Origin of the sequence: Escherichia sp. 93.1518, from assembly GCF_013368915.2 — a bacterium.
GTDB classification, from domain to species: Bacteria; Pseudomonadota; Gammaproteobacteria; order Enterobacterales; family Enterobacteriaceae; genus Escherichia; species Escherichia ruysiae.
Genome location: NZ_JABWMT020000003.1, coordinates 57,672 through 244,817, shown reverse-complemented (window position 1 = coordinate 244,817; position 187,146 = coordinate 57,672). Strand labels below are relative to the sequence as shown.

Genomic DNA, 187,146 nt, shown 5'->3' with positions numbered 1-187,146 from the left:
TGGCCACATAGCTGCCAATCTCCGGGCGATACTGATGCTTTCTTTCCGGCTGCGGAACAGATGGCGTAACAGGCGGCTCCGGTGTCACTGGCGGTTCTGGTGTTACAGGGGGTTCTGGTGTTACAGGAGGCTCAGGATCTGGTTCCGGGACTACAGGCAGTTCCGGTGGGGTATACGGTCCTGCGGGAATTTCACTGGTTAAAAACCAGTTCTGGTTGTCGCTTTTGGTCACGTTGTAATCATAGGGACCGGCAACAATACGCCCCTCTTTACTGAAAACGCCCTCTGACAGGCCGTCAACCTCTACAATTTTTATCCCTTCCAGGGTATCCGCGCCCAGGCCGCCCGCATTGTTGACCATGATGCGGGTGCTACCGGAAGTATCACCTTTTACGACGAGTTTATCCGTTGCGGAATTATCATCGCCTAATACAGTATGCATGACTAACAAACCATCACTGGCAGTATAGTTGCCGTTAATGGTCAGTGTGGTCGGCGTGAACTCGTGGCCTTGTTCATACGAAGACAGCGTTGCTGTTCCAGCCAGCGCCAGCGTTTTTAACGCTTGCGAATAACCGTTTAAATCGAGGTGTCCACCACCGTCGACAATAAAATCGGAGTTGGGGCTGAAGGTATTCTCTTTACCCGCACGTAGGCTGCCTTTGGTTATATAGGTATTACCGGCATAGTTATTCATACCGGATAATGTTGTCGTCCCGGAGCCGACCTGGTTAACCTGGCCGTTTCCCTGTATAGGTGAGGCCAGGAGAAAATCGGTACTGGAGTGATTAAAGTTTACTACCGATGTGGAGGAAGCATCTGCGGCTCCCAAATGAATAAATGGCGTATTAATCGAACCTGCAGGCTGTTCAGCCTCACCTTGCGCACCACCAATATTTAAAACGCCTGTGGCGCCAGGTGCGACAGTAACCCAGATAAACGAATTGGCATTGATTGTTGCACCGTTATTAACGGTAAGGATACCGGTAGTATTAAAAGCAACATCTGGGCTGAATCCACCAAGATAAACATATTCAGCATTCAATGTTGAATTTTTACCGTCAACCAGAACCTCGCCATAACTATTACGATTTTTTGATGTACCATTGCCTGGATAAGCATATCCAATAGCTACCTGAGCTGAGGTAGTGAGTGTGCCGCCATTAGTAATACGTAAATTGCCGGTTCCCTGATCGCCAACAAGAGCAATGTTAGAGGAAACTGATGAGTTTTCCCCATCAATAACCATCAACCCTTTGGCATCACCATAATACTCACCAATCCTGAGTTCCTGCAGGCCACTTATCTTACTGCCTTCTAACACGTATACGGTGCCGGAACCTTCATTTGTACCCAAATACATTTTGGAGGTAGGGGTATCAAACTGCCAGTTGGTATGGTCGGATAAAGTGAGGGAACCTTCAGAGTTATTGCCTACGGTAGCATTAGCAGTAATAAGTGAAATATTTTCAATGAGTAATGAGCCGTTAGAGTTTTGGCCTACATTCAAAGAAGTAAAATGATTCCATCCGGGAGCATAACCCTCAGAGGCAATAACTTTTGCTTCTTCGCCATTATTAATGACAACAGTGCTATTTTCATCTGTGGGTGGGGTTACGGCCAGAGATACGGGTGTGGATAATATTGTTGAAATGGCTATAGCCAGGGTTGATAAAGCATGTTTTGCTAGTTTCATATCACTCACTTTCATCCTTAAATTTAAATGGCGAGATGTTTTTATTGCACTGTTTTTCTTCCCGAAGCCTTGTAAGGCGTAAATATACAAGTTGCTAAATGAGAATATCTGTAATATTAGATGCCATAAATTTATTAAAGTGTTAGTTGTTTATTGCATTGATAGGTTTTAGTGGTTTGTAAGTGGTGTGAATGAATTTTTCAATGTTATTATTAAAAAATAATAGCAAATCGTCTTAAGGTTAATAATGGATAAAGCAAATAATGCTTATAAAAATCAACTCAATAGATTGTTTTGTTTTTTTTATTCAGAAAAATAATGTGGGTGGTGTAAGTTTTATATTGAATATCTGGCAGAGTGAAAATTTGAGATTTTTATAAAAAATAATTCAAATAACACCAGCGATAATTGCAGTGAAAGTTATTAACCAGTCGGACAAGAGTGGTTCGCATTAAGAACAATACAAATATATTCTCTTTTCCTGTGGATTTTTCCTAACCACTGAACTACTTATTAATCAACCCTGATGATGACTGTTAGCTTCAGGGCATTAGCCAATCACACATTATGGAGTTCACCTATGAAAACTGGAACTAAGCTCTTAGTTGGTGCGTTAGCTTTTGTTGTCACAAACGTCTATGCCGCTGAATTGATGACTAAAGCGGAATTTGAAAAGGTTGAATCGCAATATGAAAAAATAGGTGATATTTCAACAAGTAATGAAATGTCGACTGCAGATGCAAAAGAAGATTTAATCAAAAAAGCGGATGAAAAAGGTGCTGATGTGTTGGTACTGACCTCCGGTCAGACTGACAATAAGATCCACGGCACGGCAAATATTTATAAGAAGAAGTAATTCTGAAGCCATGTAAATATGCCCGATGTGCACGTCTATCGGTGAATGCAATATATTGAAATTTATGATTTTGTAGGCCGGATAGGGGGTCACACCGCATCCGGCAATTTAATTTTTCAGCCGCCGCCAGAACGTCGTTCGGCTGACGCCTAAATAATTCGCCGCTGCTGTTTTATCACCATTAAATTTCTCCAGTGCCTGTTGGGGTGTCAGCAAGGGGGAGGCGGTAATTTTCGCCGACGCGTGGGCTAATTCCGGCAGTAGCCGTTGCAAAAACTGCGGCGTTAAATCCGGCGTCGGTTCCACACTTAAAAATAGCGCCAGTCGCTCCATCATATTGCGGAGTTCACGAATATTTCCCGGCCACTCATAGTGCAATAAAACCACCTGGCAGGTATTTAACCCCTCGCGTAACGCAGCAGAAAACGGGGCGGAGAGCGCCGCCAGAGACACTTTTAAAAAGCTTTCTGCCAACGGCAGAATATCCGCACCCCGCTCGCGCAGTGGCGGCAATTGCAGACGTAAAATACTCAGTCGATAAAACAGATCACGGCGAAAACGTCCTTGCTGCATATCCTCTTCCAGATTGCAGTGGGTGGCGCTGATGACCCGCACATTTACCGGAATCGGTTGATGTCCGCCGACGCGAGTGACCTCTTTTTCTTCCAGCACCCGCAGCAGGCGAGTCTGCAAAGGCAGCGGCATTTCGCCAATTTCATCAAGAAACAGCGTGCCGCCGTGGGCAATTTCGAACAGCCCGGCGCGGCCTCCGCGTCGCGAGCCGGTAAACGCACCTTCCTCATAGCCAAACAGCTCCGCTTCCAGCAATGATTCGGCAATCGCTCCGCAGTTAACGGCAACAAACGGATGTGATTTTTTACCGTGGCGAGCGTCATGACAGGCAAAGTATTCCCGATGTATCGCCTGAGCCGCCAGCTCTTTACCGGTTCCCGTTTCTCCCTGAATCAGCACCGCCGCACTGGATCGGGCATAGAGCAAAATGGTTTGCCGCACTTGTTCCATCTGTGGCGATTGACCAAGCATATCGCTCAGAACGTAACGAGTACGCAGGGCGTTGCGGGTAGTGTCCTGGGCGTTATGCCTTAGAGACATGCGCGTCATATCCAGCGCATCGCTGAACGCCTGGCGCACGGTGGCAGCGGAATAGATAAAAATTCCGGTCATTCCGGCTTCTTCTGCCAGATCTGTAATCAGCCCGGCACCGACCACGGCTTCGGTGCCGCTAGCTTTTAGCTCGTTAATCTGCCCGCGTGCGTCTTCTTCGGTGATATAGCTACGTTGGTCGAGGCGCAGATTAAAGGTCTTCTGAAACGCGACCAGCGCCGGAATGGTTTCCTGATAAGTAACGACGCCAATCGATGAGGTGAGTTTTCCGGCTTTTGCCAGTGCCTGTAACACATCAAAGCCGCTCGGTTTAATCAAAATAACGGGCACTGACAGGCGGCTTTTCAGGTACGCGCCGTTAGAGCCAGCGGCGATGATGGCGTCGCAGCGTTCACTTGCCAGTTTCTTGCGGATGTAGGCCACCGCTTTTTCAAAGCCAAGCTGGATAGGCGTTATGTTCGCCAGGTGATCAAACTCAAGGCTGATATCGCGAAACAGTTCGAACAGACGCGTCACTGATACCGTCCAAAAAACGGGTTTATCGTCGTTCAGCCGTGGTGGATGTGCCATAGCACCCCAAAGAATTAAGAAACCGAATATTGGGTTTAGTCTTGTTTCATAATTGTTGCAATGAAACGCGGTGAAACATTGCCTGAAACGTTAACTGAAACGCATATTTGCGGATTAAGTAAGAGTGTTTTTGTTAACAAATTGAAATGTATTGATTATTTTGAGTTTATCAATTGTGGCATAGCCCTTGCTTTGTGTTTATCAACGAAAATAACAAGTTGATAACAAAGGATGGGCTATGTCTCTACACTCTCCAGGTAAAGCGTTTCGCGCCGCACTCTCCAAAGAAACTCCGTTGCAAATTGTTGGCACCATTAACGCCAACCATGCGTTGTTGGCGCAGCGTGCCGGATATCAGGCGATTTATCTCTCCGGTGGTGGCGTGGCGGCAGGTTCGCTGGGGCTACCCGATCTCGGTATTTCTACCCTTGATGATGTGCTGACCGATATTCGGCGTATCACCGACGTTTGCTCGCTGCCGCTGCTGGTTGATGCCGATATCGGCTTTGGCTCTTCGGCCTTTAACGTGGCGCGTACTGTGAAATCGATGATTAAAGCCGGTGCGGCAGGATTGCATATTGAAGATCAGATCGGCGCGAAACGCTGCGGTCATCGTCCGAACAAAGCGATCGTCTCGAAAGAGGAGATGGTTGATCGGATCCGCGCGGCGGTGGATGCGAAAACCGATCCTGATTTTGTGATCATGGCGCGCACCGATGCGCTGGCAGTGGAAGGTCTGGACGGCGCGATCGAACGCGCGCGAGCCTATGTTGAAGCCGGTGCCGAGATGCTGTTCCCGGAGGCGATTACTGAACTCGCCATGTACCGCCAGTTTGCCGATGCGGTGCAGGTGCCAATCCTCGCCAACATTACCGAATTTGGCGCCACTCCACTGTTCACCACCGATGAATTACGCAGCGCCCATGTCGCAATGGCGCTGTACCCGCTTTCAGCATTCCGCGCCATGAACCGCGCCGCCGAACATGTCTACAACGTCCTGCGTCAGGAAGGCACGCAGAAAAGCGTGATCGACACCATGCAGACCCGCAACGAGTTGTACGAAAGCATCAACTACTACCAGTACGAAGAGAAGCTCGACGACCTGTTTGCCCGTAGCCAGGCGAAATAAACAAACGCCCGTTGGTTGTATTCGACAACCGATGCCTGATGCGCCGCTGACGCGACTTATCAGGCCTACGGGGTGAACTGTAGGTCGGATAAGACGCATGGCGTCGCATCCGACAACAATCTCGACCCTACAAATGATAACAATGACGAGGACAACATGAGCGACACAACGATCCTGCAAAACAGTACCCATGTCATTAAACCAAAAAAATCTGTGGCACTTTCTGGCGTTCCGGCGGGTAACACCGCGCTTTGTACCGTAGGCAAAAGCGGCAACGACCTGCACTATCGCGGCTACGATATTCTCGATCTCGCAGAACATTGCGAATTTGAAGAAGTGGCGCATCTGCTGATCCACGGCAAACTGCCGACCCGTGACGAACTCGCCGCTTACAAAACGAAACTGAAAGCCCTGCGCGGTTTACCGGCTAACGTGCGTACCGTGCTGGAAGCCTTACCGGCGGCATCACACCCGATGGATGTTATGCGCACCGGCGTTTCCGCGCTCGGCTGCACGCTGCCGGAAAAAGAGGGGCACACCGTCTCCGGCGCGCGGGATATTGCCGACAAACTGTTGGCGTCGCTGAGTTCGATTCTTCTCTACTGGTATCACTACAGCCACAACGGCGAACGCATCCAGCCGGAAACCGATGACGACTCTATCGGCGGTCACTTCCTGCATCTGCTGCATGGCGAAAAGCCATCGCAAAGTTGGGAAAAGGCGATGCAAATTTCGCTGGTGCTGTATGCCGAGCACGAGTTTAACGCCTCCACCTTTACCAGCCGGGTGATTGCAGGCACCGGCTCTGATATGTATTCCGCGATTATTGGCGCGATTGGCGCACTGCGCGGGTCGAAACACGGCGGGGCGAATGAAGTGTCACTGGAGATCCAGCAACGCTACGAAACGCCGGACGAAGCCGAAGCGGATATCCGCAAGCGCGTGGAAAACAAAGAGGTGGTGATTGGTTTCGGGCATCCGGTTTATACCATTGCCGACCCGCGCCATCAGGTGATCAAGCGTGTGGCGAAGCAGCTCTCGCAGGAAGGCGGCTCGCTGAAGATGTACAACATTGCCGATCGCCTGGAAACGGTGATGTGGGAGAGCAAAAAAATGTTCCCCAATCTCGACTGGTTCTCCGCTGTTTCCTACAACATGATGGGCGTTCCCACCGAGATGTTCACTCCACTGTTTGTTATCGCCCGCGTCACCGGCTGGGCGGCGCACATTATCGAACAACGTCAGGACAACAAAATTATCCGTCCTTCCGCCAATTATGTTGGGCCGGAAGACCGCCCGTTTGTCGCGCTGGATAAGCGTCAGTAAGAAGAACGGCGCAGGAGGTAACAGCGTGCACAATTTGCCCGTTAGGGTGAGGGGGAAGGCCAGCTCAGGTGCGGACATATACCCTCACCCCGGCCCTCTCCCTGGAAGGGAGAGGGGGAAAAACGCGCTCCATTTTGACCAAGTGCACGAACAGTTCCCTCGCCCCTTTGGGGAGAGGGTTAGGGTGAGGGGAAAGGCCTGCTCAGAAGCAAACACTCACCCTCGATAACAGAGTAAAAAAATAACCACTTTAACTTTATAAAAAATCCGAAGGAAACGTACCCAATGTCAGCTCAAATCAACAACATCCGCCCGGAATTCGATCGTGAAATCGTTGATATCGTCGATTACGTGATGAACTACGAAATCAGCTCCAAAGTAGCCTACGACACCGCACATTACTGCCTGCTCGACACTCTCGGCTGCGGTCTTGAAGCCCTTGAATACCCGGCCTGTAAAAAACTGCTGGGGCCAATTGTCCCCGGCACCGTCGTACCCAACGGTGTGCGCGTCCCCGGAACTCAGTTTCAGCTCGACCCCGTCCAGGCGGCATTTAACATCGGCGCAATGATCCGTTGGCTCGATTTCAACGATACCTGGCTGGCGGCGGAGTGGGGGCATCCTTCCGACAACCTCGGCGGCATTCTGGCAACGGCGGACTGGCTTTCGCGCAACGCGGTCGCCAGCGGCAAAGCGCCGTTGACCATGAAACAGGTGCTGACCGGAATGATCAAAGCCCATGAAATTCAGGGCTGCATCGCGCTGGAAAACTCCTTTAACCGCGTCGGCCTCGACCACGTTCTGTTAGTGAAAGTCGCTTCCACCGCCGTGGTCGCAGAAATGCTCGGCCTGACCCGCGAGGAAATCCTCAACGCCGTTTCGCTGGCGTGGGTGGACGGTCAGTCGCTGCGCACTTACCGCCATGCACCGAACACCGGCACGCGTAAATCCTGGGCAGCGGGCGATGCCACTTCCCGCGCGGTACGGCTGGCACTGATGGCGAAAACCGGCGAAATGGGTTACCCATCAGCCCTGACCGCGCCGGTGTGGGGCTTCTACGACGTCTCCTTTAAAGGCGAGTCGTTCCGCTTCCAGCGCCCGTACGGTTCCTACGTTATGGAAAATGTGCTGTTCAAAATCTCCTTCCCGGCGGAGTTCCACTCCCAGACGGCAGTTGAAGCGGCGATGACGCTCTATGAGCAGATGCAGGCAGCAGGCAAAACGGCGGCAGATATCGAAAAAGTGACCATTCGCACCCACGAAGCCTGTATTCGCATCATCGACAAAAAAGGCCCCCTCAATAACCCGGCTGACCGCGACCACTGCATTCAGTACATGGTGGCGATCCCGCTGCTGTTCGGGCGCTTAACGGCGGCAGATTACGAAGACAAGGTTGCGCAAGATAAACGTATCGATGCCCTGCGCGAGAAGATCAATTGCTTTGAAGATCCGGCGTTTACCGCTGACTACCACGACCCGGAAAAACGCGCTATCGCCAATGCCATTACCCTTGAGTTCACCGACGGCACGCGCTTTGAAGAAGTGGTGGTGGAGTACCCGATTGGTCATGCTCGCCGCCGTCAGGATGGCATTCCGAAACTGGTCGATAAATTCAAAATCAACCTCGCGCGCCAGTTCCCGACTCGCCAGCAGCAGCGCATTCTGGACGTTTCTCTCGACAGAACTCGCCTCGAACAGATGCCGGTCAATGAGTATCTCGACCTGTACGTCATTTAAGCAAACAGCGGTAAGGCGTAAGTTCAACAGGAGAGCATTATGTCTTTTAGCGAATTTTATCAGCGTTCGATTAACGAACCGGAGCAGTTCTGGGCTGAGCAGGCTCAGCGTATTGACTGGCAGACGCCCTTTACGCAAACGCTCGATCACAGCAATCCGCCGTTTGCCCGTTGGTTTTGTGAAGGCCGAACCAACTTGTGTCACAACGCCATCGACCGCTGGCTGGAGAAACAGCCAGAGGCGCTGGCATTGATTGCCGTCTCTTCGGAGACAGAAGAAGAGCGCACCTTTACCTTTCGCCAGTTATATGACGAAGTGAACGCGGTGGCGTCAATGCTGCGCTCACTGGGCGTGCAGCGTGGCGATCGGGTATTGGTGTATATGCCGATGATTGCCGAAGCGCATATTACGTTGCTGGCCTGTGCGCGCATTGGCGCTATTCACTCGGTGGTATTTGGTGGATTTGCCTCGCACAGCGTGGCGGCGCGGATTGATGACGCTAAACCGGTGCTGATTGTCTCGGCAGATGCCGGGGCGCGCGGTGGCAAAATCATTCCCTATAAAAAATTGCTCGACGATGCGATAAGCCAGGCGCAACACCCGCCGCGCCACGTATTGCTGGTGGATCGCGGGCTGGCAAAAATGGCGCGTGTCAGCGGGCGGGATGTCGATTTTGCGTCGTTGCGCCATCAGCACATCGGCGCGCGGGTGCCGGTGGCGTGGCTGGAATCCAACGAAACCTCCTGCATTCTCTACACATCCGGCACTACCGGCAAACCTAAAGGCGTGCAGCGTGATGTCGGCGGATATGCGGTGGCGCTGGCGACCTCGATGGACACTATTTTTGGCGGCAAAGCGGGCGGCGTGTTCTTTTGCGCGTCGGATATCGGCTGGGTGGTGGGGCATTCGTATATCGTCTACGCGCCGCTGCTGGCGGGGATGGCGACAATTGTTTACGAAGGATTGCCGACCTGGCCGGACTGCGGCGTGTGGTGGAAAATCGTCGAGAAATATCAGGTTAGCCGTATGTTCTCGGCGCCGACCGCCATTCGCGTGCTGAAAAAATTCCCTACCGCTGAAATTCGCAAACACGATCTCTCGTCGCTGGAAGTGCTCTATCTGGCAGGAGAACCGCTGGACGAGCCGACCGCCAGTTGGGTGAGCAATACGCTGGATGTGCCGGTCATCGACAACTACTGGCAGACTGAATCCGGCTGGCCGATTATGGCGATTGCTCGCGGTCTGGATGACAGACCGACGCGGCTGGGAAGCCCAGGCGTGCCGATGTATGGCTACAACGTGCAGTTGCTCAATGAAGTCACCGGCGAACCGTGCGGCGTCAATGAGAAAGGGATGCTGGTGGTGGAAGGGCCATTGCCGCCGGGCTGTATTCAGACCATCTGGGGCGATGATGACCGCTTTGTGAAGACGTACTGGTCGTTGTTTTCCCGTCCGGTGTACGCCACCTTTGACTGGGGCATCCGCGACGGTGACGGTTATCACTTTATTCTCGGGCGTACCGATGATGTGATTAATGTTGCCGGGCATCGGCTGGGGACGCGCGAGATTGAAGAGAGTATCTCTAGTCATCCGGGCGTTGCCGAAGTAGCAGTGGTTGGGGTGAAAGATGCGCTGAAAGGGCAGGTGGCGGTGGCGTTTGTCATTCCCAAAGAGAGCGACAGTCTGGAAGACCGCGACGTGGCGCACTCGCAAGAGAAGGCGATTATGGCGCTGGTGGACAGTCAGATTGGTAACTTTGGCCGCCCGGCGCATGTCTGGTTTGTCTCGCAATTACCGAAAACGCGATCCGGAAAAATGCTGCGCCGCACGATCCAGGCGATTTGCGAAGGACGCGATCCGGGGGATCTGACGACCATTGATGATCCTGCGTCGTTGGATCAGATCCGCCAGGCGATGGAAGAGTAAGGTATTGTTGGATGCGTCGCGTGGTGCATCCAACAGTTGTGCGCCGATGCCTGATGCGACGCTGGCGCGTCTTATCATGCCTACCCACTGTTTTTACACAGATAATTTTTTCCCCATCTTTTTTTATTCATTCATATAAAAAATATATTCCACCACGGAAACGATTGCTTTTTATTTTCAGATGAATAGAATGCGGCGGATTTTTTGGGTTTCAAACAGCAAACGGAGGAATTTCGTGTCGCAAGATAACAACTTTAGCCAGGGGCCAGTCCCGCAGTCGGCGCGCAAAGGGGTATTGGCATTGACGTTCGTCATGCTGGGATTAACCTTCTTTTCCGCCAGTATGTGGACCGGCGGCACTCTCGGAACCGGTCTTAGCTATCATGATTTCTTCCTCGCAGTCCTCATCGGTAATCTTCTCCTCGGTATTTACACTTCATTTCTTGGTTACATTGGCGCAAAAACCGGCCTGACCACCCATCTTCTTGCTCGCTTCTCTTTTGGTGTTAAAGGCTCATGGCTGCCTTCACTGCTGCTGGGCGGCACCCAGGTCGGCTGGTTTGGCGTTGGCGTAGCGATGTTTGCTATTCCGGTGGGCAAGGCGACCGGGCTGGATATTAATTTGCTGATTGCCGTATCCGGTCTACTGATGACCGTAACCGTGTTCTTTGGCATTTCGGCGCTGACGGTTCTGTCTGTAATTGCGGTTCCGGCGATTGCCTGCCTTGGCGGTTATTCCGTGTGGCTGGCCGTTAACGGTATGGGCGGTCTGGAGGCATTGAAAGCAGTCGTTCCCGCACAACCGTTAGATTTCAATGTCGCGCTGGCGCTGGTTGTCGGTTCATTTATCAGTGCGGGCACGCTCACCGCTGACTTTGTCCGGTTTGGTCGCAATGCCAAACTGGCGGTGCTGGTGGCGATGGTGGCCTTTTTCCTCGGCAACTCGTTGATGTTTATTTTCGGTGCGGCGGGCGCTGCGGCGCTGGGGATGGCGGATATCTCTGATGTGATGATTGCTCAGGGTCTGCTGCTGCCTGCGATTGTGGTGCTGGGGCTGAATATCTGGACCACCAACGATAACGCACTCTATGCGTCGGGTTTAGGTTTCGCCAACATTACCGGTATGTCGAGCAAAACCCTTTCGGTGATTAACGGTATTATCGGTACGGTCTGCGCATTATGGCTGTATAACAATTTTGTCGGCTGGTTGACCTTCCTTTCGGCAGCTATTCCTCCGGTGGGGGGCGTGATCATCGCCGACTATCTGATGAACCGTCGCTGCTATGAGCACTTTGCGACCACGCGTATGATGAGTGTCAATTGGGTGGCGATTCTGGCTGTCGCGCTGGGGATTGCCGCAGGCCACTGGTTACCGGGAATTGTTCCGGTCAACGCGGTATTAGGTGGCGCGCTGAGCTATCTGATCCTTAACCCGATTTTGAATCGTAAAACGACAGCAGCAATGACGCATGTGGAGGCTAACAGTGTCGAATAACGCTTTACAGACCATTATTAACGCCCGGTTACCCGGCAAAGAGGGGCTGTGGCAGATTCATCTGCAGGACGGAAAAATCAGCGCCATTGATGCGCAATCCGGCGTGATGCCCATAACTGAAAACAGCCTGGATGCCGAACAAGGTTTAGTTATACCGCCGTTTGTGGAGCCGCATATTCACCTGGACACCACGCAAACCGCCGGACAACCGAACTGGAATCAGTCCGGCACGCTGTTTGAAGGCATTGAACGCTGGGCCGAGCGCAAAGCGTTATTAACCCATGACGATGTGAAACAACGCGCCTGGCAAACGCTGAAATGGCAGATTGCCAACGGCATTCAGCATGTGCGTACCCATGTCGATGTTTCGGACGCAACGCTGACCGCGCTGAAAGCAATGCTGGAAGTGAAGCAGGAAGTCGCGCCGTGGATTGATTTGCAAATCGTCGCCTTCCCGCAGGAAGGGATTTTGTCGTATCCCAACGGTGAAGCGTTGCTGGAAGAGGCGCTACGCTTAGGGGCAGACGTCGTTGGGGCGATTCCGCATTTTGAATTTACCCGTGAATACGGCGTGGAGTCGCTGCATAAAACCTTCGCTCTGGCGCAAAAATACGACCGTCTGATCGACGTTCACTGTGATGAGATCGACGATGAGCAGTCGCGCTTTGTCGAAACCGTTGCCGCCCTGGCGCACCGCGAAGGCATGGGCGCGCGCGTCACCGCCAGCCATACCACGGCAATGCACTCCTATAACGGGGCGTATACCTCACGCCTGTTCCGCTTGCTGAAAATGTCCGGTATTAACTTTGTCGCCAACCCGCTGGTCAATATCCATCTGCAAGGACGTTTCGATACTTATCCAAAACGTCGCGGCATTACGCGCGTTAAAGAGATGCTGGAGTCCGGCATTAACGTCTGCTTTGGTCACGATGATGTCTTCGATCCGTGGTATCCGCTGGGGACGGCGAATATGCTGCAAGTGCTGCATATGGGACTGCATGTTTGCCAGTTGATGGGCTACGGGCAGATTAACGATGGCCTGAATTTAATCACCCACCACAGCGCCAGAACGTTGAATTTGCAGGATTACGGCATTGCCGCCGGAAACAGCGCCAACCTGATCATCCTGCCGGCAGAAAACGGATTTGATGCGCTGCGCCGTCAGGTTCCGGTACGTTATTCGGTACGTGGCGGCAAGGTGATTGCCAGCACACAACCGGCACAAACCACCGTATATCTGGAGCAGCCAGAAGCCATCGATTACAAACGGTAATTTCCTCTGTGTTGAAGAGCCACTGACCTGTGTCAGTGGCTACCGTGATTCATTCCCGCCAACAACCGCGCATTCCTCCAACGCCATGTGCAAAAATGCCTTCGCAGCGGCTGTCTGCCAGCTATTTTTCCGCCGCAACAAAACCGCCGTTCTCTCCAGTAGTGGCGGGGCAAGAGAAATAGCTTTAAGCCCATCATGTTGTGTGGCAATCGCTGCTGGTAACAATGTGGAAAGGGAAGTGCGGCGAATCAGCTCCAGAACCGCGCTAATTGAGTTTGCCTCAATGACCACCTGTGGATGTAACCCCGCTTTCTCGCAGTAGTGGTCAATTTGCTCTCTGGTGGCAAATTCCGCGCTGAGCAGAACCAGTTTTTCATCATGCAAGCGACTCAACGCCACCTGTTCACAGGCAGCCAGCGGATGATGTTGCGCCACGACTAACGCTAAACTTTCTGTCAGTAAAGGAATTGCCTCCAGCTCCGGCGAATGCACAGGCGCGAAAGCAATCCCAACGTCCAGCTCGTCGCGGCAAAGCAGATCTTCGATTTTCTCCTGCGACATTTCCTGTAGCCGGAGCGTGATGCCGGGGTAACGCACATAGAAATCCGCCATTAAGGGGCCGATAAAGTAGCTCGTAAAGGTGGGGGTGACGGCGATACGCAGCGATCCTCGCGTCAGATCGGCAACATCATGAATCGCCCGTTTACCCGCTCCCAGTTCCTGTAATGCCCGGCTGGCGTACTGTCGCCAGACTTCCCCTGCATCAGTGAGACGAATCGTTCTCCCGCTACGGTCAAACAGCGGCACGCCTAAACTCTCCTCTAACTGGCGAATCTGCTGGGAAAGCGCAGGCTGGGAGACGTGCAACGCACTGGCGGCACGGGTGAAGCTGCCATGTTCAGCCACGGCAAGAAAATAATTGATATGTCGAGAGAGCATTTGCCAACCTATAAGTAAATCCAATAGAACTCATCATAAATGAGACTTTTACCTTATGACAATCGGCGAGTAGTCTGCCTCTCATTCCAGAGACAGACAGAGGTTAACGGTGAAAGAGATTATTGATGGATTCCTTAAATTCCAGCGCGAGGCATTTCCGAAGCGGGAAGCCTTGTTTAAACAGCTGGCGACACAGCAAAGCCCGCGCACCCTTTTTATTTCCTGCTCCGATAGCCGTCTGGTTCCTGAGCTGGTGACGCAACGTGAACCCGGCGATCTGTTTGTTATTCGCAACGCGGGCAATATCGTCCCTTCTTACGGGCCAGAACCCGGTGGTGTTTCGGCTTCGGTGGAGTATGCCGTTGCTGCGCTTCGGGTATCCGACATTGTGATTTGTGGTCATTCAAACTGTGGCGCGATGACCGCCATTGCCAGCTGTCAGTGCATGAACCATATGCCTGCCGTCTCCCACTGGCTGCGTTATGCCGATTCTGCCCGCGTCGTTAATGAGGCGCGCCCGCATCCCGATTTACCGTCCAAAGCTGCGGCGATGGTGCGTGAAAACGTGATTGCTCAGTTGGCTAATTTGCAAACTCATCCATCGGTGCGCCTGGCGCTCGAAGAGGGGCGGATCGCCCTGCACGGTTGGGTCTACGACATTGAAAGCGGCAGCATCGCAGCCTTTGACGGCGCAACCCGCCAGTTCGTGCCACTGGCAACCAATCCCGGCGTTTGTGCCATACCGCTACGCCAGCAAGCTGCAGCGTAACCATACTTTTAATCCATCAGGAGATTTACCATGATTCAGTCGCAAATTAACCGCAATATTCGTCTTGATCTTGCCGATGCTATTTTGCTCAGCAAAGCTAAAAAAGATCTCTCATTTGCCGAGCTTGCCGACGGCACCGGTCTGGCAGAAGCCTTCGTGACCGCTGCTTTGCTGGGGCAGCAGGCGCTTCCTGCCGACGCTGCCCGTCTGGTTGGGGCGAAACTGGATCTCGACGAAGACGCCATTCTACTGTTGCAGATGATTCCGCTGCGTGGCTGCATTGATGACCGTGTTCCAACCGACCCAACGATGTACCGTTTCTATGAAATGTTGCAGGTGTACGGCACCACTCTGAAAGCGTTGGTTCATGAGAAGTTCGGCGATGGCATCATCAGTGCGATTAACTTCAAACTCGACGTCAAGAAGGTGGCGGACCCGGAAGGTGGCGAACGCGCGGTCATCACCTTAGATGGCAAATATCTGCCAACCAAACCGTTCTGACAGCCATGCGCGACCATCAAAAGACGTTCACGATGCTGCTGGTTCTGGTGCTGATTGGTCTTAATATGCGACCACTGCTCACCTCCGTCGGACCACTGCTACCGCAATTGCGTCAGGCGAGTGGAATGAGCTTTAGCGTGGCAGCCCTGTTGACGGCTCTGCCGGTGGTCACCATGGGCGGGCTGGCGCTGGCCGGAAGCTGGCTTCATCAGCATGTCAGCGAACGTCGCAGCGTCGCCATCAGCCTGGTGCTGATTGCCGTCGGTGCATTGATGCGTGAGCTTTACCCTAAAAGTGCGCTGCTGCTCAGCAGCGCACTGCTCGGTGGGGTGGGAATCGGCATCATTCAGGCGGTGATGCCTTCGGTGATTAAACGGCAGTATCAGCAGCGCACGCCACTGGTGATGGGGCTGTGGTCTGCGGCATTAATGGGCGGTGGTGGACTTGGTGCTGCCCTGACGCCCTGGTTAGTTCAACACAGCGAAAACTGGTATCAAACACTCGCCTGGTGGGCGCTACCTGCCATTATTGCGCTCTTTGCCTGGTGGTGGCAGAGCAATCTCCAGGCCTCTTCATCTCACAACACGACAATCACTCCGGTTCGTGTGGTATTCACTCCTCGCGCCTGGACGCTGGGGCTTTACTTCGGTCTGATTAACGGCGGTTACGCCAGCCTGATTGCCTGGTTACCCGCCTTCTATATTGAGATTGGCGCCAGCGCGCAGTACAGCGGCTCCTTGCTGGCGTTGATGACGCTAGGGCAAGCTGCGGGGGCGTTACTGATGCCTGCCATGGCTCGCCATCAGGATCGGCGCAAACTTTTGATGCTGGCACTGGCGTTACAACTGGTTGGTTTCTGTGGCTTTATCTGGCTGCCACTGCAATTGCCGGTATTGTGGGTGATGGTGTGTGGTTTAGGTCTGGGCGGCGCGTTTCCGCTCTGTTTGCTGCTGGCTCTCGACCACTCTGCGCAACCGGCTATTGCTGGCAAGCTGGTGGCGTTTATGCAGGGGATCGGCTTTATCATCGCCGGGCTTTCCCCCTGGTTTTCTGGCGTGTTGCGTAGTATCAGCGGCAATTACCTGATGGACTGGGTGTTTCATGCGCTGTGCGTTGTTGGGCTGATGATCATAACCCTGCGATTTGCACCGGCACGTTTTCCGCAGCTGTGGATCAAAGAGGCATGAGGCGACGCTTGTTTCGCCAGATGATGGGAAAATAAATTATTGTCAGATGCGCTTTGTTCACGCCGGATGCGGCGTGAACGCCTTATCAGGCCTACGTAGAGCACTGAACTTGCAGGCCTGATAAGCGTAGCGCATCAGGCAATTTTGCTTTTGCCATCAGTCTCATAATCTTTGAAATAATATTGCTTATCCCGGTCGTTTATTTCGCGAATAACCCGACAAGGAACGCCCGCAGCCACGACGTTTGGCGGAATGTTTTTTGTTACGACACTACCCGCGCCAATAACCGAATTTTCCCCGATGGTGACGCCTGGATTAATGACTACATGACTGCCAATCCAGACATTATTACCAATCGTTATCGGAAAAGAGTACATCTCTCCGTTTTTTCTTAATTCATGGTGTACAGGGTGCCCGGTAACGGAAATAGTAACGTTGGGTGCAATCAGTACGTTATCACCGATCGTTACCGTGTAATCATCGACGATGGTTAAATTGAAATTTGCATAAAAATTGCGGCCTATATGGATGTTGGAACCGTAAGAGAAATAGACAGGCGGTTCTATCCAGGCATTTTCCCCTACCGTGGCAAACATTTCTTTAATCAGGCTTTCCCTTTTTTCAACTTCCGCTGGATGCGAGTGATTAAACTCATACATTAACGTTTTCCCACGAAGTCTTTTTTCAGGTAAGCCTTCGCACATATCGGTAAATAACTTTCCTGCTTTTATTCTTTCTGTCATCGACATGTTCATTACGATTATTCCGTTCCGACATTGATTGCTTAAGCGACTTCATTCACCTGGCGACGCAGCAGAGAAAGCGGGCCGGGGCCGCTAAGCGTGAACACGGAAATTAAGGTGAAGCCCAGCGCCACCAGACCCAGCACCAGATACGCGCCCTGGAAACCGATACTTTCATACATATTGCCTGCCAGAACAGACATAAAAATCATCGCCAGTTGCTTAAAGAAGCAGAAACAGACCAGATAAATTGTCGCTGAAAAACGCACTTCAAACTGGCTGGTAATATATTTAAAGCAGCCCACCAGCAGGAACGGTACTTCAAACATATGCAGCGTTTTTAGAATAACCACTTCCAGTGCCGAGGTGGCGAACGATGAGCCAATAATACGTACTGACATAATGGTGCCAGCCAGCAGCAGGGCGTTTTTCCCGCCGATGCGATTAATGATCAGTGGCGCAAAGAACATAATCGAAGCGTTAAGTAATTCGCCCATTGTTGTGACATAGCCAAATACCCGCGTACCCTGCTCACCGGTGGCAAAGAACGAAGTAAAGAAATTAGCAAACTGTTGGTCAAAAACATCGTAGGTGCAGGAAACGCCAATAACATACAGCGACAAAAACCACAGTTTGGGTTGTCTGAACAGTTCCAGCGCCAGCTTAAGGCTAAATGCCGAATGGTTGGCACCTACGGCATTGGCAACCGTGGCGGAAGAAGGTGCATCCGTTTTGGCGAAAAAGAGCAAAATGGCGAGAATGAGTGCACAGCCAGAACCCAGCCAGAAAACAAACTGGTTGTTGATGGTGAACATAATGCCGACAATCGAGGCACACAGCGCCCAGCCAACGCAGCCAAACATCCGAGCGCGACCAAATTCGAAATTACTGCGACGGCTGACCTTCTCGATAAATGCTTCTACTGCTGGCGCACCGGCGTTAAAACAAAAGCCAAGATAAATACCACCAACAACCGAACCTACTAAAATATTGTATTGTAACAGCGGGCCAAAGATAAAAATAAAGAATGGCGCAAACATCACTAACATGCCGGTAATAATCCACAGCAGGTATTTGCGCAGTCCAAGTTTGTCAGAAAGCAAGCCAAACAGCGGTTGAAATAACAGAGAGAACAGGGAAATCGCAGCGAAAATAATGCCCGTATCACTTTTGCTGATATGGTTGATGTCATGTAGCCAAATCGGGAAAAACGGGAAGTAGGCTCCCATGATAAAAAAGTAAAAGAAAAAGAATAAGCCGAACATCCAAAAGTTTGTGTTTTTTAGATAGAACATAATGGATTTCCTTACGCGAAATACGGGCAGACATGGCCTGCCCGGTTATTATTATTTTTGACGCCAGACTAACTGGTAATGGTAGCGACCGGCGCTCAGTTGGTATTCTGCCGAAACGGACGGGCTCCAGGAGTCGTCGCCACCAATCCCCATATGGAAACCGTCGATATTCAGCCAGCTGCCTTCTTCCGCGTGCAGCAGATGGCGATGACTGGTTTCCATCAGTTGTTGTTGGCTGTAGCGGCTGATATTGAACTGGAAGTTGCCGCGCCACTGGTGTGAGCCATAATTCAATTCGCGCGTCCCGCAGCGCAGACCGTTCTCGCTCGGGAAGACGTACGGCGTATACATGTCAGACAACGGCAGATCCCAGCGGTCAAAACAGGCCGCAGTAAGGCGGTCGGGATAGTTTTCTTGCGGCCCCAGCCCCAGCCAGTTAACCCGTTCTGCGACCTGTGCCAGTTGGCAGGTCAGGCCAATCCGCGCCGGATGCGGCGTATCGCTTGCCACTTCAACATCCACACTGATGGCCATTTCACCGAGTCCATCAATCCGGTAGGCTTTCCGGCTGATAAATAAAGTTTTCCCCTGATGCTGCCAGGCGTGGACAGTCGTAATCAGCACCGCGTCGGCAAGCAGATCTGCCGTGCACTGCAACAACATCGCTTCTGCCTGGTAATGTCCCGCTGCCTTCCAGCGTTCTACCCAGGCGTTCGGGTCAATACGCGTTGCTTCACTCACGCCAATGTCGTTATCCAGCGGCGCACGGGTGAACTGGTCGCGCAGCGGCGTCAGAAGTTGTTTTTCATCGCCAATCCACATCTGAGAAAGAAGGCCTGACTGGCGGTTAAATTGCCAACGCTTGTTATCCAGCACGATACAAAAATCCGTTTCGCTGGTGGTCAGTTGCGGGGCGGAGTGGGGCGCAGAGGGAAGCGTCACACTGAGGTTTTCCGCCAGTCGCCACTGTTGCCAGGCGCTGATGTGTCCGGCTTCTGACCATGCGGTCGCGTTCGGTTGCACTACGCGTACCGTGAGCCAGAGTTGTCCGGCGCTCTCCGGCTGTGGCAGTTCAGGCAATTCAATCAACTGTTTACCTTGCGGGACGACATTCAGAGGCACTTCGCCACTTGCCAGCGGCTTGCCATCCAGCGCCACCGACCAGTGCAGGGTTTCGTTATCGCTATGACGGAACAGGTATTCGCTGTTCACTTCGATGATTCGCTCGGATAAACGGAACTGGAAAAACTGCTGCTGGTGTTTTGCTTCCGTCAGCGCCGGATGCGGCGTGCGATCGGCAAAGACCAGACCGTTCATGCAGAACTGGCGATCGTTTGGCGTATCGCCAAAATCACCGCCGTAGGCCGACCACGGGTTGCCGTTTTCATCATATTTAATCAGTGACTGATCCACCCAGTCCCAGACGAAGCCACCCTGTAAACGAGGGTACTGACGAAACGCCTGCCAGTATTTGGCAAAGCCGCCGAGGCTGTTACCCATCGCGTGGGCGTATTCACAGAGGATCAGCGGGCGCAACTCACCTGGCAGCGAAAGCCATTTTTTGATTGACCATTTCGGTACTGCCGGGAAGGGTTGATCTTCATCCACGCGCGCGTACATCGGGCAAATAATATCGGTTGCAGAGGTGTCGGCTCCGCCGCCTTCATACTGCACCGGACGTGATGGATCGACAGATTTAATCCAGCGATACAGCGCGTCGTGATTAGCGCCGTGGCCTGATTCATTCCCCAGCGACCAGATAATTACGCTCGGGTGATTACGATCGCGCTGCACCATACGCGTTACGCGTTCGCTCATTGCTGGCAGCCACTGCGGATCATCTGTCAGGCGGTTCATTGGCACCATGCCGTGGGTTTCAATATTAGCTTCATCCACCACATACAGGCCGTAGCGGTCGCACAGCGTGTACCACAGCGGATGGTTCGGATAATGCGAACAGCGCACGGCGTTAAAGTTGTTTTGCTTCATCAGCAGGATATCCTGCACCATCGTCTGCTCATCCATGACCTGACCGTGCAGGGGATGATGCTCGTGACGGTTAACGCCGCGAATCAGCAACGGCTTACCGTTCAGCAGCAGCAGACCATTTTCAATCCGCACCTGGCGGAAGCCGACATCACAGGCTTCCGCTTCAATCAGCTCGCCGTCAGTGGTGTGCAGTTCAACTACCGCACGGTAAAGATTCGGTGTTTCTGCGCTCCACAACGCCGGGTTTTCGACGTTCAGACGTAGCGTGACGCGATCGGCATAACCGCCGCGCTCATCGATAATTTCGCCGCCGAAAGGCGCGGTGCCGCTGGCGACCTGCGTTTCCCCCTGCCACAAAGAAACCGTTATCCGCAGATCGTCGCATAGTTCGCCACACATGTGGACTTCAGCGTCGAGAACAGCGCGGCTGAAATCGTCATTAAAGTGAGTAGCAACATGGAAATCGCTGATTTGTGTGGTTGGTTTGTGCAGCAACGAGACGTCGCGGAAAATGCCACTCATCCGCCACATATCCTGATCTTCCAGATAACTGCCGTCACTCCAGCGCAACACCATCACCGCGAGGCGGTTTTCTCCGGCGCGTAAAAAGTCACTCAGATCAAATTCAGACGGCAAACGGCTGTCCTGCCCGTAACCGACCCAGCGTCCGTTGCACCACAAATGAAACGCTGAGTTAACCCCATCAAAAATAATCCGCGTCTGACCTTCCTGTAGCCAGCTTTCATCGACATTAAATGTGAGCGAGTAACATCCAGTCGGATTCTCTGCGGGAACACACGGCGGATTGACCGCAATGGGATAGGTCACGTTGGTGTAGATGGGGGCATCGTAACCGTGCATCTGCCAGTTTGAGGGGACGGGGACTGTATCGGCGTCAGGAAGATCGCACTCCAGCCAGCTTTCCGGCACAGCTTCGGGGGCGGGGAACCAGGCAAATTGCCATTTGCCATTCAGACTGTGCAACTGGCGGGAAGGGCGATTCTCGCGGGCTTCTTCACTATTTCGCCAGCTGGCAAAAGGAGGATGCGCCGCAAGGCGGTTGAGTTGGGTAACGCCAGGGTTTTCCCAGTCACGACGTTGTAATACGACGGACAGTGAATCCGTAATCATGGTCATTGCTGTATCCTGTGTGAAATTGTTATCCGCTCACAATTTCACACAACATACGAGCCGGAAGCATAGAGTGTAAAGCCTGGGGTGCTTAATGAGTGAGCTGACTCACATTAATTGTGTTGCGCTCACTGCCCGGTTTCCAGCCGGGAAATTTGCCGTGCCAGTTGCATTAATGAATCCGCCAACGCGCGGGGAGAGGCAGTTTGCGTATTGGGTGGCAGGGTGGTTTTACGTGTCACCAGTGATACGGGCAATAGCTGATTTCCCTTCACCGCCTGGCCCTGAGAGAGTTGCAGCAAGCGGTCCACGCTGGTTTGCCCCAGCAGGCGAAAATCCTGTTTAATGGTGGTTAACGGTGGGATATAACACGAGCTGTCTTCGGTATCGTCGTATCCCACTACCGAGATATCCGCGCCGACGCGTAGCCCGGACTCGGTAATGGCGCGCATTGCACCCAGCGCCATCTGATCGTTAGCAACCAGCATTGCGGTGGGAGTAATGCCCTCATTCAGCATCTGCATGGTTTGTTGAAAACCGGACATGGCGCTCCAGTCGCCCTCAAGCTCCGCTATTGGCTGTAGTTGATTGCAATCGAGATATTTGTGCCAGCCCGCCAGACGCAGACGCGCCGAGACAGAACTTAATGGACCCGCTAACAGCGCAATTTGCAGGTGACCCAACGCGACCAGATGCTCCACGCCGAGCCGTGCGCCGTCATCATGGGAAAAAATAATGCTGTTAATGGGGGATTTGTCGGAGACATCAAGAAACAAAACTGGCACGTGACCGCAGGCTGCCTCTACGGCGATGGCATCTTGTTCATCCAGGGGATAGTTGATGATCAGGCCGCTGACGCGTTGTGCGAGAAGATTATGAACCGCCGCTTTACAGGCTTCGACGCCACTGCGTTCCACCATTGATACCACTACGCTGGCACCGAGTTGATCGGCGCGGGATTTAATTGCCGCAACGATTTGTGAAGGCGCATGAAGCGCCAGGTTGGAAGTGGCAACGCCAATCAGCAGCGACTGTTTGCCCGCCAGTTGCTGTGCCACGCGGTTGGGAATGTAATTCAGCTCCGCCATTGCCGCTTCCACTTTTTCCCGCGTTTTCGCCGAAACGTGGCTGGCCTGATTTACCACGCGGGAAACGGTCTGATAAGAGACTCCGGCATACTCGGCGACATCGTATAGTGTTACTGGTTTCACATTCACAACCCTGAATTGACTCTCTTCCGGGCGCTATCATGCCATACCACGGAAGGTTTTGCGCCACCCTGCAGGGCTGACACCAAAGTGAAATTTAAAATGCTGACGCCAGGTCACATGAGAGAGAAAGCCCACTTCGATACACTCACTGTATTTACAGGTATACTCGCAAAAATTATTCAGCGGGTTTGGAAATAAAGATGGCAAAACTTACCTTACAAGAGCAGTTGCTCAAAGCAGGATTAGTCACCAGCAAAAAAGCGGCGAAGGTCGAGAGAACGGCGAAAAAATCGCGCGTTCAGGCGCGTGAAGCTCGGGCGGCGGTAGAGGAAAATAAAAAGGCACAGCTTGAGCGTGATAAACAGCTTAGTGAGCAACAAAAACAAGCTGCATTAGCGAAAGAATATAAAGCTCAGGTGAAGCAGCTTATCGAAATGAACCGTATCACCATTACCAATGGCGATATCGGTTTTAACTTCACCGACGGCAATCTGATTAAGAAAATTTTTGTCGATAAGCTCACGCAAACGCAGTTGATTAATGGCCGTCTGGCGATTGCCCGTTTGGTTACTGACGGCAATAGTGAAGGTGAATACGCCATTATTCCGGCAAGCGTTGCCGACAAAATCGCCCAGCGTGATGCCAGCAGTATTGTGTTGCACAGTGCACTCAGCGCCGAAGAGCAGGATGAAGACGATCCGTATGCCGACTTTAAGGTGCCTGATGATTTGATGTGGTAATTATATGTCCGTCACCATCCGCGAACAGGATGGCGACGGCTTGTTACGTGCGGGATATTAATAACGAATGACGGTGCGAATGGATTTGCCTTCATGCATTAATTCAAAGGCGTCATTAATTTCATCCAGACTCATGGTATGCGTTACAAACGGCTCCAGGTCGATATTACCTTTCATCGCATCTTCAACCATACCCGGCAACTGGGAACGACCTTTCACGCCGCCAAATGCGGAACCTTTCCATACGCGACCGGTGACCAACTGGAATGGACGGGTTGAGATTTCCTGACCAGCGCCAGCCACACCAATGATTATCGACTGACCCCAGCCACGGTGAGCACTTTCCAGCGCCGCGCGCATCACATTGACGTTGCCGATGCACTCAAAGGTATGGTCGATCCCCCATTTGTTGATATCCAGCAGGACATCTTTAATCGGTTTGTCGTAGTCATTCGGATTAATGCAGTCGGTGGCACCGAAACGACGCGCCAGATCGAATTTCTTCGGGTTGGTATCGATAGCGATAATCCGTCCCGCTTTCGCCTGACGTGCGCCCTGAACCACTGCCAGACCAATAGCGCCAAGACCAAACACGGCAACAGAATCACCAGGCTGGACTTTAGCGGTGTTGTGCACTGCGCCAATACCGGTGGTAACGCCACAGCCCAGCAGGCAGACGTGTTCATGGTTTGCTTCTGGGTTAATTTTGGCCAGTGAAACTTCCGCGACCACGGTATATTCACTGAAGGTGGAACAGCCCATGTAGTGATACAGCGGTTGCCCATTGTAAGAAAAACGTGTGGTGCCGTCTGGCATCAGGCCTTTGCCCTGGGTTTCGCGAACCGCGACGCAGAGGTTGGTTTTGCCAGAACGACAGAACTCACACTCGCCGCACTCTGCGGTGTAAAGCGGGATCACATGGTCGCCAGGTTTAACGCTGGTCACGCCTTCACCGACTTCAACCACAACGCCAGCCCCTTCGTGACCGAGAACGACCGGGAATACACCTTCCGGGTCATCGCCGGAAAGGGTAAATGCGTCGGTATGGCAGACGCCGGTATGAGTGACTTTTATCAGCACTTCACCTTTTTTCGGTGGTGCAACGTCAATTTCAACGATTTCCAGTGGTTTACCGGGTGCAAATGCAACGGCAGCACGTGATTTCATATTTCGCTTTTCCTCAATAGGGTAGTGGTTTCAGCTACTTAAGATAGGCTCGAACCAGTTCAATCGTGTCATCAACGGATTGGCTGACTTCGCGGCTGTAGCAGTCATTTCGGTCAAACGTTTCCCGGATATGGCTTTCAAGCACTTCTGCCATCAGCCCGTTAGCCGCGCCCCGAACGGCAGCGATCTGCTGGAGTATGGCACGGCATTCGGCATCACCCTCCAGTGACCGTTCCAGAGCATCAATCTGCCCCCGAATGCGACGAACTCGAGTAAGCACCTTTTTCTTCTCTTCCGGAGTACTGGGCATTTCGCACCTCATCTCATCTGCACGCAACATACTATAGGGGGGTATGCTATGTGTCAATGCATACCCCCCTATAGTATATAACACCGGAGAATAAAATTTATCCGATGAATGTGGGTGATGTCTGGAGGAAACGAAGAGGGAAGGAGAGTGTTTGGGCGCTAATCACGTGGGATTGCCGCCCGGATAGCAGGCGGCGGAAGGAATCAGAATTTCCAGGTCAGATTGGCAGCGAATTGCAGGCCGTTATAATCATCGGTTGGCGTGTCATACCATACTTTACCCGCCGTCAGCCCCAGATTAAGTTGCTCAGTCAACGGTTGAATACGTTGTAAACTGGCGCTCTTCATGCTGCCATGACGCGTCTCTGGCGACCAGTCGTAGGTGTAAGCTCCCGTCCCACGACTAAGCCAAAGTTGAGTATAACCGCCGCCGCGAGGGTCATTCAGACGCATGGAAATCATATTGCTGTAACTGCCGCCCGCATCGCTGGAGTCATAATGGGTATAGCGATAGCTGGTGATCACCGGGCCAGTGTAGAGCGATACGCCGCCTTGCCAGGCATCGACTTCAACATCATCGTAATATTTAGTGTAGCGATAACCGGTCGTGAACAGCGTTTTTGGCAGCAGGGCCAGGTTAATATCCTGACGAAAATCCTGGCGAGCAAAGACCGGCGTATTATCCGCAAAGGCAATCCCCGTGCGGGTTGTCAGCCAGTTATTCCATTTGTACCAGACAGCACCCTGACCGCGTGTAGCATTGAAACGTTCAGTCTCATAATCACGACGCCCCTGGGAAAGATTAAAAAGCAGCGTTGCGTTTTCAACTTTCGCCACCAGTTCAGCATACGCTAAATTACGGTTGCCATGATCGCCAGAATAATCGGTAAAATCGTAGCCTGCGGTAATGGAAGTTAACCCGGCATAAGCGGGCAATGTGCTAAAGATTGCCGCTGCTAATAACGTCCGTTTTATCATTTTAATCTCCTGTACGGATAAGCTCTTGCCGGAGTGAATAATTTCCGGTAGGTAAATTGCGTTCTACAATAACGCGCGGGCCAAGTTGCGTGTTTGGCGAAATAATTCGTCCAGGTAAAATAATTACCTGCACACCAAGACGTGAACGCTGACCAATATAACAACCTAATTTATCGCAGCCGGTAGCGATAATACCCTCTGGGGTGCGAACCGATACTGGCTGTTCATCCAGTCGATGATTACTGGTACGCACCTGTGCGCCCAAATATGCCTGGCTTGCAACAACAGAATCGGCAATAAAACATTGCGGTCCAATCATCGCTTCCGCTTCAATAACTGCATTTTTGATTTCAGTGGCAAAACCAATTTTTACGTCATTGTTGATTACCGTACCGGGGCGAATAAACGCATAATTACCTATCAGGCAGTTTGCACCAATCACTACCGGCCCTTGAATAACCACACCGTGGCAAATACGGGTATTGGCACCGATAACAACTTCACCGGCACTTTCATCAATAATCACCTGGTCAGCAATCTGAATATTTTTCTCTTTAACATTAAGCTTCAGATAGCTTTTCAGTTCCTGCGACAGAAGGTTGGGAATAAGCGGTTGGCGCTTCCACCAGTGCGGAATAACGGGTGGGTTTGTCGCGCTGAGGTTCGCGTCCAGTAAAAAAGGCAATAAGTCCATAAATAATCCAGATGGCATAAGCTAATAATACATACACAACGGAAAGTGGCGCTAAAGGCACCAACAACCAGCAACGATGAAACCAGGCGCTAAAAGCACCAATAACACAAACTACGCCGACCCAGATAAGCGGAAACATAGCCACTATTACGCCATGTGGCCCGGTGGTAATTAATTCATTAAACCAGGTGGTGAGATAAATCCCAACGCCATAGAGCACGACCAACAGCATAGGGAAAATACTGAAGATGCCGAAACGGCTAAATAAAAGCCTTTTATGCAGACGCATACATACCGCATAGCCCACAATCCAACGTCGCCAGCGACGCCACTCCTCGCGCGGGTTGTTGCATTCCTGAGGGTATACGATGCAGCGATTTGCCTGACGAATTCGGTAACCATTGGCGACCAACGTCCAGGTGAGGTCGAGATCTTCAACTTTGGTACGATCCGAGAAACCGAATTTACGCAATACATCGGTACGGAACATCCCGCAGGCACCGCTGATAATAAACGGGGCGCCGCCCAAAAGCTGTTGTAGCGTGCGCTTCATAACGATCATCGGCAGTTTCACAGTAGCGCGAATATGTGGCAGCAAACCTGCGCCTTTTAATGCTGTGGAGGGAATGCCGCCTACGGCATCAGCACCACGCTCAATTTCCGCCAACATATAACCCATGCCGTTTTTATCTGGAGGGACGTAAGTATCGGCATCGCTTAAAAAAACCTGGTCACATGTGGCGTAGTTGAGGCCGTTCATTAGAGCGCCGCCTTTGCCGGTATTTTTTTGCGTAACAGCAACAAACCGATCGCCCCATTTGCGTTTCACTTCCGCCATTACCGCTTCGGTATTATCTGTGGAACCGTCGTTAACGCAAATTACCCGACAAAAATAAGGGTTGCGCAGCAGATTTTCCAGCGACTGTGCCAGACAAGGGCCTTCGTTATAGGCAGGAATAATTGCGTCAATACAGCCTTTCTTTTGGCTGGGCTTACGCCTTAACGTACTCAAAAACCATAGCAATATTGCTACGGCCATAAATATAAAGATCCAGGTTTTCATTTAATCTACTCAAAGAATCATTTTATGAATAACAAAGCCTTCACCCAGATCGCTATTGACCTGTTGTCCGCGAAATTGTGCAACAGCACGTAAACGTTCATGACGCATATAATCACGTCGCTCCTGGCTTTTATGTTTTTTTAACGCTGCAAGTTTTACAGTAAAATATTCTTCTTTTACGGATTCAAAAACCTGGGGCATAAATGAAAGCCAGGTGCTTGGAGTTTCATAGCCGAGAATCTGTGGAATAGTACGGCAGGCAACCATTGATGCCTGATAAACTGCCAGATGATCCTGATGGCGGTCAGCATCATGCATGGTATATACCCGTATGATTTCTACATCAGCGGGAATTTGATTTTTAATAATATCTTCCAGGGAGGAAATCATATCATTGAGTTGCAGATGTGTACGGGTGTCTGAAAAATTAAGATGAATAGTTTGCTGACACCCCAACATCTTTAATGCTTCGCGAGATTCTTCATGACGATCGATGATTTCGCTTACACCCGAATCGCCAGCAGTCATGACAACGGCGGTGATATAAAATCCTTTCTGCGCAAGACGAGCAAGCGATGCGCCACAACCTAATTCAATATCGTCAGGATGTGCGCCAATCGCAAGGATACCTTTCCTCTTTTCTGCTGAAGAATGCAACGCAGAATTTAAAACCTTATCCAATTCATGACACTCCATTGTAATTATTATGCTGAAAGCGCGACGAATGCAGAGCGGCAACCCTCTGCAACATACTCAGATGTTAAAAATGACACGCGGTAAAAAAGAATAATCCTGAGAACAGGTCAATTAATGCCCGGAGGGCCGTAAGCGGTATAAGTTTGATTTGTGTGTATCATATGTTAAGTATTTGTGTGTTTTGTGAGTGTGATTATATTTTTTATATATTGTATTTAGATGTGATTTAGTTTGTCAATTAATTGCATTTAAAAAATATCTTTTATCAACCATTACTTTTTATATTCGTTTTATGAATGGATTGGTATGACGAAGAGGTTTTAAAGGTTGCATCATATGAAATCAGAATAATATATCTATTTATTATTGGTTGCCTGGTTGGTGGAGTGGTGAAATAAATTTTTATCGTTTGAATTTTTATTCGTATATAAAAGGAAATGTGGCATTCCTTTGTGGGGAAACGGTTGGTAAATGCATAACTCATCTATCTTTTGCCGTTTTTTTGCTAAGAATAAAAACATATTGTCCATAATGATTAATTCTTTTATCAAATTATTTTCTCCGCGAATACTGCTCCCATAACAAGACAGGGGAGCAGACAATCATGGCAATTTCATCGCGTAATACACTTCTTGCCGCACTGGCATTCATCGCTTTTCAGGCGCAGGCGGTGAACGTCACCGTTGCGTATCAAACCTCCGCCGAACCGGCGAAAGTGGCTCAGGCCGATAACACCTTCGCCAAAGAGAGCGGAGCGACCGTGGACTGGCGTAAGTTTGACAGCGGGGCCAGTATCGTGCGGGCGCTGGCTTCTGGCGACGTGCAAATCGGTAATCTTGGCTCCAGCCCGTTAGCGGTCGCTGCCAGTCAGCAGGTGCCGATTGAAGTCTTCTTGCTGGCGTCAAAACTGGGTAACTCCGAAGCACTGGTGGTAAAGAAAACTATCAGCAAACCGGAAGATCTGATTGGCAAACGCATCGCCGTGCCGTTTATCTCCACCACTCACTACAGCCTGCTGGCGGCGCTGAAACACTGGGGCATAAAACCCGGACAAGTGGAGATTGTGAACCTGCAACCGCCAGCAATTATCGCCGCCTGGCAACGGGGAGATATTGATGGTGCTTATGTGTGGGCGCCGGCGGTAAATGCGCTGGAAAAAGACGGCAAGGTGCTGACAGACTCTGAACAGGTCGGGCAGTGGGGCGCACCGACGCTGGATGTTTGGGTAGTGCGGAAAGATTTTGCTGAGAAACATCCTGAGGTGGTGAAAGCGTTCGCTAAAAGCGCCATCGATGCCCAGCAACCGTACATTGCGAATCCGGACGCGTGGCTGAAACAGCCGGAAAACATTAGCAAACTGGCGCGCTTGAGCGGCGTACCGGAAGGTGACGTACCGGGGCTGGTCAAGGGAAATACCTATCTGACGCCGCAGCAGCAAACGGCAGAACTGACCGGAGCGGTGAACAAAGCGATCATCGATACCGCGCAGTTTTTGAAAGAGCAGGGCAAAGTCCCCGCCGTGGCGAATGATTACAGCCAGTACGTTACCTCGCGCTTCGTGCAATAAAAGGAGGCGCAGATGCTGCAAATTTCTCATCTCTATGCCGATTATGGCGGTAAACCGGCGCTGGAAGATATCAACCTGACGCTGGAAAGTGGCGAACTGTTGGTGGTGCTGGGACCGTCTGGCTGCGGCAAAACCACCTTGCTGAATCTGATTGCTGGTTTTGTGCCTTACCAGTACGGCAGCATTCAACTGGCGGGCAAGCGCATTGAGGGGCCGGGTGCAGAGCGCGGGGTGGTTTTTCAGAATGAAGGGCTGCTGCCGTGGCGTAATGTGCAGGATAACGTGGCGTTCGGCCTGCAACTGGCGGGGATGGAGAAAACGCAACGTCTGGAAATCGCTCACCAGATGCTGAAAAAAGTCGGTCTGGAAGGGGCAGAAAAACGCTACATCTGGCAGCTTTCTGGCGGTCAGCGTCAGCGGGTAGGGATTGCCCGTGCGCTGGCGGCTAATCCCCGGATGTTATTACTCGACGAACCGTTTGGCGCGCTGGACGCCTTCACCCGGGACCAGATGCAAATACTGCTGCTGAAACTCTGGCAGGAGACAGGCAAGCAGGTGTTGTTGATTACCCATGATATAGAAGAAGCGGTGTTTATGGCGACCGAACTGGTTCTGCTTTCACCGGGGCCGGGTCGTGTGCTGGAACGTCTGCCGCTCAACTATGCCCGCCGCTTTGTTGCGGGTGAGTCGAGCCGCAGCATCAAGTCCGATCCACAATTCATCGCCATGCGCGAATATGTTTTAAGCCGCGTATTTGAGCAACGAGAGGCGTTCTCATGAGTGTGCTTCTTAACGAAAAACTGCATTCGCATCGGCTGAAATGGCGCTGGCCGCTCTCGCGTCAGGTGACTTTAAGCATTGGCACGTTAGCGGTTTTACTGACTGTATGGTGGGCAGTAGCTGCGCTGCAACTGATTAGCCCGCTGTTTTTGCCGCCGCCGCAACAGGTACTGGCAAAACTGCTCACCATTGCCGGAACGCAAGGATTTATGGACGCCACGCTGTGGCAGCATCTGGCAGCCAGCCTGACGCGCATTTTGCTGGCGCTACTCGCGGCGGTGTTGATCGGTATTCCGGTTGGGATCGCCATGGGGCTAAGCCCGACAGTGCGCGGCATTCTGGATCCGGTAATTGAACTGTATCGCCCGGTGCCGCCGCTGGCCTATTTGCCGCTGATGGTGATCTGGTTTGGTATTGGTGAAACTTCGAAGATCTTACTGATCTATTTAGCGATTTTTGCACCGGTGGCGATGTCGGCGCTGGCGGGGGTGAAAAGCGCGCAGCAGGTTCGCATTCGTGCCGCCCAGTCGCTGGGTGCCAGCCGTGTGCAGGTGCTGTGGTTTGTTATTTTGCCCGGCGCACTGCCGGAAATCCTCACCGGATTACGCATTGGTCTGGGTGTGGGCTGGTCTACGCTGGTGGCGGCGGAGCTGATTGCCGCGACGCGAGGCTTAGGTTTTATGGTTCAGTCAGCGGGTGAGTTTCTCGCAACTGACGTGGTGCTGGCGGGGATCGCGGTGATTGCGATTATCGCCTTTCTTTTAGAACTGGGTCTGCGTGCGTTACAGCGCCGCCTGACGCCCTGGCATGGAGAAGTACAATGAGTGAACGTCTGAGCATTACCCCGCTGGGGCCGTATATCGGCGCACAAATTTCGGGTGCCGACCTGACGCGTCCGTTAAGTGATAATCAGTTTGAACAGCTTTACCATGCGGTGTTGCGCCATCAGGTGGTGTTTCTGCGTGAACAAGCCATTTCGCCACAGCAGCAACGCGCGCTGGCCCAGCGTTTTGGCGCGCTGCATATTCATCCTGTTTACCCTCATGCCGAAGGCGTTGATGAGATTATCGTACTTGATACCCATAACGATAATCCGCCGGATAACGACAACTGGCACACCGATGTGACATTTATTGAGACGCCGCCAGCGGGAGCGATTCTGGCAGCGAAAGAGTTGCCATCAACCGGGGGCGATACGCTATGGACCAGTGGTATTGCGGCGTATGAGGCGCTCTCTGTTCCCTTCCGTCAGCTGTTGAGCGGGCTGCGCGCGGAGCATGATTTCCGTAAATCGTTCCCGGAATACAAATACCGCAAAACAGAGGAGGAACATCAACGCTGGCGCGAGGCGGCAGCGAAAAATCCTCCTTTACTACATCCGGTGGTGCGAACGCATCCGGTGAGCGGTAAACAGGCGCTGTTTGTTAATGAAGGATTTACCACGCGAATTGTCGATGTCAGTGAGAAAGAGAGCGAAGCCTTGCTAGGCTTTTTATTTACTCATATCACCAAACCGGAGTTTCAGGTGCGCTGGCGCTGGCAACCGAATGATGTGGCAATTTGGGATAACCGCGTAACCCAGCACTATGCCAATGCCGATTACCTGCCACAGCGACGGATTATGCATCGGGCAACGATCCTTGGGGATAAACCGTTTTATCGGGCGGGGTGATGGGAAAATGCCGGGTAGGGATAACCCGGCATAATGATCATTAACGCAGAATTTTCTTCTCAGCCAGATCCAGCGCAAAGTAGCTGAAAATCAGATCCGCCCCCGCGCGCTTAATCGAACCTAAGCTTTCGAGCACCACTTTCTCTTCATCTATAGCACCCGCCAGCGCGGCGAACTTAATCATCGCGTACTCACCACTCACCTGATACGCACCAATCGGCAATTCAGTACGTTCACGCAGCTCACGCACGATGTCGAGGTACGCTCCGGCAGGTTTAACCATCAGGCAATCTGCGCCCTGAGTTTCATCCAGCAGCGATTCACGAATCGCCTCACGACGGTTCATTGGGTTCATCTGATAACTTTTGCGGTCACCTTTTAATGCGCTTCCCGCAGCTTCACGAAACGGACCATAAAAGGAGGAAGCGAACTTGGTCGAATACGACATGATCGCCGTATCTTTAAAGCCCGCAGCGTCCAGCGCCTGGCGAATCGCCTGCACCTGACCATCCATTGCGGCGGAAGGTGCGATGAAGTCTGCGCCCGCAGCAGCAGCAACCACCGCTTGTTTGCCTAAATTTTCGAGGGTCGCGTCGTTATCGACGCCGTGCTCGCACAGCACGCCGCAGTGACCGTGAGAAGTGTATTCACAGAAACAGGTGTCTGACATAACGATCATTTCAGGCACGGTCTGCTTGCAAATGCGTGACATACGCGCCACCAGACCATCTTCCCGCCAGGCATCGCTGCCCGTTTCATCGGTATGGTGAGAGATGCCGAAAGTCATTACTGACCGAATACCGGCGTTGGCGATACGTTCGATTTCGCGCGCCAGATGTTTCTCTGGAATACGCATTACGCCCGGCATAGCTTCAACGGCTTTGTAGTCGTCGATTTCTTCTTCAACAAAGATCGGCAACACCAGGTCGTTAAGGCTAAGTGTTGTCTCTTCAAACATAGCGCGCAGCGCAGGAGATTTGCGCAGGCGACGAGGGCGTTGGATTAAGTCTGTCATGGTCTGCCTGATGTTTGTGGAATCGAGGGACATAGTATACCTGAAGCAGAGTGTGGGTGTTTTACGAAAGTTGTCGCGATGTTGACAAGAAGAGAATGAAAGACCGGCCTGGACATCTTTTTAATAGAAATAGCAATATTTTTATATTCACTGAAAATATTTTTAATTTTTATTAATTCTCCCTGATTATTGTTTTTAGTCGTTTGGCTATGCTGTCAAAAATAGGATGGTTAAAAGTTCATTGTTTATAAATACATTATTTGTCTAATTTGCTGGTGTAATATTTGTAGAGTATATGATTTTGAAATTAATGCGGTAATTAACAGATTGAAATGACAGGTTTTTATCTATTTTTGTGATCTGTGCTTACACGTGATTTATATATGTCCGCATTCGGACTTAGGGGAAAGAATAATTGAACCATTCATCTGTAACGCCGCATAATCGTAAACGCGAAACATAATATGTTTTCTATGCATTGATAATTGATGGATCAACTTATTACGTCCCTGAGGAGGGATGACAAATGCACTCCTGGAAAAAGAAACTTGTAGTATCACAATTAGCATTGGCTTGCACTCTGGCTATCACCTCTCAGGCTAATGCAGCGACCAACGATATTTCTGGTCAAACTTACAATACTTTCCATCACTACAACGACGCCACCTATGCTGATGACGTTTACTATGATGGTTATGTAGGCTGGAACAACTATGCCGCTGATAGCTATTACAACGGCGATATCTACCCGGTCATTAATAACGCTACCGTTAATGGCGTGATTTCTACCTACTATCTGGACGATGGTATTTCTACCAATACCAACGCTAATAGTCTGACAATCAAAAACAGCACTATTCACGGTATGATTTATTCCGAGTGCATGACAACTGATTGTGCTGATCGTGCGAATGACTACTACCATGATCGTCTGGCGCTGACTGTTGATAATTCAACGATCGACGACAACTACGAACATTATACTTACAATGGCACCTACAATAATGCCGCTGATACTCATGTTGTAAACGTATATAACATTGGTACAGCTATCACTCTGGATCAGGAAGTTGATCTGTCCATTTCTAATAACTCTCACGTAGCAGGTATTACGCTGACTCAGGGTTATGAGTGGGAAGATATCGACGACAACACTGTCAGCACCGGTGTAAACAGCAGCGAAGTGTTTAATAACACCATCACTGTTAAAGATTCTACCGTGACCTCTGGTTCATGGACTGATGAAGGTACTACTGGCTGGTTTGGTAATACTGGTAATGCAAGTGATTACAATGGTAATGGCTGGATCGCTGACGATATCGCATTAGCAGTTATTGCACATCCTGCTGCTGATAATGCCATGCAGACTACTGCAACATTCGATAATTCCACACTGATGGGCGATGTACTCTTCTCAAGCAACTTTGATGAGAACTTCTTCCCACATGGCCGTGATAGCTATCGTGATGCTGATGGTGACGTAGATACTAACGGTTGGGATGGTACTGATCGTTTGGATCTGACCCTGAACAATGGCAGCAAGTGGGTTGGTGCGGCAATGTCTGCGCACTTAACTGTAGATATCGATGATGATGGTGTGCCAGATACTTACGGTCCTGTTTACAATGAGAACGGGGTTGTTGTTGATACCAGCACAGGCACCGAAGCAACTGCAACTCTGATTGATATTGCTGCAAATAGCCTGTGGCCTTCTTCAACGGTTGGTGTTGATAATACCAATACCCAATATGACGAAAATGGTCATATTGTAGGAAATGAAGTTTATCAGAGCGGTCTGTTCAATGTGACCCTGAACACCGGTTCACAGTGGGATACCACCAAAACTTCTCTGATTGACACCCTGAGCATCAACAGTGGTTCAACTGTTAATGTTGCTGATTCAACGCTGATTTCTGATTCTATCTCTCTGACAGGTCTTTCTGCGCTGAACATCAACGAAGATGGTCATGTTGCAACTGATTCACTGACTGTCGACAACAGTACCGTAACCATTTCTGACGAAGTTTCTGCTGGTTGGGCTGTAGGTGATGCAGCTCTGTATGCGAACACCATCAACGTTACTAACGACGGTATTCTGGATGTCGGTAACACTGCGGCGAATGCTCTTCAGGTTGATACTCTGAACCTGACCAGCACCACTGATACCAGTGGTAACATTCATGCAGGTGTGTTCAACATCGAAAGCAACCGCTTCGTACTTGATGCCGACCTGACCAACGACCGTACCAACGACACTACCAAGTCAAACTACGGTTATGGCTTAATCGCAATGAACTCTGATGGTCACCTGACCATTAACGGTAACGGCGATAACGATAACACTGCTTCTATCGAAGCTGGTCAGAACGAAGTTGATAACAACGGTGACCATGTTGCAGCTGCAACCGGTAACTACAAAGTTCGTATCGACAACGCTACTGGTGCTGGTTCTATCGCTGACTACAACGGCAACGAGCTGATTTACGTTAACGACAAAAATAGCAACGCTACCTTCTCTGCTGCTAACAAAGCTGACCTGGGTGCATACACCTATCAGGCTGAACAGCGCGGTAACACCGTTGTTCTGCAACAGATGGAGCTGACTGACTACGCTAACATGGCGCTGAGCATCCCGTCTGCGAACACCAATATCTGGAACCTGGAACAAGACACCGTTGGTACTCGTTTGACCAACTCTCGTCATGGCCTGGCTGATAACGGCGGCGCATGGGTAAGCTACTTCGGTGGTAACTTCAACGGCGACAACGGCACCATCAACTATGATCAGGATGTTAACGGCATCATGGTCGGTGTTGATACCAAAATTGACGGTAACAACGCTAAGTGGATCGTCGGTGCGGCTGCAGGCTTCGCTAAAGGTGACATGAATGACCGTTCTGGTCAGGTAGATCAAGACAGCCAGACTGCCTACATCTACTCTTCTGCTCACTTCGCGAACAACGTCTTTGTTGATGGTAGCTTGAGCTACTCTCACTTCAACAACGACCTGTCTGCAACCATGAGCAACGGTACTTACGTTGATGGTAGCACCAACTCCGACGCTTGGGGCTTCGGTTTGAAAGCCGGTTACGACTTCAAACTGGGTGATGCTGGTTACGTGACTCCTTACGGCAGCGTTTCTGGTCTGTTCCAGTCTGGTGATGACTACCAGCTGAGCAACGACATGAAAGTTGACGGTCAGTCTTACGACAGCATGCGTTATGAACTGGGTGTAGATGCAGGTTATACCTTCACCTACAGCGAAGATCAGGCTCTGACTCCGTACTTCAAACTGGCTTACGTCTACGACGACTCTAACAACGATAACGATGTGAACGGTGATTCCATCGATAACGGTACTGAAGGGTCTGCGGTACGTGTTGGTCTGGGTACTCAGTTCAGCTTCACCAAGAACTTCAGCGCCTATACCGATGCTAACTACCTCGGTGGTGGTGACGTAGATCAAGACTGGTCCGCGAACGTGGGTGTTAAATATACCTGGTAATATTCTTCACTGCGAAGAAATAGGTAATTTAATCTAAATAATGCCCGTCAAGGATTTGACGGGCATTACTGCAAAGGACGCGCAAATGTTATCTGTAGTTAAACCTCTTCAGGAATTTGGTAAGCTCGATAAATGTTTGTCCAGATACGGCACGCGCTTCGAGTTTAATAATGAAAAGCAAGTTATATTTTCAAGTGACGTTAATAGCGAAGATACATTCGTTATTTTAGAAGGTGTTATCTCTCTGCGTAGAGAAGAAAATGTGCTTATCGATATTACCCAGGCTCCTTTTATTATGGGACTGGCTGATGGTTTAATGAAAAACGATATACCATACAAATTAATATCAGAAGGAAACTGTACGGGATATCATCTGCCTGCCAAACAAACCATTTCTCTTATTGAACAACATCAACTCTGGCGTGACGCTTTTTACTGGTTAGCCTGGCAAAATCGAATTCTGGAATTACGCGATGTTCAGCTCATTGGACATAATTCTTACGAACAAATTCGCGCCACTTTATTATCAATGATTGACTGGAATGACGAATTACGCGCACGTATTGGTGTGATGAATTATATCCATCAACGTACACGCATATCACGTTCCGTCGTCGCAGAAGTTCTCGCGGCTTTGCGCAAAGGCGGTTATATCGAAATGAATAAAGGCAAACTGGTCGCTATCAACCGTTTGCCTTCAGAGTATTAATCAGGACGCGGGGATGACCAGCGGTTTATTCCCGCTCAGTTCGGTTACCAGATCATTGATACCATCGCTCATGTTTTTAAAGCGAGTCAACGGCGAGCGAGTGACGACCACAAAAGCACCAATATTTTTTTGCGGGATCATCGCCATATAGGTAATGAATCCGCCGCCGCCGCCAGTTTTCTGAATAATTCCCGGACGCCCATCTTTCGGCGCCATATATACCCAACCTAAACCGAGCGCATCCGCTCTGCCAGGTACATCCATGCCGATCACTTTCGTAAACTGCGCGCGTTGATAAATCAGCGTCTGCATACGATCCGCCTGGTTGCTGCGCTGATAAAAATCAGACGACAAATACTGCTGCATCCAGCGCATCATATCGCCAGGTGTGGAATAGACACCGCCACTACCAATTGCCGCCAGCGTGTTATTACACGGGCTGGCACCGCGCTCGGCAACCATTAAACGTCGGCACTGATCCGGCGATGGCGTGTAGGTGGTGTCTTTCATCCCCAACGGACGAGTGATTTGCTCTTCAAACAACTGCGTATAAGGCTTGCCAGACGCATTCGCCAGCGCATCCGCCAGCAGATCGAACGCAAGGTTAGAGTATGCAGCCTGGCTGCCGGGTGCGGCTTTTAGCTTCGCCGTAGAAAGGTATTTCCAGCGTTGTTCGCGCGTTGGCCAGACAAACACCGGACGATTTGCTGCTCCGCCAGGCTGTTCACGCGGCAGGGCGCTGGTATGGGTTGCCAGATTCACTAGCGTAATGGGTTTTCCATTGTAGGTCGGTACTCGTGTGCCTGGTGGAGCATATTTACTTAACGGATCGTTTAACTTCACCGTGCCTTGATCGAGCAGCTTAACCAGCATTTCACTGGTCATCAGTTTAGTGAGGGACGCAATTCGCACCACAGAGTCTAATTGTGGGCGAACGTTATTACCGGGACGCGTTTCCCCATAACTGCGAAAGACGCGCTGATTACCGTCAATAACGACCAGTGCCATCCCCGTGGCACCGCTGCCGTAAAAAATATGATCGGCATAGCGATCGACAATATCAGAGGCGAACTCCGGTTCGGTGATCGGCTGCGCCGCATGGACGGAGGTCAATGACGCCGCACACAGCACGGCAGAAAAAAGCAGACTACGTTTCAACGGTGGTGTCCATAAATTAAATGAAGGTAACTGAGCGTATTTATACTACTCATAGATGGATTGCAAAGGGCGAATTAGTGCAATAATAGTGCTAAAAACATAACGGCGCGTAAACACGATCTTTTTCCTGAGCACCAATGCCTGCATTTGTGATCCTGCGCGTGTGAATCTGCTAATGTAAACAATCCTTTGTTTGTGAAATCCGTCGAAACAATTCTTACGGTCAGCATGACGAACTAAGTACCTTGCCATTGGTCACAATGGGCGGTTTCATTTAGCTGGCTCCTTGGAGCAATCATGCGGTTAATGCACAGCAGTTGTTAAAACGATAAGAAGTTAGCAGGAGAGCATATGTTTAAGTCTTTTTTCCCAAAGCCGGGAGCCTTTTTTCTCTCGGCCTTTATTTGGGCACTGATTGCCGTGATCTTCTGGCAAGCCGGTGGTGGTGATTGGGTGGCACGTATTGCCGGAGCTTCTGGGCAGATCCCGATTAGCGCCGCACGTTTCTGGTCGTTAGACTTCCTGGTTTTTTACGCTTACTACATTGTTTGTGTAGGACTTTTTGCGCTGTTCTGGTTTATCTACAGTCCGCATCGTTGGCAATACTGGTCAATACTCGGCACTGCGCTGATTATCTTCGTTACCTGGTTTTTGGTGGAAGTTGGGGTTGCCGTCAACGCCTGGTATGCGCCGTTCTATGACCTGATTCAAACTGCGCTAAGTTCACCGCATAAAGTCACCATCGAACAATTTTATCGCGAAGTGGGCGTCTTTCTGGGAATCGCGCTGATTGCTGTGGTGATCAGTGTGCTGAACAACTTCTTTGTCAGCCATTACGTGTTTCGCTGGCGTACGGCGATGAACGAATACTACATGGCGAACTGGCAACAACTGCGTCATATCGAAGGTGCCGCCCAGCGTGTGCAGGAAGACACTATGCGTTTTGCCTCAACGCTGGAGAATATGGGTGTCAGTTTTATTAACGCTATCATGACGTTAATCGCTTTCTTACCGGTACTGGTGACGCTCTCCGCACATGTACCGGAATTGCCGATTATCGGGCATATTCCATATGGTCTGGTGATTGCTGCCATCGTCTGGTCGTTGATGGGAACCGGATTGCTGGCGGTTGTGGGTATCAAACTGCCGGGGCTGGAGTTTAAAAACCAGCGTGTAGAAGCGGCTTATCGTAAAGAGTTGGTCTACGGTGAAGATGATGCATCGCGCGCGACGCCGCCAACGGTACGTGAGTTGTTCAGCGCCGTGCGGAAAAACTATTTCCGCCTCTATTTTCACTATATGTATTTCAACATCGCCCGCATCCTCTATTTGCAGGTCGATAACGTTTTCGGTTTGTTCCTGCTGTTTCCGTCGATTGTTGCCGGTACGATTACGCTCGGACTGATGACGCAAATTACCAACGTTTTCGGTCAGGTTCGTGGTGCTTTCCAGTATCTGATTAACTCGTGGACTACGCTGGTTGAGCTGATGTCTATCTACAAACGTCTGCGTAGCTTTGAACATGAGCTGGATAGTGACAAAATTCAGGAAGTAACCCATACGTTGAGTTAAAAAGGAGAGGTAATGTCGCAGGTCACTCGTCTTTCTTCGCTTTCATTATTGGTAGTTCTGGTTTTAGCGGGGTGTAGTAGTCAGGCTCCGCAACCGTTGAAAAAGGGCGAAAAAGCGATAGATGTGGCGAGTGTGGTGCGGCAGAAGTTACCCGCCAGCGTGAAAGACCGCGATGCCTGGGCGAAAGATCTTGCCACTACTTTTGAAAGTCAGGGACTGGCACCGACGCTGGAAAACGTCTGCTCGGTGCTGGCAGTGGCGCAGCAGGAGTCAAATTATCAGGCAGATCCGGCTGTTCCGGGCTTAAGCAAAATCGCCTGGCAAGAGATTGACCGTCGCGCCGAACGGATGCACATCCCCGCGTTTTTGGTTCATACCGCGCTAAAAATTAAATCGCCAAACGGCAAAAGTTACAGCGAACGGTTAGATTCCGTGCGTACAGAAAAGCAGTTAAGCGCGATTTTTGATGATCTGATCAGCATGGTGCCGATGGGGCAGACGCTGTTTGGTTCGCTCAACCCGGTGCGCACCGGTGGGCCGATGCAGGTCAGCATTGCTTTTGCCGAACAGCATACCAAAGGTTATCCGTGGAAAATGGACGGAACGGTACGTCAGGAAGTCTTCAGTCGTCGCGGCGGATTGTGGTTCGGTACTTACCATTTACTGAATTATCCAGCCAGTTACAGCGCGCCAATCTTCCGTTTTGCCGATTTTAACGCTGGCTGGTATGCCAGCCGTAACGCCGCATTTCAGAACGCGGTCAGTAAAGCCAGCGGCGTGAAGCTGGCGCTGGATGGTGATTTAATTCGCTATGACAGCAAAGAGCCTGGGAAAACAGAACTGGCAACGCGCAAACTGGCGGGCAAACTGGGAATGAGCGACAGTGAAATCCGCCGACAGTTAGAGAAAGGGGATAGCTTCTCTTTTGAAGAGACGGCGCTGTACAAGAAAGTTTATCAGCTTGCAGAAGCGAAAACGGGAAAATCTCTGCCACGAGAGATGTTGCCTGGCATTCAGCTGGAAAGCCCGAAAATCACCCGTAACCTTACCACCGCATGGTTTGCGAAGCGCGTTGATGAACGACGCGCGCGTTGTATGAAACAGTGACCAATAGAGAACACCAGCCAGATAAAGCGTTTTAGGCCGCATCTGGCAAAGTAAATCTTACTGGCGGCGATGTCGCCAGTGCAGCCATAGCGCCACCACTGCAAAAATGAAGCAGCCAACTAAAAACGGGATCAGCCCGAAAATAGTGCCGACTCCCAGACCAATTTCCACCCGTGGACGGCCTGTCTCTTGCACCTGCATCAAACGCTCGTAAACACCGGGCGCATGTACCAGGAGATTAAGCAATTGCGCCCCAGCCCAAAAGCAAAACAGTACAAACAGCGCATAGGCAATGTTGCCAGGCGTTGAAGAGGCGTTGCGATATTTTCCGCTAAACAGCGATTTTGACAGGGTGAAATCAGCCATAAAAACCTCCGGAAGTCATCTGCTTCTCTTCTGGTGTGATACCAGCGGCTTATGGCAAGTCTGACAGGTCATTTAGATTGTCAATATCAGAATCATGGTAAATTGATGGTGGGAATATTCCCGAAGCGTGAATATTCGCCATGAGTCACAAAACAATAACTTTAAGTTAAATTTTTTAACGATACGGGAAATGCTGTCTACACCACAGACGTATGTTATCGATTATGCGAGGATGTTATTTTTCGTTAACGGAGCCGCCATGAATCTGCCTGTAAAAATCCGCCGTGACTGGCACTATTATGCGTTCGCTATTGGCCTGATTTTCATTCTTAACGGTGTGGTGGGGTTGCTGGGATTTGAAGCAAAAGGCTGGCAAACCTATGCAGTCGGTCTGCTGACGTGGGTGATTAGTTTCTGGCTGGCGGGGATGATTATTCGTCGTCGCGAAGAGGATACTGAAAACGCCCAATAACAGAGGATTGGGCGTTCTGGAGTGCTGACAAAGTGTTCGTTGTTTATGCCGGATGCGCGCGAACGCCTTATCCTGCCTACAAAATGATGCAAAATCAATACATTGCAATTATCTGGTAGGCCTGATAAGCGGAGCGTATCAGGCAATTTTACGTTTGCCATCAGTCTTAAACGCCCAATAAAAATATTACCGGGCGATTGAAAATTACATAGTGGTTTTCAGTGCGTTATCCGCAGCGTGACGTTCCAGTGCCAGCTCAATCAAACGCGTGATCAGGTCGGTGTAACTCAGGCCGCTGGCTTGCCACAACTTCGGATACATGCTGATGTTAGTGAAGCCCGGCAGCGTGTTGATCTCGTTGATCACCACCTCGTTTTCCGGCGTTAAAAAGACGTCTACACGCGCCATGCCAGCACATCCCAACGTCTGGTAAGCCTGAACCGCAATCGCCCGGATCTTATCGTTGATTTCTGGCGCAATGGCAGCCGGAACCACCACTTTTGCACCATCTTCATCAATGTATTTGGTGTCGTAGGCGTAGAAATCACTGGTCAGTACGATCTCGCCACAGGTGCTGGCCTGCGGATTGTCATTGCCCAGAACCGCGCATTCGATCTCACGCCCTTTGATCCCTTGCTCCACGATCACTTTATGATCGAACTCGAACGCCAGATCGACGGCCATCGTATATTGTTCTTCGCTGGTTACTTTGCTGACGCCTACGGAGGAACCCTGGTTAGCCGGTTTTACAAACAGCGGTAAACCCAGTTTAGACTTCACTTCGGCAAAACTGATGTTGTGGCGATTGGCGCGCGTCAGGGTAATAAATGGCGCGATGTTCAACCCGGCATCACGCAGTAGACGTTTGGTGACGTCTTTGTCCATACATGCAGCGGAAGCCAGAACATCGGAACCGACAAATGGTAAATTGGCGACACGCAACATCCCCTGCAGGGAGCCATCTTCACCCAGCGTACCGTGGACAATCGGGAAAATGACATCCACCGTTGGTAATGGTTGACCATTCTGTGCATCAATAAGTTGGTGTTCATGTTTACCCGGCACCTGCGCAAGGCTGGTCGCCGAAGGACGCAACGCAATATGGGCAGGATCGTCTGCGTTTAGCAGATAATTGCTGGCATCGCTGACGTGCCATTGCCCTTGTTTATCAATGCCCAGCAGCACAACATCGAAGCGACTTTTATCAATGGCATCGACAATATTTTTTGCCGATTGCAGAGACACTTCATGTTCCGCTGATTTTCCACCAAAAACGATACCTACCCGCAGTTTTTCCATCTTAAAAACCTATCCCGTCGAACATAAAGCACATACATTACCACGACAAAACGGTTGATTCGCGGCCTTCTGACAGAATGTTGCAATCTTCTGGTCACAAAGCGCCCAGCGTACTGACGGAGAAATATCAATGGCTAAATTATGTGCGTTAGATCACAAAAATGATGAACGGGAAGCGAATTTATCTCTGGTATTAACCATGGTTCAATCAGTGAATAGCTTAATAATAAGTTAACGAAGTAAATATATTCCATAACTTTTTATTATATTAAGGCTTTATAATTGAATAGCTGTTTTATTTATAAGGGAATTATTTAAATAAGAGAAACGTTTCGCTGATAAATATGTGAAAATATTTGTGCAAAGTATTTCCTTCGTCATAAAAATACTACTTACAACCCCTATGCAGTTATGAAGCATAATGTTAACTTCTCCATACTTTGGATAAGGAAATACAGACATGAAAAATCTCATTGCTGAGTTGTTATTTAAGCTTGCACAAAAAGAAGAAGAGTCGAAAGAACTGTGCGCGCAGGTTGAGGCACTGGAGATTATAGTCACCGCGATGCTTCGCAATATGGCGCAAAAAGACCAACAGCAGTTGATTGATCAGGTTGAGGGAGCACTGTACGCGGTAAAGCCCGATGCCAGCATTCCTGACGACGATACGGAGCTGCTGCGCGATTACGTAAAAAAGTTATTGAGGCATCCTCGTCAGTAAAACGTTAAACCTTTTCAACCGTTGTCATAAAGCTGTCACGGCAGAGACTTATAGTCGCTTTGTTTTTATTTTTTACTGTATTTGTACATGGAGAAAATAAAGTGAAACAAAGCACTATTGCACTGGCTCTCTTACCGTTACTGTTTACCCCTGTGACAAAAGCCCGGACACCTGATGTACCCATTCTGGAAAAACGAGCTGCACAGGGAGATATTACTACGCCGGGCGGCGCTCGCCGTTTAACTGGCGATCAGACTGCTGCCTTGCGTGATTCTCTTAGCGATAAACCGGCGAAAAATATTATTTTACTTATTGGCGATGGGATGGGGGATTCGGAAATAACTGCCGCACGAAATTATGCCGAAGGTGCGGGCGGTTTTTTTAAAGGAATCGATGCCTTACCGCTTACCGGACAATACACCCACTACTCGCTGGATAAAAAAACCGGTAAACCGGACTATGTCACCGACTCCGCTGCATCCGCAACCGCCTGGTCAACTGGCGTCAAAACTTATAACGGCGCGCTGGGCGTCGATATTCATGAAAAAGATCATCCAACGATTCTGGAGATGGCAAAAGCCGCAGGACTGGCGACCGGCAACGTTTCAACGGCAGAATTGCAGGATGCCACACCCGCCGCGCTGGTGGCGCATGTGACATCGCGCAAATGCTACGGACCGAGCGTGACCAGTGAAAAATGCCCAAGTAATGCGCTGGAAAAAGGCGGTAAAGGTTCCATTACCGAACAACTTCTTAACGCCCGTGCCGATGTTACGCTTGGCGGCGGTGCAAAAACGTTTGCAGAAACCGCAACCGCCGGTGAGTGGCAGGGAAAAACGCTGCGTGAGCAGGCGCAGGCTCGCGGCTATCAGTTAGTGAGTGACGCAGCATCGCTGGAGGCAGTAACGGAGGCAAATCAGGATAAACCGCTACTTGGGCTGTTTTCTGACGGCAATATGCCAGTTCGTTGGGAAGGGCCGAAGGCGTCTTATCACGGTAATATCGATAAACCCGCAGTAACCTGTACCCCGAATCCGCAACGAAATGACAGTGTGCCGACGTTAGCGCAGATGACCGATAAAGCCATTGAGTTATTGAGCAAAAACGAGAAAGGATTCTTCCTGCAAGTCGAAGGTGCATCTATCGATAAACAGGATCATGCCGCTAATCCTTGTGGACAAATTGGTGAGACGGTTGACCTCGATGAAGCGGTACAACGGGCGCTTGAGTTTGCCAAAAAAGATGGCAATACATTAGTGATAGTCACCGCTGACCACGCTCACGCCAGCCAGATTGTCGCGCCGGATACCAAAGCACCGGGTCTGACTCAGGCATTAATGACCAAAGATGGCGCGGTAATGGTAATGAGCTACGGTAACTCGGAAGAAGATTCACAAGAACATACCGGCAGCCAGTTGCGTATTGCCGCTTATGGTCCGCACGCTGCCAACGTGGTTGGTCTGACCGATCAGACCGATCTCTTCTACACCATGAAAGCCGCGCTGGGTCTGTAGTCAAAACGCATCCGGCGGTGAATTTTTGCCGCCGGTTGGTATTTTTTCTGTTAGCAACCAGACTTAAAGGCAGATCACGGGCGCAAACGCTCCTGGTTAAAATGTGAAGAGGGATGGTGCTATGAAAATAACATTACTGGTTACCCTGTTATTCGGTTTAGTTTTTTTAACCACTGTCGGCGCTGCCGAGAAGACGTTAACCCCGCAACAACAACGAATGACTTCCTGTAATCAACAGGCGACGGCGAAGGCGTTGAAGGGGGATGCCCGCAAGACGTATATGAGTGATTGTCTGAAGAACAGCAAATCTGCGCCCGGCGAGAAGAGTTTGACGCCGCAGCAGCAGAAGATGCGTGAATGCAATGGCCAGGCGACGCAGCAATCTCTGAAAGGCGATGATCGCAATAAGTTTATGAGTACCTGTCTTAAGAACGCCGCCTGATCCCTGATAGTGCTAACGGGTGAGCTAAGAAAATGGCTCACCCGAAATATCATACTTCCGCTTTTCGCCCCGTCTCTATAATTTGGGAAAATTGTTTCTGAATGTTCCCAAAAATAATGAATGATGAAAATTTTTTCAAAAAAGCGGCGGCGCACGGGGAGGAACCACCATTAACTCCTCAAAACGAACATCAGCGTTCCGGGCTGCGCTTCGCCCGGCGCGTCAGGTTACCCCGTATGGTAGGACTGGCGGGGATGTTCTTACCGATTGCTTCAACGCTGGTTTCGCATCCGCCGTCGGGCTGGTGGTGGCTGGTGTTAGTCGGCTGGGCTTTTGTCTGGCCACATTTAGCCTGGCAGTTAGCGAGCAGAGCCATTGATCCGCTTGGTCGGGAAATTTACAACTTAAAAACCGATGCGGTGTTAGCGGGAATGTGGGTCGGCGTGATGGGCGTAAACGTGCTGCCTTCGATCGCAATGTTGATGATTATGTGTCTGAATTTGATGGGAGCCGGCGGCCCTCGTCTGTTTGTCGCTGGTCTGGTGCTGATGGTCGTTTCCTGCCTTGTCACCCTCGAACTGACGGGTATCACGGTGTCACTAAATAGTGCGCCGCTGGAATGGTGGCTCTCACTGCCCATTATCGTCATTTATCCTCTGCTGTTTGGCTGGGTCAGCTACCAGACGGCAACAAAACTTGCAGAACATAAACGCAGATTGCAGGTCATGAGTACCCGCGACGGCATGACGGGTGTTTACAACAGGCGTCACTGGGAAATAATGTTGCGCAATGAGTTTGATAACTGTCGGCGACATAACCGCGATGCGACGTTGTTAATCATCGATATCGACCATTTCAAAAGCATCAACGACACCTGGGGCCATGATGTGGGCGATGAGGCAATAGTTGCTCTCACCCGTCAGTTACAAATTACTCTGCGCGGTAGTGATGTGATTGGTCGTTTTGGTGGGGATGAATTTGCGGTGATTATGTCTGGTACGCCAGCAGAAAATGCCATTACCGCCATGTTACGGGTACATGAAGGGTTAAATACATTACGTTTACCAAATACGCCGCAGGTAATGTTGCGGATAAGTGTCGGTGTTGCGCCGCTGAGTCCGCAAATGAGTCACTATCGTGAGTGGCTGAAATCGGCAGATATGGCACTTTATAAAGCAAAGAAAGCCGGACGTAACCGCACCGAAGTGGCGGCCTGACGTCCGGGGAGAGTTCATCAGGACTTGCTAAGTTTTTCTGATTTTTCCATACACTTCGTCATTGCTTCGATCACTGCGGCACGGAAGCCTTTCTCTTCCAGCACGCGCACTGCTTCAATGGTAGTGCCTCCCGGTGAGCAAACCATATCTTTCAACGCGCCCGGATGTTCTCCGGTTTCCAGCACCATTTTTGCAGAACCCATTACCGCCTGAGCGGCAAATTTATACGCCTGCGCGCGTGGCATACCTCCCAGCACGGCAGCGTCGGCCATTGCTTCGATAAACATAAAGACATAGGCAGGAGAAGAGCCGCTCACGCCGACCACCGGATGGATCATCGGTTCGGCAATGACTTCCGCCTCGCCAAAGCAGCGGAAAATGTTCAGCACATCGGCAGTATCTTCAGGCGTAACCAGCGCGTTTGGCGTTACGGAAGTCATCCCTGCATTGACCAGCGCGGGGGTATTTGGCATAGCGCGGATAATTTTCCTGTCATGACCCAGCGCCCGGGCAAGTTGGTCGAGCGTGACGCCCGCTGCAATAGAGACAACCAGCGAGTCTTTATTCAGGCTGGACGTGATTTCACTAAGCACTTTGATCATGATGCCCGGTTTAACGGCGGCAAAAACGATGTCGGTGATTTGTGCCACTTCCTGCGCCGATTCTGCGGCGTTGATGCCGAACTGATCGTGTAAAGCAGCGACTTTATCCGGGGAGGGGGTATACACCCAGATTTGCCCTGGAAGCACCTGACCACTGGCAATCAGACCGCCGAGAATGGCTTTTCCCATATTACCGCAGCCAATAAAACCGATTTTCTTTTCCATTGCCTCACTCCTGCCGTGAAATTCATTGTTTTGATAATCGCTGGCAGAAGCATAAACAGAACTATGCCGGAAGGCAAAAGCGCGACACAATAGAGGATTACCCAACAAAGGATGAGTTTATGACAATTTGGGTGGACGCCGATGCGTGTCCCAATGTAATTAAAGAGATTTTGTATCGCGCGGCTGAACGTATGCAAATGCCGCTGGTACTGGTGGCTAACCAGAGTTTACGTGTACCGCCATCGCCGTTTATTCGCACGCTGCGCGTCGCGGCAGGTTTTGACGTTGCCGATAATGAAATTGTACGCCAGTGTGAAGCGGGCGATTTGGTGATCACCGCAGACATTCCTCTGGCTTCTGAAGCCATTGAGAAGGGAGCTGCGGCACTTAATCCACGTGGCGAACGTTACACGCCAGCGACCATTCGTGAACGTCTGATGATGCGCGATTTTATGGATACCTTACGCGCCAGTGGTATCCAGACCGGAGGGCCAGATAGCCTTTCGCAGCGTGACCGCCAGGCATTCGCCGCCGAACTGGAAAAGTGGTGGCTGGAAGTGCAACGTAGTCGCTCGTGAATGTAATTTATTAGTTACAGTTCTTTCTTGAGTATTTCTTGGTATAGTAAGGGTGTATTGAAATTCTCACCTTAAGTGGAATTATTTCTTTACAGTCGAAATTGTACTAGCTTGATGGTATGATCGCTATTCTTACGAACCCGGCTTTCGCCGCATTGCGACCTTTTGGGGAAAACCCACGATGACACAACCTCTTTTTCTGATCGGGCCTCGGGGCTGTGGTAAAACAACGGTCGGAATGGCCCTTGCCGATTCGCTCAACTGTCGGTTTGTCGATACCGACCAGTGGTTGCAATCACAACTCAATATGACGGTCGCGGAGATCGTCGAAAGGGAAGAGTGGGCCGGATTTCGCGCCAGAGAAACCGCAGCACTGGAAGCGGTGACAGCACCATCGACCGTTATCGCCACGGGGGGCGGCATTATTCTGACGGAATTTAATCGTCACTACATGCGTAATAACGGGATTGTGGTTTATCTGTGTGCGCCAGTAGCGGTACTGGTTAATCGTCTGCAAGCGGCACCCGAAGAGGATTTGCGACCAACCTTAACCGGAAAGCCGCTAAGTGAAGAAGTTCAGGAAGTGCTGGAAGAACGCGATGCGTTATATCGCGAAGTCGCGCATATTATCATTAACGCTAACAATGAACCCAGCCAGGTGATTTCTGAAATTCGTAGTGCCCTGGCACAGACGATCAATTGTTGATTCCCGAGCGCCTATACTTAACGTTCATCCCGTGAAATAAGGAAGAACGATGCCAACGAAACCGCCTTATCCTCGTGAAGCATATATTGTAACGATTGAAAAAGGAAAACCAGGGCAGACCGTAACCTGGTATCAGCTCAGAGCCGATCATCCCAAACCTGACTCTTTAATCAGCGAACATCCGACCGCTCAGGAAGCGATGGATGCCAAAAAACGCTATGAGGATCCTGACAAAGAGTGACCGTATCAGACTGCTCGGAAGGGACTCTGAGTGCTACTACAAAGGATCTGCGTCACATTTTTCACAATTCATGTTTTTCAAATAATTAGAATATTAAACAATAACAATCTATTACTGGAATCATTTGGAATCTTTACATTGTGCCGGGCGCGTCTACTGCTACGCTTTTTGTCATTTGTAGCACAGGTAAGTGCCAGCAGTGGTGCTTAACATTTGCCCGGTAATTAACGACGAAGTAAAAGTAAGGTGGAATAACAATGAGTGCGTCGTTGGCGATCCTGACCATCGGCATTGTACCTATGCAGGAAGTTTTACCGCTCCTGACTGAGTACATTGACGAAAATAACATTTCCCATCATAGCCTGCTGGGGAAGTTAAGCCGCGAAGAAGTGATGGCGGAGTATGCGCCAGAAGCAGGCGAAGAAACGATTCTTACATTATTAAATGACAATCAACTGGCTCACGTTTCGCGTCGTAAAGTAGAACGCGATCTGCAAAGCGTGGTTGAAGTGCTTGATAACCAGGGGTACGACGTCATTTTGTTGATGAGTACGGCAAACATTAGCAGTATGACGGCACGTAATACAATCTTTCTGGAACCGTTGCGTATATTGCCACCGCTGGTTTCTACCATTGTCGAAGGTCATCAGGTCGGTGTAATCGTACCGGTTGAAGAACTGTTGCACGTTCAGGCGCAAAAATGGCAAATCCTGCAGAAACCGCCTTTGTTTTCTCTGGGGAACCCCATTCATGATTCTGAACAGAAAATCATCGATGCCGGGAAAGAACTACTGGAAAACGGTGCGGATGTCATCATGCTGGATTGTTTGGGATTTAACCAGCGCCATCGTGATTTACTGCAAAAACAGCTCGATGTTCCTGTTTTGCTCTCTAACGTATTGATTACAAGGCTGGCTGCAGAATTACTGGTGTAATTTTGCGTGACAGCCAGCGCCTCTGGCCCCTATAGTGAAGTAGACGTTCAACTACCAGACAGGGCCAGTTTATGCTTCAAAGTAACGAGTACTTTTCCGGCAAAGTGAAATCGATCGGCTTTTCCAGCAGCAGCACTGGTCGCGCCAGCGTTGGTGTCATGGTTGAAGGCGAATACACCTTCAGCACCGCCGAGCCGGAAGAGATGACGGTAATCAGCGGGGCGCTGAATGTGTTACTGCCTGACGCGACCGACTGGCAAGTGTATGAAGCCGGCTCCGTATTTAATGTTCCCGGCCACAGCGAGTTCCATCTGCAAGTTGCTGAACCGACCTCTTATTTGTGCCGCTATCTGTAATATCTCGCCTTCCCATTTAATGGGAGGGCATTTTTCTGAAATATTCTTTATTTTGGTAATAATAAACGCCAATGGCTGCTGGTTTTTATATTGTCGATATATAAATAAAATATAAAATTGATATAAGTCTTAGCGAAGATTGTTAATAAAATTAATGCGTTGATAACTTGTATTACTGACTTTGACGAACCGTCTATAAATTCATTGCATCAGTTATCCGTGCGTAATTCAAAATAGTGGAAACACCGGTTGTCGCCTTAAAAATCGCGAATGATTATATCAATGTCAGGTGTGACTTTGTACGCCGGATAAGACGCGCCAGGCGTCGCATCCGGCATTAAAGGTAAATCAGCAATTAACGCTGTGCTTCGCCACCCAATCCTTCGATCAGGTTTTGAATTAACGCTGCCAGTTCACCGGTCATCAGGATGAAATCGGCATCAAAACGCTGGGCGAAATCTTCGCGGTCGATATCTTCGTTTTGATCGCGCAGTTCATCGCAGAATTTCAGACGCTTGAGCGAACCATCGTCGCACATCACAAACTGAATGCGCTGCTGCCAGTCGAGCGCCAGTTTAGTCACCACTTTTCCAGCTTCAATGTGATTGGTGATCTCTTCGCTGGTCAGATCTTGTTTCTTCGCGCGGATCACGCCGCCATCTTCCAGCAGCGATTTCAGCTCGGCTTCATCAAGCAACTGGAAGCCCTGCGCTGCGCTACCGGAGCGTACCCATTCGGTCAGCGTCAGTTCAATCGGGTTTTCCATGGTCAATGGCACAACCGGTAACGACCCCAGGCTTTTACGCAGCAGTGCCAGCGTATCTTCCGCTTTTTTGGCGCTGGCGCAGTCCACCATAATCAGCCCGTTAACCGTGTCGATCCACATCATGGTCTGGCTGAAGCGGCTGAATGCGCGCGGCAACAGAGAGTGCAGCACTTCATCTTTCAGCGAATCTTTTTCGGTTTTCTTCAGCTTACGCGCCTGTTCCGCTTCCAGTTTGGCGATTTTCGCTTCCAGCGCCTGTTTAATCACCGGAGACGGGAGGATTTTTTCTTCTTTGCGCGCGCAGATAACAATTTGACCATTGGCAACGTGCGTTAATGCATCGCTGTGCGATCCCATCGGAGGAACCCAGCCCATCTTCGCCATGTCCTGGCTTCCGCATGGGGTAAATGCCATCGAGGCTAGCTGTTTTTCCATCTCTTCTGCACGCAGCGAAATTTCGCGGCTAAGACGGTAAACCATTAAATTTTTGAACCACAGCATGATAATTTCCACGGCCTTGTCGTTAAATTTAGCGGGCATGATAACGAATTGTCGGCGGCCTTGCATTGCCAATCCGGTTGTCCGTCTCTACGCTATTGATATTGAAAAAAATAAGGAGAGTACCGTGCGTATAGGTATCGATTTAGGCGGCACCAAAACTGAAGTGATTGTACTGGGCGATGCAGGGGAGCAGTTGTACCGCTATCGTCTGCCCACGCCGCGTGATGATTACCAGCAGACTATTGAAACGATCGCCACGTTGGTTGATATGGCGGAGCAGGCGACAGGGCAGCGCGGAACGGTAGGTATGGGCATTCCAGGTTCGATTTCGCCCTACACCGGTGTGGTGAAGAATGCCAATTCAACCTGGCTCAACGGTCAGCCATTCGATAAAGACTTAAGCGCGAGGTTGCAGCGGGAAGTGCGGCTGGCAAATGACGCCAACTGTCTGGCGGTTTCGGAAGCGGTAGATGGAGCGGCTGCGGGAGCGCAGACGGTATTTGCCGTGATTATCGGTACGGGATGCGGCGCGGGCGTGGCGTTCAATGGGCGGGCGCATATCGGCGGTAACGGCACGGCAGGCGAGTGGGGACACAACCCGCTACCGTGGATGGACGAAGATGAACTGCGTTATCGCGAAGAAGTCCCTTGTTATTGCGGTAAACAAGGCTGTATTGAAACCTTTATTTCGGGCACGGGATTCGCGACGGATTATCATCGGTTGAGCGGACATGCGCTGAAAGGTAGTGAAATTATCCGCCTGGTTGAAGAAAGCGATCCGGTTGCAGAGCTGGCATTGCGTCGCTATGAGCTGCGGCTGGCAAAGTCGCTGGCACACGTGGTGAATATTCTCGATCCGGATGTGATTGTGCTGGGGGGCGGGATGAGCAATGTTGACCGTTTATATCAAACAGTTCCGCAGTTGATTAAACAATTTGTCTTCGGCGGTGAATGTGAAACGCCGGTGCGCAAGGCGAAGCACGGTGATTCCAGCGGCGTACGCGGCGCCGCGTGGTTATGGCCGCAAGAGTAAAAAAACCAGGCAATTGGCGCATCATGCCTGATGCGACGCTTGCCGCGTCTTATCAGGCCTACAAATGGCCGGATAAGGCGCTCGCGCCGCATCCGGCAATAAGTAATTAGCACCGAGACTATAACCTACCCCAGTGGTTTCGCCAGCACCGGATTGTCCGCCACTTGCTGGCGCTTATAGCGACCATACAGCAGCAACGACGACATTGCAGCAAACGAGAGCACGGCGGCTGGCAGAGCGACGTAATTATACGCCAGCCCCAGCGTCAGCATCATACCACCGCAATATGCGCCGACGGCGCTACCGAGGTTAAACGCTATTTGCCCGCCTGCGGCACCTAATAACTCTCCGCCTTTGGCATTTTGCAGTAACAATATTTGCAGCGGCGCCGAAAGGGCAAATAACCCTGCGCAACAAATAAAAGCAAAAATAAGCGACGTTGTTTTCATTCCGCCGAAGAAAAAAAGCATCAGCAACGCCAGCACAATAATGAAGTCGGTTACTGCTGCAATACGCAAAGGCGAGTAACGTCCTGAAATACGTCCACTTAGAATATTTCCCAGAACCATCCCCAGCCCAACTAACATCATAATAAACGTCATCGCCGTTTCCGAAAAACCGGAGATAAACATCATGTAAGGTTTTACGTAGCTGAACCAGGCAAATACACCTGCATTGCCAAACATCGTAGCGGCAAAAATTAACCACGGGGCGGGGCTACGCAAAAAGTGAAATTGTTCGCGCAGCTTTCCTTTCGCCTCGTCGCGAATATCTGGCACCCAAAAATAAACTGATGCCATCACCGCAATATTAAAAACAGCGATCAATAAAAAAGTGTAGCGCCAGCTAAATTCCTGACTTAAATAGGTTCCCAGCGGAATGCCCAGCAGATTGGCGACCGTCATCCCTGAAACCATACCCGCCACGGCAGCGGTGACTTTGCCGGGCTTGATAATTTTCGATAACACAATCGCTCCGACGCCAAAAAACGCGCCATGCGGAAAGCCGGAAACCAGGCGACCAATGGCGAGCATCAGGTAAGACGAAGAGAGCGTGAACATGGCGTTACCGATGACGCACAAGGTCACCAGAAACAACAAGATATGTTTAAGCGAGTAGCGGCTGGAAAAGAGCGCGATGATCGGCGCGCCGACCACCACACCCAGCGCATAATACGAGATCATATGCCCGGCGGCAGGAATCGAAATTCCTACATTATGTGCCAGCTCTGTGAGCACGCCCATAATGCCAAATTCGGCCATCCCCAGGCCAAACGTGCCCAGAGCCAAAGATAAAATGACTTTTTTCATACCACCATCACAACCACCAGGACGGCTACGAATCACCGTAGCCAATAAAGTGATAGCTTGCAGGATAACGCCCAGCGAGGCCAAGAGATAATTCGCCCCTCTGTATTCATTATCCTGCTGAATAGTTATTTCACCGCGAACGTGCTGTCCAGTTTGCTGTAGCCCAGTCCGTTGATCTTCTTCACTTTGATCTGCACAGGAATACGCTCTTTCATCGCTTCAACGTGGCTAATCACGCCGATAGTTTTACCACTGGCGTTCAGGGCATCCAGCGCATCAAGGGCGGTATCCAGCGTCTCGCTATCCAGCGTGCCGAAACCTTCATCGAGGAATAACGAGTCAATGCGCGTTTTATGGCTGACCAGATCCGAAAGCGCCAGCGCCAGTGCCAGACTGACGAGAAAACTCTCGCCGCCGGAAAGCGTTCGGGTATCGCGTACCGCATCTGCCTGCCAGGTATCGACAACCTCGACTTCCAGCGCCTCGCTGGCTTTGCGCTGTAACAGATAGCGCCCATGCAGGCGAGTAAGTTGCTGGTTAGCGAGATGAACTAAATTATCCAGCGTCAGCCCCTGGGCAAACTTACGGAATTTATCGCCCTCTTTGGAGCCAATCAGCGAATTGAGATAACCCCAGTCTTCAACCTGCTGTGTTGTCTGGGCAATTTGCTGCATTAAGGTTTGTTGTTGCTGACGGTTGTCTGCATCCTGTTTCAACTGCTGGCGAATTTCGCCCTGACTCGTGGTGTTTTCACGCAACTTTTGGTTAGTTTGCGCTAACTCTTGTTGAATCTGTTCCGCCGTCACAGTGAGATCCAACCCATCGGGCCGGTGTTGCTGATGCTGTGCCAGCGTTTCTGTTGTCTGAGTTGCCAGCGTTTGCGCCTGACGACGCTGGTTTTCCAGATTCTGCTTGAGCTGTTCCAGTTGCGTTAGAGTCTGTTCATCCATTAGCGCCGCAAGGAACGCCCGCTGATCGTCAAAGACGCTGGCCTGTAGCGCGGTGTCAAACTGCGCCTGGGCTTTTTGCAGACTTTGCGCCGCCAGAACTTCTTGTTGCTGCAAGGTTTGCCGCTGGCTTTGCAACGCGAGACATTGCTCATGAACTTGCCGCCAGTTTTCCAGCGTCACAGTAGCTTCGCTGTGTGGCAGTTCATCATTTTGCGGCAATGTGTCCAGAATCGGCGTCAGCTGCTGAATACGGTTTTGCAGCTCGGTTAATTCGTTCTGGCGCTGCTGCCAGCTCTGCGCTTCTTGCTGACGTGTTGCCAACCAGCTCTCTTCTTCATCTTCTTGTGGCAGTACCAGCGCGTAACCCGTTAACGCCGCAGAGAGTTGCTGATGGCGTTGTTCAATCTGTTGTTGATACTGGATAATTTGCTGATTGTGCGCGGCAATTTGCTCCTGCAATTCATGACGCTGATTGAGTAATTGCAGTTGCTTTTCATGCTCTTCCTGGGCGGCAAGCCATGGTTGAATATCGTCCTGCGGCTGCAAAGTGATACTGAGGCTGGCAGTTAGTGTATGCCATTCCTGAGTAAGTGCTTGCTCATCTTGTCGGAGGCTTTGTGCTTCGTTCTCATCCCGCTGAAGCTGCTTCGTTAAGGCGTCCAGTTGCCCACGTAGCGCCGCGCCTTCTTCACCGAGCTTTTTAACTTCATTTTCCAGCGCCAGTAATCGAGACTGATTAACGCCTGGTTCCAGCGCCCGATACGCCTCGACCGCCGGGTGGCTGGTGGAACCACAAAGCGGACAAGGCTGACCTGCCTGTAATTGCGCTCGCTGGGCTTCCAGCGTTTTAATGTGTGCTTCCTGTTCGCAAATGGTTTTGACATCGGCAAGCTGTTGCGTCTTCTCTTTATAACGTTGGCGCATTTCAGTGAGCGCGGCGTTACGTTGTGTCTGTTCCTGCGTAACGCTCTGAATAGCGGCCTGTAGCTGCGCCAGGCGTTTTTGCTGGGGAACAATTTGCCCATGTAGCGCGATCAGGCGCTGACGCAGCGGACGTTGTTCGGCATGTTGTGCCTGCGCAGCGGCAACTTCGGCGGCGGTTAAAGTTAAAGAGATCGCCGGAAGGGCATTAAGTTTTTGCTCTGCATGGGTTAATTGCTGTTGCCATTGCCGCAGATGCTTGCGATCGCTGGCCTGTTGGGCGAACTGCGCCCGCCAACCCGCCAGTTCGTTGTTCCACTGCCGGAAGCGGTCGTGTTCCTGTAACCACACATTCAGATTTTGTTGATGCTGTTGTAATTCAGCCGACTGCTTCGCCGCGTGGTGACGAATGCTTGCGCGAAGCGCCATTGTGCGATGTAAGCGAGTGTTTACTTCTTCAATCTGCTGGCGAGTATGCGCCAGCGCCGCGCTGTGTTCTGCGATGCGTTCCCAGTGCGGACGAAGATTTCGTGCCGGTTGTGCCAGACTGAGCGCCGCCAGTTGAGGTTGCGCTTTTTCTTCCTCGACTAACGCCCGTTGCAGTGCCTGCTGACGACGGCTAGCGTCTTTTTGCAATTCATCCAGACGCGTTAACCAGTTAAGCGATTGTTGTTCTTGCTGCTGTGTGACGAGTAACTGTTTTTCTTCGTCAGTGAGTACCTGCAAACTTTCTGTCAGCGATTGCACCTGTTCTGGCGCTAATAATGCGACGCCGCTGGCCTGCGCTTGCAGCTTCTCCAGTTCAGTGCGAGCCGATTTATGCTGTTCAAAAACCATCGCGGAGATTTGCCCGTAAATTTCGGTGCCGGTTAACTCCTCCAGCAATTCCGCGCGCTCTTTCGGTTTGGCATTCAGGAAGGCAGCAAATTGCCCCTGCGAAAGCAGCATCGAACGGGTGAAACGCCCGTAATCCAGTCCGGTTAACGTCGCCGTTAATTCCAGCTTATCTTTCACTTTATCGGCGAGGATTTTGCCGTCTGCACAACGCGCCAGCTCTACGCGCGGCACCTGCAAATTACCGTCCGGCTGGTTACGTGCCCGATTCTGGCTCCAGAATGCGCGGTACGCTTCACCTTTGACTTCAAACTCCACTTCCGCCAGACATTCGGCGGTATCGCGGGTCATCAGATCATTTTGCGATTGCGAAACGTTGGAGAGGCGCGGAGTTTCGTGATACAGCGCCAGGCAGATGGCATCGAGCAGCGTGGTTTTCCCCGCGCCGGTTGGGCCGGTAATCGCAAACAGACCGTTGCTGGCGAACGGCTCGCGGGTGAAATCAATCTTCCATTCGCCTTTTAATGAATTCAGGTTTTTCAGGCGCAGGCTGAGAATTTTCATGCTTCGTGTTCTCCGGCGAGGCTATGCAACGTCGTGGCGAAAAGATGCTGCAGACGTTGCTGCTGCGATTCATCAAGTTCTTCCAGTGCCAGACGGCGATTGAACACCTCTTCGACGCTGAGTTCGCTGAGGGTTTCACGCTGTTGGCTGGCTAACACACGCTCGCGCTGTTCACGACTCCGGCGTACCAGCAATACTTCGACAGGTAATGATTCGGTTAATGCCTGGATTTTGCGCTGAATATCATGCAGATACTCATCGGTAGTGATTTCAATATCCAGCCAGACAGGTGGCTCCTGTGGCACATCGCGCCATTGTTCAAGCTGTTCGGTAATCGACGCCAAATCGCCTTTCAGCACCGCCATCGGTTGCGTTACCGGTACGTTCAGGTTTTCCACGCTCTCTAATTTGCCGTTTGAAAAAGTCACCAGATGGACATATTTACTCTTACCGCATTCATCAAAACTCAGTGGAATGGGGGAACCGCAATAGCGAACATGTTCCATGCCGCCAATAATCTGCGCGCGGTGAATATGCCCGAGTGCGATGTAGTCGGCTGGCGGAAAGTTTTGTGCCGGAAACGCGTCCAGCGTGCCAATATAGATGTCACGCACGGCGTCACTTTTACTGGCACCCACGGTCGTTAAATGCCCCGTGGCGATGATGGGCAGAGGTTGATCGCTGCGCAGCTTGCAGGCATCTGCATAGTGTTGTTGATAATAATCGGTGATTGCTGCCAGCAAATGCTGCTGTTTTTCAATGCCGTTAAGCCCCGCCTGGCTGGTAATAATGTCACGCGGGCGTAAAAAAGGAATGGGGCACAGCACTGCGCCCGGTGTCCCGTCGCGACGAGGCAAGATTTGCGGCGCATGTCCGGCACTGGCGACGACGGTGGTATTGAGGAACGCCATGATATCGCGCGATTCATTCAGCGTGGCGACCGAGTCATGGTTTCCCGCCAGTACCACCAGATGACAGCCAGTTTGCTGTAAATTGACAACAAAACGGTTGTATAACGTGCGGGCGTAACTGGGCGGCGAGCCGGTATCGAAAACATCCCCGGCAACAATAATCGCATCCACCTGACGGGTTTGTGCTGTCTCCAGCAACCAGTCAAGAAAAGCCTGATGTTCAGCTTCGCGGCTTTTACTGTAGAAATTCTGGCCGAGATGCCAGTCTGAGGTGTGAAGGATGCGCATAACGATTCCCTGGCGAAAAAGCATGGGCGCGATTATACCCAAACAGATGTGTCATTTGCTTTTTTCTGCGCCACGGAAATCAATAACCTGAAGATATGTGCGACGCGCTTTTCATAAATCTGTCATAAATCTGACGCATAATGGCGTCGCATTAATGATCGCAACCTATTTATTACAACAGGGCAAATCATGGCGAGACGTATTCTGGTCGTAGAAGATGAAGCTCCAATTCGCGAAATGGTCTGCTTCGTGCTCGAGCAAAATGGCTTTCAACCGGTCGAAGCGGAAGATTATGACAGTGCTGTGAATCAACTGAATGAACCCTGGCCGGATTTGATTCTCCTCGACTGGATGTTACCCGGCGGCTCCGGTATCCAGTTCATCAAACATCTCAAGCGCGAGTCGATGACCCGTGATATTCCGGTGGTGATGCTGACCGCCAGAGGGGAAGAAGAAGATCGCGTGCGCGGCCTTGAAACCGGTGCGGATGACTATATCACCAAGCCGTTTTCGCCGAAGGAGCTGGTGGCGCGAATCAAAGCGGTAATGCGCCGTATTTCGCCAATGGCGGTGGAAGAGGTGATCGAGATGCAGGGGCTAAGTCTCGATCCAACTTCTCACCGGGTGATGGCGGGCGAAGAGCCGCTGGAGATGGGGCCGACCGAATTTAAACTGCTGCACTTTTTTATGACGCATCCCGAGCGCGTGTACAGCCGCGAGCAGTTGTTAAACCACGTCTGGGGAACCAACGTGTATGTGGAGGATCGCACGGTCGATGTCCACATTCGTCGCCTGCGTAAAGCACTGGAACCCGGCGGGCATGACCGCATGGTGCAGACCGTGCGCGGTACAGGATATCGTTTTTCAACCCGCTTTTAACGCCTTGCTCATCGGACGCAGAGCAGGGCTTATGATTTCATAACTGGAGTATCTTACGTGCTGGAACGGCTGTCGTGGAAAAGGCTGGTGCTGGAGCTGCTACTTTGCTGCCTCCCGGCTTTCATCCTGGGTGCATTTTTTGGTTACCTGCCCTGGTTTTTGCTGGCATCGGTAACAGGACTGCTTATCTGGCATTTCTGGAATTTACTGCGCCTTTCATGGTGGCTGTGGGTAGATCGCAGTATGACGCCGCCACCGGGGCGTGGTAGCTGGGAACCGCTGCTATATGGCTTACACCAGATGCAGTTGCGAAATAAAAAACGCCGCCGCGAACTGGGCAATCTGATTAAACGTTTTCGTAGCGGTGCGGAGTCGCTGCCCGATGCGGTGGTTCTGACCACGGAAGAGGGCGGTATTTTCTGGTGTAACGGACTGGCGCAACAGATTCTAGGCCTGCGCTGGCCGGAAGATAACGGGCAGAATATCCTTAACCTGCTGCGTTACCCGGAGTTTACGCAATATCTGAAAACGCGTGATTTTTCTCGCCCGCTCAATCTGGTGCTCAACACTGGGCGGCATCTGGAAATTCGCGTCATGCCTTATACCCATAAACAGTTGCTGATGGTGGCGCGTGATGTCACGCAAATGCATCAACTGGAAGGTGCGCGGCGTAACTTTTTTGCCAACGTGAGCCATGAGTTACGTACGCCATTGACGGTGTTACAGGGTTACCTGGAGATGATGGATGAGCAACCGCTGGAAGGCGCGGTACGCGAAAAAGCGTTGCACACCATGCGCGAGCAGACTCAGCGGATGGAAGGGCTGGTGAAGCAGTTGCTGACGCTGTCGAAAATTGAAGCTGCACCGACGCAGTTGCTCAATGAAAAGGTGGATGTGCCGATGATGCTGCGCGTTGTTGAGCGCGAGGCTCAGACTCTGAGCCAGAAAAAACAGACATTTACCTTTGAAATCGATAACGACCTCAAAGTGTCTGGCAATGAAGATCAGCTTCGCAGCGCGATTTCGAACCTGGTCTATAACGCCGTGAATCATACGCCGGAAGGTACGCATATCACTGTACGCTGGCAGCGAGTGCCGCACGGTGCTGAATTTAGCGTTGAAGATAACGGACCGGGTATCGCACCGGAGCATATACCGCGCCTGACCGAGCGTTTTTATCGTGTAGACAAAGCGCGTTCCCGACAAACAGGCGGTAGTGGGCTGGGGTTAGCAATTGTTAAACATGCGGTGAATCATCACGAAAGCCGCCTGCATATTGAGAGTACGGTAGGTAAAGGTACGCGTTTCAGTTTTGTTCTGCCGGAACGTTTAATTGCTAAAAACAGCAATTAATCTGCCTTTGTCATTTTTTGTTGCCATAAGCCAGCCGATGCTGGCTTTTTTTCTTTGCAGTCAAAAGATGGACGCTAAATTTTTACAACGGCTGGTGATTTTTTGTTCGCATGATAAGCCATATCTTTTTCACGGAAATAGTGTTTTATACTGGTTGGTGATTTCTTATCGTTATATCCCTCTGGTTTTTAGATCCCTTCTTGCTTTAAAACGTTATAAGCGTTTAAATTGCGCTTCAGGTGCTGTCATACTGACTGCATTCACGCGGTAAATCGAAAAACTATTCTTCGCCGCGCCTGGTTGGGAGTATTTCCCGCTAAAATTGTTTAAATATACCGCTGTATCATCCCCAGGGATTGGCACAAAAATTTAACGTTACAACACCACATCCACAGGCAGTATGATTTATGACCCATCAATTAAGATCGCGCGATATCATCGCTCTGGGCTTTATGACATTTGCGTTGTTCGTCGGCGCAGGTAACATTATTTTCCCTCCTATGGTCGGCTTACAGGCAGGCGAACACGTCTGGACTGCGGCATTCGGCTTCCTTATTACTGCCGTTGGTCTGCCGGTATTAACGGTAGTGGCGCTGGCGAAAGTTGGCGGCGGTGTTGACAGTCTCAGCACGCCAATCGGTAAAGTCGCAGGCGTACTGCTGGCAACGGTTTGCTACCTGGCTGTGGGGCCGCTGTTCGCCACGCCGCGTACAGCCACCGTCTCCTTTGAAGTGGGGATTGCGCCGCTGACGGGTGACTCCGCGCTGCCGCTGTTTATCTACAGTCTGGTCTATTTCGCTATCGTTATTCTGGTTTCGCTCTATCCGGGCAAGCTGCTGGATACCGTGGGCAACTTCCTTGCGCCGCTGAAAATTATCGCGCTGGTCATCCTGTCTGTTGCCGCAATTATCTGGCCGGCGGGTTCTATCAGCACGGCGACTGAGGCTTATCAAAACGCTGCGTTTTCTAACGGCTTCGTCAACGGCTATCTGACCATGGATACGCTGGGCGCAATGGTGTTTGGTATCGTTATTGTTAACGCGGCGCGTTCTCGTGGCGTTACCGAAGCGCGTCTGCTGACCCGTTATACCGTCTGGGCTGGCCTGATGGCGGGTGTTGGTCTGACTCTGCTGTACCTGGCGCTGTTCCGTCTGGGTTCAGATAGTGCGTCTCTGGTTGATCAGTCAGCAAACGGTGCGGCTATTCTGCACGCTTATGTTCAACACACCTTTGGCGGCGGCGGTAGCTTCCTGCTGGCGGCGTTAATCTTCATCGCTTGCCTGGTAACGGCGGTTGGCCTGACCTGCGCCTGCGCAGAGTTCTTTGCCCAGTACGTACCACTCTCTTACCGTACGCTGGTGTTTATCCTCGGCGGCTTCTCGATGGTGGTGTCTAACCTCGGTTTGAGCCAGTTGATTCAGATCTCTGTACCGGTGCTGACTGCCATTTATCCGCCGTGTATCGCACTGGTTGTATTAAGTTTTACACGCTCATGGTGGCATAATTCGTCCCGCGTGATTGCTCCGCCGATGTTTATCAGCCTGCTTTTTGGTATTCTCGACGGGATCAAAGCATCTGCATTCAGCGATATCTTACCGTCCTGGGCGCAGCGTTTACCGCTGGCCGAACAAGGTCTGGCGTGGTTAATGCCAACAGTGGTGATGGTGGTTCTGGCCATTATCTGGGATCGCGCGGCAGGTCGTCAGGTGACCTCCAGCGCCCACTAAATCACTGAAAATTTGTTTTAACCACGGGGCTGCGATGCCCCGTGGTTTTTTTATTGTGTTGATGGGTTAGGAATTGATGGAAAGTAAGAACAAGCTAAAGCGTGGGCTAAGTACCCGACACATACGCTTTATGGCACTGGGGTCAGCAATCGGCACCGGGCTGTTTTACGGTTCGGCAGACGCCATCAAAATGGCCGGTCCGAGCGTGTTGTTGGCCTATATTATTGGCGGGGTCGCGGCATATATCATTATGCGTGCGCTGGGGGAAATGTCGGTACATAACCCGGCTGCCAGCTCTTTCTCGCGTTATGCGCAGGAAAACCTCGGTCCGCTGGCAGGTTATATCACCGGCTGGACCTACTGCTTTGAAATCCTTATTGTCGCCATTGCCGATGTGACCGCTTTCGGTATCTATATGGGCGTCTGGTTCCCGACGGTGCCGCACTGGATTTGGGTGTTGAGCGTGGTGCTGATTATTTGCGCCATCAACCTGATGAGCGTGAAAGTGTTCGGCGAGCTGGAGTTCTGGTTCTCGTTCTTTAAAGTTGCCACCATTATCATCATGATTGTCGCCGGTTTCGGCATCATCATCTGGGGGATTGGCAACGGCGGGCAACCGACAGGTATCCATAACCTGTGGAGCAATGGCGGCTTCTTCAGTAACGGCTGGCTTGGCATGGTAATGTCGTTGCAAATGGTGATGTTTGCCTATGGCGGGATCGAAATTATCGGGATTACCGCCGGTGAAGCGAAAGAGCCAGAGAAATCCATTCCGCGCGCGATTAACTCAGTACCGATGCGTATTCTGGTGTTCTATGTCGGTACGCTGTTCGTCATTATGTCTATCTACCCGTGGAATCAGGTCGGTACTGCCGGTAGCCCGTTTGTGCTGACATTCCAGCATATGGGGATTACCTTTGCCGCCAGTATTCTTAACTTCGTTGTGTTGACTGCCTCACTGTCGGCAATCAATAGTGACGTATTTGGCGTAGGTCGTATGTTGCACGGCATGGCAGAGCAGGGCAGCGCACCGAAAATCTTCAGCAAAACCTCGCGTCGCGGTATTCCGTGGGTAACTGTGCTGGTGATGACCACTGCGCTACTGTTCGCGGTGTATCTGAACTACATCATGCCGGAAAACGTCTTCCTGGTGATCGCCTCGCTGGCAACCTTTGCTACGGTGTGGGTGTGGATTATGATTTTGCTGTCGCAGATTGCCTTCCGTCGCCGTCTACCGCCGGAAGAAGTTAAGGCGCTGAAATTCAAAGTACCTGGCGGGGTGGCAACGACTATCACGGGGCTGATTTTCCTGGTCTTTATCATCGGGCTGATCGGTTATCACCCTGAAACACGAATCTCTCTGTACGTTGGTTTCGCGTGGATTGTTCTGCTGTTGATTGGCTGGATGTTTAAACGCCGCCATGACCGCCAGTTGGCTGAAAACCACTAATTCCCTCGTTTGTAAGCCGGTTCAGGGTACATCCTGAACCGGTTATTCCGAAAGTTATCCGCCCCCGACCTCCTCCCCCAAATATCCTTCAGACGATGAGTGATCCTGCTGTAGGCTATGGCAATGTGATCAGATTTTCATCACAGGGGAATTATGATGTTGAATGCATGGCACCTGCCGGTGCCCCCATTTGTTAAGCAAAGCAAAGATCAACTGCTTATTACACTGTGGTTGACGGGTGAAGAACCGCCGCAGCGCATTATGCTGCGCACGGAAAACGATAACGAAGAAACGTCAGTACCGATGCACAAACTGCGCAGTCAGCCACAGCCTGGCGTAACGGCATGGCGGGCGGCTGTCGATCTCTCCACCGGACAACCTCGGCGGCGATATAGTTTCAAATTGCTGTGGCACGATCGCCAGCGATGGTTTTCGCCGCAAGGTTTTAGCCAAATACCGCCGGCGCGGCTGGAACAGTTTGCTGTTGATGTGCCAGATATTGGACCACAATGGGTCGCAGACCAGATTTTTTATCAGATCTTCCCGGATCGTTTTGCCCGTAGTTTGCCACGCGAAGCCGGGCAGGATCATGTCTATTACCATCATGCTGCCGGGCGAGAGATTATCCTGCGCGACTGGGATGAACCGGTCACAGCACAGGCTGGGGGCTCAACGTTTTATGGCGGAGATCTGGACGGTATCAGCGAAAAACTGCCGTATCTGAAAAAACTCGGCGTGACGGCGCTGTATCTCAATCCGGTGTTCAAAGCTCCCAGCGTGCATAAATACGATACCGAAGATTATCGCCACGTTGACCCGCAGTTTGGCGGCGACGGAGCATTGCTGCGCTTACGCCACAATACACAGCAACAGGGAATGCGGCTGGTACTGGACGGCGTGTTTAACCACAGTGGCGATTCCCATGCCTGGTTTGACAGGCATAATCGAGGGGCGGGGGGCGCTTGTCACAACCCCGAATCGCCCTGGCGTGACTGGTACTCGTTTAGTGATGATGGCACGGCGCTCGACTGGCTGGGCTATGCCAGCCTGCCAAAGCTGGATTATCAGTCGGAAAGTCTGGTTAATGAAATTTATCGCGGCGAAGACAGCATTGTCCGCCACTGGCTGAAAGCACCGTGGAATATGGACGGTTGGCGGCTGGATGTGGTGCATATGCTGGGGGAAGCGGGTGGGGCGCGCAATAATTTGCAGCATGTCGCCGGGATCACCGAAGCGGCGAAAGAAACCCTGCCGGAAGCCTATATTGTTGGCGAGCATTTTGGCGATGCGCGGCAATGGTTGCAGGCTGATGTGGAAGATGCGGCCATGAACTATCGCGGCTTTACTTTCCCGTTGTGGGGATTTCTCGCCAATACCGATATCTCTTACGATCCTCAGCAAATTGACGCCCAAACCTGTATGGCCTGGATGGATAATTACCGCGCCGGTCTTTCTCATCAACAACAATTGCGTATGTTTAATCAGCTCGATAGCCACGATACTGCGCGATTTAAAACCTTGCTCGGTCGGGATGTTGCGCGCCTGCCGCTGGCGGTGGTCTGGCTGCTCACCTGGCCTGGCGTGCCCTGTATTTATTACGGTGATGAAGTGGGGCTGGATGGCAATAACGATCCATTTTGCCGCAAGCCATTCCCGTGGCAGCCGGAAAAACAAGATGCGGAGCTATTTTCGCTGTATCAGCGAATGATTGCGCTGCGTAAGAAGAGCCAGGCACTGCGTCGCGGTGGCTGTCAGGTGCTGTACGCGGAAGATAACGTGGTGGTGTTTGTGCGCGTGCTAAATCAGCAGCGTGTGCTGGTGGCGATCAACCGTGGCGACGCCTGTGAAGTAGTGCTGCCCGCATCGCCGTTGCTTAATGTCGCGCAATGGCAACGTAAAGAAGGTCACGGGCAACTGGCGGATGGCATTTTGACATTGCCTGCGATATCGGCGACGGTGTGGATGAATTAACGTCTTATAACGCCTTGCGCGACGCCTGCGCCATCATCCGGGGATAAAACTGCCAGAAGCGGGTTTCAAGGGCATCGTAATGGGCGTCTAAATCGTACCAGGAGTCACGCAGGGCATCCAGGCGTGGGCGACGGCTAGCCATACCGTTTAACACGCTCTGGATGAAATCCATATCGCGATAACGCACCAGCCACTGCTCTGACCATAAGTAGTTGTTCAGATTGATAAAGCGTGGTGGGGAGTCCGGTAAAATCGTCATCACTTGTTCGCGGGCATAACAGACAAATTCCTCTAGCGGAAAATTGGGTGACAGCTGCGACCAGTGGCGGGAAAGAAAATGATCCCACATGACATCCAGCGTGATAGGCGCAACCCGGCGGGTTTCACTACGAAACCACTCCCGCGCTTCGCGGACTTCCGGCAGATTGTCGGTTAATACGTCGATTCGCCGATGCATATGAATACCAGCCACGACGTCGGGTGGATAAATTTCATCGGGGTTTCCGCGAACGAAATCTGCCAGTAAGTTGCCAGAAAGCGAGCTTTCAGCGAGATGGGCTAAATGCAGGTGAGCTAAAAAATTCATCGATTATATTCTATCCAAATGGGGGTAAAGGTTGCAGGGAGAGCGCCCCGGCACTAGACTACCCGCCTCTTATTTTAGTCTGAGTCAGTGTCATGCGCGTTACCGATTTCTCCTTTGAATTGCCCGAATCCCTGATTGCCCACTATCCCATGCCTGAACGCAGTAGCTGTCGTTTACTGTCGCTGGACGGGCCAACGGGCGCGCTGACGCACGGTACTTTCACCGATTTACTCGATAAGCTCAACCCCGGCGATCTTCTGGTTTTTAACAATACCCGCGTGATCCCGGCACGCCTGTTTGGGCGTAAAGCCAGCGGCGGCAAGATTGAAGTACTGGTTGAGCGGATGCTCGACGACAAACGCATTCTTGCGCATATTCGCGCCTCGAAAGCACCAAAACCAGGCACTGAACTGCTGCTGGGCGATGACGAAAGCATTAAAGCAACAATGACAGCCCGCCACGGCGCATTGTTTGAAGTCGAATTTAATGATGACCGCTCGGTACTGGATATTCTCAACAGCATCGGTCATATGCCGTTGCCTCCGTACATCGACCGTCCAGACGAAGATGCCGACCGCGAACTTTATCAAACGGTTTATAGCGAAAAACCTGGCGCGGTAGCAGCGCCGACCGCTGGACTGCATTTTGACGAACCGTTGCTTGAAAAATTGCGCGCCAAAGGCGTGGAGATGGCATTTGTGACCTTGCACGTTGGTGCGGGCACCTTCCAACCGGTGCGCGTCGACACCATTGAAGATCACATCATGCACTCGGAATACGCTGAAGTGCCGCAGGAGGTGGTTGATGCGGTACTAGCGGCGAAAGCGCGCGGTAACCGGGTGATTGCGGTTGGCACCACCTCAGTACGTTCGCTGGAAAGCGCGGCTCAGGCGGCGAAAAACGATCTCATCGAACCGTTCTTCGACGATACTCAAATTTTTATCTATCCGGGTTTCCAGTACAAAGTGGTCGATGCACTGGTGACGAACTTTCACTTGCCAGAGTCGACGCTGATTATGCTGGTTTCGGCATTTGCCGGTTATCAACACACGATGAACGCCTATAAAGCGGCGGTAGAAGAGAAATATCGCTTTTTTAGTTACGGTGATGCGATGTTTATCACGTACAATCCGCAGGCAATTAATGAGCGCGTCGGGGAGTAATTCTGCGGCGCTGGTTTAAACGTTGGACTGTTTTTCTGACGTAGTGGAGAAAAAATGAAATTTGAACTGGATACCACCGACGGTCGCGCACGCCGTGGTCGCCTGGTCTTCGATCGTGGCGTAGTGGAAACGCCTTGTTTTATGCCTGTTGGCACCTACGGCACCGTAAAAGGGATGACGCCGGAAGAAGTTGAAGCGACCGGCGCACAGATTATCCTTGGTAACACTTTCCACCTGTGGTTACGCCCAGGTCAGGAAATCATGAAACTGCATGGCGATCTGCACGATTTCATGCAATGGAAAGGCCCAATCCTCACCGATTCCGGTGGTTTCCAGGTCTTCAGCCTTGGCGATATCCGTAAAATCACCGAACAGGGCGTACACTTCCGTAACCCGATCAACGGCGATCCGATTTTCCTCGATCCCGAAAAATCGATGGAGATTCAGTACGATCTTGGTTCAGATATCGTCATGATTTTTGACGAGTGTACGCCGTATCCTGCTGACTGGGATTACGCTAAACGTTCGATGGAGATGTCTCTGCGTTGGGCGAAGCGTAGCCGTGAGCGTTTTGATAGCCTCGGTAACAAAAATGCGCTGTTTGGTATCATTCAGGGTAGCGTTTACGAAGATTTACGTGATATCTCTGTTAAAGGTCTGGTAGATATCGGTTTTGATGGCTACGCTGTCGGCGGTCTGGCTGTGGGTGAGCCGAAAGCAGATATGCACCGCATTCTGGAGCATGTGTGCCCGCAAATACCGGCAGACAAACCGCGTTACCTGATGGGCGTGGGTAAACCGGAAGATCTGGTTGAAGGCGTGCGTCGCGGTATCGATATGTTTGACTGCGTAATGCCAACACGTAATGCGCGTAACGGTCATCTGTTCGTGACCGATGGCGTGGTGAAAATCCGCAATGCGAAGTATAAGAGCGACACAGGGCCGCTCGATCCTGAGTGTGATTGCTACACCTGTCGCAATTATTCACGTGCCTACTTGCATCATCTCGACCGTTGCAACGAAATATTAGGTGCGCGACTCAACACCATTCATAACCTTCGTTACTACCAGCGTTTGATGGCGGGTTTACGCAAGGCTATTGAAGAGGGTAAATTAGAGAGCTTCGTAGCTGATTTTTACCAGCGTCAGGGGCGAGAAGTACCACCTTTGAACGTTGATTAATATTAATAATGAGGGAAATTTAATGAGCTTTTTTATTTCTGATGCGGTAGCGGCAACGGGTGCTCCGGCACAAGGTAGCCCGATGTCTTTGATTTTGATGCTGGTGGTATTCGGTCTGATTTTCTATTTCATGATCCTGCGCCCACAGCAGAAGCGCACCAAAGAACACAAAAAGCTGATGGACTCCATTGCTAAAGGTGATGAAGTGCTGACGAACGGTGGCCTGGTTGGTCGCGTAACCAAAGTAGCGGAAAACGGCTACATTGCTATCGCGCTGAATGACACCACTGAAGTAGTTATTAAACGTGACTTCGTAGCTGCCGTTCTGCCGAAAGGCACCATGAAGGCGCTGTAATTAAAATTTTTCCCTAAGGGAATTGCCGTGTTAAACCGTTATCCTTTGTGGAAGTACGTCATGCTGATCGTGGTGATTGTCATCGGTCTGCTGTATGCGCTTCCCAACCTGTTTGGTGAGGATCCGGCTGTTCAGATCACTGGTGCGCGCGGAGTCGCCGCCAGTGAGCAAACGCTGATCCAGGTCCAGAAAACGTTACAAGAAGAAAAAATAACTGCTAAGTCTGTGGCACTGGAAGAGGGCGCTATTCTTGCGCGCTTCGACTCCACTGACACCCAACTGCGCGCTCGTGAAGCATTAATGGGCGTTATGGGTGACAAATACGTCGTGGCGCTTAACCTTGCCCCGGCAACGCCGCGCTGGCTGGCAGCTATTCACGCTGAGCCGATGAAGCTCGGTCTTGACCTGCGTGGCGGCGTTCACTTCCTGATGGAAGTGGATATGGACACCGCGCTTGGCAAGCTCCAGGAACAAAATATCGATAGCCTGCGCAGCGACCTGCGCGAAAAAGGCATCCCGTATACCACCGTTCGTAAAGAAAACAACTACGGCCTGAGCATCACCTTCCGTGACTCTAATGCGCGTGATGAAGCCATTGCGTATCTGAGCAAGCGTCATCCTGATCTGGTGATTAGCAGTCAGGGCAGCAACCAGCTGCGTGCGGTAATGAGCGATGCACGTCTGAGCGAAGCGCGTGAATATGCGGTGCAGCAGAACATCAACATTCTGCGTAACCGTGTAAACCAGCTTGGTGTTGCTGAGCCTGTGGTACAGCGCCAGGGCGCTGACCGTATCGTTGTTGAACTGCCGGGTATCCAGGATACCGCTCGCGCGAAAGAGATTCTGGGCGCGACGGCAACGCTGGAATTCCGTCTGGTAAACACCAACGTTGACCAGGCCGCTGCCGCGTCTGGCCGCGTACCGGGTGACTCTGAAGTGAAACAGACCCGCGAAGGTCAGCCGGTTGTGCTGTACAAACGCGTGATCCTGACCGGTGACCATATCACCGACTCCACTTCCAGCCAGGACGAATACAACCAACCGCAGGTTAACATCTCGCTCGACAGCGCAGGTGGCAACATCATGTCTAACTTCACTAAGGACAACATCGGTAAACCGATGGCGACCTTGTTTGTGGAGTACAAAGACAGCGGTAAGAAAGACGCAAACGGTCGTGCTGTACTGGTTAAGCAGGAAGAGGTGATTAACATCGCTAATATCCAGTCTCGTCTGGGTAACAGCTTCCGTATCACTGGCATCAACAACCCGAACGAAGCCCGTCAGCTGTCACTGCTGCTGCGTGCTGGTGCACTGATCGCGCCAATTCAGATTGTTGAAGAACGTACCATTGGCCCGACTCTGGGTATGCAGAACATTGAACAGGGGCTGGAGGCGTGTCTCGCCGGTCTGCTGGTTTCTATTCTGTTCATGATCCTCTTCTATAAGAAGTTTGGTCTGATTGCGACCAGTGCTCTGGTTGCCAACCTGATCTTGATCGTCGGTATTATGTCACTGTTGCCAGGTGCAACGCTGAGTATGCCAGGTATCGCGGGTATCGTCTTAACCCTTGCGGTGGCGGTCGATGCGAACGTACTGATCAACGAACGTATTAAAGAAGAGTTGAGCAACGGGCGTACTGTTCAGCAGGCAATTGATGAAGGTTATCGCGGTGCATTCAGTTCCATCTTCGATGCGAACATCACCACTTTGATCAAAGTCATCATCCTGTACGCAGTGGGAACCGGGGCAATTAAAGGGTTCGCGATTACTACCGGTATCGGTGTGGCAACGTCGATGTTTACCGCGATTGTTGGTACGCGTGCCATCGTAAACCTGCTATATGGCGGCAAGCGCGTCAAGAAGCTGTCAATCTGAGGAGTGCGATGTGGCACAGGAATATACTGTTGAACAACTAAACCACGGCCGTAAAGTCTATGACTTTATGCGCTGGGACTACTGGGCTTTTGGCATCTCTGGTCTGCTGTTAATCGCCGCTATCGTCATTATGGGCGTGCGAGGCTTTAACTGGGGGCTGGATTTCACCGGTGGTACGGTTATTGAAATTACGCTCGAAAAGCCGGCTGAAATCGACGTAATGCGTGATGCATTGCAAAAAGCCGGTTTTGAAGAGCCGATGCTGCAAAACTTCGGTAGCAGCCATGACATCATGGTTCGTATGCCGCCTGCTGAAGGCGAAACGGGCGGTCAGGTGCTGGGCAGCCAGGTTCTGAAGGTGATTAACGAATCCACCAATCAGAACGCGGCGGTGAAGCGTATTGAGTTTGTCGGTCCGAGCGTGGGTGCAGACCTTGCGCAAACCGGTGCAATGGCGTTGATGGCGGCGCTGCTGTCTATCCTTGTGTACGTAGGTTTCCGCTTTGAGTGGCGACTGGCGGCAGGGGTCGTTATCGCGCTGGCGCACGACGTTATCATTACGCTGGGTATTTTGTCGTTATTCCATATCGAGATTGACCTGACCATTGTGGCATCGCTGATGTCGGTTATCGGTTACTCGCTTAACGACAGTATCGTGGTATCGGACCGTATTCGTGAAAACTTCCGCAAGATCCGTCGCGGTACACCTTACGAAATCTTTAACGTGTCCTTGACTCAGACGCTGCACCGTACCTTGATCACATCCGGTACTACCTTGATGGTTATCCTGATGCTGTATCTCTTTGGTGGCCCGGTGCTGGAAGGCTTCTCGCTGACTATGCTTATCGGTGTTTCCATCGGTACGGCATCTTCCATCTATGTTGCATCGGCGCTGGCTCTGAAACTGGGTATGAAGCGTGAGCACATGCTGCAGCAGAAAGTGGAAAAAGAAGGGGCGGATCAACCGTCAATTCTGCCGTAAGTGTGTTTTAAAGTAGTTCAGTTAAAAACCGTGGCGTTTTTGCGCTGCGGTTTTTTTTCGGTTATTGCATATTGAACTGAATACAGCTTTGGTTGTAGAAATAGTTCTGACATATACTTTGTATTAATAGTTAATACATGGAGATCGCTTATGCGCAAAATTACCTCAGTAAGCGTTGGCGAACAACTGGATAGTTTCATCACCCGGATGGTCCAGTCTGGTCGTTATGGTTCGGCCAGTGAAGTGATGCGTTCGGCGCTTCGTCTATTGGAACAACAAGAATCCAGGGATGAGGCTGTCAGAAATGCTGTTATTGAAGGTCTTGAGAGCGGTGAAAGTTCGATGACGCTTCGTGATATCGCAGCAGAAAGGAAGCAAAAACATCGTGTATAAGCTTAGCGGAAAAGCTGTTGAAGATTTCAGAGGGATCTATGACTACACGCTGGGAAAGTTTGGTGAGGAGCAGGCGGATCGCTATACCGACTCTCTTGGCATTTTTCTGGATACACTCTCTCAAATGCCTGAGATAGGGCAAGACTATGATGCGGTTACCAGAGGTAAAGAAGATCGCATTTAGGTTTCACACTGTTTATTACGTTATAAGAGTAGATGACATTCTCATTGCGCGTATTCTTCATCAGCAGATGGAACCTCGCCGTCACTGGTAATGTTAGAATTTCTTTACTCAGGATTGCGAAAATCTCCCCATCTTGGGAAACTGCGCGTAACCCTACATTTTATCCAGGTAACTTTTCATGGCTATCATCCCAAAAAACTATGCGCGGTTAGAAAGCGGTTATCGCGAAAAAGCATTAAAACTCTATCCGTGGGTGTGCGGTCGTTGTTCCCGCGAATTTGTCTATTCCAACCTGCGTGAACTTACCGTTCACCACATTGATCACGACCATACCAATAACCCGGAAGATGGTAGTAACTGGGAATTGTTGTGTCTGTATTGCCACGATCATGAGCATTCGAAATATACCGAAGCGGATCAGTATGGTACGACGGTTATCGCAGGTGAAGATGCGCAGAAAGATGTTGGTGAAGCGAAATATAATCCGTTCGCTGATTTAAAAGCGATGATGAATAAGAAAAAGTGATAAAAAATGCCGGATGTTGCATCCGGCATTTCAACTATTAGAAGTTGTAACCTACCACCAGGTAACCACCCCAACCGGTAGAGCGAACGTTGAAGTTGCCGTTACCAAAGTTCAGCTCTGCATCGTCGTTCCACTGACCACCGTCGTGCCAGTAACGAGCAACGACAGAGTAGTGCCAGTGATCGTAGTTCAGAGCCAGAATATGGCTGGAAGCGATAGAGTTATTGGTACGCGTCTTAATACCGTTGATTGCGTTACCGCTGTCATCACCCAGATCGGAACCCCAGTCGAAGTTGGTGAAGCCGATGTAGCTCAGCTGACCGCCCCACAGATCGGTAATCGGCACAAAGTATTTAATTTTGAAACGGTAACCATCCCACTCGTTTTCGTTCGCTGCGCCGTAGTTCTGCCACTGGTATTTCGCATACACGTTCATGGACAGGCTCATCGGCAGGCCAGTGTCGATGTCCGTACCCAGACCCATGTACCAGGTGCTCTGGCGACCATCTTTATTACGACCCATGTCGTAAATGTAGTTGTTCGCGAAGTACCACTCTTTGAACGGACCGAAGCTAAGGTCAGTATTGGTCAGCTTGTCGATGGAGAAACGCGGTTCGATTTCCATAAACAGCGGAGAACCGTGGTTCCAGATACCTTTTGCATCGGAGTTACCGCCGAAGAATACCGGCGCATCCGCATAACCATAGAAGTCGAACCAGTCTTTTTTAGCGAATGCTTCGTACTCGAGGTAGGTATCGTTGCGGATCTGCGGTCCGAAACGGGTGTGATAACTTCCGACAACGTTAACGCTCTGGTGCCACCAGTCGGAGAGATACTGCGGTTTGTCGTTTTCAGCTGCGTTGACAGTAAAAGACGAAGAGAGCGCCAGTACCGCACCGGCTGCCAGTAATGTTTTTTTCATATGTATGCCACTGTTTAAAAATCCCTTGCGGGAGTGAAAAAGGCGCAAATTGCGTTTCTAAATATTACGTATACAGAGGAGCCTATTATAAAAATCATTGCTCACAAAAATATGTTGCGTTTCACAGTTCTATCATTTACGTAATCGATTGCGTTCACGTTTACACATATTCGGGCGGGGATTGTACTGACTTTCACCCTTGTTGCAAACTTTTACTATCAATCCGGGTGATGTAAGTGGAGTAACAAAATAATGGGGGAAGATGTTGCGAGACGCACAAAACGCCCCGCCAAACGTTTATTGCATAACAGGCTGAATGTCGTGAATGCGTACAAAGCCTAATTGTTCAGGTGTGATGCCATTTAACTGTAGCGGGATGTCAACATCGCTGGGGGTGAGGAGACTTGCCGGTGCGTTAATCAATTGATTCTGCACATTGATTTCCTGAAAGTTATCTATTGTTCCCTGAATTTGCCCATATTCAACGGTTCCGCTGAATGCGGGTAAAGGGTCATTGGATTCGCCCTGAATCCGTAAGGTCAGCGTAGTGCCATCTGCATTTGGCACAATATTCATAAGCGACATTCGTAAGGTGCCGATCTGACTTTCCAGACGTGCGGCTGTTTTCGAGCCCGGCAGAAGGTAAACCCCACTGCTGGATTTTTCATTCAGCCTGTTTTGCTGAGTGATTTTGACGGTTTCTTTATTGAGCTGCGTCATCTCTTTATTCAGCGTGCTGACGCTGTGTTTCATCTGGCGCACTTCACTTTGCTGTACACAGGCACTTAAGCTGAACAGGCTTCCCAGCAGGAGTAGTCGAATCACTTTAGTGTTCATAGGTCGTCCCTTTCTTGTCGCAATTAGCTTAATAGTAGAGCGTAAAAACAGCGAAAACATCGATCCTTTGTCTCAAAAGCGTTGCGCCTTTGTTGTATCGTCAGTTCAGGGTAAAATAGGTTTCTGTTAACCACCTGGTCAGGACGCCGTATGCATTGCCCATTCTGTTTCGCCGTGGACACTAAAGTTATTGACTCTCGTCTCGTGGGCGAGGGTTCATCCGTACGCCGCCGTCGGCAGTGTCTGGTGTGTAATGAACGTTTCACCACCTTTGAGGTGGCGGAACTGGTTATGCCGCGCGTTGTAAAAAGCAACGACGTGCGCGAGCCGTTTAATGAAGAGAAATTGCGCAGCGGAATGCTGCGGGCGCTGGAAAAACGTCCGGTGAGTTCCGATGACGTCGAAATGGCAATCAATCATATTAAATCGCAGCTGCGCGCCACCGGTGAGCGCGAAGTGCCGAGCAAGATGATTGGCAATCTGGTGATGGAGCAATTGAAAAAGCTCGATAAAGTCGCCTATATCCGTTTTGCCTCTGTCTATCGCAGTTTCGAAGATATCAAAGAATTTGGCGAAGAGATCGCGCGCCTGGAGGATTAAACCGTGCAGGACGAGTATTACATGGCGCGGGCGCTAAAGCTGGCGCAACGAGGACGTTTCACTACTCACCCAAACCCAAATGTTGGGTGTGTCATTGTGAAAGATGGCGAAATTGTCGGAGAAGGTTACCATCACCGTGCGGGTGAACCACATGCCGAAGTACACGCGTTGCGTATGGCGGGTGAAAAAGCCAAAGGTGCGACCGCCTATGTCACACTCGAACCTTGCAGTCATCATGGTCGAACGCCGCCGTGCTGTGACGCACTCATCGCCGCTGGCGTAGCGCGCGTGGTCGCTGCGATGCAGGATCCGAACCCGCAGGTCGCCGGGCGTGGGCTTTACCGCCTGCAACAGGCTGGCATTGACGTCAGCCACGGGCTGATGATGAGTGAAGCCGAGCAATTGAATAAAGGCTTTCTCAAGCGGATGCGCACCGGCTTTCCTTATATTCAGTTAAAACTTGGCGCATCGCTTGATGGTCGCACGGCGATGGCGAGCGGCGAAAGCCAGTGGATCACTTCGCCCCAGGCGCGGCGTGATGTACAACGACTGCGCGCGCAAAGTCATGCCATTTTAACCAGCAGCGCCACGGTGCTGGCGGATGATCCAGCCTTAACGGTACGTTGGTCTGAACTGGATGAACAAACTCAGGCGCTCTATTCGCAAGAAAATCTGCGCCAGCCGGTGCGCGTCGTCATTGACAGTCAGAATCGCGTGACGCCAGAACACCGCATTGTGCAACAGCCGGGCGAGACCTGGTTTGCCCGAACGCAGGATGACGTCCGCGAGTGGCCGGAAACAGTGCGCACCTTGCTGATCCCGGAACATAACGGGCATCTGGATTTGGTTGTGCTGATGATGCAACTGGGCAAGCAACAAATTAATAGTGTGTGGGTAGAGGCGGGATCAACGCTCGCTGGCGCACTGCTACAGGCCGGTTTAGTCGATGAGCTGATTGTCTATATCGCACCTAAACTTTTAGGTAGCGACGCCCGTGGATTATGTACGCTGCCGGGGCTTGAGAAGTTAGCCGACGTCCCCCAATTTAAATTCAAAGAGATACGTCATGTAGGCCCGGATGTTTGCCTGCATTTAGTGGGTGCATGATCTCCCGGCTCGAAAGGGAAGCAGCGCACGAAATATTATGCTAAAATCCGCCCCCCTGCGGGGCCATAACTCGAACCCGAAGGAAAAAAATGAACATTATTGAAGCTAACGTTGCTACCCCGGACGCTCGCGTCGCCATCACCATTGCGCGTTTCAACAACTTTATCAATGACAGCCTGCTGGAAGGTGCGATTGACGCACTGAAACGTATTGGTCAGGTAAAAGATGAAAATATTACCGTTGTTTGGGTGCCAGGTGCTTATGAGCTGCCGCTGGCGGCAGGCGCACTGGCTAAAACCGGTAAATACGACGCGGTGATCGCGCTGGGTACGGTTATTCGTGGTGGCACTGCCCACTTTGAATACGTCGCTGGTGGTGCAAGCAACGGCCTGGCACATGTTGCCCAGGACAGCGAAATTCCGGTTGCTTTTGGTGTGCTGACCACCGAAAGCATTGAACAAGCGATCGAACGTGCTGGCACCAAAGCTGGTAACAAAGGTGCAGAAGCTGCACTGACCGCGCTTGAAATGATTAATGTATTGAAAGCCATCAAGGCCTGAAATTAGTAAGGGGAAATCCGTGAAACCTGCTGCTCGTCGCCGCGCTCGTGAGTGTGCCGTCCAGGCGCTCTACTCCTGGCAGTTGTCCCAGAACGACATCGCTGATGTTGAATACCAGTTCCTGGCTGAACAGGATGTAAAAGACGTTGACCTCCTGTACTTCCGTGAGCTGCTGGCCGGGGTGGCGACTAACACCGCATACCTCGACGGACTGATGAAGCCATATCTGTCCCGCCTGCTGGAAGAACTGGGCCAGGTAGAAAAAGCAGTACTGCGCATTGCGCTGTACGAGCTGTCTAAACGTAGCGATGTGCCGTATAAAGTGGCCATTAACGAAGCGATCGAACTGGCAAAATCGTTCGGCGCAGAAGACAGCCATAAGTTCGTCAACGGCGTACTCGATAAAGCAGCACCTGTGATTCGCCCTAACAAAAAGTGATATCCAGGCCGGCAGAGTAACGGAAAGCATTTCCGCACTCTCCGGCCTTTTCTTTTTTACCTGCTGAGGCATAACGTATGGCATGTGGCGAGTTCTCCCTGATTGCCCGTTATTTTGACCGTGTAAGAAGCTCTCGTCTTGATGTCGAACTTGGCATCGGTGACGATTGTGCACTTCTCAATATCCCCGAGAAACAGACCCTGGCGATCAGCACCGATACGCTGGTGGCGGGCAATCACTTCCTCCCTGATATCGATCCTGCGGATCTGGCATATAAAGCACTGGCGGTAAACTTAAGCGATCTGGCGGCGATGGGTGCCGATCCGGCCTGGCTGACGCTGGCATTGACTTTACCGAACGTAGACGAAGCGTGGCTTGAATCTTTCAGCGACAGTCTTTTCGAGCTGCTTAATTATTACGATATGCAACTCATTGGCGGCGATACCACGCGTGGACCGCTATCAATGACGTTGGGTATCCACGGCTTTGTCCCGATGGGACGAGCCTTAACGCGCTCTGGTGCGAAACCGGGTGACTGGATTTATGTGACTGGTACGCCGGGTGATAGCGCCGCCGGACTGGCGATTTTGCAAAACCGTTTGCAGGTTGCCGATGCTAAAGATGCGGAGTATTTAATCAAACGTCATCTCCGCCCATCGCCGCGAATTTTACAGGGGCAGGCACTGCGCGATCTGGCGAGTTCAGCCATCGATCTCTCTGACGGTCTGATCTCCGACCTCGGGCATATCGTGAAAGCCAGCGACTGCGGCGCACGCATTGACCTGACATTGTTGCCATTCTCTGACGCACTTTCACGTCACGTCGAACCGGAACAGGCGCTGCGTTGGGCGCTGTCTGGCGGTGAAGATTACGAGTTGTGTTTCACTGTACCGGAACTTAACCGAGGCGCGCTGGATGTGGCTTTGGGACATCTTGGCGTACCGTTTACCTGTATCGGGCAAATGACCGCCGATATCGAAGGGCTTTGTTTTGTTCGTGACGGCGAACCTGTCACGTTAGACTGGAAAGGATATGACCATTTTGCCACGCCATAAAGATGTCGCGAAAAGTCGCCTGAAAATGAGTAACCCATGGCACTTATTGGCTACGGGGTTCGGGAGTGGGTTAAGTCCGATTGTCCCTGGTACGATGGGCTCGCTGGCGGCGATTCCATTCTGGTATCTGATGACCTTTTTGCCCTGGCAGCTTTATTCGCTGGTGGTGATGCTGGGGATCTGTATCGGCGTCTATCTTTGCCATCAGACGGCGAAAGATATGGGCGTGCACGATCACGGCAGCATTGTCTGGGACGAATTTATCGGCATGTGGATCACCCTGATGGCGCTGCCGACCAATGACTGGCAGTGGGTTGCCGCCGGGTTTGTGATTTTCCGTATTCTGGATATGTGGAAACCGTGGCCGATCCGCTGGTTTGATCGCAATGTGCATGGCGGCATGGGGATCATGATCGATGATATCGTCGCCGGGGTTATTTCCGCTGGAATACTCTATTTTATCGGCCATCACTGGCCGCTGGGTATTCTGTCGTAGGCCGAATAAGGCGTTCACGCCGCATCCGGCGGTTGCGCACTGATGCCTGATACGACGCTTGTTGCGTCTTATCAGGCCTGGATTTCTATTTAAATCCCACCACCGGATGCGGTTTATACGGTGTTTCCAGTTCGGCAATTTGTTCCGGCTTCAGGGTGATATCCACCGCATTCAGTAACTCATCTAGCTGTTCTTCCCGCGACGTTCCGATAATCGGTGCGGCAATGCCCGGTTTGCTCAATAACCACGCCAGAGCCACTTGTGCCCGCGTAGCACCCAATTCTTCACTCACGCCCGTTAATCGTTCTGCAATCCGCGCGTCATTTTCGTCGCTTTCGTTGTAGAGATTTTTTCCTACTTCATCGGAAACCAGTCGTGCAGTGGTCTCTCCCCACGGACGAGTCAGACGTCCCCGCGCCAGCGGACTCCACGGGATCACCGCGATGCCCTCCTGATAACATAGCGGCAGCATCTCGCGCTCTTCTTCACGATAAATCAGATTGTAGTGATCCTGCATACTGACAAACTGCGCCCAGCCATGCTGTTTTTGTAGTTCCAGCGCCTGAGCAAACTGCGAAGCGTGCATGGATGACGCGCCGATATAACGCGCTTTCCCGGCTTTTACCACGTCGTTCAGGGCTTCCAGCGTCTCTTCGATCGGCGTGTTGTAATCCCAGCGATGAATTTGCAGGATATCGACATAATCCATACCGAGACGACGCAGGCTGTCGTCAATAGAGCGCAAAATTTGTGCGCGGGATAATCCTTCTGGTAAATCACCAACGCGATGGAATACTTTGGTGGCAACGACCACATCTTCACGGCGGGCGAAGTCCCGCAATGCGCGACCGACGATCTCTTCGCTGCTGCCGTCAGAATAACTGTTGGCGGTATCAAAGAAATTTATACCGCCTTCCAGCGCCCGTTTGATGATTGGATGGCTGCTCTCTTCCGGCAGAGTCCATGCGTGATTACCGCGATCTGGCTCGCCAAAGGTCATACAGCCGAGGCAAAGTCGGGAAACGCGAAGGTCGGTTTTTCCTAAGGGGTTGTATTGCATGCTGCCACTCCTGCCATGAATAATTTCTTAAGCATAGCAGGAGTGGAGTAGGGATTATGCCAGCCAGGCCTTGATTTTGGCTTCCATACCAGCGGCATCGAGGCCGAGTTCGGTGCGCATTTCTTCCTGAGTTCCTTGCGGAATAAAGAAGTCCGGCAGACCAATGTTCAGCACGGGTACTGGTTTACGATGGGCCATCAGCACTTCGTTCACGCCACTGCCCGCGCCGCCCATAATGGCGTTTTCTTCAACGGTGACCAGCGCCTCATGGCTGGCGGCCATTTCCAGAATTAACGCTTCATCAAGCGGCTTCACAAAACGCATATCGACCAGCGTAGCGTTCAGCGATTCGGCGACTTTCGCCGCTTCTGGCATTAGCGTACCAAAGTTGAGGATCGCTAGCTTTTCACCACGACGCTTCACGATGCCTTTGCCAATCGGCAGTTTTTCCAGCGGCGTCAGTTCCACGCCGACGGCATTGCCGCGCGGGTAGCGCACCGCTGACGGCCCCTCGTTATAGTGATAGCCGGTATGGAGCATTTGGCGACATTCGTTTTCATCGCTCGGGGTCATAATGACCATTTCCGGTATGCAGCGCAGGTAAGAGAGATCAAAAGCGCCCTGATGGGTTTGACCGTCAGCACCAACAATGCCCGCGCGGTCGATGGCGAACAGAACCGGTAGCTTTTGAATCGCCACGTCATGCAGTACCTGATCATAGGCGCGTTGCAGGAAGGTGGAGTAGATCGCCACGATTGGTTTGTACCCCCCAATCGCCAGACCCGCAGCAAAGGTCACTGCGTGTTGCTCAGCGATTGCCACATCAAAATAGCGATCCGGGAATTTACGTGAGAATTCGACCATGCCAGAACCTTCACGCATCGCCGGAGTAATCGCCATCAGCTTGTTGTCTTTCGCTGCGGTTTCGCACAACCAGTCGCCAAAGATTTTTGAATAGCTCGGCAAACCGCCACTGCTTTTGGGCAGGCAACCGCTGGAGGGATCAAATTTAGGTACGGCGTGGAAGGTGATTGGGTCTTTTTCTGCCGGTTCATAACCACGACCTTTTTTGGTCATGATATGCAGGAACTGCGGGCCTTTCAGGTCGCGCATGTTCTTTAGCGTAGTGATAAGCCCCAGCACATCGTGACCGTCAATCGGGCCGATGTAGTTAAAGCCCAGCTCTTCAAACAACGTGCCAGGCACCACCATGCCTTTAATATGTTCTTCGGTACGTTTGAGCAGCTCTTTAATTGGCGGCACGCCAGAGAAAACTTTTTTCCCGCCTTCGCGCAGAGAAGAGTAAAGCTTACCGGAAAGCAGCTGCGCCAGATGGTTGTTGAGCGCGCCGACATTTTCGGAAATCGACATTTCATTGTCGTTGAGGACTACCAGCATATCAGGACGGATATCGCCCGCATGGTTCATCGCTTCAAACGCCATGCCAGCGGTAATCGCGCCGTCGCCAATTACACAGACGGTGCGGCGATTTTTGCCTTCTTTCTCGGCAGCAACCGCAATACCAATTCCGGCACTGATGGAGGTTGATGAATGCCCGACGCTTAATACGTCATATTCGCTTTCACCGCGCCACGGGAACGGGTGCAGACCACCTTTCTGACGGATGGTGCCGATTTTGTCGCGGCGTCCGGTCAAAATTTTATGCGGATAAGCCTGATGTCCCACATCCCAAATCAATTGGTCAAACGGGGTGTTATAGACGTAGTGCAGCGCCACGGTCAGTTCGACCGTGCCCAGCCCGGAGGCGAAGTGCCCGCTGGAACGGCTCACGCTGTCGAGTAAATAGCGGCGCAGTTCGTCGCAGAGTTTCGGTAAACTCTCTTTTGGCAACAGTCGTAACTCCTGGGTGGAGTCGACCAGTGCCAGGGTCGGGTATTTGGCAATATCAAAACTCATCAGGGGCCTATTAATACTTATTGTTTATTTATTACGCTGGATGATGTAGTCCGCTAGCGCTTCCAGTGCCGAGGTATCGAGTGACTGTTCAGCCAGTTGTTTCAGCGACTGGCGGGCATCGTCGATCAGATCCCGGGCTTTCTTCCGGGCTTGCTCAAGACCCAGAAGTGCAGGGTAGGTGCTTTTACCAAGTTGCTGGTCGGCACCCTGGCGTTTTCCCAACGTTGCAGTATCTCCCACCACATCCAGGATGTCATCCTGAACCTGGAAGGCAAGGCCGATGCTTTCTGCATACTTGTCGAGTACTGGCAGTGCATTTCGTCCTTTATCTCCGGCGCTTAATGCACCAAGGCGAACGGCGGCGCGAATCAATGCGCCGGTTTTATGGCGATGAATACGCTCGAGTGCGTCCAGAGGTACGTGTTTGCCCTCCGCGTCTAAATCTAATGCCTGACCGCCGCACATACCGGCAATACCGCTAGCGTTCGCCAGTTCAGAAATCATCGCAATTCTGTCGCGATCTGACACTTCCGGCATATCGGCATCGCTTAAAATCGAGAACGCCAGCGTTTGTAAAGCATCGCCAGCGAGAATCGCGTTCGCTTCACCAAATTTCACATGGCAGGTCGGCAACCCACGACGCAGATCGTCATCATCCATTGCCGGTAAATCATCATGAATTAATGAGTAAGCGTGGATACACTCTACGGCGGCAGCGGGTGCGTCTAACGTGCTCATGCTAACGCCGAGCATTTGACCAGTAGCATAAACCAGGAAAGGTCGCAGGCGCTTACCACCTAATAATGCGCCATACTGCATGGTTTCTACCACGGGAGTGTTCTGAAAGGGCAGTGGGGCGATAAAACGGCTCAGCGCCTGGTTGGCCTGCTTAACACAGGCTTCGAGTTGCTGCGGAAAGTCCATTACTCATTGTCCGGTGTAAAAGGTGTAAGAGAGGCGTCTTCGTTGTCAGACAGCAGGATTTGTACGCGCTGTTCGGCTTGTTGTAATTTGGCCTGCCCTTGACGTGCCAGCTGCACGCCACGTTCGAACTCGTTCAGTGCCTCTTCCAGCGGCAGGTCGCCACTTTCCAGACGGGTCACAATCTGTTCCAGCTCGCTTAGCGCCTTTTCAAAGCTGGCGGGCGCCTCATTTTTCTTCGGCATAATGAATGTCTGACTCTCAATATTTTACGCCCCGCCATGGTAACGGACTCAGGGCAAATAGCAAATAACGCGCAATGGTAAGGTGATGTGCGCAGCAAAGCGATGTTAGTGGTATACTTCCGCGCCTGGATGCAGCCGCAGGTGTGGGCTGCTGTATTTTTCCCTATACAAGTCGCTTAAGACTTGCCAACGAACCATTGCCGCCATGAAGTTTATCATTAAATTGTTCCCGGAAATCACCATCAAGAGCCAATCTGTGCGCTTGCGCTTTATAAAAATCCTTACCGGGAATATTCGTAACGTTTTAAAGCACTATGATGAGACGCTCGCTGTCGTCCGTCACTGGGATAACATCGAAGTTCGCGCAAAAGATGAAAACCAGCGTCTGGCCATTCGCGACGCCCTGACCCGTATTCCGGGTATCCACCATATTCTCGAAGTCGAAGACGTGCCGTTTACTGACATGCACGATATTTTTGAGAAAGCGTTGGTTCAGTATCGCGATCAGCTGGAAGGAAAAACCTTCTGCGTACGCGTGAAGCGCCGTGGCAAACATGATTTTAGCTCGATTGATGTGGAACGTTACGTCGGCGGCGGTTTAAATCAGCATATTGAATCCGCGCGCGTGAAGTTGACTAACCCGGATGTGACAGTCCATCTGGAAGTTGAAGACGATCGTCTGCTGCTGATCAAAGGGCGCTACGAAGGTATTGGTGGTTTCCCGATCGGCACCCAGGAAGATGTGCTGTCGCTGATCTCCGGTGGTTTTGACTCCGGCGTTTCCAGCTATATGTTGATGCGTCGCGGCTGCCGCGTGCATTACTGCTTCTTTAACCTCGGCGGCGCGGCGCATGAAATCGGCGTTCGTCAGGTGGCACATTATCTGTGGAACCGCTTCGGTAGCTCTCACCGCGTGCGTTTTGTCGCCATTAACTTCGAGCCGGTAGTCGGGGAAATTCTTGAGAAAATCGACGACGGTCAGATGGGGGTTATCCTCAAACGTATGATGGTGCGTGCCGCGTCTAAAGTGGCTGAACGTTACGGCGTACAGGCGCTGGTCACCGGCGAAGCACTGGGCCAGGTGTCCAGCCAGACGCTGACCAACCTGCGCCTGATTGATAACGTCTCTGATACGCTGATCCTGCGTCCGCTGATCTCTTACGACAAAGAGCACATCATCAACCTGGCTCGCCAGATTGGCACCGAAGACTTTGCCCGCACGATGCCGGAATATTGCGGTGTGATCTCCAAAAGCCCGACGGTGAAAGCGGTTAAATCGAAGATTGAAGCGGAAGAAGAGAAGTTCGACTTCAGCATTCTCGAGAAAGTGGTTGAGGAAGCGAATAACGTTGATATCCGCGAAATCGCCCAGCAGACCGAGCAGGAAGTGGTTGAAGTGGAAACCGTCAATGGCTTCGGTCCGAACGACGTGATCCTCGATATCCGTTCTATCGATGAACAGGAAGATAAGCCACTGAAAGTCGAAGGGATTGATGTGGTTTCTCTGCCGTTCTATAAACTGAGCACCAAATTTGGCGATCTCGACCAGAACAAAACCTGGCTGTTGTGGTGTGAGCGCGGAGTGATGAGCCGCCTGCAGGCGCTCTATCTGCGCGAACAGGGCTTTAACAATGTGAAAGTGTATCGCCCGTAATTTGTAGTTTTAACGTCGCATCTGGTCAGATGCGACGCTTACCGCATCCGACACTACTCGTAATAATTATAAATCCCTGCCGCCATCACCAGTTGTGATGCCACCTCATGGGCTTTCTCGCGCCCAACCAGCAGGTCGATAATTTTCAGACCAAAATCAATAGCCGTGCCCGGCCCCTGGCTGGTCAGCAATTTTACCCGTGCATCCCAGACGACGCGCTTGTCCTGCCATTGTTCTGCGGGAATCTTGTCTTTCAGCGTCGGGAAGCCGGTCATATTGCCAATCGGGAAGATATCGTGCGGCACCAGCACGGTAGCTGGCGTGGCGCAAATAGCGGCAACGATACGCCCGGAACGGTGGAACTGTGTAACAGTTTCGACCAGCAGGGTGCTATCGCGAAAACACTCCGCGCCTTTAATGCCGCCAGGCAGCACGATCACGTCATAATCACCATCCGCCACTTCGACCAGGGGCGCATCTGCCAGCAGCTTTACGCCGCGCGAGCAGGTAATCGCCAGGTTGCCATCGCTGGCGACGCTGGCAGTGGTGACATTAATGCCACCGCGAACCAGCAGATCGATAGTGGTGACCGCTTCGGTTTCTTCACTACCAGGGGCGAGGCAAACCAGTGCTGATGCGCTCATATTCACTCTCCTTTCTTTTTACCATTTCAAACAGGCGGGTGTTTTCCGGTACAGCAATCCCATGCGCGCGGGCGCGGCGTAAGAGAAAACCATTGATATAGTCGATTTCTGTATGGCGCATTGCGCGGATGTCCTGCAACATTGACGAAATGTTTTCTGCTGTGGCATCAATCACCTGCATCACGTAATCACGTAAATCTTCCGCTGAAGTATGATGCCCTTCGCGTTCGATTACCGCCGCGACTTCTTCGCATATCTGCATAATATCTTGCGGGTGATGACGTAATTCACCGTTCGGGCAATTCCAGATGGCAGTGAGCGGATTAATCACACAGTTTACCGCCAGCTTTCGCCACAGCTCGGCGCGAATATTGTTATGCCAGGCAACGTCAGGCAACACGGTTTGCAAAATATCCGCCAGATAACTGTAATCGCCGTCCTGTTGCCGTGCCGGGCCGATATGTGTGATACCGTTTGCCACGTGAATGATGACATTGCCGTCGCGGCGCGCTGCATGGGTGGTCGTGCCCATCAGTAAAGGTTGCCCGATGTTCTGTAACTCTTCAATGGTGCCCATGCCGTTGTGGATCAGCAGAATTGGCGTGGTTACAGGTAGCGTCGACGCCAGGCTTTTGACGGCATCAGATACCTGCCAGGCTTTCAGCGTCACCAGTAGTAGATCGCTGGTGGCCAGAAAATCAGGATCATTGGCGGTCAGCGATTCGTTAAATATCGAACCGTCTGTCTCCACCAGATTCACGCTACAATAAGGTTGCGGTACGCGCAGCCAGCCCTGAACCTCGTGACCCTGTTTGCAAAATGCTGTAAGCCATAATTGCCCTAAGGCACCGCATCCCAATACGGTAATTTTCATTGTTCCTCCTCACCCGCAACCACACCGGGTGTTCAATAAGGCTATCCCTTAATTGTGCATGGTGTTGTGACCATGCACAATTAAGGGATACGTCCTGGCGCAGGACTGTCTGTTATTTAACTTTGCAGGTATTATGCTTCGCATCAAAAATGAAGGGAGAGGAAAAGATGCCATCTTTCGATATTGTCTCTGAAGTTGATCTTCAGGAAGCGCGTAACGCGGTCGATAACGCGAGTCGCGAAGTAGAGTCTCGTTTTGACTTCCGTAACGTTGAAGCATCGTTTGAGCTGAACGACGCCAACAAAATTATCAAAGTGCTGAGCGAGTCCGATTTCCAGGTCAATCAGTTGCTGGATATTCTGCGTGCCAAACTGCTCAAACGCGGCATTGAAGGCAGTTCGCTGGATGTACCGGAAAATATCGTTCATAGCGGTAAAACCTGGTTTGTGGAAGCGAAACTGAAGCAGGGCATTGAGAGCGCGACTCAGAAGAAAATCGTCAAGATGATCAAAGACAGCAAACTGAAAGTGCAGGCGCAAATTCAGGGCGATGAGATCCGCGTAACTGGCAAATCCCGTGACGATTTGCAGGCTGTGATGGCGATGGTTCGCGGTGGCGATCTCGGTCAGCCGTTCCAGTTCAAAAACTTCCGCGATTAATCTCGACAACGTGCGCTCTGTTCATGCCGGATGCGGCGTGAACGCCTTATCTGGCCTGCAATAGTTTGTGATTTCAAAAGATTACAGCAACTTTGTAGGCCTGGTAAGCGTAGCGCATCAGGCAATTTAGCCTCGTTTTTATGCCTGGCGAATTGCCTGTTCAACCTCAAAGCGATTCGTCACTTTGCTGTCGATTTTCACATAAGCTGAATGTTCTTCTTCTGCAATCAACACTTCTTTGACGCCAGCCGTTTCCAGCAAACGCACTTTTAACAAATCATTTGCGGCAACTTCAGCCGGGATTTCAATGCGCAAGCTGCTGACATATGGCGGTTCTTTCATGGTGCTGGCGACTGCCAGCCACACTGCGGCCAGCATTGCACCAGCGAGAAATACCCCCTGACCGTCAAACATGCCGTCAATCCAGCCGCCCAGCGAACCGCCAATCGCCACGCCAAGAAACTGGCTGGTGGAGTAAACGCCCATCGCCGTGCCTTTGTAACCTGCTGGCGACTCTTTACTGATAAGTGAAGGCAGGAGGGCTTCCATCAGGTTAAACGCCACAAAGAAAAGCTGCACGCCGACCACTAACTGCCAGAACTGCGTTTGTGCGTTCCACAGTACAATTTCCGCAACCACGATCAGCCCGACGCAGAAGACAAAGACCTGTTTCATTTTGCGCTTAACTTCGGCGTAGATAATGAAAGGCACAACCGAGCCAAAGGCGATTAACATCGTCGCCAGATAGACCTTCCAGTGTTCAGCCGCCGGAAAACCCGCGTTAGCCAGTTGCCCTGGCAGAGCAACAAACGTCGACATCAGCAACATGTGCAGACACATAATGCCGAAGTTGAGTTTCAGCAGGCGTGGTTCCGCCAGCACTTTACTGAAACTGCCTTTCACCATCCCGGACTCACGATTAAGTACGTGCGTGCGGCTGTTAGGCACAACCCAAATGGTCAACGCAATGCCGGTCGTTGCCAGAATAGCGATCATCCAGAAGAGCGCGTGTAGCCCAAGTTTGTGAGTGATGATCGGACCAAGCACCATTGCAATGGCGAAGGTAATGCCAAAACTGACACCGATAAATGCCATCGCTTTGGTGCGGTTTTGTTCACGAGTGAGATCGGAAAGCAGCGCCATAACGGCGGCGGCAATCGCACCGGAACCTTGTAACGCCCGACCCAGAATGATCCCCCAGATGGAGTCGGAAAGCGCGGCAATCACGCTACCCGCGACAAACACAGCTAACCCGCCAACGATAAGCGGTTTACGGCCTATGCGGTCGGAAAGCAGGCCAAATGGAATCTGAAAAACGGCCTGAGTCAGACCATAAATGCCAATCGCAATACCGATCAACGCTTCACTGGCGCCTTGCAGAGCCATGCCGTACGTGGTCAGAACCGGCAGAACCATAAACATGCCCAGCATACGCAATGAAAATACGGTTCCTAAACCCCAGGTCGCGCGCCGCTCGCCTGGCGTCATTTTATAATCGTTCATTACCACCTCTGTTTTAAATTCGCGACTAGTGTAAAGCGGCAAACGAATGGGGTAAACATGCGGATTTTTTAGTAAATATTTCGTGAGGGATATGTTTCTAATGCTAAGAAAAAAGGTGCCGTAGCACCTTTTTTAACAGGGAAGTCGCAGTTACCAAACTGCAGCCAGCAGCGTATGCGAGTCCGGCACCATAAAATCAACGGACATCATTACCGAAAGGGCAGTGATGGCGATGATAGAGAAGCCGAATAGCTTGCGCGCCCAGATTCGGTCATCAGCAACTTTATAACCACGCAGAGCCATACCTAACCACCAGACGCTGACTGCCGCAGCGACCACCAGATATTTGTATCCAGCGTAACCGCCAAGAGAGAGCATCAGCGTGGCAACAGCAAAGGCGATGATGTACAGCGTGATGTGGTTCTTCGCTACCGAAATGCCTTTCACCACCGGCAGTACCGGAATGTTCGCCGCCTGATAATCCTTAAAGCGGAAAATGGCGATGGCATAAGAGTGGGGCATTTGCCACAGGCTGAAGATAGCCAGCAGGATTGCTGCACCGCTATCGAAGTCGCCTGTCACTGCACAGTAGCCAATCACCGGCGGCGCTGCGCCGGAGAGAGAACCAATCAACGTGCCGTAGACAGAGTGGCGTTTCATGTACAGGCTATAAACGCCGACATAAACCACAAAGCCCATCACCCCCAGCCAGCAGGCCAGCGGATTCGCGCCAAACCACAGCAGCATAAAGCCAGCAATACCCAGCAAGGTGGCGTACACCAGCGAGACAGCAGGAGAGATCAGGCCTTTAACCAGCACCCGATTCTTCGTCCTTTCCATCTTTCTGTCGATATCCCTGTCGATGTAGTTGTTAAACACACAACCCGACGCCACAACCAGTGACACCCCAACCAGCGTGTAGATAAACAGGGGATAATCAATGCTGCCCTTTGAGGCCAGCAGGAATCCCCCTATCACCGAGATCAGGTTGCCAAAGATGATGCCTGGTTTCGTTACTTGCAGGTATTGCTTAAACATCATAACCGCCGCTCTTAGTGCATCATCATGTTGTAGTTAAGGTTCCACATGATCCAGATGGAGCCTACAACCAGGATAGCGATGATTAGCACGGTGAAGACAAACGCCGTCATGTTCCAGCCTTCATCTGATTTGGTATTCATGTGCAGGAAGCACACCAGATGCACCAGAACCTGTACCACTGCCATTGCCAGGATTGTTCCCAGAATTACGGCCGGAGAGGCAGAACCTGACATCACCATCCAGAACGGAATCACCGTCAGAATGATCGACAGGATAAACCCTGTCATATAGGTTTTTACGCTGCCATGGGATGCGCCGCCGCTCACGTTAGAATGACTCATTACATCGCCCCCATCAGATAAACAACAGTGAACACACAGATCCACACCACATCCAGGAAGTGCCAGAACAGGCTCAGACACATGATGCGGGTACGGTTAGTGCTGGTCAGGCCGCGACGGGCGATTTGCACCATCAGCACCGCCATCCAAATAAGACCGGAAGTGACGTGCAGACCGTGTGTCCCGACCAGCGCAAAGAACGCTGACAGGAAGCCGCTGCGATCCGGGCCCATGTCGTTAACAATCAGGTGATGGAATTCATAGAGTTCCATCCCGATAAATCCGGCACCAAACAACCAGGTCAACGCCAGCCAGGAGATAACCTGGCTTTTGTTGTTTTTGTACATGGCGATAGCCGCCATGCCGTAGGTGATGGAGCTGAACAACAGCAAGAAGGTTTCAACCAGAACGAACGGCAGTTCGAAAATGTCCTTACCTGTCGGGCCGCCTGCGGTGCCGTTCACCAGAACGGCATAGGTAGCAAACAAGATGGAGAACAGAATGCAGTCGCTCATCAGGTAGATCCAGAATCCGAAGATTTTGGTTCCGCCTGCATCGTGGTGCCCGTGTTCGTGCGCGTGGGCAGTCGCGTGCGTCAAAGTATCAGTTGCCATTTTTCAGCCCTGCCTTAGTAATCTCATCGAAATGCTGGTTTTCCAGTTTTTCGATTTCTGCCACCGGCACGTAGTAATCCACGTCCTCGTCGAAGCTTTTCACGATCCAGGTGATGATCATGCCTGCGAAGCCAACAATCGCCAGCCACCAGATATGCCAGATCATGGCGAAACCGAAGATGGTGGAGAAAGCCGCAATGACGATACCGGCACCGCTGTTTTTCGGCATATGAATTTCTTCATAGTGGTCAGGCTTTTTGTACGCTTCGCCTTTCTCTTTCATTTCCCAGAATGCATCACGCTCGTGAACGTGTGGCACAACGGCAAAGTTATAGAACGGAGGCGGGGAAGAGGTTGCCCACTCCAGCGTACGGCCACCCCACGGGTCGCCAGTCAGGTCACGGTTCTGGTCGCGGTCGCGAATAGAAACGTACATCTGAATCACGAGGCAGAGAATACCCAGCGCAATCAGTACCGCACCGCTGGCTGCAATCATCAGCATAGTGTGGAACTGCGGGTCAATCTGCTGGCTCAAACGACGGGTCATACCCATAAAGCCCAGCGCATACAGCGGCATAAAGGCAACGAAGAAGCCGATGATCCAGAACCAGAACGCGCGTTTACCCCAGGTTTCGTTCAGTTTGAAACCGAACGCTTTAGGCCACCAGTAGGTCATCCCTGCGAAGCAGCCGAAGACCACGCCGCCGATGATAACGTTATGGAAGTGCGCAATCAGGAACAGGCTGTTATGCAGAACGAAGTCCGCGCCCGGTACTGCCAGCAGGACGCCAGTCATACCGCCCACCGAGAAGGTGACGATAAAACCGATGGTCCACAGCATCGCGGAATGGAACACGATGCGCCCCTGATACATGGTGAACAGCCAGTTGAAGATCTTCACCCCGGTCGGGATGGCGATAATCATTGTGGTGATACCAAAGAAGGCGTTTACGTTCGCGCCCGCACCCATCGTAAAGAAGTGGTGCAGCCAGACGATGAACGACAGCACGGTGATACAGACGGTTGCCCATACCAGCGAGGTATAACCAAACAGACGTTTACGCGAGAAGGTTGCCGCAATTTCGGAGAACACACCGAAAACAGGCAGGATCAGGATGTAAACTTCCGGGTGTCCCCATGCCCAAATCAGGTTGATGTACATCATCATGTTGCCACCCATATCGTTGGTAAAGAAATGGGTGCCCAGATAGCGATCCAGGGTCAACAACGCGACGGTAACCGTCAGAATTGGAAAGGAAGCAATAATCAGAATGTTTGCGCACAGTGATGCCCAGGTAAATACTGGCATCTTGAACATGGTCATGCCCGGTGCGCGCATCTTCAGAATGGTAACGAAGAAGTTGATACCGGTTAGCGTCGTACCAATACCGGATAGCTGGAGACTCCATATCCAGTAATCGACACCGACCCCTGGACTGTACTCTATTCCCGATAGCGGTGGATAGGCCAGCCAGCCGGTCTGCGCAAACTCGCCCACGCCGAGAGAAACGTTAACCAGAATCACACCAACAACGGTAAACCAGAAGCTTAAGTTGTTGAGGAACGGGAACGCAACGTCACGCGCGCCGATCTGCAGCGGAACCACCAGGTTCATCAGACCGATAACGAAAGGCATCGCCACGAAGAAGATCATAATCACGCCGTGCGCGGTGAAGATCTGATCGTAGTGGTGAGGCGGCAGGAAGCCAGCTTCGCCCGCCGAGGCAAGGGCCTGCTGGCTACGCATCATAATGGCGTCAGCAAAACCACGCAGCAGCATCACAATTGCCACGATGATATACATGATACCAAGGCGTTTATGGTCGACGGAGGTCAGCCACTCTTTCCACAGGTAGGTCCACTTACCGAAGTAAGTGATCAGGCCAACGAGCGCCAGACCTCCCAAAATAATGGCAGCGATCGTAACCATGACGATAGGTTCATGGAACGGGACTGCATCAAGTGATAATTTTCCGAACATCTTTATTCTTCCTCAACCCCTTTAATGGGCGGATTCCGCGTGGCTCATGTCCATGCCTTCCATACCTTCGTGTGCGCTGTGCTCACCTTCTGGCTGGGTCATGTCCATGCTCTTACCGTGAGCCATAAACTTGTTAATCACATCGGCAAACAAATCTGGTTTCACGTTGGAGAAATATTCCACCTGGTTGTATTCGCTAGGCGCGGCCAGTTTTTCGAACGCAGCCATGTCAGACATGGTGTTCGGCGACTGTTTGGCTTTTGCGACCCATTGGTCGAATGCGGCACGATCCGGCGTTGCGATAGCTTTGAACTTCATGCCTGAGAAGCCCGGGCCGCTGTAGCTGGCAGAGATACCGTCATAAGTACCGGGTTCGTTGGCGATCAGATGCAGGCGAGTCTGCATACCGGCCATGGCATAAATCTGGCTACCCAGACGCGGAATAAAGAAGGAGTTCATCACGGAGTTGGAGGTCACTTTGAAGTACACCGGAGTGTTCGCCGGGAAAGCGATTTCATTCACGGTTGCAATGCCCTGTTCCGGGTAGATGAAGAACCATTTCCAGTCCATGGAAACCACTTCGATGGTAATGGGCTTCTCGTCGTGTGCCAGCGGCTTGCTAGGCTCAAGAGCGTGAGTGGTTTTCCAGGTCAGTACTGCAAGGAAGATGATGATTAAGATAGGCACCGTCCAGACCACAGCTTCCACTTTATTGGAGTGTGACCAGTTCGGGCTGTACTTAGCATCTTTATTGCTCGCACGGTACTTCCAGGCGAAACCAACAGCCATCAAGATTGCGGGAATAACGACAATCAACATCAGGCCAAATGCCGTCAGTATCAGTGAACGTTGCTCCAGACCAATCTGTCCTTTGGGATCTAACAGCGCAGAATTACAACCACTGAGCAATACAGTGCCTGCAAATAATGACAACCATCCCAAACTTTTATTGTATTTCCTGAGTCTCATTTAACGACCTCAATTCCACGGGATCTGGTGGCGTTTAAAGTGTGTGGGCATTTTACGGGAAGGTTACATTACTGTAAACATGATTAAATTCCTGTTACTTGGATTTGGCTGTCAGGTCACATATGTTGCAAAACATATCAGGTTGATTTTAAGAACCTGTTGCAAAAGGGCGTTATAACGAAAGGGGAGTGCAGAAGGTGGTGGGGATGGCAATTGGTATAACCAATCGAAAATAAAACAATTATTTAACAAATAATTATCATGAAAGTGACAAAGCTGGCGTGGAAAAATAAAGAGTCATTAGCTGAATCGTGTAAAAAAATAAAACATATAAATTACGTCAATAATTTCCGAAATCTAAGCCGCACAAAAGAACAAATATTATTAAGCGATACTGATGCTTATTTAGCCGTAATAATTACGTCGTGTGATTACTACAGCTAAATTATATTCACAGATTACGTCAGATGCGTTTTTCGTAGCGCCAGATAATCCAGAAAACCACCAAGCACGACGCCGCCCAGGGCGACTAAAACGCCGACTTCCAGCAGAGCTGGCAGGAAAGAGAAGTGCGTCAAATCCAGCGCGTCCAGCGTCAACAACAGTAACCACACGGCTAACAGACTGACGCCCGCCGCCAGTGTCCACATGGCAAAAGCATAACCTGACGGATATTCGGTACGTGGGATAAAGTTGTCGTTGACCCGTGTATATTCAAGCGTCTGGCGGCAAACCAGCAGTAAAATAAGCCCAGGTACGGCGGCGGCGACGGAGAAAAGATAGAATGTCGACCAGCCGTGTGATTCAACAAACCAGCCCGCCACGGGGCCGACATAAACCCGTCCGACAGCGGAAAGCGCCGAGAGCAGGGCAAACTGAGTAGCGGAGAATGACTTATTACACAGCGTCATTAACAGCGCCACAAATGCCGATGTGCCCATCCCGCCACACAGGTTTTCGAAAAAGACGGCTGCGCCCATGCTGTAGAGATGCTTATCAGTCACCGAAAGCAGCCAGTAACCGGCGTTGGACGCACCTTGTAAAAGGCCGAAAATCAGTAATGCACGGAACAGCGAAAGACGCTGCATCAGAATACCACCGTACAACGCGCCGACGATGGTCGCCAGCAGACCGAGCGTTTTGTTAACCACGCCTACTTCACCGGCATCAAACCCGACGCCGCGAATCAAAAAGGTGGTAGTCAGACTCATGGCGAAAGCATCGCCCAGCTTATACAGCACGATTAAAAGCAGAATCAGCCATGCGTTATTGCGGCCAAAGAAATCACGCAACGGTGCTACAACGGCTTGTTCCAGCGTTTTGGGTACAGGAATGGTGTCGGTTGGTTCTGGCGCAAGCAACGTTGCGATAATGCAGGGGATCAGCAGAGCCGCCATCAACCAGTACATGCCTTGCCAGCCCAGCCATTTATCTGCCAGCCATAAGGCTAAACCACCAGAAACCAGCATCCCTAAACGGTAACCCAGCACGCTGATTGCTGCACCTGCACCGCGTTCTTCCGCAGGAAGTACATCCGTTTTCCACGCATCAAAGACAATATCCTGAGAAGCGGAGCAAAAAGCGATAACCACCGCCAGTGCCGCCATCCAGCGAAGTTGCGTACCTGGTTCGAGAAAACCCATCGCCGCAATCGCCAGTAACAGCAACGCTTGCGTAGCGAGCAGCCATCCGCGTCGACGTCCGAGGAACGGCGGGGTATAGCGGTCCATCAGCGGCGACCAGAGAAATTTAAATACGTAAGCCTGGCCCACCAGAGAGAAGAAACCAATGGTTTTAAGATCGATATTCTCGACTGTCATCCACGCCTGTAACGTGCCGGATGTCAGGGCGAGCGGCAGCCCGGAAGCAAAACCCAGGATCAGCAAAATAGCTGAACGTGGCTGTTGGAAAATACGTAAATATTGACTGGACATGGGCGTCTACAGGCCCGATTTACACCGGGCCAGAGGGCAGAAATTAACGTGCGTTCTGCTTGATAAATTCGTGGATGCTGGTGTCCTGAGACATATCAGCAATGGTGTCGGTCAGCACACTGTTAACCGCATCAGCGATGTTTTTGTTGGAGGCCTGGAACGCACCTTCAACGTTGTAGCTGGCACGATAGTTTTTAGTCATTTTGTTGCCATTCTGCGCGGTGGCAATGATGGCGATATCTGCTTTGGTAGCAATGTTGTAGCGCACGTTGCCCTGGGACACGTCAGCATACAGTTGGCTAACGATGATTTGCAGATTAACCGGGCCATTCGGACCAACCATGTAACCACGCGCGGTCATCTGTTTTTCCAGTACTTCTTGCAGCAGGAAACGCAGATCGCGGGAGGCGGTCAGGGTAACGATTTGATTATCGCGGGTGACTTTTGCCAGCGCCTGATCGGTACGCTGATCGGCACCATTAATGCTAACGGTGATGCCCATCAGGCTTGGATCTTGCTGTGGCAGCGTCATCGTCGGAGAAACTTCAATGGTTGTTGGCGGTTTTGCACATCCTGCAAGCATAAACAGAGCAACTAACGGGAAGAGGATTTTTTTGAACATGTTCTGGCTCTCAGAGACTTTTTAGCGTGTTTGGTAAAGATTCCCGCCATCATAACATCGCCAACGACGAGGGGAAGTGGGTAAGACATGTAAATTCATTATGTTGACGAAATAATCGCCTTGGGTATAAGAAACACCGATGTGAAGCCTGTGAATCAATCTTTAAATCAGTAAACTTCATACGCTTGACAGAAAAAACAGGATGAAAGCTAATTATTTGTTGTTAAGCTGTAATGGAAACGGTTAAAGCGGCTAGTATTTAAAGGGATGGGTGACATCTCAGCGTTGTCGGAGGAGATATTTCATGATGATACGTGAGCGGATAGAAGAAAAATTAAGGACGGCGTTCCAACCCGTATTCCTCGAAGTTGTGGATGAAAGCTATCGTCACAATGTCCCAGCCGGCTCTGAAAGCCATTTTAAAGTTGTGCTGGTCAGCGATCGTTTTATGGGTGAACGTTTTCTGAATCGTCATCGAATGATTTACAGTACTTTAGCGGAGGAACTCTCTACTACCGTTCATGCGCTGGCTCTGCATACTTATACCATTAAAGAGTGGGAAGGATTGCAGGATACCATCTTTGCTTCTCCTCCCTGTCGTGGAGCAGGAAGCATTGCCTAAACGCATTTGCAACAGTTAGCGTTTTTCCAGTATGTTGTTAAAGATTTTATGAAAAACGGCCTGCGGGCCGTTTTGTTTTGTCTGGATTTTGCGCTTTTTGCCCAGCATTCAGACGAAAATTACCTGGGAATTGTGAAAAAATACGCGGCAGCGCGCAATAACCGTTCTCGACTCATAAAAGTGATGCCGCTATAATGCCGCGTCCTATTTGAATGCTTTCGGGATGATTCTGGTAACAGGGAATGTGATTGATTATAAGAACATCCCGGTTCCGCGAAGCCAACAACCTGTGCTTGCGGGGTAAGAGTTGACCGAGCACTGTGATTTTTTGAGGTAACAAGATGCAAGTTTCAGTTGAAACCACTCAAGGCCTTGGCCGCCGTGTAACGATTACTATCGCTGCTGACAGCATCGAGACCGCTGTTAAAAGCGAGCTGGTCAACGTTGCGAAAAAAGTACGTATTGACGGCTTCCGCAAAGGCAAAGTGCCAATGAATATCGTTGCTCAGCGTTATGGCGCGTCTGTACGCCAGGACGTTCTGGGTGACCTGATGAGCCGTAACTTCATTGACGCCATCATTAAAGAAAAAATCAATCCGGCTGGCGCACCGACTTACGTTCCGGGCGAATACAAGCTGGGTGAAGACTTCACCTACTCTGTAGAGTTTGAAGTTTATCCGGAAGTTGAACTGCAGGGTCTGGAAGCGATCGAAGTTGAAAAACCGATCGTTGAAGTGACCGACGCTGACGTTGACGGCATGTTAGATACTCTGCGTAAACAGCAGGCGACCTGGAAAGAAAAAGACGGCGCTGTCGAAGCAGAAGACCGTGTGACCATCGACTTCACTGGTTCTGTAGACGGCGAAGAGTTCGAAGGCGGTAAAGCGTCTGATTTCGTACTGGCGATGGGCCAGGGTCGTATGATTCCGGGCTTTGAAGACGGTATTAAAGGCCACAAAGCGGGCGAAGAGTTCACTATCGACGTAACCTTCCCGGAAGAGTACCACGCAGAAAACCTGAAAGGTAAAGCAGCGAAATTCGCTATCAACCTGAAGAAAGTTGAAGAGCGTGAACTGCCGGAACTGACTGCTGAATTCATCAAACGTTTCGGTGTTGAAGATGGTTCCGTAGAAGGTCTGCGCGCTGAAGTGCGTAAAAACATGGAACGCGAGCTGAAGAGCGCCATCCGTAACCGCGTTAAGTCTCAGGCGATCGAAGGTCTGGTAAAAGCTAACGACATCGACGTACCGGCTGCGCTGATCGACAGCGAAATCGACGTTCTGCGTCGTCAGGCTGCACAGCGTTTCGGTGGCAACGAGAAACAAGCTCTGGAACTGCCGCGTGAACTGTTCGAAGAACAGGCTAAACGCCGCGTAGTTGTTGGCCTGCTGCTGGGTGAAGTTATCCGCACCAACGAGCTGAAAGCTGACGAAGAGCGTGTGAAAGGCCTGATCGAAGAGATGGCTTCTGCATACGAAGATCCGAAAGAAGTTATCGAATTCTACAGCAAAAACAAAGAACTGATGGACAACATGCGCAATGTTGCTCTGGAAGAACAGGCTGTTGAAGCTGTACTGGCGAAAGCGAAAGTGACTGAAAAAGAAACCACTTTCAACGAGCTGATGAACCAGCAGGCGTAATTTAAGCAGCATAACGCGCTAAATTCGCACAAAGGCCCGTCACCGCCAGGTGGTGGGCTTTTTTTTTGTCATGAATTTTGCATGGAACCGTGCGAAAACCCTCTTTCGGTGTTAGCGTAACAACAAAAGATTGTTATGCTTGAAATAGGATGATGCCGTACCCATAACACAGGGACTAGCTGATAATCCGTCCATAAGGTTACAATCGGTACAGCAGGTTTTTTCAATTTTATCCAGGAGACGGAAATGTCATACAGCGGCGAACGAGATAACTTTGCACCCCATATGGCGCTGGTGCCGATGGTCATTGAACAGACCTCACGCGGTGAGCGCTCTTTTGATATCTATTCTCGTCTACTTAAGGAACGCGTCATTTTTCTGACTGGCCAGGTTGAAGACCACATGGCTAACCTGATTGTGGCGCAGATGCTGTTCCTGGAAGCAGAAAATCCAGAAAAAGATATCTATCTGTACATTAACTCCCCAGGCGGGGTGATCACTGCCGGGATGTCTATCTATGACACCATGCAGTTTATCAAGCCTGATGTCAGCACCATCTGTATGGGCCAGGCGGCCTCGATGGGCGCTTTCTTGTTGACCGCAGGGGCAAAAGGTAAACGTTTCTGCCTGCCGAATTCGCGCGTGATGATTCACCAGCCGTTGGGCGGCTATCAGGGCCAGGCGACCGATATCGAAATTCATGCCCGTGAAATTCTGAAAGTTAAAGGGCGCATGAATGAACTTATGGCGCTTCATACGGGTCAATCATTAGAACAGATTGAACGTGATACCGAGCGCGATCGCTTCCTTTCCGCCCCTGAAGCGGTGGAATACGGTCTGGTCGATTCGATTCTGACCCATCGTAATTGATGCCAGAGGCGCAACTGTGCCGCTATACTTATTCAGGGCGGCACAACGCTGTAAGCGGCTTGCGCCTGAGAATGGCATTTGCGTCGTCGTGTGCGGCACAAAGAACAAAGAAGAGGTTTTGACCCATGACAGATAAACGCAAAGATGGCTCAGGCAAATTGCTGTATTGCTCTTTTTGCGGCAAAAGCCAGCATGAAGTGCGCAAGCTGATTGCCGGTCCATCCGTGTATATCTGCGACGAATGTGTTGATTTATGTAATGACATCATTCGCGAAGAGATTAAAGAAGTTGCACCGCATCGTGAACGCAGTGCGCTACCGACGCCGCATGAAATTCGCAACCACCTGGACGATTACGTTATCGGTCAGGAACAGGCGAAAAAAGTGCTGGCGGTCGCGGTATACAACCACTACAAACGTCTGCGCAACGGCGATACCAGCAATGGTGTCGAGTTGGGCAAAAGTAACATTCTGCTGATCGGTCCGACCGGTTCTGGTAAAACGCTGCTGGCAGAAACGCTGGCGCGCCTGCTGGACGTTCCGTTCACCATGGCCGACGCGACCACGCTGACCGAAGCCGGTTATGTGGGCGAAGACGTTGAAAATATCATTCAGAAGCTGTTGCAGAAGTGCGACTATGACGTACAGAAAGCGCAGCGCGGGATTGTCTACATCGATGAAATCGACAAAATTTCTCGTAAGTCGGACAATCCTTCTATTACCCGAGACGTTTCCGGTGAAGGCGTACAGCAGGCACTGTTGAAACTGATCGAAGGTACGGTTGCCGCCGTTCCACCGCAGGGCGGGCGTAAACACCCGCAGCAGGAATTCTTGCAGGTTGATACCTCTAAGATCCTGTTTATCTGTGGTGGTGCGTTCGCTGGTCTGGATAAAGTCATTTCCCATCGTGTAGAAACCGGCTCCGGCATTGGTTTTGGCGCGACGGTAAAAGCGAAATCCGACAAAGCAAGCGAAGGCGAGCTGCTGGCGCAGGTTGAACCGGAAGATCTGATCAAGTTTGGTCTGATCCCTGAGTTCATCGGTCGTCTGCCAGTTGTCGCAACGCTGAATGAACTGAGCGAAGAAGCCCTGATTCAGATCCTCAAAGAGCCGAAAAACGCCCTGACCAAGCAGTATCAGGCGCTGTTTAATCTGGAAGGCGTGGATCTGGAATTCCGTGACGAGGCGCTGGATGCTATTGCTAAGAAAGCGATGGCGCGTAAAACCGGTGCCCGTGGTCTGCGTTCCATCGTAGAAGCTGCGCTGCTCGATACCATGTACGATCTGCCGTCCATGGAAGATGTCGAAAAAGTGGTTATCGACGAGTCGGTAATTGATGGCCAAAGCAAACCGTTGCTGATTTATGGCAAGCCGGAAGCTCAGCAGGCATCTGGTGAATGATTAACCATTCCCATACAATTAGTTAACCAAAAAGGGGGGATTTTATCTCCCCTTTAATTTTTCCTCTATTCTCGACGTTGAATGTGGGGGAAACATCCCCATATACTGACGTACATGTTAATAGATGGCGTGAAGCACAGTCGTGTCATCTGATTACCTGGCGGAAATTAAACTAAGAGAGAGCTCTATGAATCCTGAGCGTTCTGAACGCATTGAAATCCCCGTATTGCCGCTGCGCGATGTGGTGGTTTATCCGCACATGGTCATCCCCTTATTTGTCGGGCGGGAAAAATCTATCCGTTGTCTGGAAGCGGCGATGGACCATGATAAAAAAATTATGCTGGTCGCGCAGAAAGAAGCCTCAACGGATGAGCCGGGTGTAAACGATCTTTTCACCGTCGGGACCGTGGCCTCTATATTGCAGATGCTGAAACTGCCTGACGGCACCGTCAAAGTGCTGGTCGAGGGGTTACAGCGCGCGCGTATTTCTGCGCTCTCTGACAATGGCGAACACTTTTCTGCGAAGGCGGAGTATCTGGAGTCGCCTACCATTGATGAGCGGGAACAGGAAGTGCTGGTGCGTACCGCAATCAGCCAGTTCGAAGGCTACATCAAACTGAACAAAAAAATCCCACCAGAAGTGCTGACGTCGCTGAACAGCATTGACGATCCGGCGCGCCTGGCGGATACCATTGCCGCGCATATGCCGCTGAAACTGGCTGACAAACAGTCCGTTCTTGAGATGTCCGACGTTAACGAACGTCTGGAATATCTGATGGCGATGATGGAATCGGAAATCGATCTGCTGCAGGTTGAGAAACGCATTCGCAACCGCGTTAAAAAGCAGATGGAGAAATCCCAGCGTGAGTACTATCTGAACGAGCAAATGAAAGCTATTCAGAAAGAACTCGGTGAAATGGACGATGCGCCGGACGAAAACGAAGCCCTGAAGCGCAAAATCGACGCGGCGAAAATGCCGAAAGAGGCAAAAGAGAAAGCGGAAGCAGAACTGCAGAAGCTGAAAATGATGTCTCCGATGTCGGCAGAAGCGACCGTGGTGCGTGGCTATATCGACTGGATGGTGCAGGTGCCGTGGAATGCGCGTAGCAAGGTCAAAAAAGACCTGCGTCAGGCGCAGGAAATCCTTGATACCGACCATTATGGTCTGGAGCGCGTGAAAGATCGCATCCTTGAGTATCTTGCGGTTCAAAGCCGTGTAAACAAAATCAAGGGGCCGATCCTTTGCCTGGTTGGGCCGCCGGGGGTAGGTAAAACTTCTCTGGGGCAGTCCATCGCCAAAGCTACCGGACGTAAATATGTCCGTATGGCGCTGGGCGGCGTGCGTGATGAAGCGGAAATCCGTGGTCACCGCCGTACTTACATCGGTTCTATGCCGGGTAAATTGATCCAGAAAATGGCGAAAGTGGGCGTTAAAAACCCGCTGTTCCTGCTCGATGAGATCGACAAAATGTCTTCTGACATGCGTGGCGATCCGGCCTCCGCACTGCTTGAAGTGCTGGATCCAGAGCAGAACGTCGCGTTCAGCGACCACTACCTGGAAGTGGATTACGACCTTAGCGACGTGATGTTTGTCGCGACGTCGAATTCCATGAACATTCCGGCACCGCTGCTGGATCGTATGGAAGTGATTCGCCTCTCCGGTTATACCGAAGATGAAAAACTGAACATCGCCAAACGTCACCTGCTGCCGAAGCAGATTGAACGTAATGCACTGAAAAAAGGTGAGCTGACCGTCGACGATAGCGCCATTATCGGCATTATTCGTTACTACACCCGTGAGGCGGGCGTGCGTGGTCTGGAGCGTGAAATCTCCAAACTGTGCCGTAAAGCGGTTAAGCAGTTACTGCTCGATAAGTCTCTAAAACATATCGAAATTAACGGCGATAACCTGCATGACTACCTCGGTGTTCAGCGTTTCGACTATGGTCGCGCAGATAACGAAAACCGTGTCGGTCAGGTAACGGGTCTGGCGTGGACGGAAGTGGGCGGCGACTTGTTGACCATTGAAACCGCGTGCGTCCCGGGCAAAGGTAAACTGACCTATACCGGATCGCTTGGTGAAGTAATGCAGGAGTCCATTCAGGCGGCGTTAACGGTGGTTCGTGCGCGTGCGGAAAAACTGGGGATCAACCCTGATTTTTACGAAAAACGCGACATCCACGTTCACGTACCGGAAGGTGCGACGCCGAAAGATGGTCCGAGTGCCGGTATTGCCATGTGCACTGCGCTGGTTTCTTGCCTGACCGGTAACCCGGTTCGCGCCGATGTGGCGATGACTGGCGAGATTACTCTGCGTGGTCAGGTGTTGCCAATCGGTGGTTTGAAAGAAAAACTGCTGGCTGCGCATCGCGGCGGGATTAAAACAGTGTTAATTCCGTTCGAAAATAAACGCGATCTGGAAGAGATTCCGGACAACGTGATTGCCGATCTGGACATTCATCCTGTGAAGCGCATTGAGGAAGTTCTGACTCTGGCGCTGCAAAATGAACCGTCTGGTATGCAGGTTGTGACTGCAAAATAGTGACCTTGCGCAAATTGCACTAATAAAAAAAGGGCTGGCGGGCCAATTCGGACTTGCCAGCCTTTTTTTGTCTCGTTAAGTTAGAGGGCGGATTAGGCTTGCCCTTATTAAGGGGTGTTGTAAGGGGATGGCTGGCCTGATATAACTGCTGCGCGTTCGCACCTTGAAGGATTCAAGTGCGAGATAAATTATAAAGAGGAAGAGAAGAGTGAATAAATCTCAATTGATTGACAAGATTGCTGCAGGGGCTGATATCTCTAAAGCTGCGGCTGGCCGTGCGTTAGATGCTATTATTGCTTCCGTAACTGAATCCCTGAAAGAAGGGGATGATGTAGCACTGGTAGGTTTTGGTACTTTTGCCGTTAAAGAGCGTGCCGCCCGTACTGGTCGCAACCCGCAGACCGGTAAAGAGATCACTATCGCTGCAGCTAAAGTACCGAGCTTCCGTGCAGGTAAAGCACTGAAAGACGCGGTAAACTAAGTGTTGTCCCCATTGGGGATGTGACGAAGTTCAAGGGCGCATCTACTGATGTGCCTTTTTTATTTGTATTCCGTGACTTTCTGCGCATTGTGGGCTGACAATTGCCCCCGTTTCTTGTCACAATAGGCCTTTGCGCGCAGCGATATGTTGCGTGAGGTACACAGTCATCTACAGCGGAGTGTTGTTACACCATGATGGACAGCTTACGCACGGCTGCAAACAGTCTCGTGCTCAAGATTATTTTCGGTATCATTATCGTGTCGTTCATATTGACCGGCGTGAGTGGTTACCTGATTGGCGCAGGCAATAACTACGCCGCAAAAGTGAATGACCAGGAAATCAGCCGTGGGCAGTTCGAGAACGCCTTCAACAGCGAGCGTAATCGTATGCAGCAACAGTTGGGCGATCAATACTCTGAGCTGGCGGCGAACGAAGGCTATATGAAAACCCTGCGTCAACAGGTGCTGAATCGTCTGATCGACGAGGCGCTGCTGGATCAGTACGCTCGTGAACTAAAACTGGGTATCAGCGATGAGCAGGTTAAACAGGCGATTTTCGCAACTCCGGCTTTCCAGGTTGACGGCAAGTTCGATAACAGCCGCTACAACGATATCCTTAACCGAATGGGAATGAGTGCCGATCAATACGCGCAGGCGCTGCGTAACCAGCTCACCACCCAACAGCTGATTGCTGGCGTTGCCGGCACCGACTTTATGTTGAAAGGTGAAACCGACGAACTGGCGGCACTGGTAGCTCAACAACGTGTAGTGCGTGAAGCGACTATCGACGTTAACGCGCTGGCAGCTAAACAAGCTGTGACCGAACCAGAAATCACCAGCTACTACGAGCAAAACAAAAACAATTTCATGACTCCGGAACAGTTCCGCGTGAGCTACATCAAGCTGGATGCCGCCACGATGCAGCAACCGGTTAGCGATGCGGATATCCAGAGCTACTACGATCAGCATCAGGATCAATTCACCCAGCCACAGCGTACCCGCTACAGCATCATCCAGACTAAAACTGAAGATGAAGCGAAAGCAGTACTTGAGGAGCTGAATAAAGGCGGTGATTTTGCTGCGTTAGCAAAAGAAAAATCTGCCGATATTATCTCTGCCCGTAACGGCGGCGATATGGGGTGGTTAGAAGATGCCACTATCCCGGACGAACTGAAAAATGCCGGTCTGAAAGAAAAAGGCCAACTGTCTGGTGTCATCAAATCTTCGGTCGGTTTCCTGATTGTACGTCTGGACGACATTCAGCCAGCGAAAGTGAAATCGTTAGACGAAGTACGTGACGACATTGCGGCGAAAGTGAAACACGAAAAAGCCCTCGATGCGTACTACGCGCTGCAGCAGAAAGTGAGCGATGCGGCAAGCAACGACACCGAATCTCTGGCTGGTGCAGAGCAGGCTGCGGGCGTTAAAGCCACTCAGACTGGCTGGTTCAGCAAAGATAACCTGCCGGAAGAGTTAAACTTCAAGCCGGTGGCAGACGCTATCTTTAACGGCGGTCTGGTAGGTGAAAACGGCGCGCCGGGCATCAACTCTGACATCATCACTGTAGACGGCGATCGCGCATTCGTACTGCGCATCAGCGAGCACAAACCGGAAGCAGTGAAACCGCTGGCAGATGTTCAGGAACAAGTTAAGGCACTGGTTCAGCACAACAAAGCTGAGCAACAGGCGAAAGTGGATGCTGAAAAACTGCTGGTTGATTTGAAAGCGGGCAAAGGTGCGGAAGCTATGCAGGCAGCTGGTCTGAAATTTGGCGAGCCGAAAACCTTAAGCCGTTCCGGCCGTGACCCGATTAGCCAGGCCGCGTTTGCACTGCCACTGCCAGCGAAAGACAAACCGAGCTACGGTATGGCGATCGATATGCAAGGCAATGTCGTTCTGCTGGCGCTGGACGAAGTGAAACAAGGTTCTATGCCGGAAGATCAGAAAAAAGCGATGGTGCAGGGTATCACCCAGAACAACGCACAAATCGTCTTTGAAGCTCTGATGAGTAACCTGCGTAAAGAGGCGAAAATCAAAATTGGCGATGCGCTGGAACAGCAATAATCCTGAAGCCGCCTCGCAAAAAAATGCTTTGCAGCTGTAACAAGAAAAGGTCGCTTTCGCGGCCTTTTCCATTTCTGAACATTGCCATTTGTTTACTGTTTTCACTGCCGTTAAGGTGATTCCACTGTTAACAAACAAGGAGAAAACAGTATGAAACACGGAATTAAAGCATTGTTCATTACCCTGTCCCTGGCCTGTGCCGGAATGTCTCATAGTGCGCTGGCAGCAGCTCCTGCGGCGAAACCGGCAGCGGAAGCCCCTGCAGCACAAAGCAAAGCGGCAGTACCGGCAAAAGCCAGTGACGAAGAAGGCACCAGGGTCAGCATTAATAATGCCAGCGCGGAAGAGTTAGCCCGCGCGATGAATGGCGTTGGCCTGAAGAAAGCGCAGGCAATTGTCAGTTATCGCGAAGAGTACGGCCCGTTTAAAACGGTGGAGGATCTAAAACAGGTGCCGGGAATGGGCAATTCGCTGGTGGAACGTAATCTGGCGGTATTAACCCTGTAATTAATTTGCATAGTGGCAATTTTTTGCCAGACTGAAGAGGTCATACCAGTTATGACCTCTGTACTTATAACAGTTCTTATAACAACAACGTAAGGTTATTGCGCTATGCAAACACAAATCAAAGTTCGTGGATATCATCTCGACGTCTACCAGCACGTTAACAACGCCCGCTACCTTGAGTTTCTCGAAGAAGCCCGCTGGGATGGGCTGGAAAATAGCGACAGCTTTCAGTGGATGACCGCCCATAACATCGCTTTCGTCGTGGTCAATATCAATATTAACTATCGTCGCCCGGCGGTATTAAGCGACCTGTTAACCATTACCAGTCAGTTGCAGCAATTAAACGGTAAAAGCGGAATCTTAAGTCAGGTCATTACTCTTGAGCCGGAAGGGCAGGTGGTAGCAGATGCGCTTATCACGTTTGTTTGTATCGATCTCAAAACGCAGAAAGCATTAGCTCTGGAAGGGGAACTGCGCGAAAAACTGGAGCAGATGGTTCAGTAAAAATTTTGTTGTGCCGGATGCTCAAGCCGCATCCGGCGAGACCCCGAATAATTACTGCAATCCGGTTTTCTGCTTCATCGCTGCCATCACCGCCGGCTTATCAGCCAGATAATGATTCAAACCGTTGGCGCGTAAATTACACGCTGCACAATGACCGCAACCGTCGCCTTTAATGCCGTTATAGCAGGTTAGCGTTTCGTTACGTACTAAATCCAGCTTGCCGTAATAATCCGCCAGCGCCCAGGTTTCCGCTTTATCAATCCACATTAGCGGCGTTTCAAAACGAATATCTTTCGCCATACCCAGACTGACGGCATGGTTCAGTGCTTTCACAAACTCATCACGACAATCCGGGTAGCCGGAGAAATCCGTTTCGCAGACGCCGGTGATCACTGCTTCTGCTTTAACCTGATACGCATATATCGCCGCCAGCGTCAGGAACAAAATATTACGCCCAGGGACAAACGTATTCGGGATACCATCGGCTTCAGGTTCATAATCAGGCACCGGAATGCTGTCACGCGTCAGGCTGCTGACCGCCAGCTCGTTGAGTAGCGTCACATCCAGCACCTTATGCGCGCGTGCACCCAGTTTCAATGCCAGTTCGCGTGCCACGTCAATCTCTGCGCGATGGCGCTGACCGTAATCGAACGTCACGCAATGGACTTCATCATATTGCTGCAATGCCTGTACCAGACAGGTGGTTGAATCCTGACCTCCACTAAACACAACGACGGCACGTTTCATAGATAATCCTGCTAAATCGATAAAAACGTTATGGTAACGCCTGCGGTTAACCCCGACCAGTGCTTCATTGCGACGGCGCGGGAAGCCAGGCTTCGGTAAATTCAAACCAGCCGCACGGTGTCAGTCGCACACCATTTACTCCAGGCGGGGCGCTAATGCGATAGTGATAATTGAACAGCGGCGTCAGCGTTGCTTCTACCATTAACTGGCTAAACACGGTTTTCAGCGCGTTATTCCGCTTTTCTTCATCAGCCATCAACTGCACGGTATCCAGTGTCGATTGCAGATGTGCATATGCTGGAGCGTCGAAAACATATGACCAGAGTGGATCGCAACGCAGCCATTGCTCCAGGGTATATTCCGGCGCTTCGCCAATTAACCTGTCGCCCATCATCAAATCTGCCTGTGCCAGTGGGGTAGTGTCGTCCCAGTTTTTCGCGTTATGAAAAACAGTCGTTAATTCGCAACCTTCTGCTGCCAGCGTCGTTCGTAATTGTTCTGCCATTGCATGAAGTTCCACTGGCAGGTGATAAGCCAGCGTTAATGTTTCTGGTAGTTTGACCTCATCCGGTACATCCCATTGTGGAATAGCCCAGCCAGGCAGCAATGCATTACTGGCAGTGATCAGATTTTCTCCGACTTCTAACGTTTGTAGTAAACCGGATTGATGGATAATGGAGATCACTTTTCGCGCCTGCCAGAGGGACAGTCGGGGACTTTTGCGCAACGTTAAATAGCAAAAACCTAAACTGATGCCGCTACTGACCTGGCTGACCCGTGGCAACTCTTCAGGTTTACCGATGGTTATTTGTACTGGATGCTGACAACTGGTTCCCAAATCTTTTTCAAAAAGTGGTGGGGTTATCCAGTACTCAACCGCTTTAAGCAGCGGATGACGTAAATGGTAATAATCATGGCTTTCGAGTCGCACCAGTTCCGCTGTGAATTTTGTTAAGCGAAAAGGACCCGTGCCGATCAGTGGGAATTGCGGATGCGCCAGATGGCTGCAATAGCTCGCCAGCCGGTGAGCAAGCCAGTAATCGGGGCGATGTAAAAAGAAGGTCAGACACTGCGGATGGGTGACCTCAATACGCTTCACGCTAATAAATAATTGATCCAGTGCTGGCAGTTGTAACAGCATCAATAATCGCTGGTGTAAGTGTGAGGCTTTTACTGCATCGCCGTTATGCCAGTGTAGGGTTGAACGAAGATAAAAGTCCCAGCGTAACCCGTCAGCAGAGGTTTCCCAGTGATGCGCTAAATCGCCAATCGGGCGCTGGGTATTATTATCGAAGCGGGTCAGGCCGGAAAATATCTGCCCGGCGAGATGCTGCTCGGCACGACCGGGTAAAAAGCCCGGTTGTAGCGGTTCGAGCGGGCGATAATAGGGAATACGCAACGTCGGCGTATCGTTTTGCCATTGTCCACCCATAAACGGCTGTAACAGAGTGCGCAGCTCTCCTGGGGCCAGTTGCGCCAGCTCCAGCACATCTTGCTGCTTTCCCGTTTCCAGTGCCTGTTCCATCATCGCATTACGCAGGGATCCCGGTGTCACCAGAAAACGCAGTTGCCCGCGCTTTCCTCGTCCTGACTGCGCCTGCCACTCCAGCCATCCCGACTCCTGAGCCTGACGTAATAGTGTACGCACATGGCGTTCGCTGCAAAAACAGCGTTCGGCCAGTTCGCTGACGGTGACGGATTGCGGCTCTCCGGCAGAAGGTTGCCACAGACGTTGATACTGGTTAAGACGGTTAAGCAGTCGCATATAAACCCGGAACAATATTATTTAACTATTCACTATTACTTCCGTATATATCAGGTGATACTCAATCACCATTAACCGTGTCACAGAGTGGAGAAAGAAATGGCTCGTCTGGCAGCATTTGATATGGACGGCACTTTATTGATGCCTGATCACCATTTAGGTGAGAAAACCCTCTCGACTCTGGCGCGTCTGCGTGAACGTGATATTACCCTCACTTTTGCTACAGGTCGCCATGCGCTGGAGATGCAGCATATTATCGGGGTGCTATCGCTGGATGCGTATTTAATTACCGGCAACGGTACGCGCGTGCACTCTCTGGAAGGCGAACTTTTACATCGTGATGATTTGCCTGCGGACGTGGCGGAATTAGTGCTCTACCAGAAATGGGATACCCAGGCCAGTATGCATATCTTCAATGACAATGGCTGGTTTACCGGGCAAGAGATCCCAGCATTGTTGCAGGCATTTGTGTATAGCGGTTTCCGTTATCAGATTATCGATGTCAAAAAAATGCCGCTCGACAGCGTCACCAAGATCTGTTTCTGTGGCGATCACGACGATCTTATGCGCTTGCATACCCAACTAAACGAAGCATTAGGCGAGCGCGCACATTTGTGTTTTTCGGCAATTAATTGCCTGGAAGTGCTGCCGGTGGGGTGTAATAAAGGCGCGGCGTTGGCGGTGCTGACCCAACATTTAGGTTTTTCACTGCGCGACTGCATGGCCTTTGGTGATGCGATGAACGATCGCGAAATGTTAGGCAGCGTCGGTAGCGGTTTTATTATGGGCAATGCGATGCCACAACTGCGCGCGGAACTCCCTCATTTACCAGTGATTGGACATTGCCGAAATCAGGCGGTCTCTCACTATTTGACGCACTGGCTGGACAATCCACATCTACCTTATTCCCCCGAATAACGAGATCTCTTCCAGCGCCGGGCAATAGCCCGGTTTTTTTACTTTGAATTTGTCATTTTGTGCAGTGTCGTTTAAACCGCACAGAATAAATTGTCGGTATTTCGCCTTTAAAATAGAATTAAAAGAGAAAATAATTCTCTGTGGATTGGCTATGTTAGATAAAATTGACCGTAAGCTGCTGGCCTTACTACAGCAGGATTGCACCCTCTCTTTGCAGGCACTGGCAGAAGCCGTTAATCTGACGACCACGCCTTGCTGGAAGCGTCTGAAACGGCTGGAGGATGACGGTATCCTTATCGGCAAAGTCGCCCTGCTGGATCCGGAAAAAATTGGCCTTGGGCTGACTGCTTTTGTGCTGATTAAAACGCAACATCACAGCAGCGAATGGTATTGCCGCTTTGTCACGGTGGTAACGGAAATGCCAGAAGTGCTGGGGTTCTGGCGCATGGCCGGGGAATATGATTATCTGATGCGTGTTCAGGTTGCCGATATGAAACGCTATGACGAGTTTTATAAGCGTCTGGTAAACAGCGTTCCAGGGCTGTCGGACGTCACTTCCAGCTTCGCGATGGAACAGATTAAATACACCACTTCTTTACCCATCGAATAAATATCCAGAATCAGGTCAGGACACAACGCGTGCGATTATTTGCTCAACTAAGCTGGTATTTCCGTCGGGAATGGCGTCGCTATCTCGGGGCTGTGGCCTTGCTTGTTATTATCGCGATGCTGCAACTGGTTCCGCCGAAAGTGGTCGGTATTGTTGTCGATGGAGTGACGGAACAACACTTTACTACCGGGCAGATCCTGATGTGGATCGCCACCATGGTGCTGATTGCAGTCGTGGTTTATCTCCTGCGTTACGTCTGGCGCGTACTGCTGTTTGGCGCGTCTTATCAACTGGCTGTTGAACTGCGTGAAGATTATTACCGCCAGCTAAGTCGCCAGCATCCAGAATTTTACCTGCGTCATCGCACGGGCGACCTCATGGCTCGTGCGACCAATGACGTCGATCGGGTCGTGTTTGCTGCTGGGGAAGGGGTGCTGACGCTGGTGGATTCACTGGTGATGGGCTGCGCAGTGTTGATTATGATGTCAACGCAAATTAGCTGGCAGTTGACCTTATTCGCACTATTACCGATGCCAGTGATGGCAATCATGATTAAGCGCAACGGCGATGCTTTGCATGAACGCTTTAAGCTGGCGCAGGCGGCATTTTCCAGTCTCAACGATCGCACCCAGGAGAGCCTCACCAGTATCCGCATGATCAAAGCCTTTGGTCTGGAAGATCGCCAGTCGGCGCTATTTGCCGCAGATGCTGAAGACACTGGCAAGAAAAACATGCGTGTGGCGCGTATTGATGCCCGTTTTGATCCGACTATCTATATCGCGATTGGCATGGCGAATTTGCTGGCGATTGGCGGGGGAAGCTGGATGGTGGTGCAGGGCAGCTTAACGCTGGGGCAGCTCACCAGTTTTATGATGTATCTGGGGTTAATGATTTGGCCGATGCTGGCGCTGGCCTGGATGTTTAACATTGTGGAACGCGGCAGCGCGGCATATAGCCGTATTCGGACGATGCTGGCTGAAGCGCCGGTGGTGAATGATGGTAGCGAACCAGTGCCGCAAGGGCGTGGCGAACTGGATATAAATATTCGCCAGTTTACTTATCCACAAACTGATCATCCTGCGCTGGAGAATGTCAGTTTCGCACTCAAACCCGGTCAGATGCTGGGTATTTGCGGGCCGACCGGTTCTGGCAAAAGTACCCTGCTGTCACTCATTCAGCGTCATTTCGACGTCAGCGAGGGGGATATTCGCTTTCATGATATTCCCCTGACGCAGCTTCAACTCGATAGCTGGCGTAGCCGCCTGGCGGTGGTCAGCCAGACGCCGTTCCTTTTTTCCGACACCGTGGCGAATAACATCGCGCTGGGTTGCCCGAATGCCACCCAGCAAGAGATTGAACACGTAGCGCGGTTAGCCAGCGTACATGACGATATTTTGCGTCTACCGCAAGGTTACGACACTGAAGTGGGCGAGCGCGGCGTGATGCTTTCCGGTGGGCAAAAGCAGCGTATCTCCATTGCTCGTGCGTTATTAGTCAACGCGGAAATCCTTATTCTGGATGATGCGCTTTCGGCGGTGGACGGACGCACAGAGCATCAGATCCTGCATAACCTGCGTCAGTGGGGGCAGGGGAGAACGGTGATTATCAGCGCCCATCGACTTTCTGCACTGACAGAAGCCAGTGAAATAATTGTGATGCAACACGGACACATCGCCCAGCGTGGCAATCATGATGCGCTGGCGCAACAAAGCGGCTGGTATCGCGATATGTATCGCTATCAACAACTGGAGGCGGCGCTCGACGACGCTCCGGAAATTCGCGAGGAGGCCGCCGATGCGTAGTTTTAGCCAACTGTGGCCGACTCTCAAGCGCCTGTTAGCGTATGGTTCGCCGTGGCGTAAACCGCTGGGGATTGCGGTTCTGATGATGTGGATTGCGGCGGCGGCAGAAGTCAGTGGACCGCTACTCATCAGCTATTTCATCGATAATATGGTGGCAAAAAATAATCTGCCGTTGAAAGTGGTTGCCGGTCTGGCGGCGGCGTATGTTGGGCTGCAACTGTTTGCCGCTGGACTGCACTACGCACAGTCGCTGTTGTTTAATCGGGCGGCGGTTGGCGTGGTACAACAGTTGCGAACGGATGTGATGGATGCTGCGCTACGCCAGCCATTAAGCGAGTTTGATACCCAGCCGGTCGGTCAGGTGATTTCCCGCGTCACTAATGACACTGAAGTGATCCGCGACCTCTACGTTACCGTAGTGGCAACTGTCCTGCGCAGCGCCGCACTGGTGGGTGCGATGCTGGTGGCGATGTTCAGCCTCGACTGGAGAATGGCACTGGTGGCGATAATGATTTTCCCGGTGGTGCTGGTGGTGATGGTGATATACCAGCGTTACAGTACGCCGATTGTCCGCCGTGTGCGCGCCTATCTGGCGGATATCAACGACGGCTTTAACGAAATCATCAATGGCATGAGCGTTATCCAGCAGTTCCGTCAGCAGGCGCGATTTGGCGAACGTATGGGGGAGGCCAGTCGTTCACACTATATGGCGAGGATGCAAACCCTGCGCCTCGACGGTTTTCTGCTGCGTCCGCTGCTGAGTCTGTTTTCATCGCTCATTCTTTGTGGCTTGTTAATGCTGTTTGGCTTCTCCGCCAGCGGCACCATTGAAGTGGGCGTGCTGTATGCGTTTATCAGCTATCTTGGGCGGCTTAACGAACCCTTAATCGAACTGACCACGCAACAGGCGATGCTGCAACAGGCTGTGGTGGCGGGTGAACGCGTGTTCGAACTGATGGATGGGCCGCGTCAGCAATATGGCAATGATGATCGCCCGTTACAGAGTGGCACCATCGAAGTCGATAACGTGTCATTTGCTTATCGCGATGACAATCTGGTACTGAAGAACATTAATCTCTCTGTGCCTTCGCGTAACTTTGTGGCGCTGGTGGGGCATACCGGCAGCGGTAAAAGTACCCTCGCCAGTTTATTGATGGGCTATTACCCGCTAACGGAAGGTGAGATTCGTCTCGACGGTCGTCCATTAAATTCGCTAAGTCACAGCGCATTACGCCAGGGTGTGGCGATGGTGCAGCAAGATCCGGTGGTGCTGGCGGATACTTTCCTCGCCAACGTGACGCTGGGGCGCGATATCTCCGAAGCGCGCGTCTGGCAGGCACTGGAAACCGTGCAACTGGCGGATCTGGCGCGCAGCATGAGCGACGGTATTTATACGCCGCTGGGCGAGCAGGGGAATAACCTTTCCGTCGGGCAGAAGCAACTGCTGGCGCTGGCGCGCGTGCTGGTGGAGACGCCGCAAATCCTGATCCTTGATGAGGCAACCGCCAGTATCGATTCCGGTACTGAACAGGCGATCCAGCACGCACTGGCGGCGGTGCGTGAACATACCACGCTGGTGGTGATTGCTCACCGCTTATCGACCATTGTCGATGCCGACACCATTCTGGTGCTCCATCGTGGTCAGGCGGTGGAACAGGGGACGCACCAGCAACTGCTGGCAGCCCAGGGGCGCTACTGGCAGATGTATCAATTGCAACAGGTGGGCGAGGAGCTGGCTGCCAGCGTACGTGAAGAGGAATCATTGAGCGCCTGATTAGCGCAAAAATTCACCAATGGTGCAAAAATGTAACGCACTGTGCACTGTTATAGTGCGGTTCTATAGATGACAAAGCTTCAAAAGGATTCGGGCTGTCCCCTCGCCCCTCAGGGAGAAGGTTAGGGTGAGGGGGATCAGGCCAGCGCCTGTGCGATTAATTACCCTCACCCCGGCCCTCTCCCTGAAAGGGCGAGTGAGAAAAGCGCGCTTAGGTTGGCCATTAAGCCAGTTTGTCAGTATTCCCTTTCTATCCACCTTCCTGCCAACTATCCCTTCGTTTTTCATTTCTGGCACACCGCTTGCAATACCTTCTTCGTGTAGCAGAACCATTACCGAATTCTGACCGGAGGGGATCTATGAAGCTGGTGACCGTGATAATCAAACCATTCAAGCTGGAAGACGTTCGTGAAGCGTTATCTTCCATTGGTATTCAGGGCCTGACCGTCACCGAAGTGAAAGGTTTCGGGCGTCAGAAAGGACATGCCGAGCTGTACCGGGGGGCGGAATACAGCGTCAACTTCCTGCCAAAAGTAAAAATTGATGTGGCGATTGCTGATGACCAACTCGATGAAGTGATCGATATCGTCAGTAAGGCGGCTTACACCGGAAAAATTGGCGACGGCAAAATCTTTGTCGCTGAATTGCAACGCGTCATTCGTATTCGTACCGGCGAAGCCGACGAAGCGGCGCTGTAATCTCTGGCACACAGCAACAGGAACGAAAAATGAAAATAGCGACGATAAAAACTGGGCTTGCTTCACTGGCGATGCTGCCGGGACTGGTAATGGCTGCACCTGCGGTGGCCGATAAAGCCGACAATGCGTTTATGATGATTTGTACTGCGCTGGTGCTGTTTATGACTATTCCGGGGATTGCCCTGTTTTACGGTGGGTTGATTCGCGGCAAAAACGTGCTGTCGATGCTAACGCAGGTGACGGTGACGTTTGCACTGGTCTGTATTCTCTGGGTGGTTTACGGCTACTCGCTGGCGTTTGGTGAGGGTAACAACTTCTTTGGTAACATTAACTGGCTGATGCTGAAAAACATCGAACTGACGGCGGTGATGGGCAGTATTTATCAGTATATCCACGTGGCGTTTCAGGGATCGTTTGCCTGCATTACCGTCGGCTTGATCGTTGGGGCGCTGGCGGAACGGATTCGTTTCTCTGCGGTGTTAATTTTCGTGGTGGTGTGGCTGACGCTTTCCTACATTCCGATTGCGCATATGGTGTGGGGCGGTGGTTTGCTGGCTTCTCACGGTGCGCTGGATTTCGCGGGTGGCACGGTGGTGCACATTAACGCCGCAATTGCCGGTCTGGTGGGCGCGTATCTGATAGGCAAACGCGTGGGCTTCGGCAAAGAGGCGTTTAAACCGCACAACCTGCCAATGGTCTTTACCGGTACTGCCATTCTCTATATCGGTTGGTTTGGCTTTAACGCCGGGTCAGCGGGCACGGCGAATGAAATCGCGGCACTGGCATTTGTGAATACTGTGGTCGCAACGGCGGCGGCAATTCTTGGCTGGATCTTCGGTGAATGGGCGCTGCGCGGTAAGCCTTCACTGCTGGGGGCGTGTTCTGGCGCGATTGCCGGTCTGGTTGGCGTGACGCCTGCCTGTGGCTACATTGGTGTTGGCGGCGCGTTGATTATCGGCGTGGTAGCCGGTTTGGCGGGCTTGTGGGGCGTTACCATGCTCAAACGCCTGCTGCGGGTCGATGATCCTTGCGATGTCTTTGGGGTACACGGCGTTTGTGGCATCGTCGGCTGTATCATGACCGGGATTTTTGCCGCCAGTTCGCTGGGTGGTGTGGGCTTCGCCGAAGGTGTGACGATGGGGCATCAGCTGCTGGTACAGCTGGAAAGCATCGCCATTACGATTGTCTGGTCTGGTGTGGTGGCGTTTATCGGCTACAAACTGGCGGATTTGACAGTTGGCCTGCGTGTACCAGAAGAGCAGGAGCGCGAAGGACTGGACGTTAACAGTCACGGCGAAAATGCTTATAACGCGTAACAAGCACTGCAAAAAATAGCCGGACGGTTTTCACCTCCGGCTGTTTTTTTAATTGTGATTACGCATTACCCCTTCCTGAACGGTCGAGGCAACCAGCACGCCGTCCTGGGTATAAAACTCTCCGCGCACAAAGCCGCGTGCGCTGGAAGCAGATGTGCTCTCCACGCTATACAACAGCCATTCGTTCAGATTAAACGGACGATGGAACCACATCGAATGGTCGATGGTGGCAATCTGGATCCCCGGCTCGAGAAAACCGATGCCGTGCGGCTGCAGGGCAACAGGCAGGAAGTTAAGATCAGAAGCGTAACCGAGTAAGTACTGATGAACGCGCAGATCATCTGGCACGCTACCATTTGCGCGGATCCATACCTGACGATGAGGTTCTGCGACGTGACCTTTCAGCGGGTTATGAAATTCCACCGGACGGACTTCCAGCGGACGATCGCAGATGAATTTATCTTTCAACACTGGCGGCAGCAGGTGCGCCAGCGATTGGGCGATTTGCGTTTCTGAAGGCAGACCATCAGGTGCTGGTGCGGGCGGCATTGCTTTTTGGTGCTCGAATCCGGTCTCTGGTGCCTGGAAAGAGGCCGTCATATAAAAAATCGGTTTACCGTTTTGAATAGCAGCAACCCGACGGGCGCTGAAGCTGTTACCGTCACGCAGCGTTTCAACATCATAAATAATCGGCTTTTTACTATCGCCTGGGCGAAGAAAGTAGCTGTGAAACGAATGTACCAGACGCTCTTCAGGGACAGTTTCTTTTGCAGCATACAAGGCCTGACCCACAACCTGGCCACCAAAGACCTGGCGTAAACCTAAATCTTCACTCTGGCCGCGAAAGAGTCCTTCCTCAATTTTTTCCAGATTTAACAATGTCAGTAAATTTTTTAGCGCCTGACTCATATAACTCTCCAGTAACAAAGCTGCCGCAGCAAGCCAAAGTGAGTTGAGTATAACGCAATTTTGGTACTGGTCCGATGGGTGCAATGGTCTGAATTACGGGCTAAATGCAGGCGTTAATACGTGACATGTGCCACACTTATTGACGTTACTATTTTGTTAACCACTCTTCCGGCGAGGAAAGTTAGCCCGCTGGTGCATTGATAATAAGGAGAAGTGAATGAAACTCGTGCACATGGCCAGTGGTTTAGCGGTTGCGATTGCGTTGGCGGCTTGCGCGGATAAAAGCGCGGATATCCAGACGCCAGCACCGGCTGCAAATACGTCTATTGCAGCGACACAGCAACCTGCTATACAACAACCGAATGTTTCCGGTACGGTCTGGATCCGTCAGAAAGTCGCACTGCCGCCTGATGCCGTGCTGACCGTGACACTTTCTGACGCGTCGTTAGCGGATGCGCCTTCTAAAGTTCTGGCGCAGAAAGCAGTACGTACCGAAGGTAAACAGTCACCGTTCAGTTTTGTTCTGCCATTTAACCCGGCAGACGTTCAGCCGAATGCGCGTATCCTGTTGAGTGCGGCGGTTACCGTGAACGACAAACTGGTGTTTATCACCGATACCGTTCAACCGGTGATCAATCAGGGCGGAACCAAAGCTGACCTGACATTAGTGCCGGTTCAGCAAACCGCCGTGCCGGTTCAGGCCAGCGGTGGCGCAACGACTACTGTACCTTCGACTTCACCAACTCAGGTGAATCCGTCTTCGGCAGTTCCGGCCCCTACGCAATATTAAGCGAAGTTAACCCTCTCCGCCCGGAGAGGGTTAGTAGTTCCAGCGATAACGCAGCAAGTCGATTTGTCCGCTTCCCGACACTATTACACCTTCTGCCAGTAATGCCTGCCGTTGACGCTGCAAATCCGGGCCGGTTAACGAAATTGTGCCGTGGCGATTAACCACCCGATGCCAGGGGAGGGTGCTGCCTTCGGGTAGACGCTTTAACACTCCACCGACCTGGCGTGCGGCGCGGGGTGATCCCGCTAGTTTCGCGACATCGCCGTAAGTGGTGACGTAGCCTTTGGGAATAGCGGCGACGATTTGCCAGACGCGTTGGGGAAATGAATCTTCTTTTTCCATCTTTTCTTCCTGAGGTAATTTTTCAGCATAATCTGGAAAAACGCCAGAGTGAAGCCGCATTGCGCAAGAAACCAGCATCCGGCACGCAATGGGTTGCAATTAGCAGGGGCAGCAGTGATAATGCGCCTGCGCGTTGGTTCTCAACGCTCTCAATGGGGGCTCTGTTGGTTCTCCCGCAACGCTACTCTGTTTACCAGGTCAGGTCCGGAAGGAAGCAGCCAAGGCAGATGACGCGTGTGCCGGGATGTAGCTGGCAGGGCCCCCACCCATTTCTGCTCCCGCCGTTTCGTCAAAAAATCCTAATATGGCTAAACTTTAACCACGACTGACGCCGCAAGAATTGTCTGGCTGCGCAGTACGCTTCGGAGGTATTTCTGATGAAGTATGTTGATGGTTTTGTGGTTGCTGTTCCTGCCGAAAATAAAGATGCCTATCGAGAAATGGCCGCAAAGGCCGCGCCACTGTTTAAAGAGTTTGGCGCGCTTCGCATTGTTGAATGTTGGGCCAGCGATGTGCCAGACGGCAAAGTGACCGATTTTCGCATGGCAGTGAAAGCGGAAGAGAATGAGGAAGTGGTGTTTAGCTGGATTGAATATCCTTCAAAAGAGGTCCGCGACGCTGCCAATCAAAAAATGATGTCTGACCCACGAATGAAAGAGTTCGGCGAATCAATGCCGTTTGATGGCAAACGGATGATTTACGGTGGGTTTGAGTCAATCATCGACGAGTAGCGTGACGGGCTGTGCGGCGTGCCGCCAGCCCCCAAAATTTACAGATGGTATTCTGCCCAGCGTATGAAATCTTCTTTTGGCAACGCTTTGCTGTACAGCCAACCCTGACCGTAATGCACGCCATGCTGACGTAGCCACTCTTCCTGTTTATCCGTTTCGATCCCTTCTGCCACCATTTTCAGTTTCAACGTTTTTGCCATTTCGATGATATGTGGTGTGACGTTTTTATATTCCAGCGCATCAACGAAAGATTTATCGATCTTCAGAATGTCGACATCCAGATCCTGTAAATAACTTAAACTTGAATACCCCGTACCAAAATCATCGAGATAAATTTCATGGCCCGCCTCCCGGTAGCGAGAAATTATCGGGGCGCTGGTTTTCGGATCGGCAAACTCACGTTCAGTGAGTTCAAGAGCGATCTGTTTGGGGTTAACCTGGTAGTGATTGATCATGTCTCGCAGCAGTTGTGGAATTTTTTCCGAGGCGAGCACGGTGGATTCAAGATTGATGGAAATATGTTGTTCCGGGTGCTGTCGCAGCCAGTCGCCCATATCTTCAAACACGTTTCTTATAATCAGCAGCGTCAGTGGCTCAGAAAGACCCGTTTGCTGTGCCAGCGGAATAAAACTATCTGGCGACAACCAACTACCGTCTGTCTGCGGCCAGCGCGCCAGTGCTTCAGCTCCGACAATTTTGCCATTGGCTAAGGAGACAATCGGCTGGTAGTGCACGCAAATATCACGATTTTCGATGGCATCCTGCAGGCGATGATGCGGAGACTGGATACGGCGCAAAATGCGCAACACAAACATTGCTGCCAGCAGGCCAATTAACAACCCTACAGGCAACCAGATAAAGACCTGCCGATGCCAGCCTTTTTGCAACATTTTCGTTGAAGCCCAGGTGATGATGGAAATATTCATCTCCGGGAAGGGCAGAATATCGTAAATGATCCCATTATTTTCGATATGCTCACCGGGGGTTTTTTGCAGTTGGGTAATAATACCCCGGGCAATTTCGTCGCTGCTGGTTATGACAATATTATGGGCATTGCCAATAATGGCGGCATCAATTTGCCATGAGCTATAAGGAATCACGTCGATAAAGGAAGCGGGGTCGATCATCACTACATAATGTGCGGTTCCCATAGCAACCATGTAACGGGTAATACCTAAGTCATTGTGTGAGGTTAACCAGACCCGATAACCATCTTTTGAAATCTTCCCCGGCTCCGGGAAGGTATCCGGTGGGCTTTCATGTTCCAGAGAAGAGCATTGGGGAACGTTGTTATCGATATAAACCACTTCCTGAATATAGCGATAGCTGTATGAAACCCGGCGCATTTCCATGAGATGCTCTTCACTACAGGCTCCGCCTTGCCATCTTTCCAGCTCTTGTAGTGCATCTTTTCCTTGCGTCGCCACTTTATTGGCCCGAATAGCGACGCGGGAGGAATAGGTATTCAGCTCTTCAACAAACGACGCTTCTACCTGCTGATGGGCCAGCCAGATGCTTAAGCCGACAGGCAGCAGTACTGAAAGAATCAGTACTCCCGAAATCAGGCCGACCAGATGTCGTGTTCTCACCAGCATGTCCTTATTAACACAGTGTAGGGAAAGTATATCTGATTGTGAAAAAAGGCTGGCAGGAGATAAGTGGGTAAGGTCAGTATTTCATGAAATGATGGGTGGCAACGATCATTGTCAATTGACCAGGCGCAGAGCTTACGCCTGGTGTGAAATCCTGACTTAAGATGTTGATTCGGCGCGAGCCAGGGTGAAAATATCGTAAAAAGACAGCTCACCTTTACGGGCGATCATTTTTTGCAACTGTTCTTTGTGGATATTCGCGACACGCGGCGAGTTCAGTATGGTTTCAACCAGCGCAGCAGGGACAAAGCGCGTGTTATACCATTCGCCGTTATAGCAAACGCGAAAATCCAGTACGTCGATATCTTCGTAGCGGTAGCGTGGGTAGACATCAAAAAAGAAGAAACCGTTGAGCAGGATGAATAACACTACCAGGAGCCAGACTGAACCTGACAGGGTTTCGGACTGCAACATCACTGCCAGCGTGGCAAAAAAGGCAACATACATGCCAATAAACAGCCCCGGATGTTTGCGGATAAAACTGATACTAAAGCGGGGCTTGTTGTCGCGTTTTTCGCGCGTATTCAGAGACTCTATCGTTTCGGTCAGCAGGCGTTGTATTTCGGTCATCTTTTGCCTTCGTGGTATCTGCAACTCTCCAGGGAACACCCTATTTTAACGTGGGAATGATATGAGAAAAGTAACAGATTAACTACAATTTTGCATAACAGTTGCAAATTGTAGTTACAGTTTTTTAATGATTCTGGCCGGGTTACCGCCTACGACAACATTATCAGGGACATCTTTGGTGACGACGGCTCCTGATGCCACTACGACGTTATCGCCAATAGTAACCCCCGGGTTAATGATGGCACGACCACCAATCCAGACGTTGTTACCGATAGTCACCGGTTTCCCTAGTTCAGCACCGCTATTACGTGCTACGGGATCGACAGGATGGGTCGCGGTATAAATATGGACGCCAGGCGCCAGCATACAATTATCGCCTATACGAATAGGGCAGACATCAAGCATCACGCAATCGAAGTTCGCGTAAAACCCTTTACCGAGAAAAATGTTATAGCCATAGTCGCAGCGAAAGGAGGGCTCAATATACGCATCCGCAACCTGACCGAGTAAATCGGTGAGGATTTGTTGGCGTAATGATTGATCTTCCGGCAAGGAATGATTGTATTGGTGAATAAGCTGACGAGCGCGCAGGCGATCGCGAGATAAAGTCTCATCTGCCGAGCGATACAACTCACCAGCAATCATCTTTTCTTTTTCTGTGCTCATTACTGACGACCCGGTTGCTGGAAATGGGGCAACACAGTAATACGAAATGTCAGTGATGAGAACGTTCCCGTTACCTCTGTGTGACGGAGGTCACACGCGGCATGTCGTCATAGTAAAAATAAAATATGTCTAATAAACAGATGGTTATAGTTCAGGGGTTATACTGTTTAATTATCGAATAAATTTCCACACCGAGGAAGGGATTTTGTCGTAAAGCTTATTCATGGTCAATTCTGCAAGACGGTGATCTGCGGCTGAGTAAAATACCGCCAGTTCATTATCTGATAATTCGTATTTATTTTTCTCGATAACACGTTCCAGCGTGTCAATTGTCTGACAACGACGCAAACGCATCAAATAATCGGTTTTCGTTAAAGGCTTATCGGACATACTTCTACCCATGGTTGTAATAATTAGAACAAGATAAACTCGCAGGATTCTCTTTAGTGGCGTTCACAAAACAACGGAACAGTCGGTTACCTGACTTCCGCCATTTCTGGAGATCCTGCATATTAATACCATAACTACTGAACAACATAAAGGTGTCGTCCAGATATTCATCTATCTGCTCAATGAGCTTATTGTCTTCATTATACTTAATTTTGTAATTAAGTGCGAAGGTCGCAATATGCTCAATGAGTTCATTAAGCTGCAGATTGATAGCCGAGGTAGGGTCGTTAACCCAACCATGATTGCTTTCTTCAAGGTTTGCAAGACAGTCATTATACAGGGTTTCGCAGAGAAATTTAAGCTGTGCAATATCATGTCTTTTTGGTGAGTATTCATCCATAACGCGTCCCCTTCTTAGTGGTTGAACTAACGGACACCTTTCGGGGTGGGAAAACCTACTGACCTGGACTTGCCCTCACAGTTGTTAGATTAACTATAATCCACTCTATGAAGGTTTTCATCGCATTATTACGAAAAATTACAATTAGTGGGAGGAGGAGGAAAAGGCTTACTTTTTCACCCTGCATCAACCACGTAAAGGCTAAAGCAGTTTGTTTGATGCTATTCATAACGTAATCAGGATCCTTGCATCGGGGGTGATAAAATGAGACGGGAGTTTGTCACACTAATACCCAGGATTACTCTGATTATGATGTAATTGATATGAATAAATAAAGGATTGCCGCAAATAATTAAGAATAGCCTCTAGATGTCTATGGGTTATTATACCTATTGCTACCACTTAATATAAATTAACTAACAATAAGCATTTTTTATGAATTTTATGTAGCGTTAAAACTAACTTCCGTTTGCGAGCTTAGCTGTAAACATTGTTATTTTAAGATTATACGTATTAAAAAGGCCGCTTGCGCGGCCTTAGTGATTACGAGATCTATCAATGATGATCGACAGTATGGTTATGTTCGATATCTTCATTCTTGCGACTAAAGCGGCGGCGAACCACCACAAAGAACACCGGAACGAAGAAGATTGCCAGTACCGTTGCCGTCACCATCCCGCCCATTACGCCGGTCCCTACTGCGTTTTGTGCGCCGGAACCAGCACCAGTGCTGATAACCAGCGGCATAACGCCGAGGATAAATGCCAGTGAGGTCATCAGGATTGGGCGTAAACGCATACGCACCGCGTCCAGAGTTGCTTCAATCAGACCTTTACCTTCTTTATCCATCAAGTCTTTGGCGAATTCGACGATAAGTATCGCGTTCTTCGCCGACAACCCAATGGTGGTAAGCAGGCCCACCTGGAAGTATACGTCATTGGTTAAGCCACGGAAGGTGGCTGCCAGCAACGCACCGATAACCCCCAGCGGAACAACCAGCATAACGGAGAACGGAATCGACCAGCTCTCATACAGCGCCGCCAGACACAGGAACACCACAATCAACGAAATTGCGTACAGCGAAGGCGCCTGGTTGCCAGAGAGACGTTCCTGATAGGACATCCCCGTCCAGTCGTAGCCAACCCCCGTAGGCAGTTTGCTCGCCAGTTGTTCCATCAACGCCATCGCTTCACCGGTACTCTTACCTGGTGCCGCCTGACCTAAGATCTCCATGGATGGCAGACCGTTGTAACGTTCCAGACGTGGCGAACCGTATTCCCAACGGGAAGAGGAGAACGCCGAGAATGGCACCATCTGACCATTAGCAGCACGGACATACCAGTTACCGATATCTTCCGGCAACATGCGGTATTTCGCTTCTGACATCACGTAAACTTTCTTCACACGACCACGGTCGATAAAGTCGTTCACGTAGCTGCCACCCCATGCCGCACCCAGAGTGGTGTTAATGTCGTTGATAGAAACACCCAGCGCCTGAGCTTTTTCCTGGTCGATATCAATCTTAAACTGAGGCGTGTCTTCCAGACCGTTTGGACGCACGCTGGTCAGCAGATCAGGATGTTTCGCTGCTTCGCCCAGCAACTGGTTACGTGCCTGGGTCAGTTTTTCGTGACCGAGGCCGGCCTGGTCAATCAACTCAAAGTCAAAACCGGTTGCCGTACCCAGTTCCACAATCGCAGGCAGGTTAAAGGCGAACACCATCGCATCTTTAATCTGCGAGAAGGCGCGCGTTGCACGCGTGGTAATTGCTTCAACTTTGTTCTCATCACCCGGACGGTCAGCCCAGTCCTTCAACGAAACGAACGCAATACCCGTGTTCTGACCACGTCCCGCAAAGCCGAAGCCGTTAACGGCGAACACCGACTCAACGTTGTTCTTTTCTTTGGTCAGATAGTAATTCGTCACTTCGTTGAGCACTTTCTGCGTGCGTTCCTGCGTTGCGCCTGCAGGCAGCTGAACCATGGTCATAAATACGCCCTGGTCTTCATCCGGCAAGAAGGAGCTTGGCAGACGCACAAACAGATAGGCCATGCCGACCACGATGATCAGATACAGCACCAGATAACGCCCCGTACTGCGCAGAATACCGCCTACGCTGTCGGTGTAGTGGTGCGTGCTCTTCTCGAACATGCGGTTAAACCAGCCAAAGAAGCCTTTTTTGCCTTCACCGTGATCGCCTTTAGCGATAGGTTTTAGCATGGTCGCACAAAGCGCCGGAGTCAGGATCAACGCCACCAGTACTGACAGTGCCATTGCCGAAACAATGGTAATGGAGAACTGACGATAGATTGCACCAGTCGAACCGCCGAAGAAGGCCATCGGTACGAATACCGCAGAGAGCACCATCGCGATACCAACCAGCGCGCCCTGAATCTGCCCCATCGATTTACGAGTGGCTTCTTTCGGCGGCAAACCTTCTTCCGCCATCACACGTTCCACGTTTTCTACGACAACGATGGCGTCATCCACCAACAGGCCGATAGCGAGCACCATCCCGAACATCGTTAGCGTGTTTATCGAGAAGCCAAAGGCTGCAAGGACCGCAAAGGTTCCCAGCAATACCACCGGAACGGCAATGGTTGGAATCAACGTCGCGCGGAAGTTCTGCAAGAACAGATACATTACCAGGAACACGAGGATGATCGCTTCAACCAGCGTTTTAACCACTTCGTGAATGGAGATTTTCACGAACGGCGTAGTGTCGTACGGGTAAACGATTTTCAGACCCGACGGGAAGAACGGCTCCATCTTCGCCAGTTCAGCACGGATAGCCGCAGCCGTATCCAGCGCGTTCGCACCGGTCGCCAGTTTGATACCCAGACCAGAAGCGGGTTGTCCGTTAAACTCCGCGATGATGTCGTAGTTCTCACCACCCAGCTCAATTTTCGCCACATCACGCAGCAGTACGCGGGAACCGTCCTGATTCACTTTCAGCAGAATTTTGCCGAACTCTTCAGTGGAGGTCAGACGCGTCTGAGCAATAATAGAGGCATTAAGCTGCTGGCCTTTCACCGGCGGCGTACCACCGAGCTGACCGGCTGCGACCTGGGCGTTCTGTGCTTTGATAGCAGTAATGACATCAACCGGCGTTAACTGGTATTTGTTCAGCTCATTCGGGTTCATCCAGATACGCATTGCATACTGTGAACCGAACAGCTGAACGTCACCGACGCCTGATGTACGGCTGATGGCATCTTTCATATTCGCCGCTACATAGTCAGAGATATCCTCCTGCGTCATGGAGCCATCGGTGTTGATAACGCCGACAACCATCAGGAAGCTACTGGAAGATTTCTCAACGCTCACCCCTTGCTGCTGTACTTCCTGCGGCAGTAATGGCATCGCCAGTTGCAGTTTGTTCTGCACCTGAACCTGAGCAATATCCGCATCAGTACCAGACTCAAAGGTCAGGGTGATCTGCACAGTACCCGTGGAGTCACTGTTGGAGGACATGTACATCAGGTTATCGATACCGTTCATATTCTGTTCGATAACCTGTGTAACAGTATCCTGCACTGTTTTTGCATCAGCGCCAGGATAGGAAGCGGAGATCGTTACTGCCGGCGGTGCAATCGTAGGATATTGCGCCACCGGCAGTTTGAGGATCGCCAGCCCCCCTGCCAACATGATGATGATGGCGATCACCCACGCAAAAATCGGGCGATCAATAAAGAAATTAGGCATGTCTTAACGGCTCCTGTTTAAGTTAAGACTTGGACTGTTCAGGCTGAGCACCGCTTGCGTCTTGCTGGTTGTTATCAGCGGTTATCTCTTGTGCTTTCACCTGGACACCAGGACGCACTTTCTGCAGCCCACTTACTACTACTCGTTCGCCTGCTTTCAGCCCCTCAGTCACCAGCCACTTATCGCCAATGGCCTGGCTTGCGACGATCGGACGAGTTTCCACTTTGTCATCCGCGCCAACGACCAGTACGGTAGCTTCGCCGCGTGGTGTACGAGTTACACCTTGTTGCGGAACTAAAATGGCGGTTGGATTAAGCCCTTCTTCCAGACGTGCGCGCACGAACATACCCGGCAGCAGGGTGTGATCCGGGTTCGGGAAGATAGCGCGTAAAGTGATAGAACCGGTGGTCTGATCAACGGTAACGTCAGAGAACTCCAGCGTACCGTCCTGCGGGAACTTAATGCCGTCACTGGTGATCAGCGACACTTTGGCTTTACCGTTCTCTTGCTTCAGTGTGCCGTTGGCGAGTTCTTGTTTCAGACGCAGGAAATCGTTACTGGACTGAGTAACATCAACGTAGATCGGATCCAGTTGCTGCACGGTCGCCAGCGCAGTTGCCTGACCGTTTTGCACCAATGCGCCTTCCGTCACGTTCGATTTACCAATACGACCGGTAATCGGAGAGGTGACTTTGGTGTAAGCCAGATTGATGCGCGCGGTTTCAACAGCCGCTTTCGCCGCAGTGACAGCCGCATTTGCCTGTTGCGCATCAGCCAGCGCCTGATCGTACTCTTGCTTACTGATGTACTGAGTACCCAGCAGCTTCTGGTAACGATTAACAGTCAATTGCGCGATATTGGCTGCTGCCTGCGCTTTAGCCAGATCGCCCTTTGCACTGTCGTACGCCGCCTGATAGGTCGCAGGATCAATCTGATAGAGAGAGACACCTGCTTCGATGTCGCTACCTTCTTTGAAATTACGCTTCAGGATAATCCCGCTAACTTGAGGACGAACTTCTGCGATCCGGTAGGCACTGGTGCGACCCGGAAGCTCGGTTGTGATCTGCAGAGGTTCAGTTTTGACTGTTACTACCCCAACAGCGGGCATCTGCTGGCCACCTTGTTGGGCCTGTTTGTCGTCACATCCTGTAAGCGCTAAGCTGCCTGAGAGCATCAGAACGATCGCCAGAGGCGTAAACCCTCTGTTTTTGTTCATATGTAAACCTCGAGTGTCCGATTTCAAATTGGTCAATGGTCAAAAGTCGATAAACCCATTGCTGCGTTTATATTATCGTCGTGCTATGGTACATACATTCATAAATGTATGTAAATCTAACGCCTGTAAATTCACGAACATATGGCACGAAAAACCAAACAAGAAGCGCAAGAAACGCGCCAACACATCCTCGATGTGGCTTTACGTCTTTTCTCACAGCAGGGGGTATCATCCACCTCACTGGGAGAGATTGCAAAAGCAGCAGGCGTTACGCGTGGTGCAATCTACTGGCATTTTAAAGATAAGTCGGATTTGTTCAGTGAGATCTGGGAGCTGTCAGAATCCAATATTGGTGAACTAGAGCTTGAGTATCAGGCAAAATTCCCTGACGATCCACTCTCAGTATTAAGAGAAATACTAATTCATGTTCTTGAATCGACGGTGACAGAAGAACGCCGTCGATTATTGATGGAGATTATTTTCCACAAATGTGAATTTGTCGGGGAAATGGCTGTTGTTCAACAGGCACAACGTAATCTCTGTCTGGAAAGTTATGACCGTATAGAACAAACGTTAAGACATTGTATTGAAGCGAAAATGTTGCCGGCAGATTTAATGACGCGTCGCGCAGCAATTATTATGCGCGGCTATATTTCCGGCTTAATGGAAAATTGGCTCTTTGCCCCGCAATCTTTTGACCTCAAAAAAGAAGCCCGCGATTACGTTGCCATATTGCTGGAAATGTATCTTCTTTGCCCTACGCTTCGTACACCGGCCAGCAACGAAAAATCCTGAATCAGACTCCAGGATTTTTCCTGGACATTTTCGCTGTTGCTATTCTGGCTCTCTACGCCGTGCTATTCTAGCCGCTTGACTATTTCAGGTCGTTCTTCAGGTTCAGAAACCTTCATTCATCATGACTATGTTCCAGTATTACAAACGATCACGGCATTTTGTTTTTTCAGCATTTATTGCTTTTGTTTTGGTCTTGTTATGCCAGAACACGGCCTTTGCGCGGGCGTCATCGAATGGTGATCTACCGACGAAAGCGGATCTACAGGCACAACTTGACTCGCTTAATAAACAAAAAGATCTTTCTGCTCAGGACAAACTGATTCAGCAGGATCTGACAGACACATTAGCCACTCTCGATAAAATCGACCGAGTAAAAGAAGAGACGGTTCAGCTACGACAAAAAGTGGCTGAAGCGCCAGAAAAAATGCGCCAGGCGACCGCAGCGTTAACCGCACTTAGCGATGTGGACAACGACGACGAAACGCGCAAAATTCTGAGCACGCTTTCGTTGCGCCAACTGGAAACTCGCGTTGCTCAGGCGCTGGACGATTTGCAAAACGCACAAAACGATCTGGCGTCTTATAACAGCCAGTTAGTTTCTTTACAGACGCAGCCTGAACGCGTGCAAAATGCGATGTATACCGCCTCACAGCAGCTGCAACAAATTCGCAGCCGCCTGGATGGCACGGAAGTCGGTGAGACAGCCTTACGTCCCAGCCAGAAAGTGCTGATGCAGGCGCAGCAGGCTTTGTTGAATGCCGAGATTGACCAGCAACGTAAAAGCCTTGAAGGGAACACAGTCTTACAGGATACCCTGCAAAAGCAACGCGATTACGTGACGGCGAACAGCACTCGTCTGGAACATGAACTGCAACTATTGCAGGAGGCGGTGAACAGCAAGCGTCTGACATTAACTGAAAAAACGGCGCAGGAAGCGGTAACGCCGGACGAAGCTGCGCGTATTCAGGCTAATCCGCTGGTGAAACAAGAGCTGGAAATTAACCAGCAGTTAAGTCAGCGTCTGATTAGCGCCACTGAAAACGGCAATTTGTTGATGCAGCAAAACATCAAAGTCAAAAACTGGCTGGAGCGGGCGCTGCAATCGGAACGCAATATCAAAGAGCAGATTTCTGTCCTGAAGGGCAGCCTGCTGCTGTCACGTATTCTTTATCAGCAACAACAAACGCTGCCCTCGGCGGACGAACTGGAAAATATGACCAACCGCATTGCGGATTTGCGTCTCGAACAGTTCGAAGTGAACCAGCAGCGTGACGCACTCTTCCAGAGCGATGCTTATGTCGCCAAACTGGAAGAGGGTCATGCGAATGAAGTCAACGATGAAGTTCGTGACGCATTGTTGCAAGTAGTTGATATGCGTCGCGAATTGCTGGATCAGCTTAACAAACAGTTGGGCAACCAACTCATGATGGCCATTAACCTGCAAATCAACCAGCAACAGTTAATGAGCGTATCGAAAAACCTGAAATCCATCCTGACCCAGCAGATTTTCTGGGTGAACAGTAACCGCCCGATGGACTGGGACTGGATTAAAGCGTTCCCACAAACGCTGCAGGATGAATTCAAGTCAATGAAAATTACGGTGAACTGGGAAAAAGCCTGGCCTGCCGTCTTTATCGCTTTCCTCGCAGGTTTACCGCTGCTGCTGATTGCCGGGTTAATTCACTGGCGTCTGGGATGGCTGAAAGCGTATCAACAAAAGCTGGCTTCCGCCGTAGGTTCCCTGCGTAACGACAGCCAGCTCAACACACCAAAAGCGATCCTTATCGATCTGATCCGCGCGCTGCCGGTGTGTCTGATTATTCTCGCCGTCGGTTTAATTCTGCTCACCATGCAGCTCAACATCAGTGAACTACTGTGGTCGTTCAGCAAAAAACTGGCGATTTTTTGGCTGGTATTTGGTCTGTGCTGGAAGGTGCTGGAGAAAAATGGCGTTGCTGTTCGTCACTTTGGTATGCCGGAACAGCAGACCAGCCACTGGCGTCGGCAAATTGTCCGCATCAGCCTCGCGTTGCTGCCGATCCATTTCTGGTCTGTGGTGGCAGAACTCTCCCCACTGCATCTGATGGATGATGTACTGGGACAGGCGATGATTTTCTTCAACCTGCTGCTGATTGCCTTTCTGGTGTGGCCGATGTGCCGCGAAAGCTGGCGTGATAAAGAGTCGCACACCATGCGTCTGGTCACCATTACCGTGTTGTCGATTATCCCGATTGCGCTGATGGTGCTGACCGCCACGGGTTATTTCTACACCACGCTGCGCCTCTCCGGGCGTTGGATTGAAACCGTTTATCTGGTGATCATCTGGAACCTGCTGTACCAGACCGTACTGCGCGGATTAAGCGTGGCGGCACGGCGTATCGCCTGGCGCCGTGCGCTGGCGCGTCGGCAGAATCTGGTGAAAGAGGGGGCTGAAGGCGCCGAACCGCCGGAAGAACCCACCATTGCACTGGAGCAGGTTAACCAGCAGACGCTGCGTATTACCATGCTGCTGATGTTTGCACTGTTTGGTTTGATGTTCTGGGCGATTTGGTCCGATTTGATCACCGTGTTCAGCTATCTCGACAGCATCACACTGTGGCATTACAACGGCACTGAAGCCGGGGCTGCGGTGGTGAAAAGCGTCACTATGGGCAGTCTGTTGTTTGCGATTATCGCATCGATGGTTGCCTGGGCGCTGATCCGCAACCTGCCTGGTTTGCTGGAAGTGCTGGTGCTCTCGCGGTTGAACATGCGCCAGGGCGCGTCGTACGCCATTACCACCATCCTTAACTACATCATCATTGCCGTTGGTGCGATGACAGTGTTTGGGTCGCTTGGTGTGTCATGGGATAAACTCCAGTGGCTGGCTGCGGCATTATCTGTAGGTCTGGGTTTTGGTTTACAAGAGATCTTCGGTAACTTCGTTTCTGGTTTGATCATCCTGTTCGAACGTCCGGTGCGCATTGGCGATACGGTAACTATCGGTACTTTCTCCGGAACGGTCAGTAAGATCCGTATTCGTGCAACGACTATTACGGACTTCGATCGCAAAGAAGTGATCATCCCGAACAAAGCGTTCGTAACCGAGCGTCTGATCAACTGGTCGTTAACCGACACCACCACTCGTCTGGTGATCCGTCTGGGTGTGGCTTACGGTTCTGATCTGGAAAAAGTACGCAGAGTCCTGCTTCAGGCAGCGACTGAGCATCCAAGGGTGATGCACGAACCGATGCCGGAAGTCTTCTTTACTGCGTTTGGCGCCAGCACGCTGGATCACGAGCTGCGCCTGTACGTTCGTGAACTGCGCGACCGTAGCCGTACTGTCGATGAACTGAACCGTACTATCGATCAGTTGTGCCGTGAAAACGACATCAACATTGCCTTTAACCAACTTGAAGTGCATCTGCATAACGAGAAGGGCGATGAAGTGACGGAAGTGAAACGAGACTACAAAGGCGACGATCCGACGCCTGCGGTAGGGTAATAACGAAAGGGGCGGCATTTAGCCGCCCCATTTATTTTTCGCTTTGAGCCTCATCATCGTTCTGTAATTTCTTTTCATAATCACGTTTTACAATATCCAGCGCGCGCAGCACGGTACTGGCTGGGATCTGATTTTCTTCCAGCAGCACAATTAAATCGACGGCCAGTTTGACATCGTCAGGGGCATTTTCCAGTGACATACTTTCTCCATTGCTAGCGAGTTAAACGCGCTAACCTGTTTTCGATTTTTTCCAGCGCATGGCGACACCGCGCCAGACGCGCTTCGTAGGCTTCTACTTCACGATGCAGCGTTTGCTGCTCTACTAAATCGGTTGCCTGTGCCAGACGGGCTTTACGTTCCGCTACCATCTCACGTAATCGCCGTTCAAAATCCTGATGTTGAATCCTTTTTCGTTGCCAGCGGGCAATTTTTGGCGGCGCGCTGTCCCACTCGCGCAGTGACCAGGATGCCGCTTCACGGGCAATCGCTTCCAGTTGGGCGACCAGGTGTTCTGCCAGCCAGGCTACTTGCGGCAGCTGCTGCTGTTCGACTGCGTGACGAAGCGCAGCCATGTTATCGCCCGCCTCATCGAGACAAGCCTGTAACGTTGTCGCGCGAGTCTGAAAAAGATGCCTGTCGAAACGGGCGCTTAACGTGCTGAACTGCGCCACCGGGACACAACGCTGGCGCAGCGTGGCGAGCTGACCTTCCAGTTTTTCCAGCAGCAGGGTCGTTTTCACGATAAGACCTCAATGAAAATGATAATTGTTATGCTAAAGTAGCCACTCTGTAAGCTGACAACACTCAATATGCAACGAATCATTTTAATCATCATTGGCTGGCTGGCGGTAGTGTTGGGTACGCTGGGGGTGGTATTACCGGTATTACCGACTACGCCGTTTATCCTGTTGGCTGCCTGGTGTTTTGCCCGCTCTTCCCCGCGTTTTCACGCCTGGCTGCTGTATCGCTCATGGTTTGGTAGCTATTTACGCTTCTGGCAGAAATACCATGCAATGCCGCGTGGCGCAAAACCACGGGCGATTTTATTGATACTCGTGACTTTTGCTATTTCACTGTGGTTTGTGCATATGACGTGGGTACGCATTTTGTTGCTGGTGATCCTCACTTGTTTGCTGATTTTTATGTGGCGAATCCCAGTGATTGATGAAAAGCAAGAAAAGCACTGAAGCACAACAATCGCTGTTGCAATTATCGCCCACAGCCAGTACATTCTGGCGTTTTCGAGCACAGGCGCAGGCGGTCAAAGGTTAAACAAAAGTTACTTTTGATACGTTTAAAACGCGCCGTGAGTACCACCGTAACAAGCAGGCATACACTTATGACCGCGACTGCACAGCAGCTTGAGTATCTCAAAAATAGCATCAAAAGCATTCAGGACTACCCAAAACCCGGCATTCTGTTCCGTGATGTCACCAGCTTACTGGAAGACCCGAAAGCTTACGCTCTCAGCATCGACCTGCTGGTTGAGCGTTACAAAAATGCGGGTATTACCAAAGTTGTCGGCACCGAAGCACGTGGCTTCTTGTTTGGTGCTCCGGTAGCATTGGGTCTGGGCGTAGGTTTTGTACCGGTACGTAAACCGGGCAAACTGCCGCGCGAAACCATCAGCGAAACTTACGAACTGGAATACGGCACCGATAAGCTGGAAATCCACGTTGATGCCATTAAACCTGGTGACAAAGTATTGGTAGTCGACGATTTGCTGGCAACTGGGGGCACCATTGAGGCAACAGTGAAATTGATCCGTCGTCTGGGCGGTGAAGTCACTGACGCTGCATTCATCATTAATCTGTTCGACCTCGGCGGTGAACAGCGTCTCGAAAATCAAGGCATTACCTGTTATAGCCTTGTCCCGTTCCCGGGCCACTAATTTTCGACAGCCCGCGCCATGGGCAGCACAAGATGTACATTCAGCCTCGCCGTTCTGACGGGGCTGTGTTAGCATTACCCCTTCGTGAATCCACCTTCCAGCGTTTCAGAGCCTGCCAATGAGTTATCAGGTCTTAGCCCGAAAATGGCGCCCACAAACCTTTGCTGACGTCGTCGGCCAGGAACATGTGCTGACCGCACTGGCGAACGGCTTGTCGTTAGGGCGTATTCATCATGCTTATCTTTTTTCCGGCACTCGTGGCGTCGGAAAAACCTCTATCGCCCGACTGCTGGCGAAGGGGCTAAACTGCGAAACAGGTATTACCGCGACACCGTGCGGCGTATGCGATAACTGCCGCGAAATCGAACAGGGGCGCTTTGTTGATCTGATTGAGATCGATGCCGCCTCGCGCACCAAAGTCGAAGATACCCGCGACCTGCTGGATAACGTTCAGTACGCGCCAGCGCGCGGTCGCTTTAAAGTCTATCTGATCGACGAAGTGCATATGCTGTCGCGCCACAGCTTCAACGCACTGTTAAAAACCCTTGAAGAGCCACCAGAGCATGTGAAGTTTCTGCTGGCAACCACCGATCCGCAGAAACTGCCGGTGACGATTTTGTCGCGCTGCCTGCAATTTCATCTCAAGGCGCTGGATGTCGAGCAAATTCGTCATCAGCTTGAGCACATTCTCAACGAAGAACATATCGCCCACGAGCCTCGGGCGCTGCAACTGCTGGCGCGCGCCGCTGAAGGCAGCCTGCGAGACGCGTTAAGTCTGACTGACCAGGCGATTGCCAGCGGTGATGGTCAGGTTTCTACCCAGGCGGTCAGTTCGATGCTCGGTACGCTCGACGACGATCAGGCGCTGTCGCTGGTAGAAGCGATGGTGGAAGCCGACGGCGAGCGCGTAATGGCGCTGATTAACGAAGCCGCTGCCCGTGGTATCGAGTGGGAAGCGTTGCTGGTGGAAATGCTCGGCCTGCTGCACCGCATTGCTATGGTACAGCTTTCGCCTGCTGCGCTTGGCAATGATATGGCCGCCATTGAGCTGCGGATGCGTGAACTGGCACGCACCATACCGCCAACAGATATTCAGCTTTACTACCAGACGCTATTGATTGGTCGCAAAGAATTACCGTATGCGCCAGACAGACGCATGGGCGTTGAAATGACGCTATTGCGCGCGCTGGCGTTCCATCCGCGTATGCCGCTACCCGAACCGGAAGTGCCGCGCCAGTCCTTTGCGCCAGTCGCGCCGACGGCGGTAATGACACCAATGCAGGTGCCGCCACAGCCGCAATCAGCGCCGCAGCAGGCACCGACCGTTCCGCTCTCAGAAACCACCAGCCAGGTGCTGGCGGCGCGCCAGCAACTACAGCGCGCACAGGGAGCAACCAAAGCAAAAAAGAGTGAACCGGCAGCCGCTACCCGCGCGCGGCCGGTGAATAACGCTGCGCTGGAAAGACTGGCTTCGGTCACCGATCGCGTTCAGTCGCGTCCGGCACCATCGGCGCTGGAAAAAGCGCCAGCCAAAAAAGAAGCGTATCGCTGGAAGGCTACCACCCCAGTGATGCAACAAAAAGAAGTGGTCGCCACGCCAAAGGCGCTGAAAAAGGCGCTGGAACATGAAAAAACGCCAGAGCTGGCGGCGAAGCTGGCGGCAGAAGCCATTGAGCGCGATCCGTGGGCAGCACAGGTGAGCCAACTTTCGCTACCAAAACTGGTCGAACAGGTGGCGTTAAATGCCTGGAAAGAGGAGAACGGCAACACGGTGTGTCTGCATTTGCGCTCCTCTCAGCGTCATTTGAATAACAGCGGTGCACAACAAAAACTGGCTGAAGCGTTGAGTACGTTAAATGGCTCAACGGTTGAACTGACTATCGTTGAAGATGATAATCCAGCGGTGCGTACGCCGCTGGAGTGGCGTCAGGCGATATACGAAGAAAAACTTGCGCAGGCGCGCGAGTCCATTATTGCGGATAATAATATTCAGACCCTGCGTCGATTCTTCGATGCGGAGCTGGATGAAGAAAGTATCCGCCCCATTTGATCGTAAGCACAGCTTACGATCGTCATCCTTAACGTGATTGAGAGAGAAACCTATGTTTGGTAAAGGCGGTCTGGGCAACCTGATGAAGCAGGCCCAGCAGATGCAAGAAAAAATGCAGCAGATGCAGGAAGAAATCGCGAAGCTGGAAGTGACCGGCGAATCCGGCGCAGGTCTGGTTAAAGTGACCATCAACGGCGCACACAACTGCCGTCGCGTTGAGATCGACCCAAGCCTGCTGGAAGACGACAAAGAGATGCTGGAAGACCTGGTGGCTGCGGCATTCAACGATGCAGCACGTCGTATCGAAGAAACTCAGAAAGAAAAAATGGCCTCTGTTTCCTCCGGAATGCAGCTGCCGCCTGGCTTTAAGATGCCGTTCTGATGCAAACCAGCCCGCTGTTAACACAGCTTATGGAAGCACTGCGCTGTCTGCCGGGCGTTGGCCCGAAGTCGGCGCAGCGTATGGCGTTCACGCTGCTTCAGCGCGATCGTAGCGGCGGGATGCGTCTGGCGCAGGCGCTCACCCGGGCGATGTCGGAAATCGGTCACTGCGCCGATTGCCGCACCTTCACTGAGCAGGAAGTCTGTAACATCTGTTCAAACCCGCGTCGTCAGGAAAACGGTCAAATCTGCGTGGTGGAGAGTCCGGCGGACATCTACGCCATTGAGCAGACCGGGCAGTTTTCCGGTCGTTATTTTGTGTTGATGGGGCACCTGTCACCGCTGGATGGCATCGGACCGGATGATATCGGGCTTGATCGTCTGGAACAGCGTCTGGCAGAGGAAAAAATCACTGAAGTGATCCTCGCCACCAACCCCACGGTTGAAGGTGAAGCTACCGCTAACTACATTGCCGAGCTTTGCGCGCAATATGACGTGGAAGCCAGCCGTATTGCCCACGGCGTACCGGTTGGCGGCGAACTGGAAATGGTCGACGGCACCACGCTGTCGCACTCACTTGCCGGGCGTCATAAGATTCGTTTTTAAGCAAACGAGAGCAGGATCACCTGCTCTCGCTTGAAATTATTCCTCCTTGTCCCCATCTCTCCCTCATCCTGTTTTTAACCTTAAAATGGCATTATTGAGGTAGACCTACATGAAAGGACAAGAAACTCGTGGTTTTCAGTCAGAAGTGAAGCAGCTTCTGCATCTGATGATCCATTCTCTCTATTCCAATAAAGAAATCTTCCTGCGTGAGCTTATCTCTAACGCCTCCGATGCGGCGGACAAGCTGCGTTTCCGCGCGCTCTCTAACCCGGATCTGTACGAAGGTGACGGCGAACTGCGCGTTCGTGTCTCTTTCGACAAAGACAAGCGCACGCTGACTATTTCCGACAACGGCGTGGGGATGACCCGCGACGAAGTGATCGACCATCTGGGGACTATCGCTAAATCCGGCACCAAATCGTTCCTCGAATCCCTGGGTTCTGACCAGGCGAAAGACAGCCAGCTGATCGGTCAGTTTGGTGTTGGTTTCTACTCTGCGTTTATCGTGGCCGATAAAGTGACCGTGCGCACCCGTGCGGCAGGTGAAAAACCAGAAAACGGCGTATTCTGGGAATCGGCGGGCGAAGGTGAATACACCGTTGCCGATATCACCAAAGAAGATCGCGGTACTGAAATTACCCTGCATCTGCGCGAAGGCGAGGATGAATTCCTCGATGACTGGCGCGTGCGTTCCATCATCAGCAAATACTCCGACCATATCGCGCTGCCGGTAGAGATCGAAAAACGCGAAGAGAAAGACGGCGAAACCGTTATTTCCTGGGAGAAAATCAACAAAGCGCAGGCGCTGTGGACTCGCAACAAGTCGGAAATCACCGATGAAGAATACAAAGAGTTCTACAAACACATCGCCCACGACTTTAACGATCCGCTGACCTGGAGCCATAACCGAGTTGAAGGTAAGCAAGAGTACACCAGCCTGCTGTACATCCCGTCCCAGGCTCCGTGGGATATGTGGAACCGCGATCATAAACACGGCCTGAAACTGTACGTCCAGCGTGTGTTCATCATGGACGACGCAGAACAGTTCATGCCGAACTATCTGCGCTTCGTGCGTGGTCTGATTGACTCCAGCGATCTGCCGCTGAACGTTTCCCGTGAAATCCTCCAGGACAGCACAGTAACGCGTAACCTGCGCAATGCGCTGACCAAGCGTGTACTGCAAATGCTGGAAAAACTGGCGAAAGACGACGCGGAAAAATACCAGACCTTCTGGCAACAGTTTGGCCTGGTACTGAAAGAAGGTCCGGCGGAAGATTTCGCTAACCAGGAAGCGATCGCCAAACTGCTGCGTTTTGCTTCTACTCATACCGACTCTTCTGCGCAAACCGTGTCTCTGGAAGACTACGTTTCCCGCATGAAAGAAGGGCAGGAGAAAATCTACTACATCACCGCAGACAGCTACGCGGCAGCGAAGAGCAGCCCGCACCTGGAACTGCTGCGTAAGAAAGGCATCGAAGTTCTGCTGCTTTCCGACCGCATCGATGAGTGGATGATGAACTATCTGACTGAGTTCGACGGTAAACCGTTCCAGTCTGTGTCCAAAGTTGACGAGTCGCTGGAAAAACTGGCTGACGAAGTTGATGAGAGCGCGAAAGAAGCGGAGAAAGCACTGACTCCGTTTATCGACCGTGTGAAAGCCCTGCTCGGCGAGCGTGTGAAAGATGTCCGTCTGACTCACCGTCTGACCGATACGCCAGCGATTGTGTCTACTGATGCGGACGAAATGAGCACCCAGATGGCGAAACTGTTCGCTGCGGCGGGCCAGAAAGTGCCAGAAGTGAAATACATCTTCGAACTGAACCCGGATCACGTACTGGTGAAACGTGCGGCAGATACTGAAGATGAAGCGAAGTTCAGCGAGTGGGTAGAACTGCTGCTGGATCAGGCGCTGCTGGCAGAACGCGGCACGCTGGAAGATCCGAACCTGTTTATTCGTCGTATGAACCAGCTGCTGGTTTCCTGATGTAATGCCGGATGAATTTTATCCGGCATACAGCTGAATGTGGTGCCGGATGACCTTCGTGTCATCCGGCATTTTTCTTTTCATTATCTGCACTTTCCGCAAATTATCTCCCCCTTAACCGTTTCAGCCCCAGGTGCCTTTCTTGAGGCAATCGCCTGATGGTGGTATCGTTTATCGCTTTTTCAAAAAATTCGACACATTTTAAGGGGATTTTCGCAATGCGTATCATTCTGCTTGGCGCTCCGGGCGCGGGGAAAGGGACTCAGGCTCAGTTCATCATGGAGAAATATGGTATTCCGCAAATCTCCACTGGCGATATGCTGCGTGCTGCGGTCAAGTCTGGCTCCGAGCTGGGTAAACAAGCAAAAGACATTATGGATGCTGGCAAACTGGTCACCGACGAACTGGTGATCGCGCTGGTTAAAGAGCGCATTGCTCAGGAAGACTGCCGTAACGGTTTCCTGCTTGACGGCTTCCCGCGTACCATTCCGCAGGCAGACGCGATGAAAGAAGCGGGCATCAACGTTGACTACGTTCTGGAGTTTGACGTACCGGACGAACTGATTGTTGACCGTATCGTAGGCCGCCGCGTTCACGCGCCGTCTGGTCGTGTTTATCACGTTAAATTCAATCCGCCGAAAGTCGAAGGCAAAGACGACGTTACCGGTGAAGAACTGACTACCCGTAAAGACGATCAGGAAGAAACCGTGCGTAAACGTCTGGTTGAATACCATCAGATGACTGCACCGCTGATCGGCTACTACTCTAAAGAAGCGGAAGCGGGCAACACCAAATACGCAAAAGTCGATGGCACCAAACCGGTTGCTGAAGTTCGCGCGGCTCTGGAAAAAATCCTCGGCTAATCAAGTTGCAGCAGATCTGCTTTCGGGCAGGTCTGCTCATCCTCCTCAGGCAATACCTCTCACAGCAATTAGTTCTTCTTCCTCACTTTTCCGCTACAATTATCAACAAGTTGAATCGATAAGAGGCGGTAATGCGTCAAACTAAAACCGGTATCCTGCTGGCAAACCTGGGTACGCCCGATGCCCCCACTCCTGAAGCGGTAAAACGCTACCTGAAACAATTTTTAAGCGACAGACGCGTAGTCGATACTTCACGGCTGTTGTGGTGGCCATTGCTGCGCGGCGTGATTTTGCCTCTGCGCTCGCCGCGTGTGGCGAAGCTGTATGCCTCTGTCTGGATGGAAGGTGGCTCGCCACTGATGGTTTACAGCCGCCAGCAACAACAGGCGCTGGCACAACGTTTACCGGATACGCCCGTGGCGCTGGGAATGAGCTACGGCACGCCATCGCTGGAAAGCGCCGTAGATGAACTACTGGCTGAACATGTTGATCATATCGTGGTGCTGCCGCTCTACCCGCAATACTCCTGTTCAACGGTCGGTGCGGTATGGGATGAACTGGCACGTATTCTGGCGCGCAAACGTAGCATTCCGGGGATATCGTTTATTCGCGATTATGCCGATAACCACGATTACATTAATGCACTGGCGAACAGTGTTCGTGCTTCTTTTGCCAAACATGGCGAACCAGATTTACTTTTACTCTCTTATCACGGTATTCCCCAGCGTTATGCGGATGAAGGCGATGATTATCCGCAACGTTGTCGCACAACGACCCGCGAGCTGGCTTCTGCGCTGGGAATGGCACCGGAAAAAGTGATGATGACCTTTCAGTCGCGCTTTGGTCGGGAACCCTGGTTGATGCCTTATACCGACGAAACGCTGAAAATGCTGGGAGAAAAAGGTGTCGGCCATATTCAGGTGATGTGTCCGGGCTTTGCTGCGGATTGTCTGGAAACACTGGAAGAGATTGCCGAGCAAAACCGTGAAGTCTTCCTCGGTGCAGGCGGTAAAAAATACGAATATATTCCGGCGCTTAATGCCACGCCGGAACATATCGAAATGATGGCTAATCTTGTTGCAGCGTATCGCTAAAGCTGAGCGGTAAAGAATTGAGCGCCGTCGCGAAGAGCATCATCGGCGGTTTTCATCATCCGTGAATAATGCAAAAAGGCGTGCAGCGTTCCTGGGTAGAGTCTGAACTCACAGGGCTGCTGATGCGCCGCTAACGTCTGGTAAAGCAGGTGACTGTCATCCAGCAGCGGATCGAATTCTGCACCGGCGATATAGCAGGGGGGCACATCGCGAGTGAGATCGTTATTAAACAGGCAGTAATACGGCGACTCGTGGTCTGCTTCGTTGCTTAAATACGCCTCTTCGTACATCTGCAAATCCTGTTGCGTTAAGCCATCCCAGTCACCGCCCAACAGACGGCGAGTCACGGAATCGCGTAATCCGTAAAGCCCATACCACAGCAAAACGCCCACAACTTTGCCGCAATCGATCTGCTTATCACGCAACCATAAAGCACTGGCGAGCGCCAGCATGGCGCCAGCGGAATCACCGGCAAAACCAATGCGTGACATATTGATCTGATAATCGCCCGCCTGCTGGTGGAAGTAACAACAGGCAGCCACGACTTCCTCTATCGCTTGCGGAAAACGCGCTTCAGGCGAAAGGGTGTAATCAATACCAATCACCGTACACTGGGTGTACTTTGCCAGCAGGCGCATAATGCGATCGTGGGTATCGAGATTGCCGAGAATAAAACCGCCGCCATGCAGATAAAACAGCGTCGCCGGGCTATCCGGGTTCGGACAAAATTGCCGTACTTCTACCTGACCATATTTTGTCGGAACCGCGTAAGCTCTGGTTTCCATTTCTGGAGCGCCAGCATTCCAGAATCGGCGCTCAAGCGTGTAATGCTGGCGTTGTTCGGCAATCGTTCCCGTTGCGGGCCAGGGCGGTAAATCGGGCTGAAGAGTATTAACAACCGCCTTCATTTCGGCAGAGATTAGCTCCAGCACGGGTAGTTTGTTTTCCGGCTTCATGCAAAAACTCCTTTCAAATTGCGTCATTGTAAAGAACATCTCTCATGAAAATGCGATCCCGCCGGCTGATATTGAAACAGCCTGCGTCTCGCGCGTTCAGGCATGATTGTGTTAACATTCGCCGCTCAGTTAACCACCCGTAAAAACAACCATGAAATTTCCCGGCAAACGTAAATCCAAACATTACTTCCCCGTAAATGCACGCGATCCGCTGTTGCAGCAAATCCAACCAGAAAACGAAACCAGCGCAGCCTGGGTGGTCGGTATCGACCAGACGCTGGTGGATATTGAAGCCAAAGTGGAAGACGATTTTATTGAACGTTATGGATTAAGCGCCGGGCATTCACTGGTCATTGAAGATGATGTTGCTGAAGCACTTTATCAGGAGCTGAAACAGAAAAACCTGATTACTCATCAGTTCGCAGGTGGCACTATTGGCAATACCATGCACAACTATTCTGTACTGGCAGACGACCGTTCGGTGCTGCTGGGCGTGATGTGCAGCAATATTGAAATTGGCAGCTACGCCTATCGTTACTTGTGCAATACATCCAGCCGTACCGATCTTAACTATCTGCAGGGCGTGGATGGCCCGATTGGTCGTTGCTTTACGCTGATTGGCGAGTCTGGCGAACGTACCTTTGCTATCAGTCCAGGTCATATGAACCAATTACGGGCAGAAAGCATTCCGGAAGATGTTATCGCCGGAGCGTCGGCGCTGGTATTAACGTCCTATCTGGTGCGTTGCAAGCCGGGTGAACCGATGCCGGAAGCGACCATGAAAGCCATTGAGTACGCGAAGAAATACAACGTACCGGTGGTGCTAACGCTGGGTACTAAATTTGTCATCGCCGAGAATCCGCAATGGTGGCAGCAATTCCTCAAAGAGCACGTCTCCATCCTCGCGATGAACGAAGAAGAAGCCGAAGCATTGACTGGAGAGAGCGATCCGCTGCTGGCATCTGATAAGGCGCTGGACTGGGTTGATCTGGTGCTGTGCACCGCCGGGCCCATCGGCTTGTATATGGCGGGCTTTACGGAAGACGAAGCGAAACGCAAAACCCAGCATCCGCTGTTGCCGGGCGCTATCGCGGAATTTAACCAGTATGAGTTTAGCCGCGCTATGCGTCATAAAGATTGCCAGAATCCGCTGCGTGTCTATTCGCACATTGCGCCGTACATGGGCGGACCAGAAAAAATCATGAACACCAATGGTGCCGGAGACGGTGCGCTGGCCGCGTTGTTGCATGACATTACCGCCAATAGCTATCACCGCACTAACGTGCCAAATTCCAGCAAGCATAAATTCACCTGGCTGACTTATTCGTCGTTAGCACAGGTGTGTAAATATGCTAACCGTGTGAGCTATCAGGTACTGAACCAGCATTCACCACGCTTAACGCGCGGTCTGCCGGAGCGAGAAGACAGCCTGGAAGAGTCTTACTGGGATCGTTAAGCCATCGAACCAATGACAGTCGGATGCGGCATAAACGCCTTATCCAACCTACGGAAGATGGCACGCGTAGGCCGGATAAGATGCGTCAGCATCGCATCCGGCAATGGCGACATTAATGTATTACCCCGTCACCACCTCGCCAGCCGGTGGTGTTTCCAGCAGTTCCAGCATAGTACGGGCGATTTCACGTTCACCCATCACCACCTGATTCGCGCCACGTTCGGTGATATACGCCACCTCATCGTCATAATGGGCGCGGGCGATAATCTCAATATCCGGGTTTTTGGCGCGAGCAGAGGCCACAATCTCGCCAGCTTCGTAACCGTTAGGAATGGTCAGAATCAGCCATTTTGCGCACTCCAGATGCGCCAGGTGCATAATCTCTTCATTCGCCGCGTTGCCCAGTACCGCGCGAACGCCACGCTCACGCAGTTCATCGACGCGGGTTCGTGATGTTTCAATCACCACTAACGGAATATCAGAGGCGAGTAATTTCTCGCCCAGCAGACTGCCTACACGACCGTAGCCAACCAGTAGCGCATGGTTGCAAATATCCACCGGGATCTGCTTCTCTTCTTCGATAGCCTCTTCCAGCGTCTGTTCTTCCAGCGTTTCGGTCTTTGCCAGATATTTTTCCAGCAGCGCGAACAGTACCGGGTTGAGCATAATAGACAGGATCGCGCCTGCCAGTACCAGGTTTTGCCCGGCCTGCGGCAGTAAATTTAATGCCATCCCCAGCCCCGCCAGGATAAACGCGAACTCACCAATTTGCGCGAGGCTGGAGGCGATAGTTAACGCCGTGCGCTGGGAGTGACCAAACAACCGAACGAGGAACAGTGCCGCAACTGATTTACCAAACAGAATAATCGCCAGCGTTGCCAGCACTGCCAGCGGTTGCTGAATCAGAATTAACGGATCAAATAGCATCCCAACGGAGACGAAAAACAGCACCGCAAACGCATCGCGCAATGGCAGCGTATCATGCGCCGCGCGGTGGCTAAGTTCGGATTCATTTAGCACCATCCCGGCGAAGAATGCGCCGAGTGCAAAGGAGACGTCAAACAGTTCTACCGCACCAAAAGCAATGCCTAATGCCAGCGCCAGCACCGACAGGGTAAACAGTTCTCGCGAACCGGTTGCTGCGCTTCGCGCCATAATCCACGGCACCAGACGGCGACCCACTAACATCATAATGGCGATAAATGCCACCACCTTGCCGATGGTGATTCCCATATCAACCGCCAGCGTCGCAAAGCCCACGTCGCCCTGTTCCAGCATTCCAGCCACTGCGGGCAGCAACACCAGCGTCAGAACCATCACCAAATCTTCCACAATCAACCAGCCGATGGCGATTTGCCCGCGCTGGCTGTCTATTAATTGCCGTTCTTCAAGCGCACGCAGCAGTACCACGGTACTGGCGGTAGAAAGACACAAACCGAACACGATGCCAGTCATTAACGACCAGCCGATCACGGCAGAAAGAGCCATACCCAGCAACGTCGCTACCGCTATCTGGGCGATCGCGCCGGGAATGGCGATGGACTTTACCGCCATCAAATCCTTGAGCGAAAAATGCAAACCGACGCCGAACATCAGCAGAATAACGCCCAGCTCCGCCAGCTCTGGTGCCAGTTTGGTGTCGGCAACAAACCCTGGAGTAAAAGGTCCTGCCAGCACGCCCGCTAACAGATATCCCACCAGAGGAGAAATACGCAGTTTATTAGCAATCATGCCGAGGATAAAAGCGAGCACAAGGCCGCCAACAATGGTGGTGATAAGCGGGGTGGCGTGATGCATTCCGTCTCCTGTTCCTGGTGGTTGTTGTCCATTTTTGGCTGGGAAAACCAAAATTACAGGTAATAGTTTATGACAATTTCATTGTTGATGTTTATGAATAATTGTTGAATTTTGCAGAAAAATGGAATTAACCGCAAAAAAGGCACGGATCGGAAAAGTGATAAGGTGCAGGAAGAGGAAAGGCTTATGGCTACTGTAAAATGAGGCAGCCAAAGTTTACCTTTGGCTGCCTGGAAATCAGGATTTATGCCGGTTATCAGGCAAGAATATGGTCAACATACCAAGAAGTGGAAGGAAAGCACAGATTTTATAAACTAACTCGATACTGGTATGGTCGGCGATAAGCCCCAGAACCGCAGCACCCAGCCCCCCCATACCGAAAGCGAAACCGAAAAACAGTCCAGAAACCATGCCTATACGCCCCGGAAGTAGCTCCTGAGCGTAGACCAGAATGGCAGAAAACGCCGAGGCGAGGATAAATCCAATAATTACCGTTAAAACCCCCGTCCAGTACAGGCTGGCGTAGGGTAAAATCAAGGTAAACGGCGCAACGCCGAGGATAGAGCCCCAAATTACATATTTTCGACCGATTTTATCCCCGACAGGCCCGCCAATCACCGTACCCGCCGCGACGGCAAACAGGAAGGCAAACAGATGAAGCTGGGCATTCTGGATGGATAATCCGAATTTTTGCATCAGATAAAAGGTGTAATAGCTGCTGATGCTCGCCATATAGAAATATTTCGAGAAAATCAGCACTAACAGCACGCAAACAGCCAGCACGACCTTATTACGCGGCAGTGGATTGATTATTATTGCTTTCGGTTTGCCTTTACTCATCCGATGCTGTGCAGAGTACCAACGGCTGATTTGCGCCAGAACCACGATAGCCAGCAACGCCGCCAGCACAAACCATGCAACGTTGCCTTTGCCGTAAGGGGCAATGATGACCGCCGCCAGCAATGGCCCCAACGAACTGCCAAAGTTACCGCCCACCTGGAAGATAGATTGCGCCAGGCCATGACGTCCACCAGACGCCATACGCGCCACGCGGGAAGATTCCGGGTGAAAGACCGACGAACCCGTACCGACCAGCGCCGCCGCCAGCAGAACCGTACCAAAACTACCCGCCAGCGCCAGCAGTATCAGGCCGCTCATGGTAAAGCACATGCCAATCGGTAATGACCACGGCATTGGGTATTTATCTGTCCAGTAGCCGACTACCGGTTGCAGCAGCGAAGAAGCGAGCTGAAAGGTGAGGGTAATCATCCCAATCTGCATAAACGTCAGGGAAAACTCTGACTGAAGCAGCGGATAAATCGCCAGAATTAGCGATTGGATCATGTCGTTCAGCAGATGCGAGAGGCTGATTGCGCCTAAAATACCAAATGATGTACGAGCCTTAGTGGTCGATGCAGCCGCGCCCGCCGCAGGCTGGGTTTGTTCACTCATTGCCATAGGAAAGTCACTTTTTCAGAGTTGCGATGTAAAGAATTATCTTATTTGTGATTATTACCCGACTAACATACCTGTATGCGCTGTCTGAAGGAAGTCTCAATGCTTAATACAGAATTTCCATTTTTGTATGTAGATTTACCATCACCGAACACAGACTTGTCTATTATGTCGCGTCATACTAATTTTCAACACGTTGATATCTGGTCAGGGAGAGAGAAATATGAAGTTTTTGCAGCGGGGTGTGGCATTAGCATTATTAGCCGCATTTACACTGGCGAGTGAAACCGCCCAGGCTTATGAGCAGGATAAAACCTACAAAATTACGGTACTTCATACCAACGACCACCACGGTCATTTCTGGCGTAATGAATATGGCGAATATGGTCTGGCGGCGCAAAAAACGCTGGTGGATGGTATCCGTAAAGAAGTCGCGGCTGAAGGCGGTAGCGTGCTGTTACTTTCAGGTGGTGACATTAACACTGGTGTACCGGAATCAGATTTACAGGACGCCGAACCGGATTTTCGCGGCATGAATCTGGTGGGGTATGACGCGATGGCGATCGGTAATCATGAATTTGATAACCCGCTCACCGTATTACGCCAGCAGGAAAAATGGGCAAAGTTCCCGTTACTCTCCGCCAATATCTATCAAAAAAGTACCGGCGAGCGCCTGTTTAAACCCTGGGCGTTGTTTAAGCGTCAGGATCTGAAAATCGCGGTAATTGGTCTGACGACCGATGACACGGCGAAAATTGGTAACCCGGAATACTTCACTGATATCGAATTTCGTAAGCCCGCCGATGAAGCGAAGCTGGTGATTCAGGAGCTGCAACAGACAGAAAAGCCAGACATTATTATTGCAGCCACGCATATGGGGCATTACGACAATGGCGAACACGGTTCAAACGCACCGGGCGATGTAGAGATGGCGCGCAGCCTGCCTGCCGGATCGTTGGCGATGATCGTCGGTGGTCACTCGCAAGATCCGGTCTGTATGGCGGCAGAAAACAAAAAACAGGTCGATTACGTGCCGGGTACGCCATGCAAACCGGATCAACAAAACGGCATCTGGATTGTGCAGGCGCATGAGTGGGGCAAATACGTGGGACGAGCCGATTTTGAGTTTCGCAATGGCGAAATGAAAATGGTCAATTACCAGTTGATTCCGGTGAACCTGAAGAAAAAAGTGACATGGGAAGACGGAAAAAGCGAACGCGTGCTGTACACCCCGGAAATCGCTGAAAACCAGCAAATGATCTCGCTGTTATCCCCGTTCCAGAACAAAGGCAAAGCGCAACTGGAAGTGAAAATTGGTGAGGTTAGTGACCGCCTTGAAGGCGACCGCAGCAAAGTTCGTTTCGTACAGACCAATATGGGAAGGTTGATTCTGGCAGCACAAATGGATCGCACCGGAGCCGACTTTGCGGTGATGAGCGGAGGCGGGATTCGTGACTCCATCGACGCGGGTAACATCAGTTATAAAAACGTGCTGAAAGTGCAGCCGTTCGGCAATGTGGTGGTGTATGCCGACATGACCGGTAAAGAGGTGATTGATTACCTCACCGCCGTCGCACAAATGAAACCAGATTCCGGTGCCTATCCGCAATTTGCCAACGTCAGCTTTGTGGCGAAAGACGGCAAACTGAACGACCTGAAAATCAAAGGCGAACCGGTCGATCCGGCAAAAACTTACCGTATGGCGACATTAAACTTCAATGCCACCGGCGGTGATGGTTATCCGCGCCTTGATAACAAACCGGGCTATGTGAATACCGGCTTTATTGATGCCGAAGTGCTGAAAGACTATATCCAGAAAAACTCGCCGCTGGATGCGAGTGCGTATGAGCCGAAAGGTGAGGTAAGCTGGCAGTAATCTGAAAGTGCCGGATGTTCGCATCCGGCACAATGCTTAATCGCGGCGGGCGATATCGGCAAATTTGGCATTGAGGATCTTCGCCAGATCGCCTGCCGCAAGTTCAATATCCAGTCCGCGCTTGCCGCCGGAAACATAAATAGTGGCAAATTCTTGCGCGGGGGCATCAATAATCGTCGGCAGACGTTTTTTCTGCCCCAGTGGGCTAATTCCCCCAACCAGATATCCCGTCGAACGCTGCGCGACCATCGGATCGGCCATTTCCACCTTTTTGGCACCCAGCGCCTTTGCCACCTTTTTAAGATCTAATTGACCGGCGACCGGCGTAACGGCCACCGCCAGATGTTTCATATCGCCGTTCACTGCGACCAGCAGCGTTTTGTACACCTGATCCGCATTCAACCCTAATTTTTTGACCACTTCATCGCCAAAGTTGGTTTCAGCCGGATCGTGATCGTAGGTATGAATCTGGAATGAAATCTTGTTTTTTTCGAGTAATTTAACTGCGGGTGTCATCGTAATTTTCCTGCCTCAAACAAAAAACGGAGAAAGCATACGCCTGATGGCGGCTCAAAAAAAAGAGTCATCTTGCCTAATAGTATTGGCAGGATGGTGAGATTGAGCGACAATCGAGTTACACCGTCGCTTAAAGTGACGGCATAATAATAAAAATATGAAATTCCTCTTTGACGGGCCAATAGCGATATTGGCCATTTTTTTAGCGCAACATTTGTGGCAAATTCCCTTCTCCATACAGATGTAACGCTCCGACCGCGACCACATAGCGCCCCGGTGGCATAGCGCGTAATTTATCCCGCCAGGCAAGATTTCGCCGATGCATCAGCACGTCGTACAGCGACTGGCTGAACGTATTGGGCAGTGTTATTTCATTATTTTGCGGCGGCGCATTCAGCCACCAGCTCATCATTTGTTGTAGTAGCCGTGCGTTGGTATGCCAGTGGGTCAGTGTATCGTCCAGCAGCGCCAGTCCTTTGTCGGGGAGCTGGAGCAACATGGCAATCTGGTTTTCTGCCCCTTCCAGTTCAATCACGGTTTTATGTTGTTGTTTCGCCGCCTGCAATAGCTGGTAATCGATACCATATTCTGCCCTCAGCCCCAGTTTTTGCGCCTGCGTCGCCTGAAGAACCATCGCGATTTGCCACAGCGGTTGGCTAGAAAAGAGCGACGGAGAAATGCCCATCTCCTGGCTGATGTGCTGCAGATTTTGCCATTGTTCTTCGCTGATGCGCTCTTCCAGCGCCTCGCAGGCAGGTAAATTAGCAAAAGGCGTATCGCTGGTGGAAACATCCGCCTCGACAATCAGCGCATCGGCTTGTTTGAGCTTTTTAAGCAAACGGGCGGGTAGAGGAGCCATATCGTGGCTACCCATATGAATACTGCCAATCAGATGAAAATGGCGATTGCCGGTGAGAGATATATCGATGGCAGGCCAGGTGTAATGATTACCGCGCAGCGCGGCCCAAAGTGTTTTTACCCGGTACAACAGATCCATACGACCTCCCTTTGTGAAATATCATGCTAGCGCGCGGGGAGGGATGGCGCAAATGGAGTTGATTGTTGCACTTGTGCACAGTGCGTCATCCGGCAACTGAGTACCATTGCCTGATGCGACGCTGGCGCGTCTTATCATGCCTACAAACCTGTGCCCGAACCGTAGGCTGGATAAGGCGTTCACGCCGCATCCGGCAGTCTGCGTCGATGCCAAATGCGCCACCCTAAAGCAGCGCATCCGCAATGACATACTTATTCCTTCGGTTTAAACCGCAGCAACCGGTTGGCGTTACTCACCACCGTAATCGACGAGAGCGCCATTGCCGCCCCGGCAACTACCGGGTTAAGCAGCGTTCCGGTGAACGGCCACAAAATACCTGCGGCGACCGGAATACCGATACTGTTGTAGATAAACGCGCCAAGCAGGTTTTGCTTCATATTGCGCAGCGTCGCGCGGGAGATGGCGAGTGCGTCTGCAACCCCCATCAGGCTATGGCGCATCAGGGTAATCGCCGCTGTTTCAATGGCAACATCACTGCCGCCACCCATCGCAATACCGACATCCGCCTGGGCCAGCGCCGGCGCGTCGTTAATGCCGTCGCCCACCATCGCTACCTGGCGTCCCTCGCTTTGCAGACGTTTAATCGCTTCGGCTTTACCATCCGGCAATACACCCGCAATCACTTCATCAATCCCTGCTTCTTTGGCGATCGCATTGGCGGTGGTTGGGTTATCGCCGGTTAACATTACCAGACGATATCCTGCTTTATGCAGGCGTTGCAGCGCCGCCACGCTATCGCTACGCAATGGATCGCGTACCGCCAACAGAGCCACCGCTTTGCCATCAACGGCCAGTAACACCGGCGTTGCGCCTTGTGATGCCTGGGCTGAAATATCAGCTTCAATCGCTTTCGTATCGACTTGCTGGTCATTTAACAGCGCCTGATTCCCCAGCAGCAGTGAATGGCCTTCCACTTCGCCACTTACCCCTAGTCCGCGCAATGTGCGGAAGCCATTGACCTGTGGCAGCGTGATATTGCCTGCTTTATCGAGGATCGCCCGTGCCAGCGGATGGCTGGAACCTTGCTCCAGCGCCGCCGCCAGACGCAACGCCTGCGCTTCATCAACATCAGCAAACGTTTTCACGGCGACAACCTGCGGTTTACCTTCCGTCAGCGTCCCGGTTTTATCGAACACCACGGTGTCGAGCGTACTGGCGCGTTGCAATGCGTCGGCGTCACGCACCAGCACACCAAACTCAGCCGCCCGCCCGACGCCGGAAATAATCGACATCGGCGTTGCCAGCCCCAGCGCACACGGACAGGCAATAATCAGCACCGTAGTGGCAATCACCAGGGTATAAACAATTTGCGGTGCTGGCCCAAAGAAATACCAGATTGCTGCACTGATCAACGCAATTACCACTACCACCGGTACAAATACGGCAGAGATTTTATCCGCCAGCTGGCCGATTTCCGGTTTACTGCTCTGAGCCTGGCGCACCATGCGAATGATCCGCGACAGCGTGGTATGGCTGCCGACTGCGCTGGCGCGAAACAGCACACTACCGTCCTGCACCACCGTCCCGGCATGAACGCTGTCGCCTTCGCCTTTTTGCTGTGGAATAGGTTCGCCCGTCAGCATCGCCTCATCCAGCCACGCTTCGCCCTGAGTGATTTCGCCATCCACCGGCACACGGTCACCGGTTGTCAGGCGCAGCAACATACCTGGCTGAACGTCTGCCAGCGGCACACTCTTTTCACCTTCGTCAGTGACCAGTCTCGCCGTCGGTGGGGTTAAATCGAGTAATTTCTCCAGCGCCTTCGATGAACGCTGGCGTGCACGCGCTTCCAGCATATGACCGAGGTTGATCAGACCGATAATCATCGCGCTGGCTTCGTAATAAAGATGCCGCGCTTCCATCGGGAACCACTGCGGCCACAGGTTAACGCTCATCGAATAGAGCCACGCCACGCCAGTACCCAGCGCCACCAGCGTATCCATCGTCGCCGCACCGTTGAGCAGGCTTTTCCATGCACTGCGGTAAAAATGCCCGCCCGCGAAAACCATTACCGCCAGCGTTATCAGACCGATTACCAGCCACAGGCTGCGGTTGTCGGCGGTGACCATCATGTTATCGCCGATCATCCCCCAGACCATTACCGGGATACCCACCGCCAGGGCGACAATCGCCTGCCAGCGGAAGCGTTTCATGGTTGCGACGGCAGTTTCCTGCTGGCGCTCACGGCGCTTAACGTCATCTTCAATCGCTTCCGCGCCGTAGCCTGCTTTTTCCACCGCCTGCACTAAATCTTGTGCGGAGGCACTGCCCATCACCAGCGCAGTGCGCTCCGCCAGGTTTACCCGTGCCTGGGTGACGCCCGGTACGCTTTGCAGCGCATTTTGTACGCGGGTGACACAGCTGGCGCAGCTCATGCCGCTCAACAGCAACTGCTGGCTATCGTCGTCATCGGCGGTTGCTGCCGGAAGCTCCTCAGAAACCGCTGTCAGTGCTTCCGACGGGATTGATGACTCCGCCAGCGGTTTAGCCTTTGGGTGGCTTACAGATGCGTCATAACCCGCTTGCTTGATGGTTTCGATAAGCTGTTCCGCGCTGGCAGTACCGGTGACGTGCGCTTCCGTAATTGACACATCTGCCTGCTCAACGTCCGGGCGCTGTTCGAGACTTTCTTTCACGCGTTTAACACAGTGACCGCAGGACAGGCCGTCCAGGGTCAGGTCGATAGTTTGTGACATAACGTACTCCTTTAAGACAGTTTTGACTGACTGTGATAAAGGGTAAACCTTCCAGCAAGGGGAAGGTCAAGAAATTATTTCGTCGCGCAATGAAAACGCGGTAGAGATTAAAAAATTGGCTCAATTTGCATCAGGATTAGACATTTATCTCTTTGTTTTCCTTTGGTTAAGTTGCGGGTGCTAAGTTAAATCAGGATGCCTGAAAATTGGCATCGGGATGAGGAATAGCCTCCCGCATCTATAAAAAGGAGTTAACAACAGATGTCAGATGCAAAAAATTTACAGCAGGCAGTGGATCAGGCATATACCCAATTTCACTCACTTAACGGCGGGCAAAATGCCGATTACATTCCCTTTCTGGCGAATGTCCCCAGCCAACTGGCGGGGGTAGCTATTGTGACTTGTGATGGCAATATCTATCGCGCGGGTGATAGCGATTACCGCTTTGCGCTGGAGTCCATCTCGAAAGTCTGTACTTTAGCCCTCGCGCTGGAAGATGTCGGCCCGCAGGCGGTGCAGGACAAAATTGGCGCTGACCCGACCGGATTGCCTTTTAACTCAGTCATTGCCTTAGAACTTCATGGTGGCAAGCCGTTGTCGCCGCTGGTGAATGCAGGCGCTATCGCCACTACCAGTCTGATCAAAGCCGATAATACTGAACAACGCTGGCAGAGAATTTTACACATCCAACAACAACTTGCTGGTGAGCAGGTGGTGCTCTCTGAGGAAGTAAACCAGTCGGAACAGACCACCAACTTCCACAACCGGGCGATTGCCTGGCTGCTGTATTCCTCTGGATATCTCTATTGCGATGCGATGGAAGCCTGTGATGTGTATACCCGCCAGTGCTCCACGCTTATCAATACCGTTGAGCTGGCTACGCTTGGCGCGACACTGGCGGCGGGCGGTGTTAATCCGCTAAGCCAAAAACGCGTTCTCCAGGCTGAAAATGTGCCGTACATCCTGGCCGAAATGATGATGGAAGGGCTGTATGGTCGCTCTGGTGACTGGGCGTATCGCGTTGGCTTACCCGGCAAAAGCGGCGTCGGTGGCGGCATTCTGGCGGTAGTGCCTGGCGTGATGGGGATTGCCGCGTTCTCGCCACCGTTGGATGAAGAAGGCAACAGTGTTCGTGGACAAAAAATGGTGGCATCGGTCGCTAAACAACTCGGCTATAACGTGTTTAAGGGCTGATCATGATGAACACGGAAGGTAATAACGGTGACAAACCTCTGGGACTATGGAATGTGGTTTCCATAGGTATCGGGGCGATGGTAGGGGCGGGGATCTTTGCCCTGCTGGGGCAGGCGGCGTTGCTAATGGAAGCCTCGACCTGGGTCGCTTTTGCTTTTGGCGGCATTGTGGCGATGTTTTCCGGATATGCCTATGCGCGCCTTGGCGCAAGTTATCCCAGCAATGGCGGGATTATTGACTTTTTTCGCCGGGGATTAGGCAACGGTGTTTTTTCGCTGGCGCTCTCGTTGCTGTACCTGATGACGCTGGCGGTGAGCATCGCGATGGTTGCCCGTGCCTTTGGTGCTTATGCCGTGCAGTTTTTGCATGAGGGCAGCCAGGATGAGCATCTTATTTTGCTCTACGCGCTGGCGATCATTGCCCTGATGACGCTGTTCAACTCTTTAAGCAACCATGCGGTAGGGCGGCTGGAAGTGATCCTTGTCGGCATCAAAATGATGATCCTGCTGTTGCTGATTATTGCGGGCGTCTGGTCGCTGCAACCGGCGCATATTTCCGTCTCTGCGCCCCCCAGCTCTGGCGCGTTCTTCTCCTGCATCGGGATTACTTTCCTCGCCTATGCGGGCTTTGGCATGATGGCGAACGCGGCGGATAAAGTGAAAGATCCGGCGGTCATTATGCCGCGAGCATTTTTGCTGGCGATAGGCGTTACCACGCTGCTCTATATTTCCCTGGCACTGGTGCTGCTTAGTGATGTTTCGGCATTAGAGTTAGAAAAATATGCTGATACCGCCGTAGCGCAGGCTGCTTCTCCACTGCTCGGGCATGTGGGTTATGTGATAGTGGTGATAGGTGCCTTGCTGGCGACGGCATCAGCCATCAACGCAAACCTGTTTGCGGTGTTTAATATCATGGACAACATGGGCAGCGAGCGCGAGTTGCCAAAGATAATGAATAGATCCCTGTGGCGGCAGAGTACGTGGGGTAACATCATCATCGTGGTGTTGATCATGCTGATGACGGCGGCGCTTAATTTAGGTTCCCTGGCCAGCGTTGCCAGCGCCACCTTTTTGATCTGCTACCTTGCGGTGTTTGTGGTGGCGATCCGTCTGCGTCATGATATTCACGCCTCGTTGCCAATTCTCATTGTCGGTATGCTGGTCATGCTGTTGGTAATCATCGGTTTTATTTACAGTTTATGGTCCCAGGGCAGCAGCGCACTAATGTGGATTATTGGCGCACTATTACTAAGCCTTATTGTGGCAATGGTAATGAAACGGAATAAAACCATATAAAATCTACCTGCGCGCAGTGCTTTCTGCGCTGCGCCTTTATTTTTTCTTAATCAAATCCTCCGTCTTATACCTTTAATAAATAAGTCACAAAAAAATGGTATATACAGGATAAAACTGTGATTCTTATCACTTCTTCCTATAGATTATTCTCAATGCGGATGATGGTAATCTGAAACTCGTAGTGTATTCTTAATAAATAACGTATAAGATTTTTAGCTGCATTTCTTTTAATAGGGGGAATAAAACGAAAGAGATGCACAAGTTATTACCCTTCTTAAATAAAATGAGGCTGGTTATAAAAACCAGTTAAAATAATGACCTGGAAGGAAGTGACTTATCTATGGCGCGATTACAATTAAAAAACCGTAAAAATAAATGCCTGATATTTTTAATAAGTTTTATTGTGATGGGAGAAAACGCGCTTGCAGCGCCATTACCACAATGGGCTACCGCCCCTGCGGTTACGTCGGTTGCCAGTTTATCCTTACAGGAAAGTATATTACGCGCATTTGCGCGAAACCCCGACGTCACCCAACAGGCGGCGCAGATAGGTATTGGCGAAGCGCAAATCGATGAAGCCAAAAGTGCCTGGTATCCGCACGTTGGCTTAACCGGTAACGCGGGGCCGTCCCGACAAACGGACTCCAGCGGCAGGCTTGATAACAACGTTTCGTATGGCATAACCCTGACGCAGTTGGTGTATGACTTCGGCAAAACCAGTAACGATATCAAACTGCAAACCGCCGCCCGCGACAGCTACCGCTTTAAGCTTATGGCGACCTTAACCGATGTCGCAGAAAAAACGGCGACCACCTATATGGAAGTTAGCCGTTATCAGGCTTTGTGCGATGCGGCTCAACGCAATATTCACTCGCTGGAAAATGTCTACAACATGGCGGCACTGCGCGCCAACGCCGGCCTGAATTCATCTTCTGATGAATTGCAGGCTCAGACACGCATTGCCGGAATGCGCTCGACGCTGGAGCAATATCAGGCGCAAATGGCGAGCGCCAAAGCGCAACTGGCGGTGCTGACTGGCGTACAGCCGGAGGCGATAGCCGCGCCACCTGCGGAATTAGCCGAGCAGCCGGTATCGCTAAAAAATATTGATTACCAGTCCATTCCGCTGGTGCTGGCGGCAGAAAATTTACGCCAGTCGGCACAGTACGGAGTGGAAAAAACCAAAGCACAATACTGGCCGACGCTCAGTATTCAGGGGGGCAAAACGCGCTACCAGACCAGCGACCGCTCGTACTGGGACGACCAGTTACAGCTGAACGTTAACGCGCCGTTGTATCAGGGCGGCGCGGTTTCAGCCCAGGTACAACAGGCCGAAGGGCAACAAAAAATCTCCGCCTCGCAGGTCGAACAGGCAAAACTGGATGTATTACAACGGGCATCGGTGGCGTATGCCAACTGGACTGGCGCACGGGGGCGCGAAGAAGCCGGTTTAGCGCAATCCGAAAGCGCACACAAAACGCGAGATGTGTACCAAAATGAATATAAATTAGGTAAACGCAGTCTGAATGATCTATTAACCGTCGAGCAAGATGTCTTTCAGGCGCAATCGGCTGAAATAAATGCCAATTATGATGGCTGGGTTGCCGCAGTAAATTATGCCGCTGCGGTTAATAACCTTATTCCATTAGCGGGAATTAAACAGGGCTTATACAACGACTTACCCGACTTAAAATAATCCTGCCATTATTAATATCAGGTAGGCATCGTTGTTGAGTTATTACCTTTGTCTTATTTAGATAAATGGACTCGCTAAGGATGTGCGCCATTTATCAGGAATGCCATTATGAGCCTGATTATTGATGTTATTTCGCGTAAAACATCCGTCAAACAAACGCTGATTAATCCTGGCGACGTTACGGTTGTTATTTATGAGCCCTCTGTGGTGCAGGTTCATGCTCAGGCATCTGCCGTTGCGCGTTACGTTCGCGAAGGAAATGACCTGCTGATCTATATGCAGGATGGCACGGTTATCCGTTGCAACGGCTATTTCCTGCAAGCGACAAATACCAGTGAACAATCTGAACTGGTCTTTGCCGATGGACAACAGCTAACCCACGTAACCTTTGCCGATGCCGCAGCGGGGGGGTTAGCCCCCGTAGAACTGACCGCTCAGACCACCGCTATTGAAAGTATTGCACCATTTCTTGATACCGTTGCTCAGACCAGCACCTTCCCGTGGGGATGGTTAGCGGGGGCGGCGGTAGGTGGCGGTGCGCTTGGCGCTTTACTGGCAAGCGGTGGTGATGACGATTCAAAAACTGAAGTGGTTAACAATCCTCCGCCACCCGCCGAGCCAGGCAATGCAACCCCATCATTTTTAGTCACCGATAATCAGGGCGATCAGCGCGGTATTCTCGCCACCAATGACATCACCGATGACACCACGCCAACCTTTAGCGGTAGCGGGCAGGCGGGTGCGACCATCCAGATCAAAGACAGTAACGGCAATACTATTGCCAGTACTCAGGTAGACAGCAACGGGCACTGGAGCGTCTCTTTACCCACGCAAAGCGCAGGTGAACATACCTGGTCAGTGGTGCAAATTGTCGGCAGCACCATCACTGACGCTGGTTCGATAACGTTAACCATCGACGACAGCCAGGCCAGCGTGCAGGTCGCCACCACCGCAGGCGATAACATTATTAACGCCAGCGAACAGGCCGCCGGATTTACGCTTTCAGGCACGACGAGCAACTTGCCGCAGGGAACAGAACTCAGCGTCACGCTAAACGGCAAAACCTACACGACCAGCGTAGGTGCTAACGGCGCGTGGAGCGTGCAGGTGCCGACCGCTGACGCCCAGGCGTTAGGCGAAGGGAATCAGGCAGTGCTGGTCAGCGGGAAAGATGCTACGGGCAATACGGTCACCAGCGCGCAACTGTTAACCGTCGATACCCAGCCGCCGACGCTTGCTATCAACACCATCGCCCAGGACAACATTGTCAGCGCCGCAGAACATAACGCCGCGCTGGTACTGAGCGGTACTTCGAATGCTGAAGCCGGGCAAATCGTTACACTGACAGTAAATGGTAAAAGCCATACAGCAACCGTCGGTAGCGATGGCACATGGCAGGTGGCGCTGCCTGCCGCAGAAGTGCAGGCGCTGGCAGATGGTAACTACGCCGTAAATGCCAGCGTCAGCGACCGGGCAGGAAATACCACCAGCAACAGCGCGAATTTCGCGGTAGATACCAGCGCGCCGACGATCAACGTCAACACCGTGGCGGGCGACGATATTCTTAATAATGCCGAACAGGCCGTTGCGCAGATCATTTCCGGAAACGTCAGCGGTGCTTCTCCTGGCGATACGGTGACTGTGAAATTGGGCGCTCATGTCCTGACGGGCGTCGTGCTGGCAGACGGTAGCTGGAATGTGGCGCTGGATCCGGCGGTAACCCGCACGCTGGATCGCGGAGCCAATACGATTTTCGTCACCGTGACAGATGCCGCCGGAAATACTGGCACGGCATCACGTGCAATCACTCTGGTGGGCGTGTCTCCATTGATCACCATTAACACAGTTTCCGGCGATGACATTATCAGTGGTGCAGAAAAAAATGCGCCACTGACCCTCACCGGCAGCACTCAACAAGCTGAGCCAGGACAAACGGTTACAGTAACCCTCGCCGGACAGAGTTTTACCACTACTGTGCAGGCCGATGGCTCCTGGAGTCTGACGGTACCTGCCGCCGCGATGGGAAATCTGCCCGACGGCGCGGTGGCGATTACCGCTTCTGTGACGGATCTCAGCGGCAATACCGGCAACACCTCCCGCACCATTACCGTCGACAGCCAGGCTCCGGCCTTAAGCATCGATCCGCTGACCGCCGATAACGTCATTAACGCCGCCGAAAGCGGGCAGGATCTGCCCATCACCGGCACCACCGACGCCCAGCCGGGGCAGACGGTGACGGTGACGCTCAACGGGCAGACGTATCAGGGCATCGTGCAGCCAGACGGAACCTGGAGCGTGACCGTTCCCGCCGCCAACGTTGACGCACTGGCTGACGGCAACGCTACGGTCACCGCCAGCGTAAACGATGTCGCCGGTAATCCGAGCAGCGTTTCACGCGTGGCGCTGGTCGATGCCACGCCGCCGGTGGTGACCATTAATCCGGTGGCAAGCGATAACGTCATCAATACGCCGGAACACACCCAGGCGCAAATCATCAGCGGCACGGTTACCGGCGCGCAGGCTGGCGATATCGTCACCGTGACCCTCAATAATGTGGATTACACCACGGTGGTGGATGCTTCTGGCAACTGGAGTCTGGGCGTTCCGGCTTCCGTCGTCAGCGGACTGGTGGACGGCAGTTATCCGATCAACGTTTCAGTCACCGACCGCGCCGGAAACACCGGCAGCCAGTCACTCACTGTCACGGTCAACACTGCCGCGCCGGTGATTGGTGTTAACAGCATTGCGGGCGATGATGTGATTAACGCCAGCGAAAAAGGAGCCGATGTCCAGATTACCGGCACCAGCGATCAACCTGCTAATACCGCCATCACCGTAACGCTGAACGGGCAAAATTATACGGCGACGACCGACGCCTCCGGCAACTGGAGCGTCACGGTTCCGGCATCGGCGGTAACCGCACTGGGCCAGGCCAACTACACGGTAACGGCAGCGGTGACCAGCAGTATCGGCAACAGCGCCACCGCCAGCCATAACGTGCTGGTCGATAGCGCACTGCCCGGCGTGACCATTAACCCGGTGGCGAGCGACGATATTATTAACGCCGCAGAAGCAGGCGCAGCGCAAACCATCAGCGGACAGGTGACTGGCGCAGCCGTTGGCGACACGGTAACTATTACGTTGGGCGGCAATACCTACACGACTGCCGTCCAGGCTGGTTTAAGCTGGAGCGTGAGCGTTCCGGCAGCAGATATTCAGGCGCTGGGTAATGGTGATTTAACGGTTAATGCCTCGGTCACCAATGAAAACGGCAACACCGGTAGCGGCACGCGGGATATCACCATCGACGCCAATCTGCCTGGCCTGCGGGTCGATACGGTAGCGGGTGATGATGTGGTCAATATCATCGAGCACGGGCAGGCGCTGGTGATTACCGGCAGCAGCTCGGGGCTGGCTGAAGGCACGCCGCTTACCGTCACGATTAACAACGTCAACTACACCACTGCGGTGCAGGCCGATGGTAGCTGGAGCGTGGGCGTGACGGCGGCGCAGGTTAGCGCCTGGCCTGCGGGGACGGTGACGGTTGCCGTGTCCGGGGAAAGTAGCGCCGGAAATCCGGTGAGCATTACGCATCCGGTAACGGTGGATCTCACTCCGGCAGCGATCGCCATCAATACCATCGCCACGGACGATGTGATTAACGCCGCAGAAAAAGGCGCTGATTTAACCCTTTCCGGCACCACCACTAACGTAGAAGCCGGACAAACGGTCACCGTCACTTTTGGCGGTAAAAATTACACAGCCACGGTTGCAGGCGATGGTAGCTGGACAACCACCGTTCCTGCCGCCGATTTAGCGGCATTACCCGAGGGCAGTGCCTCCGCGCAGGCCAGCGTCAGCAATATCAACGGCAATAGCGCCTCGGCGGTGCATAACTACAGCGTCGACAGCAGCGCGCCAACCATCATTATCAATACCGTTGCCAGCGACAATATCGTCAACGCCAGCGAAGCCGATGCGGGCGTGACGGTGAGCGGCAGCACCACCGCCGAAGCGGGGCAGATTGTTACGATAACGCTTAACAGCCCGACCGTGCAGACGTATCAGGCAACGGTACAGGCCGATGGCAGCTGGAGCATTAACATTCCGGCGGCAGATCTTGAGGCATTGACGGATGGCAGCCACACCCTGACCGCGACGGTCAATGACAAAGCGGGCAACCCGGCGAGCACCACGCATAATCTGGCGGTCGATCTCACTGTTCCGGTGCTGACCATCAACACCATTGCGGGCGATGACATTATTAACGCCACCGAGCACGGGCAGGCGCTGGTGATCTCCGGTTCCAGCACCGGCGGGGACGCGGGGGATGTTGTTACCGTCACGCTAAACAGTAAAACCTATACCACGACGCTGGATGCCTCCGGCAACTGGAGCGTCGGCGTTCCGGCGGCGGATGTCACCGCGCTTGGTAGCGGCCCGCAAACTGTTACCGCCACGGTGACTGATGCGGCAGGCAACAACGATAGTGAGACGCACACGGTCACCGTTAACCTTACCGCGCCGACCATTGGCATTAACAGCATCGCCACCGATGACGTGATTAACGCCACGGAAAAAGGCGCGGATCTGCAAATCAGCGGCACCAGTAACCAGCCCGCAGGCACCACAATTACGGTGACGCTAAACGGGCAAAATTACACCGCAACGACAGATGCCACAGGCAACTGGAGCACCACGGTGCCAGCCTCCGCAGTCGGTGCGCTGGGCGAAGCCAGCTACACGGTGACGGCGAACGTCACCGACAGCGCAGGTAACAGCAATTCCGCCAGCCATAACGTACAGGTGAATACCGCGCTACCTGGTGTCACCATTAATCCGGTGGCGAGCGACGATATTATTAACGCCGCCGAATCGGGCGTGGCGCAGACCATCAGCGGCCAGGTGACGGGCGCGGCGGCGGGCGATACGGTTACCGTAACGCTTGGCGGGAAAACCTACACCGCCACCGTGCAGGGCAATTTAAGCTGGAGCGTGGACGTTCCGGCGACGGATATTCAGGCCATCGGTAATGGCTCTCTCACGGTTAACGCCTCGGTGACCAACGGCGTTGGCAACACCGGCAGCGGCACGCGCGAGATCGCGATAGACGCTAATCTTCCGGGGCTGCGCGTCGATACCGTGGCGGGCGATGATGTGGTTAACAGCATCGAGCACGCTCAGGCGCTGGTGATAACCGGTAGCAGTAGCGGGCTGGCGGCGGGCGCGGCGCTGACGGTGGTGATTAACACGGTCACTTACGCTGCGACAGTATTAGCCGATGGCACATGGAGCGTTGGTGTTCCGGCGGCAGATGTGGGCAACTGGCCTGCGGGTACGGTGAATATTACGGTTTCAGGCGCCAGTAGCGCAGGAAACCCGGTCACTATCACTCATCCGGTCACCGTCGATCTGGCGGCGGTGGCGATCTCCATTAACACCGTTTCTGGTGATGATGTGATTAACGCCGCCGAAAAAGGGGCAGATTTAACCCTTTCCGGCAGCACCTCTGGTGTGGAAGCGGGGCAAACGGTCACCGTCACCTTTGGCGGAAAAAGCTATACCGCCACCGTAGCGGGCGATGGTAGCTGGACAACCAGCGTGCCTGCCGCCGATCTCGCCGCATTACGCGACGGCGACGCCACGGTACAGGCGAGCGTCAGCACTATTAACGGCAACACGGCTTCGGCAACCCACGCCTACAGCGTCGATGCTACAGCACCGACGCTTGCCATTAATACCATCGCCACCGACGATATTCTGAACGCCGCCGAAGCGGGCAATCCGCTAACCATCAGCGGCAGCAGTACCGCCGAAGCGGGGCAGACGGTAACCGTCACGCTTAATGGCGTGACTTACAGTGGCACCGTTCAGGCGGACGGTAGCTGGAGCGTCAGCGTGCCGACGGCGGATCTCAGCAATCTGACCGCCAACCAGTATACGGTCAGCGCCTCAGTCAACGACAAGGCGGGTAACCCGGCGACCGCCACCCACGGGCTGGCGGTGGATCTCAGCGTGCCAGTGCTAACCATCAACACCGTCTCCGGCGATGACATCATTAACGCCGCCGAACACGGGCAGGCACTGGTAATCTCTGGTTCCAGCACCGGCGGGGAAGCAGGCGATGTCATCACCGTCACGCTAAACAGTAAAACCTACACCACCTCGCTGGATGCTTCCGGCAACTGGAGCGTCGGCGTTCCGGCGGCAGATGTCACCGCGCTTGGCAGCGGCGCGCAAACCATCACCGCGACCATTACCGACGCGGCAGGCAACAGCGACGACGCCAGCCACACGATCACTGTGAATCTCACCTCGCCAACCATTGGTATCAACACTATCGCCAGCGATGACGTGATTAACGCCACGGAAAAAGGCGCGGATCTGCAAATTACCGGCACCAGTAATCAGCCTGCTGGCACTACGGTTACGGTGACGCTGAACGGGAAAAATTACACCGCCACCACAGATGCTTCCGGTAACTGGAGCGCCACGGTGCCAGCCTCGGCGGTTAGCGCGCTGGGTGAAGCCAACTACACGGTAACCGCAAATGTCACCGACACGGCAGGCAACAGCAATTCCGCCAGCCATAATGTGCTGGTCAACAGCGCCTTACCTGCTGTCACCATTAACGCGGTGGCGACCGACGATATTATTAACGCTGCTGAATCCGGCAACGCGCAAACCATCAGCGGGCAGGTCATGGGCGCAGCGCAGGGAGATACGGTCACCGTTACGTTGGGCGGCAACACCTACACCGCCACGGTGCAGGCTAATTTAAGTTGGAGTGTCAGCGTTCCGGCGGCGGATATTCAGGCGCTGGGCAACGGTTCTCTCACCGTACACGCCTCGGTGACCAACGTCGTCGGCAATACCGGCAGCGGTTCGCGAGACATCACTATCGACGCTAATCTGCCTGGCCTGCGGGTTGATACGGTGGCGGGCGATGACGTCATAAACAGCATTGAGCACAATCAGGCGCTGGTGATCACCGGTAGCAGCACCGGGCTAACGGCGGGAACGGCGTTAACGGTCGAGATTAACAACGTTACTTATGGCGCGACGGTATTAGCCGACGGCACGTGGAGCCTCGGTATTCCGGCGGCAGACGTCAGCAACTGGCCTGCGGGTACGGTGGATATTACGGTAAGCGGCACCAACAGCGCCGGAACAACCTCCACCATTACCCATCCGGTCACCGTCGATCTGGCGGCGGTCGCCATCACCATTAACACCCTTTCCGGCGATGATGTGATCAACGCCGTCGAAAAAGGTGAAACGCTGGTCGTAAGCGGCAGCACCAGCGGTGTCGAAGCCGGGCAGACGGTGACCGTGACCTTTGGCGGCAAAAATTACACCACTACCGTGGAAGCCAACGGTAGCTGGACGGTGAACGTGCTACCTGCCGATCTCGCTGCGCTGCCGGACGGTGCGGGCAACGTGCAGGCGAGCGTCAGCAACATTAACGGCAACAGCGCCCAGGCCGATCGCGCGTACAGCGTCGATGCCACCGCACCGCTTGTGACCATTAACACCATCGCCAGCGACGATATCCTTAACGTAAGCGAAGCAGGCGCGGGGATCACCATCAGCGGTACCACCACGGCACAGGCCGGACAGACGCTGACCGTCACGCTCAATAACAACACGTACCAGACCACCGTTCTCGCGGATGGCACCTGGAGCGTGAATGTTCCGGCATCGGATTTAAGCGGATTAACCGCCAGCAGCTATACCGTGACCGCCACGGTAAGCGACAAAGCGGGTAACCCGGCCAGCGCCGACCATGCGCTGGCGGTGGACGTTACCGCGCCGGATCTCACCATTAACATCGTTGCGGGCGATGACATCATCAACGCCATCGAACACGGGCAGGCGCTGGTGGTGAGCGGAACCAGTACGGGCGCGGCAGCGGGCGATGTGGTTACGGTTAACCTGAACGGTAAAAACTACACCACCACGCTGGACGCCTCCGGTAACTGGAGCGTGGGTATTCCGGCGGCGGATGTCACGGCGCTGGCAACCGGCAGCCAGACCATCACCGCCAGCCTGAGCGATCGCGCGGGCAACAGCGACAGCACGACTCACGATGTGACCGTTGATCTCAGCGGCCCGACGTTGACCATCAACACCGTCTCCGGCGATGACATCATTAACAATACCGAGAAAACTCAGGATCTGACCATCAGCGGCGGCTCCAGCGGTCTGGCGACCGGCACCACGGTCACCGTGATGTTGAACGGCCTGGCGTACAGCGCCACCACCGACGGTTCTGGCAACTGGAGCGTTACCGTGCCAGCTTCGGCGGTCGGCGCCCTGGGCGAGGCGGTTTATTCGATTAGCGCCAGCGCCACCGACAGCGCGGGCAACAGCGGCAGTACTACCCATACAGTGAATGTCGAATCGCTCCTGCCAGGGGTGATCATTGATACCGTGGCGGGCGATGACATTATCAACGCCGCTGAAATCGCCGTTAACCAGACCATTAGCGGTCAGGTAACGGGAACGGCACAGGCGGGGAATACGGTGACGGTCACGCTTGGCGGCAACCAGTACATCGCAACCGTGCAGCCAGATTTAAGCTGGAGCGTCAGCGTGCCTGCGGCAGATTTGCAGGCGTTGGGTAACGGTGAGCTGACCATCAGCGCCTCGGTCACCAACACTACAGGCAATACCGGCACCACAACGCACGACATCGTGATAGACGCCAACCTGCCAGGTTTGCGCGTCGATACCGTAGCAGGCGATGATGTGGTCAATATTATCGAACACGGTCAGGCACTGGTGGTAACCGGCAGCAGTACCGGACTGGCGGTGGGCGCGGCGTTGACGGTAGTCATCAACAGCGTCACCTACGGCGCAACGGTACTGGCAGACGGCACCTGGAGCGTGGGCGTTCCGGCGACGGATGTGGGGAACTGGCCTGCGGGGACGGTCGATATTACGGTTACAGGCACCAACACCGCCGGAACCACAACCAGCATTACTCATCCGGTCACGGTCGATCTCGCTGCCGTGGCGATTACCATCAACACTCTTTCTACTGACGATGTGATTAACGCCGCCGAAAAAGGCAGCGATTTGCAGCTCTCCGGCACCACCTCCGGCGTGGAAGCGGGGCAGACCATTACCGTTATCTTCGGTGGCAAAAGCTACACCACCACGGTTGCGACGGGCGGCACTTGGGGGCTGACAGTTCCAGCCGCCGATCTCGCAGCCTTGCCAGACGGCGCAGCAAACGTACAAGCCAGCGTCAGCAACGTAGCAGGCAACATCGCCCAGACAACACATGCTTACAGCGTCGATGCCACCGCGCCCTCCGTTACTATCAACACCATCGCCACGGACGATATTCTTAATGCCGCTGAAGCCGGAACGGCGCTGACCATCAGCGGCACCAGCACGGCGGAAGCTGGGCAGACGGTGACCGTGACGCTAAACGGCGTCAATTACAGCGGCAACGTGCAGGCAGACGGGAGCTGGAGCGTCAGCGTACCGACTGGCGATTTAGCGAACCTCACCGCCAGCCCGTATACCGTCAACGCGGCGGTCAGCGACAAAGCCGGAAATCCGGCCTCGGCAACGCATAATCTGGCGGTGGATCTGCTTGCCCCGGTCGTGACTATCAACGCGGTAGCGGGCGATGACATCATCAATGCCACTGAACACAGCCAGGCGCAGATTATCAGCGGCTCGGCAACGGGTGCGACTACCGGTAATACGGTTTCCGTTACCATTGGCACGACCACCTACACCACCGTGCTGGACGCCAACGGCAACTGGAGCATCGGCGTGCCTGCCAGCGTGATTTCCGCACTGGCGCAGGGCGATGTGACCATTACCGCCACGGTTACCGACTCCGCAGGCAACAGCGGCACGACTTCGCACATTGTCAACGTGGCGCTCGGCGCGCCGGTGCTCGGTATCAACACCATCGCCGTCGATGACATTATCAACGCCACGGAGAAAGGCGCGGATCTGGCGATTTCCGGCAGCAGCAACCAGCCTGCGGGCACGCAGGTAACCGTTACGCTCAACGGGCAAAATTACACCACCACTGCCGATGCTTCCGGTAACTGGAGCGTGACCGTTCCGGCGTCTGCGGTTGGTACGCTTGGTGAAGCGACTTATACCGTGACCGCCGCCGCAACCGATGCTGATGGCAACAGTGGTTCCGCCAGCCATAACGTGCAGGTTAATACCGCGCTGCCGGGCGTCACCATTAACGTTGTGGCGACGGACGATATTATTAACGCTGCCGAAGCCGGGGCAGATCAAACTATCAGCGGTCAGGTTACAGGCGCAGCGGCGGGCGACACGGTGACCGTCACGCTGGGTGGAGAGACTTACACGGCGACAGTGCAGGCCAATTTAAGCTGGAGTATTAATGTTCCGGCAGCCGCGCTACAGGCGTTGGGTAACGGCGAGCTAACGATTTCTGCGTCAGTCACAAACAGCGTGGGCAATACTGGCAGCGGTACGCGCGAAATCGTGATTGACGCTAATCTCCCTGGTCTTCGGGTCGATACCGTCGCTGGCGATGATGTGGTGAATATCATCGAGCACGGGCAGGCACTGGTGGTAACCGGCAGCAGTTCTGGTCTGGCAGCGGGTGCGGTACTCACGGTTTCGATTAATAGCCAGAACTATAGCGCAACGGTTTTAGCCGATGGTTCATGGAGCGTCGGCGTTCCGGCGGTGGATGTCAGCGCCTGGCCTGCGGGGACGGTCACGATTACGGCGAGCGGTAGCACCACAGCCGGAAATCCGGTGAGCGTCACGCACCCGGTCACCGTCGATCTCACGGCGATCGCTATCAGCATTAACACCATTACCGCCGATGATGTGATCAACGCCGCCGAAAAAGGCGCGGCGTTAACGCTCTCCGGCAGCACGTCCGGCGTGGCATCAGGGCAAACGGTCACCGTCACCTTTGGCGGCAAAAACTACACTGCAATCGTCGCGGCAGATGGTTCCTGGAGCACCACGGTTCCGGCGGCGGATATGGCAACCCTGCGTGATGGCGATGCCAGCGCACAGGCCAGCGTCAGCAACGTTAACGGCAACAGCGCCACCACCACCCACGTTTACAGCGTCGATGCCAGCGCGCCAACGGTGTCCATTAACACCATTGCGGGCGACGACATTCTTAACGCCACCGAAGCCGGAACGGCGCTGACCATCACCGGCAGCAGCGGGGCAGACGGTCACCGTCACGCTCAATGGCGCAAACTATACCGGCACGGTACAAACGGACGGTAGCTGGAGCGTCAGCGTGCCGCCAGCCGACTTAAGCGCCCTGACCGCCAGTAACTACACCGTCAGCGCGGCGGTGAGCGACAAAGCCGGAAACCCGGCCTCGGTTAATCACAACCTGACGGTGGATACTTCCGTTCCGCTCGTCACCATCAACACGGTGGCGGGCGATGATGTGATCAACGCGACGGAACACGCCCAGGCGCAGATTATCAGCGGTTCCGCCACTGGCGCGGCAACCGGTAGTACCGTCACGGTGACTATTGGCACAAACACCTTCACCACCGTGCTGGATGCCAGCGGTAACTGGAGCGTCGGCGTACCGGCGAGCGTTGTCTCGGCACTGGCGAACGGCACGGTCACCATCAACGCCAGCGTCACCGATGCCGGTGGTAACAGCGGCAGCGCCACGCATCAGGTGACGGTTAATACCGGGCTGCCGACCATTACCTTTAACGCCATCAGCGGCGATAACGTGCTGAATGCCGATGAAAAAGGCCAACCGTTGACCATCAGCGGCGGCAGTTCGGGGCTGGCGACAGGCGCACAGGTTACCGTCACGCTCAACGGTCATAACTACAGCGCCACCACCGACGCGGCGGGCAACTGGACCTTAACCGTTCCGGTCAGCGATCTGGCGGCTCTAGGCCAGGCCAACTATACCGTCAGCGCCAGCGCCACCAGTGCAGCAGGCAACACCGCCAGCGGCCAGGCGAATTTACTGGTCGACAGCGGCCTGCCGGGCGTCACCATCAATACTGTGGCGGGTGACGATATTATCAACGCCGCCGAAGCCGGGGCCGATCAAACCATCAGCGGACAGGTTACCCGCGCCGCCGCAGGCGATACGGTCACTGTGACGCTGGGCGGCAATACTTACACAGCGCAAGTTCAGCCCGATTTAAGCTGGAGCGTCAGCGTTTCGGCAGCCGATCTCCAGGCGCTGGGCAATGGCGATTTAACCATTAACGCCTCCGTCACTAACGCCAGTGGCAACACGGGTAGCGGCACGCGCGACATCACTATTGACGCCAACCTGCCAGGTCTGCGGGTGGATACCGTCGCGGGCGATGATATCGTCAACAGCATCGAACACGGGCAGGCGCTGGTGATCACCGGCGGCAGCAGCGGTTTGAATACAGGCGCCATGCTGACAGTCACCATTAACAGCGTGGCTTATTCCGCCACGGTACAGGCAGACGGTAGCTGGAGCGTCGGTATTCCGGCGGCAAACGTCAGCGCCTGGCCTGCGGGGCAGTTAAACATTGAGGTAACAGGGCAAAGCAGCGCCGGAAACCCGGTAAGCGTCAGCCATCCATTTACCGTTGATTTAACGGCGGTGGCTATCAGCATCAACACCGTTGCCAGCGACGACGTAATTAATGCCGCCGAAAAAGGCACCGACCTGACCCTTTCCGGCAGCACCAGCGGGATTGAAAGCGGGCAAACCGTTACCGTTACTTTTGGCGGTAAAACCTACACCGCAAGCGTCGCCGCCAACGGAAGCTGGAGCGTAACTGTTCCGGCGGCGGATCTGGCAACCCTGCCAGACGGCGCGGCGAACGTGCAGGCCAGTATCAGTAGTGCGAGCGGCAATAACGCTTCGGCGACCCATGCGTACAGCGTCGATGCCAGTGCGCCGACGCTCACCATTAACACCATCGCCAGCGACGATATTCTTAACGCCGCAGAGGCCGGAAGCCCGCTCACTATCAGCGGCACCAGCACCGCCGAAACCGGGCAGACGGTGAGCGTCACCCTTAACGGCGTAACCTACACCGGCAACGTACAGGCTGACGGTAGCTGGAGCGTTAGCGTCCCTGCGTCATCACTCGGCGCGCTGACCGCAAGCAATTACACCGTCAGCGCCACGGTCAACGACAAAGCGGGCAACCCTGGCAGCGCCAGACATAATCTGGCGATAGACACCACCGCGCCGGTTCTCACCATTAACACCGTGGCGGGCGATGACATCATCAACGACGCCGAACATGCGCAGGCACTGGTGATCTCCGGCACCAGCACCGGCGGGGAAGCGGGCGATGTGGTGAGCGTTGTGCTCAACGGCAAAACCTACACCACCACCCTGGATGCCTCCGGCAACTGGAGCGTCGGTGTTCCGGCGGCGGATGTGACGGCGCTGGGTAGCGGTGCGCAGACCATCACCGCCAGCGTCAGCGATCGGGCAGGCAACAGCGACGACGCCAGCCGCACCGTGACGGTAAGCCTCACCGCACCAGCGATTGGCATTAACACCATCGCGGGCGATGATGTGATCAACGCGACGGAAAAAGGATCGAATCTGGCGCTTTCCGGCACCAGCGATCAGCCTGCGGGCACGGCGATCACCGTCACCCTGAACGGACAAAACTACAGCACCACCACCGATGCCTCCGGCAACTGGAGCGTCACCGTTCCTGCCTCGGCGGTCAGTGCGCTGGGCGAAGCCACCTACAGCGTGACGGCGAGCGTCACCAACGCTCAGGGTAACAGCAGCACCGCCAGCCATAACGTACAGGTCAACACCGCGCTGCCGGGTGTGACTATTAATCCGGTGGCTACGGACGACATTATCAATGCCGCCGAAGCAGGCAGCGCGCAAACCATCAGCGGTCAGGTAACCGGTGCGGCGGCGGGTAGCACTGTCACCGTTGCGCTGGGCGGTAAAACTTACAGCGCCACCGTCCAGCCAGATTTAAGCTGGAACGTGAGCGTACCAGCCGCCGACTGGCAGGCGCTGGGTAACGGTGAGTTAACCGTTAACGCCTCGGTGACCAACGGCGTTGGCAACACCGGCAGCGGCACGCGCGATATCACCATCAACGCCAGTCTGCCAGGTCTGCGAGTCGATACCGTTGCAGGCGATGATGTGGTCAATATCATCGAACACGCTCAGGCGCAGGTGATCACCGGCAGCAGCTCCGGCTTTGCGGCAGGCACGGCGCTGACGGTGGTGATTAATAACCAAACTTACGCCGCCACAGTGCTGGCGAATGGCAACTGGAGCGTCGGCGTTCCGGCGGCAGATGTCAGTAACTGGCCTGCGGGAACGCTGAATATTACCGTTAGCGGCGCGAACAGTGCCGGAACGCAAACCAGCATTACCCATCCGCTGACCGTTGATCTCACTGCCGTCGCCATCAGCATTAACGCCATTACCAGCGATGATGTGATTAACGCCGCCGAAAAAGGTGCGGCGTTAACGCTTTCCGGCAGCACGTCCAGCGTCGAAGCGGGGCAAACGGTCTTCATTACCTTTGGCGGTAAAACCTACAGCGCCACGGTGGCGGCTAACGGTAGCTGGAGCACCACCGTTCCGGCGGCGGATATGGCGGTTCTGCGTGATGGCGATGCCAGCGCCCAGGTGCGGGTGACTAACGTCAACGGCAACAGCGCCACGGCCACGCACGAATACAGCGTCGATAGTGCCGCGCCAACGGTGACCATCAACACCATTGCCAGCGATAACATCATCAATGCCAGCGAAGCGGCGGCGGGCGTAACGGTATCCGGCACCAGCACGGCGGAAACGGGGCAAACGCTGACCGTCACGCTTAACGGCAGTAACTACCAGACCACGGTGCAGGCAGACGGGAGCTGGAGCTTAACGCTGCCTGCCAGTGCTTTAACCACGCTTGCTAATAACAGTTACACGCTCACCGCTACGGTCAGCGATCTGGCGGGTAACTCCGGCAGCGCCAGCAAAGGCGTAACCGTCGATACCACCGCGCCGGTGATCAGCTTTAACACCGTGGCGGGCGATGATGTGATTAACAACGTTGAACACGCACAGGCGCAGATTATCAGCGGCACCGCCACGGGCGCGGTCGCGGGTGACCGCCTGGTGGTGACCATCGCCGGGCAGCAGTATGTCACCAGCACCGATGCCAGCGGCAACTGGAGCGTCGGCGTGCCTGCCAGCGTGATTTCTGGCCTTGCGGACGGCACGGTGACCATCAGCGCCACCATCACCGACAGCGCAGGCAACAGCAGCACGCAGACGCACAACGTGCAGGTGAACACGGCGGCAGTGTCACTTTCGGTCAGCACCATCAGCGGCGATAACCTCATTAACGCCGCCGAAGCAGGCAGTGCGCTGACCCTGAGCGGCACCGGCACCAATTTTGCGACAGGCACAGTGGTGACCGTGTTGCTTAACGGTAAAGGTTACAGCGCCACCATTCAAAGCAACGGGAGCTGGAGCGTAAATGTGCCAGCGGCAGACGTTGCGGCACTTGCTGATGGCACCAGCTATACGGTTAGCGCCTCCGCCCAGGACAGCGCCGGAAACAGCGCCACGGCCTCGCGCAGTGTGGCGGTGGATCTCACCGCGCCGGTTATCAGCATCAACACCGTTTCGACGGACGACCGACTCAATGCTGCCGAACAACAGCAGCCGTTAACCCTTAACGGCTCGACCAGCGCGGAAGTCGGGCAGACGGTCACCGTGACCTTTGGCGGCAAAACCTATACCGCCACGGTTGCCGCCAATGGCACCTGGGCGCTGAACGTACCTGCGGCGGATCTGGCAACGCTCGGGCAGGGCGCGCAGACCATCACCGCCAGCGTGAACGATCGCGCGGGCAACCCCGGTCAAACCACGCACACCCTGACCGTTGACACCGCTGCGCCGACGGTGACCATCGCCACGGTAGCGGGCGACGATATTATTAACAACGCCGAGCAGCTTGCCGGGCAGACCATCAGCGGCACCACCACCGCCGAAGTCGGTCAGACGGTAACCGTCATCTTTAACGGTCAGAGCTGGACCGCAACGGTCGCCAGCGGTGGAAGCTGGTCGGTATTTATTCCGGCGCAGCAGTTTGCCGGATTAAGCGACGGTAGCTACACCATTAGCGCGACGGTCAGCGATCAGGCTGGAAACCCCGGCAGCGCCAGCCGTGGCGTTACTCTGAACGGTGACGTCCCCACCGTCACCATCAACACCTTCGCGGGCGATGATGTGGTGAATGCGGCGGAACACGGCTCGTCGCTGGTAATCAGTGGCACCACCACCGCGCCGGTCGGGCAGACGCTGACCCTGACCTTAAACGGCAAAACCTACACCACCACCGTGCAGACCGGCGGTAGCTGGAGCTACACCCTCGGCAGCGCCGATGTCACCGCGCTGGCGGACGGCAACGCCTACGTGATTAACGCCTCGGTGAGCAACGCCATTGGCAATACCGGCAGCAGCAATCACAGTATTACCGTCGATCTCAGCGCCCCGGCGATGGGTATTAATATCGATTCCCTGCAAACCGACACCGGGATTAGCGCCAGCGACTTTATCACCAGCGTCAGCCCGGTGGTGGTCAATGGCTCGCTGACCGCCGCGCTTGCCAGTAACGAGACGGCGCAAATCAGTATCGACGGCGGCGCAACCTGGAGCACGCTCACCGTCACTGGCACGACCTGGCGCTATAACGACAGCCGCACGCTGACTGATGGCAATTATCTCTATCAGGTGCGGGTGATTGATGCGGCGGGCAACGTCGGCGCGACTGACAGCCAGAATGTGGTGATCGACACCATCGCGCCAGATCCAGCAGTGAAAACCATCGCCATCAGCGCGATCACTACCGATACGGGCCTGATCACTAACGATTTTGTTACCAGCGACACGACGCTTGCGGTGAGCGGCACGCTGGGGGCGACGCTGGCTGCCGGTGAGTTCGCGCAAATCAGCATCGACGGCGGTACAACCTGGCAGAATCTTTCCGTAAGCGGTTTGACCTGGACGTACCTTGACGGGCGCACGCTGACCGATGGCAACTACAACTATCAGGTGCGGGTTATCGACACCGCCGGAAATATCGGCGCGACCGCCAGCCAGATTGTCACCGTTGACACCAGCGCGCCGCTGGCGAGCAAAACCATCGCCATTGCGGGCATTAGCGATGACACCGGTTTAAGCAGCAGCGATTTTGTTACCCGTGACACGACGCTGACCGTGCGCGGCACGCTCGGCGCGACGCTTGCCGCCGATGAACGGGCGCAAATCAGCCTCGATGGCGGCGTTACCTGGACCACGTTAACCGTTATCGGCACCAACTGGAGCTATGCCGATGGTCGCACGCTGACCGACGGCACCTGGAACTACACGGTGCGGGTAGTGGATCTGGCGGGGAACGTCGGGCAGACCGCGACGCAAAACGTGGTGGTCGATACCACCAGTCCCGAAGCGGCGAAAAGCATCACCATTACCGGTATCAGCGATGACACCGGCGCCAGCAGCAGCGACTTTATTACCAGCGATACCACGCTTACCGTGCGCGGCGTGCTGGGCGCGGCGCTTGGTGCTAATGAGTTCGCGCAAATCAGTACCGACAACGGCGCAACCTGGGTGAACGTGACGCTGGCGGCAGACGGCCTGAACTGGACATACGCGGATGGGCGCACGTTGACTAACGGCACGACCACCTGGCAGGTGCGGGTGGTCGATCTGGCAGGCAACGTAGGCGCAACCGGTAGCCAGACGGCGCAAATCGACACCGTTAACCCGGCGCAGGTGTTGACCATCGCCAGCATCAGCACCGACACGGGGAGTTCAGCCACCGATTTTATCACCAGCGATACCACGCTCACACTGACCGGTTCGCTGGGGGCGGGGCTTGCCAGCGGCGAAGTGGCGCAGATTAGCCTCGACGGCGGCGCGACCTGGACTACGCTCACCACTAACGGCACGCAATGGACTTACACCGACAGCCGCACGCTGACCGACGGTAGCTATGTTTATCAGGTGCGGGTACTGGATCTGGCGGGAAATACCGGCCCGGTGGTGTCGAAAACGGTGGTGGTCGATACGATTAACCCCACCGCCACGCCAACTATTGTGTCGTATACCGATGATGTCGGGCAGCGGCAGGGGACGTTAAGCAGTTCGCAGGCTACCGACGACACCACGCCGCTGTTAAACGGCGTGCTCTCCGCTCCGCTGGCCAGCGGAGAAGTGGTTTACCTCTATCGCAACGGCTTATTGTTAGGCGCGGTGACGATGGTCGGCGCACTGAACTGGACCTACAGCGACAGTGGGCTGGTCAGCGGTGCCTATACCTACAGCGCGCGAGTGGTGGATCTGGCGGGGAATATCACCTCCTCTAGTGATTTTGTTCTGACGGTTGATACCTCTATTCCGACGACGCTTGCGCAAATCACCAATCAAACCACGCGCGACACTACGCCGATTATCAGTGGCGTAATCACTGCCGCACTTGCCAGTGGGCAGTATGTTGAAGTGGTGATCAACGGTAAAACCTACACCTCGCAGCCGGGCGGCGCGGTGGTGGTCGATCCGGCGCACAACACCTGGTATGTGCAATTGCCGGATACCGATGTGCTGGCGGCGTCCGCTACCGCCTATAACGTCACCGCGCAGGTGAAAAGCTCGGCGGGCAACGGCAACACCGCTAACGTCAGCAATGGCACGGTGACGGTCAACGCGGCAATTGATTACACGCCAGCCTGGACGACCGCCAATAAAACGACTGCCTGGGGGCTGACCTACGGCCTCGACACGCACGGGATGTGGACGGTGCTGGCCAACCAACAGGTGATGCAATCTACCGACCCGCTTACCTGGTCGAAGACCGCCCTGACGCTGTATCAGAGCGGCAACAATTACGCCACCAGTTCCATTGCCGATTACGACCGTAACGGTACGGGCGATCTGTTTATTACCCGTGATGATTACGGCACGGGCTATATCAACGGCTTTACCAATAACGGCGATGGCACCTTCTCCAGTGCCATTCTGGTCGCCGTTGGCACCCTGACGTGGTACGGCTCTATTGTGGCGTTTGATAAAGAGGGCGACGGCTATCTCGATTTCTGGATTGGCGACGCCGGGGGGCCAGACTCTAATACCTTCCTGTGGAATAACGCGGGCACCCTGGTAGGCAACTCTACCGTTGCCAACAACGGCGGGAGCGCCACGGTGGGCGGGGCGGTGACGGGATATCTTTCACTCAACGAGGGTTCTGGCGTTGATCTTAACAATGACGGCAGGATTGACCTGGTTCAGCACACCTTCAACCTGAACAACTATTACACGCTGTCTTCGCTCATCAGCCAGGGCAACGGCACGTTTGTCTGGGGACAAAACACCATCAACACCTTCCTCAGCACGGCGGGCAGCGGCGGCAACTCGACGTCTGTCTCCATGACCTGGGCGGATTTCGATGGCGACGGCGATATGGATCTCTTCCTGCCCGCCAGCCAGGGAAGAGCTAACTACGGCTCCCTGTTATTCAACACCAACGGCGTGCTGGGAAATCCGGTGGCGGTGGGGGCAACGGCGACGACCTACGCCAGCCAGTTTAGCCTGGCGGTGGACTGGAACCACGACGGTCTGATGGATATCGCCCGTATTGCCCAGACCGGACAATCCTACCTTTACACCAACGTTGGCGGAGCCAGCAACTGGACGCAGTCGGTACTCGGCGGCAGCCAGAGCGGCACTACCAGCGGCGTGGCGGCAATGGACTACGACTGGGACGGCGCAGTGGATGTGCTGGTGACCAAACAGTCGGGCAGCGTGTTCCTGATCCGCAACACCAACACGGTGAGCTACGGCACTTCGCTGCACCTGCGCATCACCGATCCCAACGGCATTAACGTTTATTACGGCAATACCGTAAAACTGTACAACTCGGCGGGAGTGCTGGTCGCCACGCAAATCATCAACCCGCAGTCGGGGATGGGGGTTAACGACACCTCGGCGCTGGTCAATTTCTACGGGCTGAATGCCGGAGAAACCTACAACGCCGTGCTGATCAAATCCACTGGCGCGACTGCCAGCAATATCGATCAGACGGTAAACACCACCTGGGGCGGCTTACAGGCTACCGATGCCACTCACGCTTACGATCTCAGCGCCGAAGCCGGGACGGCGAGCAATAACGGCAAGTTCGTCGGCACCGGTTATAACGACACCTTCTTCGCCACCGCAGGCACCGACACTTACGACGGCTCCGGCGGCTGGGTGTACAGCTCCGGCACCGGAACCTGGCTGGCGAACGGTGGGATGGACGTGGTTGATTTCCGGCTATCGACGGTGGGCGTGACCGCGAACTTAAGCAGCACCGCCGCGCAGGCCACCGGTTTTAACACCTCAACATTTACCAATATCGAGGGGATTTCCGGCTCGAATTTTAACGATACCCTGACCGGCAGCACGGGCGATAACCAACTGGAAGGGCGCGGCGGTAACGACACGCTCAACATCGGCAACGGCGGGCACGACACCTTGCTCTATAAACTGCTCAACGCCAGCGACGCCACCGGCGGCAACGGCTCGGACGTGGTGAATGGCTTTACGGTAGGGACATGGGAAGGCACCGCCGACACCGATCGCATTGATATTCGTGAACTGTTACAGGGCAGCGGCTACACCGGCAACGGCAAAGCCAGCTACGTCAACGGCGTGGCGACGCTGGATGCGCAGGCCGGAAACATCGGTGATTTTGTCAAAGTTACCCAGAGCGGCAGCGACACCATCGTGCAGATCGATCGCGACGGCACAGGTGGCGGCTTTGCGACAGCTAACGTGGTCACGCTGACGGGCGTGCATACCGACCTCGCCACTTTGCTGGCGAATCATCAGTTGATGGTGGTGTAGATAATGAAAAAAAATGCCCAGTCCGTGGAAGCCTGGCTGGAGGCGATGATCGCCGTGGCACGCTATTATCGCCTCGATTTTTCTCAGGAGAACGTGCGCGCAACTGTCAACTGGGAGCGCGACAGCAAGCGGGAAGAGTTACTTACCGACATGGCGCGGCAGTTGGGGATGGGGCTGCGGCTGGTCGAGTTCTCTGCCGACTCGCTCAACCCGTGGCGGCTGCCGCTAATCGCGGTATTTGATAATCAACAGGTTGGGGTGATCACCCGCCGCGATAACCACGACAATATCAGCATTCAGTTCAGCGGTGACGAAGGGCTGGAAACCACGCTTAACGTCGAGGATGTTGAAGATAACATCCTCGAACTGGCGCTGCTGCGCCCGCTTAGCGCCATCCCTGATGCGCGCGTAGATGACTACATTCGCCCGTATCAGGCGAACTGGTTCTGGAATCTCTCGCTGAAAGACTGGCGGCGCTACGGCGATATTATGCTGGCCTCGCTGGTGGCGAACGTGCTGGCGCTGGCGGCGATGATTTTCTCAATGCAGGTTTACGATCGCGTGGTTCCGGCGCAGTCCTACCCGACGCTGTGGGTGCTGTTCGCCGGGGTGATGATGGCGATCCTGTTTGAGTTCTGTATGCGCATGGTGCGCACACATCTTTCCGATGTGATTGGTAAACGGGCGGATTTACGCATTTCGGATCGCGTTTTTGGTCATGCATTACGGCTGAAAAATAACGTGCGTTCGAAATCCACCGGCTCGTTTATCTCGCAGATCCGCGAGCTGGAATCGGTGCGGGAGCTTATTACTTCCACCACCATCGGCGCGGTGGCGGACCTGCCGTTCTTCCTGCTGTTTGTCTTTATTCTGTGGATGATCGGCGGCTGGCTGGTGCTGGTTGTCCTGCTGGCGCTGCCGTTATTAGTGATCCCCGGCCTGCTGGTGCAACGCCCGCTGGCGCGGCTGGCGAACGAAGGGATGCGCGAGTCGGCGGTACGCAACGCGACGCTTGTGGAAGCCGTGCAGTCGATTGAAGACATTAAACTGCTGCGCGCCGAACAGCGTTTCCAGAATCAGTGGAATCACACCAACGACGTGGCGTCCTCCATCAGCATGAAGCAACGTTTTCTCACCGGGCTGCTGCTCACCTGGACGCAGGAAGTGCAATCCATCGTCTACGTGGTGGTGCTGCTGGTGGGCTGCTTTATGGTGATGAACGGCGACATGACCACCGGTGCGCTGGTCGGGACCACGATTCTCGCTTCGCGCACCATTGCGCCGCTGTCGCAGATTTCCGGCGTGCTCTCGCGCTGGCAGCAGGCGAAAGTGGCGCGTAACGGTCTTGATGAACTGATGAAGCGCCCGGTGGATCAGCCGGAGCACGGCAAACTGGTGCATAAAGCGGGTCTGCACGGCAATTATCAGTTCAGCAACGCGGTGTTTTATTACGACGAAGAAGAGAAGATTGCCGATGTGGCGATTGGCAAACTCAACATTCAGGCCGGAGAGAAAATCGCCATTCTCGGGCGCAACGGCGCGGGTAAATCAACGCTGCTGCAAATGCTCGCCGGAATGCGTATCGCCCAGCAGGGGCAGGTGCTGCTGGATAACATCAGCATCGGGCAGCTTGATCCGGCGGATCTGCGCCGCGACATGGGGCTGCTCAGCCAGACCGGGCGACTGTTTTTCGGTTCGCTGCGGGAAAACCTCACCATGGGGATGCCAGAGGCCAGCGATGAAGATATCGAGCGCGCATTAATCCTCAGCGGGGCGCTGCCCTTTGTGCAGAAGCAGAAAAACGGCCTCAACTACATGATTCAGGAAGGGGGATTTGGCCTTTCCGGCGGTCAGCGGCAAACGCTGCTACTGGCGCGGCTACTCATCTCTCAACCCAATATCGTCCTGCTCGACGAACCCAGCGCCTCGCTGGATGAAATGGCGGAAGCGCATTTAATCGAACAACTGAAACAGTGGATTGGGCATCGCACGCTGATTATCGCCACTCACCGCACGGCGATGTTGCAACTGGTGGACCGCATCATTGTGATGGATCAGGGGCGCATTGTGATGGACGGCGCGAAAGAGACTATTTTGCGTGAACAGGGCGAACCCACGGCGCGACGCGTGGTGTTGCAGGAGAAGAATAAGAGGGCTGGCGCATGAACGGACAACTGCAATACAACCGTGGCCTGACTGAACCTCGCCTGCCGCGTTCGGCACTGGCAGTGCGCGTGACTGCCGTAATGTTACTCTGTTTTCTCGGCTGGGCGTGGTACTTCCAGCTTGATGAAGTGACCACCGGCAGCGGCACGGTAGAACCTTCCGGGCGTGAACAGGTGGTGCAGTCGCTGGAAGGCGGGATTTTGTATCATCTCGACGTGAAGGTTGGCGATATTGTTGAACAGGGTCAGCCGCTGGCGCAGCTTAACCGCACCAAAACGGAATCCGACGTTCAGGAAGCGATGTCGCGCCTGTACGCGGCGCTGGCAACCTCGGCGCGGCTGCGGGCAGAAGTGAGCAATAAACCGCTGGTCTTCCCTGACGAACTGAATAAATTCCCCGAACTTATCGAGTCGGAAACGGCGTTGTACAACACTCGCCGCGACGGGTTGAACAAAGCCACCACCGGGCTGACGCAGGGGATTAGCCTGGTCAACCGTGAACTGGCGATGACCCAGCCGCTGGTGAAACAAGGGGCTGCGAGCAGCGTCGAAGTGCTGCGCCTGCAACGCCAGGCCAATGAACTGGAAAACAAACTTAGCGACGTGCGCACGCAATACTACGTACAGGCGCGGGAAGAGTTAGCGAAAGCCAATGCGGAAGTGGAAACCCAGCGTTCGGTGATCCGTGGGCGTGAAGACTCCCTCACCAGGCTCAACTTTACTGCGCCAGTGCGTGGCATTGTTCAGGATATTGATGTCACCACGGTTGGCGGCGTCATTGCCCCCGGTGGTAAACTGATGACCATCGTGCCGCTGGATGAGCAACTGCTGATTGAGGCAAAAATCTCCCCGCGCGATGTGGCGTTTATCCATCCGGGGCAAAAATCGCTGGTGAAAATTACCGCTTACGATTACTCCATCTACGGTGGTTTGCCGGGGGAAGTGGCGGTGATATCACCGGACACCGTGCAGGATGAAGTGCGGCGCGATGTTTATTACTATCGGGTGTACATTCGCACTTTCAGTAATCATCTGGAAAATAAAAGCAAACAGCAGTTTCCGATATTTCCCGGCATGGTGGCGACGGTCGATATCCGCACCGGCAAAAAGAGCGTGCTGGATTATCTGTTGAAACCCTTTAACAAAGCACAGGAGGCGTTGCGCGAACGATGAACATTAGCGATGTAGCAAAAATTACCGGCCTGACCAGCAAAGCCATTCGCTTCTATGAAGAGAAGGGGCTGGTGACACCGCCGATGCGCAGCGAAAACGGTTATCGCACCTACACGCAGCAGCATCTCAACGAACTGACCTTACTGCGCCAGGCGCGCCAGGTGGGCTTTAACCTGGAAGAGAGCGGCGAACTGGTGAATCTGTTTAACGACCCGCAGCGCCACAGTGCTGATGTAAAACGGCGCACGCTGGAGAAGGTGGCGGAGATCGAGCGACATATCGAAGAACTGCAATCCATGCGCGACCAGTTACTGGAGCTGGCGAATGCCTGCCCCGGCGATGACAGCGCCGACTGCCCGATTATCGAAAATCTCTCCGGCTGCTGTCATCATCGGGCGGGGTGAAAAATCAGTTAATTCCCGTTTGCACAGAAAGAATGTGCTGCAAACTTTCTACCATAATGCGCCCAGACTGAAATAAGCCTTCCTGGATTTCATTGTTAACATTTACCGCATGAACCAGGGAGGCTAATAATACCACTTGCAAGAAAGCAAAAATAAAGGCGCCGATAATCAAAATATGTGTCAGGGATATTTTCTTTTCATCCTTCATTTTAAATAGCCTACAAACTGGCCTTCCTTCATTAATGCGACTTTTCCTGTGTGATGATAAACAATCACGTTATACAGACCCGACTGATAAACTGTGGCATCGGCATTATCTTCATCAATCGCACATAATGAATCATTGAGATAAGCAAAGTTCTTACTGCTCATTCTAAAGGTCATGCCAAATCCTTTATAAATGGCTTTCTTTGTCGCCTGGGCATGTTGTGCGGCTTCTGCATTTTTAAATGCCTGCGCTTCGGATGCACTTAAAATAGCCGCCTGACGCTGTTGTTCGGCAAGATAACAGGTGTCATGAGATACGCCTTGCGCCTGGCAATCTGCAATGCGAGACGCGGGAGAGCTACAACCAGCCAGCATGATTAACGCCAGCAGGGAAATCGATTTAATGGTGCTATTCATCATTGTTAACCTTAAATAATATGAGAATTAATGAAGAGGTGATATTAGGCAAACGTCCTTGCTCTAATTTATTCAATAGTTCTGTTTTTTATTGGTATTTATAAGGTGTCTGGTAAAATTTTAGAACGAATATCCCACACCGACACCAGCACCGAAATCAGATTGCGTATCCGCAGAAACTCCAGCTTTAATTACTGTGTGGATCCCGGCATTAAAAGACGTGCCGACAGATACCGCTGATTCACCATTAAACGTTCCTGCGCCCGCAGACACCATCATTAAATCACCGGTTTTCACCTGCGGCTGTGAGGCAATGGCAATAGCTGACGCGATCCCCGCATTGGCATCTTTACGGTTGTCTTCAACTTCGTTTTTCAGTGAGCTGAAATGGTTATTGAGCGTATTAATTTGTTGGCTGTTATCCGCTACTCGTTTTTGAGTGGTTGATAACTGCTGATGTGTGTCGGTGGAATCCTGCACCAGGTTTTGAATTTGTTCACCGTAATGAACGCTATCTATCTGTTGTTGTGCCGCCAGCTTACTTACCGCAGTGTTGGTTTTTGTTATATCGCCATGAATTTCTTCCAGTTCTTTTGTGTGGTTCTCGGTAGCAACACTTTGAGATACCGTCGTCATGGTAGAAGAAAGAGCGTCAATTTTTTTCCCTTGTTCCGCAGAAGCGCGCGTGCTGGCTTCATTTTCCGCAGCCAGTTTAGCGTTGACCATTCCCTGATAACGGGTGGCGGTCTGAACATCACCGGTAGCTGCGACCGTTTTTTGTGTGGCTTCGAGCTGTGCCTGTTGTTCCGCAATCTGCGTTTGCTGGGCTTCGGCTTGTGATTGCTGCGCATTGTCGGCGGCAGCCTGACGGGCATTAACCATGCTTTGATAACGGACGGCTGTCTGAACATCACCGGTAGCAGCAACCGTTTTTTGTGTAGCTTCGATTTGCTTTTGCTGTTCGGTAATCTGCGTTTGTTGAGCTTCGGCTTGTTGCTGCTGTGCGTTATCCGCAGCGTCCTGACGGGCGTTTACCATGCTTTGATAACGGGCGGCGGTCTGAACATCACCGGTAGCTGCAACTGTTTTTTGCGTATCGTTAATTTGGTCTTGTTGAGCTCTAAGAATGTTCTTCTGTTCGATAATGTCGTCAGTATTTTTATGAATAGCCGCTTTGCTGGCGTCAATCTCGGTTTGTGCTGACGTAATGGCCTGGTGCGCTTCATTGGCGGTCGACACTGCTGTGTTAGCGGTGGTTTGCGCATTCTGGATGGCTGTATCCTGTGCCGCATCGCGGTCTGCCTGGGTCTGTTCTGTCGCCGCCGCCTCAATCGTATCACCCGCAAATGCGGATGGACTTACAGCAGTAGCAATAACGACGGCCAGTAAAGACATCTTTACAGTTTTCATTCATTTTTTCTCAATCAAAGTAAGTCGCATTTGTGTTTCTTATAGCAACATTAATTGTTGTTATAAGAAATGTTATGCGTTTCGTATTTATCGAAATCTACGCTGGCATTTGTGTGATGTAAAGCGTGTTTTTTACGATGTAAGCGTAAACACCACTTAATAGAAACTAAAAAAGTTTCCATTAGAAATAAAATGGAAAATCATTTTGTGCCATTTCCCTGTAAGAAATCGTAAAGACTTGTTTTGATAAGCGAAATAAATGCTGTTTCTGGACTAAACGTGAAGCGGTTCCTGATGTGTGCTAGAATGCGTTTCTTTGATAAATCTCAATTTTTAAGAGGTTTGCGCCAGGCAGGAAAATTAAATGAATGAATTTGAGAAGATTTTTAATGAAATGAATCTGGACAGGGCGCTACTCCCTATCCTTTTTCGTTCGAATCGCTCCACGGTGTGGAAGTATTTAAGCGGCGATAGTACGGCTCCTGCCTCTGCCATGTCGCTGATCATGCTGTTGCAGTTGATCCAGAAGAGAAACCCCGATTTGTTAGCCGAATGGTTAACGCTTTCTGATTTCACCATTCCGCCAGAAGTTTACCTGGATCAGCCCGATTACTGGAAAGGGTGGGTGTATACCCAACATAAGGTCAATAAAAACGTCCTGGAATATTTAAAAAAACATTATCCGGATGAAGACCAGAAAAGTATGAATAAAGGCCGGGAAGAGTAAATTACCAATGCCAGATTACATGGCGGATTCGGGCACAGACTTGTTGGCATGATAAAACGCGTCAGTATCGTATCAGGCATTCGTGCATAATTGCCGGATGCGGCGAGAACGCCTTATCCGGCCTACAATTCAGGCACAGACTGGCTAGTTTTGTAGGCTTGATAAGACGCGTCAGCGTCGCATCAGGCGATGACCGCACGGATGATCAGCGTTATCCCTTCTATCGCAATCACCTCAACATGCGTACCTGCGCCGAGATCTTCGCTGGCGCTGACCGGCCATGAACTGTCGCCGACGCGCATATGACCGCGTCCGTTGACTAACGGTGATTCCAGCACAAATCGTCTGCCAATCAACTGCTGGCCACGCTGGTTTAAATGGCTGTCGCTGTGCTTTTGTTCGCGTACCCGCCGCGACAACCATTTCCACCATAGCCAGGCAGCGAGCAGCGTCAGGATAGCAAACATCACCCCTTGCCATTCCCACCCCAGCGGCAGCAGCCAGACCACCAGGCCAGTAATCACTGCCGCGACACCGCTCCACAACAGATAACCGTTTCCGCCCAGCATCTCGGCAGCCAGCAATAAACCGCCGAGACTCAGCCAGAAAATATGCGGGTGTACTACCAGCAGCTCGATCATGATTTATTTCGCTCGTTGGCGCTGTCTTTCACCAGTTCGGCAATCCCGGCAATCGACCCCATCAGGCTGCTGGCGTCTAATGGCATCATCACCACTTTGCTGTTACTGGACGAACCGATCTGTTGCAACGCTTCGGTGTATTTCTGCGCCACGAAATAGTTCACTGCCTGAATATCACCGGAGGCGATGGCTTCAGACACCATTTGGGTCGCGCGAGCTTCCGCTTCGGCGGAACGTTCACGCGCTTCAGCCTGTAAAAACGCCGACTGACGTTCGCCTTCCGCTTTCAGGATTTGCGACTGTTTTTCACCTTCGGCTTTGAGGATTTCCGCCTGACGGATCCCTTCCGCCTCAAGGATGTAAGCGCGTTTGGTACGTTCCGCTTTCATCTGCGCGTTCATCGAAGAGATAAGCTCTGCCGGCGGGCGCACGTCGCGAATTTCAATACGGGTGACTTTAATCCCCCACGGGTTGGTGGCTTCATCGACAATATGCAGCAGGCGCGAGTTAATGCTGTCTCGCTGGGAGAGCATTTCGTCCAGTTCCATTGAGCCAAGCACGGTACGGATGTTGGTCATGGTCAGGTTGATGATTGCCAGCTCCAGATTGCTGACTTCATAAGCGGCGCGCGGGGCATCAATCACCTGAATAAAACAGACTGCGTCGATGGTCACGTTGGCGTTATCTTTCGAGATAACTTCCTGGGAAGGGATATCGAGCACTTGCTCCATCATATTGATCTTGCGACCAATGCGATCCATAAACGGCACCACCAGACTTAGCCCCGGTTGTAGCGTTTTGGTATAGCGACCAAAACGTTCTACCGTCCACTGATAGCCCTGCGGCACGATTTTGACGCCTGCGCCGACAATCACCAGCGCGACAAAAATGAGAATCGGGATAAAGATAAGCATCGGAAAAACCTCCTGTTGTACCGTCCATAATGAGCAAAGTTGCTGCTTGATTAAACAAATTATACCTGATTACTGAAAGGGAGTTCCCCCTTATTCTTGTGGAGGATAAACTGTTTTTATTAAAAATGAGATAAAGGGAACAGCGATGCAGGAAAATAGTCCTTTGCTTCAGCTACAAAACGTAGGATATCTGGCGGGTGATGCGAAGATTCTTAATAACATCAGTTTTTCGCTGCGTGCTGGCGAATTTAAGTTAATTACCGGTCCTTCCGGTTGTGGCAAAAGTACGCTGCTGAAAATTGTTGCTTCATTAATCAGCCCAACCAGCGGAGCATTACTGTTTGAAGGTGAGGATGTCAGCACACTAAAGCCAGAAACCTACCGCCAGCAAGTTTCTTACTGCGCCCAGACGCCAACGCTGTTTGGCGACACGGTATA

General features: G+C 52.3%; 150 protein-coding genes, 1 other RNA gene, 4 pseudogenes and 1 other annotated feature (1 of these 156 cut by a window edge). Of the genes and pseudogenes, 91 read left to right on the top strand and 64 right to left on the bottom strand.

All coding sequences use genetic code 11. From position 1 onward, the window contains the following. Positions 1 to 1,696 (bottom strand): autotransporter outer membrane beta-barrel domain-containing protein (locus HEN21_RS03825; RefSeq protein WP_286135165.1); only part of this gene is annotated, 1,696 nt, incomplete at its 3' end. 580 nt (positions 1,697 to 2,276) lie between these two features. Here HEN21_RS03825 and yahO point away from each other — a divergent pair. After that, positions 2,277 to 2,552 carry a DUF1471 family periplasmic protein YahO gene (yahO, locus tag HEN21_RS03820; RefSeq protein ID WP_000848012.1) on the top strand — a complete coding sequence of 92 codons (276 nt, stop codon included), beginning with the start codon at positions 2,277 to 2,279 and terminating at the stop codon, positions 2,550 to 2,552. A gap of 108 nt (positions 2,553 to 2,660) precedes the next feature. Here the strand turns inward: yahO and prpR are convergent, their stop codons facing one another. Continuing rightward, a complete protein-coding gene (prpR, locus tag HEN21_RS03815; RefSeq protein ID WP_176251682.1) occupies positions 2,661 to 4,247 on the bottom strand; it encodes a propionate catabolism operon regulatory protein PrpR in 1,587 nt (528 codons plus the stop codon). A 238-nt stretch (positions 4,248 to 4,485) separates the two neighbouring features. On the opposite strand from prpR, the gene prpB reads away from it, so the two are divergent. From prpB to codA, 6 genes are all read left to right on the top strand, one after another. Then, positions 4,486 to 5,376: a methylisocitrate lyase gene (gene prpB, locus HEN21_RS03810; protein ID WP_000052181.1), complete on the top strand. Its 891-nt coding sequence runs from the start codon at positions 4,486 to 4,488 to the stop codon at positions 5,374 to 5,376. Between the two features lie 156 nt (positions 5,377 to 5,532). Next, entirely contained in the window at positions 5,533 to 6,702 is a 1,170-nt protein-coding gene (gene prpC / locus HEN21_RS03805) for a bifunctional 2-methylcitrate synthase/citrate synthase (protein ID WP_176251681.1), read from the top strand. Positions 6,703 to 6,987: 285 nt separating this feature from the next. Beyond that, positions 6,988 to 8,439, top strand: coding sequence for a 2-methylcitrate dehydratase (gene prpD / locus HEN21_RS03800; RefSeq protein ID WP_001275871.1), 1,452 nt, complete (start codon positions 6,988 to 6,990; stop codon positions 8,437 to 8,439). Positions 8,440 to 8,478: 39 nt separating this feature from the next. Next, positions 8,479 to 10,365 (top strand): propionate--CoA ligase, encoded by a 1,887-nt coding sequence (prpE, locus tag HEN21_RS03795; protein WP_176251680.1) that lies wholly within the window; start codon positions 8,479 to 8,481, stop codon positions 10,363 to 10,365. A gap of 235 nt (positions 10,366 to 10,600) precedes the next feature. Next, entirely contained in the window at positions 10,601 to 11,860 is a 1,260-nt protein-coding gene (gene codB, locus HEN21_RS03790) for a cytosine permease (protein WP_176251679.1), read from the top strand. After that, on the top strand, positions 11,850 to 13,133 hold the full coding sequence (gene codA / locus HEN21_RS03785) for a cytosine/isoguanine deaminase (protein WP_001299008.1): 1,284 nt from the start codon (positions 11,850 to 11,852) through the stop codon (positions 13,131 to 13,133). Before codB ends, codA begins: the two co-directional genes overlap by 11 nt. Positions 13,134 to 13,172: 39 nt before the next feature. On the opposite strand, the gene cynR is transcribed toward codA, so the two are convergent. After that, positions 13,173 to 14,072, bottom strand: coding sequence for a transcriptional regulator CynR (cynR, locus tag HEN21_RS03780; protein WP_176251678.1), 900 nt, complete (start codon positions 14,070 to 14,072; stop codon positions 13,173 to 13,175). Between the two features lie 109 nt (positions 14,073 to 14,181). Here cynR and cynT point away from each other — a divergent pair, with 109 nt between their 5' ends. Genes cynT through HEN21_RS03765 form a run of 3 tightly spaced genes read left to right on the top strand, consistent with a single transcriptional unit; the run spans position 14,182 to position 16,529 of the window. After that, positions 14,182 to 14,841 carry a carbonic anhydrase CynT gene (cynT, locus tag HEN21_RS03775; protein ID WP_176251677.1) on the top strand — a complete coding sequence of 220 codons (660 nt, stop codon included), beginning with the start codon at positions 14,182 to 14,184 and terminating at the stop codon, positions 14,839 to 14,841. A 30-nt stretch (positions 14,842 to 14,871) separates the two neighbouring features. After that, a complete protein-coding gene (gene cynS / locus HEN21_RS03770; protein WP_016231598.1) occupies positions 14,872 to 15,342 on the top strand; it encodes a cyanase in 471 nt (156 codons plus the stop codon). A gap of 5 nt (positions 15,343 to 15,347) precedes the next feature. After that, entirely contained in the window at positions 15,348 to 16,529 is a 1,182-nt protein-coding gene (locus tag HEN21_RS03765) for a CynX/NimT family MFS transporter (protein ID WP_176251676.1), read from the top strand. Positions 16,530 to 16,663: 134 nt separating this feature from the next. Here the strand turns inward: HEN21_RS03765 and lacA are convergent, their stop codons facing one another. From lacA to HEN21_RS03740, 5 genes and pseudogenes are all read right to left on the bottom strand, one after another. Beyond that, positions 16,664 to 17,284 carry a galactoside O-acetyltransferase gene (gene lacA / locus HEN21_RS03760; RefSeq protein ID WP_024195100.1) on the bottom strand — a complete coding sequence of 207 codons (621 nt, stop codon included), beginning with the start codon at positions 17,282 to 17,284 and terminating at the stop codon, positions 16,664 to 16,666. Between the two features lie 29 nt (positions 17,285 to 17,313). Next, positions 17,314 to 18,567, bottom strand: coding sequence for a lactose permease (gene lacY / locus HEN21_RS03755; protein ID WP_000499564.1), 1,254 nt, complete (start codon positions 18,565 to 18,567; stop codon positions 17,314 to 17,316). 51 nt (positions 18,568 to 18,618) lie between these two features. After that, entirely contained in the window at positions 18,619 to 21,693 is a 3,075-nt protein-coding gene (gene lacZ, locus HEN21_RS03750) for a beta-galactosidase (protein ID WP_176251675.1), read from the bottom strand. 122 nt (positions 21,694 to 21,815) lie between these two features. Further along, positions 21,816 to 22,898, bottom strand: coding sequence for a DNA-binding transcriptional repressor LacI (gene lacI / locus HEN21_RS03745; RefSeq protein ID WP_000805868.1), 1,083 nt, complete (start codon positions 22,896 to 22,898; stop codon positions 21,816 to 21,818). A 36-nt stretch (positions 22,899 to 22,934) separates the two neighbouring features. Beyond that, positions 22,935 to 23,036, bottom strand: a pseudogene (locus HEN21_RS03740) (GlxA family transcriptional regulator); the annotation flags it as partial. A 62-nt stretch (positions 23,037 to 23,098) separates the two neighbouring features. Between HEN21_RS03740 and HEN21_RS03735 the strand changes: the two are divergent. After that, positions 23,099 to 23,638 carry a DUF2058 domain-containing protein gene (locus HEN21_RS03735; protein ID WP_001096716.1) on the top strand — a complete coding sequence of 180 codons (540 nt, stop codon included), beginning with the start codon at positions 23,099 to 23,101 and terminating at the stop codon, positions 23,636 to 23,638. 57 nt (positions 23,639 to 23,695) lie between these two features. Here HEN21_RS03735 and frmA read toward each other — a convergent pair whose 3' ends face one another. The 5 genes from frmA to HEN21_RS03710 form a co-directional block, all read right to left on the bottom strand. Next, complete coding sequence (gene frmA, locus HEN21_RS03730) at positions 23,696 to 24,805, bottom strand: S-(hydroxymethyl)glutathione dehydrogenase (RefSeq protein ID WP_000842099.1); 1,110 nt, start codon at positions 24,803 to 24,805, stop codon at positions 23,696 to 23,698. 34 nt (positions 24,806 to 24,839) lie between these two features. Beyond that, positions 24,840 to 25,115, bottom strand: coding sequence for a formaldehyde-responsive transcriptional repressor FrmR (frmR, locus tag HEN21_RS03725; protein WP_001141271.1), 276 nt, complete (start codon positions 25,113 to 25,115; stop codon positions 24,840 to 24,842). Between the two features lie 203 nt (positions 25,116 to 25,318). Continuing rightward, positions 25,319 to 26,092, bottom strand: a complete 774-nt coding sequence (locus HEN21_RS03720; RefSeq protein ID WP_021550317.1) for a YaiO family outer membrane beta-barrel protein — start codon at positions 26,090 to 26,092, stop codon at positions 25,319 to 25,321. 1 nt (position 26,093) lies between these two features. Further along, the gene (locus HEN21_RS03715) at positions 26,094 to 26,618 is read right to left on the bottom strand and encodes a hypothetical protein (protein ID WP_000582573.1); all 525 of its coding nucleotides are present in this window, start codon (positions 26,616 to 26,618) and stop codon (positions 26,094 to 26,096) included. Positions 26,619 to 26,652: 34 nt separating this feature from the next. After that, positions 26,653 to 27,849, bottom strand: a complete 1,197-nt coding sequence (locus HEN21_RS03710; RefSeq protein ID WP_000860452.1) for a glycosyltransferase — start codon at positions 27,847 to 27,849, stop codon at positions 26,653 to 26,655. 24 nt (positions 27,850 to 27,873) lie between these two features. Here HEN21_RS03710 and HEN21_RS23570 point away from each other — a divergent pair, with 24 nt between their 5' ends. Then, positions 27,874 to 27,942, top strand: a complete 69-nt coding sequence (locus HEN21_RS23570) for a hypothetical protein (protein WP_420842033.1) — start codon at positions 27,874 to 27,876, stop codon at positions 27,940 to 27,942. 177 nt (positions 27,943 to 28,119) lie between these two features. Here the strand turns inward: HEN21_RS23570 and HEN21_RS23565 are convergent. Next, positions 28,120 to 28,545: pseudogene (locus HEN21_RS23565) on the bottom strand (PIG-L deacetylase family protein); the annotation flags it as partial. Between the two features lie 604 nt (positions 28,546 to 29,149). Here HEN21_RS23565 and tauA point away from each other — a divergent pair. Genes tauA through tauD form a run of 4 tightly spaced genes read left to right on the top strand, consistent with a single transcriptional unit; the run spans position 29,150 to position 32,564 of the window. Next, complete coding sequence (tauA, locus tag HEN21_RS03700; RefSeq protein WP_176251674.1) at positions 29,150 to 30,112, top strand: taurine ABC transporter substrate-binding protein; 963 nt, start codon at positions 29,150 to 29,152, stop codon at positions 30,110 to 30,112. Between the two features lie 12 nt (positions 30,113 to 30,124). Further along, positions 30,125 to 30,892 carry a taurine ABC transporter ATP-binding subunit gene (gene tauB, locus HEN21_RS03695; RefSeq protein ID WP_000939388.1) on the top strand — a complete coding sequence of 256 codons (768 nt, stop codon included), beginning with the start codon at positions 30,125 to 30,127 and terminating at the stop codon, positions 30,890 to 30,892. After that, positions 30,889 to 31,716 (top strand): taurine ABC transporter permease TauC, encoded by an 828-nt coding sequence (gene tauC, locus HEN21_RS03690; protein WP_000114853.1) that lies wholly within the window; start codon positions 30,889 to 30,891, stop codon positions 31,714 to 31,716. The genes tauB and tauC overlap by 4 nt, the downstream gene beginning before the upstream one ends. Beyond that, on the top strand, positions 31,713 to 32,564 hold the full coding sequence (tauD, locus tag HEN21_RS03685) for a taurine dioxygenase (protein ID WP_107164354.1): 852 nt from the start codon (positions 31,713 to 31,715) through the stop codon (positions 32,562 to 32,564). The genes tauC and tauD overlap by 4 nt, the downstream gene beginning before the upstream one ends. A gap of 40 nt (positions 32,565 to 32,604) precedes the next feature. Here tauD and hemB read toward each other — a convergent pair whose 3' ends face one another. Then, complete coding sequence (gene hemB / locus HEN21_RS03680) at positions 32,605 to 33,579, bottom strand: porphobilinogen synthase (RefSeq protein ID WP_010352188.1); 975 nt, start codon at positions 33,577 to 33,579, stop codon at positions 32,605 to 32,607. A 526-nt stretch (positions 33,580 to 34,105) separates the two neighbouring features. Between hemB and ehaB the strand changes: the two genes are divergently transcribed. Together ehaB and iprA are read left to right on the top strand one after the other, a co-directional pair. Further along, the gene (gene ehaB, locus HEN21_RS03675) at positions 34,106 to 37,084 is read left to right on the top strand and encodes an autotransporter adhesin EhaB (protein ID WP_000556479.1); all 2,979 of its coding nucleotides are present in this window, start codon (positions 34,106 to 34,108) and stop codon (positions 37,082 to 37,084) included. 85 nt (positions 37,085 to 37,169) lie between these two features. Then, on the top strand, positions 37,170 to 37,793 hold the full coding sequence (gene iprA / locus HEN21_RS03670; RefSeq protein ID WP_176251673.1) for a hydrogen peroxide resistance inhibitor IprA: 624 nt from the start codon (positions 37,170 to 37,172) through the stop codon (positions 37,791 to 37,793). Here iprA and ampH read toward each other — a convergent pair whose 3' ends face one another. Beyond that, positions 37,794 to 38,951, bottom strand: a complete 1,158-nt coding sequence (gene ampH, locus HEN21_RS03665) for a D-alanyl-D-alanine-carboxypeptidase/endopeptidase AmpH (RefSeq protein WP_000830753.1) — start codon at positions 38,949 to 38,951, stop codon at positions 37,794 to 37,796. It abuts the gene before it with no gap. 351 nt (positions 38,952 to 39,302) lie between these two features. Between ampH and sbmA the strand changes: the two genes are divergently transcribed. Further along, positions 39,303 to 40,523: a peptide antibiotic transporter SbmA gene (gene sbmA / locus HEN21_RS03660; RefSeq protein ID WP_000477001.1), complete on the top strand. Its 1,221-nt coding sequence runs from the start codon at positions 39,303 to 39,305 to the stop codon at positions 40,521 to 40,523. Between the two features lie 12 nt (positions 40,524 to 40,535). Then, positions 40,536 to 41,630: a surface-exposed outer membrane lipoprotein YaiW gene (yaiW, locus tag HEN21_RS03655; protein WP_000084714.1), complete on the top strand. Its 1,095-nt coding sequence runs from the start codon at positions 40,536 to 40,538 to the stop codon at positions 41,628 to 41,630. Positions 41,631 to 41,687: 57 nt separating this feature from the next. On the opposite strand, the gene HEN21_RS03650 is transcribed toward yaiW, so the two are convergent. Further along, entirely contained in the window at positions 41,688 to 41,996 is a 309-nt protein-coding gene (locus tag HEN21_RS03650; RefSeq protein WP_000763150.1) for a YaiY family protein, read from the bottom strand. Positions 41,997 to 42,255: 259 nt separating this feature from the next. Here HEN21_RS03650 and HEN21_RS03645 point away from each other — a divergent pair, with 259 nt between their 5' ends. Next, positions 42,256 to 42,468: a DUF2754 domain-containing protein gene (locus tag HEN21_RS03645; RefSeq protein WP_016159209.1), complete on the top strand. Its 213-nt coding sequence runs from the start codon at positions 42,256 to 42,258 to the stop codon at positions 42,466 to 42,468. A gap of 204 nt (positions 42,469 to 42,672) precedes the next feature. Here HEN21_RS03645 and ddlA read toward each other — a convergent pair whose 3' ends face one another. Beyond that, on the bottom strand, positions 42,673 to 43,767 hold the full coding sequence (gene ddlA, locus HEN21_RS03640; protein WP_176251672.1) for a D-alanine--D-alanine ligase: 1,095 nt from the start codon (positions 43,765 to 43,767) through the stop codon (positions 42,673 to 42,675). 460 nt (positions 43,768 to 44,227) lie between these two features. Between ddlA and iraP the strand changes: the two genes are divergently transcribed. From iraP to adrA, 4 genes are all read left to right on the top strand, one after another. After that, a complete protein-coding gene (gene iraP, locus HEN21_RS03635; protein WP_000792966.1) occupies positions 44,228 to 44,488 on the top strand; it encodes an anti-adapter protein IraP in 261 nt (86 codons plus the stop codon). Positions 44,489 to 44,589: 101 nt separating this feature from the next. After that, complete coding sequence (phoA, locus tag HEN21_RS03630) at positions 44,590 to 46,002, top strand: alkaline phosphatase (RefSeq protein ID WP_176251671.1); 1,413 nt, start codon at positions 44,590 to 44,592, stop codon at positions 46,000 to 46,002. A 121-nt stretch (positions 46,003 to 46,123) separates the two neighbouring features. After that, positions 46,124 to 46,444 carry a phosphate starvation-inducible protein PsiF gene (gene psiF, locus HEN21_RS03625; RefSeq protein WP_010344700.1) on the top strand — a complete coding sequence of 107 codons (321 nt, stop codon included), beginning with the start codon at positions 46,124 to 46,126 and terminating at the stop codon, positions 46,442 to 46,444. A 101-nt stretch (positions 46,445 to 46,545) separates the two neighbouring features. Further along, a complete protein-coding gene (gene adrA, locus HEN21_RS03620; RefSeq protein ID WP_000484072.1) occupies positions 46,546 to 47,661 on the top strand; it encodes a diguanylate cyclase AdrA in 1,116 nt (371 codons plus the stop codon). Positions 47,662 to 47,678: 17 nt separating this feature from the next. Here the strand turns inward: adrA and proC are convergent, their stop codons facing one another. Continuing rightward, positions 47,679 to 48,488, bottom strand: coding sequence for a pyrroline-5-carboxylate reductase (proC, locus tag HEN21_RS03615; RefSeq protein WP_010344698.1), 810 nt, complete (start codon positions 48,486 to 48,488; stop codon positions 47,679 to 47,681). Positions 48,489 to 48,607: 119 nt separating this feature from the next. Between proC and HEN21_RS03610 the strand changes: the two genes are divergently transcribed. The 5 genes from HEN21_RS03610 (at position 48,608) to ppnP (ending at position 51,304) form a co-directional block, all read left to right on the top strand. After that, positions 48,608 to 49,066: a YaiI/YqxD family protein gene (locus HEN21_RS03610; RefSeq protein WP_000158148.1), complete on the top strand. Its 459-nt coding sequence runs from the start codon at positions 48,608 to 48,610 to the stop codon at positions 49,064 to 49,066. A gap of 181 nt (positions 49,067 to 49,247) precedes the next feature. Then, a complete protein-coding gene (aroL, locus tag HEN21_RS03605; protein WP_000193382.1) occupies positions 49,248 to 49,772 on the top strand; it encodes a shikimate kinase AroL in 525 nt (174 codons plus the stop codon). A gap of 49 nt (positions 49,773 to 49,821) precedes the next feature. Then, positions 49,822 to 50,013 carry a protein YaiA gene (gene yaiA, locus HEN21_RS03600; protein ID WP_001142439.1) on the top strand — a complete coding sequence of 64 codons (192 nt, stop codon included), beginning with the start codon at positions 49,822 to 49,824 and terminating at the stop codon, positions 50,011 to 50,013. Between the two features lie 257 nt (positions 50,014 to 50,270). Next, positions 50,271 to 50,948 (top strand): AroM family protein, encoded by a 678-nt coding sequence (locus tag HEN21_RS03595; RefSeq protein WP_001276431.1) that lies wholly within the window; start codon positions 50,271 to 50,273, stop codon positions 50,946 to 50,948. Positions 50,949 to 51,019: 71 nt separating this feature from the next. Then, complete coding sequence (gene ppnP / locus HEN21_RS03590) at positions 51,020 to 51,304, top strand: pyrimidine/purine nucleoside phosphorylase (RefSeq protein WP_000941942.1); 285 nt, start codon at positions 51,020 to 51,022, stop codon at positions 51,302 to 51,304. 355 nt (positions 51,305 to 51,659) lie between these two features. On the opposite strand, the gene rdgC is transcribed toward ppnP, so the two are convergent. Beyond that, on the bottom strand, positions 51,660 to 52,571 hold the full coding sequence (gene rdgC, locus HEN21_RS03585) for a recombination-associated protein RdgC (protein WP_024165072.1): 912 nt from the start codon (positions 52,569 to 52,571) through the stop codon (positions 51,660 to 51,662). Positions 52,572 to 52,695: 124 nt separating this feature from the next. Here rdgC and mak point away from each other — a divergent pair, with 124 nt between their 5' ends. Continuing rightward, entirely contained in the window at positions 52,696 to 53,604 is a 909-nt protein-coding gene (gene mak / locus HEN21_RS03580) for a fructokinase (protein WP_309487106.1), read from the top strand. Positions 53,605 to 53,729: 125 nt separating this feature from the next. Here the strand turns inward: mak and araJ are convergent, their stop codons facing one another. The 3 genes from araJ to sbcD all read right to left on the bottom strand — a co-directional run bounded on the left by araJ (position 53,730) and on the right by sbcD (position 59,382). Then, on the bottom strand, positions 53,730 to 54,914 hold the full coding sequence (gene araJ, locus HEN21_RS03570) for an MFS transporter AraJ (RefSeq protein ID WP_176251686.1): 1,185 nt from the start codon (positions 54,912 to 54,914) through the stop codon (positions 53,730 to 53,732). 125 nt (positions 54,915 to 55,039) lie between these two features. Further along, entirely contained in the window at positions 55,040 to 58,183 is a 3,144-nt protein-coding gene (sbcC, locus tag HEN21_RS03565; protein WP_176251670.1) for an exonuclease subunit SbcC, read from the bottom strand. Next, entirely contained in the window at positions 58,180 to 59,382 is a 1,203-nt protein-coding gene (gene sbcD, locus HEN21_RS03560; protein ID WP_176242653.1) for an exonuclease subunit SbcD, read from the bottom strand. Before sbcD ends, sbcC begins: the two co-directional genes overlap by 4 nt. A gap of 189 nt (positions 59,383 to 59,571) precedes the next feature. Between sbcD and phoB the strand changes: the two genes are divergently transcribed. The 5 genes from phoB to malZ all read left to right on the top strand — a co-directional run bounded on the left by phoB (position 59,572) and on the right by malZ (position 66,762). Next, positions 59,572 to 60,261: a phosphate response regulator transcription factor PhoB gene (phoB, locus tag HEN21_RS03555; protein WP_000113933.1), complete on the top strand. Its 690-nt coding sequence runs from the start codon at positions 59,572 to 59,574 to the stop codon at positions 60,259 to 60,261. Between the two features lie 57 nt (positions 60,262 to 60,318). Further along, on the top strand, positions 60,319 to 61,614 hold the full coding sequence (gene phoR, locus HEN21_RS03550) for a phosphate regulon sensor histidine kinase PhoR (protein ID WP_000893607.1): 1,296 nt from the start codon (positions 60,319 to 60,321) through the stop codon (positions 61,612 to 61,614). 407 nt (positions 61,615 to 62,021) lie between these two features. Then, positions 62,022 to 63,341 (top strand): branched-chain amino acid transporter carrier protein BrnQ, encoded by a 1,320-nt coding sequence (brnQ, locus tag HEN21_RS03545; RefSeq protein ID WP_000149635.1) that lies wholly within the window; start codon positions 62,022 to 62,024, stop codon positions 63,339 to 63,341. A 76-nt stretch (positions 63,342 to 63,417) separates the two neighbouring features. Further along, the gene (gene proY, locus HEN21_RS03540) at positions 63,418 to 64,791 is read left to right on the top strand and encodes a proline-specific permease ProY (RefSeq protein WP_010349444.1); all 1,374 of its coding nucleotides are present in this window, start codon (positions 63,418 to 63,420) and stop codon (positions 64,789 to 64,791) included. A gap of 153 nt (positions 64,792 to 64,944) precedes the next feature. After that, positions 64,945 to 66,762 carry a maltodextrin glucosidase gene (gene malZ / locus HEN21_RS03535; protein WP_176251669.1) on the top strand — a complete coding sequence of 606 codons (1,818 nt, stop codon included), beginning with the start codon at positions 64,945 to 64,947 and terminating at the stop codon, positions 66,760 to 66,762. 4 nt (positions 66,763 to 66,766) lie between these two features. Here the strand turns inward: malZ and acpH are convergent, their stop codons facing one another. Next, on the bottom strand, positions 66,767 to 67,348 hold the full coding sequence (gene acpH, locus HEN21_RS03530; RefSeq protein ID WP_176242650.1) for an ACP phosphodiesterase: 582 nt from the start codon (positions 67,346 to 67,348) through the stop codon (positions 66,767 to 66,769). Between the two features lie 92 nt (positions 67,349 to 67,440). Here acpH and queA point away from each other — a divergent pair, with 92 nt between their 5' ends. The 8 genes and pseudogenes from queA (at position 67,441) to yajD (ending at position 74,008) form a co-directional block, all read left to right on the top strand. After that, complete coding sequence (queA, locus tag HEN21_RS03525) at positions 67,441 to 68,511, top strand: tRNA preQ1(34) S-adenosylmethionine ribosyltransferase-isomerase QueA (RefSeq protein WP_001266509.1); 1,071 nt, start codon at positions 67,441 to 67,443, stop codon at positions 68,509 to 68,511. Between the two features lie 54 nt (positions 68,512 to 68,565). Continuing rightward, positions 68,566 to 69,693, top strand: a complete 1,128-nt coding sequence (gene tgt / locus HEN21_RS03520) for a tRNA guanosine(34) transglycosylase Tgt (protein WP_000667317.1) — start codon at positions 68,566 to 68,568, stop codon at positions 69,691 to 69,693. Positions 69,694 to 69,715: 22 nt separating this feature from the next. Continuing rightward, on the top strand, positions 69,716 to 70,048 hold the full coding sequence (gene yajC / locus HEN21_RS03515) for a preprotein translocase subunit YajC (RefSeq protein ID WP_000007629.1): 333 nt from the start codon (positions 69,716 to 69,718) through the stop codon (positions 70,046 to 70,048). Between the two features lie 27 nt (positions 70,049 to 70,075). Continuing rightward, positions 70,076 to 71,923: a protein translocase subunit SecD gene (gene secD / locus HEN21_RS03510; RefSeq protein WP_000934830.1), complete on the top strand. Its 1,848-nt coding sequence runs from the start codon at positions 70,076 to 70,078 to the stop codon at positions 71,921 to 71,923. A gap of 10 nt (positions 71,924 to 71,933) precedes the next feature. After that, positions 71,934 to 72,905 (top strand): protein translocase subunit SecF, encoded by a 972-nt coding sequence (gene secF / locus HEN21_RS03505; RefSeq protein WP_000046637.1) that lies wholly within the window; start codon positions 71,934 to 71,936, stop codon positions 72,903 to 72,905. Between the two features lie 150 nt (positions 72,906 to 73,055). Continuing rightward, the gene (locus HEN21_RS03500) at positions 73,056 to 73,298 is read left to right on the top strand and encodes a type II toxin-antitoxin system ParD family antitoxin (protein WP_001226938.1); all 243 of its coding nucleotides are present in this window, start codon (positions 73,056 to 73,058) and stop codon (positions 73,296 to 73,298) included. Next, positions 73,291 to 73,573: pseudogene (locus tag HEN21_RS03495) on the top strand (type II toxin-antitoxin system RelE/ParE family toxin). Before HEN21_RS03500 ends, HEN21_RS03495 begins: the two are co-directional and overlap by 8 nt. A gap of 87 nt (positions 73,574 to 73,660) precedes the next feature. Continuing rightward, entirely contained in the window at positions 73,661 to 74,008 is a 348-nt protein-coding gene (gene yajD / locus HEN21_RS03490; RefSeq protein WP_000974823.1) for an HNH nuclease YajD, read from the top strand. A gap of 37 nt (positions 74,009 to 74,045) precedes the next feature. On the opposite strand, the gene tsx is transcribed toward yajD, so the two are convergent. Further along, a complete protein-coding gene (tsx, locus tag HEN21_RS03485; protein ID WP_001295328.1) occupies positions 74,046 to 74,930 on the bottom strand; it encodes a nucleoside-specific channel-forming protein Tsx in 885 nt (294 codons plus the stop codon). Positions 74,931 to 75,227: 297 nt separating this feature from the next. After that, positions 75,228 to 75,767, bottom strand: a complete 540-nt coding sequence (locus tag HEN21_RS03480) for a SadB/YajI family lipoprotein (RefSeq protein ID WP_176251668.1) — start codon at positions 75,765 to 75,767, stop codon at positions 75,228 to 75,230. A 150-nt stretch (positions 75,768 to 75,917) separates the two neighbouring features. Between HEN21_RS03480 and nrdR the strand changes: the two genes are divergently transcribed. From nrdR to pgpA, 6 genes are all read left to right on the top strand, one after another. Next, positions 75,918 to 76,367, top strand: coding sequence for a transcriptional regulator NrdR (nrdR, locus tag HEN21_RS03475; RefSeq protein ID WP_000543535.1), 450 nt, complete (start codon positions 75,918 to 75,920; stop codon positions 76,365 to 76,367). A 3-nt stretch (positions 76,368 to 76,370) separates the two neighbouring features. Continuing rightward, positions 76,371 to 77,474: a bifunctional diaminohydroxyphosphoribosylaminopyrimidine deaminase/5-amino-6-(5-phosphoribosylamino)uracil reductase RibD gene (ribD, locus tag HEN21_RS03470; RefSeq protein WP_176251667.1), complete on the top strand. Its 1,104-nt coding sequence runs from the start codon at positions 76,371 to 76,373 to the stop codon at positions 77,472 to 77,474. Between the two features lie 89 nt (positions 77,475 to 77,563). Further along, positions 77,564 to 78,034, top strand: a complete 471-nt coding sequence (ribH, locus tag HEN21_RS03465; protein WP_001021161.1) for a 6,7-dimethyl-8-ribityllumazine synthase — start codon at positions 77,564 to 77,566, stop codon at positions 78,032 to 78,034. 19 nt (positions 78,035 to 78,053) lie between these two features. After that, complete coding sequence (gene nusB, locus HEN21_RS03460) at positions 78,054 to 78,473, top strand: transcription antitermination factor NusB (protein WP_097435922.1); 420 nt, start codon at positions 78,054 to 78,056, stop codon at positions 78,471 to 78,473. A gap of 77 nt (positions 78,474 to 78,550) precedes the next feature. Next, positions 78,551 to 79,528, top strand: a complete 978-nt coding sequence (gene thiL / locus HEN21_RS03455; RefSeq protein ID WP_105284653.1) for a thiamine-phosphate kinase — start codon at positions 78,551 to 78,553, stop codon at positions 79,526 to 79,528. After that, complete coding sequence (pgpA, locus tag HEN21_RS03450) at positions 79,506 to 80,024, top strand: phosphatidylglycerophosphatase A (RefSeq protein ID WP_000154037.1); 519 nt, start codon at positions 79,506 to 79,508, stop codon at positions 80,022 to 80,024. Before thiL ends, pgpA begins: the two co-directional genes overlap by 23 nt. Before the next feature lie 85 nt (positions 80,025 to 80,109). Here the strand turns inward: pgpA and yajO are convergent, their stop codons facing one another. From yajO to xseB, 4 genes are read right to left on the bottom strand one after another with little or no spacing between them, the layout of a single operon-like run. After that, positions 80,110 to 81,084, bottom strand: coding sequence for a 1-deoxyxylulose-5-phosphate synthase YajO (yajO, locus tag HEN21_RS03445; RefSeq protein ID WP_176251666.1), 975 nt, complete (start codon positions 81,082 to 81,084; stop codon positions 80,110 to 80,112). Between the two features lie 54 nt (positions 81,085 to 81,138). Beyond that, positions 81,139 to 83,001: a 1-deoxy-D-xylulose-5-phosphate synthase gene (dxs, locus tag HEN21_RS03440; RefSeq protein ID WP_176251665.1), complete on the bottom strand. Its 1,863-nt coding sequence runs from the start codon at positions 82,999 to 83,001 to the stop codon at positions 81,139 to 81,141. Between the two features lie 24 nt (positions 83,002 to 83,025). Then, a complete protein-coding gene (ispA, locus tag HEN21_RS03435; RefSeq protein ID WP_000347246.1) occupies positions 83,026 to 83,925 on the bottom strand; it encodes a (2E,6E)-farnesyl diphosphate synthase in 900 nt (299 codons plus the stop codon). Further along, entirely contained in the window at positions 83,925 to 84,167 is a 243-nt protein-coding gene (gene xseB / locus HEN21_RS03430) for an exodeoxyribonuclease VII small subunit (protein ID WP_001124935.1), read from the bottom strand. Before xseB ends, ispA begins: the two co-directional genes overlap by 1 nt. 205 nt (positions 84,168 to 84,372) lie before the next feature. Between xseB and thiI the strand changes: the two genes are divergently transcribed. Then, complete coding sequence (thiI, locus tag HEN21_RS03425) at positions 84,373 to 85,821, top strand: tRNA uracil 4-sulfurtransferase ThiI (protein WP_000668671.1); 1,449 nt, start codon at positions 84,373 to 84,375, stop codon at positions 85,819 to 85,821. A gap of 53 nt (positions 85,822 to 85,874) precedes the next feature. Here the strand turns inward: thiI and yajL are convergent, their stop codons facing one another. Both yajL and panE read right to left on the bottom strand, forming a co-directional pair. Then, positions 85,875 to 86,465, bottom strand: coding sequence for a protein deglycase YajL (gene yajL / locus HEN21_RS03420; RefSeq protein ID WP_001276327.1), 591 nt, complete (start codon positions 86,463 to 86,465; stop codon positions 85,875 to 85,877). Further along, positions 86,428 to 87,339, bottom strand: a complete 912-nt coding sequence (gene panE / locus HEN21_RS03415; RefSeq protein ID WP_000705824.1) for a 2-dehydropantoate 2-reductase — start codon at positions 87,337 to 87,339, stop codon at positions 86,428 to 86,430. The genes yajL and panE overlap by 38 nt, the downstream gene beginning before the upstream one ends. Before the next feature lie 167 nt (positions 87,340 to 87,506). On the opposite strand from panE, the gene yajQ reads away from it, so the two are divergent. Beyond that, positions 87,507 to 87,998 (top strand): nucleotide binding protein YajQ, encoded by a 492-nt coding sequence (yajQ, locus tag HEN21_RS03410; protein WP_176251664.1) that lies wholly within the window; start codon positions 87,507 to 87,509, stop codon positions 87,996 to 87,998. Between the two features lie 138 nt (positions 87,999 to 88,136). On the opposite strand, the gene HEN21_RS03405 is transcribed toward yajQ, so the two are convergent. From HEN21_RS03405 to HEN21_RS03370, 8 genes are all read right to left on the bottom strand, one after another. Beyond that, on the bottom strand, positions 88,137 to 89,501 hold the full coding sequence (locus HEN21_RS03405) for an MFS transporter (RefSeq protein ID WP_176251663.1): 1,365 nt from the start codon (positions 89,499 to 89,501) through the stop codon (positions 88,137 to 88,139). Between the two features lie 150 nt (positions 89,502 to 89,651). After that, positions 89,652 to 90,542 (bottom strand): heme o synthase, encoded by an 891-nt coding sequence (gene cyoE, locus HEN21_RS03400; RefSeq protein ID WP_000971333.1) that lies wholly within the window; start codon positions 90,540 to 90,542, stop codon positions 89,652 to 89,654. 11 nt (positions 90,543 to 90,553) lie between these two features. After that, entirely contained in the window at positions 90,554 to 90,883 is a 330-nt protein-coding gene (locus HEN21_RS03395; protein WP_000019801.1) for a cytochrome o ubiquinol oxidase subunit IV, read from the bottom strand. Then, complete coding sequence (locus tag HEN21_RS03390) at positions 90,883 to 91,497, bottom strand: cytochrome o ubiquinol oxidase subunit III (RefSeq protein WP_000179822.1); 615 nt, start codon at positions 91,495 to 91,497, stop codon at positions 90,883 to 90,885. Before HEN21_RS03390 ends, HEN21_RS03395 begins: the two co-directional genes overlap by 1 nt. After that, the gene (gene cyoB / locus HEN21_RS03385) at positions 91,487 to 93,478 is read right to left on the bottom strand and encodes a cytochrome o ubiquinol oxidase subunit I (protein ID WP_000467154.1); all 1,992 of its coding nucleotides are present in this window, start codon (positions 93,476 to 93,478) and stop codon (positions 91,487 to 91,489) included. The genes HEN21_RS03390 and cyoB overlap by 11 nt, the downstream gene beginning before the upstream one ends. A 21-nt stretch (positions 93,479 to 93,499) precedes the next feature. Continuing rightward, a complete protein-coding gene (gene cyoA / locus HEN21_RS03380; protein WP_001239436.1) occupies positions 93,500 to 94,447 on the bottom strand; it encodes a cytochrome o ubiquinol oxidase subunit II in 948 nt (315 codons plus the stop codon). A gap of 458 nt (positions 94,448 to 94,905) precedes the next feature. Further along, positions 94,906 to 96,381, bottom strand: coding sequence for a muropeptide MFS transporter AmpG (gene ampG / locus HEN21_RS03375; protein WP_176251662.1), 1,476 nt, complete (start codon positions 96,379 to 96,381; stop codon positions 94,906 to 94,908). A 43-nt stretch (positions 96,382 to 96,424) separates the two neighbouring features. After that, positions 96,425 to 97,003 carry a lipoprotein gene (locus HEN21_RS03370; RefSeq protein ID WP_000473500.1) on the bottom strand — a complete coding sequence of 193 codons (579 nt, stop codon included), beginning with the start codon at positions 97,001 to 97,003 and terminating at the stop codon, positions 96,425 to 96,427. A 304-nt stretch (positions 97,004 to 97,307) separates the two neighbouring features. Between HEN21_RS03370 and bolA the strand changes: the two genes are divergently transcribed. The 9 genes from bolA (at position 97,308) to fadM (ending at position 107,632) form a co-directional block, all read left to right on the top strand. Further along, positions 97,308 to 97,625, top strand: a complete 318-nt coding sequence (gene bolA, locus HEN21_RS03365) for a transcriptional regulator BolA (protein ID WP_000973458.1) — start codon at positions 97,308 to 97,310, stop codon at positions 97,623 to 97,625. A gap of 341 nt (positions 97,626 to 97,966) precedes the next feature. Continuing rightward, positions 97,967 to 99,265 carry a trigger factor gene (gene tig, locus HEN21_RS03360; RefSeq protein ID WP_001198386.1) on the top strand — a complete coding sequence of 433 codons (1,299 nt, stop codon included), beginning with the start codon at positions 97,967 to 97,969 and terminating at the stop codon, positions 99,263 to 99,265. A gap of 246 nt (positions 99,266 to 99,511) precedes the next feature. Further along, positions 99,512 to 100,135, top strand: coding sequence for an ATP-dependent Clp endopeptidase proteolytic subunit ClpP (gene clpP, locus HEN21_RS03355; protein ID WP_000122253.1), 624 nt, complete (start codon positions 99,512 to 99,514; stop codon positions 100,133 to 100,135). Positions 100,136 to 100,260: 125 nt separating this feature from the next. After that, positions 100,261 to 101,535: an ATP-dependent protease ATP-binding subunit ClpX gene (gene clpX, locus HEN21_RS03350; protein WP_000130305.1), complete on the top strand. Its 1,275-nt coding sequence runs from the start codon at positions 100,261 to 100,263 to the stop codon at positions 101,533 to 101,535. A gap of 187 nt (positions 101,536 to 101,722) precedes the next feature. Further along, on the top strand, positions 101,723 to 104,077 hold the full coding sequence (gene lon / locus HEN21_RS03345; protein WP_001295325.1) for an endopeptidase La: 2,355 nt from the start codon (positions 101,723 to 101,725) through the stop codon (positions 104,075 to 104,077). 190 nt (positions 104,078 to 104,267) lie between these two features. After that, on the top strand, positions 104,268 to 104,558 hold the full coding sequence (gene hupB / locus HEN21_RS03340) for a nucleoid-associated protein HU-beta (protein ID WP_254892905.1): 291 nt from the start codon (positions 104,268 to 104,270) through the stop codon (positions 104,556 to 104,558). A 191-nt stretch (positions 104,559 to 104,749) separates the two neighbouring features. Beyond that, positions 104,750 to 106,621, top strand: a complete 1,872-nt coding sequence (gene ppiD / locus HEN21_RS03335) for a peptidylprolyl isomerase (protein ID WP_176251661.1) — start codon at positions 104,750 to 104,752, stop codon at positions 106,619 to 106,621. A 150-nt stretch (positions 106,622 to 106,771) separates the two neighbouring features. Then, complete coding sequence (locus HEN21_RS03330) at positions 106,772 to 107,128, top strand: helix-hairpin-helix domain-containing protein (RefSeq protein WP_105284663.1); 357 nt, start codon at positions 106,772 to 106,774, stop codon at positions 107,126 to 107,128. Between the two features lie 105 nt (positions 107,129 to 107,233). After that, positions 107,234 to 107,632, top strand: coding sequence for a long-chain acyl-CoA thioesterase FadM (gene fadM / locus HEN21_RS03325; protein ID WP_001194535.1), 399 nt, complete (start codon positions 107,234 to 107,236; stop codon positions 107,630 to 107,632). Positions 107,633 to 107,683: 51 nt separating this feature from the next. Here fadM and queC read toward each other — a convergent pair whose 3' ends face one another. Further along, on the bottom strand, positions 107,684 to 108,379 hold the full coding sequence (queC, locus tag HEN21_RS03320; protein WP_000817223.1) for a 7-cyano-7-deazaguanine synthase QueC: 696 nt from the start codon (positions 108,377 to 108,379) through the stop codon (positions 107,684 to 107,686). Between the two features lie 64 nt (positions 108,380 to 108,443). After that, positions 108,444 to 110,144, bottom strand: coding sequence for an SgrR family transcriptional regulator (locus HEN21_RS03315; protein WP_176251660.1), 1,701 nt, complete (start codon positions 110,142 to 110,144; stop codon positions 108,444 to 108,446). A 99-nt stretch (positions 110,145 to 110,243) separates the two neighbouring features. On the opposite strand from HEN21_RS03315, the gene cof reads away from it, so the two are divergent. The 6 genes from cof (at position 110,244) to amtB (ending at position 117,262) form a co-directional block, all read left to right on the top strand. After that, positions 110,244 to 111,062: an HMP-PP phosphatase gene (cof, locus tag HEN21_RS03310; protein WP_010354098.1), complete on the top strand. Its 819-nt coding sequence runs from the start codon at positions 110,244 to 110,246 to the stop codon at positions 111,060 to 111,062. Positions 111,063 to 111,213: 151 nt separating this feature from the next. Then, positions 111,214 to 111,672 carry a DNA-binding transcriptional regulator DecR gene (gene decR, locus HEN21_RS03305; protein WP_000884589.1) on the top strand — a complete coding sequence of 153 codons (459 nt, stop codon included), beginning with the start codon at positions 111,214 to 111,216 and terminating at the stop codon, positions 111,670 to 111,672. A 29-nt stretch (positions 111,673 to 111,701) separates the two neighbouring features. Then, positions 111,702 to 113,474, top strand: a complete 1,773-nt coding sequence (locus HEN21_RS03300) for a SmdA family multidrug ABC transporter permease/ATP-binding protein (RefSeq protein ID WP_176251659.1) — start codon at positions 111,702 to 111,704, stop codon at positions 113,472 to 113,474. Next, positions 113,467 to 115,248, top strand: a complete 1,782-nt coding sequence (locus HEN21_RS03295; protein WP_176251658.1) for a SmdB family multidrug efflux ABC transporter permease/ATP-binding protein — start codon at positions 113,467 to 113,469, stop codon at positions 115,246 to 115,248. The genes HEN21_RS03300 and HEN21_RS03295 overlap by 8 nt, the downstream gene beginning before the upstream one ends. Before the next feature lie 359 nt (positions 115,249 to 115,607). Further along, positions 115,608 to 115,946 (top strand): P-II family nitrogen regulator, encoded by a 339-nt coding sequence (gene glnK / locus HEN21_RS03290; protein WP_000780338.1) that lies wholly within the window; start codon positions 115,608 to 115,610, stop codon positions 115,944 to 115,946. Between the two features lie 29 nt (positions 115,947 to 115,975). Then, the gene (amtB, locus tag HEN21_RS03285; RefSeq protein WP_000685029.1) at positions 115,976 to 117,262 is read left to right on the top strand and encodes an ammonium transporter AmtB; all 1,287 of its coding nucleotides are present in this window, start codon (positions 115,976 to 115,978) and stop codon (positions 117,260 to 117,262) included. 48 nt (positions 117,263 to 117,310) lie between these two features. Here the strand turns inward: amtB and tesB are convergent, their stop codons facing one another. Further along, the gene (tesB, locus tag HEN21_RS03280) at positions 117,311 to 118,171 is read right to left on the bottom strand and encodes an acyl-CoA thioesterase II (protein ID WP_010351654.1); all 861 of its coding nucleotides are present in this window, start codon (positions 118,169 to 118,171) and stop codon (positions 117,311 to 117,313) included. Between the two features lie 217 nt (positions 118,172 to 118,388). Here tesB and HEN21_RS03275 point away from each other — a divergent pair, with 217 nt between their 5' ends. Then, entirely contained in the window at positions 118,389 to 118,961 is a 573-nt protein-coding gene (locus tag HEN21_RS03275; RefSeq protein WP_000779815.1) for a YbaY family lipoprotein, read from the top strand. Between the two features lie 30 nt (positions 118,962 to 118,991). Here the strand turns inward: HEN21_RS03275 and HEN21_RS03270 are convergent, their stop codons facing one another. After that, on the bottom strand, positions 118,992 to 119,303 hold the full coding sequence (locus HEN21_RS03270) for an MGMT family protein (RefSeq protein ID WP_176251657.1): 312 nt from the start codon (positions 119,301 to 119,303) through the stop codon (positions 118,992 to 118,994). 162 nt (positions 119,304 to 119,465) lie between these two features. On the opposite strand from HEN21_RS03270, the gene ffs reads away from it, so the two are divergent. Then, positions 119,466 to 119,562, top strand: an RNA gene (gene ffs, locus HEN21_RS03265) — signal recognition particle sRNA small type. Positions 119,563 to 119,680: 118 nt separating this feature from the next. Continuing rightward, positions 119,681 to 120,034, top strand: coding sequence for a DUF1428 domain-containing protein (locus HEN21_RS03260; RefSeq protein ID WP_000878148.1), 354 nt, complete (start codon positions 119,681 to 119,683; stop codon positions 120,032 to 120,034). 38 nt (positions 120,035 to 120,072) lie between these two features. Here the strand turns inward: HEN21_RS03260 and pdeB are convergent, their stop codons facing one another. The 7 genes from pdeB to acrA form a co-directional block, all read right to left on the bottom strand. Then, entirely contained in the window at positions 120,073 to 121,623 is a 1,551-nt protein-coding gene (gene pdeB, locus HEN21_RS03255; RefSeq protein ID WP_176251656.1) for a cyclic-guanylate-specific phosphodiesterase PdeB, read from the bottom strand. A gap of 162 nt (positions 121,624 to 121,785) precedes the next feature. After that, on the bottom strand, positions 121,786 to 122,256 hold the full coding sequence (locus HEN21_RS03250) for a YlaC family protein (RefSeq protein WP_010351650.1): 471 nt from the start codon (positions 122,254 to 122,256) through the stop codon (positions 121,786 to 121,788). Between the two features lie 114 nt (positions 122,257 to 122,370). After that, positions 122,371 to 122,922, bottom strand: coding sequence for a maltose O-acetyltransferase (gene maa, locus HEN21_RS03245; RefSeq protein WP_000102548.1), 552 nt, complete (start codon positions 122,920 to 122,922; stop codon positions 122,371 to 122,373). A 171-nt stretch (positions 122,923 to 123,093) separates the two neighbouring features. Continuing rightward, complete coding sequence (locus HEN21_RS03240) at positions 123,094 to 123,312, bottom strand: HHA domain-containing protein (RefSeq protein WP_001280991.1); 219 nt, start codon at positions 123,310 to 123,312, stop codon at positions 123,094 to 123,096. 4 nt (positions 123,313 to 123,316) lie between these two features. After that, a complete protein-coding gene (tomB, locus tag HEN21_RS03235; protein ID WP_176251655.1) occupies positions 123,317 to 123,712 on the bottom strand; it encodes an Hha toxicity modulator TomB in 396 nt (131 codons plus the stop codon). A gap of 555 nt (positions 123,713 to 124,267) precedes the next feature. After that, positions 124,268 to 127,417: an efflux RND transporter permease AcrB gene (gene acrB / locus HEN21_RS03230; RefSeq protein WP_001132458.1), complete on the bottom strand. Its 3,150-nt coding sequence runs from the start codon at positions 127,415 to 127,417 to the stop codon at positions 124,268 to 124,270. A gap of 22 nt (positions 127,418 to 127,439) precedes the next feature. Further along, positions 127,440 to 128,633, bottom strand: a complete 1,194-nt coding sequence (gene acrA / locus HEN21_RS03225; RefSeq protein ID WP_010347661.1) for a multidrug efflux RND transporter periplasmic adaptor subunit AcrA — start codon at positions 128,631 to 128,633, stop codon at positions 127,440 to 127,442. Between the two features lie 141 nt (positions 128,634 to 128,774). Between acrA and acrR the strand changes: the two genes are divergently transcribed. Together acrR and mscK are read left to right on the top strand one after the other, a co-directional pair. Then, positions 128,775 to 129,428: a multidrug efflux transporter transcriptional repressor AcrR gene (gene acrR, locus HEN21_RS03220; RefSeq protein ID WP_000101733.1), complete on the top strand. Its 654-nt coding sequence runs from the start codon at positions 128,775 to 128,777 to the stop codon at positions 129,426 to 129,428. Between the two features lie 121 nt (positions 129,429 to 129,549). Next, positions 129,550 to 132,912 (top strand): mechanosensitive channel MscK, encoded by a 3,363-nt coding sequence (gene mscK / locus HEN21_RS03215; RefSeq protein WP_000177767.1) that lies wholly within the window; start codon positions 129,550 to 129,552, stop codon positions 132,910 to 132,912. A gap of 31 nt (positions 132,913 to 132,943) precedes the next feature. Here the strand turns inward: mscK and rsmS are convergent, their stop codons facing one another. Further along, positions 132,944 to 133,111, bottom strand: a complete 168-nt coding sequence (rsmS, locus tag HEN21_RS03210; RefSeq protein WP_000051150.1) for a pleiotropic regulatory protein RsmS — start codon at positions 133,109 to 133,111, stop codon at positions 132,944 to 132,946. Positions 133,112 to 133,124: 13 nt separating this feature from the next. Then, positions 133,125 to 133,652, bottom strand: coding sequence for a primosomal replication protein N'' (priC, locus tag HEN21_RS03205; RefSeq protein WP_000858964.1), 528 nt, complete (start codon positions 133,650 to 133,652; stop codon positions 133,125 to 133,127). A gap of 69 nt (positions 133,653 to 133,721) precedes the next feature. Here priC and HEN21_RS03200 point away from each other — a divergent pair, with 69 nt between their 5' ends. The 8 genes from HEN21_RS03200 to hemH all read left to right on the top strand — a co-directional run bounded on the left by HEN21_RS03200 (position 133,722) and on the right by hemH (position 141,781). Beyond that, positions 133,722 to 134,099: a DUF454 family protein gene (locus HEN21_RS03200; RefSeq protein ID WP_001188909.1), complete on the top strand. Its 378-nt coding sequence runs from the start codon at positions 133,722 to 133,724 to the stop codon at positions 134,097 to 134,099. A 152-nt stretch (positions 134,100 to 134,251) separates the two neighbouring features. Then, positions 134,252 to 134,803 carry an adenine phosphoribosyltransferase gene (apt, locus tag HEN21_RS03195; protein ID WP_001515901.1) on the top strand — a complete coding sequence of 184 codons (552 nt, stop codon included), beginning with the start codon at positions 134,252 to 134,254 and terminating at the stop codon, positions 134,801 to 134,803. Between the two features lie 118 nt (positions 134,804 to 134,921). Further along, a complete protein-coding gene (gene dnaX / locus HEN21_RS03190) occupies positions 134,922 to 136,853 on the top strand; it encodes a DNA polymerase III subunit gamma/tau (protein WP_176251654.1) in 1,932 nt (643 codons plus the stop codon). Then, positions 136,186 to 136,250, top strand: a sequence feature (DnaX frameshifting element). (Overlaps the previous gene by 65 nt.) Before the next feature lie 52 nt (positions 136,854 to 136,905). Beyond that, on the top strand, positions 136,906 to 137,235 hold the full coding sequence (locus HEN21_RS03185; protein WP_001515903.1) for a YbaB/EbfC family nucleoid-associated protein: 330 nt from the start codon (positions 136,906 to 136,908) through the stop codon (positions 137,233 to 137,235). Beyond that, positions 137,235 to 137,840 carry a recombination mediator RecR gene (gene recR / locus HEN21_RS03180; RefSeq protein WP_001195025.1) on the top strand — a complete coding sequence of 202 codons (606 nt, stop codon included), beginning with the start codon at positions 137,235 to 137,237 and terminating at the stop codon, positions 137,838 to 137,840. Before HEN21_RS03185 ends, recR begins: the two co-directional genes overlap by 1 nt. Positions 137,841 to 137,949: 109 nt before the next feature. Beyond that, positions 137,950 to 139,824 (top strand): molecular chaperone HtpG, encoded by a 1,875-nt coding sequence (gene htpG, locus HEN21_RS03175; RefSeq protein ID WP_000678201.1) that lies wholly within the window; start codon positions 137,950 to 137,952, stop codon positions 139,822 to 139,824. Between the two features lie 218 nt (positions 139,825 to 140,042). Further along, a complete protein-coding gene (adk, locus tag HEN21_RS03170) occupies positions 140,043 to 140,687 on the top strand; it encodes an adenylate kinase (RefSeq protein WP_001313630.1) in 645 nt (214 codons plus the stop codon). A gap of 131 nt (positions 140,688 to 140,818) precedes the next feature. Next, entirely contained in the window at positions 140,819 to 141,781 is a 963-nt protein-coding gene (gene hemH, locus HEN21_RS03165) for a ferrochelatase (protein WP_001250102.1), read from the top strand. Here hemH and aes read toward each other — a convergent pair. Beyond that, on the bottom strand, positions 141,778 to 142,737 hold the full coding sequence (gene aes / locus HEN21_RS03160) for an acetyl esterase (RefSeq protein ID WP_105284672.1): 960 nt from the start codon (positions 142,735 to 142,737) through the stop codon (positions 141,778 to 141,780). The two genes, hemH and aes, sit on opposite strands and share 4 nt — an antisense overlap. Positions 142,738 to 142,888: 151 nt before the next feature. On the opposite strand from aes, the gene gsk reads away from it, so the two are divergent. Further along, positions 142,889 to 144,193, top strand: a complete 1,305-nt coding sequence (gene gsk / locus HEN21_RS03155) for an inosine/guanosine kinase (RefSeq protein ID WP_000671589.1) — start codon at positions 142,889 to 142,891, stop codon at positions 144,191 to 144,193. Positions 144,194 to 144,313: 120 nt separating this feature from the next. Here gsk and ybaL read toward each other — a convergent pair whose 3' ends face one another. Then, positions 144,314 to 145,990: a YbaL family putative K(+) efflux transporter gene (gene ybaL, locus HEN21_RS03150; RefSeq protein ID WP_176251653.1), complete on the bottom strand. Its 1,677-nt coding sequence runs from the start codon at positions 145,988 to 145,990 to the stop codon at positions 144,314 to 144,316. A 237-nt stretch (positions 145,991 to 146,227) separates the two neighbouring features. Further along, a complete protein-coding gene (gene fsr, locus HEN21_RS03145) occupies positions 146,228 to 147,448 on the bottom strand; it encodes a fosmidomycin MFS transporter (protein ID WP_001251623.1) in 1,221 nt (406 codons plus the stop codon). A 220-nt stretch (positions 147,449 to 147,668) separates the two neighbouring features. Between fsr and ushA the strand changes: the two genes are divergently transcribed. Then, complete coding sequence (gene ushA, locus HEN21_RS03140; protein ID WP_000670593.1) at positions 147,669 to 149,321, top strand: bifunctional UDP-sugar hydrolase/5'-nucleotidase; 1,653 nt, start codon at positions 147,669 to 147,671, stop codon at positions 149,319 to 149,321. 36 nt (positions 149,322 to 149,357) lie between these two features. On the opposite strand, the gene ybaK is transcribed toward ushA, so the two are convergent. The 3 genes from ybaK to copA all read right to left on the bottom strand — a co-directional run bounded on the left by ybaK (position 149,358) and on the right by copA (position 153,590). Continuing rightward, positions 149,358 to 149,837 carry a Cys-tRNA(Pro)/Cys-tRNA(Cys) deacylase YbaK gene (ybaK, locus tag HEN21_RS03135; RefSeq protein WP_105286544.1) on the bottom strand — a complete coding sequence of 160 codons (480 nt, stop codon included), beginning with the start codon at positions 149,835 to 149,837 and terminating at the stop codon, positions 149,358 to 149,360. Between the two features lie 202 nt (positions 149,838 to 150,039). Then, complete coding sequence (locus HEN21_RS03130; protein WP_000365167.1) at positions 150,040 to 150,834, bottom strand: TraB/GumN family protein; 795 nt, start codon at positions 150,832 to 150,834, stop codon at positions 150,040 to 150,042. Between the two features lie 251 nt (positions 150,835 to 151,085). Then, a complete protein-coding gene (gene copA / locus HEN21_RS03125; protein WP_176251652.1) occupies positions 151,086 to 153,590 on the bottom strand; it encodes a copper-exporting P-type ATPase CopA in 2,505 nt (834 codons plus the stop codon). A 261-nt stretch (positions 153,591 to 153,851) separates the two neighbouring features. Between copA and glsA the strand changes: the two genes are divergently transcribed. From glsA to cueR, 7 genes and pseudogenes are all read left to right on the top strand, one after another. Next, the gene (gene glsA, locus HEN21_RS03120) at positions 153,852 to 154,784 is read left to right on the top strand and encodes a glutaminase A (RefSeq protein WP_176251651.1); all 933 of its coding nucleotides are present in this window, start codon (positions 153,852 to 153,854) and stop codon (positions 154,782 to 154,784) included. A 2-nt stretch (positions 154,785 to 154,786) separates the two neighbouring features. Beyond that, entirely contained in the window at positions 154,787 to 156,079 is a 1,293-nt protein-coding gene (locus HEN21_RS03115; protein WP_000982145.1) for an APC family permease, read from the top strand. A 340-nt stretch (positions 156,080 to 156,419) separates the two neighbouring features. Then, positions 156,420 to 157,775 carry a TolC family outer membrane protein gene (locus HEN21_RS03110; protein ID WP_176251650.1) on the top strand — a complete coding sequence of 452 codons (1,356 nt, stop codon included), beginning with the start codon at positions 156,420 to 156,422 and terminating at the stop codon, positions 157,773 to 157,775. Positions 157,776 to 157,883: 108 nt separating this feature from the next. Further along, positions 157,884 to 178,650, top strand: a pseudogene (gene siiEA / locus HEN21_RS03105) (BapA-related adhesin SiiEA). Between the two features lie 3 nt (positions 178,651 to 178,653). Beyond that, a complete protein-coding gene (locus HEN21_RS03100) occupies positions 178,654 to 180,816 on the top strand; it encodes a type I secretion system permease/ATPase (RefSeq protein WP_176251649.1) in 2,163 nt (720 codons plus the stop codon). Next, complete coding sequence (locus HEN21_RS03095) at positions 180,813 to 181,988, top strand: HlyD family type I secretion periplasmic adaptor subunit (protein ID WP_001014327.1); 1,176 nt, start codon at positions 180,813 to 180,815, stop codon at positions 181,986 to 181,988. The genes HEN21_RS03100 and HEN21_RS03095 overlap by 4 nt, the downstream gene beginning before the upstream one ends. Continuing rightward, positions 181,985 to 182,392 carry a Cu(I)-responsive transcriptional regulator gene (cueR, locus tag HEN21_RS03090; protein ID WP_001026750.1) on the top strand — a complete coding sequence of 136 codons (408 nt, stop codon included), beginning with the start codon at positions 181,985 to 181,987 and terminating at the stop codon, positions 182,390 to 182,392. The genes HEN21_RS03095 and cueR overlap by 4 nt, the downstream gene beginning before the upstream one ends. Positions 182,393 to 182,396: 4 nt before the next feature. Here the strand turns inward: cueR and HEN21_RS03085 are convergent, their stop codons facing one another. The 3 genes from HEN21_RS03085 to HEN21_RS03075 all read right to left on the bottom strand — a co-directional run bounded on the left by HEN21_RS03085 (position 182,397) and on the right by HEN21_RS03075 (position 184,426). After that, positions 182,397 to 182,600 carry a hypothetical protein gene (locus HEN21_RS03085; RefSeq protein WP_000650965.1) on the bottom strand — a complete coding sequence of 68 codons (204 nt, stop codon included), beginning with the start codon at positions 182,598 to 182,600 and terminating at the stop codon, positions 182,397 to 182,399. After that, positions 182,597 to 183,019, bottom strand: coding sequence for a hypothetical protein (locus HEN21_RS03080; RefSeq protein ID WP_016231612.1), 423 nt, complete (start codon positions 183,017 to 183,019; stop codon positions 182,597 to 182,599). Before HEN21_RS03080 ends, HEN21_RS03085 begins: the two co-directional genes overlap by 4 nt. Before the next feature lie 117 nt (positions 183,020 to 183,136). Beyond that, positions 183,137 to 184,426 (bottom strand): YadA-like family protein, encoded by a 1,290-nt coding sequence (locus tag HEN21_RS03075; RefSeq protein ID WP_176251648.1) that lies wholly within the window; start codon positions 184,424 to 184,426, stop codon positions 183,137 to 183,139. A 364-nt stretch (positions 184,427 to 184,790) separates the two neighbouring features. Here HEN21_RS03075 and HEN21_RS03070 point away from each other — a divergent pair, with 364 nt between their 5' ends. Further along, entirely contained in the window at positions 184,791 to 185,153 is a 363-nt protein-coding gene (locus tag HEN21_RS03070; RefSeq protein WP_176251647.1) for a hypothetical protein, read from the top strand. Positions 185,154 to 185,335: 182 nt separating this feature from the next. Here the strand turns inward: HEN21_RS03070 and HEN21_RS03065 are convergent, their stop codons facing one another. Both HEN21_RS03065 and HEN21_RS03060 read right to left on the bottom strand, forming a co-directional pair. Continuing rightward, positions 185,336 to 185,794, bottom strand: coding sequence for an NfeD family protein (locus HEN21_RS03065; protein WP_176251646.1), 459 nt, complete (start codon positions 185,792 to 185,794; stop codon positions 185,336 to 185,338). Next, complete coding sequence (locus tag HEN21_RS03060) at positions 185,791 to 186,708, bottom strand: SPFH domain-containing protein (RefSeq protein WP_000904498.1); 918 nt, start codon at positions 186,706 to 186,708, stop codon at positions 185,791 to 185,793. The genes HEN21_RS03065 and HEN21_RS03060 overlap by 4 nt, the downstream gene beginning before the upstream one ends. A 145-nt stretch (positions 186,709 to 186,853) precedes the next feature. Between HEN21_RS03060 and fetA the strand changes: the two genes are divergently transcribed. After that, positions 186,854 to 187,146, top strand: partial view of an iron efflux ABC transporter ATP-binding subunit FetA gene (gene fetA, locus HEN21_RS03055; protein WP_176251645.1) — the 5' portion only. Its footprint extends 385 nt past the window's final position; only the first 293 of its 678 coding nucleotides appear in the window; it begins with the start codon at positions 186,854 to 186,856; the stop codon falls past the right edge of the window.

Bases quoted from the DNA above. Each gene is read 5' to 3' on its own strand.
- yahO (WP_000848012.1), top strand. From the start codon at position 2,277: ATGAAAACTGGAACTAAGCTCTTAGTTGGTGCGTTAGCTTTTGTTGTC.
- prpR (WP_176251682.1), bottom strand. From the start codon at position 4,247: ATGGCACATCCACCACGGCTGAACGACGATAAACCCGTTTTTTGGACG.
- prpB (WP_000052181.1), top strand. From the start codon at position 4,486: ATGTCTCTACACTCTCCAGGTAAAGCGTTTCGCGCCGCACTCTCCAAA.
- prpC (WP_176251681.1), top strand. From the start codon at position 5,533: ATGAGCGACACAACGATCCTGCAAAACAGTACCCATGTCATTAAACCA.
- prpD (WP_001275871.1), top strand. From the start codon at position 6,988: ATGTCAGCTCAAATCAACAACATCCGCCCGGAATTCGATCGTGAAATC.
- prpE (WP_176251680.1), top strand. From the start codon at position 8,479: ATGTCTTTTAGCGAATTTTATCAGCGTTCGATTAACGAACCGGAGCAG.
- cynR (WP_176251678.1), bottom strand. From the start codon at position 14,072: ATGCTCTCTCGACATATCAATTATTTTCTTGCCGTGGCTGAACATGGC.
- cynS (WP_016231598.1), top strand. From the start codon at position 14,872: ATGATTCAGTCGCAAATTAACCGCAATATTCGTCTTGATCTTGCCGAT.
- HEN21_RS03765 (WP_176251676.1), top strand. From the start codon at position 15,348: ATGCGCGACCATCAAAAGACGTTCACGATGCTGCTGGTTCTGGTGCTG.
- lacA (WP_024195100.1), bottom strand. From the start codon at position 17,284: ATGAACATGTCGATGACAGAAAGAATAAAAGCAGGAAAGTTATTTACC.
- lacY (WP_000499564.1), bottom strand. From the start codon at position 18,567: ATGTTCTATCTAAAAAACACAAACTTTTGGATGTTCGGCTTATTCTTT.
- lacZ (WP_176251675.1), bottom strand. From the start codon at position 21,693: ATGACCATGATTACGGATTCACTGTCCGTCGTATTACAACGTCGTGAC.
- HEN21_RS03735 (WP_001096716.1), top strand. From the start codon at position 23,099: ATGGCAAAACTTACCTTACAAGAGCAGTTGCTCAAAGCAGGATTAGTC.
- frmA (WP_000842099.1), bottom strand. From the start codon at position 24,805: ATGAAATCACGTGCTGCCGTTGCATTTGCACCCGGTAAACCACTGGAA.
- frmR (WP_001141271.1), bottom strand. From the start codon at position 25,115: ATGCCCAGTACTCCGGAAGAGAAGAAAAAGGTGCTTACTCGAGTTCGT.
- HEN21_RS03720 (WP_021550317.1), bottom strand. From the start codon at position 26,092: ATGATAAAACGGACGTTATTAGCAGCGGCAATCTTTAGCACATTGCCC.
- HEN21_RS03710 (WP_000860452.1), bottom strand. From the start codon at position 27,849: ATGAAAACCTGGATCTTTATATTTATGGCCGTAGCAATATTGCTATGG.
- tauA (WP_176251674.1), top strand. From the start codon at position 29,150: ATGGCAATTTCATCGCGTAATACACTTCTTGCCGCACTGGCATTCATC.
- tauB (WP_000939388.1), top strand. From the start codon at position 30,125: ATGCTGCAAATTTCTCATCTCTATGCCGATTATGGCGGTAAACCGGCG.
- tauC (WP_000114853.1), top strand. From the start codon at position 30,889: ATGAGTGTGCTTCTTAACGAAAAACTGCATTCGCATCGGCTGAAATGG.
- tauD (WP_107164354.1), top strand. From the start codon at position 31,713: ATGAGTGAACGTCTGAGCATTACCCCGCTGGGGCCGTATATCGGCGCA.
- hemB (WP_010352188.1), bottom strand. From the start codon at position 33,579: ATGACAGACTTAATCCAACGCCCTCGTCGCCTGCGCAAATCTCCTGCG.
- ehaB (WP_000556479.1), top strand. From the start codon at position 34,106: ATGCACTCCTGGAAAAAGAAACTTGTAGTATCACAATTAGCATTGGCT.
- iprA (WP_176251673.1), top strand. From the start codon at position 37,170: ATGTTATCTGTAGTTAAACCTCTTCAGGAATTTGGTAAGCTCGATAAA.
- sbmA (WP_000477001.1), top strand. From the start codon at position 39,303: ATGTTTAAGTCTTTTTTCCCAAAGCCGGGAGCCTTTTTTCTCTCGGCC.
- yaiW (WP_000084714.1), top strand. From the start codon at position 40,536: ATGTCGCAGGTCACTCGTCTTTCTTCGCTTTCATTATTGGTAGTTCTG.
- HEN21_RS03650 (WP_000763150.1), bottom strand. From the start codon at position 41,996: ATGGCTGATTTCACCCTGTCAAAATCGCTGTTTAGCGGAAAATATCGC.
- HEN21_RS03645 (WP_016159209.1), top strand. From the start codon at position 42,256: ATGAATCTGCCTGTAAAAATCCGCCGTGACTGGCACTATTATGCGTTC.
- ddlA (WP_176251672.1), bottom strand. From the start codon at position 43,767: ATGGAAAAACTGCGGGTAGGTATCGTTTTTGGTGGAAAATCAGCGGAA.
- iraP (WP_000792966.1), top strand. From the start codon at position 44,228: ATGAAAAATCTCATTGCTGAGTTGTTATTTAAGCTTGCACAAAAAGAA.
- psiF (WP_010344700.1), top strand. From the start codon at position 46,124: ATGAAAATAACATTACTGGTTACCCTGTTATTCGGTTTAGTTTTTTTA.
- adrA (WP_000484072.1), top strand. From the start codon at position 46,546: ATGTTCCCAAAAATAATGAATGATGAAAATTTTTTCAAAAAAGCGGCG.
- proC (WP_010344698.1), bottom strand. From the start codon at position 48,488: ATGGAAAAGAAAATCGGTTTTATTGGCTGCGGTAATATGGGAAAAGCC.
- HEN21_RS03610 (WP_000158148.1), top strand. From the start codon at position 48,608: ATGACAATTTGGGTGGACGCCGATGCGTGTCCCAATGTAATTAAAGAG.
- aroL (WP_000193382.1), top strand. From the start codon at position 49,248: ATGACACAACCTCTTTTTCTGATCGGGCCTCGGGGCTGTGGTAAAACA.
- yaiA (WP_001142439.1), top strand. From the start codon at position 49,822: ATGCCAACGAAACCGCCTTATCCTCGTGAAGCATATATTGTAACGATT.
- HEN21_RS03595 (WP_001276431.1), top strand. From the start codon at position 50,271: ATGAGTGCGTCGTTGGCGATCCTGACCATCGGCATTGTACCTATGCAG.
- ppnP (WP_000941942.1), top strand. From the start codon at position 51,020: ATGCTTCAAAGTAACGAGTACTTTTCCGGCAAAGTGAAATCGATCGGC.
- rdgC (WP_024165072.1), bottom strand. From the start codon at position 52,571: ATGCTGTGGTTCAAAAATTTAATGGTTTACCGTCTTAGCCGCGAAATT.
- araJ (WP_176251686.1), bottom strand. From the start codon at position 54,914: ATGAAAAAAGTCATTTTATCTTTGGCTCTGGGCACGTTTGGCCTGGGG.
- sbcC (WP_176251670.1), bottom strand. From the start codon at position 58,183: ATGAAAATTCTCAGCCTGCGCCTGAAAAACCTGAATTCATTAAAAGGC.
- sbcD (WP_176242653.1), bottom strand. From the start codon at position 59,382: ATGCGCATCCTTCACACCTCAGACTGGCATCTCGGCCAGAATTTCTAC.
- phoB (WP_000113933.1), top strand. From the start codon at position 59,572: ATGGCGAGACGTATTCTGGTCGTAGAAGATGAAGCTCCAATTCGCGAA.
- brnQ (WP_000149635.1), top strand. From the start codon at position 62,022: ATGACCCATCAATTAAGATCGCGCGATATCATCGCTCTGGGCTTTATG.
- proY (WP_010349444.1), top strand. From the start codon at position 63,418: ATGGAAAGTAAGAACAAGCTAAAGCGTGGGCTAAGTACCCGACACATA.
- malZ (WP_176251669.1), top strand. From the start codon at position 64,945: ATGATGTTGAATGCATGGCACCTGCCGGTGCCCCCATTTGTTAAGCAA.
- acpH (WP_176242650.1), bottom strand. From the start codon at position 67,348: ATGAATTTTTTAGCTCACCTGCATTTAGCCCATCTCGCTGAAAGCTCG.
- queA (WP_001266509.1), top strand. From the start codon at position 67,441: ATGCGCGTTACCGATTTCTCCTTTGAATTGCCCGAATCCCTGATTGCC.
- tgt (WP_000667317.1), top strand. From the start codon at position 68,566: ATGAAATTTGAACTGGATACCACCGACGGTCGCGCACGCCGTGGTCGC.
- yajC (WP_000007629.1), top strand. From the start codon at position 69,716: ATGAGCTTTTTTATTTCTGATGCGGTAGCGGCAACGGGTGCTCCGGCA.
- HEN21_RS03500 (WP_001226938.1), top strand. From the start codon at position 73,056: ATGCGCAAAATTACCTCAGTAAGCGTTGGCGAACAACTGGATAGTTTC.
- yajD (WP_000974823.1), top strand. From the start codon at position 73,661: ATGGCTATCATCCCAAAAAACTATGCGCGGTTAGAAAGCGGTTATCGC.
- tsx (WP_001295328.1), bottom strand. From the start codon at position 74,930: ATGAAAAAAACATTACTGGCAGCCGGTGCGGTACTGGCGCTCTCTTCG.
- HEN21_RS03480 (WP_176251668.1), bottom strand. From the start codon at position 75,767: ATGAACACTAAAGTGATTCGACTACTCCTGCTGGGAAGCCTGTTCAGC.
- nrdR (WP_000543535.1), top strand. From the start codon at position 75,918: ATGCATTGCCCATTCTGTTTCGCCGTGGACACTAAAGTTATTGACTCT.
- ribH (WP_001021161.1), top strand. From the start codon at position 77,564: ATGAACATTATTGAAGCTAACGTTGCTACCCCGGACGCTCGCGTCGCC.
- thiL (WP_105284653.1), top strand. From the start codon at position 78,551: ATGGCATGTGGCGAGTTCTCCCTGATTGCCCGTTATTTTGACCGTGTA.
- pgpA (WP_000154037.1), top strand. From the start codon at position 79,506: ATGACCATTTTGCCACGCCATAAAGATGTCGCGAAAAGTCGCCTGAAA.
- yajO (WP_176251666.1), bottom strand. From the start codon at position 81,084: ATGCAATACAACCCCTTAGGAAAAACCGACCTTCGCGTTTCCCGACTT.
- dxs (WP_176251665.1), bottom strand. From the start codon at position 83,001: ATGAGTTTTGATATTGCCAAATACCCGACCCTGGCACTGGTCGACTCC.
- ispA (WP_000347246.1), bottom strand. From the start codon at position 83,925: ATGGACTTTCCGCAGCAACTCGAAGCCTGTGTTAAGCAGGCCAACCAG.
- xseB (WP_001124935.1), bottom strand. From the start codon at position 84,167: ATGCCGAAGAAAAATGAGGCGCCCGCCAGCTTTGAAAAGGCGCTAAGC.
- thiI (WP_000668671.1), top strand. From the start codon at position 84,373: ATGAAGTTTATCATTAAATTGTTCCCGGAAATCACCATCAAGAGCCAA.
- yajL (WP_001276327.1), bottom strand. From the start codon at position 86,465: ATGAGCGCATCAGCACTGGTTTGCCTCGCCCCTGGTAGTGAAGAAACC.
- panE (WP_000705824.1), bottom strand. From the start codon at position 87,339: ATGAAAATTACCGTATTGGGATGCGGTGCCTTAGGGCAATTATGGCTT.
- yajQ (WP_176251664.1), top strand. From the start codon at position 87,507: ATGCCATCTTTCGATATTGTCTCTGAAGTTGATCTTCAGGAAGCGCGT.
- HEN21_RS03405 (WP_176251663.1), bottom strand. From the start codon at position 89,501: ATGAACGATTATAAAATGACGCCAGGCGAGCGGCGCGCGACCTGGGGT.
- cyoE (WP_000971333.1), bottom strand. From the start codon at position 90,542: ATGATGTTTAAGCAATACCTGCAAGTAACGAAACCAGGCATCATCTTT.
- HEN21_RS03395 (WP_000019801.1), bottom strand. From the start codon at position 90,883: ATGAGTCATTCTAACGTGAGCGGCGGCGCATCCCATGGCAGCGTAAAA.
- HEN21_RS03390 (WP_000179822.1), bottom strand. From the start codon at position 91,497: ATGGCAACTGATACTTTGACGCACGCGACTGCCCACGCGCACGAACAC.
- cyoB (WP_000467154.1), bottom strand. From the start codon at position 93,478: ATGTTCGGAAAATTATCACTTGATGCAGTCCCGTTCCATGAACCTATC.
- cyoA (WP_001239436.1), bottom strand. From the start codon at position 94,447: ATGAGACTCAGGAAATACAATAAAAGTTTGGGATGGTTGTCATTATTT.
- ampG (WP_176251662.1), bottom strand. From the start codon at position 96,381: ATGTCCAGTCAATATTTACGTATTTTCCAACAGCCACGTTCAGCTATT.
- HEN21_RS03370 (WP_000473500.1), bottom strand. From the start codon at position 97,003: ATGTTCAAAAAAATCCTCTTCCCGTTAGTTGCTCTGTTTATGCTTGCA.
- bolA (WP_000973458.1), top strand. From the start codon at position 97,308: ATGATGATACGTGAGCGGATAGAAGAAAAATTAAGGACGGCGTTCCAA.
- tig (WP_001198386.1), top strand. From the start codon at position 97,967: ATGCAAGTTTCAGTTGAAACCACTCAAGGCCTTGGCCGCCGTGTAACG.
- clpP (WP_000122253.1), top strand. From the start codon at position 99,512: ATGTCATACAGCGGCGAACGAGATAACTTTGCACCCCATATGGCGCTG.
- clpX (WP_000130305.1), top strand. From the start codon at position 100,261: ATGACAGATAAACGCAAAGATGGCTCAGGCAAATTGCTGTATTGCTCT.
- lon (WP_001295325.1), top strand. From the start codon at position 101,723: ATGAATCCTGAGCGTTCTGAACGCATTGAAATCCCCGTATTGCCGCTG.
- ppiD (WP_176251661.1), top strand. From the start codon at position 104,750: ATGATGGACAGCTTACGCACGGCTGCAAACAGTCTCGTGCTCAAGATT.
- HEN21_RS03330 (WP_105284663.1), top strand. From the start codon at position 106,772: ATGAAACACGGAATTAAAGCATTGTTCATTACCCTGTCCCTGGCCTGT.
- fadM (WP_001194535.1), top strand. From the start codon at position 107,234: ATGCAAACACAAATCAAAGTTCGTGGATATCATCTCGACGTCTACCAG.
- queC (WP_000817223.1), bottom strand. From the start codon at position 108,379: ATGAAACGTGCCGTCGTTGTGTTTAGTGGAGGTCAGGATTCAACCACC.
- HEN21_RS03315 (WP_176251660.1), bottom strand. From the start codon at position 110,144: ATGCGACTGCTTAACCGTCTTAACCAGTATCAACGTCTGTGGCAACCT.
- cof (WP_010354098.1), top strand. From the start codon at position 110,244: ATGGCTCGTCTGGCAGCATTTGATATGGACGGCACTTTATTGATGCCT.
- decR (WP_000884589.1), top strand. From the start codon at position 111,214: ATGTTAGATAAAATTGACCGTAAGCTGCTGGCCTTACTACAGCAGGAT.
- HEN21_RS03295 (WP_176251658.1), top strand. From the start codon at position 113,467: ATGCGTAGTTTTAGCCAACTGTGGCCGACTCTCAAGCGCCTGTTAGCG.
- glnK (WP_000780338.1), top strand. From the start codon at position 115,608: ATGAAGCTGGTGACCGTGATAATCAAACCATTCAAGCTGGAAGACGTT.
- amtB (WP_000685029.1), top strand. From the start codon at position 115,976: ATGAAAATAGCGACGATAAAAACTGGGCTTGCTTCACTGGCGATGCTG.
- tesB (WP_010351654.1), bottom strand. From the start codon at position 118,171: ATGAGTCAGGCGCTAAAAAATTTACTGACATTGTTAAATCTGGAAAAA.
- HEN21_RS03275 (WP_000779815.1), top strand. From the start codon at position 118,389: ATGAAACTCGTGCACATGGCCAGTGGTTTAGCGGTTGCGATTGCGTTG.
- HEN21_RS03270 (WP_176251657.1), bottom strand. From the start codon at position 119,303: ATGGAAAAAGAAGATTCATTTCCCCAACGCGTCTGGCAAATCGTCGCC.
- HEN21_RS03260 (WP_000878148.1), top strand. From the start codon at position 119,681: ATGAAGTATGTTGATGGTTTTGTGGTTGCTGTTCCTGCCGAAAATAAA.
- HEN21_RS03250 (WP_010351650.1), bottom strand. From the start codon at position 122,256: ATGACCGAAATACAACGCCTGCTGACCGAAACGATAGAGTCTCTGAAT.
- maa (WP_000102548.1), bottom strand. From the start codon at position 122,922: ATGAGCACAGAAAAAGAAAAGATGATTGCTGGTGAGTTGTATCGCTCG.
- HEN21_RS03240 (WP_001280991.1), bottom strand. From the start codon at position 123,312: ATGTCCGATAAGCCTTTAACGAAAACCGATTATTTGATGCGTTTGCGT.
- tomB (WP_176251655.1), bottom strand. From the start codon at position 123,712: ATGGATGAATACTCACCAAAAAGACATGATATTGCACAGCTTAAATTT.
- acrB (WP_001132458.1), bottom strand. From the start codon at position 127,417: ATGCCTAATTTCTTTATTGATCGCCCGATTTTTGCGTGGGTGATCGCC.
- acrA (WP_010347661.1), bottom strand. From the start codon at position 128,633: ATGAACAAAAACAGAGGGTTTACGCCTCTGGCGATCGTTCTGATGCTC.
- acrR (WP_000101733.1), top strand. From the start codon at position 128,775: ATGGCACGAAAAACCAAACAAGAAGCGCAAGAAACGCGCCAACACATC.
- mscK (WP_000177767.1), top strand. From the start codon at position 129,550: ATGACTATGTTCCAGTATTACAAACGATCACGGCATTTTGTTTTTTCA.
- rsmS (WP_000051150.1), bottom strand. From the start codon at position 133,111: ATGTCACTGGAAAATGCCCCTGACGATGTCAAACTGGCCGTCGATTTA.
- HEN21_RS03200 (WP_001188909.1), top strand. From the start codon at position 133,722: ATGCAACGAATCATTTTAATCATCATTGGCTGGCTGGCGGTAGTGTTG.
- apt (WP_001515901.1), top strand. From the start codon at position 134,252: ATGACCGCGACTGCACAGCAGCTTGAGTATCTCAAAAATAGCATCAAA.
- dnaX (WP_176251654.1), top strand. From the start codon at position 134,922: ATGAGTTATCAGGTCTTAGCCCGAAAATGGCGCCCACAAACCTTTGCT.
- HEN21_RS03185 (WP_001515903.1), top strand. From the start codon at position 136,906: ATGTTTGGTAAAGGCGGTCTGGGCAACCTGATGAAGCAGGCCCAGCAG.
- recR (WP_001195025.1), top strand. From the start codon at position 137,235: ATGCAAACCAGCCCGCTGTTAACACAGCTTATGGAAGCACTGCGCTGT.
- htpG (WP_000678201.1), top strand. From the start codon at position 137,950: ATGAAAGGACAAGAAACTCGTGGTTTTCAGTCAGAAGTGAAGCAGCTT.
- adk (WP_001313630.1), top strand. From the start codon at position 140,043: ATGCGTATCATTCTGCTTGGCGCTCCGGGCGCGGGGAAAGGGACTCAG.
- hemH (WP_001250102.1), top strand. From the start codon at position 140,819: ATGCGTCAAACTAAAACCGGTATCCTGCTGGCAAACCTGGGTACGCCC.
- aes (WP_105284672.1), bottom strand. From the start codon at position 142,737: ATGAAGCCGGAAAACAAACTACCCGTGCTGGAGCTAATCTCTGCCGAA.
- gsk (WP_000671589.1), top strand. From the start codon at position 142,889: ATGAAATTTCCCGGCAAACGTAAATCCAAACATTACTTCCCCGTAAAT.
- ybaL (WP_176251653.1), bottom strand. From the start codon at position 145,990: ATGCATCACGCCACCCCGCTTATCACCACCATTGTTGGCGGCCTTGTG.
- fsr (WP_001251623.1), bottom strand. From the start codon at position 147,448: ATGGCAATGAGTGAACAAACCCAGCCTGCGGCGGGCGCGGCTGCATCG.
- ushA (WP_000670593.1), top strand. From the start codon at position 147,669: ATGAAGTTTTTGCAGCGGGGTGTGGCATTAGCATTATTAGCCGCATTT.
- ybaK (WP_105286544.1), bottom strand. From the start codon at position 149,837: ATGACACCCGCAGTTAAATTACTCGAAAAAAACAAGATTTCATTCCAG.
- HEN21_RS03130 (WP_000365167.1), bottom strand. From the start codon at position 150,834: ATGGATCTGTTGTACCGGGTAAAAACACTTTGGGCCGCGCTGCGCGGT.
- copA (WP_176251652.1), bottom strand. From the start codon at position 153,590: ATGTCACAAACTATCGACCTGACCCTGGACGGCCTGTCCTGCGGTCAC.
- glsA (WP_176251651.1), top strand. From the start codon at position 153,852: ATGTCAGATGCAAAAAATTTACAGCAGGCAGTGGATCAGGCATATACC.
- HEN21_RS03115 (WP_000982145.1), top strand. From the start codon at position 154,787: ATGATGAACACGGAAGGTAATAACGGTGACAAACCTCTGGGACTATGG.
- HEN21_RS03110 (WP_176251650.1), top strand. From the start codon at position 156,420: ATGGCGCGATTACAATTAAAAAACCGTAAAAATAAATGCCTGATATTT.
- HEN21_RS03100 (WP_176251649.1), top strand. From the start codon at position 178,654: ATGAAAAAAAATGCCCAGTCCGTGGAAGCCTGGCTGGAGGCGATGATC.
- HEN21_RS03095 (WP_001014327.1), top strand. From the start codon at position 180,813: ATGAACGGACAACTGCAATACAACCGTGGCCTGACTGAACCTCGCCTG.
- cueR (WP_001026750.1), top strand. From the start codon at position 181,985: ATGAACATTAGCGATGTAGCAAAAATTACCGGCCTGACCAGCAAAGCC.
- HEN21_RS03085 (WP_000650965.1), bottom strand. From the start codon at position 182,600: ATGAAGGATGAAAAGAAAATATCCCTGACACATATTTTGATTATCGGC.
- HEN21_RS03080 (WP_016231612.1), bottom strand. From the start codon at position 183,019: ATGATGAATAGCACCATTAAATCGATTTCCCTGCTGGCGTTAATCATG.
- HEN21_RS03075 (WP_176251648.1), bottom strand. From the start codon at position 184,426: ATGAAAACTGTAAAGATGTCTTTACTGGCCGTCGTTATTGCTACTGCT.
- HEN21_RS03070 (WP_176251647.1), top strand. From the start codon at position 184,791: ATGAATGAATTTGAGAAGATTTTTAATGAAATGAATCTGGACAGGGCG.
- HEN21_RS03065 (WP_176251646.1), bottom strand. From the start codon at position 185,794: ATGATCGAGCTGCTGGTAGTACACCCGCATATTTTCTGGCTGAGTCTC.
- HEN21_RS03060 (WP_000904498.1), bottom strand. From the start codon at position 186,708: ATGCTTATCTTTATCCCGATTCTCATTTTTGTCGCGCTGGTGATTGTC.